Raw genomic sequence first — 230,686 nt, 5'->3', positions numbered from 1 at the left:
TACCTCAACCTCGCCGGGCGCGACCCGGCCGGCGGTTTCCAGCAGGTCCCCGCGGCCGAGGAGGCGGCGACCCTGGCCGCCATCAGGGCGAAGTACCAGGGACTGAGCGACCCCAACGACTGGACGCACGACGGGCAGCCGGAGGGCTGGCCGGTCATCGACCGGATCTTCTCGAAGGCCGAGGCCCGCCACATCCCCAACGGTCCGGGCAGCACCGCCGACATGGCGCACCCGACCCGCACCGGCGACCTCGTGGTGTTCGCCTACCCGCCGTACCAGTTCGACGCCGAGACGCCGGGCACCCTCGTGGCGGCGTCGCACTTCTTCGGCCAGCACGGCTACGTCCCCGACGTGCAGGACCTCGGCGCGAACGTCAACATGCGCGCCACCTTCCTGGCCGGTGGCCGGGGGATCGCCGACCGCTCCGTCGGTGCGCGCTCCATCGACCTGGCTCCGACGCTGGCGTTCCTGCTCGGGATCCCCGAGCCGCAGCACAGCCAGGGCCGGGTGCTGCTCGACGTCGTCGACGACGGCGGGAGGTACACGCCGGTGTCGATCGTCGGGCTCAACGACTTCCACGGTCAGCTCGACCCGACGACGCGGCCCTACGACAACGGCATCAACGCCCGGGTCGGGGGTGCGGCGTTCCTCGCGACCCTGTTCGACGAGGAGCTCGACGCGCTGCCCGGGCAAGGTCTGACCCTGTCCGGAGGCGACAACGTCGGGGCCTCGCCCCCGAACTCGGCGCTGCTCCAGGACCTGCCCGCGATCGACGTCGCCAACGCCTGGGGCCTGGACGCCACGGCGTACGGCAACCACGAGTTCGACTACGGCGTCAGCCGGCTGCTCCAGCACCAGGCACGGGCCGGCTTCCCGTTCCTGGCCACCAACATCGTCGACGAGGCGACCGGCAAGGCGCCGCCGTGGGTGACGCCCTCGAAGGTGTTCCGGGTCAACGGCGTCAAGGTCGGCGTGATCGGCGCCGCGCTCGAGCAGACGCCCGAGCTGGTCGCCGCCGGCGCCACCGAGGGCCTGACGTTCCTGCCCGAGGCGCCGCGGATCAGGGCCGAGTCCGAGCGGCTGAGGCGTCAGGGGGTCAAGGTCCAGGTCGTGGTGATCCACGAGGGCACGTCCCGGGGCACGAACCCGGCCGGCCAGACGCCCGGGGCCGCGTGGGAGGGGCCGATCCTGGACGTGGCCGACGCCCTGCAGAGCACGACCGTGGACGCCATGGTGGTGGGCCACACGCACCGGGTCTCGAACCTGATGCGCGGGCACATCCTGATCACCGAGGGCGTCAACCAGGGCACGTCGTACTCCGTGCTCCAGCTGATGGTCCGCGGCGGCGACGTGACCTGGGCCGGCGGAGCCACCCGAGTGGCCAAGACCCTCGGCGTCGAGGCCCGACCCGACGTCCAGGCGATCATCGACCGGGCCAACGAGGAGACCGCGGTCCTGCGCAACCAGGTGATCGGCACGCAGGTGAACGACATCCTGCGTGATCCCGCCCGCCTGCACGAGTCCGAGCTGGGCAACCTGGTGGCCGACGCGATGCGACTGAAGTACCCGGGCGTCGACGCGGCGTACACCAACTCCGGCGGGCTCCGCGCCGACCTCGTGTGCTCGCCGCCGAGCGCCGACGAGGCGGCGTGCGAGATCACCTGGGGCGAGATGTTCGCCGTGCTGCCGTTCGCCAACCGCACCACGATCCTCACCGTGACCGGCGCGCAGCTGCGCACGGCCTTCGAGAACGGCTTCTCGCCGGTCTGCGACCCCGCGGTGCACAGCGGTCGATTCCCCCAGATCTCGGGTCTGCGCGCGACCTTCCACTGCACCGGCACCACGCCGGTCGTCGACGGCATGTGGAAGACCCCCGACGGCATCGGTGGACCGGAGACCCCGATCGCCGACGGGGACCCCGTCCGGCTCGTCATCAACGACTTCATGCACACCGGCGGCGACGGCTACACGATCTTCGGCCAGGGCACCGACGTACTGCAGCCCGGCGACGACCTCATGCAGGTCGCCACCGACTACGTCACCGCGAACTCCCCGGTGGACCCGCAGGTCGAGGGCAGGATCACGCAGAACTGAACGACGACGGAGTCTCGACCTCGTCGAGCCTGTGGAGTGACGGGCGCGCTCCTCGGCTCCATCCGCACGAGGCCGCGAGCACCGTGGCGAGCGCCGCCAGGAGGAACGTGGCCGGCAGCCCGGCCCGCTCGGAGAGCGCGCCCGCCGCCGACGATCCGGCCGCCTGGCCGAGGACGAGGGCGATGAAGACGACGGAGGTCCCGGGAGCCGCCCGGTCGGGGACGAGCTGGATGGTCCAGGCGAGGAGTGCCGAGGTCGCCGCGACGAAGCCCCAGCCGAAGACTCCGCACGCCAGGACGGCGACCGGGAGCGGACCGGGTACGACGAGCCCTGCGGTGGCGACGGCGACGGCGAGGCCGGTGACCAGCCAGGCGCGCTGAGCCGGCCAGGCACCCAGCACCCGCACGGTCCAGACGGTGGCGGTGCCACCGACTCCGATGGCGATCCAGGCCAGGACGGACGCGGCGTCGCTCATCCCCGACCCGACCAGGTGGGCTCGTCCGTAGGTCCACACGGCGGCGGACGCGGCGCCGAGGAGGAATGCCCCGGCGGCGGGTCGGAGCAGGGCCAACAGCCACCGTTGCCGCCGCGGGTCCGGTCCGTCCTGGACCGGAGTCGGTCCGTGACGGACCGGATCGCGACGATCGAGGAGCAGGACGGCGAGGCCGGCGGCGGTCGTGAACACCGCGCTGATCGCGAACCCGACCCGCCACTCCGGCAGCAGGAGCGCCAGGAGCCCGGCGGCCACGAGGCCCGGCCCCGTGCCGGCGTTGACCGTCGCCTGCGCCCGGTCCACGCGGTCCGCGGGCAGGCTGCGCGCCACGACGGCCACCAGGCCCGGTGAGGCGAGGCCGGCACCGGCCGACGCGAGGATGGTCGACGGCACGAGGACGGCCATCCCGGGAGCGAGCGCCATGCCGACCGACCCGATGGACGCGGTCCCCAGCGAGCCCAGGACGAGCAGGCGTGGCCGTTCGGCCGCCACCAGTCCGACGAGTGCCCCCGCACAGTAGGCGGCCGAGGCGCCTGACGACACGTAGCCGGCGATCGACGAGCTCATCGAGACCGAGCCCTGGATGTCGGGCAGGAAGAGACCGTAGGCCAACCGCACCAGTCCATAGGTCCCGGCGATCAGGCAGGTGCCGGCGACGACCAGCGCTGTCTCCCGGTCGAGCGACAACGATAACGATCGTTTCACTTTTTCACTCTATAGTCCGGGTGGTGGGCACCCGTGAATCCACCAGGAACCGGCTCCTGGACGCCGTCGACGAGCTCGTGTTCGCCCGCGGCGACACCCACGCGTCGGTCGACCGGATCCTCGAGCGCGCTGGCGTCTCGCCGGCGACGCTGTACCGCGCGTACGGCAGCAAGGACGCGCTCGTCGCCGCGGCTCTCGACCGTCGCCAGCGCGAGTGGCTGGAGGTGTGGGACGAGGCGGTGGCGCGCGCCGACACCGATCGGGAGCGCCTGCTGGCGGTCTTCGACGCTCTCGAGGAGTTCCAGGCGCGAGCGACAGGCGCACGGTGGTGCGCCTTCCTCGGGACCGCCGCGGGGTACGCCGAGCCGCCGCCCGTCCTGGCCGAGGCCGTCCGGCAGGACACCGACTCGCTACGGCGTCGGCTGCTCAAGCTCTCCGAGGCGCTGGTCGGCCCGCGCGCGGCCGCCCTCGCCGACGCCCTGACGCTGCTCGTCTCCGGTCACCTGGCGATGCGCCTGCGGACCGGCTCGCCCGCGAGCTCCTCCGGGGTCGCCCGGGAGCTGGCAGCACTGCTCATCGATCATCCGGAGCGACTGCCGGGATAACGCCGGCGAGTGGGTGCCTACTCGGACTCGGGGAGCGGCCCGTACCGCTCCGTGCGGTCGTCCCACGCCCACTCCCCGTCGACGGGATCGGTCGCGAACACCGGGCGGAGCTCGGGCCACCGGTCCAGGAGGAACCCCACCTCCTGGAGCAGCAGGTTGTCGGGATCGTCGACCTCGGCCGCGCTCTCGTCGCCGACGAGTGCGCGCCATCCCGAGTCGTGCTCGTCGTCCGGCTCCTCGCGATACACGAACCCGGGGCGTAGGTCGTACTCGTGGCAACGCCGGCTGACGATGATCCTCTTCGCGAGGAGGGAGTCGACCACGCGATCCGTCACGGCCACATTCTGCCCGAAAGCGGCCCGCCGGCAATCTGCTGTGGCGGCGGGCCGCAGCCGGCTTCGGGCCCCTCCGGACTCAGGCGATCGTCGAGGTGTCGATGACGAAGCGGTAGCGGACGTCGGAGGCGAGCACGCGCTCGTAGGCCTCGTTGATCTGGTCGGCGGCGATCACCTCGACCTCGGAGCCGATGCCGTGCTCGGCGCAGAAGTCGAGCATCTCCTGGGTCAGGGCGATGCCGCCGATCATGGAGCCGGCGAAGGAGCGGCGGGAGTTGAGGAGCGAGAAGACGTTGACGCTGAGCGGCTCGGCGGGGGCGCCGACGTTGACGAGGGTGCCGTCGACGCCGAGGAGGCCGAGGTAGGCATCCAGGTCGATGCCGGCGCTGACGGTGTTGATGATGAGGTCGTATCGGCTGGCGAGCTGCTCGAAGGTGCCCGGGTCGGAGGTGGCGAAGTAGTCGTCGGCTCCGAGGCGGAGGCCGTCCTCCTGCTTCTTCAGCGTCTGGGAGAGGACGGTGACCTCGGCGCCGAGGGCGTGGGCGATCTTGACGGCCATGTGCCCGAGGCCGCCGAGTCCCACGACGGCGACCCGCTTGCCGGGACCCGCGCCCCAGCGGCGCAGGGGGGCGTAGGTGGTGATGCCGGCGCAGAGCAGCGGCGCGGCGGCGGCCGGGTCGATGCCGTCGGGGACGCTCAGGACGTAGTCGGCGTCGACGACGACGTGGGTGGAGTAGCCGCCCTGGGTGGTGGTGCCGTCGCGGTCGGTGGCGGCGTAGGTGCCGACCATGCCGTCGAGGCAGTACTGCTCGTCGCCGTTGCGGCAGTTCGTGCACTCGCCGCACGAGTTGACCATGCAGCCCACGCCGACCCGGTCGCCGACCTGGCGGCGGGTGACGTCCGCTCCGACCTCGGCGACGACGCCGACGATCTCGTGGCCGGGGACGACGGGGTAGGGCTGCGGTCCCCAGTCGCCGTTCACGGTGTGGATGTCGGAGTGGCAGATGCCGGCGTACCTGATCTCGATCAGGACGTCGTTCGCTCCGACGCTCCGACGCTCGATGGTGGTCGGGGTGAGGGGCTGGCCGGCGGCGGGGGCGGCGTAGGCGTTGACGCGCATGGGTCTTCTCGTCTCTGGGTGGGTGGTGTCTGGGCGTTCGTGGGCAGGGTGAGGCGGCTCTCGGTCTCGTCGAGCACCGAGCGCACCGTGCGGGTGCTACTTCCGGCCGGCTCGTTTGAGGTCGTCGGCCAGCTTGCGCGCCTCGCCGGACAGCAGCTCCGCACGGGCGGCGTCACCCGCGTCGGTCGCGTGCCAGTAGTCGATCTTCAGCGCCACGTATCGCTGGCGGAGCGCGATGTGCTCCGCTTCGAGCGCGAGTCGGCGCTGCTGGGCGGCGAGGAGCTCGATCTGCTCGCGTGCCGCGGCGGGCCCGAGCTCCCCGTTGGCGACGTACTTCTTCATGTCGCTCACCGACATCCCGGTGGCGGCGAGGCAGGCGACCCACATGACCTGATCGAGGTCGTCCTCGTCGTAGACCCGGTGCTTGCTGCTCGCCCCGCGGCCGATCGGGGCGATCACGCCGATGGACTCGTAGTAGCGCAGCGTGCTGGCCGGCAGCCCGGTCAGCGCCGCGGCTTCCTTGATCGTGTACTCGTGCCGGGTCGTCGGTGCGCTCACCCCGACGACGTTAGGAACTTCAAGTACTTGAAGTCAAAGGCCCGGTCGGGCGCCCCGGGGCGCGTCGAGTCACGCGGCCAGGTCCTCGTCGGTCGTCAGCTCGACGTTGGCCCAGATGTCGTAGCGCAGGGGCTCGAGCCGATCGAGGATCGCGCGGCGTACGGCGTCCTCCTCGGCGACCTGCCAGCCGAGGTCGACCACGAAGACGACCTCGAGATAGAGCCGGGCGCCGAGCTTGGTGGCCGCGACGAACGGCTCCGGGAGGCCGAACCTGGCCCGCACCTGCCCGATCGCTGCAGCGATCTCCGCCTGCACTGCCGGTGGCGGTGCGCCCTCGAGAAGCTCGAGACCGGCGGACCGGAGCAGCCTGAACGGCACCGGGACGATCAGCGCGCACGCCACCAGGACCAGCACCGGGTCGGCGTAGACGGCGGCGTCCTGCCACGCCCCGCCGTCCAGCCACAGGGTGATCGCACCGCCCACGGCGATGACCGCGCTCAGTGAGACGCCGGCCTTCCACTGCGCCACCTCGGCCGCCACCAGCTCGGAGTCGGACAGCCGGCTCAGCCGCCACGCCACCAGCAGCGAGACCAGCGCGGAGAGCACCCCGTAGGCGAGGACGGTCTCCGGCGCGACGGGTGTTCCCCCTCCGCGGATCACCGTCACCGCATCCACCGCGGCGTACAGCAACGTGCCGAAGAGAGCGGCGCCCTGGACCCCGACAGCGAGCGGCGTCGCCGCCTTCTTCCCGAACGGGAGCCCGACGAGTGGGTGCAGCGCCGGCCGCCACGGCGGCCAGCATCGACAGCCCGGAGAGAAGGATGCCGAGCACCAGGTAGATGCCGTCGAAGAGCAGCACCCGCGACTCGGCCAGGACCCCCCAGACGAGGGCGACGCCGCCCATGACGGCCGAGCTGACGATCGACTCTCGCAGGGCGCGCTGCTCCGCGGACCGCGCCGGGCCAGCGTCTTGGCTCATCTGCGGATGGTTCCAGATCCGGCCGACTCCCGAGAAGGGCTGGTCGACCCCCTTCCTGCGAGTCCTCGCTCAGGGGATGAGCCTTCGTTCGCGCAGGTCGCTGAAGATCTGCAGGAACATGCTCTCCGTCTCGACGTACTCGTGGAATCCCGCCCGTCGCGCGCGCGAGCCGTCCGCGAGGACGTCGTAGTCCCAGCCGAAGACGAAGTCGCCGAAGGCCCAGGACGAGACATCGCCGTACGGCGTCGGCAGGAGTCCGTGCTCGGCGACCATCCGGCCCCAGAGGTCGCCCTTGTCCGCCATGACGTCGGTGAGCGACATCGGCAGTGGGGGAGCGGTCTCGAGATCGAAGAACGCCGCGATCCGGGGCCACATGCTGCGCCAGCGGAACAGGTCCCCGTTCGTGATGTTGAACGCCTGGTTGGCGGTGCTCGGATCGGTCGCGGCCCAGGTGGTGGCCTTCGCCAGGAGCCCGGCGTCGGTCATCTCGATCAGGCTGTCGTAGGCGCCGGGGGAGCCGGGGAACCGCAGCGGGATCCCGAGCTCCTTGCTGATCGAGGCGTAGATCGCGATGACCATGGCGAGGTTCATCGGGTTGCCCAGGCCGATGCCGCACACGACCGAGGGGCGCATCGCCGACCAAGTCCAGGGGGTCGCGGACGACTGGGCGGCCTGGCGGGCCTCGAGGAACGACTGCTGGTCCACGTTGAACTCGGGAGGCATGTGCGGGGGGTCGTCCTCCCGGGCCGGCGTGCTGAACGGGCCGAGGTGGGCGCCGTACACCTTGTAGCCCTGCATCAGGCTGACGTGCTCGAGTCGGTGGGCCACCGACTCGACGGCGTCGAGGGTGTTGACGAGCATCCCGAGGTTGGGAGGCACCAGCTCGGCCCAGGTCGGCCGGTCCTGGTAGGCGGCGTAGAAGACGTGGGTCACCTCGCTCAGGTCGGCGAGCGCGTCGATCGTCGCCTGCCGGTCCAGCAGGTCGACGGCGCGGTGACGCAGCCGTGGCCCGTCGACTCCGCCGCGCCGGGAGACGCCGATGACGTCCCAGTCCTCCTGGAGCAGGTGCTCGACGAGGTTGCCCCCGATCACTCCGCGGGCGCCGATCACCAGTGCCGTACGTGCAGGCATCACGTTCTCCTATCGTCATATCGGAATCTTGCGATGCCTTTCTAGCACGAGATACCGCGATATTGCGATGTGACGATAGGATCCGAGGCATGACCACTGCGGAGGACGAGCTCGTGCAGGCCCTCAAGGCGCTCGCCCACCCGACCCGCCTCGCGATCCTGGGCTGGCTCCGGGACCCGGCGAGCTTCCCGCCGCAGGACCAGCCGGCCGAGGAGGTCGGCGTCTGCCTCAAGCACATCCAGGCGCGCGCCGGCGTCTCGCAGTCGACGGCGTCACAGTTCATGGCGGTGCTTCACCGCGCGGGCCTGGTCACCAGCACCCGGATCGGCCCCTGGACCCACTACCAGCGCAACGAGGAGCGCATCGCCGCGATCGCCGACGCGATGCGCACCCGCGTCTAGGTGTACCTGACCAACGTGTTGGCCAGGTACACCTAGGTCGTGGAGGACGCCTGGGGCAGTGTGCGCTCAGGCATCCACGACGATGGCGATGATGAGCGGACTCCGGCGGAACTTCTTGTACGCCCAGCGGCCGACCTCGCGGGTGAGCATCTGCTCGAGCTGGTGCGTGTCGCCGATGGCTTCCGCCGCGGCCCGGGCCAGGGTCTTCTCGACGACGGGGATCGCCGTCCGGAACGCCTCGCGGTCGTGGACGAAGCCCCGGATCATGAAGTCCGGCTCCTCGGCCAGCTTCCCGGTGTCGGCGTCGACGAGGGCGAGCACGGTGACGACGCCCTCCTCGGCGAGCGTGCGCCGGTCCTTGAGCGACGACTCGGTCGCGCCGCCGACGGTCTGCGCGTCGACGTACACGTTGCCGGCCGGGACCTTGCCCGTGATCTTCGCGCGGCCCTTCACCAGGTCGACGACCACGCCGTCCTCGGCGAGGATGACGCGCTCGGGGTCGACTCCGGTCCTGATCGCCAGGTCGGCGTTGGCCTGGAGGTGCCGCCACTCGCCGTGCACCGGCATCACGTTCGTCGGTCGGACGATGTTGTAGCAGTAGACCAGCTCGCCGGCGCTGGCGTGACCCGAGACGTGCACCTTCGCGTTGCCCTTGTGCACCACCTTGGCGCCCCAGCGGCTGAGCCCGTTGATGAGCGAGGAGATGGCGGTCTCGTTGCCGGGGACGACCGAGCTGGCCATCAGCACCGTGTCGCCTTCCCCGATCCGGATCTTGTGCTCGCGGTTGGCCATCCTGGACAGCGCCGCCAGCGGCTCGCCCTGGGATCCCGTGCAGACGATCGCGACCTTCTTCGGCGGCATCCGCTCCAGCTGCTCGAACGGGACCACGAGGTTCTCGGGGTACCGCAGGTAGCCCAGGTCACGGGCGACGCCCATGTTGCGCACCATCGACCGGCCGACGAAGGCGACCTTGCGGCCGTGCTCCTCGGCGGCGTCGAGGACCTGCTGGATGCGGTGCACGTGGCTGGCGAAGCTGGACACGATGATGCGGCGGGGCGCCGTACGGAAGACCGTCTCGATCGCGGGGGTGAGCTCCCGCTCGGACATGGTGAACCCGGGGACCTCCGCGTTGGTGGAGTCCGTCATGAACAGGTCGACGCCCTCCTCGCCGAGACGGGCGAAGCCGCGCAGGTCGGTGATGCGGTCGTCGAGGGGGAACTGGTCCATCTTGAAGTCCCCGGTGTGCAGGACCAGGCCGGCCTGGGTGCGGATCGCCACGGCGAGGCCGTCGGGGATGGAGTGGTTGACCGCCAGGAACTCCAGGTCGAACGGGCCGAACTTGACCCGGTCGCCCTCCTTCACCTGGTTCAGCTGGGGCTTGATCTGGTGCTCCTTGAGCTTGGCCTCGATCAGCGCCAGCGTGAGCTGGGACCCGACGACCGGGATGTCGCGTCGTTCCCGCAGCAGGTACGGCACCCCGCCGATGTGGTCCTCGTGCCCGTGCGTCAGGACCACGGCGACCACGGAGTCGATCCGATCCCGGAACCAGGTGAAGTCGGGCAGGATGACGTCGATGCCCGGCTGGTGCTCCTCGGGGAACAGCACCCCGCAGTCGACGATGAGCAGCTTGCCGCGATGCTCGAACACGGTCATGTTCCGGCCGATCTCGCCGAGGCCGCCCAGGCCGACGATGCGCAGGCCGTCCGCGGGGAGTTTCGGGGGCAGCTGGAGTTCGGGGTGGGGGTGGCTCACGACCTCACGCTAACCGAGGTGACCCGGGTTCCCGTCCTCCGGACGCCCCGGTGGGCACTCGACCGGTCGGCAGGACCGGGTCAGGTACGCCGGCTCCGCAGACCTGGACCGCTTCCCCGAGGCGCGCCTAGGCTGACCGCGTGCTGTCGTGGCGTTCCCGGAACTCGTTCCTGTCGATCTGCTCCGAGGGTTCGGTGCTGTCCATCGGCAGCATCGGCTCGTTCGCCTCCATCGGGTCCATCGGCTCGGCCATGTCCGTCGGCTCGATCGGGTCGCTGATGTCGGCGATGTCGATGCTGTCGGCCCAGAGCAACTGCTCGATCTTGAGCCGCCGGAGCAACTGCTCCATCCTCAGCGACGAGAGCAACACCTCCATCCTGGGCCACCGGACCGACCGTGCGGTGCTGGGACGCCGAAAGCACGAGAGTCCCTGAGCTTCGTTCTCCTTGTACGGCGACGCGGGGGCGTTCTGGGTCCAGCCACCCGACCGGCAGCGGTGGAGGAACACCGGGGAGTCCCATCGGGGCATCGTCCGTCCGACTGCCGGCGATGGTCTGGCGGCACACCGCCGACCGGGCGGCCGTCCTCGCTCCGACGCTCCGGATGGTCAGTGTGCGGTGCGGGCGATCGCGTCGTTGAGGATGCGTGCCGCGTCGGGGTAGGCCGCCGGGTGCGGGCCGGCGTAGTTGAGGCGGACGAAGGGGCCGGTGGGCTCGGCGGGGAACCACTCGTCGCCGGCGGCGACGACGAGGCCCGCGCGCTCGCAGTGCTGGGTGACCCGGCCGAGGTCGGTGCCGTCGGGCAGCCGGACCCAGAGGTTCAGCCCGCCGGGCGGCAGGTGCTGCAGCTCGGCCAGGGGCGCGTGGTCGTGCAGGGCCCGGGCCAGGAGGTCGCGGCGCAGGCGGAGCTGGTCGCGGACCTGGCGTCGGTGGGTGGTCCAGGAGGGGTTGGTGACGACGTCGAGTGCGGCGGCCTGGAGGAGGTCGCTGACGTACATCGACTCGGCCTGCCGGTCGGCCAGGATCCGGTCCCGGGCGGGGCCGCGGGCGATGACGGCGGCGACCCGGAGGGCGGGGGAGACGCTCTTGGTCAACGATCGCAGGTAGACCACGTGGCCGGTGTCGTCGTGGGCGGCGACGGGAACGGCGGAGCTGGCGATGGCGAAGTCGTGGGCCCAGTCGTCCTCGACGAGGAAGGCGCCGTGGTCACGGACGATGTCGAGGATCCGGCCGTGCACGGCGGGCGGCCACTGGGCGCCGGTGGGGTTGGCGTAGTTCGGCTGGGCGTAGAACAGGCGCGCGCCGGTCTCCTCGAACGCGCGGGCCAGCTCGGCGGGATCCGGTCCGGCGGGCCCGCTGGGCACGGGGACGATACGGGCGGCGGCCTGCTGGGCCGCGAGGATGGCACCCCAGTACGTCGGCGACTCCATGATCAGGGGCTGGCCGGGCGCGAGCAGGGCACGGAAGATCGAGCTCAGGCCGCTCTGGCTGCCGGGTACGACGATGACGTCCGAGGGCACGGGTGGAGTCAGGCCGGCCGGGGTCGCGTCGCCGAGCTCCTGGGAGAACCAGGACTGCAGCTGGGGCAGGCCGGCGGCCGGCGAGCGTCCCAGCGCGGCCTCGCTGCGCGTCGCGCGGGTCAGGGCGGAGCGCACCAGCCGGGCCGGCAGGAGCTCGCGGTCGGGGTAGCCGGAGTGCAGGGCGATCACGTCGTTCGGGACGTCGCGCAGCGCCGCGGCACCCGAGTCGATGGGCGTGTGCGGTGAGCGAAGGGCGCCGCTCTGCCAGCCGTAGTCGGCGGTGCGGTGCGTTCGTGCTGCCCGGACGAAGGTCCCCACCCCGGCGCGGCTCTCGATCCGGCCTTCGCCGGTCAGGGTGCGCAGGGCTCGCTGCACGGTCACCGGGCTCGCGGCGTACTGGGCCACCAGCTGGCGCGTCGACGGCAGCCGGGCGCCCGGCGCGGCGGTGGCGATCCAGCCGCGCAGCCCGGCCACGATCCGGGCGCTGCTATCGTCGGCCATGAGAGTTGACAGTAGCGCTACTCACGCGCCGACGACACCGCTACCGGGGTCGTCCCGCGCCGGACTCGGCTGGGGACTCGTGGGAGTCGTCGCCTTCTCCTTCACCATGCCGTTCACCAGGGTCGCGGTCGACGGGCTCTCCCCGTTGTTCATCGGCGCGGGCCGGGCGGTGGTGGCGGCCGTCCTGGCCGCGCTCGCCCTCGCCCTGACCCGCCAGCAGTCTCCCGTCGGAGCCCAGTGGGGGCGCCTCGCGGTCATCGGGGGCGGGGTCGTGGTCGGGTTCCCGCTGCTGACGTCGTTCGCGCTCACCACCGCCCCGGCGAGCCATGGTGCCGTGGTGGTCGCGGTCCTCCCGGCGGCCACCGCCGTACTCGCGGTGCTGCGCGGTCACGAGCGCCCGCCCCGGGCCTTCTGGGTCGCGGCCGGACTCGGAGCCATCGCTGCGCTCGGGTTCGCCACGGTCCAGTCAGGGGGTCTGGGGCAGCTGCACGTGGCCGACCTGCTGTTGTTCGGAGCCGTCGTGGCCGCGGCCGTCGGCTACGCCGAAGGTGGCCTCCTGGCCCGCGAGCTCGGGGCCTGGCAGACGGTCTCCTGGGCGCTGGTGCTCTGCCTGCCGGTCATGCTCACCCTCACCGTCGTCGCGGCGGTACGTCAGCCGCCGCACGGGACGCCCGCCGAGTGGGCGGCCCTCGGCTACCTCGGCGTGATCTCGATGTACCTGGGGTTCTTCGCCTGGTACCGCGGGCTCGCGCTCGGACCGATGGCCCAGGTCAGCCAGACGCAGCTCCTCCAGCCGATCCTGAGCATCGCCTGGGCCGGCCTGATCCTGGGCGAGCAGATCGGCGCCGCCACCCTCCTCGGCGCCGTCGTGGTCATCGCCTTCGCCGCCTCCGCCGTACGAGCCCGCGCCCGCCGAGCCCGCGGGATCACCCGCAGCGGATGAGGCGGCCTGCGCGAGCGCGTGAAGGATGGACACGGCGCAGCGGGAAGGAGGAACGGCCATGCGGTGGTGGTTCGCGTCCGTCCTCTCGTGCCCGGCCGCCCGTTCGGGGTCCCCATGCTCGGCGTGAACCGAGAGCCCGGCGGAGCGACGGAGCGGGCGCCGGTGCGTCGGCTGAGAAGGGTCAACCTCGTGTCGGCGCTGGCGTTCATCCTCGGCGGCAGCCTCTTCGCCCTGGGTGCACTCCTCGCCCAGCTCGGGGTGGGTCCGCTGGTGATCGTGAACCTGACCTACCTGGTCGGTGGGTTCTTCTTCAGTCTCGGCGGCTACGCCTCGATCCTGCTCGTCAGCGCGGTGCCCGGGCCACGCGGGCGCGCCTGGCTGAGTGCGGTGGTGCTGTTCGTCGGAACGCTGCTGTTCGCGGTCAGCCTCGTGGCGGCCTTCGCCCAGGGGCTCACGCCCCGCCAGTCCAACGGATGGATCTGGTTCCCCGACATCCTCGGCTGCGTCTGCTTCCTCGCGTCCGGCCACCTCGCGATGCTCGAGGTGGGCGCCGGTCATCTCGAGGTGCACGTCCATGAGCTCGCCTGGTGGGTGGTGGCGATCAACCAGGTCGGTTCCGTCGTCTTCTTCCTCGCCGGGATCGCCGCCTTCACTCGTCCCGCGACCTCCAGTGCTCTGGACGCCGGACTCGTCAACTGGGGGACCTTCATCGGCGCGGTCTGCTTCGCCGTGGGCGGGTTCCTGCAGCTCCTCGTCACGCCAACCTCGACAAGAACGGCGGTGCAGCACGCATGACCACCCTGAGCCAGTCAGCAGCCGAATCGCTCTACGGCAACCGGTTCCTGACCGAGAAGGCCCCGGCCACCTCCTTCCCGCAGAGCGGGATGCATCCCACCGACGCCATGCGGCTGGTCGGCGAGGACCTGAACCTCGAAGGCGAGCCGCAGCGCAACCTGGCCACCTTCGTCACGACCTGGATGGAGCCCGAGGCGCAGCGGATCATCGCGGAGAACCTGCACCGGAACTTCATCGATCACGCGGAGTACCCGATCTCGGCCGAGATCGAGCAGCGCTGCGTCCGGATGCTGGCCGACCTGTTCAACGCCCCGGGCGCGACGACGGGCTGCCGCACCCAGGGGTCCTCCGAGGCGATCATGCTTGGCGCCCTCTCCCTGAAGTGGAAGTGGAAGGAGCGCCGGCAGGCCGCGAACCTGTCGACCGATCGGCCCAACCTCGTCTTCGGCGGGGACGTCCACGTGGTGTGGGAGAAGTTCTGCCGCTACTTCGACGTCGAGCCGCGGATCGTGCCGCTGGAGGAGAACAAGTACACGATCGGTCCCGCGGACGTCGAGCCGCACCTCGACGAGAACACCATCGGCGTCGCAGCCGTCCTGGGCACCACGTTCACGGGACACATGGACGACATCCGCGGCATCAACGACCTGTTGCTCGACGTCAGGAACCGCCGCGACCTGGACATCCCCCTCCACGTGGACGCCGCCAGCGGCGGGTTCGTGTGGCCGTTCCTGTACCCCGACTCGGCGTGGGACTTCCGGCTCGAGCAGGTGCGCTCGATCAACGTGTCGGGTCACAAGTACGGGCTCGTCTACCCCGGGATCGGCTGGCTGGTCTTCCGCGAGGAGTCCGACCTCGCCCAGGATCTGGTCTTCTACGAGAACTACCTCGGCAAGACCGATGCCACGTTCACGTTGAACTTCTCGACGGGCGCCGCGATGGTCCTGGCGCAGTACTACAACTTCGTCCGCCTGGGACGCGACGGCTACACCTACGTGATGAGGCAGATGCAGCAGAACGCCCAGGCGCTGGCGACCAACCTGCGCGACGGCGGCAGGTTCGAGGTGATCGGCGGCGCGGCCGAGCAGCTTCCGCTGGTGGCCTTCCGGCTGTCGGGGGAGCACACGACGTACGACGAGTCCGACGTCGCGTGGCAGCTGGCCGCGGAGCGCGGCTGGATGGTGCCGGCGTACACCCTGCCCCCCAACGCCGAACGGGTGAAGATCATGCGTGCGCTGGTGAAGGAGACCCTGAGCCGCGAGCAGATCGAACGCCTGACCCGCGACATCGCGGACGCGTGCGCGACCCTCGACGAGAAGGGCGGTACGGCGCAGGCCGAGCGTCGACAGACCAAGCGCGGGTCCGGGTACTGACGGCGACGGTCCGTCGCGAGAGCCGTGCCCGCCGGGTCACTGGCGGGTGGTGGCGATCCGCATCCGTTCCTCGGGGGTGAGGAGGCGACGTGCCCACCACCCCGTGGGGGGAGATCCCGACCGCCGTAGGTGGCTACCTGGAGTTGCCGACACCCGCCACGGATGAAAGTCATTCGACACGCGCGACGGCAGCGCCCCGGTTGTGACCCGCTCACGGCCGGGGCGCCCGGTGTCCCGTCGGCCGCCGTCAGGACGGGCTCCTCGGGTTCCTCGTGCTACGGGTCGGCGCGGATCCAGCCGCGCCGGAGACCTTCCTCGACGAGCCGTCCGGTGACCGACCCCAGCGTGGTCGACGCGGCGACGACCCCCGCCTCCCGGGCCCGGACGGTGGACTCGGTCGCACCGGGCATCTGCCAGGTGCCGCCGTGGTTGAGCCAGTTGAGCAGCATCGGCTCCAGGCGGTCCATCGCCTTGCAGAATCGCGCCTCGGGGGTCGCCGCGGACTCGAACTCGTCCCAGAGGGCGCGCACGTGAGCCGCCTGGTCGGGCGGAAGCAGCGTGAACAGTCGCTCGGCCGCCGCCTCCTCGCGCTCGACCTGGTCCACGACGGCGTCCGGGTCGAAGACGGGGCTGTCGCCGGCGTAGATCTCCACCAGGTCGTGGACGACCACCAGCTGCATCGCGTGCCCGACGTCGATCGGCTCGTCGGAGTACTCGGCCAGCAGCATTACCATCAGGGCGAGGTGCCACGAGTGCTCGGCGTCGTTCTCCCGACGACTCGCGGCGGCGAGCGGTGAGGCGCGCAGGATCGTCTTGAGTCGGTCGGCCTCGGCGACGAAGGTCAGCTGCTGACGTATTCGCTCGTCGAGGTCGTCGGGCAACGGGCTGCCGTCGATGACCAGGCGCGGGTCGTCCGAGGCGGGCACGACGCCGAGCCTAGGTCCTCGCGGCTACGCCGATCCGGTGGGACGTCGACCGGGCGCCGACGTGAGGGGCGAGGCTACGACGGGGAGGTCGGCGTAGGTGACGATGCCGGGCCGGGCTGCGACCACTCCGGGGATCGCGTGCACCACCGGCATGCCGGTGATGGTCATCCCGATGCCGTGCAGGTCCTCGACGGTCAAGGTCTCGAGGGGCTGGTCGGGCATGATCCCGAGCGTCAGAGTGATCCGGGGTGAGCCGTCGACCTCGATCCGGTAGCCGTGCTCGACCGGCATCGGCGGCTCCAGCTCACGGCTCATCACCCACCGCTGGTGCAGCTCCAGGACCTCGACACCGTCGACGATGCCGACGTAGCGGAGGTCGAGACCCGCGACCGTCCCGGCGGCGATCGGCCGACCCGGCAGGTCCAGGTCGTGGACCGCGGCGGCGAAGCCGACGTGGCAGCCGACGTCGTCGAGCTCGATGCCCATCGTGTCGGCGAGCACCTCCACGCCGTCCTCGAAGACCGCCACGGCCGCGCGTACGGCGTCGGCGTGGCCCGGGTCGCCCATGGGCCGGCCCCAGCCAAGTCCGTCCTGGTTGCTGTCGGACGCGAACAGGCTGACGTCGACCGACTCGACCGCGCGGACGTGCCGGACCTCCTCGCACACACCGGTCGCCACGGCGCCGAGGAGCTGGGCGAATCCCGGGTTCATCCCGCTGCCGAAGATGCTGGCCGCACCGGCCTCGGCGGCGGCCCGGATCGTGGCGCGAGCGTCCTCGCCGAGGGTGCGTCCGGTCAGGAACTCGGCCGAGGTGACGACGTTGACGCCGGCCCGGAGGATGCGGCTGACCTCGTCCACGTCGAAGCGCAGGGGCGTGTAGAGGACGCAGTCGGGTCGCAGCGCGAGCAGCGCCGCGACGTCGTCCGTGGCGAGGATGCCGGTCTCCACGTCGAGGCGGCACAGCTCCCCGACGTCCCGCCCGACCTTGTCCGCGCTCCAGGCGTAGCACCCGACGAGGTCCAGGTCGCGGCGGGCCAGGACGGCGCGGACCGTCTTGCGGGCCACGTTGCCCGTCGTCCACTGCACGACCCGCAGCGGCCGCCTCACAGCAGGTCCGTGATCGTCCGGAGGCCGGCGTCGTACAGGACGCCGGGCAGCATCCCGCCGTCGAGCTCGATCGTGGTGCCGTTGATGTAGTCCACGTCGCCCGAGGACAGGAACACGCAGGTCCGGCCGACCTCGGCAGGGGTTCCGGCTCGTCCGAGCGGGACCTTCTCGAAGTAGCCCGCCCCGGTCGGGTCGTCGGCCGGCAGCACGAAGCTCTGGAAGTTGTCGGTCATGGTCGGACCGAGCGCGAGGCAGTTGACCCGGGCGTGCGCGCCCCACTCCTCGGCCAGCGATCGGGTCAGGTGGTTGAGACCGGACTTCGCTGCGCCGTACGAGACCAGCGACGGCGAGCCCGCCGGGTGACCCGCGCCGCTGGAGATGTTGACGATCGACCCGAGACCGTCCTGGGTGGCCATCTGGCGATAGACCCGGATCGCGAACCACAGCGGGCTGATGAGGTTCATCTGCACGGCGAACGCGTGGAAGAGCGCCGTGCGCTCGAACTCGTCGGCAGCCCGCGGGGAGCCCTGGATCTTCTGCACCAGCTCCGGGACCGCCTCGACGGCGGGCGACGGCACGGTGCCCCCGGCGTTGTTCACCAGGATGTCGACCCGGCCGAACTCGGCGACGACCCGGGACACGAAGGCGTCGATCGCCCCGTAGTCGCCCTGGTCGCACACCCACTGCCGCGAGCGCCGGCCGTCGTCGTCGAGCCCCTCGGCGCCGGGCAGGCCCGGCAGCTCGCCACGCGAGCAACCGACGACGGTGGCGCCCGCCCGGAGGAGCTCGGCCGCGATGCCGGTCCCGACTCCTCGGCTGGTGCCGGTGACGATGGCGATCTTGCCGGCCAGGGGCTGAGGTTCTGCTGCAGTGCTCATGGACGGGAAACATAAAAGGGTTTATGTTTCCGCGCAAGACTCGACGAGGGGTGTTTCCATGACCAAGCGCGTGATCCAGTTCTCGACCGGCAACGTCGGTCGCAAGGCGCTGGAGATGATCATCGGCAGGCCCGATCTGGAGCTCGTCGGCGTACACGCCGGGAGCGCCGACAAGATCGGTCGTGACGCCGCCGACCTGTGCGGACTCGACACTCCGACCGGGGTGGTCGCGACCGACGACGTCGCCGCCCTGGCGGCCCTGGGTGCGGACTGCGTGGTCTACACGAACCAGGCCGAGACCCGCCCGGAGGAGGCCCTGGCCGAGGTCTGCGCGTTCCTGGAGGCCGGCACCAACGTCGTCGGCTCCTCGTTCGTGTGGCTGGTGAACCCGAGGACCGCTGACGCCTGGCTGCGCGACCCCATCGAGGCGGCCTGCTCCGCCGGCGGTACGTCGATGTACGTCAACGGGATCGACCCGGGCTACTCCGGCGACACCCTCGCCCTCGCCGCGCTGAGCCTGGTCGGACGGGCGGACAGCGTCCGCGTCCAGGAGATCTTCGACTACGCCGACTACGACGACTACGACTTCACCGGGGTCACCTTCGGGTTCGGCTCCCTGCCGGGCGCCGAGCCACCCATGATGTTCCTGCCCGGCGTGCTCGCCTCGATCTGGGGCGGGTCCGTCCACCTGCTCGCCGACGCTCTGCAGGTCGAGCTCGACGACGTGCGCGAGTTCTACGAGCCCTGGGTCACGCCGACCGCGATCGACTGCGTCATGACCCACGTCGAGCCCGGCCGGATCGCCGCCGTCAGGTTCGGCGTCGAGGGCATCGTCGCCGGGCGACCCGTCATCATCGTCGAGCACGTCAACCGGCTGACGCCCGCGGCGGCCCCCTCCTGGGCCTACCCGCCCGAGGGACACCTCGGCGTCCACCGGGTCGTCGTCGAAGGCTCGCCCGGGGTCGAGCTCAACAGTCACGTGGGACTGGGGGGAGTCTCCGAGACCGAGGCGGGGGTGGTGGCGACGGCCGCCCGGATCGTCAACGCGATCGACGCCGTCTGCGCCGCCCCGCCCGGACTGCTCGGCGTCGTAGACCTTCCCGCGTCGTACGCCGGACGTGTGCTGGGGTGAGCCCCATGACCTCCATCCAGCCCACCCGGCCGGCCTCGGGCCGACAGGCCCGGGCGGACGCGACCCGGCAGCGCATCCTCGACGAGACGGTCGCGTGCATCCTGGAGGAGGGCTACCCGGCTGCGAGCGCCAAGCACATCGCGGAACGAGCCGGGGTCACCTGGGGAGTCATCCAGTACCACTTCGGTGACCGCAGCGGGATCCTCGCCGCGGTCACCGAGGCCGGCCTCGCCGAGTTCGTGGCCGCGATGGAGTCCGTCTCGATTCCCGACGGGCCGCTGCGCGCGCGGCTGGAGGCCATCGTCGAGGCGGGGGAACGGGCCTTCACCAGCCGGCTCTCCCTCGCCAGCTTCGAGATCCTGATGGCCACCCGGAGCAGTCCCGACCAGACCCTGGACGCCCAGGCCGAGCCCTTCGGGCGCGAGGTCAGGCGTCTCGGCGCGCGCGTCGCGCCCCGCCACGACCGCACCGTCAGCAGGGTCCTGCTCACCGGCCTCCGAGGCATGGCGCTCCTCCAGCTGGTCGCGCCGGTCACGGTCGACTCCCGACGCGAACGGGCAGCCCTGGTCGACGTGCTCCTGGCCTACCTGGAGCTGACTGCGACCGACCAGGACGACCAGGGGTCGGCACGCCTCTAGGGTGGAGCGATGGCGTCGGTCAAGCAGTTCCAGGTCACCTTCGACTGTGCCGAGCCCGAGCGCGTCGCGCGCTTCTGGTGCGAGGTGCTGGGGTACGTCGTACCGCCTCCGCCGGAGGGCTTCGCCACCTGGGACGACTTCGACCGCACCCAGCCGGCCGAGGACCAGGGGTCGGCGTTCGCCTGCGTCGATCCCTCGGGGGTCGGCCCGCGACTGTTCTTCCAGCGCGTCCCCGAGGGCAAGGTCGTCAAGAACCGGCTGCACCTCGACGTGCAGGTCGGCACCGGGCTCGTGGCCGAGGAGCGCCTGGCCGCTCTCGAGGCCGAATGTGCGCGGCTGCTCCCGCTCGGCGCCGTGCGCGTGCGACTGCTGACCGCCGACGGCGTGAACGAGTCGTGCCTGGTGATGCAGGACGTCGAGGGCAACGAGTTCTGTCTCGACTGAGCGCCCGGCGCCCTGATCAGGGGGCGGCGTACGCCGGGAGCGGTGGGTCGAAGGTGAGCGCGGTGTTGGGAGCGAGGTCCGCGATCTCGTCGCGCGGCCAGACCGCCGTGCCGAGGTAGCGCCTGCCGTCCAGGGTGAGCCGCACCTGGTAGGTGAACGGTGGCGGGCCCAGCTGGGCCGCCTGCTGTGCCTGGTCCTGCTCGCCACGGAAGAACAGGGTGCCCTCGGCGTAGCACTCGCCATGGTCTCGGCCCTCGGCGTCGAGGGTCATCGAGCGCCCGTTGGCTGCGGTCACCGTGACCTCGACGTCCGCCTCCCGCGGTTGGAAGGCCAGGTCGTCGACACCGACCTCCACGGGGTGGGTCTCCAGCTCGCCGGCCTCCGAGGCGAGCGCGACGTAGGCGCTGGGTTGGTCTGCCGGCCCGTCGCTCGGGGTGGCCCACAGGAAGCTGGCGCGCACGCTGCCCTGGTCGCCGCTGCCGAACAGGTTCACGCTGTAGCGGCCGGCCGGACCGACCGGGTCGAGGTGGAACAGGTGGTCGCCGGTGCGGGTGACCGGCACCGTGTGCTGGCGTGGGCAGTCGACGCCGAGCTCGGTGAAGGTGGCCTCGAACCTCCAGTCCTCGACACCGAACCAGAAGTCCAGGGCGGCTGGACTTCCGACGCCCGGCAGGTCTCTTGTCTGCTCCATTCCGTAGGGACAGATGCTCCGCGATATCCCTTTTCGGTTGGGTGGCCCCGTCCAGCAGTAGGACGACGGCTTCAGCGCGAGGTCGCGACTGGCGAGCCGGAGCACCACCGGTGAGGGCTGCTCGCCCCACTCGTACGTCGGTTCCGGCCGTTCGGTCTCGGTCTCGGTCGGGGCGGGGCTGCTCGTGGCCGGGCCGCCGGAGTCCTGCGGGTGGTCCGGTCCGAGCGGCTGGGTGCCGATGGCGATGGCGGCGACGGCGACCATCGCCGTACCGCTGGCTGCGAGTGCGCGGTGCCGGCGGCGACGCCGGTCGCGTCGCGCCAGGACCTCGCGGAAGGGCACCGACTGCTCCGGGGTCAGGGCGTCGACGTGCCTGCGCAGGCGGTCTTCGAAGTCGTTCACGTGCTGCTCCGTTCCTCGTCGGCCAGCAACGGCGCCAAGGCTGCGCGAGCGCGCGACAGCCTCGACTTCACCGTGCCGGCGGGGACGTGGAGCAGCTCGGCGACCTCGGCGACCGAGAGGTCGTGCAGGTGGTGCAGCACCAGGACGGTGCGCTGGTCGACGGGCAGGCCCGCGAGCGCCTCGTCCAGCTCCACGTCGTGCCCGGGTCCGGCCGCGGGCGGCGCCGTCGCGGCGCGCCGGCCGAGCAGGGCCAGCCCGCGGACCGCCACCTGCCGTCGGCGGTGACGCGACACGAGCGCCCGCACCGCGACCGTGCGCAGCCACGCCTCCGGGTCGGAGTAGTCGCGGACCTTGCCCCAGTGCTCGAGCAACCGGACGAAGGCGTCCTGAGCGACCTCCTCGGCGTCGGCCCGACTCCCACCGATCGTCGTGAGCAGACCCACCAGCGAGGGGCAGGCCCGCGCGTACAGGGCGGCGACTTCGTCGGTCTCCACACCTGTATCACGCGACAGCGCCCGGTCCGGTTCCATCCCGATCGGACGCTACGGGACCACGGGGCGCTCCGGGTCGACATCGGGTCACGGGTCGGCGGGCAGCAGATCCGTGTATGGCGGTCGAGCTCCTCGGGCCAGGTGTCGGCGTGCTTCGTGACGCGGTGCTGGCCGCGCGTGCGGGCTCGGACGAGACGTCTCAGGCGGCCGGGCCCTCTACTGCGTCGGTCGTCGGCTCGATGAAGAAGTTGTCGCGGAACAGGCCCGTGGGGTCGTAGCGGCGTTTGAGGCCGCGCAGCCGGGCGAGGTGGGCGGGTGGGAACGCGCGCTCCAGCCACAGTGGTCCGGTGCCGGTCTCGAAGCTGAGGTAGCTGCCGGACAGGTGTGGGACGAGCCGTTCCCAGGCCGTGTCGAACGCCGGGCCGGTGCCGAAGCCGGAGAGCGAGAAGGCCGCGCTGCGGCCGGCGTACGCCGTGGCCCCGCTCGGTACGTCGGCGACCGCGCCGCCGACGGCGCGGATCGAGAAGAAGTACGACGTGCCCGCGTCGAGCAGGTCCGCGAGCTCGGCCGCGAGCTCGGGGGAGAGGTGGTCGGCCAGACCGGAATGGGTGTGCGGCTCGCCGCGGCCCTGCTGCGGCTCGTCGCTGCTGAACAGGCCCATCACCTGCTCGTAGGTGGTGAGCGCGACCTGCTGCTGCATCAGCGGCGCGATCTCGGCGATCGGCTGCAGGCGCTCGATGACGGTGTCGGGGTCGTCTGCGTCGACGACCAGCATCGCCTGGGCGATCCGCTGTCCGCCCCGCCGAGCGCCGAGGATCACCTGGCCGGTGACGCTGCGGTCCGCGGACTCGATCTCCTGCCCCCACCGCTGCAGGAAGGTCGCGGTGTCGCTGGCGTCGAAGGCGAGCTGAGCGAAGGCGATCGTGCCGACCCGGGCGGCGGTGAGCTCGAAGGAGGTGGCGATGCCGAAGTTGGCCCCGGCGCCGCGCACGCCCCAGAACAGGTCGGGCTCCTGCTCGGCGCTGGTGCGCACGACCCGGCCGTCGGCCAGGACCAGCTCGACCGCGGTCAGGTGGTCGATGGTCAGGCCGTGGCTGCGTGCGAACCAGCCGATCCCGCCGGCGGTCGCGAGCCCGCCGACGCCCACGCCGCCGTAGTCGCCGCTGCTGATCGCGAGACCGTAAGGCGTGAGCGTGCGGGCCACGTCGGCCCACCGGGCGCCGGGTCCGAGCCGGACGCGGCCGGTGTCGGGGTCGAGCACTTCGACGGTGTCGAGCGCGCTGACGTCGATGACGAGTCCGCCGTGGTTGAGGGAGCGCCCGGAGATGCCGTGCCCGGCGCTGAGGACGCCGAGCGGCAGCTCGCGGTGCGCGCGGGCGACGGCGACCGCGGTCTGCACCTCGGCGACGGTCCGCGGCCGGAGCGCGAGACCGGGGGCGCCGCCACGCAGGTGGCTCGACGTGTAGCGCGTGTACGCCGGGTCTCCCGGCTCGACCGCGCGCTCCGCCAGCTCGGGCGGCAGGTCGTCGTACCCGATGCCGGGGAGCCGCTTCGCCAGGGCCGAGGAGCGACGGACCCGGCCGCGCTCGCGCACCCCGGAGCTGTCGCGGGCCTCGGCGACCCGCTCGCGTACCTCGCCGGTCAGTGCGGCGAAGCGACGCAGTCCGCCCTCGTCGTCGCCCATCACGATGAAGGTGCTGACGCCGTCCTCGACGACGAGGCGCACCAGCTCGTCGGCGCCGGTATCGGGAGCGATGTTGAGCAACCGCACGACCTCGGCGGGGTCCCGGCCGGCCTCCCGGGCTGCCTCGTCGATCACGCGCATGCCGCGCTCGAGGTCGCCGGGCTGGAGGTACGGCATCGAAGGCAGCCAGCCGTCGGCCGCGCGGCCGATCAGGCGCAGCATCCGCGGCTTGAGCGCCCCGAGCCAGATCGGTACCTCGTGCGCGGGCGCCGGACCGCGCTTGGCGCCGCGGACCCGGTGGTGGGTGCCGTCGACGGCGAGGACCGACCGGTCGGAGGTGTCCCAGACGCCGCGGATGATCGTGATCGCCTCGGCCAGGGCGTCCACCGCCTCGCCGGGGGTCAGGCGGGTCCCGCCGTACGCCTCGATCGCGTCCCAGAACCCGCCGGCGCCCAGCCCCAGCGCGACGCGGCCGCCCGTGAGCAGATCGAGACTGGCCACCGACTTCGCCAGTACGGCGGGCGGTCGCAGCGGCAGGTTGAGCACGTTGCCGGCAAGGTGGATCCGCTCGGTGCGGGCGGCGGCGTACGACATCAGCGTCCAGGTGTCGAGGAACGACGGCTGGTAGGGGTGGTCCTGGAACGTCGCGAGGTCGTAGCCGAGCTCCTCGCTGAGGACCGCGAGCTCGACCGGCCGCCCGGGCGAGGCGGCCGCCGGGGTGATGAAGGATCCGAAGCGCAGGGGGTGACCGTAGTCGGGCATGCCACCAGCATCCGTCGTGCGACGGTGCGGCACCAACTGCGGGTAAGGGGGTTACTATGAGTAAGTGACCGCGAAGAGCTCGGCGCCCGACCGTCAGGACCTGATCGACGACGCCACCTGCCGGGAGGCCACGGCGGGCCTGGAGTTCGTCGGCCGCCGCTGGACCGGCGCGATCATGCTCGCGCTCGGCCGCGGCGCGTCGCGGTTCGGGGAGATCGAAGCGGCCGTCGACGGGCTCTCCGCGCGCCTGCTCACCGCCCGACTGCGCGAGCTGGAGACCTACGACGTCGTCGAGCGCGAGGTGATCCCGACGACGCCGGTCTCGGTGCGCTACCGGCTCACCTCACGCGGGCGCGACCTGCTGGCGGCGATGCAGCCGCTGGTGGCCTATCACCTGCGCTGGGGCGACAGTCCGCGTGGCTCGAACCCGTAAGGCCTGCGCCGATCTTCGATCGGCCCTTGTGAAACGGTTCACGGACGGCCGTGCGGACTGTCGTTCGCGAAGCGCCGGCAGGCCCGGGTCTCGGAAACTTGGACGTACGGACTGAGTCGTCGAGGACGCGACGGGCTGACCCCCGAGGCGGTGACGGCGGTGACGGCGATGGCCGATGGGCTCGTCGTGACGCCATCCGGTCAACCTGGGACCGGTTGCTAGCGCTGGGCCAGTGTCTATGAAACGGTTCACATCGCGTGACGGTCGCCACGCGGCACGGGGCTGATCGGGCAGCCGTTCCTGGCTCGACGGATGGGGAAGCAGTGACACGACTTCTGGCGCACGGCAACAGGCTCGCAGCGGCGGTACTGACCGCACTGGGGCTGCGATCGCGGATCGCCGGCCTGATCGTCCTGGCGCTCGGCCTCGGCGGCCTCGTCGCCGTCGGCGGGGCCGTGGGGATCGTCGCTCCGGCCCAGGCTGCGCCGCCCCGGGTCTGCGAGGCCGCACTGGACAGCGGGACCGACAAGGTCGTGCTGCTGGACCTGCCGGCCGCCGGGAGCACGGGCGCTGAGACGTACTCAGGCGGCCACCTCGCACCGGCCCGTGCGTCGGAGTGGACCAACTACTCGCTCGAGGGCGACGCCACCACGCCGAACACCCTCGCGGTGTCCTTCCGGCAGAACGCCAACAACGGCCCGTCCCTCCAGTTCGCGGGCGGGCAGAACACGCTCGGCCCGCTCCGGCTCAACAACGGGGGCTGGGCGGCCGACGGCACCCTCACGCTGCCCGCCGGCACGATCACGCCCGGTGCGCCCTTCCACTTCCGAATCGCCGTGAGCGGCCAGCAGGTCACCGTCTCGATCGACGGCGTCCAGGTGGCGCAGTACTCCCGCCCCTGGCTCCCGGTCTCCGGGACGATCGGCATCCGGGTCTCCGGGTCCGAGACCGGGACCCTGGACAACCTGGTCGTCCGTCAGCTCGACACGGGCAAGTACCTCTACGCAGACGACTTCGAGGACCGGGCGATCGGCACGAGCGGCGCCACCGCCGCCGGCTACGAGGGCCTGGAGATCGTCAGTGTCTGCACCGTGCCGGACTCACCGGACGACGCCTACTGGATCTGGACCTCGGACGCCTCCTCGGTCAACAACTGGGCCGCCTTCCGCAAGACCTTCACCGTCGACGACGTCTCGGAGCTGCCGGAGACGGTGAACGCGCGGATCTCCGTCGAGACCAAGTACTGGCTCTACGTGAACGAGGAGCTGGTGGTCTTCGAGGGTGGAGTGAAGCGAGGCCCCAACCGGGACGACTCCTACGTCGACAACGTCGACCTGCGGCCCTACCTGGAGGACGGGGAGAACACCGTCTCGATCCTCGCGGTCTCCTACGGGCGCGGCGGGTACGCCGGCCCGTACGCCGGCCGGGCCGGCTTGTTCTTCGAGGCCCCGGACCTCGACCTGCGCTCGAACGACACCTGGAAGGCGCAGCAGGTCGACGCCTACGGCTCGATGGCGGTGGACACCAACTACCGGCTCGCCGAGCCCAACGTCCGCTACGACGCCCGGGCCGAGCTCACCGGTTGGGCGAACTGGAAGCAGACGGACTTCGACGACTCGACCTGGCCGGTGGCGGTGACCTCCGGCAACGAGGGCAGCTCGCCGTGGAACCTCCTGGTCGACCGCCCGATCCCGCTGCTGAAGTACGACGAGGAGTTCACGACGTTCGCGGTCACCGACCCGAAGGTCAAGGTCAGCACCAGCGGTGGCGTCACGCAGTACGAGGTCCGGATGCCGGTCAACCACCAGCTCACGCCGTACGTGAAGCTCGGCCCGGACACCCAGGCCGGCAAGACCGTCGGGCTCAAGACCGACCGTGCCACCGTGCGGGGCTCCGGGATCGAGCAGGCCGTCCAGGCCGAGTACGTCACCAAGGCGGGTGCCCAGGACTACGAGTCCCTGGTGTGGATGAACGGCGACAAGCTGTTCGTCACCGCCCAGCCCGGAGTGCAGGTCGAGGAGTTCGGCTACCGCCTCTCCGGCTACGCCAGCGAGTTCGACGGCTCGTTCACCTCCGACGACGAGTACCTCAACAAGCTCTGGACGATGGCGCGCGACACCCTCTACGTGACGATGCGCGACTCCTACATGGACTGCCCGGACCGGGAGCGGTCGCAGTGGTGGGGCGACGCGACGAACGAGCTCGAGGAGGCCTTCTACGCCCTCGACCCCGCGGCCGCGGACCTGGCCCGCAAGGGCATCACGAACCTGATGGGCTTCCGCAACGGCGACCTGATCCCGACCCAGGCGCCCGCGGCGAGCTTCTCGGAGCTGCCCGCCCAGTCCCTGGCCGCGGTGATGAGCTTCTGGATGTACTACGAGTACTCCGGGGACGCCACGGCGCTGGAGGAGACCTACCTGCCTTCCGTGGCCTACCTGCGGACCTACAACATGGCGACCGACGGCCTGCTCAAGCACGACCGTGGCGGCACGTGGCACTGGCACGACTGGGGCTACAACGAGGACGGTCGCCTGATCGACACCCTGTGGTACTACATCGCCCTCCAGTCCACGATGAAGTCGGCCCGGACGCTCGGCGTGCCGGCGGACGACGCCGCGATCACCTGGATGCAGGGACGTGCGGACTCGATCCGGGACAACCTCGACAAGCTCTGGGTGGAGGGCAAGGGCTACTACGAGTCCACGGGTGACGGACGCGCCGACGACCGCGCGAACGCGCTGGCGGTGTACGCCGGCCTGGCGGACCCGGCCCAGTACGAGCAGATCCGTGACGTGCTCGTCAACGTCAAGAAGTCCAGCCCCTACATGGACAAGTACGTGCTCGAGGCGCTGTACCTCATGGGCTACCCGGACGACGCGGTCGCGCGGATGAAGGACCGCTACGCCCCGATGGTCAACGACCCCGAGCACTCCACGCTCTGGGAGTTCTTCGCCGGCCCCGAGCAGGATGACGCCGGCACCTTCAACCACGCCTGGACCGGCGGGCCGCTGACCATGATGAGCCGCTACGCCGCCGGCATCCAGCCGATCAAGCCGGGGTTCGCCGAGTTCGCCGTACGGCCGCAGCTCGGCACGCTGAAGACCGTGGGCGCGAAGGTCCACAGCGTCGGCGGGAAGATCCAGGTGGACATCGACGCGCGGGACCGCCAGGTCTACGCGCTGGACGTCCTGGTGCCCGCCACCACGGTGGCGCAGGTCCACCTGCCGACCATCGAGCCGTCGGACGCGACGGTGTCCGGTGAGCCGCTCAGCGAGTCGGCCTCCGGCGTGCTGGACGTGTCGGTCGACGAGGCCGCCGGCGAGACCGTGGTGCGGCTGCAGCCGGGCGAGTACTCGTTCGCCGTCGCGTCGCCTCCCGCGGCCGTCGCCCTGCCCCGCATCGGCACGGTGAGCCCGGGCGACAGCGCCCCGGGCGTCGTGAAGGTCGAGAACACCGGTGGCTCACGGATCGACTCGATCTCGGCCGTCGTGAGCGTGCCGGGGCTCGCGGAGCCGATGACGCTGACCGGCGGACCGGTGGCGGTGGGGGAGACCACCGAGCTCCCGTTCACCCTCGCGGTGCCGCAGGGGGCGCGCAACGGCGCGTCGTACGACGCCGACGCCGAGGTGACGGTCTCGTACGGCGACCGGCAGCGGACCTTCTCCGTCCCGACGACCGCCTTCCTGCGCGTCGCCGCCGATGTCACGGTCGACTCGGTCGTCGTCGGCGAGCGCGTCGGTGCCTACCCGAAGACCGGGCGGTGGACGGTCACCGCGACGGTCCGCAACAACGCCGAGACAGCGGTGACCGGGCAGCTGGCGGCACGGTCGGTGGCCCGGGTGCTCGAAGCGGGCGCGCCCTCGGAGCTGGTGACGATCCCGCCCGGCGGGTCGCGGCAGGTCGAGGTCACGGTGCACGGCGGCGGGGAGTACTGGTTGCCGATGATGCAGTCGGCGACCGTCGACTTCGTCGACCGCGGCTCGGTGCTGGCGACCGCGACGAGCGGCACCCGGATGAAGTGGTACGGACCGAAGGGCCAGGGCTGGAACACCACCGGCGCGGCTGCGATCACCGGGACGACCGACTTCGTCGACTTCGGGGACGGCGGCTCGGGCACGACGGGCAATGCCCCGGCGAACGTGCAGCCCGGCCCGACGGAGCTGGCACACAACCTGCGATGGGACTACCGCTCCACCATCCCGGTGGGCGGCACGAACACCGAGGGCGGCCTGACGCGCCGCTTCACCTGGGCGCGCGACGGCAGCTGGTACAGCGTGGACGTCGACGTGACCACCGGCGAGCCCTTCGTGCTGAGCATGCGGGAGACCGCGGACACCTCGGCCGCGAGCACCGTCGGGGTGGTGCAGACCCGACCCAAGCTCTACAAGATCCTGGTCGACGACGTCCTCGTCCGCCAGGTGAGGTACCTGATGCCGAACGAGGGCGTCGTCGGCAACACGCTGTCCAACTACCAGGTGCTGGTGGACGATCCGGCCGCGCTCGACGTCGACGGCGACGGGAAGGTGAGCGTCAAGTACCTCTACGACGGTCCCGAGGACGGCTACTACGATCCGTCGCTGACCGACCTGTGGGTCTCCGACGCGGCCGCCCCGGCGGCCGACGACCGGGCTCCGACCGTGTCGGCAGCACCGGCCGAGACGACGGCGTACGGCAACAACGGGTGGATCACCGAGCCGACGACGCTGCTCGTCCGGGCCGTGGACGACGTCGACCCCTCGCCCTCGGTGGAGGTCGCGCTGGACGACGAGCCGAGTGCGCCGTACACGGCACCGGTGCCGGTCGACTCCGACGGCACCCACGTGCTGCGGTACACCGCCACGGACGCCTCGTCGAACAGGTCCGTCGAGCAGTCGCTCACCGTGAAGGTCGACGGCACCAAGCCGGTGCCGGCCTTCGGCGAGTGGCCGGCCGGGGTGGTCCAGGAGGGTGAGGTGCCCGACGAGCCGGTGTGCCTGGGCACCGACGCGACCTCCGGCGTGGCGTCGTGTGTCCAGAGGGGCTACTCGACGGCGCCCGGCGCGCACACGATCACCCAGACCGTGGTGGACAACGCCGGGAACCGGGCCAGCGCGACGCTCGACTACGTCGTGGTGGCGGCCGACAAGTCGGCCTTGGGAGAGGCCCTGACCCAGGTGTCCGAGCTCTCGGCCGAGGACTACACGACGTCGACCTGGGGCGTGCTGACCGGCGTCATCGAGGGCGCGACCGGCGCCCAGGCGGTGTACGACGGCACGGAGTTCGCCCAGGCGCAGATCGATGCCGCCACCGAAGCGGTGAACGAGGCCGTGGCGGCGCTCGAGCGACGGGGTGACCCGACGGCGCTGGCGACCCTGATCGCCGCGGCCCAGGAGGTGGCACTCGACCTGGACGAGTACACCGAGGCGTCGGCGAGCGCGTTGCGCGAGGCACTGGCCGCGGCGCAGGCCGTCCACGAGGCCCGGGCCGACAAGACGCAGTCCCAGCTCGACGAGGCCACCATCGGGCTGCAGTCCGCGCTGGACGGCCTGACGGTGAAGCCGCCCGCGGCGCCCGACAAGACGGTCCTGCGGTCGGTGTACGACCAGGCGAAGGCACTGTCGAACACCGGCGACCGGTTCACCCCGGTCTCGTGGGCGAGGCTGCAGGCCGAGCTCGTCGACGCCGCCCAGGTCCTGGGTGACCCGACGGCGAGCCAGGCCCGGATCGACCAGGCGACGTCCGAGCTCGGCGCGGCGCTGACCGGGCTGCTCCCGGCGCAGGTCACGCCGGTGGTGACGAAGGTGAAGCTGAACCAGTCGCAGCTGCGACTGGTCAGTGGAGGGAAGCTCCGCCTGGAGGAGGGCGTCTACTACAGCGAGGGTCGTCCGTCGTACGGCGGCGCAGTGGTGTGGAGGTCGTCCAACCCCCAGGTCGCGACCGTGAGCTCGACGGGCGTCGTCCGGGCGAAGCGGACCGGGAAGGTGGCCATCACCGCGATCAGCGTGCGACCCGGTGCGTCCGGCACGAAGCTGTCGGCGCGCATCAAGGTGACGGTCGTCGGGACGCGGTCGAAGGCGAAGGTCAGTAGGGTCCGCGCCGTCGTACCGAAGTCGATGAAGGTGGGCCAGTCGGTCTACGTCACCGGCAGGTACGCCCCGGCGAACGCGACCGGCGTCAAGGTCACGTACCGGTCGTCGGCCACCGGGGTCGCCGAGATCGACGCCGCCGGCCGGATCCTGGCCAAGCGGAAGGGCGCGGCGAGGATCGTCGTGAAGGCCGGCGGCAGGACGACGACGTACACGATCAGGATCCGTTAGCCCGGAGGTGGCGGGTGGCCCGTTCGGCGGGCCACCCGCCTGTCCCGATCAGCTGTCACCGGCGAGCACCGAGGTGGTCGGCCGGTGGGGACTTCCTACAGACGCGCTGCGGTGCGTACCAGCCCGGCCACGCCGGGCGACGTGCTGTGCGGTGGCCAGGCGATGACGGTCGTGACCCGTGGGGCGTCCGAGAGCGGTACGACGGCCAGCCCGTCGCGCAGGTTGGCGCGGGCGGACTCGGGCAGCACGATCGCGGTGCGGCCGAGTCGCACCAGCTGCAGCACCTGCGTCAGGTCGCGGAGCTCGGGGCCGGGCCCGGCGGGGTAGGTGCCGTCGAGGTGCGGCCAGCGTGGCGTCGGCAGGTCGGGGATCGAGGTCGCCTCGGCGACGGTCATCGACGTCAGGGTGCTCAGCGGGTGGCCGGCGGGCAGGATCAGGACCTGCTCCTCGACCAGCAGCGTGTCCACGTCGAACCCGCTCAGGTCGTCGAACGGCCGGTGCAGGATCGCGACATCGGCGCGCCCGTCGCGCAGCATCGGGGCCTGGTGCCCGGGCGCGCTCAGCACCACGTCGACGTCGACGGAATCGGGTTCGGCGGCATAGGCGTCGAGCAGCTTGGCCATCAGCTCGCTCGACGCACCCGCCTTGGCGGTGAGCACCACCGAGGCTCGGCCGGCCGCCTCGACGGTCCGGCGGGTACGCCGCTCGGCCGCCTCGACCGCGGCGAGCGCCGCCCGACCCTCGCGCAGGAGGGTCTCGCCGGCGCTGGTGAGGGTCACGCCGCGCGGTGTGCGTACGAACAGGTCGGCGCCGAGGCGCCGCTCGAGCTGAGCGATCGCGCGCGACAGCGGCGGCTGGGCCATCCCGAGACGCGTGGCGGCCCGGCCGACGTGCGACTCCTCGGCGACGGCGACGAAGTAGCGCAGCTCGCGGGTCTCCACCTCGTCGAGGTTACGCGGCTCACCTGGCCTCATACCGCGGCGGTATCGGTCCCGACCCGATCGGTGTTGGATCGATGCACCGGTGCGAGCACATGATCGTGGCATGGCAGAGAACAGCACCGAGAACAAGAAGACAGCGTTGGTCACCGGCGCCAACAAGGGCATCGGCTACGAGATCGCCGCGGGCCTGGCCCGCCTCGGGTACCGCGTTGGCGTCGGCGCACGAGACACGGGCCGGCGCGAGGAGGCCGTGGGCAAGCTTCAGGCCGACGGACTCGACGTGTTCGGCGTACCACTCGACGTGACCGACGACGCGAGCGTCACCGCCGCGGCCGCCCAGCTCGAAGCGCAGGGCGGGCTCGACGTCCTCGTCAACAACGCCGCAATCACCGGGGGGATGCCGCAGGAGCCCACCAAGGTCAGCCCCGACCAGGTCCTCGCGGTCGTCGACACCAACGTCATCGGCGTCATCCGGGTGACCAACGCGATGCTGCCGATGCTGCGCCGCGCCTCGTCGCCGCGCATCGTCAACGTCTCGAGCACGGTCGGCTCGCTGACGCTGCAGACCGCGCAGGCCGCGGCGGTCGGCCCGATCTCGGCGGCGTACTCACCGACCAAGTCCTACCTCAACGCCGTCACGATCCAGTACGCCAAGGAGCTCGCCGGCACCGGCATCCTGATCAACGCCGGTTGCCCCGGCTACGTCGCCACCGACCTCAACGGCTTCCAGGGGTTCCGTACGCCTGAGCAGGGCGCCGCGATCTTCCTGGAGCTCGCGACGCTGCCCGACGGCGGACCGACCGGCACCTTCCGCGACGACGAGGGCATCCAGCCCTGGTGAGGTGTGCAGCACCGGCTCTTGGCGCGGACGTGTGCGAGCCTCGCCGTACCGACCGAGAGCCGGCTGCTGCTGGAGGTGCAGTAGGTCGTCCCGCTCCCTGCGGCCAGGGTCGTCCCGCTCCCTGAGGCCAGGGAGCCCATGCTCCGGAATGACGTCCCGCTGCGCAGGGCCTGAACGGGCGCAATGACGCACCTTCTCGTGAGGATGCCGAGCGGCAGATTGCGTGCGTCGATGCCACTCGAACGCCGGGTCAAGGACGGCGCAAGACGGCGTGCGAGGGCCTGTGGAAGATCCAAGCGGTCGAACGTGCGTTCGACTAGAATTGGGGCATCATTCCGCAGCGTTTGTGGAGCTCTCGGAGGCTCGCATGGACCACCCGATCCGGGTCGCCGCCCAGGTCATTGACGGTGCCCTGAAGTCGGTCGCTGACGTGAACCCGGCGTTCATGACCACCACCGACAAGGCCGCCGCCCTGGTCGAGCTGGCCGCGATCGAGACCCGGGTGGGCGAGCTGCGACTGCGGGTCACCGCCGACGCTTCTGACGTGGCCGAGGAGTCGGGTGCGCGGGACGTCGGGGCGTGGGTGGCGGCCGCGACGCGGCGTCGTCGTGGTGACTGTGCTGCGGATCTTCGCCTCGCGTTGGTGTTGGCCGACCGCCCGGTGCTGGCTGCTGCGGTGCGTGAGGGTGAGGTGAACCTCGCGCAGGCCCGGGCGATCGCGGTGTCTCTTGCCGAGCTGCCGGCCGAGGTCGACCCCTTTGTGGTCGACCGGGCGGAGGCCGCGTTGGTGGGGTATGCCGCGCGTTTCGACCCGGTCGAGCTGGGGCGCCTGGGTTGCCGGATCCTCGACGTCGTCGCCCCGGAGATCGCCGAGGGCGTCGAGGCCCGCCACCTGGCCGACCTCGAAGCCTCCGCCCACCAGCGGATGCGCCTCGGACTGCGGCCGATGGGCGACGGGACCACCCGCATCACCGGACTGATCCCGGACGCGTCCGCGGCTCGGCTCGCGACGTACCTGCACGCCTTCACCAACCCTCGCCGCGACGACGCCGACCCGGAACCGGCCCAAGCACCGCGGACTCCCCACGGCCGCAAGACCGCCCGCGCGTTCTGCCAACTCCTGGAGACCCTCGACCCGACCCGGCTCCCCATCCACGGCGGCGACGCCACCACCCTCGTCGTGACCATGTCGCTGGAGTCGCTCCGCGCCGAGCTCGGCACCGCCACCCTCGGCAACCCGGCACCGGGCGACTCGGCCGACCGGATCACCGCCGACGAAGCCCGTCGCCTGGCCTGCACCGCCCACCTCGTCCCGGCCGTCCTCGGCGGGAAGGGCGAGGTCCTCGACCTCGGCCGCTCCCAACGCCTCTTCACCCGCGCCCAACGCCGCGCCCTGGCCCTGACCGATCGCGAGTGCCGAGCCGAGGGCTGCCGGGTCCCGGCGCCGTGGTGCGAGGCGCATCACGCCGGCACTCCCTGGGCCGCCGGCGGCCGCACCGACCTCGCCGACGGGATGCTGCTCTGCTCCCACCATCACCACCGAGCCCACGACCCGACCTACACCTCAGGACGACTCCCCGACGGCGGCGTCCGCTTCCACCGACGAACGTAGGCCGGGGTGGCGGGTCATGGGCGGCTACGGAATGGGGCGCATCACGGAGTAGCCGAGTAGAGGGGCGGGTGCGCCTGACGCCCGACATGTGGCACCCCGCGAGACTGCACCCGTGCGCATTGGAACCTGGAATCTCGAGGGGCGTTGGGACGCTCGCCATCGAGACCTGGTCGACTCCATGGATTGCGACGTCATGTTGCTCACCGAGGTCTCTGAGTGCTTCGAGCTCCCGGGATACGACGTGCACCTTGGGCAGCAGTTGATGATGCCCGAGCGACGGTGGGCGGCCGTAGCGTCCCGCCTGCCGATGCGGCCGGAGCCAGATCCCCACGGCGCCTCAGCGATGGTCGTGATCGAGGGTCTGCGGGTCTGTTCATCCGTTCTCCCGTGGCGCTCGTGTGGCACCCACGGTCCCTGGACCGGTAGTACCACCGCGGAGAAGACCGCCGAGGCCGTCGCGGCGGTGGAAAGCGTGCGTCCGACGGTGTGGGGCGGAGATTGGAACCATGCCCTGTCGGGCCGCGAATGGGCGGGCTCGATGGCGGGCAGGCGGTACTTGTTGGCAGCAGTCGAACGCCTCTCGCTCCAGGTGCCTACCGCCTGGGAGCCCCACCATCTCGAGGATCTGCTCAGCATCGATCACCTCGCCGTGCCGCAGTCGTGGACGGTCGATGCCGTAGGCCGGCATCGCGCTTTCGTCGGGACCGGTCGGATCTCTGACCACGACGCGTATGCAATCGATGTCTCCATCGACACCACCGACGACTAGGAGTCAGCAGGAGGCGACAGAGGACTGCGGCGGTTGGACGCACCCGGACCTGCGGGAACAAACCGATGCCGCAGCGCATCCGAACTGCCTTCGGGCCCTCGCCGCCGAAACTTGGCCGCGCTGCTCGAGGGTCGCCCGCGGCGCTCGGCGCGAACCGGTGGCCGGCGGCACGGCGTCAGTCTGACGAAGGTTGCCCGACAGTCACCGTCAGTGGCGAGTACTCGCGCCGGCGGGCGGGACACGCCGATGCCACCCCGTTCGCCGCTGGTAGGCGTCGGCGACCCGCAACAGGGTGGCCTCGTCGAAGCCCCGGCCGACGAGTTGGCAGGAGAGCGGGAGTCCGTCGACGCCCACCCCGCACGGGAGTGACATGGCCGGCAGGCCCGCGAGGTTCCACTGGCCGCTGAACCCGGTGCCGGAGAACAGCCCGCCCATGTCCTCCTCGTCCCAGCGCGGCAGGGGAGCGACGAAGTACGGCGTGAGGAGCACGTCGACCTCCTCGAACACCACCGCCGCCGCTCGCCGGAACAGCTCGCGGACGACCGTGGCCCGGGCGTAGTCGCCCTCGGAGACGAACGCTCCCCGGGCGAGGGTCTCGCGGGTGGAGGCGCCGTAGTCCGACCAGCGGGTGGCCAGGTCCGCGCGGTGCAGCGCGAACGCCTCGTGCAGCCAGATGAGGTTGTTGGCGTGCCATGCCTCCGAGCGCAGGGGGACCGTCACCTCCACGAGGTCGGCTCCGGCGGCAGCGAGCTCGTCGACCACGGTGGCCAGGGCGGCGGCCACCTCGGTGCTGACGGCGGGATCGTCGAGCCAGCCGCGCCGGGGCAGTCCGACGCGCAGCCCGGTCAGGTCACCGTCGAGGACGGGGCCGTCGTGGGGGACGGCAGCGCCCCGGAGATCGGTCCGGTCCGGGCCGGCCAGCGCTTGGAGGAGCAGGGCGCAGTCCCTGCTGCTGCGGGCCATGGGTCCGACGGTGTCCAGGCTCGGTGCGAGTGGGACGACGCCGTGGGTCGGGACGAGGCCGTACGTCGGCTTGAGACCGGTGATGCCGGTCGCGGCCGCCGGCGCCCGGACCGATCCGGCGGTGTCCGTGCCCAGGCCGCCCAGTGCCATCCCGGTCGCGACGGCGATCGCCGTACCGGCACTCGATCCCGAGGGGGTCAGGCGCGGATCCCAGGGGTTGCGCGGGATCGGGAAGCCCAGAGCGGGGTCTGGGAGCCCGCAGGCGAACTCGCTGGTGGTCGCCTTGCCGACCAGGACCGCACCCGCCGCTCGCAGACGTGCGACCGAGGTGGCGTCGGCGCCGCCTCCCCATCCCGGGGCGAGGACCCGGCTGTTGGCGGTCGTCGGGGCGTCGCGCGTCGCGATGTTGTCCTTGACGGCCAGCGGGATGCCCTGCAGCGGGCCTCGGACGACCCCCGCGTCGAAGGCCCGGTCGGCCGCGCGCGCGGCGGCCAGTGCCGGCTCGGCCGTGACGGTGACGAACGCGCCGAGCTCGGCGTCGCGACGGTCGATGGTCTCGAGCGCGGCCGTGGTCAGGTCGACCGAGGTCAGTGAGCCGCTCGCGAGCGCGGCGGCCGCCTCCACCAGGGTGACGGGCATGGTCATGAGCGGCACTCACCCTCGAGCTCGGTCTCCGTCAGAGCCTGGAGCTGCCGGGTCCGGTCCTTCAGGACGACGTACGCCTCCCCGAGGCGGCGCGCTTCCGCTGCCGAGACTCCGATCCCCGCCTCTTCGAGGAGGGCGCTCGCAGCAGCCACCGAAGCCTCGGTCATCGACCCCTCCGTCAGTTGACTTATTTACAACATTGGTTGTTTTATCGACATGCCGAGTATGTCGGAGGAAACGGGTCCTGCGAAGGGCTGTCGGGTAACGAGCTCGTTTCCAGCTCGGCCCGATGCCGTCTGCCCACCGGCCGCCCGAGGTGACCCGACCGGGGGCATCGGCGCCGCCCCTCGGTCTCGCCGTCCTACCTCGTCGCGCTCAGCTGTACGACGGCGAGCACGCCCACCCCGGTGAGGCGAATGACGACGGGTCCGGTCGGCCCGTCGACCAGGGCCGTCTCGCCCTGATGGAGCTCGGCGGTGTCGTCGACGACCTCGATCGCCGCGCCCCCGGCGATCGCGTGGACGGCCACCTGCGCGCCCGCGTCTCCCGGGAGGGTCAGGGACTCGGGGCTGTGGTGCAGGGTGACGGCGGCGGAGAGGCCCTGGCGGCGCCACATCACGTTGAGCTGACGCGTGGGTCCGCCGAGCGGTTCGCCTTCCACCTCCTGCTCACCCGCGAATCGGTGTGACTGTCCCGAGCGCAGGGTGACGGCAGCCGCCCCAGGGGACGTCAGTCGAAGGCCGGAACCGCTCACCAGGATGAGCTCGCGGTCGACCTCCGGGAACGATGAGAAGGCGGCAGTCGCGTCGCTCTCGGCAAGGGACAGTCGCCAACTCCAGTCCAGGTCGGACGGCTCGGCGTGGATCTGCGTGGTCCAGCCGAGGCCGTTGCGCCACCGGGCGCGTCGATGCTCGGTGACCGGAAGGACCCGGATGCTGCTCACGGGCCAGAGGGTGTCACAGGACTCGCCTCGCTACCCGGCCTCGCTACCCGGCCTCGCTACCCGGCCTCGCTACCCGGCCTGGCGAACCTCGATGTCCGTGTAGAGCTCGGGGCGTCGGTCCGCGAAGACATGGTTCACGCCCGAGAGCTGCCGCTCCCGGGCCGTCGACAGCGACAGCTCGGCGACCGCCATCTGGTCGGCGCGAGGCAGGCTGAGCACCCATCCGGCGGTGTCGATGATGGCGGACCCGCCGGTGAAGTCCTGATCCCGCTCGCGCCCGGCCCGGTCGGCGCAGGCGACGTAGACATGGTTGGTGCGGGCCGCGGCGCGCGCCAGCATCACCTGCGGTGGCTCGTCGCCGTACGGGCGCTGGTCGAGCGCCCAGTTCGTCGGCACGGTGATCAGGTCGGCTCCCCGCAGCGCCGCGCTGCGGGCCATCTCGGGAAACTCCAGGTCGTAGCAGATCAGCACGCTGACCCGGCCGAACGGCGTGTCCAGGACCGGTGGGAGCTCGGTGCCCGGCGCGAAGAAGCGCTTCTCGCGGTTCCACAGGTGCGTCTTGCGGTAGACGGCCCGGACGCCCGACGCGTCGACCAGGGCTGCGCTGATGTGGACGTCGGCACCCGATCGCTCGGCGAAGCCCCCCACGACCAGCCCCGGCGCCCCCTCGAGTGCCGCCGCCCAGCGGGCGAAGACCGGGTGAGCGGCCGTGATCGCGCACGAGCGCACCTCGGCCGCGGTCTCGAACATGTAGCCGCTGAGGCACAGCTCGGGGAGGACGATGACGTCGGCACCGCGCTCCCGGGCGGTCTCGATCGCGTGCACGGACAGCTCGACGTTCGCGTCGAGGTCGAGCAGCCGGGGTGCGAGCTGTACGACGGCCACGGTCGCCGGCGCGGTCACGCCTCCCGTCCCGACGGGAAGCGGACGCCGTCACGAAGCGCGAGGAGGTCCTCCAGCTGCTCGGCGGCCTTCTTGAGGCTCGTGACGGCGTGGTCGATCTTCGGCTCGAGTCGGAAGGTCGGGCCCGAGACGCCGAACGCGGCGACCATGATCCCGCGGTAGTCCCGCACCGGGACGCCGACGGCCGTCAGGCCTACCTCGAACTCGTCCACGACCGTCGCGTAGCCGTCGTCGCGGGCGCGGGAGACGGCCTCCACCAGGCCGTCGACCGACTGCACGCCGCCGCTACGGGCGCTGCTCAGCTGCTGGCCGGCGTACATGTCCCGGATCTCGGCGGAGGTCCGGTCGGTGAGCAGGACCCGACCCACCGAGGTGGAGTGCAGGGACCAGTGCGAGGGCATCGCCTGGATGGAGTGGTTGGCGGTCCGCTCGGCGACGGTGAGGGCGTCGAAGCCCGAGCGCACGGAGAGGTAGACGGACTCATCCAGCTGGCCGACGAGGTCGTCGAGGACCTCGCCCGCGCACTCCAGCAACCGCTGGTCGCCGCTGACCTGCGCCATGCTGAAGATCCGCCAGCCCAGCCGGAACGCCCGGGTCTTGGGGTCGCGGTCGACCAGGCCGTACTCCGCCAGCACCTTCAGGCTGCGCGAGATCTGGCTCTTGTCCATGTCGAGGGCCTCGGCGATCTGGGTGACGCCGAGTCCACCGTTCTCGCGGGCGCGGCGGGTCTGGAGCGTCATCAGGACCTCCAGGCCCCGGCGGATGCTGGTGTCCCGTGTCGGTGGCATGGCAGTAGCGTCGGGCATCAGTTGCATGGACCGCAACAAGAATTGGCCCATTCACAAATTTGGAAACGAATTTGTAACGACTACGTCATTGCGCGGCCATACCGACACCGACATACTCCTCATGTCCATACGGCAACCGTAGTTGGCATAGTGCCAACAAGAGAAGAGGGTCGATGCGTCGCAGATCATGGCGGGCACTGTCCACGGCGAGTGCAAGTGTGGTCCTCGTGGCCTCGCTTGCGGCGTGCGGGGGAGGGTCTGACGACTCCGACACCGTGACGCTGAAGTTCCTCAACTACGGCGACTGGGTCGGCAAGACGGAGATCGCGGACTTCGAGAAGGCCAACCCCGGGATCAAGATCAAGCAGTACGCCCTGCCCGAGGGCGGCTCGTCGGCCCTGGCCGCGCAGCTGGCCAAGGACAAGGGCGCCTACGACCTGGTCGCGGTCGGCAACGCCACGGCCGCCCGTCTGGAAGCCGGCAAGCTGCTCGCGGACTTCGACCCCGCCTCGGTCCCGAACCTCGAGAACATCCCCGAGGAGTACCTCGAGCAGTTCCCGTGGGGCATCCCGACCGACCTCGGCAAGGTCGGGATCATCTACGACAAGGAGAAGGTCGCGAACCCGCCGGCCTCGTGGCAGGAGCTCTTCGACGACGCCGAGCAGTGGTCCGGCAAGATCGTGCTCCCGGACTACGACCTCGACGTGCAGGCGATCGCCCTGCTCGCTCTCGGCTACGACATCAACACCACCGACGAGGGTGAGCTCGCCGAGGCCGAGGAGAAGGTCAAGGACCTCAAGCCGGACCTGCTCGCCTTCCAGGGCGACGGCCGGGCCAAGTCGGTCATCGACGGCTCGGCCCTGATCGCGGTGGGCTACGACTACGAGTTCGCCGGCGCCGAGGACGACTCGATCGGCTGGGTCTCCCCGTCCGAGGGCACCCCCGGCTACATCGAGGGCGTCGCGGTGCTCCCCGGCAGCGAGCACGTCGAGGAGGCTTTGGCGTTCCTCGACTCCCGCCTCGAGCCGGAGACCTACGCCGGGCTGATCAACAACACCGGGTCGTCGTACCTGATGCCAGCCGCCGAGGAGTTCATCGACGAGTCGATCCTCACCAACCCCGCCCTGCAGCAGAACCCCGACTCGCCGTTCGTGGCCGAGCAGTTCCTCTCCGCCGAGGACACCGAGATCCGGGCCAAGATGTGGAACCGGATCAAGGCTTCCTGATGACCCAGGCTCCGTCCGCCCCGCGTCCCGGTGCCTCGGTGCACCGGGACGGGGGCACCTCCGGGCCGCGGTCGCCACGGCCGGGCAGCGACGACTCCCTGCGCCGACGCCGTCGCTGGGCGGGGATCCTGCTCGCGGCGCCGATGACGGCGTACGTCGTGGCCTTCTTCGTCGCACCCCTGGTGCTGCTCGCGGTCTACAGCGTCTCGGAGTTCGACCTGCTGACCTTCGAGGTGCGGCCGGGATTCTCGCTCGACAACTACCGCGAGATGTTCGGCGGCACGTACGTCGGCGCCGTGGTCCGCTCGCTCACGATGACGGTCGCGATGACCCTGGCCTGCGTGGTGCTCGGCTTCCCGGTCGCGCTCACGATCGCCCGGGCGACCGGCCGCCGCAAGGCGCTGCTCCTGCTCGCGGTCATCGTGCCGTACTGGATCAGCTTCGTGGTCCGGACCTACGCCTGGGTGGAGCTGCTCTCGCCGACCGGTGCGATCTCCGAGCTCGCCGCGGCCCTGGGCCTGGTCCCCGACGGCACCCAGCTCGGCTACTCGACCTTCGCGATCGGCATCGGCATGGTCGCGGGCTACCTGCCGCTGATGGTGCTGCCGATGTTCATGGCGCTCGACCGCATCGACCCGGCGCTCGAGGAGGCCGCGGCCGACATGGGGCTGAGCAGGCGGCGCACCTTCTGGAAGATCACCGTCAAGCTGGCCATGCCCGGCAGCATCGCCGGCGTCCTGCTCGTCGGCATCCCGGCGATGGGGGAGTACACCATCCCGGCCATCCTCGGCGGCTCCAAGACGCTGATGATCGGCAACGTCGAGGCCGACCAGTTCCTCTCGACCGGCAACTATCCGTTCGGCGCGGCGATCGCCACCACCTTGATGGTCGTCATGCTCGCCGTCCTCTTCGCCTCGCGCAGGCGCCTCGACCGGCTGGGAGACATCACGTGAAGCGCCGGTTCAGCCCAGCCTCGATCGTCACGGCCGTCGTCCTGGCCTTCCTCTACCTGCCGATCGGCATGGTGGTCGTCAACGCCTTCAACGCCGACGAGAACCTGATCGGCTGGGGCGGCTTCACCCTCGATTGGATCACCGGCGCCTTCGGCGACGAGCGGGTCCGCCAGGACTTCTGGACCAGCTGCGTCATCGCGCTGCTCTCCACCGCGGTCGCGGTGACCCTCTCGCTGGCCGCGGTGATGGCCGTGTCCCGGCTGCCCAAGCGGGCCGGTGCGGTGCTGCAGACGCTGACCTACGCCCGACTGATGATCCCCGAGGTCGTGATCGCCGCGGGCATCCTGGTCGTGATCGACCGGCTCGGGCTCACCACCGGCACCTGGTCGGTCGTGGCCGGGCACATCGTGTTCTGCTCGGCGTACGCGACCCTGGTCCTGCAGTCGCGGTTCGCGACCCTGACCGGCACGTACGACGAGGCCGCCGCCGACCTGGGCGCGCCGCCGTACCGCGTGTTCCTGCGGGTGCTGTGGCCGATGATGATGCCCGCGGTCGTGATCGCCTCGCTGCTCTCCTTCACGTTCTCCTTCGACGACGTCGTCAGCACGGTCTTCCTGGCCGGGCCGGAGACCGAGACGCTGCCGGTGCTCATCCTGAGCCTCTCGCGCCACGGCACCTCGCCGGAGATCAACGCGATCGCCGTCGCCTTCATGTTCGTCTCGCTCGTGCTCATGTGCCTGGTCGGGCTGGCCTCGTTCTGGCCCAGCAAGCAGGCACGCCGCGCCACCTCGGAGGAAGAAGCCTCATGACCACCGCCGTCGACCCGGACTACAGCCCCGCCTCGCTCCGGCTGGAGGACCTCGACTGCTCCTTCGCCGACCACCACGTCGTCAAGGGCATCAACCTGGACATCAAGGGAGGTGAGTTCTTCTCCCTCCTCGGACCCAGCGGCTGCGGCAAGACCACGACGCTGCGGATGATCGCCGGCCTCGAGCAGGCCACCGGCGGGCGGATCCTCGTCGACGGCAAGGAGATCCAGGGGGTCCCGCCGCACAGGCGGCCGGTGCACACGGTCTTCCAGAACTACGCCCTCTTCCCGCACCTGAACGTCTTCGAGAACGTGGCCTTCGGGCTGCGTGAGCGCAAGGAGGGCAAGCAGGCGATCCAGGAGAAGGTCGGCCGGCTCCTCGACCTGGTCGAGCTGACCGGCAAGGAGAACCACCGGCCGCGCCAGCTCAGCGGGGGCATGCAGCAGCGCGTCGCCCTGGCCCGTTCGCTGGTGCTCGGCCCGCGCGTGCTGCTGCTGGACGAGCCGCTCGGCGCCCTCGACCTGCGGATGCGCCGTCAGATGCAGGTGCTGCTGAAGTCGGTGCAGCACGAGCTCGGCATCACCTTCGTCTACGTGACCCACGACCAGGAGGAGGCGTTCGCCATGTCCGACCGGGTCGGGCTGATGCAGGACGGTGACCTCGTGCAGGTGGCCACCCCGGCCGAGGTCTACCACCAGCCGGCCACCCGCTTCGCCGCCGGCTTCGTCGGCGCCTCGAACAGTCTCGACGGCGTGGTCACCGCCGCCGGCCAGGGGACGTACGACGTCTCCATCCCCGGCGTCGGCCAGGGCCGGATCGACGGGGTGGGCGAGGTCCCTGGCGACAAGCGGGTCACGATGATCCTTCGTCCCGAGGTGGTCGGCCTGCAGTCCGACGAGCCGAGCGACTTCCGCGCCGACGGGATCGTGCGTGACATCGCCTTCCTGGGGGCGCGCACCTCGGTGCGCGTCGAGCTCGCCGGCGGCCAGGTCGTCACCGCCGACCTGGCCAGCCGCACGCTGCCCGCCAGCGTGAGCCCCGACGCTCCGTGCCGGGTCTCGTGGCGCAGCGCCGACCTGTGGGCGGTGACCCGGTGACGTACTCCGTCCTCGCCCGCTGCGAGCGCACCGGCCAGCTCGGCGTCGCGACCAGCACCTCCGACGTCGCCGTCGGCGCCCGGGTGCCGTGGCTGCGCACCGGCGTCGGTGCCGTCGTCACCCAGCACCGGACCGACCCCCGGCTCGGGCCGCGGATGCTCGACCTGATGGCGCTCGGTGCGAGCGCCGAGGAGGCCGTCGAGGGTGCCCGGCACTCCAGCGTGCACGCCGAGTGGCGCCAGCTCGCGGCGATCGGCACCTCCGGGCCCGGCGTCGGGTGGACCGGCGCCCACGTCGACCGCACCGGGGTCGCAGTGGTGAGCGCCGACGACCACGTCGTCGTCGGCAACATCCTCGTCGGGCAGGTCGTCGGCGACGCCGCGAGCGCCGCCTTCGCCGCCGATGCCGGCCTGGAGCTGGGGGAGCGGCTGGTCCGCGCGCTCGAAGCGGGCCTCGCCGCCGGCGGCGAGCCCGACCCGCTGCGCTCGGCGTGCCTGCGCGTGCACGGTGCCGAGTCGTTCCCGCTGGTCGACCTGCGGGTCGACGAGCACCCCGAGCCGCTGCGCGAGCTGCGCCGGCTGTGGGAGCTGTACGGCCCGGCCGCCGGCGAGTACGTCAGCCGGGCGATCGACCCCGACGCCGCGCGGGGCGTGGCCCCCGGCGCGGACCTGGAGGAGGCGGTCGTCGATGCCTGAGGGCGTGGCGGACCTCGCCGCCCTGCTCGAGCCGCGCCTGGACGACATCCTCGCCCTGGCGGCCTCGCTCACCGAGGTCGAGAGCGGGTCGTACGTGCCCGCCGGTGTCGACCGGGTGAGCAGCCTGGTCGCCGAGCAGCTGGCGCCCCTGGGCTTCACCGCGTCCACCCACTCGATCGGGCCCGACCGCGGGCAGGCCTTCGAGGCCACCCTCGAGACCGGGCGGCCCGGACTGCGGGTGCTGGTGCTCGGCCACGCCGACACCGTGTGGCCCGCGGGCGCGACGGCCGACTGGCCCGTCGTCACCGACCGCCCCGTCATGTCCGGTCCCGGCCTCGGCGACATGAAGTGCGCTCTCGCGATGGCCGTGCACGCGATCGCGGCCGCGTTGGAGACGGGCGTCCCGGGCGTCGCCTCGATCACCTACGCCCTGGTCCCCGACGAGGAGCTCGGCAGCGTCGGGAGCCGCGATTGGCTGGCCGACCTCGGCCGGCGCACCGACGTCTGCCTGGCCCTGGAGGCCGGACAAGTCGACGGCGGCGTGATCGTCTCCCGCGGCGCGGTCGGCGCCATGATCATCACCGCCCGCGGTCGCACCGCGCACAGCACCGACGAGAACGGCGCGAGCGCCGTGGCCGCGCTGGCCCCGCTCGTCGCCGGGCTCGAGGCGCTCACCGACCGGTCGCGGCGCACCATCTGCACCGTCGGGATCCTGCGCGGCGGCACCGCGCGCCAGGTCGTCCCCGACCATGCCGAGCTGCACCTCGACCTTCGGGCACCGGACGACGCCGCCGGCGAGGCGCTGGTCGCCGAGGTCCGCCGGCTCGCCGAGGCCGGCGCCGGCGCGGGCGTCACCGTCGAGATCTCCGGCGGGATCACCCGCCCGGCCCTGCCGCGCACCGTGACCGACCCCGTCTACGCACTCGCCGAGGAGCTCGCGTTCGGAGCCGGGCTCGCGCTGCGCCGCATCGACGAGATGGGCGGCTCCGACGCCAGCCTGGTCGGGCAGCTCGCCCCGCTCGCGCTCGACGGTCTGGGCCCGACCGCGTTCGACCAGTGCAGCCGCGCCGAGACGGTGCTCCGCGACTCCGTCGTACCCCGCACGGCGCTGCTGGCGGCGCTGATCGCCCAGGCCGGGCGGCTCGCCGTACACCTGCCGGACCGGGAGGAGGGCCGATGATGCCGATCCGCGTCGACCATCGATCAGGTGTTGTAAATATGACGATCGACAATGCCGATAACGCAACACAATCGGCCGACGTGCTGGACTTCGTCGTCGGGCTCACCTGGGGCCAGGTCCCCCCTGAGGTACGACGGCGCCTGGCCATGCTCACGCTCGACGCCTCCGTCGCCGCCCGGGCCGGCACCCGGCTGAGCGTCGCGCGGATCATCACCGACTTCGCCGCCGCGGCGATGCGCGGGGACGAGGCCACCTGCCTGCTCGACGGCAGCCGGGTGTCGGCGGCCGGGGCCGCGCTGGCCAACGGCACCCTGATGAACGCCGTCGACTACGACGACGGGCACGCCCTCGCCAAGGGCCACCCCGGTGCGGTGATCATCCCCGCCGCCCTCGCCGCGGCCGAGGCGAGCGGCGCCAGCCACGAGGAGTTCCTGCTCGCCACGCTCATCGGCTACGAGGTCGGGATCCGGGCCGCGATCGCCCAGCACGACCGCTGGCCGCTGTTCCACAGCAGCGGCACCTGGGGTGCCGTCGGGGCGGCGGCCGCCGCCGCCCGGCTGCTGAAGCTGGCGCCGGCCCAGGTCGACGCCGCCCTCGGCCTCGCCGAGTACCACGCTCCGGTCGACCTGATCATGCGCGCGGTCGCCGAGCCGACGATGGCCAAGGACGCGATGGGCTGGGGGGCGCACGTCGGCGTCACCAGCGCGCAGCTCGCCGCGGCCGGCTTCACCGCGCACCGCTCGGAGTTCGTCGCCGACCGGCGGCCCGGGGAGGGCGGTGTCCTGGGCGCCGAGTGGCAGCTGCTGACCACCTACGTCAAGCCCTTCCCGTGCTGCCGGTGGGTGCACCCGGCGCTGGCCGGCGCCGAGCGCGTGCTCGGCGACCTGGGCCGCGACCGGCTCGATCCCGCCGAGGTGACCCGGGTCGAGGTGCGGACCTTCCAGGCCGCCGCCGAGCTGTCCCGGGTCGTCCCCGCGACCAGCGAGGAGGCGCAGTTCAACCTGATCTGGCCGCTGGCCGCCTACCTCACCACGGGCGGGTTCGGCCTCGACGCGATCACCCGCGACCTGGGCGACCCCACCATCGCGCGGATGGCCGGCCTCGTCGAGATCGTCGTCGACCCCGAGCACGAGGCCGGCTTCCCCGCCGTACGACGCAGCACCCTCACGCTCACCCTCGCCGACGGGCGCACGGTCACCAGCGGTCCGTGCCTCGCGGCCGGGAGCGCGGAGGACCCGCACTGGGAGGACGTGGTGCGGGCCAAGTTCGCCGACGTCCCCGACGAGCGCTGGGCGTCGCTGTCCGCCGAGCCGCTGTGCTCCGGCGTCCGGGACCTGGTCGCCCTGGACCCGCTCTCCCCGCTGCTCCACCCCCTGGCCGACCCGTCCGACCATCCCCGCTCCACCGCCGCAACGCACCGCTGAACCCACCACGAAGGAGAAACCATGACCTCCCCCGAGCAGACCAAGCGTCTTGCCGCGATCGACGCCCTCGCCCAGGGCTTCCGCGACCGGGCCCGTCGCTACGACGACGAGGCGATCTTCCCGACCGAGAACTTCACCGAACTGCACGAGGCCGAGCTGCTGGCGCTCACCCTCCCCGAGAAGTGGGGCGGCCCGGGGCTGTGGACCGAGGGCGGCTTCGCCGAGTACTACGAGCTCATCGAGCACCTGGCGAGCATCGACGCTCCGACCGCGCAGCTGTTCCAGGTGCACTCCCACGCCATCGGCATGCTCGCCCACGCGGCCACGGACGCGCAGATGGAGAAGTACGTCGTCCCGATCGCCCGCGCCGGCGAGCTGGTCGCCTCCGTGGGCAGCGAGTCCGTGCCCGGCAAGAACAACCTCGGCACGTCGACCAGCCAGCTGGTGCGCAACGAGCAGGGGCAGTGGGTGCTCAACTGCACCAAGCACTTCGCCTCGCTGGGCCCGGGCGCCTCGCACTACGTCATCTGGCTGGCCATGCCCGGCACCGAGGAGTACGACCACCGCACCATCGCCGTCCTGGTGCCGCGCGACGTCCCCGAGGTCGAGCTCATCGACAACTGGGACGTCCTGGGGATGCGCTCCACGGTCAGCTGGGCGGTCAAGGTCACCGACTACGTGCTGCCCGACGACGCGATCTTCGGCGAGCCCGGCTGGTGGGAGACCGACGACACGCGCACGTTCACGCTCGCGTTCGCGGCCAACCACCTCGGCGCGGCTCGCGGCGCCCTCGAGTTCACGATCGACTGGGTGCGCGAGCGTCCGCAGCTGGCCACCAGCGAGCTGATCCAGTTCCAGCTCGGCGAGCTGGCCGCGAAGGTCTCCTCGGCGCGCGCCGCGCTCTTCGACGCCGCCGCCGTGTGGGACTCCGGACAGCGCTCGGAGGGCGAGTTCCGGGGCGTGCACGCGCTGACCGTGGCCAAGCAGGTCGCCCTGGAGGTGACCCAGCGCTGCCTCGACGTCTGCGGCTCGCGCTCGATGTTCAAGAGCTACCCGCTGGAGCGCTTCTACCGCGACACCCGCGCGTTCTCGCTGCACTACCGGGTGGACAACTACACCCGCAACCTCGGCGCCTCGCTGCTCGCCCAGGGGTTCTCGGTCAACGGCAACGGCGGCCTGACCCCCGTCGAGGCCTGACCGAGCGCCCACCACCCTCCGGACCGACGACCACGGGAGCACGCTGATGACACTCATGACGACCGACACCGATCCGGCCACCCTGCGGGCCGCGTACGCCAGCTTCCCGACCGGGGTGACCGCGGTCTGCGCCGAGCTCGAGGGGGAGCTGGTCGGCATGGCGGCCAGCTCCTTCACGGCGGTCTCGCTGGATCCGCCGCTGGTCTCGGTGTGCGTCATGCACGGCTCGCGAACCTGGCAGCGGCTGCAGGAGGCGACCCGGCTGGGAGTCAGCGTGCTGGCTGCCGACCAGGGCGCCGCCTGCCGGGCCCTGGGCGCGAAGGAGGGCGACCGGTTCGTGGGCGTCGACACCGCGGTGACCCCCGAGGGGGCGGTGCTCGTCCGGGGTGCCGGCGTCTGGCTGGACTGCGAGGTCCAGGGGCACCTGCCCGCGGGCGACCACGAGATCGTGCTGCTGCGGGTGCTCGGGCTCGACGTCGACACCCTGCGGGAGCCGCTGGTCCACCTGGCCGGCGGCTTTCGCGACCTGACCCCGCGCGCCCCGCGCCGGGTCGAGACCCTCACCGCGGTGGCCGCCGCCGCGGCCCGTGAAGGAGCACTGTCATGACCGGTCGGCGCGTGGTCGTCGTCGGGGGCGGGCTGATCGGGCTCTCGATCGCCCGGGCCCTCACCGAGCGGGGCGTGAGCGACGTCCTCGTGCTCGAACGGCACAGCCTGGCCAGCGGCGGGACCGGCAAGTCGAGCGGGATCGTGCGCTCCCACTACGGCGTGCCGTCGATCGCCGCGATGGCCTGGCGCAGCCTGCCGACCTTCGAGCGCCTCGGTGCCGAGGTCGGCTTCCGGCAGGTCGGCTACTCCGTCATCGTCGGGGCGGAGAACGCAGACCCCCTGCGGGCCAACACCGCGATGCACCAGGGGCTCGGCATCGAGGTCGACCTGATCGACCCCGACCGGCTCCAGGAGCTGTGGCCGATGATGGCGGTCGAGGACGTCGCCCTGGCGTCGTACGAACCCCGTGGCGGGTTCGCCGACGCCACCCAGCTGGCCCTCCACTTCGGCCAGCAGGCCCGCGCCCGGGGCGCGAAGGTCCGGCAGCACACGCCCGTCGCCCGGATCCGGACCGAGGGCGACCGGGTGTCCGGGGTGGTCCTGGAGAGCGGCGAGGAGGTCGACGCGGACCAGGTGATCGTGGCCTCGGGGTGGTGGTCCAAGAAGCTGCTCGCCGAGCTCGGCGTCGACTTCCCGGTGGAGGCCTACCGCTCCGAGCTGCTGATCGTCGACGCCGGTGAGCCGCTGCCGGACCTGCCGGTGGTCTCGGACCTGGTCAGCCTGCAGTACTGCCGGCTCGAGGGCTCGGGCCAGTTCCTGGTCGGCAACAGCGACCACGGCGACTTCGCCCCGAAGCTGGTGGACCCGGACGCCTACTCGAACATCGCCTCCGAGGCCAGCATCGAGAAGTACGCCGAGAAGGTCCTGCACCGCTTCCCGGGCTTCCCCGAGCCGTCGGTCACCCACACCTACGCCGGCGTGTACGACGTACCGCCGGACTGGAACCCGGTGATCGCGCCGGTGGGCGGCGTCGAGGGCCTGATCCTGGCCGCCGGGTTCGCCGGCCACGGGTTCAAGATCAGCCCCGCCGTCGGTGACCTGGTGGCCGACCTGGTGCTCGAGGGCGACAGCACCGACCCCGACGTACCGGCCTCGGACTTCCGCCTGGAGCGGTTCGCCGAGGGCCGGCCGCTGAGCAGCCTGCACCCGTACGTCGGCGCGGGGGAGATGCGGTGAGCGACACCGTCGCCGGCCTGCTGGCCGAGATCGCGGACGTCGGGCGCGACCCGCAGCGTGGGGGCTACTCCCGGCTGGTGCACTCCTCGGCCGAGCACGAGCTGCGGGAGTGGTTCGTCGCGCACGCCGAGCGCCGGGGCCTGGAGGTCGAGGTCGACCGCAACGGTGCGATCTGGGCCTGGCACGCGCCCGGCGGCTCGCGCGACGACGCCGTCGTCACCGGCAGCCACCTGGACTCGGTGCCGGGTGGTGGCGCGTACGACGGTCCCCTCGGCGTCGTCGCCGCGCTCGTGGCCGTCGACCTGCTGCGCGAGCGCGGGGCGCTGGGGGAGCGGCCGCTGGCCGTCACGGTGTTCCCCGAGGAGGAGGGCTCGCGCTTCGGCGTGGCCTGCCTGGGGTCCCGGCTGATGACCGGGGCGATCAGCCCCGACCGCGCCCGCGCCCTGACCGACGTCGACGGGCGCACGTTCGCCGAGGTCGTCGCGGCCGGCGGGCTGGACCCGGAGCGTCTCGGGCCCGACCGTGAGGCGCTCGGCCGGATGGCGGCCTTCGTGGAGGTGCACGTGGAGCAGGGGCGGGGGCTGGTCGACCTGGACCGCCCGATCGCCGTCGCGTCCTCGATCCTGGGGCACGGCCGCTGGCGGGTCAGCATCACCGGCGAGGGCAATCACGCCGGCACCACGCTGATGGCGGACCGCCGCGACCCGATGGTGGCGACCGGGCGGCTGGTGGCGGCGATCCGCGATCTCGCGCGCCGGCACCCCGGGGCGCGGGCCACGGTCGGCCGCCTGGTCCCCACCCCGGGCGGGACCAACGTCATCGCGTCCCGCGTCGACGCGTGGGTCGACGTACGCCACCCCGACGACGTCGTCACCAACGTCGTGGTGGAGCAGATCCGCGAGGCGGCGAGCCTGCTCGCGGCCGAGGAGGGCTGCGCCGCGACGATGGTCGAGGAGTCGTTCAGCCCGACGGTCGACTTCGACGCCGGCCTGCGCGACTCGCTGGCGGCCACGCTCGGGGACGCACCGGTGCTCGGCACCGGCGCCGGGCACGACGCCGGGATCCTCAAGGACCACGTGCCGACCGCCATGCTCTTCGTCCGCAACCCCACCGGGGTCTCCCACGCGCCGGGTGAGCACGTCGACGACGCCGACGCCGAGGAGGGCGCCGGCGCGCTCGCGGACGCGCTGGAGCACCTGTTGCAGCTCGGGGCCGACTCCCGGACCTGACGCGTCGCGGGCGATCCGTGCGTCGGGACAGTGGCGTGAAGGCGCCTTGAAGCCGGGGTGAAAGCACCTCTCCCTAGCGTCGCTCGTACGTCGTTCGGCACTCGGACGCGTCCGATCGGAGGCCACCTTGACCACCACGACTCCCGCACCGTCGGGCACCTACTCGTCCCTGCGCGCGGCGTGGATCCCCCTCGCTGCCCTGTGCCTGGCGTTCTTCGTCGAGATGGTCGACAACACGTTGCTGTCGATCGCGCTGCCGACGATCGGCCGCGACCTCGGCAGCGGCACGACCGCGCTGCAGTGGGTCACCGGGGCGTACTCGCTGACGTTCGGCGGACTCCTGCTCACCGCGGGGTCGATCGCCGACCGGTTCGGACGTCGGCGGGTGCTGTTGGCGGGGCTCGCCGTCTTCGGCTTGCTGAGCCTGTCCGTCGTCTTCGTGACGACGGCGGGCGAGCTCATCGCGCTGCGCGCCGCGCTCGGTGTCGCCGCCGCGGCGATGGCGCCCATCACCAACTCGCTGGTCTTCCGGCTCTTCGACGACAAGGCGCTGCGGATGCGCGCGATGACCCTGATGATCGTGGTCGGGATGTCCGGGTTCGTCCTCGGTCCGCTGCTCGGCGGCACCGCACTGGCCCACGTGCGGTGGGAGTGGCTGCTCGTCGTCAACGCGCCGATCGCGCTGATCGCCTGCGTCGGTGTCCGGCTCGGCGTGCCCGCCGACCGGCCCGAAGACCTGACCAAGGACACACTCGACCTGCCCGGTGCCCTGCTCAGCATCACCACCATCGGTCTCGCGTGCTACTCGCTCACCAGTGGCGTCGAGCACGGCTGGCTCTCGGCGATCACGCTCGGCTCGATCGTCGGCGCCGTGGCTGCCGGCGCGGCGTTCGTGGGGCACGAGCGTCGTACCGCCTCACCGATGCTGGACCTCCGCCTGTTCTCCAACGGCACCGTCCGGGGCGCCGCCATCGCGCAGGTCGGGACGTCGATCGCGATGGCCAGTGTGATGTTCGGGCTGATCTTCCACTTCCAGTACGCCTACGGCTGGAGCCCCGTTCGGGCAGGTCTGGCGAACCTGCCGATCATCGTGACGATGATTGCTGCCACCCCGGTCTCCGAGTGGCTCGCGCGACGGTTCGGCCACCGCGTGGCCTGCCTGGTCGGCGCGGCCTGCCTGGCCGGCTCCCTGGCCGGACTCTCGTGGGGTGTCGACCACGGGTATCCCGCCATCGCCGTCTCCATGGTGGTGATGACCGTAGGACTGCGCACCGTCATGACCATCTGTGCCGTCGCGCTCATCGACGCGATGCCGAGCAACCGGACCTCGATCGGCGCTGCACTCAACGACACCGCACAAGAGGTCGGCTCCAGCGTCGGCACCGCCGTAGTCGGGACCCTGATCGCCGCCCTGGTCACCACCCAGCTCCCGACAGGCGCCTGGAGCAGCCCCCTCGTCGCGTCCTTCTTCCACGGCGAACGGATCACCTACGCCGTGCTCGCCGTCGTCGTCGGCCTGCTCGCCGCGGGCGGTGCACTCACGCTCACCAACTCCCGGGCAACCGAGGAACCCGGCTGACGAGTAGGGCGTCGTTCGTCCGTGCTGGTCGGGATCGGCTCACGTGTCGCGATGCTCTCGGGACACGGCACCGACGGCACGGGACAGCAGGGTGTGCAGGGTCCGTCGTTCCTGGGGACTCAGGGTCGAGAAGAGCTGATCCTCGATATGTCCGAACCGGGTCGTTGCCTCGGTGAGCTCGCGCGTGCCCTTGCTGGAGATCTCGACGATGTGGCGGCGGCGGTCCGCCGGATCCCGCCGCCGCGTCACGAGCTCGTGCTCCTCCAGCTCGTTGAGCAGGCCCACGACATTGCTGGGGTCGAGCCGCAGGGCCTCGGCCAGTCCTCGCTGTCCCAGGGGGCCTTGCTCGCTGATGACCTCGAGCGCGATGACGTGCCGGGGCCGGAGCGTGTCCGGCAGTGCCTCAGCTGCTCGCCGGCCCATGCGGGCGAGGTAGTCGAGCATCGGCACGAGTCGAGTCTCGTCGGCGGTTCCTGACGTGGGCACGAAGGCAGTCTACGAGTGACAGATAGTTTGTGGAGCACAAATCATCGGTATAGTGGGCATTATTAGTCCTCGACGGAAGTAGACCGCCATGACCACCGCTCGCGCGCTCCCCGGACTCGCCACCCCACGACCCATCGTCTCGGCGAAACCGGTGGCGATCCCCGCACCTCACCGCGGCCAGGACCTGCACGTGCGCATCTCCGCACCCGCCGCCGGCCGCGACCTGCCCATCATCGTGTTCGCGCACGGATTCGGGTCGTCGCTGGAGGCGTACGGGCCCTTGACCGACTACTGGGCGGCCCACGGATTCGTCGTGGTCCAGCCGACCTTCCTCGACTCCCGGACTGTGAACCTGGCTGCGGACGACCCCCGCACGCCGGACATCTGGCGGCTCAGGGTCGAGGACGTGAAACTGGTCCTGGACCAGCTCGATCTCGTCGAGACCTCGCTCCCCGGTCTGGCCGGACGGCTCGACCGGTCGCGCATCGCTGCGGCGGGCCACTCCTTCGGTGGTCAGACGGCCGGCAACCTGCTGGGCCTCAAGGTGCTCGAACCTGACGGCACGGGCGGCGAGGATCTCTCCGATGCCCGCATCAAGGCCGGCGTGCTGCTCGCCACGGCGGGGGAGGGTGGCAAGAACCTGACCCCGTTCGCCGCCGAGCACCTGCCCTTCATGCAGGCCAGCTTCGGGCACATGTCGACGCCCGCCCTGATCGTCGCCGGGGACCGGGACGACTCGCCGCTCACCGTGCGCGGTCCCGACTGGTGTGCCGATCCTTACCACCTGAGCCCCGGCGAGAAGAGCCTGCTGACGCTCATCGACGCCGAGCACTCGCTCGGTGGCATCGCGGGTTACGAGGCTGCGGAGACGACCGATGAGAACCCCGAGCGCGTGGCCCTGGTCCAGCGGGTCACACTGGCCTACCTGCGCAGCGTGCTCGGTCTCGACGACACGGGATGGGCGAAGGTACGTGCCGAGCTCGCCGCGAATCACCCGTCGGGACGGCTCGAGTCGAAGTAGACGCGCGGCCCCAGCTGACCGGACGTCCGTCCGTCAGGACCTGGTGGAGGTGGCTGCCTTCGCGAGGACCGCCGTCGGCACCTGACGGCCGCGTTCCCGGGGATCCGATGCGGGTGCCGGAGGGAAGATGGCCACCTGCCGTTCACCTCGATGCAGCAAGGTCACTCGCGTGCCTGACCCCGCCGATCCCACCGCGCCCCTCCTGCGGGGCGATCAGGCTCCGCCCGCCCGCACCCTCGTGGACGTCTTCCGGGCGACGGTCGACCAGGCGGCCGACGAACCGGCGGTCGACGCCGGCACCGGCGCACTGACGTACGCCGAGCTGGCCGAGGCCGCCGACGGACTGGCCGCCGAGCTGAACGCGCTGGGAGTCGGACGCGGCGACAAGGTCGGGGTCCGGGTCGGCTCGGGCACCACCGACCTGTACGTCGCCATCCTCGGCGTGCTGCTCGCGGGCGCGGCGTACGTCCCCGTCGACGCCGACGACCCTGACGAACGAGCCCGACTGGTCTTCGGGGAGGCCGACGTCGCGGCCGTCGTGGGCAACGACCTCGCGATCACCGCCCGGCGGTCGGGTCCGGCCCGCGAGCCGGAGGACCCGGGTCTGGACGACGACGCGTGGGTCATCTTCACCTCCGGCTCGACCGGCACCCCCAAGGGCGTTGCGGTGACCCACCGCAACGCCGCGGCCTTCGTGGACGCGGAGTCCCGGATGTTCCTCCAGGACGAGCCGCTCGGCGTGGGTGACCGGGTGATGGCCGGCCTGTCCGTGGCCTTCGACGCCAGCTGCGAGGAGATGTGGCTCGCCTGGCGGTACGGCGGCTGCCTGGTGCCGGCACCTCGCGCCCTGGTCCGCAGCGGCATCGACGTCGGCCCGTGGCTGGTGGCCAACCGGGTCACCGTGGTCTCGACGGTGCCGACCCTGGTGGCGTTGTGGCCGGCCGAGGCGCTGGCGAGGGTGCGGCTGCTGATCATGGGCGGCGAGGCCTGCCCGCCCGAGCTGGTCGCGCGACTGATCGCGCCCGGACGCGAGGTCTGGAACACCTACGGCCCCACCGAGGCCACCGTCGTCGCCTGCGGCGCGCTGCTGACCGGCGAGGCACCGGTGCCGATCGGCCTGCCGCTGGACGGCTGGGACCTGGCCGTCGTCGACGCCGACGGACGTCACGTCGCCCCGGGCGAGACCGGCGAGCTGATCATCGGCGGCGTCGGACTGGCCCGCTACCTCGACCCCGTCAAGGACGCCGAGAAGTACGCCGCGATGCCGTCCCTCGGCTGGGACCGCGCCTACCGCTCCGGCGACCTGGTCGTCTTCGAACCCGCGGGGCTGCTGTTCGGCGGCCGCGCGGACGACCAGGTCAAGCTCGGCGGCCGGCGGATCGAGCTGGGCGAGATCGACAGCGCCCTGCTGCAGCTGCCCGGCGTGCACGGAGCCGCCGCGGCGGTCCGGCGGAGCGCGGCCGGAAACCAGCTGCTCGTCGGCTACGTCGCCGTCGACGCCTCCTTCGACCGGGCCCGGTCGCTGGAGCTGTTGCGCCGCGACCTGCCCGCGGCGCTGGTCCCGCGGGTGGCGGTGGTCGACCAGATCCCGACCCGCACATCGGGCAAGGTCGACCGTGACGCCCTGCCCTGGCCGCTGCCGACCGCTGCGGACACCGGTGCCACGAGTCTCGGCGGCACCGAGACCTGGGTCGCCGAGCTCTGGCTGGAGGTGCTCGGCGCGAGTGTCCGCGGCCGGGAGGACGACTTCTTCGACCTCGGTGGCGGCAGCCTGACCGCGGCACAGATGGTCTCCCGGCTCCGCACCCGCTATCCCGAGGTCGTGGTCGGCGACCTCTACGAGCAGCCGACCCTCGGCGGGCTCGCGGCGTACCTCGACGGCATGGCCGAGGCGGGACCGACCAGCGACCGCACCGTGCCGGTGGTGCCGTTGAAGACCCAGGCCGGGCAGGTCGCCGCGTTGCTGGGGCTGCGGGCGCTGGCCGGGCCGCGCTGGCTGACCTGGGCCGCGATCGGCTGCCAGACCCTCGACCTGATGGGCCTGGAGTGGCTGCCGACCCTGCACCCGCCCCTGCTCGGCCTCGCGGTGCTGCTCTTCGTCGCGCCGATGGGCCGGATGCTGCTCGCGGCCACCGGCGCCCGGCTGCTGCTGAACGGCATCGAGCCCGGCGAGCACCCGCGAGGCGGCAAGGTGCACCTGCGGCTGTGGCTGGCCACCCGCGTCGCCGACGAGCTCGGCGCCACCTCGCTCGCGGGCGCGCCCTACATGACCTGGTACGCCCGGCTCCTCGGTGCCAGCGTCGGACCCGACGTCGACCTGCACAGCCTGCCGCCGGTGACCGGCTTCCTGACCCTCGGCAAGGGCTGCTCGGTCGAGCCGGAGGTCGACCTGACCGGTCACTGGATCGACGGCGACGTGCTGCACCTCGGGCCGGTGCGGATCGGCGCGAGAGCCCGCGTCGGAGCGCGCTCGATGCTGGTCCCCGGCGCGGTCGTGGGCGCGGGCGCCGAGGTCGCGCCCGGCTCCGCCGTCTTCGGAACCGTGCCCGAGGGCGAGTTCTGGTCCGGTGCTCCAGCCGCCCGGGTCGCCACCGACGCCCGCGGTCCGTGGCACTCGCGGCCCGTCAACCGGAGCAGCTGGGTCGCGGCGTACGCCGTCGTCGCGCTGCTGCTCTCCTCACTCCCGGTCGCGGCGGTCGTCGCCGGGCTCGCCGTGCCGCTGCTGCTCGATCGCCCGGACGGGTACGCCGACGCCCTCGGGCTGCTGGCCTGGCTGCCGGTCTCCACGGTGGTCGGCCTGCTGGTACTGGCCTTCCTCGTGTGGGCCGTGGTCCGAGTCGCCGGGCTGGCGATCCGCACCGGCGTCCATCCCGTCCGCAGTGCCCCCGCTCTCGCGGTGTGGACGACCGTCCGGGTGCTCGACGAGGCACGGACCTGGCTGTTCCCGCTCTACTCCTCCCAGCTCACCGCCGGGTGGCTGCGTGCGCTCGGCGCCCGGGTCGGACGCGACGTCGAGGCCTCGACGGTGCTGATGATCCCGTCGCTGACCCAGGTCGGCGCCCAGGCGTTCCTCGCCGACGACACCCTGATCGGCGGCTACGAGCTCGGCGGCGGGTGGCTGCGGGTGGAGCGGGTCAAGATCGGCAAGCGGGCCTTCGTCGGCAACTCCGGCATGGCCGCCCCGGGACGCAAGGTCCCCAAGGCCTCGCTGGTCGCGGTGCTCTCCGCGGCACCTCGCCGCAAGGTCGCGACGGCCGGCGAGTCCTGGCTCGGCAGCCCGCCCGCCCCCCTGCGCCGGGTCAGCCAGGACACCGACGCGGCCCGCACCTACCAGCCCCCGAGACGGCTGAAGGTGGCCCGCGGGTTCGTCGAGCTGTGCCGGCTGGTCCCGGTCATGGCCGCCCTCGCCCTGGCCGCGGTCAGCACCGTCACCCTGGTCGCGGTCGCGGACGCCGCCGGGCCGCTGATCAGCCTGGTGCTCGCCGGGCCGGTGCTGGCCGCGGGTGGAATCGTCGCCGCCCTGGTCACGGTCGCCGCGAAGTGGCTGCTCGTCGGCAGGGTCCGCCCCGGCGACCACCCGCTGTGGAGCTCGTTCGTGTGGCGCAACGAGCTGGCCGACACCTTCGTCGAGGTGCTCGCCGCGCCGTGGTTCGCCCGGGCCGTCGCCGGCACCCCGCTGCTCAACGTGTGGTTCCGCGCCATGGGCGCACGGATCGGTCGCGGCGTGTGGTGCGAGACCTACTGGCTGCCCGAGACCGACCTGGTCGACCTCGGCGACGGCGCCACGGTCAACCAGGGCAGCGTGGTGCAGACCCACCTGTTCCACGACCGGCTGCTCAGCCTCGACTCGGTCGTCCTTCGACGCGGCGCGACCCTCGGTCCGAACAGCGTGATCCTCCCCGCGGCGACGCTGGGCCGCCACGCTACGGTCGGTCCCGTGTCGTTGGTGATGAGGGGCGAGTCGGTGCCCGACAAGACGACCTGGATCGGCAACCCCATCGGGCCGTGGGTGTCCCGCTCGTGAAGCTGCCCGGCAGCCGCTCGGACCTGCCCACCGCCGACCCCTACCTGCCGGGGCACGGCGATCCGTCCTGGAGCGCGACGCGCTACGAGCTCGCTCTGAGCTACGAGGTCGACGGCAACCGGCTGCGCGGGGAGGCGACCATCGAGGCGCTCGCCGAGACCGACCTCGACCGGGTCGTCCTCGACCTGGCCCACCTCGACGTCGAGAAGGTCACCGTCGACGGTCGGCCGCCCGCCAGGTACGCCGTCCGCGACCACCGGCTCGTCGTCACGCTGCGCACCCCGATCGGCGCCGGCACGGTCTTCCGGATGAGCGTCAAGTACGCCGGCAAGCCCAAGCCGCTGATCGAGAAGCACCACGGCGAGGCCGGCTGGGAGGAGCTCACCGACGGGGTGATCGTGGCCGGCCAGCCGCACGGGGCGCCGACCTGGTTCCCCTGCAACGACCGGCCCGACGACAAGGCGTCGTACCGCATCTCGGTCGCCACGCATCCCGACTACACCGTCGTCGCGAACGGCCGGCTCGAGAGCCGCCTGCGCCGCGGCAACACCGTGACCTGGGTCCACGAGCAGGACGAGCCGATGTCGACCTACCTCGCCACCGTCCAGATCGGGAGGTACGAGCTCCGCCGGCTCGACGCCGCCGTCCCCATGCTCGCCGCCGTACCCGAGGGCACCACCGACGGGTTCGAGGCCGGGTTCGGCCGTCAGCCGGAGATGCTCGCCGTCTTCACCGAGCTGTTCGGCCCCTACCCGTTCGGCTCGTACGCCGTCGTGGTCACCGACGACGATCTCGAGATCCCGCTGGAGTCGCAGAGCCTGTCGACCTTCGGCCGCAACTACCTTCGCGACGACTGGGGAGCCGTCCGGCTGGTGGCCCACGAGCTGGCCCACCAGTGGTTCGGCAACGCCGTCACCCTGCGGGAGTGGCGCGACATCTGGTTGCACGAGGGGTTCGCCTGCTACGCCGAGTGGCTCTGGTCCGAGCACTCCGGCGGCGAGCCGGCCGACGACCACGCGCGCCGCCACCACCAACGCCTCGCCGGCCTCGACCAGGACCTGGTGCTCGCCGACCCGGGTCCGGAGCTGATGTTCGACGACCGGGTCTACAAGCGCGGCGCGCTGACCCTGCACGCCCTGCGCCTCACCGTCGGCGACGACGCCTTCTTCGACCTGCTGCGCGGCTGGGTCGCCGACCACACGGGCGGCTCGGTGACCACCACCGACTTCGTCGCGTACGCCGAGCAGCGCACCGGCGCTGCCCTCGCGAACCTGTTCAGGGCGTGGCTGGACCACCCGGACCTGCCGGACCTGCCAGACCTGTCAGCCGCCAGGTGACCGTCGAGCCGACGTAGCACGAGGTCGCGCTCGCGCAGGCGAGGCGACTCGAGCACCACCTGAGCCGGGATCCGTCCCGTTCACCTCGACTTCATGCGGCAAGGCACGGGTGTAGTCCAAGCATCCATCTGGCTCGGTGAAATTCGTCCGGGGAGCTCGCCGTGGGCGCGAGTCGATCAGCCGCGCTCTGTCCTGAAGGTGAGTAGATCTGCATGCGTCGTGGACTCTGGGGCGTGTGGGCACTGTTCCTTGTCGGAGCAGTCCTTGCCCCGACCGAGCGCGCGGGGGCACACCCCTTCGGAGCTCCGCAGACGGCCGAGATCACGTCGAGCGGTAAGACCGTGTCGGTCACCTGGCATGCGCCGCCGGACGACATCACCGCGCTGGCCATGCATCTCGGCCTGCTGAACGGCACCCGGACCTACGTCTTCCAGGACGGTGCTCTGGTGCCGGGGGAGTCCGACGCCCAGGACTCCGAGGTGTTGGCGGCGGCGCCGCAGTTGTCGGCGTACCTGCTGGAGCAGGTGAAGGTCACCACGCCCGAGGGCGCCTGCGCCGGCGCGCTCGCCGCTGTGGGCGAGCTGGCCGAGGACGGAGCTCGCCTCGACTTCGCGTGTCCGACCGCCGCTGCCTCAGCCACGGTGCAGCTGGCGCTCCTCACCGACATCCACGAGGCCTACCAGACCCTCGCGACCGGCCCCGATGTCCAGCGCCACCTCTACACCCTCGAGGCCGACACCTACGACTGGCGCCTCGACGGCTCCGGCGAGTCCGCAGGTGCCAGCGCCGCAGGTCAGCTCTCCGCAGCCGTTGCCCTGGTGGCGCTCGCGGGTCTCGGGGGCTGGTTCGTTCTACGCCGGCGGCGGCTACGCCACGTCGGCGGCACCACCTCAGCGGTGCCCTGAGCATCTGGGTTCCGGTCCTACGCCGAAAGAGAGACCTTGAGTGAGTGACATGCGCAGACATGCGTCCGCGTCCAACCGGTCACGCCGCATCCGGAGCGGCCTGGCCACGGGGCTGTCGGCCCTGATGACCGTCGGCCTCCTGGCCACCGTCGACGTTCAGGGCGCAACCGCCGCTCCCAGCGACCCGTGGCTGGTGGATTCGGCGCAGCAGCGCCTCCCGATCACGGTGCAGGGCGAGGGGCTGTCCGGTGCGGTGGCCGACTTCCCGGCACTCGTCACCCTCTCGGCGGCCGAGGTCGACAGTGCCGACTCCGACTCTCTCGTCTTCACCACGGACGACGACGCGACGCCGCTGGCCTACGAGGTCGAGACGTGGAGCGTCGACGGTGCGTCGGTCTGGGTGTCGGTGCCGTCGGTCTCCGGCACCGCTGAGGACCTGTACATGTACTTCGACGGGACGCCCGCTTCGTCGGTCGACTCGGCGACCGCGTGGGACGACGACTTCGAGGTCGTCTCCCACATGCACACCGGCTCCGGCACCGTCCCGGACTCCACCGGCAACGGCTTCACGCTCGAGCCCGTCGCCGCTGCCGTCCGTGGCGCGGAGACCGCGTCCGGCACGCCCGGCATCCGGCTGGGCGCCGACGAGTACCTGGACTACCCGGGCGGTGGGGACGGCGTCGGCAACAAGGTCGACCACATCACCTACGGCGGCACGGTCTATCTGCCCGAGGCGATCACGGCGTCCAACAGCGCCGAGAACCACATCTTCTCCCGCGAGGAGGCCCCGGAGCTCCGGCCCAACGACCAGTTCACCTTCTTCGCCCACAACGGTCGGGTCCGTCCGCGCATGCAGACCGGGGGGAAGTGGAGCGACACGCCGTACACCGCCCTCTCCGGCCCCGGGTGGTACGACTTCCAGGTCACCTATGACGGGCAGCGGCTCAAGGTCTACGTCAACGGAGAGATGACTCAAGACTCTGCCGTCACCGGCGCGCTGTTCAAGGGGTCGATCCTGCCGCTCCGCCTCGGCCGGATGACCAACAGTGTCTATCCGACCAAGGCCGGCCAGGTCTTCGACGAGTTCCGCCTCTCCACCGTCGCGCGCAGCGCCGACTGGATCAGGGCCGAGCACCTCGCCCGGACCGGCGAGCTGACCGACAACCGGCCGATCGAGACCAAGGACGGCGGCGTCGCCGTCGCTCTCGACCTCACCTCCCCGGCCGACGGTGCGCGCCTCGGCGCCGAGGTCCGCCTCGCGGGCACGGTGAACCAGCCGGCCCAGATCGCGTACGCCGTCGACGGTGGCCAGCCGGTCGAGCTCACCGGCCACACCGACGCGGTCGACCTGACCCTGCCCGACCTCACCCACGGCGAGCACACGCTGACGGTCACCGCGACGGTCGCCGGGCAGACTCCGGTCACTGTCGCGCGCACCTTCCAGGTCGATGCGCAGGGACCGCAGGTCACCGTGAACTCGCCGGTCGACGGACAGTCCTATGCAGGTGCCGTCCAGCTGGACGTCGACGCGACCGACGCTGGTGAGGCCGGCCTGGTCCTGGTCCTGGACGGGACGCCGGTGCGCAACAAGCGCGGCGTCGCGTTGAGCCCCGGCGAGCACGTGCTCGAGGTGACGGCGAAGGACGACCTCGGCAACGAGTCGGCGCAGACCGCCACCTTCACGGTGTCCGGCGAGTCCGGTCGCGAGCCCTGGCGGGTCGCAGAGGCCCAGCAGCGCCTCCCGTTCATCATCCAGGCCTCGGACCTGGCCGAGGACGTCGAGGACTTCCCGGTCCTGGTGCAGTTCGACGCCGAAGAGGTCGACCACTCCACGATCACCCGCGATTCCTTGACCTTCCTGGCAGCAGGCGGCACCGACCCGCTGCCCTATGAGATCGAGAAGTGGGACACCGAGGGCGTCTCCTCGGTCTGGGTCCGGGCCCCGAGCGTCACCAACGACTCGTCGAAGCTGTTCATGTACTTCGACGGAGCCCCCGAGAACGCCGTCCCGGCCACCGACGTGTGGGACGAGGAGTTCGACGTCGTCACCCACATGTCCAACCCGGACGCGTCCGACCGGCTGCCCGACTCGACCACCAACGGCAACCTCCTGGTCGAGCGCAGCACCACCGCGGCGACGTTCGGCGCTCGTACGCGTAGCGGCACTCCCGGCGTCACCTTCCCGGCCGGCGGAGCGCTGACCTACCCCGGCGACCCCGGGGTCGCCGCCGAGAACATCACCATCACGACCTCGGTGTATCTCAGCGAGGAGCACACCAAGGCCTCCAGCCTGGAGAACTACATCGTCGCCAGGGAGACCAACAACTTCCCGATCGACGACCAGCTCACCCTCCTGCTCCACCAAGGCTCGATCGGCCCGCGTCTCGCCGTCGACAACAAGTGGTCGTTCGGCGACCGGGTCGCGATCCAGCCCGGCTGGCACACCATCTCCTTCAGCCACGACGGCGAGAAGACGAAGATGCTGATCGACGGCAAGCTGGTCTACGAGTACGCCGCCCGCGGACCGCTGCGTACCGGTTCGAAATTCCAGCTGCGCCTGGGGGAGATGGCCAAGGCCGCCACCGCCGAACCCGGCAGCTACCCGGCCAAGCCCGGCTACGTGTACGACGAGGTACGTGTCTCGAAGGTCGCGCGCAGCGAGAGCTGGCAGCGCGCCGAACACCTCGCCCTCAGCGGCAGGCTCGTCTCGGGCGGAATGGTGGAGACCTCCACCGAGGCGGGTGCGCTCGCCCTGGTGATCACCAGCCCGGAACCTGACGCCGTCCTCCCGGTCGAACCGACCCTGACCGGGACCGTGTCGAGGACGGCGAGCATCGACTACCGCCTCGACGGTGGGGACTGGGTCTCGACGGGTCTGCGACTCGGTGACTTCCGGGTCGCCCTCGGAGCGCTCGAGGGTGGCAGCCACACGATCGACGTGCGGGCGACCGCGGGTGCGGACACCCAAGCCAGCTCGGTCGGCTTCCAGGTCGACGCCACCAAGCCGTCGATCGTGTTCACGTCGCCGACCGACGGCGCCAACTACGGCGACGACGGAGTCGACCTCGACGTCACGGCGAACGACGAGTCCGGCGTCGAGTTCCTGACCCTGCTCCTGGACGGCCGCCCCGTCGAGACCGGGCTGCACCTGGCTGCCGAGGACCTGGTCGGTGACGACCACGTGCTCCAGGCCACCGCCGTCGATCGATCCGGCAACACCCACACCGAGTCGGTGAGCTTCGTCGCCGTCGGCACCAAGGCGCCCGACTCCTGGCAGGTTCCGCAGGCCAGGAGGCGGATCCCGTTCGTGGTGCAGGCGGACATCCCGACACCCTTGGCCGACGTACCGTCCCTGGTCCAGTTCGACGACCGCGTCGTGGACTACAGCGCCATCGACCCGGAGCGGATCGTCTTCACCACGGCGGACGACCCGACGCCGCTGCCGTTCGAGGTCGAGCGCTGGCACTCGTCGGCACGACTGTCGTCGATCTGGGTGAAGGTGCCCGAGGTCTCCGCCGAGGCCCGGACCATCTACCTGTACTTCGACGGGGTCGAGCCCACCACGGTCGACCCGACCGACGTGTGGGACGACGACTACGAGTTCGTCTCCCACATGGCGCACGACACCCACCCGCAGTACGACGCCAACGGGTCCGACCTCACCGTCGAGCAGCTCGGCGAGCAGAGCTACTTCCGCTCGGCGGGCAACCTGTCGCCGGCGGTCGCCATTCAGAACACGCCCGGCATGAAGATCGACTCCGGCGTGGCCGGGCCCGGTGCCCGCTCGCCGCATGTCATGTACAGCGCCACCGTGTACGTCCCGGAGACCGCCCTCGCAGCCGGCGACCGACACATGATCATGTCGCGTGGCGTCCCCGGTGGCGGTGCGTCAGGCGACACGTTCGGCATCTTCACCGTGAACGGCGGCCTGACGGCATCGCTGAAGCTGGGCGGTAGCTGGTCCTCGGCGACCTCGCCCATCGAGGCCGGTTGGCACACGATCGCCACCTCGCACGACGGATCACTGCTGCGGCTCTACGTCGACGGCGAGCTGGTGGTCTCCAACCACATCGGTGCGATGCTGAGCCAAGGGTCCACGGAACCGTTGATGCTCGGCTCGCTCGAGGACGGTTCGCAGGACTCGCTGAACATGCTCTTCGACCAGCTCCGGGTCTCGAGGTCGGCACGCAACGCCTCGTGGGCCAAGGCCGAGCACCTGTCGGCCACCGGTGAGCTGGTGACCCATGGCGGCATGGAGACCAAGGACAGCGCCCCGGCACTGTTCCTGTCCACCCCGGCACCGGGCGTCGCCTACGCACCGGGCCTGATCGGCGTCGCCGGCACGACCTGGGAGCCGCTGACGGTCTCCTTCGCCGTGGACGGCGGGGCGCCGGTGGAGGTGGGCGTGGTCGAGGGCGACTTCGGGGACACGATCGAGAACCTCGCCGCCGGTATCCACACGCTGAGCGTGACCGGCACCCGCCCGTCGGGTCGCAGCGTCACGAAGTCGGTGGAGTTCTTCGTGGACGGCGAGGGACCGGTGATCGAGGTCGAGACCCCGGTCGAAGGTCAGCGGTACGACGAGGACTTCCGGGTGCTCGCGTCGGCCACCGACGCGAACGAGGTCGCCTCGCTGAGGTTGAGGATCGACGGCCGCACGGTGAAGAACGACTCGACGATCTCACTGCTGGACCTGACCGGACTCGACCACACGCTCGTGGCCACCGCGACCGACTCCGTCGGCAACGTGTCGAGCAGGACGATCGCGTTCCAGGCCCCCGGCGGCCTGCCCGCCGAGCCGAGCGAGCCGCGCCCGGTCGACGGCGCGGTCGACGTGGACCCGGAGAACGCCGAGCTGTCGGTGCTCGCCTCCGACGCCTCGGGTGAGCCGCTGGACGTGTCCTTCCACTCGTCGTACTCCGGCGAAGCGGCCTCGGTCGCGACTGGAAGCACCCTCGACGGTGTGCCTGCACCGGACGCCGGTCAGGGCGGCGACGTTGCGGGTGCGGCGGCAGCCGACGACGAGGTGATCGAGACCTCGATCGACAAGGCGTACCCGTTCCAGCGCTTCGAGGTCTCCGTTCCCGCCGACCTGGGTGCCGCCGACTTCGAGGTCAGCTGGACCGGAAGCGTCGACAAGGGCGACCGCGCGCAGCTCTCGGTGTGGAACCACAGCGACGCGAAGTGGGTGAAGCTCGCTTCCGCTGAGGGCGACGGCGGGGAGATCTCGTTGCAGGGCGGCACGAAGGTCGCCGGGTTCGTCGTCCAGGACAAGGCGACCGTCCTGGTGCAGAACGTGCCCGAGCTGGTGATGGACACCGACACCAAGCAGCGGTTCCTCTGGATGACCGACACCCAGTTCTACAGCCAGGGCTCGTTCCACCAGACCTACCGCGACATGGCGCAGTTCGCCGTGGACAACCGGGAGTCCGAGGACATCGTCTACGGCGTTCACACCGGGGATCTCGTCAACAACCCCGACCAGCCCTATCAGTGGGAGGTGGCCGACTCCGCGCACGACATCATGGACGAGGCGGACTTCCCGTACGGCGTCCTGCCCGGCAACCACGACGTCGGCCCGGCCGACTGGGGCGATCACACCTACTACAACCAGTGGTTCGGCAAGGCGCGGTTCGAGGACCGCGAATGGTACGGCGACGGCAACCGTGGCAACGCGGAGCACTACGACGTCATCTCGACGCCCAGCGCGGACTACCTGTTCCTCTACCTGGGCATGCAGCTGGACCCGCAGGCGTTCCGGTGGGCCGATGACGTGATCAAGGCCCACCCGGACCACAACGTGGTCATCGGTGTGCACGTCTACCTGCAGCCCTACGGCGGTGCGGACTACGAGTACCAGGGCCGTCAGGTCTTCGAGGACCTCGTCGCGCCGAACGACAACGTCGGCATGGTTCTCACCGGTCACAACTGTTCGCCGGTGACCCGGGTGCAGCGTCCGTCCGAGGGGCGGGTGGTCTACGAGGTCATGTTCGACCCCCAGTGCAACCCCAACGGTGGCGACGGCTGGATGCGGTGGATCGACTTCGACACCGAGACCAAGGACATGGAGCACTCGACCTTCTCCATCAAGAAGGAGGGCAACCAGTACTGGCCCGAGGGCATCCATGGATCGGGTGGTTCGATCGACCTGAAGGAGAACGAGAACTTCGTTGCTCCCTACGACCTGCAGACTGCTTCTCGCACCATCTCGACCGATGCCCTGACCGTGTCGGCACGCGGTGCGCAGATGCTCGGTGGCGCGCCGGTCCGGGTCGCCTCGGGGGAGCGGGCAGTGCTCTCCGCCGACGCGCTCGGCGACCTCGAGGAGAACCGCGGGTACTCCTGGTACGCCAAGGCCACCAACGACCGCGGCCACTCGACCGAGTCGCCGGTCTGGTCCTTCGCCACGGGTGAGGCCGGACAGGAGCCCGAGCTTGCCGACTCCACCGTGATGCCTGGTTCCTTGGCCTCGGTGCTGACCGGGCAGAAGGTGACGGTGCCGGTGACGGTGACGTCTGCCGGTGAGACGGTGCCGACCGGTTCGGTGACGGTGACGGTCGGTGGTGACGCCGTGACCGGTGATCTGGATGCGTCCGGCAGGGTGAGCATCGAGGTCGGTCCGTTCGCGACCGCGGGCACCAAGTCCCTCGCGATCTCCTACGCGGGCGACGAGCGCACCAGGTCGTCGTCGGCCACCGCAACGGTCATCGTGACCGAGCGGGTGGTCGTACCGGACGTCGTCGTTGCCGGCACGCCGGTCGTCTCGGGCACGCCGCGCCTCGGCGAGACGCTGGCGGCGGCGCCGGGCACCTGGGCACCCGCGGATGCGGAGTTCACCTACCAGTGGCTGCGCAACGGCCAGGTGATCGCCGGAGCCACAGGCAGGTCGTACGTGCCCGGTGCTGCTGACGTGCACGCGGCGGTGTCGGTCCGAGTGACCGGATCTAAGTCCGGGTTCGAGCCGGCAACGGCGGAATCGGCAGCGGTGACGATTGCGCCGGGCACTCTCGCTTCCGAGCAACCGACCTTCACGGGGGTGGCGCGCGTCGGCGAGGCGCTGAAGCTCCGCACGACTGACTGGGGAGTCGGCGTCACCCAGGAGATCCAGTGGCTCCGCAACGGGGCTGCGATCGCTGGAGCCACCTCGGCCAGCTACGCGCTCCGTGCGGCCGACGTGCGCAAGCGGATCTCGGTCCAGGTCACCGGCACCAAGCCCGGCTACACCACGGTCACCCGGATCAGCCTGGCCGAGATCGTGGCCAAGGGTGAGTTGACCGCGAGGAAGCCCACGATCAAGGGCAAGGCGAAGCCGGGGAAGCAGGTGAAGGCGAACACGGGCAGGTGGAAGCCGTCCTCGGTCTCCTACTCCTACCAGTGGTATGTCGACGGCAGGGCCGTGAAGGGTGCCTCCAAGAAGTCCTACACGATTCGTCCTGCAGACGCTGGCCGGCGGATCAAGGTGAAGGTGACCGGGCGCCTCGCCGGCTATGTCAAGGAATCGATGACCAGCAAGGCGACGAAGATTCGCCGTAGGTGATTCCAGGGGCGGACCGGGAAAGCTCAGCGCCCGCCCCGCCCCGCTCCACCGCCCGTCCCGCTCCACCGCACTGCCCGGTCGTCTTCTCAAGTGACGACCGGGCAGTGCCCGTTCTCGAACGCGCGCTGGTTCGGAGAAGGGATCTCGCGGTGGTAGTCCGTGTCACATCCGACGCGGAGTCATCCACCCTTGTTCATGTTCTGTTCAGAAATGACCAGGGAGCGCGTTACCCGGGCTGTCTAGCTTCGGCGATGTCATCAACCCAGACATCAGGAGTTCTGAAGTGAAGCGCACTTCCATCCGCCGGGCTGTTGTGCCCGGTGTTGCCGTCCTCGCCCTGGCCCTGTCCGCTTGTGGCGGCTCCGACGCCAGTGGCGGCGAGGGCGACGGCTCGGCTAGCGGCAACGTCGCTGTCGACGGCTCCTCCACCGTGTTCCCGATGAGCGACGCTGCTTCCGAGCTGCTCGCCGAGGAGAACCCCGACGTCAAGGTGACCGTCGGCGAGTCCGGCACCGGCGGTGGGTTCGAGGCCTTCTGCGCCGGGAAGACCGACATCTCCGATGCCTCCCGTCCGATCAAGGACGAGGAGATCGCGGCGTGTGAGGCCGAGGGGATCGAGTACACCGAGCTCCAGGTCGCCACGGATGCGCTCACCGTGGTCACGCACAAGGACCTCGACGTGGACTGCCTCACCGTCGACCAGCTGATCGCACTGTGGGGCCCCGACTCCACGGTCACCAACTGGAACGAGCTCGACCCGAGCTTCCCCGACCAGAAGATCGCCCTCTTCGGTCCCGGCACCGACTCGGGCACCTACGACTACATGGCCGCCGACGTGATCGGCGCCGAGTCGGAGGCGACCCGCACCGACTACGAGGCCTCCGAGGACGACAATGTCCTGGTCCAGGGCGTCGCCGGCACCGAGGGTGCGACCGGGTACTTCGGCTACACCTACTACGAGCAGAACGCCGACAGCCTCAAGGCCCTGGCGATCGATAGCGGCAACGGCTGCATCGAGCCCTCCGCCGAGACCGCCCAGGCCGGCGAGTACACCCCGCTCGCCCGTCCGCTGTTCATCTACGTGAACAAGGCGAAGTACGCCGACAACGCCGCCACCGCGGCCTACGTCGACTTCTACATCGAGAACCTCGCCGAGATCGCCGAGATCGGCCAGTTCATCCCGCTCAGCGAGGACCTCTACGCGGAGACGACGTCGTCGCTCGAGGGTCTCTCGAGCTGACCCGAAAGGTCACCCGGCTCTCATGAGCATCACGACCACCGGCGCAGGCCCGTCCTCCGGGACGGGCCTGCCCGGCGTCCCGGATCTGGGGCGCAAGCCCCGGCCCCTCGAGGCCGTCATCAAGGCGCTGCTGCTGACCGCGGCCCTCCTCTCGGTCGCGATCACCATCGGGATCATCGCGGCCCTGATCGAACCCGTGGTGGAGTTCTTCCGCGAGGTCCCGTTCGGTGACTTCTTCGCCACCGAGGGCGAGTTCGCCGTCCTCCCGCTCGTCGCGGGCACCGCCTGGGTCACGTTCATCGCGCTCGTCGTCGCGATCCCGCTCGGCCTGGGCGCGGCGATGTACCTCTCGGAGTACGCCTCGCCACGTGCCCGTCGGATCCTCAAGCCGACGGTGGAGCTCCTGGCGGGCATCCCCTCGGTCGTCTACGGCTTCTTCGCCCTGACCTTCGTGACGCCGACGCTGCTGCAGGACCTTCTCGGCATCGAGGTCAACTTCACCAACGTGCTGTCCGCGGGCCTGGTGCTGGGCGTCATGATCGTGCCCACCATCGCCTCGCTGTCCGAGGACGCGCTCTCGGCCGTGCCGCACGCGCTGCGGCAGGGCTCGCTCGCCATGGGCGCCAACCGGATGCAGACCACGCTGCGGGTCGTTCTTCCCGCCGCGCTGTCGGGCGTGGCCGCCGCGATCGTGCTGGGCCTGTCCCGGGCCGTGGGGGAGACGATGATCGTCGCCCTGGCCGCCGGCGCCCAGAAGAACCTCAGCCTGGATCCCCGCGATGGCATGCAGGCCATGACCGGCTTCATGGCCCAGACCGCGGGCGGCGAGAACCCCGTCGGCTCCATCCAGTACAACAACCTCTTCGCGGTCGGCCTGCTGCTGTTCGTGATCACGCTGGTCATCAACATCATCAGCATCGCCCTCGTCCGCCGATTCCGGCAGGAGTACTGATGAGCATCGCTGCAACGACCGCCCGCGACGTCACCGCCGGCCTCTCCACGGGCCGGAGCAAGGACCGCAACCTCGGCTCGCTCATCTTCCTGGTGGGACTGTGGTTCTCGCTGTTCTTCGGGGTGATGGTCCTGCTGGTATTGATCATCGACGTCGCCATCGAGGGCTCGTCCCGCTTCGACGCGGCGCTCCTGACCGACTACGCCTCCCGAGTGCGACCCGAGGAGACCGGCTTCCGGGCCGGCATCCTCGGCTCGCTGTGGATCATGCTGTTCACGGCGCTGCTCGCCGTACCCCTGGGGATCGCTGCGGCGCTCCATCTCGAGGAGTTCGCCGACAAGGACCGCTGGTGGAACCGGTTCATCGAGGTGAACCTGCAGAACCTCGCCGCGGTGCCGTCGATCGTCTACGGCCTTCTCGCGGTCGCCGTGATGTCGCTGCTCGGCTTCGAGCGCACCGGCATCGTGCTCGGAGGCGCCGTCGCCCTGGCGTTGCTGATCCTGCCGGTCATCATCATCACCACCCGCGAGGCCGTCCGAGCCGTGCCACGCGAGATCCGTCACGGCTCGCTCGCCCTCGGTGCGACGGTCTGGCAGACCACCTGGCGCCAGACGCTGCCCTCGGCCATCCCCGGCATCGCGACCGGCACCATCCTCGGTCTCTCCCGGGCGATCGGTGAAGCGGCGCCGCTGATCATCGTCGGCATCGGGGTCGGCGTCCGCTTCGATCCCGAGGGGCTGCTGAGCGAGGTCACGGCGCTGCCGATCCAGATCTACAACCTGACCTCGCAGTCGCAAGAAGAGTTCCGGGTCGCCGCCTCCGCGGCCATCATCGTCCTGCTCGTGATGATCCTCGGGCTGAACGCGCTCGCCATCGTCATCCGCAACAAGTTCCAGCGATCCTGGTAGGAGACGTCATGTCCACGCACCCCGCGACCACCTCGACCCGTCCGGTGGACGGCGTCGAGATCGGCAGCCTGTCCTCCGCCCACCAGGAGGCCGAGCGCAATCTGCCCGAGATGCCCCCGGACCCGGTGATGGAGGCGCTGAAGCTCAACGTCTACTACGGGGACTTCCACGCGGTCCACGACGTCAACCTCTCGTTCGGCAAGAACGAGATCACCGCCCTGATCGGGCCCTCGGGCTGTGGCAAGTCCACGGTGCTGCGCTGCCTGAACCGGATGAACGACCTGGTCAGCGGAGCCCGCGTCGAGGGTGAGGTGACCTACCACGGCCAGAACATCTACGGTCGCGGCATCGACCCGATCGCCGTCCGCACCGCCATCGGGATGGTCTTCCAGAAGCCGAACCCGTTCCCCAAGTCGATCTACGACAACATCGCCTACGGCCCCCGGGTCACGGGCATGAAGGTCGACAACATGGACGACCTGGTCGAGGAGGCGCTCCGCGGAGCGGCGCTGTGGGATGAGGTCAAGGACAAGCTGAAGCAGTCGGCGTACGGCCTCTCCGGCGGCCAGCAGCAGCGGCTCTGTATCGCCCGGACCATCGCCACCAGGCCGGACGTGATCTTGATGGACGAGCCGTGCTCGGCCCTCGACCCGATCGCCACCGCCCGCATCGAGGACCTGATGGTCGAGCTGCGCAGCGACTACACGATCATCATCGTCACCCACAACATGCAGCAGGCCGCCCGGGTCTCGGACCGTACGGCGTTCTTCACCGCACGGCCCGACGAGACCACGGGCAACCGCACCGGTCTCCTCGTCGAGTTCGACAAGACCGGCCGGATGTTCTCCAACCCCTCTGACAAGCGCACCGAGGACTACATCTCGGGTCGCTTCGGCTGAGAGACCGTCGCATGACCGCAGAACTCGGGATGCTCCCGCTCGCGGAGCGCGAGCAGGAGCTTCCGCCACGCCAGGCGGGGGCCCGAGCCTCGAACCAGCACTGGACCGAGGCGACAGGGGCCCAGCTCCTGGTGGTCGACCCGTTCGTCGACCACGAGCAGCTGGCCGAGGACATGTCGACCCGTGGGGTGCACGTGACCTGCGTGGGCTCCACGCTCGACGCGTTGATCGAGTTCGGTCGCCTCCGACCGACAGCCGTCGTCGTGGCGCCGGAGACACCGGGCCTGCCCGCGGTGGACTTCGTCCGGAAAGTGCGCGAGTACGGCCCGACGTTCGTGGTCGCCGCGCTGGATCGAGCGGATGCTCCGGAGGCCGGACCGCTGCTGCTGGCGGGCGCCGGCGCCGCCATGACTCGTCCCTACACCGCGGAGACGGTCTGGGACATCCTGGACAAGTCCGGCAACAGCTTCGACGACCACGCGAAGGTCTCGTTCGGTCCCATCGAGCTCGATACTCGGGCCTACCTCGTCCGCATCAACGGCGAGCGGATCGCCGATCTTCCGTTGAAGGAGTTCGAGCTGCTCCGCACGCTGATGTACAGCGCGCCGGAGGTCTTGAGCAACGACGAGCTGCGCCTCTCGCTCTGGGGCGACACGCACGCCGGTCCGGCCGACAACACGATCTCGGTGCACGTGGCGCGGCTGCGCAACCGACTGCAGGGGATCGCACGCATCCGCAGGATCCGGGGCCGGGGCTACTCGCTGACGCTCGGCTCCTAGCGGGCAGTGCCGCCGGGTGCCGGTGGCGGCCTCGGCGGCCGCGCTGACCGTCAGAGCGGCCACCAGCAGTACGACGGCCACCGACCACCCGGTCGGCAATGACGTACCGCGGTGACGCCGACTACAGGTCCAGCAGCCGCGTGTTCAAGCTGCGGGTCAGGAGGTAGGCGACCCACGAGTGCGACGGCCCCGGTCCTACGACCGGGGCCGTCGCTTTCGGACCGTCCGCGTTCGTCTGAGATCCACCGATAGGCCTCTCAGAGGCCTCTTTACCTGTCTTGGCTGCGAGCGGCTTCACCGCCCGGTGTCGGCACTCGGACCACAGAAGGACGAACGTAGTGACAAGACAGGCACGACGGCGCGGCGCTGAGACCGCTGCAGCCACCGTGGCCGGATTGGCCATCTTCACCACAGGCATCGCGGCGAGCGTCGCGATGGCTCCTTTCGCGAACGCTGCCGACACGGCCGGCGCGCCCATCGTCGTGGAGGGGATGAACCTCGACCGCGGTGGCACCGCGGTGATCAACGACCTCAGCACCGAGCAGGTGGCTCCTGGCCTCACCCACGTGGAGTGGGAACGACTGGGCCCCGACGGGTGGCAGCAGATCAACGTGCTCAAGGCAGAGCTCTCCGACAGCACGGTCAAGATGAAGTACTTGACGCCCCCGACCGTGGCCGGGCGCGGGAGCACGGTCACGGAGTTGACCGAGTCCAGCGCAGCGGTGGCCGGGGTGAACCTGGACCGGTTCGACATCAACAACTCCGGTGCCGCAGCTGGATGGGGTGTCCGGGACGGCAAGATCATCAAGTCCGGCAACCCCGACGCCTCTGCATCGGTCGGGATGACCAAGGACGGGCTGGGTGCGTTGGTCAATCTGGCCCTCGTCGGATCGGCGAGATTCGCCGACGACACTGCTGTCCAGATCACCGGCATCAACGTGTCCAGCGCTCCGACGAACGGCCTGTCGGTCTACAACAGCCAGTGGGGCGAGTTCTCCCGAGCACGCGCGCTCAGCGGCCCCGCCGCCGGCGTCGAGGTGGTGCTCGACGCTCAGGGCAAGGTCACGTCCGTCTCCGACACCGTCGGCGAGGGCCAGCTGGCGGAAGGCGTGCAGGCGCTGGTGGCAGCCGACGGCTCGGCAGCGGCGAACCGACTCAAGCAGCTGGCGACCGGGGATCGAGTCACGATCTCCTACTCCGTCGACGACGCCAACCTGAACGTGGCCGAGGCCGGCGGTGCCTGGCACCCTCTGGTGCGTGACGGCGTGGCACTGCCGTTCGACGCGAGCCAGGAGTACTTCTCCGGGGTCAACCCCCGCACCATGATCGGGTTCAGTTCCGACCGCCGGACCGCGTACTTCGTGGTCGTCGACGGGCGCGTCGCCGTGGCCAAGGGCATGGGCTTCACCGAGATGGGCCGGCTGATGCTGGACCTGGGTATCGACGACGCGATCAACGCCGACGGCGGCGGTTCGAGCCAGATGAACATCCGGCGTGTCGGTGACACCTCCACCACCATCGCCAACAGTCCATCGGACGGCTTCGAGCGGCACGACGGCGACGGCATGGGCCTGGTGCTCGCCGCGCCGGGCTCCGGCGAGCTCGAGGGGTACGCCGTTGCGCCCGCATCCGACACCGAGAACGCCGACCGGGTCTTCGCCGGATTCCACCGGACCATGGTGGGCCGCGGCCACGACGAGACCGGATCACCTGTCGACCAGGCGCCTGCGTCCTGGAGCAGCTCCGACACCGACGTCGCCCGAGTCGGCGACGGTGTGGTGGCGGGCCGCAAGACCGGCACGGTGAAGGTGCGCGCCCGCCGCGGCGTCGCAATGGGTGTCAGCACGGTGCAGGTCCTGGGCGCTCCGACCGCTCTCACGGTGAACCACAACGTGGTGAACCTGGAGAAGGAGGGTGCCAGCGAGACCCTCTCCTTCACCGGCCGTGACGCCCTCGGGTTCACCGCACTGGTCGAGGCGGGAGATCTGACGGTGGACAACCCGTCGCCCGACGTGTTCAAGGTTGAGCCCACCGCCGACGGTCGCTTCACCGTCACCGCCATCGGCGACACGGGCACCGCGACCCTCCGCTTCTCCCACGGCGACCTGGTCGCCGAGGTCGCGGTGGCTGTCCCACTCGAGGTCCGTCTGATCGACGACTTCAGCGACATCAGTCAGTGGACCACGGCGCAGGACCGGGCTCCCACGGGCAGCATCGGGGCCGGTGACGGTCACGACGGGCAACCCAGCATCAAGCTCAACTACGACTTCACCCAGTCCACCGGCACCCGGGGCCGGTACGCCGTTGCGCCCGGCGCGGTGACCGGTGGCTCGGGAGGGATCGACATCCCGGGCCGCCCGCAGAAGCTCTCGGTCTGGGTCAAGGGCGACGGGAACGGCTCCTTGCTACGTCTGCAGGTGATGCAGGCCAACGGCGTACGCAACTGGCTCGACGGTGCCGACGAGAACGGCGCTCCCACCTCGTTGTACGCCACCTGGACCGGTTGGGAGCGCAAGGACTTCGTCGTCCCCAGCTCGTTCTCCTTCCCGCTCAAGCTCGAGCGCATCCGGATCCTCGAGACGGTGGCGGCCAAGCAGTACACCGGGTCGATGGAGTTCTCCAAGATCTACGCCTACCTGCCGCCGGACGGGGTCACCGCCCCGGTGGTCGAGCCGGTGCAGGATCCGCTGGTGACCAGCACCGGTGGCACTGACCAGTCGCCGCTGCGGGTCGCGGTCATGTCGGACGCCCAGTTCGTCGCTCGCGACCCCAACAGTGGCGCTGTGGCCGGTGCTCGGGATGCGCTGCGCGAGATCGTGGCCGAGAAGCCCGACGTGTTGATCATCAACGGAGACTTCGTCGACGAAGCCTCTCCTGCCGACTTCGATCTGGCTCGCTCGATCCTCGACGAGGAACTGGGTGGCGTGGGCTTCCCCTGGTACTACGTGCCGGGCAACCACGAAGTGATGGGCGGGGCGATCACGAACTTCAAGGATGAGTTCGGTGCCACCAACCACACCTTCGATCTCAACCACACCCGGTTGATCACGCTGAACACCACCACCGGCAAGCTCGCCGACGACTTCAGCCAGGTCCGCGCGTTGCGCACGCAATTCGATGACGCCGCCGAGGACCCCAGGATCACCGGCGTGTTGGTCTTCGAGCACCACCCGATCGACGACCCGTTGCCGACCAAGGGCAGCCAGCTCGGCGATCGCAACGAGGCTGAGCTCCTGGAGGACTGGCTCACCGAGTTCCGGGCGGACACCGGCAAGTCGATCGGCTTCGTCGGATCCCACGTCGGTGTCTTCCACGCCGATCGTATCGACGGTGTGCCGCACCTGGTGAACGGCAACTCCGGCAAGGGCCCTGCCTCCACCCCGGAGGACGGAGGCTTCACCGGATGGACCATGCTCGGCATCGACCCCGAAGAGGGACAGTGGGAGGCCACGGACGACCGGGGCGCCGACTGGCTCAGCTCCGAGGTCAACGCCCGGGTGGACTCGCTGACCGTGCAGTCGCCCGGAACCGCACTCGGCGTCGGGCAGGTCTTCGACACCGCGCCGGTGGTTCTCCAGGACGACACCCGTGAGGTGCCTGTCGCCTGGCCCGTGAGCCACGCGTGGAGCGGAACCGACGGAGTGTTCGTCGGTGAGGTCGCCGATGCCCCGAGCGACGCCGTGGCCGCCATCGACCCGACCTCGGGCGAGCTGTCGGCGCTGCGCCCGGGCAGTGGCTCGGTGACCCTGAAGGTCAACGACGCGGTGCAGACGGTCTCGTTCACGGTGACGGGTGGCGAGTTCGCCCTCTCCGGGAGCCCGGTCTTCGGGCAGGAGCTGACCGCGACGCTCGGTGGCTGGGCCGTCGGTGGTGACGTCAGCCACCAGTGGCTGCGCGACGGACTGACGATCCCCGGAGCCACGGCAGCCAGCTATCGGATCACCGCCGCCGACATCGGCCACACCATGGCCGTCGAGGCGACGGTGACCGGGGCGGACCGGGCACCGGTCACGGTCCGTGCCGCCAGCACGACCGTGAGGTCTGCGGTGCAGGCAGCCCCGACCGTCCAGGTGTCGGGAGAGGCGACCATCGGCAGCACGCTGCTGATTGATGCCGGCTCCTGGCAGGAGGGCACGACGGTCACGTTCGCCTGGCTGCGCGACGGGCACCAGATCCTCGGCGCCCGATCCAGTGGCTACCGACTCACCGAGGCCGACCGGGGTGCCCGGATCCAGGCGGTGGTGACAGGTCACCTCGAGGGCTACGAGTCCACCAGCGCGACCAGCGCTGCCTCCTCCGTGGTCACCGCTCCGGTGACCACGCCGGAGCCGGAGCCGGTCCCGACCGTCGTCGGATCGGCCACGCCGGGGATCGCCGGCACGGTGCGAGTCGGTCTCACGCTGCAGGCTCGTACCGACGGGTGGGAGTCCGGCTCGGTCTTCACCCACCAGTGGCTCCGCGATGGCAGCCCGATCCTCGGAGCCACGGGTGCGCAGTACGTCGCCACGGCGGCCGATCGCGGACACAGGCTCACCCTGCGCGTCATCGGCGCCAAGGTGGGCCGGGTCGCCGTGAGCCGTGACAGCGCGGCCACCGGCGCGGTGGCTGCGGGACGGATCACGGTCGGCAAGCCCCGGCTCAAGGGGATCGCCAAGCGTGGCGCGGTGCTGAAGGTGCTCCCCGGCGACTGGGGTGGCGCGAAGGTGACGTACACCTGGTACCGCGGCACCAAGGTGATCCGCAGCGCGACCAGCAACCGCTACAAGCTGGGCAAGGCAGATGTCGGCAGCCGGATCAAGGTGGTCGTGCGGGCCACCAAGGCCGGGTACGAGTCGGCACGTTCAGCCCCGTTGCGGAGCAAGCGGGTCCGCCGCTGACCCGAGCACCATCACGCTCGCAACTCCCACGGCACCCCCTGTCGCGCCTGCGACAGGGGGTGTTCGTCGGACTCGTGGCTGACCGAGGCGATCAGGGTAGCCATCAGCACACGTCCAGGAGTTCGATCGGGGCCGCGGTAGGCACTGATCATCTGCTGGTAGCTCCCCCCAGGCGGGGAGCATGCGCGTGTGGGGAGTGGCAGCGGATCGCGTCCCGTGTGCGGTCGGTACGGGGGGAGTGCTCGGTGGTCGCGGTGGTGGGCCGTGTCACATCTGACGCGGGGTCATCCACCCTCTCGACCTGGCTGCCCCAGTGGCGCAGCGTCTCGGGGTTGATCCCGAGCTGCTCACCGGCTCGGCGCAGCGCACCGGTCCTCGTCGCTGGGTCACGCCGCAGATCGACCGCCATCCGGATCGTCCGCTCGCGAAGCTCGTCGGGGTACTTCCTCGGTGCCCGCCATGACTCTCATCCTTTCGTGGATGAGAGGCCGAGCCCGGCTACGTCGTCAGTCGCGCAGGTGCACCACGACGTCGTCCACTCCGGCCCGCGAGGTTCGGAAGGCGTTCGCCGGGTGCTCGAGATCGGCGTACCCGAGCGACACGGCGCAGACGACCAGCCGGTCTGCTGACAGGTTGAGGAAATCGCGCACTTTACCGGAGTGCATGGCGATCGCTGCCTGCGCGATCGAGCCGAGCCCTAGCGCGGTGGCGGTGCTCGTCAGGGTAGCGACGTAACCGCCGCAATCGATGGCGCCGTACGTCCCCTGGTCGCGATCGGTGGTGATCACCGCGACGTGGGGGGCTCCGAAGAAGCTGAAGTTGAGTAGTGCCTGGGCGCCGCGGCCCGGCTTGTCGCCGTGCGCCAGCCCGACAGCGTCGTAGAGGGCGTGACCGGACTCCCGCCGTCTTTCGGCGTACACGCCGCCGTACCCGGCCGGCATCTCCAAGTCTGCGCTCGGCGACGCTTGGGAGAGGACGTGGTGGATCAGTTCGGCCGAGAACCGTTTGATCGCCGGCCCAGAGACCAGGTGCACCTGCCAGGGTTGGGTGTTGCACCACGACGCGGTGTGCTGGGCCAGCTCGAAGAGCTGGTTCAGGGCTTCGTCGGGCACCTCCGCGCCCTGGAACGCACGGCAGCTGTGGCGGGCGGCGATGACGTCGACGAACTCCATGCCGCTGATCCTCCCAGCACGCCGAGTCGGAGCAGGGTGAGCCCCGCTCGGGGAGACGGCGGAGGCGCCTCAGCTCGGTTGTTGCACGAATGCGTGACTCGTCCGCCATGTCGGACTGTGCGGACAGGCTGACGAGATCGCTTCCGGGGAGAAGGTTGCGGAGGTGACGGACCCAGACTTGCTTCCATCAAGCTCCTGTACAGTTACTCAAATCGTGATAATGGTTTAAGCCATCCTGTAGGGGCTCAGCACCCTGCGCCGACGCGGACGGGACCATCTTGAGTCAGTCGAGAAGAGGGCGTAGCACGGTAGACGTGGCCGGGGCGGTGCGCGCATGAGCATCGTCCTGGTCACCGGCGGAGCCCGCGGCATCGGTGCCGCCATCGCCTCCCGGCACGCAGCGGCGGGTGACTCGGTGCTGGTCGCCGACGTCGACGACGCCGCGGGGAAGCAGCTGGTCGAGACGCTGGGTCTGCGGGCGCACTACGTGCACTGCGACGTCACCTCCGAGGACGACGTCCGCGCCGGCGTGGTCCACGCCGAGCGGCACCTCGGCCCGCTGGACGTCGTCTACGCCAACGCCGGGGCGGTCGGCGTCACCGGGCGGCTGGAGGGCACGTCGCTCGAGGACTGGCGACGGACGATGGACCTGCTGCTGACCAGCGTCTTCCTCACCGTCCGGGAGGCGGTCGCGGTGATGCGCCCGCGCGGACGAGGGGCGATCGTCTGCACCGCCAGCGTCGCCGGCGTCCGCGGCGGCCTCGGTCCGCACGCCTACACCGCCGCCAAGCACGGGGTTGTCGGACTGGTGGAGTCGGTGGCGGTCGAGGTGGCGCGCTACGGCCTGCGGATCAACGCCGTGGCACCCGGGGGTGCGGTCAGCTCGCTCACGGCCGGGCTGATGTCGGGGGACGTCGATGACCTCCAGCTCGCCCACGACCGGCTGGCCGCCTCGTCCGCGAGCGGGGTGCCCACCACCGCCGAGGACGTCGCCGACGCGGCCTTCTTCCTCGGCGGCGCGGGTTCGTCGCGGATCAACGGCACCTGCCTGGTCGTCGACGGAGCCGACTACGTCCCGTCCCAGAAGGGTCTCTCCTACTACTCCTGAGGACGTCGGCACGCACAGGCGCCCCGGACCTGCAGCTCGGGGTCCGGGGCGTTCCGGCGTCGGCTCACTCGTCCTTCGGCGGGAGCGCGGCGACGAAGGGGTGGTCCCGGTCGCTCACGTCGGTCCGGGCGGCTCCACCCGGGGAGCCGATCTCGTCGAAGAAGGCCACGTTCGCGACGTGGAACTCCTTCCACTCCTCCGGGGTGTCGTCCTCGTAGAAGATCGCCTCCACCGGGCAGACCGGCTCGCACGCTCCGCAGTCGACGCACTCGTCGGGCTGGATGTAGAGCATCCGCTTGCCCTCGTAGATGCAGTCGACCGGACACTCGTCCACGCAGGCGCGGTCCTTCGTGTCGACGCATGGCTGGGCGATGACGTAGGTCATGAGGTCTCCTTCGGTCGTGACGGGATGAGGACGAGGCTGAGGACGGCGGTGCCGAGCCAGAGGGCGACGTTGACCCACACGGTGAGGCGGAAGGCCTCCGCGTAGTCGGGACGGCTCGCGGCGAGCAGGGCGAGCACGGAGGTGGCCAGCGTGCTGCCGGCCGCGAACCCCAGGAACCGCAGCAGCACGTTGAACGACATCGCGCTCCCGGTCTCCTCCAGCGGGGTGGAGCGCAGGACCAGCCCCGGCATGGCGGCGAAGGTGAAACCGCTGCCGATGCCGGCCACGCCCATCACCACGGCAACCACCCAGACCGACTCGTGGGAGAGGGCGAACAGCGCCGTGGCCAGGCCGTAGAGCGTCGCACCCACCGGCAGCACGAGGTCGAGGCCGATCCACGCCCCGAGGGCCGTGCTCAGCCGGCTGCCGACGACGCTGAGGACGGCGTACGGCGCGAGCACGAGACCGGCGACCGTGACGGGCTGGCCGAGCCCGAAGCCGGTCGAGGTCGGGAGCTGGACCTGGATCATCACCAGGGCGATCAGCATGTAGACCGCGATCCCGGAGGTCAGGGCGGAGATGTTGGCGGGCAGCACCTGACGGTGCCGCGCGAGTCGAAGGTCCACGAGGGGGTCGGGGTGGCGCAGCGTGCGCCACACCCAGAGCACCAGGGACACCGCGCCGGCGATGACGAGCGCCCACAGCGACGGGGCCCGCCAGCCGAGCACGGGCGCCTGGGTGAGAGCCAGCAGCAGCAGCAGAGTGCCTCCGCTCAGCAGGGCCGCGCCGACCCAGTGGACGGTGTCGTTGCCAGTGGTGCTGGCGTCCGGAACGGTCCGCCAGGCGAGGAGCAGCGTCAGCACGATGATCGCGAGCGCGCAGCAGTACGCCGCGGGGATGCCGGCGGTCTGGGCGATCCAGGCCGACAGCGGGTAGCTGATCCCGGCGCCCATCGTGGTGGTGACCGAGAGCAGGGCCAGCGCCCCCCGCACCCGCGCGCGAGGCAGGTTGTCACGTGCCGCGGCTAGGGCCAGCGGGAGCAGTCCGATCCCCACCCCCTGGAGCAGCCGGCCCACCACCAGGCCGAGGAAGCCCGTGGGCAGGGCCGTGAGCACGAGGCCCCCCGCCACGACGACCAGGCTGGCCAGGATCACCGTGCGCCGGCGGCCCGTTCCGCCCAGGCGCCCCAGGATCGGCGTGGCGACCGCGCCCATCAGCATCGGCCCGGTCAGGATCCACTGGGCGCTGCCCAGGCTGACGTCGTGCTCGACCGCGACCATCGGGACCAGGGAGCCGCCGAGACTGCTGATCACCGACGTCGAGGTGGTCAGCATCACCAGCGTCGCCAGCAGCGGACGGTAGGACGGTTGCTGTCCCCGGTCACCGTCCTGGCGCTCGGTCAGCCCACGTGCCGGATCGAGCGGTGGGTCGAGCTCAAGCATCCACGGTCCACACGTCCCCACCGTCGATCAGCGCCTGCAGCTGGTCGAGGCTGCCGCGTCCGCTGTCCACCTGCGCGCGGGCCTGGTCGTCGTAGGTGGTTCGGTCGACCTGTCGGAAGATGCCGATGGGTGACTGGTTGAGGTAGCCGGAGTCGGTGAGTCGGCTGATGGCGAAGGCCATGGTGGGGTCGGGGCTGTGGGCGTCGTGGACGAGGATCGCCTCTGCCTCGACGTCGGCGGCGAGGGCGGCGCGGACGCCGCCGGTGACCTCGTCGCGGACGAGGACCTTGGTGCCGAGGCCTGCGTCGTCGTGGGGGCCGAAGCGGACCTGCTCGCCGTGGACGAGCGGGATGATGGCGTCGGCCTTGGTGTCGGGGTTCTTGATGGCGTCGAAGGCGCCGTCGTTGAAGATCGGGCAGTTCTGGTAGATCTCGACCAGGGAGGTGCCGCGGTGGGCGGCAGCGGCGGCGAGCACGCCGGTGAGGTGCTTGCGGTCGGAGTCGATGGTGCGGGCCACGAAGGAGGCTTCGGCGCCCAGGGCCAGGGAGACGGGGTTGAAGGGGTGGTCGAGGGAGCCCATGGGGGTGGACTTGGTGACCTTGCCGGCCTCGGAGGTGGGGGAGTACTGGCCCTTGGTGAGGCCGTAGATCCGGTTGTTGAACAGCAGGATCGTCATGTTCACGTTGCGACGCAGCGCGTGGATGAGGTGGTTGCCGCCGATGGAGAGGGCGTCGCCGTCTCCGGTGACGACCCAGACGGAGAGGTCCGCGCGGGCGGTGGCGATCCCGGTCGCGATCGACGGCGCGCGGCCGTGGATGGAGTGCATCCCGTAGGTGTCGAGGTAGTACGGAAACCGGGAGGAGCAGCCGATGCCGGAGACGAAGACGATGTTCTCGCGGCGCAGGCCGAGGTCGGGGAGGAAGGACTGGACGGCCTTCAGGACGGCGTAGTCGCCGCAGCCGGGGCACCAGCGGACCTCCTGGTCGGAGGTGAAGTCCTTGCCGGTCTGCTTCTCGCCCTCGGCGATACGCGGCACCCCGTCGGTCCCGGAACGGGTGGGCATGGGCAGGGCGACGCTCATCGCAGGGTCTCCTCGAGGTGGGGGGTGTCGTCAGGGGCGGGCACGAGGCCGAGGTCGGCGAGAGACTCCAGGAGGATGCCCTCCATCTCCTCCGCTCCGAACGGCATGCCGCGCACGTTGGTGCGCGACTCGGCGTCGACCAGGAACCTGCCCCGCAGCAGCAACGACAGCTGGCCCAGGTTCATCTCCGGGACGACGACCTTGTCGTAGCGGGCCAGGATCTCCCCCAGGTTGCGGGGGAACGGGTTGACGTGGCGCAGGTGGACCTGGGCCACGTCGAGCCCACGCTGGCGCACGCGGCGGACGCCGGCCCCGATCGGGCCGTAGGTGGACCCCCAGCCGATCACCAGCATCCGGGCGCTTCCCGAGGGATCGTCGACCACGAGGTCGGGGATCGTCCGGGCGATGCCGTCGACCTTGGCCTGACGGGTCCGGACCATGAAGTCGTGGTTTCCGGCGTCGTAGGAGATGTTGCCGTGGCCGTCGGCCTTCTCCAGGCCGCCGATCCGGTGCTCGAGGCCGGGGGTGCCGGGCGGCGCCCACGGGCGGGCCAGGGTCTCCCGGTCGCGCAGGTAGGGCCAGAAGTGGGCGGTCTTCTCACCGCCCTTGCCGGTCGTCTCGTGGTTGGGGCCGGTGGAGAAGTCGGGCTCGATCCGCGCCAGGGAGGCCACGTCCGGGAGCTCCCACGGCTCGGAGCCGTTGGCCAGGTAGCCGTCCGAGAGCAGGATGACCGGCGTGCGGTAGGTGACCGCGATCCGGCACGCCTCGACCGCGGCGTCGAAGCAGTCGGCGGGCGACTGGGCCGCGATGATCGGCAGCGGCGCCTCGCCGTTGCGCCCGAACATCGCCTGCAGCAGGTCGGCCTGCTCGGTCTTGGTTGGCAGCCCGGTCGAGGGGCCGCCGCGCTGGACGTCGACGACGACCAGGGGGAGCTCCAACATCACGGCCAGGCCCATCGCCTCGGACTTCAGCGAGACGCCGGGACCGGAGGTGCTCGTGATGCCGAGGTGGCCGGCGTACGACGCCCCGATGGCGGCGCCGATGCCGGCGATCTCGTCCTCGGCCTGGAAGGTGGTGACGCCGAACTTCTTGTGCTTGCTCAGCTCGTGCAGGATGTCGGAGGCCGGGGTGATCGGGTAGGCCCCCAGGAAGACCGGCAGGTCGCTCAGGGTGCCGGCAGCGACCAGGCCGTAGGAGAGCGCGGTGTTCCCCGTGATGTTGCGGTAGCGGCCGGCCGTGGCCTCCATCGGCTTGACCTCGTAGGAGACCGCGAACGCCTCGGTGGTCTCACCGAAGTGGTAGCCGGCCTTGAACGCGGCGATGTTGGCGTCGCGGACGTCGGGCTTCTTGGCGAACTTGGTGGAGACGTAGTTGAGCGTCCCCTCGACCGGGCGGCCGTACATCCACGACAGCATGCCCAGGGAGAACATGTTCTTCGAGCGGGCAGCGTCCTTGCGGGAGAGGCCGAACTTCTTGACCGACTCGACCGTCATCCCGGTCAGGTCGAGGCTGTGCACGTGGAAGTCGGCGAGCGAGTCGTCCTCGAGCGGGTTGCTGATGTAGCCCGCCTTGGTCAGGTTGCGCGGCGTGAAGTCGTGGGTGTCGACGATGACTACCGCGCCCGGCCGCAGATCGTCGGCGTTGGCGCGCAGGGCTGCCGGGTTCATCGCGACCAGCACGTCGGGGTGGTCGCCGGCGGTGAGGATGTCGCGACTGGCGAAGTGCAACTGGAACGACGAGACGCCGAGGATGGTCCCCTGCGGCGCGCGGATCTCAGCCGGGAAGCTGGGGAAGGTCGCCAGGTCGTTGCCGAAGACCGCGGTCTCCTGCGTGAACCGGTCGCCGGTCAGCTGCATGCCGTCACCCGAGTCACCCGCGAACCGGATGACCACGCGCTCGACCTGCTCGACCGGCTTCACAGCCTCCGTCTTCATGGTCACTCCGATGCTCGTGGCGGAACCGGACAGACCGGCCTAATGCTGATAATCAATCCTACGGTAGGACTGGGGTTCGTCAAGGCGCAGGAGTGCGGGTTCCCTCATGGCAACATTGCTTCTAATAGTTACTACGTAATCACTCGACCGAGGGAGCCCTCGCACATGACCCAGCAGGAGACCGACGACCTGGCCGCGAGGCTGGTCCGGCTGGAGGAGTGTGGGCGGGCCGCCGACATCCTCCACACCTTCGCCGCCTCGCTCGACGACCCCGACCTGGCGACGGTGCTGCCACTCTTCCGTGAGGACGCCGTGCTCGTTTCCCCGCGGCGGACAGCACGGGGCCGCGCGGAGATCGCCAGCTTCTTCACCGAGGCCTGGTCCGCCGACCCGTCGGTGAAGCGGCACTTCGTGATGAGCCCGCGCGTGACGTGGCTGGGGCCCGGCCGGGTGCGGCTGGAGACCTACTTCACCTTCATCGGCCGGATGCCCGACTCGTCGGTGCTCGGGTGGGGCACGTACGACGACGTCGTCGACGTCACCGGTCCCGAGCCGAGGTTCGCCGAAGTGAGGATGGAGAGCCACCTGCGCACCGATCTCGACCAGGGGTGGGCGGCCGCTCCCGTCACCGCAGGAGCCCAGCGGTGAGGGGCCTGGCCGGGAAGGTCGTCGTGGTCACCGGAGGCGCCAGCGGCATCGGCCGGGCCTGCGTCGAGCGCTTCGTCGAGGAGGGGTGCACCACCGTGGTCGCCGACCTGCAGCGCGAGCCCGGTGCGGCCGTTGCCCGCGAGCTCGGCGACCTGGCCGACTTCGTGCACGTCGACGTCACCGACGAGGAGAGCATCGCCGCGCTGGTCGACACCGTCGTCGAGCGCCACGGACGACTCGACGTGCTGATGGCCAACGCCGCCGTTTTCGGGGCGATCGGGCCGATCGCGGAGCAGCGCACCTCGGACGTCGACCTCACCCTGGCGATCAACCTGCGCGGCGTCATCCTCTCCCTCAAGCACGCTGCCCGCGTGATGGTCCCGCAGGGGTCGGGCGTCATCATCACCACCGCAAGCCCCGGGGGGCTGATCGGCGGCGCCGGTCCGCACGTCTACAGCGCCACGAAGGCCGGGATCATCGGGCTGACCAGGTCGGTCGCCGCCGAGCTGCGGCCGCGCGGGATCCGGGTCACCGCCGTGGTCCCGGGCGCCATCGCCTCGGCGATGACCGCCTCCGCGCTCGTCGGCGACGCCGACGACCTCGAGGGCACCGCCGAGCGGATGGCCCAGGGTTCCATGCTCGGCCGCGCCGGGCTGCCCGAGGACCTCGCCGGCGCCGTGGCCTTCCTGGCCAGCGACGACGCCGGCTACATCACCGGCAGCGAGCTCTTCGTCGACGCCGGCTACACCCACGCCGGCGGGTCGGCCTCCTTCGCCGGCGAGCAGTACGCCGGCTCCGGCGCGCTCCTCGAGGGTGGCCGCCGTACGTCCTGAGCCGCGCGCTCGACGAACCACCCTCAGCACACCACCGACCCAGCAGCAGGAAAGGCACGCACATGCTCGGAGACAAGCGGATCCTCATCACCGGCGCCGCCAGCGGGATGGGTCGCGAGATCGCGATCGAGGCGGCCCGGCAGGGAGCCAAGCAGGTCGGGATCGCCGACCTCAACCGGGCCGGCCTGGAGGAGACCAGGGACCTGGTCACCGCCGAGGGCGGTGACGTCTGCCTCCTGGAGACGGACCTGCGCTCGGGCGAGTCCATCGCGTCGATGGTCGCCACCTTCGCCGACTGGGCCGGCGGGATCGACACCCTGGTCAACAACGCCGGCGTGCTGGACAGCAACTTCGTCCCCGCCGACCAGGTGGGCGTCCACCAGCTCACCGACGACGCGTGGGAGGCCGTCATGGACGTCAACCTCAAGGCCGTCTGGCTCGCCACCAAGCACGCCTCGCCCCACCTGCTCGAGTCGACCCGCGGCCCCGCGGTGATCAACGCGGCCTCGGTCAGCGGCATGGCCGGCGCCGGGATGACGGCGTACGCCGTGTCGAAGGCCGCGGTCATCCAGCTCACCCGGGTGACCGCGGTGAGCCTGGCGCCGAAGGTGCGCGCCAACTCCTTCTCGCCCGGGTCGATCAAGACCCCGATGAGCGACGCCCACTTGGAGCGCGCCACCGACAAGCTGGCGACCGCGAAGGCGATGTACGGCTCGCACCTGATCAGTCGCCGCGGCTACGTCAGTGAGATCGCCAAGGTGGTCTGCTTCCTCGGCAGTGACGACTCCGCGTTCGTCAACGGCGCGAACGTGCCGGTCGACGGCGGGATGATGGCGTGGCGCGGGTCGCGGGAGGTCCAGCCCGACTGGGAGTGACGGGCGGCCGGGCCCCGCGACGAGCGGGGCCCGGCCCGGTCGGGTCAGGTCACTCGGGCTTCGGGAACTGCGGTCGCCGCTTCTCCAGGAACGAGGTGGCCCCCTCGATCATGTCGTCGCTGCCCACGGCCTGCACCAGCATGCCCAGACCGGTGCTGAACGAGTCCCGGGCGGCGTTCCACCAGACGTTGGAGCTGATCTTGGTGATCTCGAGGTAGCGGGGGCTGAGTGCCGCGAGCTCGTCCACCAGGGCGTCGACGGCTGCGACCAGCTCGGAGTCCGGTACCACCCGGTTGACCAGGCCGAGATCGAGGGCCTGCTCGGCGGAGTAGCGACGGCAGAGCATCGCCATCTCCTTGGCGCGCTTCTCGCCGATCTGCAGACCCAGCACGTTGGTGGCGCCGGTGACCGGAGAGCTGCCGACCCGGGGGCCGGTCTGGCCGAAGGTGGCCGACTCGGCGGCGATGGCCAGGTCGCAGGCGATGACGAGCTCGTTGCCGCCGCCGGCCGCGGGCCCGTTGACCGCCGCGATGACGGGTCGCGGGTGCTGCCGCACCGCGTCGAAGAGGTGCAGGGAGCCGCGGTAGAGGCCACGCATCTCCGCCAGTGACGGGGTGCCGAGCATGTCCAGCGCGCCACCGGCGCAGAACGCTCCCGGCGCGCCGGTGATCACCACGGCACGCGACCCGGTGCTTCCCTCCAGGGCCTCGACGGCCGCCGCGGACATCTCCGGATCGAACGCGTTGCGGCGCTCGGGCGCATCCAGGGTGATCCAGGTGGCGTCCCCCCGCTGCTCGACGTGAACGTGTCCCATCAGTCGTTCCTCTCGTAGGTCGGCCCGAGGGCCAGCGTGATCTTTCCGGTCGCCCGGCGCGAGTCGAGCTCACGCAGGGCGTCGCCCGCGTCGGCCAGCGCGAAGCTGCGGCCGTCGACGGGTCGGATGAAGCCGGCGGCATGCCACTCCATCAGGTCGGCCCACTGTCGGGCAGGGTAGTTCGGCTCGTCCTCGATCAGGCTGCCCCAGGCGACGCCGCGCAGGTCGACGTTCTTGAGCAGCAGCCGGTTGGCCGCGATGCTCGGGATCGTGCCGGAGGCGAAGCCCAGGACGAGCACGCGTCCCTCCTTGGACAGGCAACGCACGGAGTCCAGGAGCGCGTCGCCGCCGACGGTGTCGGCGACCACGTCCACGCCGCCCGGCCCCAGCAGGTTGCGGGTCTCACCGAGCCAGCCGTCGGTCGCGACGGTGTCGTCGGCGCCGCACCGACGCGCGAGCTCCGCCTTCTCCGGCGTCGAGGTCACCGCGACCACCCTGGCGCCCAGCGCCTTGCCGACCTGCACGAGCGCCGTGCCGAGGCCCCCCGCGGCGCCGTGGACCAGCAGCACCTCGCCCGCCGCGAGCCCGCCGCGGCGGGTCAGGGCGAGGTGGGCGGTGAGATAGTTCATCGGCATCCCCGCCCCGCTGCGCAGGGAGATCTCGTCGGGCAGGGGGAAGACCATCTCGGGAGACGCGACCACCTGCTCGGACCAGCCGCCGACCCGCAGGAACGCGGCCACCCGGTCGCCTGCCCGCACGTGCGCACCGGGCGGGGCCTCGCGGACCACGCCGGCGACCTCGACCCCGGGGGTGAAGGGAAGAGGCGGCTTGCGCTGGTACTCACCGCGGCTCATCAGCAGGTCGGGGAAGGCGACCCCGGCGTGGCGGACCTCGACCAGCACCCCCGCACCGCGCTCCGGGACGGCGACCGTGACGACATCGAGACCGTCGGGACCGGTCAGCCCGGTGACCTGGACCGCCCGGCAGGTACCCGTCGCAGCGGTCACGCGCGCCCCCGCGCGGCCTCGCGGTCATGGACGTAGGAGGCGGTGGCCGCCTCGTCCCGCAGCACGTTGCGCCGGATCTTCTCCGAGGGCGTCATCGGCAGCTCCTTGCGGAAGCGGACGTAGCGGGGGATGGCGAACTCCGGGACCCGGCCGCGGCAGAACTCCCAGATCTCCTCGGCGGTGACGTCCCCGTCGGGCACGATCACGGCCATCACCTCGTCCTCACCGGCCTGGTGGTCGGCGGGCACCCCGATCACCCCGCACTCGGCGACCGCGGGATGGGCGAGGAGCGCCTGCTCGACCTCGTAGGAGCTGATGTTCTCCCCGCGACGACGGATCGCGTCCTTGATCCGGTCGACGAAGTAGTACCAACCGTCCTCGTCGACCCTGACCGCGTCGCCGGTGTGGAACCACATGTTGCGCCACACCTCGGTGGTCCTCTCCGGCATGTTGAAGTAGCCGAGCGAGCTGATCCAGGGGTGGCGGGGCCGCACGCAGAACTCTCCGACCTCCCCGGTCGGCACCTCCATGTCGGTCTCCGGGTCGACGATGACGACGTCGTACCACTTCGCGGCGTTGAGGCCGGCGGCGCCGGCGGGGCGGTCCTCGCCGTACGGGCTGAGGATCGGCGTGGTGGTCTCCGTGGTGCCGTAGACCTCGACGAAGGCCTCGATGCCGAACCGGGCCCTGAAGTCGTCCAGGATCGCCGAGGCGGTGGGGGCGGCGAAGACGCACCGCAGCGGTTGGTCCGCGTCGTCGGGCCGCTCGGGCTGCTTCCAGACGAAGTCCATCATCACGCCGAGGAAGTTGGTCACCGTCACGTCGTGCTCGCGCAGCTGGTCGACCCAGCGGCTGGCACTGAACCGCGACCGGATGACGACGCGGCCGCCGGCGATCAACGCCGGGTAGACGGCCATGTACTGCGCGTTGCCGTGGAAGAGAGGCGTGACCGAGAGCCACGTGTCGTCCTCGGTGAACCGGGTCAGGCAGCGGGTGAGCTCGGAGAAGAAGTTCATCTGGGCATTCGGCATCGAGACGCCCTTGGAGAGCCCGGTGGTGCCGGAGGTGAAGAAGACCGCCGTCAGGTCGCGGGCGTCGGGCTCGGGGCCGTCGAGGCGTGCGGAGGCGGGCAGCGTGTCCCACGGCTCGGCGCGCCACCCGGCGGCGCGGAGACGCTCGACCGCGGCGGCGGCGCCGCCGTTGCTGTCGATCACCCAGAACGCCTCCACCTCGGAGAGCGAGTCGCGCAGCGCCACGAACCGGTCCGCCAGGTCGTCGTCGACGATGACCCAGCGCGCCGCCACCAGCTGGACCTGGTGGCGCAGGAACTCGCCCTCGTAGGCGGTGTTGACCGGAGCCTCGACGAGGTCGCCGACCGCCGTGGCGAACCAGGAGACGACGAGCTGGGTGGAGTTCTTCGCCATGATGACCACCCGGTCCCCGGCCTCGGCGCCGGCCCGACGCAGGCCTCCGGCGGTGCGGTCCGCCAGGTCCTCGACCTGCGCGAAGGTCAGCTTGCGGTCCTCCTCCGGGGCGATCAGGAAGACCTTGTCACCGCGCTCGTGGGCCTGTCGGCGGATCACGTGAGCCCCGGTCCAGCGCGTCCAGTCGGGGTCGGTGGGCTCGAGGTCCTCGTAGGTCCGGGCCATGCGTGATGCCTCCTGGTCGCTCGGGATGTCAGCGCGCTCACCATAGCCAAAATCACTGATTATGAATAGGATCGATTGGGCTAGGTTGTCGAGCGGAACGTCGTCGAGCAGTGGAGGTACGTCGTGGAGGGTGTGGACTCCTGGGTTCGGAAGTGGGCCACCATCAACGCGCAGGGCATGGCGGTCTCCCACCGCGACGAGCGGGTCACCTGGGGCGGACTGGACCGGCGCGTCGACGTGCTCGCGCACCGGCTGCGGGACCTGGGGGTGGGGCCCGGGGACCGGGTCGGGTGCCTCATGAACAACTGCGTCGAGTTCCTCGAGACGTTGCACGCCGTCTCGCGGGCCGGCGCGGTCTTCGTCCCGGTCAACGTGCGCTACGCCCCGCCCGAGCTGGCCTTCGCCGCCGAACACGTGGGCATGAGCCTCCTGGTGACCGAGGCGCACTTCGACTCGCTCGTCGAGCGGTCCGGGCTGGACCTGCCCCTGCTGCGCAAGGAGGAGTGGCCGGTCGACGACGGCAGTGCGCCGCGCAGCGAGCCTGCTGCGCGATGGGGCGACGACGGCTTCCTGCTCTTCACCTCGGGCACCACGGGCACCCCCCGCGCCGTGCTGCACGCGCACGAGGCGTTCATGTGGGGATCGATGGACGCGATCCTGATCCACGCCTACACCAACGAGGACCGGCTGGTCACCCCCCTGCCGCTCTGCTATACGGGCGGGATGAACGTGGCCAGCAGCCTGGCCCACTCCGGCGCCGAGCTGGTTCTGGCCGAATCGGCGGAGCCCGGTCACCTCCTGGAGCTGATCGCCTCTCGTCGGGCCACCCTCTTCCACGGCGTTCCGACCATGTGCCAGCGTCTTGCGGACCATCCCGACTGGGCCGCGTCGGACCTCTCCTCCCTGCGGCTGGCGCGGACCGGTGGCGCCCCGGTCCCCGCAGCCCTGATGGAGGCCTACGCGGCTCGGGACATCGCCCTGACCCAGGGGTACGGGCTCAGCGAGTCGGGCGGCACGGGGCTCACCCTGCCGCCCCGCGAGTCGCACAGGTTCGGCAAGGCCGGTCGGCCGTCCTTCTACCTCGAGGCCAAGGTGGTCGACCCGGAGACGGGGGAGGAGCGACGATCGGGCGAGGTCGGGGAGATCCTGCTGCGTGGGCGCCAGCTGATGCGCGGCTACTGGAACGAGCCGGAGGCGACGGCAGCCGCGATCCGCGACGGCTGGCTGTGGACCGGGGACCTCGGGACGGTGGACGACGAGGGCCTCTTCGCCATCACCGGTCGTTCCAAGGAGCTGATCGTCACCGGCGGGCTCAACGTCTACCCCGCGGAGGTCGAGCACGTGCTGATCGCGGCCGAGGGGGTCCTGGAGGCCGCCGTGATGGGCTCGCCCTCGGAGAAGTGGGGCGAGGAGGTGGTGGCGGTGGTCGTCGCCGAGTCGGGCGCGCCCGTGGACGAGGCGGGGCTGATCGCCTTCTGCCGGGAGCGGCTCGCGGACTACAAGTGCCCCAAGCGAGTGGTGCTGAGCCAGGAGAGCCTCACCCGCACCGCCTCGGGCAAGATCATCAAGCGTGAGGCCGCCAAGCGGCTCGGCTCGGTCGCATGACGTCCCCGGGCGAGGAGCCGAGCGGCCAGGGCCCCCTCGTCGGGCTCCGGGTGGTGGAGCTGGGCGGGATCGGACCCGGCCCGCACGCCGCGATGGTGCTCGCCGACCTCGGTGCCGAGGTGGTCCGGGTGGACCGGCCCACCGACGAGGCGGGCGCCGCCCGGGGGCGCGTGGACCAGCTGCTGCGGAACCGCCGCTCGGTGACCGCCGACCTCAAGGACGCGGATGACCTGGCGCGAGTGCAGGACCTCGTGGGCAGGGCCGACGTCCTGCTGGAGGGGTTCCGCCCCGGGGTCACCGAGCGGCTCGGCCTCGGGCCCGAGGAGATGCTGGCCGGCAACCCGCGTCTCGTCTACGGCCGGATGACCGGCTGGGGGCAGGACGGTCCGTCGGCGAACGCGGTCGGGCACGATCTGAACTACATCGGCATCACCGGGGCGCTCGCGTCGATCGCGCGTCCGGGACAGCCGCCGACCGTGCCGCTCAACCTGGTCGGCGACTACGGCGGCGGGTCCATGCTGCTGCTCGTCGGGGTGCTCGCGGCCCTGTGGGAGCGCGAGCGCTCGGGCCGCGGACAGGTGGTCGACGCGGCGATGGTCGACGGGGCCTCCCTGCTGGTCCAGGCGTTCTGGAGCCTGCGCGGCCGAGGCGAGTGGCGCGAGACCCCCGCCAGCAACGTGGTCGACGGCGGTGCGCCCTTCTACGACGTCTACCGCTGCCGCGACGGGCTCGACGTCACCGTCGCGGCCCTCGAGCCGCCGTTCTACGCCGCCCTCCTGCGGGGGCTCGGGGTTCCGCCGGGCGAGCTGCCTGCGCAGTACGACCGCGGCGGCTGGCCGGCGACGAAGGCACGGTTCGCCGACCTCTTCGCCTCCCGTCCGCGCGCGGAGTGGCTGGCCGTCTTCGACGGGACCGACGCCTGCGTCGCACCGGTGCTGGGTTTCGACGAGGCCGAAAGTCACCCGCACCTGGTCGGTCGGGGCACGCTCGTCGAGGTCGACGGGGTGCTGCAGGCCGCACCAGCCCCGCGCTTCTCGCGGACCCCCTCGGCCACCCCGCGACCGCCCCGGTCGACCGGGCAGGACAACGCGCAGGTCTACGAGGAGTCGTGGTGGACGTGACCCAGGGGTCCGGGACGACGGCCGACCGGACCACGTGGCCCGCCACGTGGGAGACCCTCGAGGTCGCGGTCGCCGACGGGGTGGCCGACGTGCGGCTCTCGCGGGCCGACCGGCTCAACGCCCTCGACGGCACGATGCGGGCCGAGCTGACCGTTCTCTGGTCGCTGCTGGCGGCCGACACCTCGGTGCGGGTGGTCGCCGTCACCGGGACAGGTCGCGCCTTCTCCGCCGGAGCCGACTTCACGGAGCTGGCAGCGGCTGCCGACCGCGATCCCGGCGCCCCCCGCGAGGATTACCTGCCGAGCCCGGTGCTCGAGGTCCCAGTCCTGGTCGCCGTGAACGGGCTCTGCCTGGGTGGGGCTCTGCGCTTCGTGGCGGACGCCGACATCGTGCTGGCAGCCGACGACGCCTGGTTCTCCGACCCGCACGTCTCCCTGGGCCTGACCAGCGGTCCCTGTGCGGTGGAGCTCGCGGCCCGCGCCAGCTCGGCGGCGGTCGCGCCGTTGGTGCTCGCGGGCGCCACCTACCGGATGGAGGCCCGCCAGGCCCTGGCTGTGGGCCTGGTCAGCGAGGTGCTGCCCGCCGCGTCTCTTCAGGCGCGGACCCACGAGCTGGCGCGGATGATCGCCGCGCAGTCGCCGACCGCCGTACGCCGCACGCTCGCCCTGTTGCGACGGCGTACCCGGTCACAGGTGGAGGACCTTCTTCCCGAGGCGTGGGCCGCGATCGACGAGATGTGGAGCGCCCCCGACGTGGCCGAGGCGACCGCCGCCCGCGCCGAGCGGCGGGCCCCGGTCTGGACCGACCCCGGGTCCGACACACGAGGCACCGCCACCGATCAGGAGGAACGAGCATGAGCAGCACGCAGACCCAGGAGATCTCCTTCGGGTTCGGGATGGTCACCGCGCAGCGCGATCCCCGGGACCAGCGGTCGGACGCGGACCTCTACGCCGACGTGCTCGACCTCTGCGTGCACGCCGAGGAGCTGGGGTTCGACTCGGCCTGGCTCTCGGAGCACCACTTCGTCGACGACGGCTACATGCCGAGCCTGCTGACGGTGGCTGCGGCGATCGCGGCGCGGACCAGCACCCTGCGGATCGCCACCGGGATCCTGGTCGCGCCGCTGCACGACCCGGTCCGGCTCGCCGAGGACGCCGCGACCGTGGACCTGCTCTCCCGCGGGCGCCTCCTCCTGGGGGTCGGGGCCGGTTACCGTGACGAGGAGTTCGCCGGCCTGGGCCGGTCTAAGGAGGGTCTCGGCGCGACGATGGATCACGTGCTGTCCACCCTCAGGGACGCCTGGGGCGACGGCACCGTGCAGACAGGTCCGGCGTCGGTACCCGTGCGGGTCACCCCCAAGCCCTTCCGGTCCGGCGGGCCCGAGGTGTGGATCGGTGCGCGCACCCGCGCGGGGATCAGGCGTACGGCGCGTGCCGCGGACGGGCTGCTGGCCGCCCGAGTGACGCCCGACGAGCTCGCAGTCCAGGTCGCGATGTTCACCGAGGAGGTGAGGGTCCGGGGCCGGGACCTGGACGAGGTCAGCGTGGGGGTCCACTGTCCCGTGCTGGCCTGGACCGACGGTGACGCGTGGCCCGTGCTGGAGCCGCACCTGCACTACTCGGAGTGGAAGTACCGGGACATGACCGGCGAGCCGTTCGGCGGGCGGAGCGGCGGCCCCGGGCTTCCTCCGTCGCTGACCGAGGAGGTTCGGGACCGGCTCCGGGCCGGCGCCCTGGTCGGCACTCCCGACGAGGTGGCGTCGGCGGTCCGCGCCTACCACGAGGCGGCCGGCGACCTCCGGTTCACCTTCATCCCGCGGCTCTACTGGCCCGGGATGGAGCCCGCGGTGCAGCGTGAGGCGATGCGCGTCTTCGCCGAGGAGGTCATCCCGCGGGTGCGGGCCCGTTGACCGGGCGCCAAAGATAGATAATGATTAGCATCAATAGTGCCGAGGACAGTAAGGACCAGGGTGTACATCTCCTATACGCGCGAGCAGGAGGAGTTCCGCCGGGAGATCCGGGACTACTTCCGCCGGCTGATCACGCCCGAGGTCCGGGCCGCCTTCGACAACTACGAGGACGCCGAGGACCCTGCCTACCGCGAGGTCATCCGGCGCATCGGGCAGGACGGGTGGCTCACCGTCTCCTGGCCGGAGCAGTACGGCGGCCGCGGACTGTCCCAGGTGGAGAGCTACATCTTCTTCGAGGAGACCCAGCACCTCGGCGTCCCGATGCCGTGGCTGACGCTCAACACGGTCGGCCCCACCCTGATGGCGTTCGGGAGCGACGACCAGAGGACGTTCTTCCTGCCCAGGATCGCCTCCGGCGAGATCCACTTCTCCGTCGGCTACTCCGAGCCCGGCGCCGGCAGCGACCTGGCGTCGCTCAAGACCAGGGCCGTGCGCGACGCCGACGAGTATGTGATCAACGGCCAGAAGATGTGGACGTCCCTGATCCACCACGCCGACTACGTGTGGCTCGCCACCCGCACCGATCCCGACGCCCCCAAGCACTCCGGCATCTCGATCATCATCGTGCCGACCGACAACCCGGGCTTCAGCTGGACGCCCATCCACACCCTGCGCGGCGGCTTCACCAGCGCCGGCTACTACCAGGACGTCCGCGTCCCGGTGAGCAACCGCGTGGGGGAGGAGAACGAGGGCTGGCGGCTGATGACCTCCCAGCTCAATGCCGAGCGGGTGGCGATCTCCCCGGTCGGTGCGGTCTCCCGCAAGCTCGAGGCAGTCCGTGAGTGGGCGGCCGGGGTCAGGACCGACGACGGGCGCCGTCTCCTCGACGAGGAGTGGGTGCAGCTCAACCTGGCCCGGGTCCACGCCAAGCTGGAGTTCCTCCAGCTGATGAACTGGAAGGTCGCCTGGGAGACCGACGGCCACGAGGTGCGGCCCGCCGACGCCAGCGCGGTGAAGGTCTTCGGCACCGAGTTCTACGTCGAGGCGTTCCGGCTCCTCATGGAGGTCATGGAGTCCGACTCCCTGCTGGTCAACGGGTCGCCGGGCGCGGAGCTCCGCGAGTCCCTGGAGTCGGCGATGCGCTGGGCCGTGCTGATGACCTTCGGCGGCGGTACCAACGAGGTGCAGCGGGAGATCATCGCGCGCACCGGCCTGTCCCTGCCCAAGCAGCGACGCTGAGCGCGGAGCAGAAGGAGACACCGATGGACTTCACCCTGAGCCCCGACGCCGAGGCGCTGCGCGACCTGGCGACCGAGATCCTCGACGACCTGTCCACCCCCGACCACCTCGGCGCCTTGGCCCGCGACGGCCGGTGGTGGGACCTGGAGACCCATGGCCGCCTGGCCGACGCGGGACTCGTCGGCGCGGTCGTTCCCGAGGCGCTGGGCGGTGCCGGGCTCGGCTACCTCGACCTGCACCACGTGCTGCTCGCGGTCGGCGCGAACGTGGCGCAGGTGCCCCTGTGGGAGGACGTCGTCCTCGGCGCCCTGCCCCTGGTCCGGCACGGCAGCCCCGACCAGCAGCAGCGGCTCCTCGCGGGGCTCGTCGCCGGTAACAGCCACCTGACGGGCGCGCTGCTCGAGCCCGGCTCCAGCGACCCTCTGCGACCCGCGACCACCGCCACCCCGGTCGGCGGCGGCTGGGAGGTCACCGGCACCAAGACCCAGGTCACTCTCGCCTCCGAGGCGACCCGGGTGCTGGTCACCGCCCGGCTCGCCGACCGGCCCGGCACCGCGGTCCTGCTCGTGGACCCCACGGCCCACGGCGTGACTCTGGAGGACCAGGAGACCGTCGCCGGTCGCCCCGCCAGCCGGATGACCTTGGAGGGGGTGCGCGTCGGCGCCGAGGACGTGCTCGGCGCGGTCGGCGACGACTCCCCGCTCGAGGACGTGGTGCTGCACGCCTCCGCCGCGCTCACCGCGATCGCCGCCGGGGTCGCCGGCCGCGCGCTGCGGCTCGCCGCGTCGTACACCTCGGGGCGCGAGCAGTTCGGCCAGCCGCTCGCCACCTTCCAGGCGGTCCGGCAGCGGCTCGCCGACGCCTACATCGACGTCGAGGCCATGCGGCTGACCTCCCTGCAGGCGGCCTGGCGGCTCGACGCCGACCTGGACGCCCACGACGCCGTGCAAGTGGCGAAGTTCTGGGCCGGGGACGCAGGCCACCGGGTGGTGCACACCGCCCAGCACGTCCACGGCGGGATGGGGATCGACCTCGACTACGAGCTGCACCGCTGCTACCGGATGGCCAAGTGGGTGGAGTTCACCCTCGGATCCGGGAACCAGCAGCTGCGCCGCATCGGACGACGTCTCGCCGAGCAGACCGCATGAGTCGCGACCTGGCGGTCCCGGACCGGACCGACCGGCACGACGAGAGGACGACGCGATGACCTACGAGACCGTGGAGGTCGAGACCGAGGGTGCCGTCGCCACCATCACCCTCAACCGGCCCGACCGGATCAACGCCCTGAGCCCGCAGCTGCGCGACGACCTGGAGGCGGCGCTGGCGGAGCTGAAGCCGGGCGACTCGGTCCGGGTGATCCGGATCCGCGGCGCCGGGCGCGGGTTCTGCTCCGGTTACGACATGGGCAGCGGGTCGTCGATCTACAAGATGGCCCCCTCCTCGGGCGAGCAGGTCGAGACGCCCGAGCCCGGCTCCCGCCCGATGGTCGAGCTGGGCGAGTCCTCCGCGGTGCTCGACCGCGAGCGGGTCCGCGAGGGGATCGAGCGGTGGCTGGCGATGATGAGCTACCGCAAGCCGATCGTCTCCCAGGTGCACGGCCACTGCCTGGCCGGAGGGCTGGACCTGATCGGAGCCACCGACGTCGTGTACGCCGCCGAGGACGCGAAGTTCGGCCACCCGGCCGGCCGCGGCCTCGGCATCCCGCCGACCCTGGGCCTGCTCCCGCAGAAGATCGGCCTGGCCCGCGCCAAGGAGCTCTTCTTCACCGGCGACACCGTCGACGGCGTCGAGGCCCAGCGGCTCGGGATCGTCAACAAGGTCTTCCCCGCCGCCGAGCTGGGGGACGCCACGATGGCGCTGTGCCAGCGGATGGCGCTGGTCCCGCTCGACGCCCTGACGCTGCACAAGAGCGTCATCAACCGGTGGGGCGAGATCATGGGGATGCGGCTCGGCGCCCTGGAGGGCGCGGAGTTCGACGCCCTCTTCCACGTGACCCCGGCCAGCGTCGAGTTCGGGAAGATCTCCGGCTCCCAGGGGCTGCGCGAGGCGCTCGCCTGGCGCGACGGTCCCTTCCGCACCTGACCCACCCGCTCCACTTCACCCGGCACCCACCCGGGCGCCCGCCAGCCACACCCGTCCAGCACACCGGAGGAACCATGGCCCTCAAGTTCGGCCTCGCCCTGCAGAACGACTTCCCCTCGGAGGTCTCGCCTGCGTCCAGGATGGGAGAGCTGCGCGAGCAGGTTCGTGCCGCCAGTGCCTCTGGCATCTCCTCGGTCTGGGTGCTCAACCACTACCTCGGCAACATGCAGACCTTCCAGCCGGTGCCGATCCTGGCCGCGCTCGCGGAGCACGCCGGCGACATGATGCTCGGCACCAACATGTTCATCCTCCCGTTGCACCACCCGGTGGACGTGGCGGAGCAGTTCGCGTCGCTCGACCAGATCAGCAACGGCCACGCCGTGGCGGGGTTCGGCATGGGCTACCGCAGCAACGAGTACGAGTCCTTCGGGCTCTCGATGGACGACCGCGTCGGCCGCTACGAGGAGGGCGTCGAGCTCATCCGCGCCCTGTGGTCGGGGGAGGAGGTCGACTTCTCCGGCGAGCACTTCACCGTGAAGGGCGAGAGCATCGGCATCCCGCCGGTCCAGGCCGGCGGTCCGCCGATCTGGGTCGGCGCCGGTGTGCACAAGGCCGGGGCGCGGCGCGCCGCCAAACTCGGCGACGCGTGGATCGTGCCGCCCCACGCGGAGCCCGAGAAGCTCCGCACCATCCTGGCCTACTACCAGGAGGAGCGGGAGAGACTCGGCCGCGGTCGGGCCCCGGAGGTCGTGGTCCGCCGCGAGCTCGTCCTCGACCCCGACGCCGAGAAGGCCCGCGACGTCGGCCTGACCGCCCGCGGTGCCAACACCGCGGCGTACTCCGCCTTCGAGGCGCCGGACAAGACGGACGCCTACCGGCACCTCAAGGGCCAGGACGGTCTCGAGGACGTGGCCGACAAGTCCTACCTCTTCACCGACCCCGCCGGCGCGGTCGAGTCGCTCAAGGAGCTGGAGGAGATCGGCATCACCAAGGTGATCCTGCGGATGCAGTGGTACACCCTGGAGACCGACCGGATGCTGGCCACGCTCGAGCAGTTCAAGAACGAGGTGCTGCCGCACTTCACCTGAGGCCGTGCATCGCCCCGACGCAGCAGGACCCCCGGCCGGCGGCCGGGGGTCCTGTCGTGTGCGTGGGGATGCGGTCCCGGATCACCAGGTCCCGACGAGCTCGTACGCCTGACGCGTCGCCCAGACCAGGCGGCGGGGGGCGTAGGCGTCACCGAGCACGTGGGACTCGACGCCCGCGGCCAGCAGCTCGTCGTGCAGACCGGCGACCGGGGTGCCGCTGCAGGAGAGGACCACGGAGTCCACGCCGTCCAGCGTGCGCTCCCGGTGTGAGTAGACGTGGCGGACGACGACGCGTCCCTCCTCGATCCGACTGACCTGCTCGCTGGTGCGGATCTCGACGCCGTGCTCGTCGAGGCGGCCCAGTGCCGAGCCGAGCAGGTAGCGGCTGACCAGCGGCGCCGGCGTCGACGTGCCGTGGACCAGCGTCACCCGGTGGCCGCGCTCGCCGAGGAAGTCGGCGACAGCCAGCGGTGCCAGGTGGTCGTCGTACGCCACCACCAGCACATCTCGGCCGAGCTCCGGCGTGTCGGTCAGCACGTCCACGGACTGGTGGACGTGCGGCAGCTCCTCGCCCGGGATGCCGGGGAAGCGCGGGGTGGCGCCGGTGGCGACGACCACGGTGTCGGCGCCGTGCGCCCTGACCTCCTCGCCGGTGCCCCGCCGGGCGAGCCGGACCTCGACGCCGACGCGGGTCAGCCGGCGCTCCTGGTAGGCCAGGTAGTCGGCGTAGTCGTCGTACTTCGGGGCCCTGGTGGCGACCGCGAGCTGGCCGCCCAGCCGGGGGGTGGCCTCCCAGAGCTCGACCTCGTGGCCGCGCTCGGCGGCCAGGGCCGCGGTCTCCATGCCGGCGGGCCCGCCGCCGACGACCAGCACCCGGCGGGGGCGCGTCGTCGGGTCCGGGAGGGCGCTCTCCCGCCCGGCGGCGGGGTTGACCGCGCAGGAGAAGGTCAGCTTCTCCATCAGGAGCCTGCTGATGCACTCGTTGCCGCCGACGCAGGGGCGGATCTCCTCCTCCCGTCCCCCCTGGGCCTTGCGGAGCAGCTCCGCGTCTGCGAGGTGCGCCCGGGCCATCCCGACCAGGTCGGCGTGACCTGCGGCGAGGACCTGCTCGGCCACCTCGGGGGAGGTGACCCGGCCGGTGTAGACGACCGGCAGCGAGACGGCCTTCCTGACCTCCCCCGCGAGGTGGGCGAAGTCGAGCGCCTTGTGGTGGTGGGACTGGATGTAGCTGGGGTTGCCCCACGGGCTGCCGATCGCGCAGCTGAGGTAGTCCACGACGCCGCTCGCCTCCAGCGCGCGGGCGATCTTCACCCCGCCGGCGACGTCGTACCCGCCGGGCTCCTCCTCGCGCAGGTTGAGCCGGACGCCGACCACCTTGTCGGGCCCGACCGCCTCGCGCACGGCGCGCAGCACCCGCAGCGGGAACCGGAGCCGGTTCTCCAGGGAGCCGCCGTACTCGTCGGTGCGCTGGTTGGTGAGCGGGGAGATGAAGTACTCGAGCATGTCGTCGTGGTTGAGGTGGATCTCCACGCCGTCCGCGCCGGCGGCACGCACCTGCTCGGCGCCGTGCCGGTACTCCTCGACGAACCAGTCGATCTCGTCGGCGGTCAGGGGGTGCGGCACCAGGTTGATCACCGGTCCGCTGAGCGTCGGGGACGCCCCGTGCGGCATGCCGCCCTGGAGGATCATCTGGACGGTCAGCACGGTGCCGTCGGCGTGCAAAGCCTGCGCCAGGCGCCCCACCCGGTCCACGAACCAGGGCTGCCGGAAGTGGCCGGGCACCTGGGCGCCGACGCCGGTCGGCTCGAAGCCGGGCGGGAGGATGTTGCGCACGTGCGCGGAGACGCCGTCGACCCAGCCGGCGCTGGTCCGGGCCGCCCAGTAGGCGATGTGCCGCTCCGCCTCCTCGTCCGTGCCCCAGAGGCTGGAGACCACGTGGCCGTGCGGGGGCAGCACGACCCGGTTCTTCAGCTCGACGGGGCCGAGGCGAAACGGGGTGAAGAGGTGCTCGTAGGTCATGCGGTGGTCTCCTGTCGGGTGGCGGCGAGGACGAAGTCGACGAGCTCGCGGGCGTAGCGCGAGCGGGCGGCGTCCGCCGCGCCACGAAGCCGCTCCGGGACGGCGACGGGCCGGAGCATGGCCGCGCCGCAGAGGGTGTCGATGATGAGGGTGACCGGGGCGTCCGCCGGCAGCTCCCCGCGGTCGACCGCGCGCCGGACGATGCGGCGGGCGGCCGCGACCTGGGCGGCGCGGACGTCGCGCCAGCGCTCGGCGATGCCGGGCGTCACCTCGGACTCCACGGTCATCCGACGCGCGGCGAGACCGTGCCGGCCCTCGTAGAGGTCGAGGAGCAGCTCGGCCAGCGCGAGCAGGTCGTCGCGGACCCGGCCGGTGTCGATCTCGGCGATCGGGTCGAAGGCGTGCGCGACCGCGTCGGTGAGCAGCTCCTCCTTGCTGCTCCACCGCAGGTAGACCGAGGCCTTGCCGACCCCTGCCTCGCGGGCGACCGCCTCGATGCTGAACCCGGCCCACCCCCGGCGGGCGAAGAGGGTGAGCGCGGCCTCCTCGACCCGGCGGTCCACGTCGGGGTCGCGGGGGCGACCCACGCGCTCGGGGCGGCGCTCGCTGGTCATCGGCGGCTCGGCATCGGCAGCTCCCAGGTGGTTGACAGTGTCGCCCTCCGGCGCCCACTATCTATGATCATGTACGAGAATCGTTCAGGAAGTCAACGGTCTGACCACGACGCCCGGAAGGCGCAGCAGGAGGCGGTCCGTGACTTCGCCACCTCGGTGGCCGGCACCCTCGGAAGCGCCGGAGCCGGCCTGTGGCCGGACGCGGTCGCCGCCCCGACCGGGGACCTGCTCAAGCTGCACGAGGCGGCCGCCGAGCAGGGCTGGTTCGAGCTCGGCTCGGAGAGCGCCCTGGACTTCCTGGTCGCCGCCTCCCGCGAGCTGGGGAAGCGGGCCTGCCCGCTCCCGCTCGCGGACGCCTACGTCGCCATCCAGGTGCTGCCCGAGGAGCTCGCCGCCCGGGTCGGGGAGGGCGAGCTGCGGGTGGTGCTCTCCGAGGTCGCGCCCGACGGGGCCGGTGGCCTCGGCCCGCTCGAGGGCGCCCAGCACGCCACCCACGTGCTGGTCCTGGACCGTGCGTCCGGTCGTGGCGAGCTGCGCCCGGTCGCGAGCGCCGCCTACGAGGACGGTCTGGCGGTGCCCGCCTGGGTGCGCATCTCGACCGGCGACGCGGTCGCTCAGGTCGAGGTGGAGCCCGCCCGGCTCCGGGTCCTCCTCGACGCGCAGCGGCTCGCGGTCGCGGCCCGTGCGGTCGCGGCCGGCGCACGGATGCACGAGCTCGCGGTCGCCCACACCGTCGTGCGCCGCCAGTTCGGCAAGCCGATCGGCGCCTTCGGTGCCGTCCAGCAGCGGACCGCCGCGACCGAGATCGACGTCATGGCCGCCACCGCGCTGGTGGACCAGGCCGTCCAGGTCGCGCTCGCGGAAGCCGCCGACGCCGACACGGGCCACGTCGCCGGGCTGGCCGTGGACCTCGCGGTGCGACTGGTCGTCGACACCGCCACCGGGATCGGCTTCGGCGCCCAGCACACCCTCGGCGCCATCGGGTTCTTCGAGGAGCACGAGGCCTCCTGGCTCTTCCGCCGGGTGCATGCCGACAAGCTGCTGCTCGCCCGCGGTGCCCGGGACGCCGTCGCCCGGGCGCTGGTGCACGAGGGACGCAGCCTGCCGCGCCTGGACCTCGGGGAACGGGCCGAGTCCTTCCGCGAGGAGGTGCATGCCCAGCTGGCCAGACACACCACCGACGGCGTGACCGACCCCGAGGGTCTGCGCGCCGAGATGAGCAGGCTCGGCTGGTTCGCCCTCGGGTGGCCGGAGGCCGACGGGGGGCTCGGGGCCAGCACCGAGGAGCAGGTGGTCCTGCACGAGGAGCTGAAGTACGCCGGCGGACCCGTCGACCGTGCGATGAGCGCAACCATGCTGCTCGGTCACTCGTTGCTGCGGCACGGGACGCCCGAGCAGAAGGAGGCGTTCCTGCCGTTGATCCGCGAGGGCCGGATGGCGTTCTGCCTCGGCTACTCCGAGCCGGAGGCCGGCTCCGACCTGGCCTCCCTGCGCACCAAGGCGGTCCGCGACGGCGACGAGTGGGTGATCGACGGGCAGAAGAGCTGGACCACCCGGGCCCAGACGGCGAGCCACGTCTGGCTCGCAGTGCGCACCGACCCCGACGCCACGCCACGGCACGCCGGGATCACGATCTTCCTGGTCCCGATGGACACGCCGGGCATCGAGGTGCAGCCGCACGTCGCGCTCTCCGGTGAGATCTCCTGCACGGTCTTCTACGACGGAGTCCGTGTCCCCGACTCCGCCCGCGTCGGTGAGGTCGACGGCGGCTGGAAGGTGATCACCGACGCCCTGGCGGCCGAGCGGGTGGTGATGGGCGGGGTGGCGGCCACGATGCGACGCAACCTGGACGCCCTGCTGACGGTGCTGCGCCGTGCCCCGCACGAGGTGGCGGACGCCGATCTGGCGCGGCTCTCCTCCCTGGCCGCCCGCCTCCAGGCCGCACGCGTCCTGGTGGTCCGCGCCACGCGGGCGATGGAGGGCGCCGAGGCGCGCACCGTCGGACCGGTCGCCGCGGTGCTCAGCGGGGAGCTGGCCGAGGAGCTGGCCGAGGCGTCGATCGAGCTGCTCGGTCCCGCCGGGGCGCTGGCCCCGGGCACGCCCGACTCGCCGCAGGCCGCCGGCGCGGTCAGTTTCGACGCCGCGCTCCGGGTGGCCCCGATGTACGTGATCGGCGGCGGCACCAACGACATCCAGCGCGGCATCATCGCCCGTGCGCTGGGCCTGCCGAGGGAGTGACCATGAAGACCGTGCTCACCGAGATACTCGGAATCCGCCATCCGCTGGTCGGTTTCAGCCGCTCACCGGGGGTGGTGGCAGCCGTGAGTAGGGCAGGCGGCCTGGGCGTCTTCGCGGCCACGGCGTACCGGCTCGAGGAGCTGGACGCCCAGCTGACCTGGATCGGGCAGCAGGCCGGCGGGCGCCCGTACGGCGTCGACCTGCTCGTGCCCCCCGCCACCGAGGGCGGCGCCGACCTGCTGGCGGCGCTGCGTGCACAGATCCCCGAGCGGCACGTGCGGTTCGTCCAGGACCTGCTCGCCGAGCACGGGATCGACGCCCCGGACCTGGCGCAGGGCACCGGCGCCTCCGACGACACCGTGCAGGGCCTGTCGCCCGAGGGTGTCCAGCAGATCCTCGACGTCACCTTCGCGCACCCGGTGGCACTCGTCGCCAACGGCCTCGGCACGCCCCCGCCCGCGATGCTCCACGGGGGACGCACCCACGGGATCCCGGTGGCGTCCCTGGTCGGCGCCGGAAAGCACGCGGTGGCTCAGCTCGAGCTCGGCGTCGACGTGCTCGTCGCCCAGGGCACCGAGGCAGGCGGCCACACCGGCACCATCGCCACCATGGTGCTCACGCCCGAGATCGTCGACCTGGCCGGGGACGCACCGGTGCTGGCGGCCGGCGGGATCGCCGATGGGCGGCAGATGGCCGCGGCGCTCGCGCTCGGGGCCAGTGGCGTGTGGTGCGGCTCCGTGTGGCTCAACAGCCACGAGGACATCACGACGCCGGTGGTCAAGCAGAAGTTCGTCGAGGCGACCAGCGCCGACACCGTGCGCTCGCGCTCGCGCACCGGCAAGGCGGCCCGGCAGCTGCGCAGCGCCTGGCACGAGGCCTGGGAGCGCCCCGGGGCCCCGGTCCCGCTGCCGATGCAGCAGCAGGTGCTGCTCGCCAAGGACGCCTGGACCGAGATCGACCGTGCCGCGGAGACCGGCCACGCCGGGGCCCGGGAGCTGGAGTCCTTCTTCGTCGGCCAGGTCGTCGGCTCGTTCGGCGAGCTGCGCTCGGCCGAGGAGATCACCGAGGAGATCGTGGCGGGCTGTCGCCGCCGCCTGGTGGAGCTCTCCCTGCTCGCGCAGGGTTGAGCCCCGACCCAGGCGACGGCACCGCCGGCTCAGGGCCGGTGGGGGAGCAGGATCTCGTCGTAGAACGACTCGGCGTACGCCTCGGCGTCGACCTTCTCCGGGGTGTACCAGGTCCCGAACTCGTTGTAGTCGACCTCGTCCTCGTAGCCCAGCTCGCCGACCTTGGACCGCCACGTGTCCGAAGCCTCGCGCGCGGCCTCGACGAAGGCCTCGCCGTCGGCGACCGCTCCGGACCCGGCCAGCTTGGTGAGGATCTCCTCGTTGGTCCGTTCGAGCGCCTTGCGTGCGTCGTCAGCCAGGGGGCTGAACGACCCGCCGGCGTCGATCACAGCGGCCGAGGCCTGCGCCGTGCTGGTCCAGATCTTGTCCGCGACGTTGCCCTTGACGAAGGTGTCCAACCGGTCCCACAGCAGCTGCTGTGCCGCCAGCGGCAGCGACTCCCAGGTGGCCTGGCTCATCGCCATCGCCCCGGGGGAGAGGGCCAGGCCGACCTCCGGGTCGAGGGCCACGTGGGGTGCGGCCTCGATGATGCCGCCGAGGACGGCCACGTTCATGCTGGTCATCGAGCAGTCGATCACCCCGCGCTCCAGGCTCTCGAACAGCTCGGTGTACTGCACCGAGACCGGGCTGGCGCCCAGTCCCGAGGCCTGCACGCCGACCGAGGCGCCCCCGACGCTCACCTGTGCCCCCTTGATCGAGCCCAGGTCGCTCCGGGCCTCGGAGCACAGCAGTGCGTTCGAGCCCGAGGTGTAGAACGGCAGCATCAGCTTCATGTCGTGGTCGGCGAACTCCGAGAGGATCTCGGGGGTGTCGAAAGCCAGCTGGTTGGGCCAGGCGTTGTGCTGGAGCGTGCCGGTGACGGGGGCGTGGTCGGAGAGCACCGACACCTCCATCAGGGCCGCGTTGGCCGGGTACTCGGACGGCTCGTAGATCGGCAGGACGAGGCCGAGGTCGAGGCGGCCGTCAGCCAGGGCGTCGTCGATCTCCTCCGGCGGGGCGATCGCGTTGGAGTAGGCGGTCTCGAAGGTGATCTTCCCGTCGGACCACTCCTCGATCGCCTCCAGGTAGAGCTCCATGTAGGAACCCGTGACCGAGCCCTTGGGGGCCGGGGTCTGGGTGTTGAGGACGATCGGGTCGACGTCGGCGAACGCCTCGGCGTACTCCGCCTTGGACGCGCCGTGCTCGACGCCCTCGCCACTCGCGGTCTCGGTGTCCGGGTCCGAGGCGCAGCTCGCCAGAGCCAGGGCGGGTAGCAGGGCCAACGTCGTGAGCCACGTGGTGCGGGAGCGATGAGACGGCATGCAGGTAGCCCTCGTTCTTCAGGTGATGTGACGGAGATTACGTTCTACCATTGTCATCATTAGCAGGCAATGGTTGACTGCGCGAGTCCAGCCAGCTGAAGGAAGAAGCGAAAATGACGCAGCAGAGCGGTTGTCCGGTCAGTCACACCAACTACCTCCAGCCTCGTCCGGCCCTCGGTCACTACACCGTGCTGGACCGCGAGCGCGAGGACGGTGCGCTGCTGGTCAACGACTCGATGCCCTGGGACTTCACGATGGTGACGCGGTACGACGAGGTGCGCGCGGCGCTGCAGTCGCCGGCCTTCTCGTGCGAGGTCACCAACGCGATGAACGTGCCGCGGCAGATCGACATCATTCCGAACATGCTCGACGGTGAGGAGCACATCAAGGTCCGGAAGGTGATCAACCCGTTCTTCTCGCCCGCCGCAGTCAAGCGGATGACCCCCTTCGCGTTGGAGCGGGTCACCGCACTTCTCGACGAGCTGCAGCCCAAGGGCTCCTGCGACCTGGTGGCGGACTTCGCGATCCGCTACCCCACGGAGATCTTCCTCGAGCAGATGGGCGTGCCGCTCTCCGACGCCGACATGTTTCTGCCCTGGGTCGAGGCGGTCTTCCGCGGCTTCATGGGTTCGGAGAAGGAGGCCTCCCAGATCGCGAGCGCCAAGATCGAGGCGTACTTCGACGCGACGGTGCAGGACCGGCGCGCCAACCTGCGTGACCCCGAACTCGATCTCGTCTCACGCCTGATCGAGGCGCGGATCGACGGAGAGCCCATCCCTCACGGCGAGATCCTCACCATCTGCAAGACGCTGATGCTGGCGGGGCTCGACACGACCCGCAGCGCGCTCGGCTACATCTACCGCCACCTGGCCGAGAACTCACAGGACCGCCAGCGGATCGTCGACGACCCGGGGGTCATCCCGAACGCCGTCGAGGAGTGCCTGCGGATGTACCCGCTCGTGATCCAGGCAGGCCGGCTGGCCGCCGAGGACGTCGACCTCAACGGCCACCGGATCGACAAGGGGACGATCACCTGGCTCGGTATCGGCTCGGCCAACCGGGACCCGCGCAAGTTCGAGGACCCGGCGACCTACAACCCCGACCGTCCCGGGGTGAACCTGCACCTCGCGTTCGGGGCAGGCCCGCACCGGTGCCTGGGCATGCACCTGGCGCGCCTCGAGCTGGCACTGGTGCTCCGGGAGTGGCACGCACGCATCCCCGAGTACCGGCTCAGCGAAGGCGCCGAGCTCATCGAGCGTGGTGGTCAGCTCTCGCTGAACACGCTGCCGCTGGAGTGGGACGTGGCCTGAGGTGCAGAGCTCCCGGGGCCGGCTGTTGCCGGCCCCGGGATCCTCAGCTCCGGGGCCAGCCGGCGACCAGGTCGGTGTGGACGTGCGGGACGATCTGCTTGCGCTCGAAGCGCGCAGCCCCGTCCACCACCCGGATCCGATCCAGGTAGGTGCCCCAGCCGAGCGCCGAGCGGGTGTCCTCGCGTCCGGTGTAGATGAAGTACGAGGCCACCTCCACCAGGCCCGGCTCGAGGTGTCGCGTGCGCAGGTTGACCAGGAAGTGCCGCTTCTCCCCGTCCTCCGGGCTCAGGCGCGAGCGGTAGAACTCCGTGATCCCCGCGCGCCCCTCGAAGGTACCCGACGGCACCACCAGGACGCCGTCCTCGGTGAAGAGGTCGGCCACCGCCTCGGGGGTCGGGTCGTCGAGGGTCTCGGCGTAGGCGTGCAGGTGGTTGCGGGCGACCTCCGCTTCCTCGAGGCGCTCGATCCGCTCCAGCGCCACGGTCAGTCGCTGCTCGATGCTGCTCATGTGCTCACCTTCCTGGGCGCCCACGGCGCCCGCTCGACCAGCTCGTCCAGGCTCTCGCCGTCCGCCACGGCCTTGCGGCACCGGGCGAGCGGGGCGGGCATGTTCATCGCGAAGGCCGCGGTCACCCGTCCCTCGCGGCTGCACAGGGCGAGGAAGGAGTGGGCCCCCACCTCGCCGGCGACCACGTCGATGTGGTCCTCGGGGCTCGGCAGGCCCAGTCCCTGGATCTTCACGTCGTACTGGTCCGACCAGAAGTACGGGACCTCGGTCAGCGGCCTCCGCTGGTCGGGATCGGCGAGGAGGTTGTGGGCCACCACGGCGGCCGTGTCGCCCGCGGAGGTCCAGTGCTCGAGCCTGAGCGGGGTGGGCGAGCCCGGATGAACCATGACGGCAGCGTCGCCGACCACGTGCACCCGTGAGATGTCGGTGGCGCCGTAGGCGTCGCAGACCACGCCGTCGGCGAGGCGAACCCCGGACCCGGCGAGCCACGAGGTCTCGGCGACGGAGCCGATCGCCACCACGACCACGTCGGTCTCGATGGTGTGGCCGTCGGCGAGGAGCACGCGCTCGGCCCGGTGGTCGCCCTCGATCCGCTCGACGGCCACGCCGAGCCGCACGTCGACCCCGTGGCTTCGGTGGAGGTCCGCGACGCTGCTGCCCAGCGTGGGTCCGAGCACCCGCTCCAGCGGGACGGACATCGCCTCGACCAGGGTCACGTCCAGGCCCAGGGCGCGGCCGCTCGCTGCGATCTCGCCGCCGAGCACCCCGGCGCCCACCACCGTGAGGTGCCGGGCGGCTCGCAGGTCCTCGCGCAGGGCCAGGCAGTCCTCGAACGTCCGCAGCGTGTGCACGTTGTCGTGGTGCTCCCAGGCGGCGATGCGGCGAGCCCGGGACCCGGTGGCGATGACCAGCTGGTCGTAGCCCAGCCGGGAGCCGTCGTCGAGCTCGACGACCTGATCGGCCGGGCGCAGGGCGGTGGCCCGGAGACCCAGCCTGCGGTCCAGGCCGAGCTCCGCGTACTTCTCCTCCGCTCGCAACGACGGCGGCGCCGAGGGTGTCTCGTCCTGGACGAGCAGTGCCTTGGAGAGGGGAGGGCGGTCGTACGAGGGGTGGACCTCCTCGCCCACCAGGGTCAGCGGACCCTCGTGGCCGGAACGGCGCAGCCGTTCGGCGGTGCGCAGGCCACTGAGGCCGGCGCCGATGATGACGATTCGCTGCTGTGCTGTCATGAGGGCCCCTTGTGCTCGGTGTCACACCCTCATAAGATATGTTTCATTATCATCGAAAGCAACCGAGCGACCTGCGCGGCGGCGGCTCCCGGGATCTCCGGAGGATGCCCCGCAGGCCCACACAAGGAGTTCTTCAGGTGTCGATGACCGAACGCCCCGAGCTGTTCATAGGCGGACGCTGGGAGAAGCCTCGCAGCGGCGAGACGATCGAGGTGCGCAACCCGGCCACGGGGGAGCGGGTGGGCGAGGCGGCCCTCGCGGGGGTTGCCGACGTGGACGCCGCCGTCGAGGCTGCCCGGACCTCCTTCGACTCGGGAGTGTGGGCGAACGCCGCGCCCGAGGAGCGCTCGGCCGTGATGCACCGGGCCGCCGACCTGCTGGAGAAGCGCGCCGCGGAGCTGGCGGTCAGCATCACCTCGGAACTGGGCTGCCCGCTGTGGTTCAGCGAGATGGCGCACGTGCCCAACCCGATCCGGCACACCCGCTACTACGCGGACATGGCTCGCGACTTCTCCTACGACGAGTACCGCACGGACGGCACGAACCGGAGCCTGGTCACCCAGGAGCCGGTGGGCGTGGTCGGTGCCATCACCCCGTGGAACGGCCCGCTGAGCACCCCGTCACTGAAGATCGCCCCGTCGCTCGCGGCCGGCTGCTCCGTGGTGCTCAAGCCCCCGCCGGAGACGCCCCTGACCGCGTACGCGTTCGCAGACGCGTTCGCCGAGGCCGGGCTGCCCGAGGGCGTGCTCAGCATCATCCCCGCCGACCGGGCCGCGGGTGCGCACCTGGTCGACCACCCCGAGGTGGACAAGATCGCCTTCACCGGCAGCTCGGCCGCCGGCAAGGTGATCATGGCGGCCGCCGCCGCACGGATCGCCCGCGTCACCCTCGAGCTCGGGGGCAAGTCGGCCGCGATCGTGCTGCCCGACGCGGACCTCGACGACGTGGTGGCCAGGCTGCTGCCGATGGCGATGATGGTCAACGGGCAGGCCTGCATCGCGCAGACCCGGGTCGTGGTCCACCGCTCGATCGAGAAGCAGCTGGTGGAGGCGCTGGTCGCCGCCGTGTCCGCCCAGAAGGTCGGCGACCCGATGGACCCCAGCACCAAGATCGGCCCGATGGTCAGCGAGCGGCAGCGCGACCGGGTGACCGGCTACATCGAGCTCGGCCGGCAGGAGGGCGCCACGCTCGCCACCGGCGGTGGCCGGCTCACCCTGCCCCCGGAGCTGGACGGCGGCTGGTTCGTCACCCCGACGGTCCTGGCGGACGTGCACAACTCGATGCGCGTGGCTCAGGAGGAGATCTTCGGGCCCGTGATGGCCGTCATCGCGTACGACACCGTCGACGAGGCGATCGCGATCGCCAACGACTCCGTCTACGGACTCTCCGGCTCCGTCTGGGGCCCCGACGTCGACGAGGCGGTCGCGGTCGCGCGCCGGGTCCGGACGGGGATGCTCAGCATCAACGGCGTCCCGCAGGCCTACGGCTCGCCGTTCGGCGGCTACAAGCAGTCCGGGATCGGCCGGGAGATGGGTCCCGAGGGGTTCCGTGCCTTCCTGGAGACCAAGTCGATCGCGGTGGGTCTCTGAGATGGTGAGCCGCGAGGGTCTCGACGCCCTGCTGTCTCCCCGTTCGTTCGCCCTGATCGGGGCCAGTGACAAGTCGACGTTCTCGTTGCTGGTCCACGGCAACCTGGACGCGGCGGGCCACCGGGAGCGCACCTACCTGGTCAATCCGCGCAGCCCCCAGGTGCACGGACGCGACACCTACCCGACCTGCGTCGCCATCGGCCAGCCGGTCGATCTGGCGTTCGTGATGGTGCCGGCGGCGCGGGCCGCCGACGCCATCCGGGATGCGGCCGCCGCCGGCGCCAGGGCCGTGATGGTGCTGAGCTCGGGGTACGCCGAGACCGGGCCGGAGGGCCGGGCCCGCCAGGACGAGCTCGTCGAGCTCGCGGAGAGCCTGGGCGTCGCGATGCTCGGGCCCAACGTGCTGGGTCTGGTGAACGTCACCGCCGGGATCCCGGCGATGGCACTCTCCGACCCGCCCACCGAACCGGGGGGAGTGGCCCTGATCTCCCAGAGCGGCGCCAGCTGCGGGGCGATGAAGGACTTCGCCTCGATGGCGGCGGTGAACCTCTCCCACGTGATCACCGTCGGCAACGAGGCGATGGTGACCGTGGCGCACCTGCTCGACCACCTCGTCGACGACGAGTCGGTGCGGGCCGTGGCGATCTTCATGGAGGCCATCCGCGAGCCGGAGCTCTTCGCGTCAGCCGCGCGACGGGCGGCGCGCAAGGGGAAGGCGATCGTCGTCCTCAAGGCTGGCCGCAGCGAGCTGGCGGCCCGGGCCGCCGCCTCGCACACCGGTGCCCTGGTCGGCGACGACCGGGTGGTCGACGCGGTCTTCGCCGATCTCGGCGTGATCCGCGTGGACACCATCGAGGACATGCTCGTGACCGCGGGCATCGCCGCCACCACCGGTCGGATCGAGCGGCCGGGGATCGGCGTCGTCTCGATCTCCGGCGGGGCGTGCGACATCATCGCCGACCTCGCCGACGCCGTCGGCGCGCAGCTCCCCGAGCTCTCGGCGGCGACCACCGCGGCGGTGGCCGAGAAGATGCCGGACTTCGGTCACGCGCACAACCCCCTGGACGTCACCGGGGCAGCCCTGGTGGACACGGACCTGTGGGAGCACGCCATCGGCGCGGTGGGCAACGACGAGTCGGTCGGCGCCGTGGTGGTCGTCAACTCACTGCCCTGGCGCGAGGACGGCCGCCCGTTCTACGGGCAGAAGTACGTCGACGCGATCGGCCGGGGCATGAAGGCCTCCGCCGCTCCGGCCCTGTACGTCACCCAGGTCATGCAGCCGATCGGGGCGCAGACCCGTGAGGTGCTGCGGGCCGGCGGGGTCCCGCACGTGGTGCCGGGTATGCGGGCCGCGGTCGAGGGGATCGGGCGGGTCGTGCGCTGGTCCGCCGACGTGGCACGGGTGGGCCAGGAGCCGGCGCGCGTCGAGCCGCTGGCAGCGCGGCGCGGCGCGTACTCCGAGGTGGACGCGCGGGCCCTGCTGGAGCAGGCCGGCGTGCCGGTGGTGCCCGGAGTCCACGTGCACTCCGCGGACGAGGCCGAGACTGCGGCCGCCCGGTTCGACGGGCCGGTGGCGATGAAGATCGTCTCGGCCGACATCGCCCACAAGAGCGACCTGGGCGGGGTGCGGCTCGGTGTCACCGTAGACCGGGCCGGCGCCGTGTACGACGAGATCATCGCCGCGTGCAGCGGCGCCGCGGCTGGGGGAGCCGTCCTGGACGGGGTCCTGGTCTCTCCGATGAGACCGCCGGGGACCGAGCTCCTGGTGGGCGTGACCCGCTCCGCCGAGTGGGGCCTCGTGCTGGCCGTCGCCCTCGGCGGAGTCCTGGTGGAGGTCCTCGACGACGCGGTCCTCGCGCTGCTGCCCGTGGACCGGGACCGGGCGCGTGAGCTGCTGGGCAGCCTGCGGGGCGCCGCGGTGCTGGACGGCGTCCGTGGCCGACCGGCTGCCGACCTGGACCGGCTGTGCGACGCCGTGGAGGCCGTGGCCCGGCTGGCCGAGGGACTGGGCGACGACCTGGAGTCCCTCGAGGTCAACCCGCTGAGGGTGCACGGTGCTCAGGTCGAGGCACTCGACGCGCTGGTCGTCTGGCGCGGTCAATCTTAATTGATGCGCATGGACTCTTGACCCCAAGGGCAATCTAGGCGAATGATATGCACGCAGTGACACGCGTCACTGAACGTCGACCCAGGCACCGTATCGGGGCGGCCCGCCGCACGAGCGAAAGAAGTCGAAACATGGTCACGAAGCGCAGCATCAACAGGTCGGGCATCGCGGCGCTCGCCGTCACAGTAGTCAGCGCACTGACGCTCGCCGGGTGCGCCGAGGACTCCGACTCGGGCTCGTCGGGCTCGGGCGAGGGGCTCGACATAGGAGCCTCGATGGAGGAGTACCAGGAGGCGTTCGCCGACGTCGACCCGATCGAACTCAACACCCAGAGCCCCGGCCCCAAGGGAAGCGCCACGGGTGCCCCGATCGAGAAGTGGGTCGCAGCGGTCGAGGAGTGGTCCGACGGCAAGATCACCTTCGAGGTGGCCTACTCCAACGCCGTCGCCGAGCCGACCGAGATCGACGACGCGCTCACCGATGGTCGTCTCGACGTGGCCTCCACGCTCCCCATCTACGAGCCCAGCGAGTACCCCGCCAACGCCGCGCTGATCGAGACCGGCTTCATCTCGGACCAGACCGTGATCGCCGGGGCGCTCCAGTCGAACGCCTGGCCGAACGAGGTGGCCTTCAACAACGACGAGGTGATGGCGGAGTTCGAGGACCACGGGATCGTCCCGATGGTGCCGATCTTCAACTCCGGCTCCCAGATGCTGCTGTGCAGCGAGCCGCGCACCGGCCTGGCTGATCTCAAGGGCGCGGCGACCTCCGCCTCCGGCACCGCCCAGACCGAGCAGATCAAGGCACTCGGCGGCTCGCCGGCCACCGTCGCGTACACCGAGGTCTTCGAGTCCGTCGAGCGTGGCGTGGTGGACTGCGCGAACGCCACCCTCACCGTCGGTGTGCTGGGCGGCTTCATCCCCGCCGCTCCGCACGTCACCGTCAACTCCGAGGTCGGCTTCGCCCTGGCCCCCGGCGGCTGGTCGTTCAGCAAGGACACCTGGGACTCGCTCCCGCTGGTCGCCCAGCAGCTCATGTGGGACCGCCTGGACGTCTACATCGCCAGCAACATCGAGGACAAGATCTGGCCCAACACGGCGGAGGCGGCCAAGCTTGTGCGCGAGAACGACGGATCCTTCCAGGACTTCGAGCCCGACGCGCTGAGCGCCCTCGAAGCGGCCAACGCGAAGCTCCTCGACACGGTCCGCGACGGTGACGGTGTCTCCGACGGCGGGGCGCTGGTCGACGCGGCCGAGACGGCCGCGGCGAAGTGGTTCGACGAAGTCGAGGCCCTCGACATCCCCGCCGAGGTCGGCTACCAGGACTTCGACGAGAACTTCACGCCGGGCGACCTCGACATGACGGCGTACACCGAGCTCGTGATGAACGAGATCTGGTCCGCGCGCCGCCCCTCCTGACACCACACAACACCCCCGACTGCGGTCCGCCACGCGGACCGCAGTCGGCCCCTCATCCACCCACCGGAGGAAGCCATGGCCGAGAACGCCACGCAGTCCAAGGTCGCCTCTCGCGGCTTTGAGCTCCTCATCGAGGTGCCGGCGGTGCTCATCACCTTCCTGATGATGCTCCACGTCACCGCCAACGCCGTGATGCGGACCTGGTTCGACAGCCCCATCGACAACACCCTCGAGATGGTGGAGTACTGGTACCTCCCGCTCGTCGCGTTCCTCGGCTTCATCGCCGCCCAGCACCGCGGGCAGCACATCGCAGCCGACCTGGTCTTCGAGATGCTGCCGGCCGTCACCAAGCGCTTCGTCCTCGCGTTCGTCTTCGTGCTGTGCAGTGTCGTGGTCGCGGGCTTCGCCTGGTTCGGGTGGGGCGAGGCGATGCACGCCAAGGAGATCGGCAAGACGGCCGGCGTCAGCGACCTGATCGCCTGGCCCGCCTACTTCCTGGTCCCGCTGGCCTTCGGCAGCCTCACCATCCAGTTCCTCGTGGCCGCCTGGAGGGCCCTGCTCCACCCGGAGCAGGACCACTTCGTGAGCGACGTCGGCGACGCGGCCGTGCTGGACGCCCTGGCCAGCGACGAGGCGACGCGCGACGACGCCGTGCGCCTGGGCCACTCCCACAAGGCGGGAGGGGACCGATGAACCCCGTGGACACCCGCTCCCCAGACGACCGGGTTGGAGACGACCGCATGCAGACCCAGACCGCCACCCCGCCCCCGAGCAGCCCGGCGCCAAGGGCAGAGAACGTGGGCGGGCCGGTCAACGGTCGGCGCTCCTGGATCGCCTTCGCCATCACGGCGGTGGTGCTCGTGGGGTCCACCATCGCCATGTTCATGCCGCTCGTCCCCGAGGCGATCGGCGGCGCGGCCTGCGTGCTGATGCTCGGACTGATCTTCCTGCGGATGCCGATCGCGATCGCGATGCTGATCCCCGCGATGCTCGGCATGTACGCGATGCGGGGCGAGCGTCTGGTCGAGAGCACGATGACGACCCTGGCCTACGGCCAGATCGCCAACTGGACGCTCAGCGTCGTCCCGATGTTCATCCTGATGGGGCTGATGCTGTGGAAGGCCGGTCTGACCGAGAGCCTCTACAAGGCCGCCAGGTACTGGCTGGGCTGGCTGCCCGGCGGCCTTGCGGTCGGCACCAACCTCGCCGGCGCCGGGTTGGCCGCGGTGAGCGGCTCCTCGGTCGGCACCACCTACGCCCTCGCCCGCATCGGCATCCCCGAGATGCTCAAGGCGGGCTACGACAAGCGCCTCGCGGTCGGCGCGGTCATCGTCGCCGGTCTGCCGGGTCAGCTGATCCCGCCCAGCATCATGCTCGTCATCTATGCCGGCATCGCCGAGGTTCCGGTCGGCCCCCAGCTGCTGGCCGGTGTCGGACCGGGCATCCTGGTCGCCATCCTCTTCACGATCATGATCGTGATCTTCGCGCGCAGGTGGGCCCCGGTCGAGACCGAGCACACGCGTGAGGAGAACGCGAACGGCATCACCTGGAAGATGCGCTTCAGGGCGGTTGCGGACACCTGGCCGGTGCCGCTGATCATGGGCCTAATCATCTACGGGATGTTCTCGGGCGTGTTCACCGCCACCGAGGCCGGTGCCGTGGCCGCCCTGTTCTCGCTGTTCGTCACCGTGATCTGGCAGAAGCGCAATGCCATGCGCGCCATCATCGAAGCCTCCGTCGGCACCGTGAGCAGCGTAGGCGCGATCTTCCTGATGCTCGTGGGCGTCGAGGCGCTCTCCCGGATGTTCACCCTGACCGGGATCAGCACCGGGTTCGCCGAGCTGGTCGAGCACATGGACCTGGGTCGGGTCTCGTTCCTGCTGATGATGATGGTCGTCTACATCATCCTGGGCACGTTCATGGAGCCGTTGCCGATGATGGTGCTGACCGTCCCGATCCTGATCCCGACGCTCGCCTCGCTGGACATCTCGCTGCTCTGGTACGGCGTCTTCGCGGTCTTCATGGGCGAGCTCGCGGTGGTCACGCCTCCGGTGGGCATCCTGGCCTTCATCATCCACACCATCACCAAGGAACCCGAGGTGAACCAGGGCCAGAAGATCACCCTGAACGACGTGTTCATGGCCTGCTGGTGGTTCATGCCGATGGCCATCATCACCACCGTGATCCTGATCTTCTTCCCTGAGATCGCCACCTGGCTGCCGAGTCTCGGCGAGCAATGACCCTGCCGTCCCTTGCCCTCGGAGAAGAGAGATCCCATGACTGAGACACCGACCCAGGCCGACCGGGACCAGGGCCAGTCCCACCGGGGCTGTCCCGTCGTCCACACGGACTACACCCAGGAGACCGAAGTCTTCGGGCACTACGCCCTCCTGGACCCGGACCGCGAGAAGTCCCGCTTCCTGTTCAACGACACCACCGACCGCGGCTTCTTCATGCTGCAGCGCTACGACGACGTGCGCGAGGGGTTCCAGCAGCACGCGACCTGGACCACCGCGGTCCGCTCGGCGCTGCGCCCCGGCTCCTCCAACGAGCGCCTGCTCCCGCAGGACCTCAACGGCCAGGAGCACGTGAAGATGCGGCGCATCCTCAACCAGTATTTCGCCCCTGCCGCCGTGCGGCGGATGGAGGAGATGGCGACCGAGCGGTGCATCGAGCTGATCGAGGAGCTGAAGCCCAAGGGCGCCGACGACTTCGTCGCCGCGTTCGCGATCCGCTACCCCACGGACCTCTTCCTGGCGCTCCTCGGTCTGCCGGTGAGCGACGGCGAGTTCTTCCTGGAGTGGTCCGAGGACTACTTCAACTCCCTCCTCGCCGGGCAACCGGAGAGGGCTGAGGAGTCGAAGAAGAAGATCATGGACTACTTCGACCGGGCGGTGAACGAGCGCCGCGAGAACCCGCTGGACCCCGACGTCGACATGGTCTCGCGCCTGGTCACGGCCCGGATCGACGACGAGCCGATCTCCCAGGAGGACATCAGGACGATCTGCCTGACCCTCATGCTCGCCGGCCTCGACACCACCCGCTCGGCGCTCGGCTTCATCTTCGCCCACCTCGCGAGCAACCCCGAGGACCGGAGGAAGATCGTCGAGGACCCCAGCATCATCCCCAACGCGGTCGAGGAGTTCCTGCGCACCTTCCCGCTGGTCATCCAGGCAGGGCGCGAGGTCCAGGAGCCCGCCGACTTCCACGGGCTGGAGCTCGAGCAGGGCGACGTGGTGTGGCTGGGCGTGGCCCAGGCCAACCGGGACCCCCGCAAGTTCCCCGATCCCGACAAGGTCGTCCTCGACCGGGCCGGTGCCAACCAGCACCTCGCCTTCGGCGGTGGACCGCACCGCTGCCTGGGCATGCACCTGGCCCGGCTGGAGCTCAAGGTGGTGCTGGAGGAGTGGCACAAGCGGATCCCCGAGTACCGGATCGCCGAGGGGACCGAACTGCGCGAGCGTGGCGGCCAGCTGACGATGACCAGCCTGCCGCTGGAGTGGGAGGTCTGACATGTACATCTCCATCGATGAGGCCAAGTGCATGGGCCACGGACGCTGCTACGGCGTAGCCCCCGAGCTGCTCTCGGACGACGTGGAGGGGTTCGTCGCACAGAAGGGCGAGTGCTGGAAGGTGCCCGACGACCTTCTCGGCGAGGCCCAGGACGCCGCCGACGCCTGCCCCGAAGGCGCCATCGCCCTCCTCGAGCAGGCTCCGGCCTGAGGTTCCGCTCGGCGCCCCCGCCGACCACGCGTCGCCGGGGGCCCGGCCCGAAGGACGCGTGCTGACGACATGATCGAACACCTCAAGGTCCTCGACCTCACCGACGAGCGCGGGCTGCTGTGCGGCCGGGTGCTGGCCGACCTGGGCGCCGACGTGGTGCAGGTGGAGCCTCCCTCCGGCTCCACCGGCCGCCGCGCTGCGCCACTGGTCGGGGACGACGGTGACGTCTCCCTGGTCTGGCAGACGTTCGGCGCGAACCGGCGAGGCGTCTGCCTGGACCTCGACACCGCCGAGGGCCAGGACTCCTTCCGGAGGCTCGCACGCGCCGCGGACGTGGTGGTCACCTCGATGGCGCCGCAGTGGCTGCGGGACCGGGGCCTGGACCCCGGGACGCTGCGTGCCGAGGACCCCGCACTGGTTTGCGTGGTGATCAGCGGATTCGGCTGGGACGGGCCCAAGGCGTCGTACGCCGACACCGACCTCGTCGTCTGGGCCGCGGGTGGCCCGCTCGAGCCGCACCGCGACGGCGACCGGCCGCCGTTGCGGATCAGCGTGCCGCAGGCCTACCTGCACGCGGGGGCGGACGCCGCCGCCGGGGCCCTGACCGCGGTGCTGGCGCGCGCCCGGACGGGTGACGGCCAGGTTGTCGACGTCTCCGCCCAGGTCTCCACCGCGGCCGCGACCCTGGCCAGGGTGCTGGCCACCGCCGTCGGCGACGCCAACCCGGAGTGGCAGACGCAGCCCGTCGGCCGGACCGACCAGAGCGGCAGCGGCGCCGCCACCCCGAACTCGCTGAAGAAGTGGCACTGCGCCGACGGGATCGTCGAGCTGCACCTGTCGATGGGGCCGGCCGCCGGCGCGTTCACCAACCGCCTGTTCGCATGGATCGCCGAGGAGGGCGGGGTCGCGGAGCACGGTGGTCCGGAGCAGGGCGCCCTGCTGCCGGCAGACGTCGCCGCCTGGGACTGGCGCACGGTGCCGGACCGCTTCACCGACGGTGAGCTCACCGTCGAGGACCTCGACCGGGCCCGGGCCGCGGTCCGTGCCTTCCTGCTCACCCGCACCAAGGAGCAGGTCGTCGCGGCCTCCCTGGCCCGGCGGTTGCTCGCGATGGCGATCTACGACAGCGGAGACGTGCTGGCCAGCGACCACCTGGTCCAGCGCGGCTTCTGGCAGACCCTCGAGGTGGCCGGGGTCGAGGTCCGGGTTCCCGGGGTGCTGGCCCGCGTCGCGGGCGGGGTCTCGCCGTCGCTGCGCCGCCGTGCTCCCGAGCTGGGCGAGCACACGGACGAGGTGCTGACCGAGTGGTCGCCGCAGGCCCGACCCCTGACGGCCGGGTCCCCGGCCGCGGCTGCGCCCCTCCCCGCGGGCGACGGGGCTCTCGCCGGGCTCAAGGTGCTCGACCTCTCCTGGGTCGTCGCCGGGCCGTTGATCGGCCGCCAGCTGGCGGACTTCGGCGCCGAGGTGGTCCGGGTGGAGTCGAGCACCCGGGTGGAGACCGCGCGCCTCATGCAGCCCTTCCACCGGGGCGAGCAGGACAAGGAGAACTCCGCTCTCTTCGGCAACTGCAACGCCGGCAAGCTGGGCGTCACCCTGGACCTGAAGTCACCCGCGGGCCAGGCGGTGGCTCGCGACCTGGTGGCGTGGGCCGACGTGGTCATCGAGTCGTTCTCGCCGGGTCAGTTGGCCAAGTGGGGGCTGGACCACGCCACCCTCTCCGCCGACCGGCCCGACCTGGTCATGGTCAGCACCTCCATCGCCGGCCAGTCCGGGCCCTGGTCGCGGCTGGCGGGATACGGCAACGTCGGGTCCTCCCTCAGCGGGTTCCAGCACCTGGTCGGCTGGCCCGACCGGCTGCCGCTGGGGCCCTTCGGCCCGTACACCGACTACGTCGGCCCCAGGCTGGCCGTGCCGGCGCTGCTGGCCGCCCTCGAGCGCCGCCGGCGGACGGGGGAGGGCTGCTACGTCGACCTCAGCCAGGTCGAGGCCGGTGTCTACTTCCTCGCCCCCCAGATCGCGCACGCGTCGTACGACGGCACGGTGGCGGGCAGGCGGGGCAATACCGACGCCGCGATGGCCCCGCACGGCGTCCACCCGTGCCTGCCCGAGGATGGCCGCGACCGGTTCGTCGCGGTCGCGGTGCGCGACGACCGGGACTGGCTGGCCCTGGCCGAGGTGATCGGGCGGCCCGACCTGGCCTCCCGTCCCGACCTGGCCGACGCCCGCGGACGCCTGGCCGCCGGCGAGGAGCTGGAGGCCGCGGTCGCGGCATGGACGGCGGGCCAGCCGGCCGGGGAGGCGGAGCGGCGGCTCCAGCAGGCGGGGGTGCCGGCGCACGTGGCCTCCTCGAGCGCCGACTTCACGCACGACCCCCAGCTGGTCTTCCGCGGCCACCTCGTGCCGCTCCCCAGCGAGCGGCACGGCACGACGTACGCCGAGGGCCCCCGCTGGCAGCTCTCCGCGACGCCGGGCGGTCCGCGTCGCGCGGCGCCCGCGCTGGGCCAGGACAACGACCACGTGCTGCGCACCCTGCTCGGCTACGACGCCGCACGGGTGGCAGCACTGACCGACGAGGGAGTGCTGGCATGAGTCCGACCCCGACCGACCGCACGGCGACGAGCGACGAGACCTGGCAGGACGAGTGGCGCCCGGTCGTCGACGCGGTCGGCCGCGACTTCCTCGACGGCGAGGTGACCTGGGGCGGCGACCCGGTGGAGGCCGGGGCGATCCGGCGCTACCTGGAGCCGCTGGAGCTGGACTGCGCCCTGCACACCGACCACGAGGCGGCCCGGGCGGGCGGCTTCGATGACGTGACGATGCCATACACCGGCGTGATGCCCTGGACCCTGCCGGCGGCCTGGGAGCCGGGGCAGGTGCTCTTCGACTCCGACGACCGGGACGCCCAGCCGGTGCACAGCGCGATCAACGACAGCGGGCTGGGGATCGGCCCGCGCACGACCGGCTTCTTCGGCACCGACGTGGAGCTCGACTTCCTCCGCCCCGTGGTCGCCGGCGAGCGGCTGGGGCGACGCGGGAAGACGCTGGTGTCGTGCAAGCCGAAGGAGACCTCGGTGGGCCGCGGGGCGTTCATGACCTGGGAGAGCGAGGTCGTCAGCGACCGCGGTGGTGCCGAGCCCGAGGTGGTGGCGCGTATCCGCATCGGCACCTACGCCTACGTGCCCCGTGCCGTTGAACCGGCCCGGACGGAGGAGGCGCGATGACCCGGTGGTTCGAGGACGTGACCGTGGGGGAGCAGCTGCCGTCGGTCGCCTACCCCTTGACGGTCTACCGGCTGGTGATGGCCGCCGGCACCAACCGCGACTTCAACTCCATCCACCACAACTCCGAGTACGCGCGCAGCACCGGCGCGGAGGAGATGTACGCCAACACGTCGTTCCTGATGGGCACGTGGGAGCGGTGCGTGCGGGACTGGATCGGGGCGCAGGGCACGATCCGTGCGCTCCGCGGCTTCCGGATGAGGGCGTTCAACCACGTGGGAGACACCACCACGGTCCACGCAGAGGTCGTCGCGACCCGCGTCGAGGACGGGATCGGGGTGGTCGAGGTCGCGATCAGGTGTGAGAACTCGAAGGGCGTCACGGTGGGGCCCGGGCTGGTCGAGGTGACGCTGCCGCGTCGCGAGGAGGAGAGCTGATGGGCGTGATCACGCACGAGGCGTCGGGGGGAACCGCGATCGCGGGACTCGGCATCACCCAGATGGGCAAGGTCTACGGGAGGTCCGCCACCGACTTCGCGGTGGAGGCGATCACGCTCGCCGCAGCAGACGCCGGCCTGGCGCTCTCCGACATCGACGGGCTCCTGGTCAACCCGGGGGTGAAGAACGACACCGATCTGCGCCTGCAGTCCACGTTGCAGATGCGCGACACCCGGTTGCTGGCGACGATGCAGGGCTTCGGGTCCTCCGCCGGGCAGATGGTGCAGTACGCGTCGATGGCGATCGCCAACGGCATGGCCGACGTGGTGGCGTGCGTCTACGCCGACGCGCCGCTGACCGAGGGCAAGCGGGCGGGGGCGTCGTACGGCGGGCAGAAGCGCGCGATGGAGGGGGTCCAGTCCCTCCAGTTCGCGGCCGGCCTGCAGGCCGCCCCCGAGCGGTACGCCGTCGCCGCGCGGCGCCACATGGAGACCTACGGCACGACCAGCGAGCAGCTGGGGGCCGTGGCGGTCGCCGCGCGGCAGTGGGCGGCGATGAACCCCCACGCCCAGATGCGTGAGCCGATCACCCTGGCCGACCACCAGGAGTCGCGGACGATCGCCGACCCGCTGCGGCTGCTGGACTGCTGCCTGGTCAGCAACGGAGCCGTCGCCATCGTCGTGACCAGCTCCGAGCGGGCCGAGGCGCTCCAGCAGCCCCCGGTGCACGTGTGGGGCTGGGGGCAGGCGCACCCGGGCTACGTCAACCGCCGCGACAGCGAGTTCGGGCTCGTCACCGGCGCTGCGCGGTCCGGGGCCGGCGCCCTTGCGATGGCCGGGGTGAAGGTCGACGAGATCGACGTCCGCGAGCTCTACGACTGCTTCACCTACACGACCCTCGTCACGCTGGAGGACTACGGCTTCTGCGCCAAGGGCGAGGGTGGCGAGTTCGTCGCCAGCGGGGCGATCGCTCCCGGGGGCAGCCACCCGACCAACACCGGCGGCGGCGAGCTGTCCTCGTACTACATGTGGGGGATGACCCCGCTGTCGGAAGCCGTCATCCAGGCGCGAGGACAGGGCGGAGACCGCCAGGTCGACAAGCACGACCTCGTCATGGTCAGCGGCAACGGGGGAGTCCTGGACTTCCACTCGACGCTGGTCGTCAGTCCCCACCGGAAGAGCTGAGGAGACTCCCGTGCTGCACTCGCTCAAGGCCGTCGTCCGCGACGACCACTCGGCCCCCTTCTTCGAGGCCGCCGCAGAGGGCCGTCTGCTCCTGCGGTTCTCGCCGAGCAGCCAGGAGTGGTCCGAGCCCTCCGCCCGGGTCTGCTCGGTCAGCCAGGCCGCCGACCTGGAGTGGCGCGAGGCCTCCGGCACCGGAGCCCTCGTCTCCTGGACCGTGAAGCCCGGCCGTGCCACCGAGGACCGCCCGGCGGTGCCGACCGTGATCGGGATCGTCGAGCTGGAGGAGGGCCCCTGGCTGCCGCTGCAGCTGCCGGAGGTCGACCCTGCTGACCTGTCGGTCGGGCGCGCGGTGCGCGTCGACTGGGTCCAGCCCGAGGGGAGCGAGCATCTCCCGGTCGCCGTCCTCGCCTGACATCGCTCCGCCGGTGCGGAGCCAGGCGCAACCCCCGCTGCGGATGGCGGTGTGGACCGGAGTCCTCCTCGGCATGATCACGTTCGCCAGCGCGTCGGTGGCGGTGATCCTTCCCGACCTGGTCGACGGTTTCGGGCTCCGCGAGGGCTCGGCCTCCTGGGTGATCAGCCTCTACGTGCTGGTGCTCTCGGTGTGCACCGCGCTCTATGGTCGGTTGGGCGACCTCTACGGGATCCGGAAGCCGCTGGCGGTGGGGACGGTCCTGCTGGGCGTCGGCTCGGTGCTCGCCGCCCTGGCCCCGACGTTCGGCCTGCTGCTGGTCGCGCGAGCCGTCCAGGGCCTGGGTGCCGCGAGCCTTCCCTCCCTGCTGACCGCCGCTGTGGAGCGGTCCTACGCCGGCGGGCTGCGCAACCGCGCGCTCGCGGCGGTGACGGGCATCGCGATCTCGGTCGGCAGCATCGGACCGCTGATCGGCGGCAGCGTCGCGAACGTGCTGGGGTGGCGCATCGCGCTCGCCCTCCCCCTTGTCGGCCTGGTCGCACTGGTCCCGGTCTGGCGATGGTTGCCGACCGAAGGCTCCGGTGCGCGCATCGACTTCGTCGGCGCGCTGCTCGTGGTGACCTCTGCGGCTGGCGTGGTGCTACTCCTGCAGTCGCCCACCGCCTCGTGGCCGGCCGGGTGGGTGGGGGCCGGACTGGTCGTCGGTGGCACCCCGCTCCTGCTGCGCCACGTGCGCAGGGTGCCGGAGGGCTTCCTGCCACGCACGGTGCTCTCCGACGTACGGATGCTCGGCCTCGCCATGGGAGGGGCAGTGGTCCCGGGGGCCTGGTTCGCGCTGATGCTGGTGCTGCCCCTGACCCTGGACCGACTCGGGTGGGAGCCGTGGCAGGTGGGTGCGGCCATGGCGCCCAGCGCGCTGGCGGGGCTCCTCGCCTCGCGGACCACCCCCGGACTGCTGAGCCGCCTCAGCGGCGTGGGCTGCCTCCTCGTCGCGGGGACCGGAACGGGCGTCCTCATGCTCGTCTGCTCCGCCGGGGTGGCCGCCCACGACCGCGTGCTCACCCCGGCACTGCTCATGGTGACCAGCTTCGGCGTGACGGGCCTGGCCGCTCTGGCTCAGTCCGCGCTGATGTCGGAGGTGGGGCGCCGGTTCCCGCTCGACGTCCGCGGGGCCGCGATGGGGGTGATGACCCTGATCTTCATGCTCGGGGCGGCCTTCGGCTCGGCCGCCCTGGGCGGGCTCACGAGCGCGTTCGGGATGACGGTCGCGGTGTCGGCGATCGCCGTCGTCTGTCTGACCGCCTCACTCTGCGTCGCCGTGGGCCGGCGCAGGTCCGGCCCGCGCCGGCCCCGGCAGCCAGGGCCGGGAGGACCGGTCATCAGAAGGTGACGATGGTGCGCGCGGCGGACGCGGTGTCGATCTCCTCCAGCGCGTCTCCGACGTCGGCGAGCGAGACGGTACTCCCCATCAGCGGGTCGAGGTCGAGGCGACCCGACAGGTACATCTCGGCGTAGAGCGGGGCGTCCACGCGCAACTGCGTGCCGCCGAGGCGGGAGCCCTGGAGGCGCTTCTCCTGCAGCATCGCAGACGCCGGGAGCGAGAGTGTGTCGCCGGGATGGGGGAGGCCCACCACGGTGGCGGTGCCGCGGGTACGCAGCATGCCGAAGGCCTGCTCGATGGTGGCCGCGATCCCGACCACCTCGATGCAGTGGTCCACCCCACCGGTGAGCTCGAGCACGGCCTGCACCGGGTCGGTGGTGCTCGCGTCGACGACGTCGGTCGCACCGAACGTGCGGGCGATCTCCAGCTTGGAGGCCATCCGGTCGATGCCGATGATGCGCGACGCTCCCGCGAGGGCGGCGCCCTGGACGGCGCTGAGGCCGACGCCGCCGCAGCCGATCACGGCGACGGTGTCGCCGAAGCGCACCTGCGCCGAGTGCCGGATCGCCCCCAGTCCGGTGATCACCGCGCAGCCGAGGAGCGCCGCCTTGTCCAGCGGCATCTCCTTCGGGATGCGAGCCACTGCGGTCACCTGGACCAGCATCTCCTCGGCGAAGCTGCCGACCCCGACGAACTGGCCGACGCCGCGCCCGTCGAGGGTCAGGCGGTCGCCGAGCCCCGGGGCGCGCACCCTGCCCTGGTCCGAGCAGTGCTGTGGGTGGCCCTTGCTGCACCACTCGCACAGGCCGCACGAGGCGGCCGGGGCCACCACGACGTGGTCGCCGGGCCGGACGCTGGTGACCTGGCTGCCCACCTCGAGTACTTCGCCGGCCGCCTCGTGACCGAGGATCGTGGGGACCGGCATCGACGGGATGCCGCCGGTCTGGCCGTGACGGTCGGAGTGGCACACCCCGCTGGCGGCTGTCCGGACGCGGACCTCCTGGGGAAGGATGTCCCCGAGCGTCACGTCCGCGGCCTCGGGGCGTGCGTCGAACTCGGTCAGCACTGCAGCCTTCATGTCGCGGGGGCTCCTGTCGTTCGGTGTCTGGGGGCCGACCGCGGATCCGGGGACCCGACCTTGACCGGCTTCGAGGGCCAGCCTATATTGCTGATTATCAAAAGCATAGATCGAGATGAACGCTCGGTCAGTGCCGCGGCCGGTCAAAACGGCGGCCGTTCGAGCCCAGCAGCAAGGGACAGACTCGTGACCTTCCGCTACTACCGCGACCTGAAGCCGACCTTCGAGGACCGCGCCACCTGGGCGCTGCCCACCGTGCTGCGCCACCACGCCGCCAAGCGTCCCGACTCGGTCTGGCTCGACGTGCCGGAGGAGGCCGCCACCTGGACCTTCGCCGAGATGCTGACCGCCGCCGAGCGCGTCGGTCGCAACTTCCTCACCAACGGCGCCAGCCAGGGTGACCGGGTCGTGCTGGTCGCCCAGAACTCCTCTCGCTTCGTCCGCACCTGGATCGGCACCGCCGTCGCCGGTCTGGTCGAGGTCCCGATCAACACGGCGTACGAGCACGACTTCCTGGCCCACCAGGTACGCACCGTGGAGGCGCGGCTGGCTGTCATCGACGATGTCTTCGCCGAGCGGTTCATCGCGGTCAAGGAGGCCGCCTCGACGATCACCAAGTTCTGGGTCATCGACAACGGTCAGCAGGACAAGGCGATCGAGCTGCTCCGTGAGGCGGGCTGGGAGGCCGCCCCCTGGGACGAGCTCGAGGGTGAGGTGTCGTCCGGCACGAGCGTCGAGCTCCCCGAAGTGCAGCCCCAGGACCTCGCCTCGGTGCTCTTCACCTCCGGTACCACCGGGCCGTCCAAGGGTGTCGCGATGCCGCACGCCCAGATGTACTTCTTCGCCGACGAGTGCGTCTCCCTGGTCCGGCTCACTCCCGACGACGCCTGGATGACGCTGACGCCGCTCTTCCACGGCAACGCCCAGTTCATGGCCGCCTACCCGACGCTGGTCGCGGGTGCCCGCTGCGTGATCCGCAGCAAGTTCTCGGCCAGCCGCTGGATCGACCACGTCCGCACGAGCCGGGTGACGGTCACCAACTTCATCGGCGTCATGATGGACTTCATCTGGAAGCAGGACCCCCGCGACGACGACGCCGACAATCCGCTGCGGGTCGTCTTCGCCGCCCCGACGGCCGCCACCCTCGTGCAGCCGATGAAGGAGCGCTACGGGATCGAGGCCTTCGTCGAGGTGTTCGGCCTCACCGAGACCTCGGCGCCGATCATCTCGCCGTACGGCGAGGACCGCCCCGCGGGTGCCGCCGGACTTGTTGCCGACGAGTGGTTCGACGTCGCCCTGGTGGACCCGGTGACCGACGAGCCGGTCGCGGTGGGGGAGATCGGTGAGCTGGTCATCCGGCCCAAGGTCCCCTTCATCTGCTCGATGGGCTACTTCAACGCCCCGGAGAAGACCGTCGAGGCGTGGCGCAACCTCTGGTACCACACCGGCGACGCGCTGCGGCAGGACGAGGAGGGCTGGTTCTACTTCGTCGACCGCTTCAAGGACGCGCTGCGTCGTCGCGGTGAGAACATCTCCTCCTACGAGATCGAGACCTCGGTGCTCAGCCACCCCGCCGTCGTGGAGTGCGCGGTCATCGCCGTCCCCGCCTCCACCGAGGCGGGCGAGGACGAGGTGATGGCCTACGTGATCACCCAGCAGGAGGTGACCGCCGAACAGCTGTGGGAGCACTGCGACGGCCGGATCCCGTCGTTCGCGGTGCCGCGCTACCTGCGCTTCGTCGACGAGCTCCCCAAGACGCCATCCCAGCGGGTGCAGAAGGCCAAGCTGCGAGACCTCGGGGTCACCGAGGACACCCATGACCGGACTCCCGACAACCGCTGAGGAGCGCCCGTGCATCCCTACCGCTCGATCCTCTTCGTCCCGGCCCACAAGCCCGAGTGGGCACGCAAGGCGCTGGCCTCGGGTGCCGACTGCGTGGTCATCGACCTAGAGGACTCCGTGCCGGTCGAGCTCAAGGAGTCCGCGCGCGACACCGCGCGCCAGACCCTCGCGGAGCTGCGTGCCGAGTCGCCGCAGGTCGGGCTCTTCGTGCGGCCCAACGCGCTGGACACCCGGATGAGCGGGGCGGACCTGGAAGCCGTCGTCGGTCCCGACCTCACCGGTGTCTTCGCCCCCAAGATCCGCAACGCCACGGACGTGGTGCGCTGGGAGACCCTGCTCGACTGGTTCGAGGCGCGTAACGGCGGCGCGGGGCTGGAGATGATCGTGCCGGTCGAGATGGTCGACGCGATCACCAACGCCTTCGAGATCGCCGCCGCCTCCCCCCGGGTGGGCGCGATGATCGGGCCCACCTCCGAGCACGCCGACATCGCCCGCGCGGTCGGCTACCGGCAGTCACGGGAGGGCAGCGAGACGCTCTACCTCCGCAGCCGGATCCTGCTGGCCTGCCGACAGTACGGGCTGCACGCGCTCACCGGGCTGTGGGAGGACCTGGGTGACCTCGACGGGCTGCGGACGTTCGCCGACTACGGTCTCCAGCTCGGCTTCCGCGGCCAGGTGCTCATCCACCCGTCGCACGTGCCGGTGGTGCACGAGGTCTACACGCCCTCCGACGAGGAGGTCGCCTACTACCAGGACCTGGTGGCGACGATGGAGAGGGCCGTCGCCGAGGGGCACGGTGCAGTTCGCTTCCGCGGCTCCCACGTCGACCTGGCCCACGCGGAGAAGGCTCGCGACTGGCTCGCGCACGCCCGGCTGGTCCGCGGCGAGGCCGGCTGACCGCTGCAGGCCGGCCCCCGAAGCAACCGAGAGCGAGGAGATCATGGTGAATCGTGAGGTGGACCCTGTCCACGAGGACATCCGCCAGGCCGTCCGCACCCTGTGTGCGAAGTTCCCCGACGAGTACTGGGCCGAGCGGGACGAGAAGCACGAGTTCCCCTGGGACTTCTTCCACGCCGTCACCGAGGGGGGCTGGCTGGGCCTGACCATCCCCGAGGAGTACGGCGGGGGCGGTCTGGGCGTCACCGAGGCGGCCATCGTGGAGCGCGAGATCGCCGCCTCGGGCGCCGGGATGGGCGGCTGCTCCGCGGTGCACATCGGGATCTTCGGCTTCGAGCCGATCCTGCACCACGGCAGCGAGGAGCTGAAGCAGCGCTTCCTGCCCCGTGTCCCCGAGGGCAACCTGCAGATCTCCTTCGCGGTGACCGAGCCAGACGCCGGCACCGACACCACCAACATCTCCACCTTCGCCCGCAAGGTCGACGGTGGCTGGCTGGTCTCGGGCAAGAAGGTGTGGATCTCCAACGCCCAGCAGGCCGAGCGGATGCTGCTGCTCGCCCGCACCACCCCCAAGAACGAGTGCGTGAAGAAGACCGACGGGCTGACCGTCTTCTTCGCACCCATGGACCGGCAGAAGGTCACCATTCGGCCGATCCCCAAGATGGGCCGGAACTCCGTCGACAGCAACGAGCTCTTCATCGACGACCTCTTCGTGCCCGACGAGGACGTGGTCGGCGAGGTCGGCAAGGGCTTCAAGGTCATTCTCACCGGGCTGAACGCTGAGCGGGTGGTCGCAGCCAACGCGATGCTCGGCATTGGTGAGGCCGCGCTGCGCCGCGGTGTCCAGTACGCCAAGGACCGGGTCGTCTTCGGCCGTCCCATCGGGCAGAACCAGGGCCTGGCCTTCCAGCTGGCCGAGGCCAAGATCCGGATCGAGGCCGCGGACGCGGTGCTGCGCGACGCGACCTGGAAGGTCGACAACCAGCTGCCGTGCGGCGCGGAGGCCAACTACGCCAAGTGGCTCTGCGCCGAGGCCGGCTACTACTCGGCCGACGTGGCGCTGCAGGTGCACGGGGGCATGGGTTACAGCCGTGAGTTCCACGTCGAGCGCTACTTCCGCGAGGCCCGTCTCATGCGGATCGCGCCGATCAGCCAGGAGATGGTTCTCAACTACGTCGCCGAGCACGTGCTCGGCCTTCCCAGGAGTTACTGATGCGAGGTCTCTACTTCGAGGAGTTCGAGGTCGGCAAGGTCTACCGGCACACGTTCCGGCGGACCGTCACCGAGATGGACAACGTGATGTTCACGTCCCTGACGATGAACGTGGCGCCGATCCACCTCGACGCCGAGTACGCCAAGACCACGGTGCACGGCAAGCCGCTGTTCAACAGCCTCTTCACGCTGGCGCTGATCGGCGCCTTCCACGTCCCGGAGCTGACGATGGGCACCACCCTCGGCAACCTCGGATACGAGGACGTCCGCTTCCCGGCGCCGGTCTTCCACGGCGACACGCTGCGCGGGGAGACCACGATCGTGGACAAGCGCGAGTCGAAGAGTCGAGACGACTCCGGCGTCGTCTGGTTCGAGCACCGCGGATACAACCAGGACGACGTGCTGGTGCTGACCTGCAAGCGCGTCGGCCTGATGATGAAGCTGCCGGCCGACGGCGCGGTCTTCGGCGAGGAGAGGCCGGCGTGAGCGAGCAGTACCCGTCCCTGTTCACCCCTGTCGACCTGGGGCCGATGCGGCTGCGCAACCGGATCATGGTGCCTCCGCATGGCTCCGGCATCGGCAACCTGTGGGGCACCGAGGAGCAGGCCGAGACCCACATCGCCTACTGGGAGTCCCGGGTCCAGGACGGGGCCGCGTGGATCGACGGTGTCCGCGGCCGGGTCCGCAACAACATCATCCCCGGCTTCGAGACGGGCGGGTACGGCGCCGAGACGCTGGGCAACTACCGCCAGCCCAACTACGTCGAGCGGGTCGCGCGCCTCGCCGGCCGCCTGCACGACGCCGGCGGCGTGGTGACGAGCCAGCTGACGGTGATCGGCGGCGTACCCCAGGCGCCGAGCAACCGGCTCAGCTCGCCGCTCGCCGGCGTGCGTCCCCACGTGATGACGGCGGAGGACATCGCGTGGTACGTCGAGGAGTACCGGTTCTGCGGCGAGCAGGCCCGCAGGGCCGGCCTGGACGGCATCGAGCTCCACCTCAACCACGACGACATGCTCGAGTGGTTCCTCTCGCCGCTCACGAACCGGCGCGACGACCGGTACGGCGGCTCCCTGGAGAACCGGGCCCGTTTCGCGGTCGAGTCGCTGCAGGCGGTGCGCGAGGCGATCGGCGGCGACCTGGCCCTCGGCGTCCGGTTCAACATGCGCGAGGAGGTCCCCGGCGGCTACGACGTCGAGGCCGGCCTGGAGATCGCGCAGTACCTGGAGAAGACCGGTCTGGTCGACTTCCTGCACGCGGTCATCGGCTCCCCCTGGGGAGACCCCAGCTACATCCAGCCCCAGTTCTACGAGCCCGCCCAGTGGTCCGAGCTCGCCGGACAGGTGCGCAGCGCCGTCTCGCTGCCGGTGGTCTACGCCGGTCGTGTCACCTCGCTGGAGGTCGCCGAGCGGGTGGTGGCCGACGGGCACGCCGACGTCGTGGGCATGGCTCGCGCGTACCTGGCCGAGCGGGACCTGATCACGAAGTCCCGCAGCGGGCTCACCCTCGCGGTGCGCCCCTGTATCGGGGGCAACGACTGCATCAGCCGCCAGTACGTCGAGGGGCTGCCCTTCGGGTGTGCTGTCAACCCGCACGTGGCCACGGAGCACCGCGGTCGCTGGGGCGAGTCGTGGGGCGTCGCCTCGGAGGCGAGGTCGCTCCTCGTCGTCGGCGGCGGTCCGGCCGGCATGGAGCTGGCGGCCCTCTGCGCCGAGAGCGGCCACCGGGTCGAGCTCTGGGAGGCCACCAAGGAGCTGGGGGGTCAGCTGCGCACCGCCGCGCTGAGCCCGAGCTACGAGAAGTACGGCGAGTACCTGGACTGGCAGGCGGCACGGCTCGAGCGGGTCGGCGTCACGGTCCGGCTGGGACGCCGGGCGACGGCGGACGACGTGGTCGCGCACGGCGCCGACGTGGTCGCAGTGACCACCGGGGCGACCCCGCACCGTCCCGAGATCGCCGGCGTGGAGCTGCCGCACGTGGTGCAGGCCGCCGACGTGCTGCGGGGAGCGCCGGTCGGGGACCGCGTCCTGGTCGTCGCCCAGGACGACCACCTGGCGCCGCTCAGCGTGGCTGACGCCCTGAGTGAGGCCGGCAAGGAGGTGACCCTGGTCTACGGTTCCGCCCAGCCCGCGCAGCTCCTGGGGCGTTACATCCTCGGCGGGATCATGGCGCGGCTGCGCCGGCGCGGTGTGCGGTTCCGCCAGCTCGAGGAGGTCGTGGGGATCGCCCCCGACTCCGTCACCGTGCGCGACGTCTACAGCTGGGAGAGCAGCAAGCTCGAGGGCTACGACACCGTGGTGCTGGCGTGTGGTGCCGAGTCCGACTCGACGCTCTACGGAGAGCTTCGCGGCCGGGTTGACCATCTGCACGTCCTCGGCGACGCGTACGCGCCCAGACGCCTCTCCTTCGCCACCCGCCAGGCGGCGGCGCTGGCGGAGGTGCTGGTCGAGGCCTGAGCGGGTGCGTGCCTGGGAGTACGACGGCCATGGGGTGGCGCTGGTCGAGAGACCGGCGCTCGTCCCTGGTCCCGGCCAGGTCGTGCTCGACGTGACCGCGGCCGGGCTCTGCCACTCCGACCTCACCCTCACGGGCCGTCCGGCCGACAGCCACCCCTTCCCCCTGCCGCTGGTGCTGGGGCACGAGGTGGCCGGGACGGTGCGCGAGGTCGGCGGCGGCGTGACCGGTGTCGCCGTCGGTGACCCGGTGGTGGTGCACGGCCCGTGGGGCTGCGGCGAGTGCCGCCGGTGCCGGGCGGGGGAGGAGAACCTGTGCCCACGCGCCGCCCGTGAGCGGATCTTCCCGGTGGGGCTGGGCGCCGACGGGGGCCTTGCCGAGCAGGTGCTGGTGCCGAGCAGTCGACATCTGGTGCGGGCCGACGGCATCGCGCCGGAGCAGGCGGCCCCGCTGACCGACGCGGGGCTGACGGCCTTCACCGCGGTGCGGCTGAGCCGGGACGCCATGGTCGAGGGCGCCACAGTGGTGGTGCTCGGGATCGGCGGCCTGGGCCACCTGGCGCTTCAGCTGGTCAAGCACCTGACCCCGGCCCGTGTCGTCGCGTTCGACGTCTCGGCGGCGGCGCGCGAGCTCGCAGCCGGCCTGGGAGCCGACGTGGTCCTCGACCCGACCGTCGCCCCGGTCGCCGCGGAGGTTCGTGCCCTCACCGGTGAGGACGGGGCGGACGTCGTCCTGGACTTCGTCGCCTCCGAGCGGACGCTGGCCGACGCCGTCGCCTGTCTCGCCCCGGGCGGGGAGCTGTCGGTGGTGGGCGTGGGCGCCGCCACCGTGCCGGTCGCGGTCAAGACGATGCCGCTGGGCTCCACCGTGCGCACCCCGTACTGGGGGTCGCGCGGCGACCTGGACGAGGTGCTGGAGCTGTCGCGTCGCGGGGTTCTCTCGGTGCACACGAACACCTTCTCCCTGGATGAGGCGCACCGCGCCTACGAGCTGATGCGCACCGGCGGCCTGGTCGGCCGCGCGGTCGTCCTGCCCGCGAGGGAGTCGTGGTGACTCGGAAGGCGTTCGCAGCCGACGCCCTGGCGGGCAGGGTCGTCCTGGTCACAGGAGGTGCCGGCGCCATCGGGTCGGCCTGCGCCGACGCCGCTGAGCACGCGGGCGCGATCGTCGTCACCGCGGACCTGCCGACCGGCTCCCCGCGCCGGGGCAGACCCGTCCTGCCGCTCGACGTCACTTCGACGGAGTCCGTGGACCGACTTGTCGCCCAGGTGCTCGACGAGCACGGCAGCCTCGACGCTGCGGTCAACGTGGCCGGGGTCGGCGGCCCCAGCGCCCGACTCCACGAGTACTCCGACGAGGACTGGTCGCGAGTGCTGGGGGTCAACCTCGACGGGCTGTTCCGCTGCCTGCGCGCGGAGGTCCGCGCGATGCTCGCCTGTGCCGACGGGTCCGGGGTGACGGGTGGGTCGATCGTCAACATCTCCTCGGTGACCGGTCATGTGGGGCACCCCGGCGCCGCGGCGTACTCCACCAGCAAGCACGCGGTGGAGGGCCTGACGAGGTCGGCGGCGCTGGAGTACGCGGGCGACGGGATCCGGGTCAACTCCGTGGTGCCGGGCTTCATCGGCACCGAGCTGCTGCGCAGCCGTCGCAGCGAGGCGGAGGTGGCTGCCCTGGCGTCGCTGCACGCGGTCGACCGGCTGGGCACCGCCGAGGAGGTGGCCGCGTCGGTGGTGTTCCTGCTCACGGATGCCGCCTCCTTCGTCACCGGTTCGAGCCACGTGGTCGACGGGGGATTCCTCTCCGGCCGAACAGCACCCAGGCGTTGACAGAAATCTCTTATAACGATTAGGGTAAAAATCTGGAGCCCTTCGACGACGGGCCCGTTCCCTTGCAGGAGGCAGCACGTGAAGAACCGACCCAACCGCCTGGTCCGCGGGGCCCTGGCGGCCGCGGCATTCTCCCTGGCCGTGACTGCGTGCGCCGAGGACTCGGGCTCCGGCACGACCAGCGCCGGCGGCGAGAGCATCGAGTACGGGGCCGAGAAGAGCGAGTACGTGGACGCGCTGGCCGACATGGACCCGGTCGAGCTCGTCATCCAGTCCACGGGTCCCAAGGACTCCGCCACCGGCCGCCGGTTCGAGGACTATGCCGAGGCCGTCGACGAGTGGTCCGGGGGCAAGATCACTTTCGAGTTCATCTACTCCAACGCTGCCGCGGGCCCGACCGAGACCCACGAGGCGATCGCCGACGGGCGGATCGACATCGGCTCGGTCATGCCGTCGCTGATCCCCGACGAGTTCCCCGTCTCCAACAACCTGTGGAACCTCAGCCACCTGGGTCGCCAGACGCCGGTCGACTCCATGCTCCAGTGGCACGGCATCATCTTCGAGCTCGCCACGCTGACCGACGAGATCGACACGGAGTACGAGGACCACGGCATGAAGCTGTTGCTGCCGGGCTTCGGCTCGGGTGCCTACATGCCCTACTGCGGTGAGGAGTCCACGTCGCTCGAGGACCTGAAGAACAACGGTGTGGCGAGTCAGAGCCGCCACCAGAACGCGCAGGCCGAGGCACTGGGGATGAAGCCGTCCTCGATCGCCTACACCGAGATGTTCGAGAGCCTCGAGCGCGGCGTCGTCGACTGCGCGATCACCACCGTGACCGGCGCCGCGCTGGGCGGCTACATCGAGTCGGTGCCCTACCCGGTCTTCGACCCCGAGGTCGGCTTCAACAGCCCCGGTGGCTCCATCGCGATGAGCATCGACAAGTGGAACGACCTGCCGCTCCCGGCCCAGCAGCTGATGATCGACCGGCTCGACGTGCTGATGCAGGCGAACTTCGAAGGTGCCTGGGACAACGCCGCCGCGGCGACGCAGCAGGTGCTCGACGCGGGCGGGGAGTTCCTGAGCTTCGACGAGGACGCCAAGGCGGCCCTCGTCGAGACCAACGAGGAGCTGGAGGCCGAGGTCGCGAACAGCGACGCGCTCGGTGACGGCGAGGCGTTCCTGGAGGCCGCGAAGGAAGCGGAGGCCCGTTGGGCCGAGACCGTCGCCGGCCTCGACATCAAGGGCCTGGACACCTCCTACGAGGAGTTCCCCGAGTGGCACGCCAACGGCGTCCCCGACCTCCAGCCCTACTTCGACGTCCTCTGGGAGGACGTCGTAGCGGACCGCCGCCCCTCCTGACCCCTCCTGACCCTCCTGACTCGGCGACCCACCCCTCCCTCCCTCGGGTCGTCGATCTCACCGGCGCCGGGCCTCACCAGGCTCCGGCGCCGGTTCCTTTTCCATCCGGCGCGGCTCCTGGAAGGTGACCCCATGCGACACACGAAGCTCGGCAGCAGCGGTCTCGAGGTCCCGGCGCTGACCTTGGGTGCCTGAGCTGGGGTGACCGCGAGCTGGGCCGTCACCCCCGGGCGCTCGACGAGGACCAGGCGCGCCCGATCATCCGGCAGCACCTCGAGGACGCGCTCGCCTCCCTCGACGTCGAGCTGACCGACGACGAGGTGGCTGAGCTGGAGAGCGGCCACGAGCCGCACGCGGTCGCGGGTCACCGCTGACGCGGACCGCTCGTCGACGGGACTCGTCAACGCATGACTGCGACGTACCTACCCACCGCCTCGCCCCGGTGCAGCCGGTCGAGTGCGTCGGGGATGTCGTCGAAGGTGATGGGCGTGAGCTCGGGGGCCAGGAGACCCGAGGTGAACATGTCGTAGACGGCTGCGATGTCCTGGACCGTACCGCCGCGCGACCCCATCAGCGTGACCTGCTTCATGATCAGGGTGTTGGTCGAGATGGTCGACTCCAGCACGCCCATACCGACCTGGACGACCCGGCCGAAGGTCTTCACGGTCTCGATCGCGTCGGCGGTGGTCGAGCCGAAGCCGGCGAAGTCGACGACCAGGTCGAGCTCCTGGTCGGCGAACTCGGTGATCGACCTGGCCACCCCCCTGGCGCCGAGCTCCTCGGCCAGTGGCCACAGGGACTCCTTGACCTCCGCGACGTAGACCTCGGCGCCCTTGAGTACCGCGATCCGCGCGCCGATCTGCCCCAGCCCGCCGAGGCCGATGATGCCGACCTTCTGCCCGGCCTGGACCTCGCCCCTCACGACCACGGCCCGGTACGGCGCGCGTCCGGCGTCGGTGCCCATGGCGGCCAGCTCGAACGACAGGCCCTCGGGCATCGGCACCAGGTCGGCCGGGTGGGCGATGCACCGGTAGGAGTAGCCGCCGTCGCGGCCCAGGCCAGGGCGGGTGGTGCCGGCGGGGGAGACCCCGACCCGGTGGCCGACCGTCCAGCCCGTCACGCCCTCACCGACCTCGCTGATCGTCCCGGCCAGCTCGTGGCCGAGGGTGAAGGGTGGCTCCGCGAGCCCGGGCGCCCAGACCGGGTCGTGCAGGATCCCGACGTCTGTGTGGCAGAGCCCGGCGGCGTGGATGTCGACGACGACCTCCCCGGGGCCGGCGGTCGGCTCCGCGACGTCGGTGAGCACGAGCGGTTCGCCGGTTCCGTGGAACTGCCAGGCCTTCATGAGGAGTTCTCCTTGCGTCGAGATGTTCAGGTGGGGAGGGGCAGTCGGGTACGGCGACCAGGCGACCGGTCACGTCGCCGCGGTGCAGCCGGTCGAGACCGTCGGGGATGATCCTCGACGGTGCCGCCGCGGGAGCCGACCAGGGTGACGCGCCTCCGCCCGGACCAGCGGCTGTCCCACTCCCGTGAAGTGCCAGACCTTCATCGCGTGTCTCCGTCCGTGTCGAGGTCGTCCACCGGCAACACGGGCGGCGGTGTCCAACTGCCGTCGAGTACCGCCTCGCCGCCGAGGTAGGCGCGTAGCACCAGGTAGAACCGCCCCGGCGGGACGGGCAGCACGTTCGGCGCGGGGTCTGCCCCCGCCCGGCTGGTCAGGCGCAGCTCCACCGACCCGTCGTCGCCGCACACCAGCCCGCGGGAGTGGTCGTTGACGGAGTACCGCTCCGCCGGATTCTCGACCAGCTCGCGGGTCTGGACGTCGTACGCCGAGATCGACCAGAAGGCGTCCACCGGGGGCGGGGGGTCCAGCCGCAGCACGTAGGCTCGGCTGCCGTCCAGCGCCTCGCCGGAGCCGTCCACGAAGGTCGTGTAGGGCCCGCTCTCCTCACGGACCGTGGCACCCAGCCCCTGGTAGCTGGTGGCGGCGCGGTGCAGGTAGTTGAAGCCGTAGGTGCCGGACCGCAGGGTGCGCCAGCCGGCGTCCCCGGCGGGGATCCCGCGGCGCGTCAGCACCGAGCGCACGAGGGCGAATGCGTCGTCGTACCCCTGGCGCATCGCGTCGCGCCGCGACTCGCTCCAGGCGTCGCAGTCGAACGGGCGGCGCGCGCCGAGCCCGATCGCGGTGAGGTGGTGGACCAGCGCGTCCTCCTGCACGGGGTGCGGGGAGTGTCGCAGGCAGTGGTCGAGCACGGTGAGGAACTCCTCGGCGCCCAACTCCTCGGCCGGCCCGGAGAGGATCGGCCACGCGTCGTCGTCGGCCTCGGCACCGGTGGAGGCGGCGAGGGGCCTCAGGGTCACCAGGCGCTGCAGTGCCCGGGCGGTCGGCAGGTCGTCGGCGTCGCGGACGAAAACCCGCAGCAGCAGCCACAGGTACGGCGTGGCCACCCGCAGCACCCGGGTGCCCTCGGGCACCTCGCCGTCCCAGTCGGTGGTGGCGAGCCATGCCCGCCCGCCGTCCGGACCGAGGGTGCGGGTGCTGAGGTTGACGGCGTTGCTGAACAGGTCGAGGAAGTGCGCGGTGTAGTAGCGCGCGCCCATCGCCGGGACGTCGAGCTCGACCGGGCCGCCGGTCAGGTCCAGCCAGGCGCTGGAGTACAGGGTGTCGGCGTTCGGCGTCTTGAAGCCCGGGTAGCCCGGACCCGCCGGCGCGTCCTCGTGGCGCAGGGTGTTGAAGCCGACGTACGACGGGTGCTCGGGGTCCAGCGCCAGGTGGAGCAGGTGCTCGTACTGCAGGACCACCGGCAATCCGTAGACCACCGCGTCGCGTACCAGCGACCGGGTCAGCGCGTCGAGCTCTGGACCGTCGGCGGGGAGCACGTCGTCGACAACCGGGGCCTGGAGCAGCCCGACGTCGGTGGTCGCATAGCTCGGACGCGGTGGGTCCGGGTATTGGCCGAAGGCGGACGGCCAGGTGGAGACGCTCATGCGAGCCTCTCGATCGGTGCGGGCAGCCAGGAGCCGTCCAGCACCTCCGGCTTCGGGGCGAACAGCCGGAGCATCAGGTAGAAGGGCCCGTCGGGCGCTGGCAGCCAGCTTCCCTCCTGCGGCTGGTGGCCGAGCACGAGGGTGGCCGACCCGTCGTCCGCGACGACCCCGGGCGTCCGGTCGCCGAGCGAGTAGGCCTCGCGCTCGTTGGCCACGAGGAACCCCTCCGCGTCGTACATCGTCACCGACCAGAACGCGTCGACGGGCGGCAGCTGCCCCGCGGGGAAGTGGATCCGGTAGGCGTGCCGCCCGTCCAGCGGCGCGCCGTCGGCGTCGATCTTGCCGAGCGGGTAGAGGCCCTCCTCCGGCACGGTGACGAAGATCTGGTCGCGGGCGACCCCGGCGCGCAGGAGCGGGTCGTCGCCGAACCGGGGTCCGGCGTAGTTCACGGTCCAGCCGCCCGTCTGGGTGCCGAGCTTCCGGGCGCGCGCGGCGACCTGCTCCTGGCCGTCGACCAGACCGGCTGCGACCGCCTCACGATGAGCCTCGGAGAGCGCAGACTCGTCCAGGGCGTCGCCCCGCAGGCCCAGGGGTGCGAGGGCCGCCCAGTGCGCCTGCTCGGTGGCGGTCAGGTGCTCCTCGGTGACGACCGCGAAGAGCTTGTGGAGGAACGCCAGCCGTGGGTCGGAGCCGGCCGCCGGGTCCAGCCGACGCTGAGCCGGCACCGGGTTGGGACCGTCCTCGCCGGCGAGGTACTTCGACAGCGGCCGCAACCGGACGCCGTCCTGGATCTCGTGCACCCGCCTGTGGTCGTCGTCGCTGGTCGGGTCGACCAGGATGCGGCCGGGCAGGTTCACGTAGCGCGTGGTGGTGCGGACCGCGAGCATGCCCGCCGGCACCTCCCCGTCGTACCGCGAGGAGCACAGGAAGACCGGCGGCATCGTCTCGCCGTGGGTGCGGGAGCCGAAGGCGACCTCGCTGGAGCTGTCGGCGTGCCCGACCTGGAAGGAGTAGTAGCGCTTCTCGACCCGTGGCACCTCGAGCACGAACGGCTCCTCGGCGAGGTCGAGCCACGCAGAGGTGTAGAGGGTGTCGCTGTTGACCCCCACGCCGACCCGGTAGCGGGGGTCGGAGGTGCGTCGCTGTCGGCCGAGGTTGTTGAGCGCCGCGCCCGGCGAGGTCTCGATCCGCGGGGCGAACGGGTCGTCGGGGAGGGTGCGGCGCACCCGCAGGTGCGCCGCCTCCACCCACGGCATGCCCCAGACCCAGGCCCGGGCGGCGAGCTCGCGCATCCCGGTCCCGGTCGTGCCGGCGGCCACCGTCAGCGCCCGGTCCAGACGGGGTCGCGCTTCTCGACGAAGGCCTGTGCGCCCTCCTTGGCGTCCTGGGAGAGGCGGATCGGGTTGACGAACTCCTCCTGGCGGTCGAACCGCTCCGCCAGGGTCCAGTCGGCCGACTGCACCATGACCTGCTTGGAGGCGGCCAGCGCCAGGGGCGCGTTGGCGGAGATCTCCTCGGCCAGCTCCAGCGCGACAGCCAGCGCCTGGCCGGGCTCGGCGAGCCGGTTGACCAGGTGCACGTCGGCGGCCTCGGTGGCCGGCCACATGCGACCGGTCAGGACCAGATCCATCGCGAGGTGGTACGGGATCCGCTGGGGCAGCTTCATCAGCCCGCCCGCGGCGGCGGTGAGGCCGCGCTTGACCTCGGGGAGCCCGAACCTGGCGGCTGTCGAGGCGACGACGAGGTCGCAGGAGAGCACGATCTCGAAGCCGCCGGCGAGGGCATAGCCCTCGACCGCGGCGATCAGCGGCTTGGTCGAGGGACGCTTCACGATCCCGGCGAAGCCCCGCCCCTCGACGACCGGCCTCTCGCCGCGGGCGAAGCCCTTCAGGTCCATCCCGGCGCAGAAGGTCTCGCTGGCACCGGTGATGATGCCCAGGCTGAGGTCGTCGCGGCTGTCGAGCATGTCCAGGGCGTCGGCGATCTGGTGCGCCATGGACATCGACATGGCGTTGCGTGCTTCGGGCCGGTCCATGGTGAGCACCAGGGTGCGCCCGTGCTCGGTGACCTTGAGGTCCTGTTCCGTCATCTCTGCTCCTTGGTCAGGGCGTGTGGTTCGACGATCTGGTCAGCGCGGCGACATGCGGATGGCGCCGTCGAGACGGATGGTCTCGCCGTTGAGGTAGGGGTTCTCCACGACCTGCATCGCCATCATGGCGAACTCGTCGGGCTGGCCGAGGCGTGCCGGGTTGGGCACCTGGGCGCCGAGGCCGTCGCGGATCTCCTGGGAGAACCGGGCCAGGATCGGGGTGTCGAAGACACCGGGCGCGATGGTGTTGACCCGGATGTTCTTGGTCGCCAGGTCGCGGGCGGCGACGAGGGTCATGCCGACGACGCCGGCCTTGGCGGAGGCGTAGGGGATCTGGCCGATCTGGCCCTCCCAGGCCGCGACCGAGGCGGTGAGCACGCAGACCCCGCGCTCGCCGTCGACGACCTCGTTGGCCGCCATCCGGGTGGCGGCCAGGCGCAGCACGTTGAAGGTGCCGACCAGGTTGATGTTGATCAGCTGCTGGTAGAGCGCGAGGTCGCCGGGGGTGCCGTCCCGGTTGACCAGGCGGACGGTGCCACCCTTGCCGGCGCAGTGGACCAGCGCGCGCAGCGGACCCTGCGCCTCGGCGGCGTCGAGCGCCGCGTCGACGGCGACCGGGTCGGTGACGTCGCCGTGGGCGAAGGTGCCGCCGATCTCGGCGGCGAACTCCTGCCCGAGCTCCTCGTTGAGGTCGAGGACGAGGACGTGGGCGCCGGCCTTCGCGAGCCGGCGGGAGGTGGCGGCGCCGAGGCCGGAGGCGCCCCCGGTGACCAGGGCCGAGGCGTTCGTGAGGTTCACGGGAATCTCCTAGGGAAGGTGGGTGCGGCTCAGAGCCGCTCGATGATGGTGGCGTTGGCCATGCCGCCGGCCTCGCACATCAGCTGGAGCCCGAACTGCTGGTCGTTGTCCTCCAGCGCGTGCAGCATCGTGGTCATCAGCCTGCCGCCGGAGGCGCCGAGCGGATGGCCGAGGGCGATCGCACCACCGCGCGGGTTGAGCCGGGCCGGGTCGATGCCGAACTCGGCAAGCCAGGAGAGCGGCACGGGGGCGAAAGCCTCGTTGACCTCGACGTGGTCGATGTCGGAGAGCGACAGGCCCGAGCGCTCCAGCACTTGGTGGGTGGCCGGGATGGGGCCGGTCAGCATGAGCAACGGGTCGTCGCCGACGACGACCATGGAGTGCACGCGGGCCCGGGGGGTCAGGCCGAGTTCCTCGGCCTTCGCCCGGCTCATGACGAGCAGGGCGCTGGCGCCGTCGGTGATCTGCGAGGAGTTGCCGGCCGTCACCGACCAGTCGACGTCGGGGAAGCGCTCGGAGAACTCCGGGGACTCGAAGACCGCCTTCAGCCCGCCGAGCTTCTCCACGGTGCTGCCGGCGCGGATGGACTCGTCGCGGTCGAAGACACCGTGCGGGGTGGAGATCGGCACGATCTCCCGGTCGAAGGCGCCGGACTCCTGGGCGGCCGCGGCCAGGTGGTGGGAACGCACCGAGTACTCGTCGAGGGAGGCCCGGTCGAGCTTCCACCGGGCGGCGACCAGCTCGGCGGCCACGCCCTGGGAGACCAGGCCGGGGGAGTAGCGCTCGGCGACCATGGCGCCGTACGGGTCGGCGTCCATCCGTGCGGACCCCATGACCACCCGGCTCATCGACTCCACGCCGCCGGCGACGACGATGTCGTACTCGCCGGAGCGGATGCCCTGCGCGGCGAAGTGCACCGACTGCTGGCTGGAGCCGCACTTGCGGTCGATCGTGGTCGCGGGCACGTGGGCGGGGAAGCCCGCGCCGAGCCAGGCCATCCGGCCCGGCGTCGCGGACTGCTCACCCACTTGGGAGACGCAGCCGACGATGACGTCGTCGACGGCCCCGGGGTCGACCGCGGGGTGACGCTCCAGCAGCCGCTGGAACGTCTGCGCGAGCAGGTCGACCGGGTGGACGTCGGCCAGCGAGCCGCCGACGCGCCCCTTGCCGGAGGCGGTCCGGACGGCGTCGACGATCACCACGTCACGCGGGTCGGTGAGGTGCTGGGGCTTGTTCCCGGCCGTGGGGCCTTGCGCATCTGCCATGGATATTGCTTATCATGATTGTCATCGAGTGTCCACGGCCGTCCATCCGCCGGGAGCGCTTCGTTAACCACGGATTCGCGGTCGGGTCGGAACGCTTGACGGGGCCGCCCTCGGAATCTATGGTAATGATTACTACTGAGAGAGGGTGCCGTTCATGGTCGACACCGACGACTTCACCGAGATCCGCCAGCTGGCCGCCAAGGTCGCTCACGACGTCTACGGCCCGCTGGCCGAGTCGATGGACCGGGACCGCACGCCGGTCTCGCTCGAGCAGCGCCAGCGGCTGGGCGAGCTCGGCTTCCTGGGGATCGCCTACCCCGAGCAGTACGGCGGCTCCGGTGCGCCGCTGGGCCAGGCGCTGGCGGTGATCGAGGAGTTCGGCAAGGTTTGCCGCCCTGCCGCCTTCCAGATCTTCGAGGCCAACACCGGCCCGGCCCAGGTGATCAACCACCTCGGCACCGAGGAGCAGAAGCAGCGCTGGCTTCCCGACATCGTGGCCGGCAACAAGACCATGGCGGTCGGCATCTCCGAGCCCGACGCCGGGTCCGCGGCCACCGACATGCGCACCACCGCCAAGCGCACCGCCGACGGCAGCCTGGTGCTGAACGGCAACAAGCGGTGGATCTCCAACGGCGGCGAGGCCGACCTTTACCTGGTGTACTGCCGGCTCAGTGACGACCCGGGCGCCAAGGGCATCGGCGCCGTGGTCGTGGAGAAGGAGGCCGCGGGCTTCAGCTTCGGGGCGTCCGAGCGGCTGATCGGGTTTCGCGGTATCCCGTCGGCCGACCTCTACTTCGACAACGTCGCGGTTCCCGAGGAGAACGTCGTCGTCCCGGCGGGCGGCTTCAACAAGCTCTTCGGCATCTTCGCGATCGAGCGTCTGGGCAACACCACCATGAGCCTCGCCATCGGCCAGGCCGCCCTCGACGCCACCGTGCAGTACGTCCAGGAGCGCGAGCAGTTCGGCAAGCCGCTGATCGACTTCCAGTCGGTCCAGGTGACCCTGGCGGACATGCTGCTCCAGGTGGAGGCGGCACGGCTGCTGCGCGACCGCGCCGCGGCGACCGCCGCCCACGGGCTGCCCGACTCGCTCGAGGTCTCGCTGGCCAAGTGCACCGCCAACGAGATGGCCAAGCGGGTCACCGACCTGGCCATGCAGCTGCACGGCGGAAACGGCCTGACCGAGGAGTACGGCTTGGAGCGGATGCACCGCGACGCGCACGGCTGGGCCGTCGCCGGTGGCACGCCCACCATGCAGCGGATCCGGATCGCCACCGAGCTCACCGGCCGCCGGTTCGACCAGCGCCGCTGACCGGCCGCCCGCACACCCGAAGACACCGGAAGAGGTTCACCGTGGAAGATGGTCAGATGTTCGACCTCAGCGCCCGCCACCGCCAGATCCAGCAGGTCGCCCGCGACGTCGCGGCCAAGGTCGAGCCGTTCGCCGCCGAGGCGGACGAGGCCACCGAGGTGCACCAGGGATGCCTCGACGCGCTGCGCGACAGTGGGTTGGCTCGCTACGTCGTCCAGGCGGCGTACGGCGGCCACGACGAGGTCCTGGACCCCTTGACGATCGCCGTGGTGCGTGAGCAGCTCATGTACTCCTCCGCGCACCTGGACTCCATGTTCGGGATGCAGGGGGTCGGCAGCTACTCGCTTTCCGTGGGTGGCTCCGAGGACCTGAAGCAGCGGTGGCTGCCGAAGGTCGCGACGCTGGAGGCGATCGCCGGACTGGCGCTGACGGAACCCGACGTGGGCTCCGATCTGAGGGCCGTCACCACCACGATGGTCGCCGACGGGGACGAGCTCGTCGTCAACGGACGCAAGTCCTTCATCACCAACGGCGGCGCCGCGGACTTCTACTGCACCATGGTGCGCGAGGGCGAGGGCTGGTCGATGGTGCTGGTCCCGGCGGACACGCCCGGCCTGAGCGTCGAGAAGGGCGCCGACCTGATGGCGCCGCACATCCTCGGCGAGCTCACCTTCGAGGACGTCCGGGTGCCCGCCGACCACCGGCTCGGCGTGCCGGGCAAGGCGTTCTCGCTGATGCTGCAGACCTTGGCGGTCTTCCGCGTGACCGTCGCCGCCTCCGGCGTCGGCCTGGCCCAGGCGGCCCTCGACGAGGCGAAGCAGCACGCCATGACCCGGGAGCAGTTCGGCGCCCCGCTGATCGAGCTCGGCGCGGTGTCGCAGAAGTTGGCCCAGTCCTGGACGGACGTCGAGGCGGCCCGGGCGTTCGTCTACCGGGCGGCCGCGCTGGCCAAGGGCGACCCGCTCGGGCACCTGGACTACTCCTCGATGGCCAAGGTGCACGCCACCGAGGCCGCCGCGGCGGTCGTCGACCGGTCCCTGCAGACGATGGGCCGGTTCGGTCTCGTCCGCGGCTCGAAGATCGAGCGGCTCTACCGCAACGCGCGTCCGCTGCGGGTCTACGAGGGGGCCACCGAGGTGCTGCTCGACTCCCTGGCCCGACGTCTGGCTAAGGCTGCCCGCTGATGGACCTGCAGCTGAAGGACACCGTCGTCCTGGTGACGGGCGCCAGTCGCGGCCTCGGCGCCGCGATGGCGATCGCGCTGGCCAAGGAGGGTGCCACCGTGGTGGCGGCCGCCCGTTCGGTCGACTCCCTCGAGGAGGTCGCCACCCGGGGCGAGGGCCGGATCAGTGCGGTCAAGGTCGACATGCGGGACGAGGAGTCGGTCAAGGCGCTCGTTCCGGAGGTCGTCGCGCGGCACGGCCGGATCGACGGCTTGGTCAACAACGCCGGGATCGCCCCCGCCGGAAAGTTCGCCACCCAGGACCCGGAGATCTGGAAGGACGCGATGGCGGTCAACGTCATTGCCCCGATGCTGCTCGCCCAGGCCGCCGGCCAGCACATGATCGAGCAGGGCGCGGGGCGGATCGTCAACATCGCCTCCACCACGGGCGTGCGCGGCAAGCCGTTCCTGGTGCCCTACTCGACCTCCAAGGGCGCGGTCGTCCGCTTCACCGAGGCACTGGCCGCCGAGTGGGCGCCCAAGAACGTCCAGGTGAACTGCATCGCCCCCGGCGCCTTCGTGACCGAGGCGCAGAAGGCGGTCACCGAGTCCCCCGAGCTGCACGCGAAGCGGATCGCGAAGATCCCGGCCGGCCGGATGGCCGACCCCTCCGAGATCGTCCCGCTGACCTGCCTGCTCGTCTCCCCGTTGTCCTCGTTCACCACCGGCGCGATCTTCGTCGTCGACGGTGGCGAGTCCGGCAAGCTCTGACCTCCGAGAGGAACCTCGTGATCATCGACGCCCACACCCACGTCTGGCCCGACAAGATCGCCGAGATCGCACTGGGGGGCAACCGGGTCGAGGGACTCGAGGCTCGCGGCGACGGCACCGTCAGCGGACTGACCCGCGACATGCAGGCCAGCGGCGTCGAGGTCAGCTGTTGTCTGGCGATCGCCAACGAGGCCCGCCACGTCGACTCCGTCAACCGTTTTGTGGCCGGCCTGGCCGACGAGACCCACGTGGCGTTCGGCACCGTCCACGTCGAGCTCTCGGTCGAGGAGAACCTGGCCAGCCTCGAGCGGCACGGCGTCCAGGCGGTGAAGATCCACCCGCTGTTCCAGAAGTACGCCCTGGACGACCCACGCCTGTGGGAGATCTTGGAGGCGTTCGGCAGCGACTACGCCGTCATCACCCACGTCGGCGAGGGCGGTGACGCGTTCACCAACAGCCTGTCGAGCCCGAAGATGATCCGCGACATCACCCGGCAGTTCCCGGACCTGCGGCTGATGGCCTGCCACTTCGGCGGCTACAAGATCCTGGACGACGCCGAGGAGATGCTCGCCGGTGCCGACGTGGTGCTGGAGACCTCCTGGCCCCCGAGCCTGGCCACCCTGCGCCCCGAGCGCGTCCGCGACCTGATCCGCAAGCACGGCGCCGAGCGCATCGTCTTCGGCTCCGACTGGCCGATGACCAGCCCGGCGGAGGAGATCCGGGCGATCGAGGCGCTGGGGCTCACCGACGACGAGGTCAGGATGGTCCTCGGGGGCACGCTGGCCAGCGTGCTGGGGGACAGGCTGCCTGCCTGATCGCCCTGGCAGAGGGGTCGAGGCTCAGGCCTGTCCCCACACGATAGGAGCGTCCAGGACCTCGGGGAACTTCTTCTCCGCGTAACGCATGTACTGACGGATGTGCTCGTGCATCGAGGCGGCCGCGGCGGCGGGGTCCTTGGACTCGATCGCCTTGTAGATCTGCAGGTGGGCCTCGTGCACCGCCTCACGGCGGTACTCGGGGTACTCGATGCCGATGGCCGAGCCGTCGAGGATGCCCAGGAGGGCGTCGACCAGGTAGCCGAACATCGCGTTGCCCGACCCGTGCGCGATCACGTCGTGGAAGCGCTTGTTCTCCTCCAGGAAGATGGACTGGTTGTCCAGGTTGGCGTGCATGGTGTCCACGCTGTCCTTGAGGGACGCCACGTCGTCGTCGGTCATCCGCTCGGCACACAGCTGCGACATCATGGGCTCGAGGCCCAGCCGGGCCTCGGCGATGGTGCGGAACGGCGCGTTGGAGAACTGCAGCAGCAGGGTCAGCGAGGTGGCCAGACTGGTGGCGTCGGGGTGGACGACGACGGGACCTCCGCCGGGCCCGGGCTTGAGGGTGATCACGCCCTGGAGCTCGAGGAAGCGCAACGACTCACGCAGGGTGCCGCGACCCACGTCGTACTTCTCCAGCATCAGCCGCTCGGGGGGCAGCCGGTCACCCACCAGGTTGCCGCGGTCGTTGATGTCGGCGACGATGCGCTGGGCTACCAGCATCGCGGTCTTCATGGGCCGCAGTGGGTTGGTACTCATCGTGGGTGTCCCCCCTCGGTGGAACCTGTGACGTGGTGACGACAGATTCGTTGGATGATAGTCATCTAATCGGCGAACTGGCCCGCACGTTGGCTCTCACCAAGCACGCAGTCTGTCGTACCAGTTCGTCCCGTGCTGCGGAAGCGGCGGAGGACGCTCCGGTGAAGCGGAGGAAACCGTGGCACAGAGTGCCGTGGTCCACCAAGGCCACAGGGACGCCGCACTCGCGGAGCCGAGCCGCGTGGGCGACCCCCTCGTCGTGGAGTGGGTCGTGGCCGGCCACCACGACGAGCGCCGGGGGCATGCCGCTCAGGTCGGCGCGCAGGGGGGCGACCTCGGTGGACGCGCGGTCACCGTGGTCGGGGACGTAGAGGTCGAAGCAGTGCTCCAGATCGGCCCTGCCCAGCGGGAACCCGTGCTCACAGGCTCGGTAGGAGTCACGCCCGAAGTCGGTGTCGGACACCGGATAGACCAGGACCTGGAAGTCGACGCGCAGCCCGTCGGCGCGTGCTCGCAGCAGGCACGCCGCCGCCAGGTTCCCGCCGGCGCTGTCGCCGGCGATCCCGAGCGGCACGTCCGCGAACTCCCGGGTGGTCCAGACCAGCGCGGCCTCGGCGTCGTCCAACGGCAACGGGTAGGGGTGCTCGGGGGCGAGGCGGTAGTCGACGCTGACCACCCTCAGGCCTGCGTCCCGTGCGAGGAAGCGGCACAGCTCGTCGGGGTAGTCGAGGTCGCCGGTGAACCAGCCACCCCCGTGCAGGTAGACCAGCGTGGCGCTCACCTCGCCCGCAGGCGTGTAGACCCGCACCGGGACCGGCGGCCGCGTCTCCGTGCCGGGGACCTGGAGCTCCTCGACCGAGCCGACCTCGGGGCCGGCGGAGCAGAGCCGGTGACCGAGCACGATGCGCTCCCGGTTGTCGGCAACCGACGTCCGGGTCATCGGCGTGGCGCCGGAGGCGTCCCGTCCCCGGGCCAGCTCGGCCAGGCCGGCGTCCATCGGCTTCGAGGCGGCGGGCGAGGAGACCAGCGGGTTTGCCAGCCACGGAGCGGTCACGGCGTCAGCTCCCACTCACCACGCCGCGCTCCGCGAGATCGGCGACCGTCTCGGGCCTCAGCCCGAGCTCGTCGACGAGGACCTCGCGGGTGTGCTGGCCGATGCCCGGGACACCGTCGTAGACGGGTCCGTCGTAGTCCTTGACGTGCAGGATAGGGCCGGGCATCAGTGCCTGGCCGAAGACGGTGTTGGCCAGCTCCACCAGCGTCCGTTCGGCGAAGTGCGGGTCCTCGGTGACGTCCTTGGCGTCGTTCACCGCCGCCGCCACCACCTCGTGCTTGTCCAGGACGACCAGTGCCTCGTCGCGCGGGTAGGACCTCACCCAGTCGATGACGATCTGCTGCATGGCGTCGTTGTTCGCCATCCGCGCGGTGTTGGTGGCGAAGCGCGCGTCGTCCTTGAGGTCGGGCCGCCCCATCGCCTCGAAGAGCCTCAGGGCGATCGACTGGTTGGAGGCCGCGATCGAGAGCCACCCACCGTCCGCAGCCTCGTAGATGCCGCGCGGGGAGGCGGCACCGGAGGCGTTGCCGTGCCGCTTCATGATCGTCCCGCTGGCGGTGTAGTTCAGGACCGCGTCGCCCAGGATGAACATCAGGGGCTCGTAGAGGGCGACGTCGACCTCGGAGCCGTGGCCGCTGAGCTCGCGCCGGAACAGGGCCATCGAGGTGCCGAACGCCGCCGAGATTCCGGCGATGGAGTCCGCGAACCCGAACGGCGGCGCCGTCGGGGGAGTGTCCGGCCACCCGTTGAGGAACGCGTAGCCGCTGGCCGTCTCCGCGACCGTGCCGAAGCCGGGACGCTCGCTGTAGGGACCCGTCTGCCCGAAGCCGCTGACCCGGGTCATCACGAGCCGCGGGTGGTCGGCGCTGAGCTGGTCGTAACCCATGCCCCAGGCTTCCATGCGACCGGGACGGAAGTTCTCGATGACCACGTCCGCGCCCTTGATCAGCTCCTTGGCGACCGCGCGGCCCTCTTCGTGGCGCATGTCGATGCCGACCGAGCGCTTGCCGGAGTTGAGCCGGGAGAAGCCGATGGCCAACCCCTCGTGCGCGGGCTGCCACTGGCGGGCGAAGTCGCCGGAGGTGGGATCCTCGACCTTGATGACGTCGGCGCCGAAGTCGCGGAGCATCCGGCCGGCCGTGGGGGCGGCGTACATCGAGCCGAGCTCGACGACCTTGACCCCGGCGAGCGGGGCGTGCTGACTGGTCATGACGTGGCGAACCCTTCGTAGCTGTTGTCGGCGACCTTCTGGCAGATCTGCCGGTAGGCCCCGACGCCACCCAGGTACAGCGCGAAGACCCGCGGCTTGCCCGGGACGTTCGCGCCGACGTACCAGCTGTTGCCCTTCATGAAGAGCGTGGGCTGGGCGACCTCGTAGACGTGGTGGGTCCACTGCTCCTGGGGCTCGAGCTCAGCCTCCGAGCGCGTCAGCCCGTTCTTGGCCAGCCAGTTGATGTGGTCGGTGATCCACTCCACGTGCTGCTCGATGGAGATCAGCACGTTGCTGATCACCGAGGGGCTCCCGGCGCCCGCGACGACGTACATGTTGGGGAAGCCGTGGGTGCTGATGCCCAGGTAGGTCTGCGGGCCGTCCTGCCAGGCCTCCGAGAGTCGCCGGCCGTCCACACCCACGGGGTCGATGTGGAAGAGGGCGCCGGTCAGGGCGTCGAACCCGGTGGCGTGCACCAGCATGTCCAGCTCGTGCTCGGCGCCGCTCGCCAGGAGCACGCCGCGCTCGGTGATCCGGTCGATCGGGTCCGCGTGGACGTCTACCAGCGACACGTTGTCGCGGTTGTAGGTGTCGTAGTAGTCGATCTCGAGCACCAGACGCTTGGAGCCGAAGGGGTAGCCCTTGGGGGAGAGGCGCTCGGCCGTGCCGGGGTCGCTGACGAGCTGCTTGATCTTGTCGCGCACGAAGGCGCCGGCCCGCTCGGCCGCGACCTCGTTGGTGCGGATGTCCTTGTACGCCGCGAGGATGTCCGGCCCGCCTCGCTCCCAGTGGCCCTCGAAGGTCTCGATCACGGCCCCGGGGTCGACATCCAGGGCCGAGTCCTCGCCGATGTGCCGGTGGGTGCCACCCGGGTGGTTCCGGGCGATCTCGCGGTACTCCTCGAAGTTGGACTTGAGCTGGGCGGCGTACTCCTGGTCGAGCGGGCGGTTGCGCGCCGGGATGGCGTAGTGCGCGGTGCGCTGGAACACCGTGAGGTGATCGGCCTGCCGTGCGATCTGGGGGATCACCTGGACGCCCGACGAGCCGGTGCCGATCACGCCGACCCGCGTGCCGCTCAGGTCGACGCCCTCGTGCGGCCAGTTGCCCGTGTGGATGGTCTGGCCGCCGAAGTCGTGGACTCCCGCGATGTCGGGGAGCTGGGGCACGGCCAGCTGACCCGTGGCCATGACCACGTGGGCGGCGGTGATCCGGTCTCCCTGACTGGTCGTCACGTGCCAGGCGCGCTCTTCCTCGTCCCAGACCATCGAGACGACCTCGGTGTGGAACGAGATGCCGGAGCGCAGGTCGAACTTGTCGGCCACGAAGTTGATGTAGGCCAGGATCTCGGGCTGGGCGGGGTAGCGCTCGCTCCAGTTCCACTCCTGTACCAGCTCGGGCGAGAACGAGTAGCAGTAGTCGACGCTCTCGATGTCGCACCGTGCGCCGGGATACCGGTTCCAATGCCAGACGCCACCCACCTGGTCGGCGCGCTCCACCAGGTGGACCGAGTGGCCCATCTCGCGCAGGCGGTAGAGCGAGTAGAGGCCGGAGAAGCCGGCCCCGACCACCAGGGTGTCAAGCCGGGTGGGGGGTGCGATGCGATCTGTCACGGGGTTCCTCTCGAGCGCAATCAATGCATATGAATACTAACATTCATGAGAGGCGTGCCACAAGGGTGCGGGCCCGAATGCGCGATCCGGACCCGCGCCCCGGGAGTGTCAGTTGGTGTGGGCGACGTAGACGTCGCACGGGGCGTGTGCCGCGACGTCCCGGGCGATGCTCCCAAGCACCCGGGCGATGCCCTGGACCCGCTTGTTGCCGACCACGATGACGTCAGCCTCGAGGCGCTCGGCCTCTGAGATCAACACATCTCCCGGTCGCCCCTGGGCGGCCGAACTGCTGGTGCGGGCCTCGTCGTGGGTGATTCGCCCTGCTATCTCGGCTGCGATCGCAGCAGACTCCTCGGCGATGGAGACGCGCTCCGTCCTGTCACCGGCGTCGATCTCGGCGACCTGGTCGCGCGCGTAGGCGCAGACCACGTGCAGGTGCGCGCCGGTGGATCGGGCCAGATTGGCGGCCGTCCTGGCGGCGCGCTCTGATGGCTCGTTTCCGTCGACGCCGACAATGATCATCTTCATGGCGAACCTGTCTTCCGCTCAGCCCCCTCTGAATGAGGGCGCCATACTATGTTAACCATTGGCATGGTGCTTGGAAACTCCGTAGGGGGCGGCCGGCTCGGGCAAGACGCGGCAGCTCGCCGCGCAGCGAGCGCAGGTCGAATCACCGGTGGGCGGATGCTGGTCGTGACGCCGCCCAGGAAGGCCGCGCAGGTGGCGTCCGGGGAGGTCGGCGCGGCGGCGCACTCGGTGGCGTGGCTGCTGCACCAGCACGGCTACCGCTGGGATGGGGACGGTTGTGCGCGTGGGCAGGTGGCGGCGATGAGCGCGATCTGCGTCTGCGGCGGCGGGGGAGCAGACGGCGGCAGCTGCTCGTACCCGTGACCCGGCGAGGGTGAACCGCGGAGGTGAAGTTCCCCAAGATGGGGGTTGCGGGAACGGCCGGAGAAGTTCACCAAGTTGTGCGATGCGATGGCGACTGGCGGGGCGTTGGATGAGTGGCGTCGAATCCACCCAGAGGACCGTCCTGGGGTTCGCGTCCTCGTCCGGCGAAGGAAGAGTGACGATGAAATCGACCCGAAACCTGATCTGCCTGACGACTGCGGTGGTGCTCGCCCTCGGGGGCGTGTCGACGGCCTCCAGCGAAGCCCACACCGGCCACGTCCCCGGGGGCGATGCCAGCGGCGCCGCCGTACGAGCGTGGAACGAGATCGCGGTGAAGACCCTCATCGACCTGCCCGGCCCCGCCGGCGGCGCCCCGCCGGCCGCGCAGGTGCACGTGGCCATGGTGCAGGGCGCCGTCTTCGACGCGGTCAACGCGATCGGGCGCAAGCACTACAGGTCCTATCTGCTGACGAAGCGCTTCTCCGCGCGGGCCTCGAAGGACGCCGCGGTCGCAGCGGCGGCCTACGGGGTGCTCCGGGAGATCGTGTCGACGGTGCCGAACGTTCCCGAGGCCAGTCGTGCCACGGTGCTCGCCACGCTCGCCACGCAGTACGGGGAGGCGCTGGCCCTGATCCCCGACGGATGGAGCGAGACGAAGGGGACAGCCGCCGGCCAGGCCGCCGCCGCGGCGATGATCGCGGCTCGAGCGGACGACGGACGGTTCGGTCCCTCGCAGTGGGTGCCCAACCCAGCTCCCGGGCACTGGTGGCCGCAGACCAACCCGGCCACCGGGCAACCCGTTCTCGATCCCACCCCGTGGGTGGGTGGGGTGGACCCGTTCACCGTGAAGTCGTCCTCGCAGTTCCGCACCCGCGGCCCGCTCCGGCTCTCCAGTGCCAAGTGGGCCAAGGAGTTCAACGAGGTGAAGGCCATCGGCGCAGTGTCCGGCAGCACCCGGACGACGACGCAGACCTACATCGCCCGTTGGTGGCAGAGCACCCCGGTCAAGAGCTGGAACGACGTGAGCCGCGAACTCGCGATGCGCAACGGCCTGGGCGCGCTCGAGACCGCCCGGCTGCTCGCGCTGCAGAACCTGAGCGGGGGCGACGCGGCGATCAACTGCTGGAACGACAAGTACCACTGGGACTTCTGGCGTCCCTGGAACGCGATCCAGCGCGCCGCGGAGGACGGCAACCCGGCAACGACCCCGGACCCCGCCTGGCTGCCGCTGATCGCGGCGCCGTATCCCGATCACCCGTCGGGCCACCTCTGCCTCGACGGTGCGCACACCCGCATCCTGCGGATGTTCTTCGGTGACCGCGTCGCTGGCGGCTTCTCGATCACGAGCATCTCGCCGTTCCTCCAACCCGCGGATGCGACCACTCGAAGCTTCGACAGCTTCTCGCGGGTGCTGGACGAGATCGTCGAGGCCCGCATCTGGGCCGGCCTGCACTTCCGCACCGCCGACCTCCAGGGCAAGACGCTCGGCTTGAGGGTCGCGAAGTACACGGCCGCGCACTATCTGCAGCCGGTCCACCGCCACCATCACCACCACTAGCGTCCGCGAGGAGCTGGTGGTCCCCACCCCAGCGCCTCGGCCCGGGGAGCCATTGGCAGTCGCCGGTGATCACGATTCACTGAGCAGCCCCCGAGCGTATGGCGGGCACTCGCGGCAACGGGATGACACACCGACCTGGAACGTCCGCCCGTCGACCCGACGGTGATTGACTATCGGTCGTGGCCGAACCCACCGACGTCGAGCACTTGGTCAAGCAGCTGATGGCCGGAGCCAGTCCCGAGGAGGGCACGGCCCTCCTGGACGCACTGATGAGCGGGCATGTCTCCAGCATCCTCGAGAAGTTGAAGCGCGATGAGGCGCCGACGCTGCTCCCGATCCCGACCGAGATCCGCGGGTTCCGCGTGCGCCTGGACCTCCACGGAGCGAAACCGCCGGTCTGGCGCCGGGTCGAGCTGCCGGGCGACCTCACGCTGCCGCGGCTGCACGCCGTGATCCAGACGTCGATGGGGTGGTGCGACAGCCACCTGCACCGGTTCCGCACCCGCTCCGACCCCCGAGCGCCGTACTTCGCCACGGCCTTCGACCTCGACGAGGGCTACGACGACGAGGAGGGGATGCTGGAGGACGACGTGCGACTCGATCAGCTCCTCGCCGCGAAGAGCGACGAGCTCTGGTACGAGTACGACTTCGGCGACGGCTGGGACCACCGGCTGGTGGTCGAGGAGGTCCTCGCCGAGCCGCCGTCGGCGGTTCGCTGCACCGGGGGTCGGATGGCCTGCCCACCAGAGGACTGCGGCGGCATTGGAGGCTACGAGCAGCTGGCTGTCTGGGTCCGCAGCGGGTACGACGGTCGCTTCCTTCCGGACAATTTCGACGACGCCGCCCACGCCCACGAATGGCTGCCCCTCGACTGGCACCCCGACCACTTCGACATCGACGAGACCAACGCCGCCCTCACCGTCGCGGTGTCCGAGCCGGTGACGGTCACCGGGGAGCTGGCCGACCTAGCCGAGCAGTTGGACCGCCGCGGCATCCGCCTGTTGCGTGAGATGCTCGGCCGCCCGCTCTCTCACGAACCGACCGAGGTCACCGACGCCGAGGCCGCCCGCATCACGGAGACCTATCGGATCTTCCTCGACGTCGTCGGTGACGGCGTGACGCTCACCGGCGCCGGCTACCTTCCGCCCGCGATCGTAGAGCAGTTCGCCGAACGCAGCGGCATCACCGGCTGGTGGATCGGCAAGGCCAACCGGGAGGACCTGACGCCACCGGTCGCGGAGGTGCACCGGACGGCCCGAGCACTCGGGCTGGTCAGCGTCCGCAAGGGACGGCTGAGCCCGACCGCGGCCGCTGTCCGGTCCCGCCAGGACCCTCAGGCACTCCGGCGACACATCGCCGGTCGACTCCCGCTGGGCGCCAAGGACTTCGATCGTCAATCGGGCTGGATGGCGCTGGCCGCGGTCGGCAGCGGTACGCCGGCCCAGGAATGGCACAGCGAGATCGGCGACCTGATGTTCGCCCTGGGCTGGCGGGACGGGTACGACAAGACCTCACCGCCGCCGGCTCGCAGTGCGACCCTCGACGTCCTCGAGCACCTGGCCGGTGCGGTACGCACCCGATGGCGCAAGGTCGAGGGCGTCGACCCCTCCGTCGCAGCGACCGCCCGCGCGGCGATCCGAGAGACCTGACCACGGAAGCGCCGCAGAGCGACTGCTGTGCGTCGCCCACGGAGCGCACGCGACTCAGCAACGAGAGGACGTCGGTGACTCGCATACGCGTGCCTCGAACGGTGGGACGCCATGGACGACCTCGGGGTCGATTGAGATCGCGCCAGCAAGGCCATGCGCCAAGGGTACGGAGGTTCATGGTTCAGCGAGTCGAAGCCCGCGGGTCAGTCTGCTGAGCCGGTCGGTACCACGGACCCGCCAGCGATCGTTGCCCGTGATGTCGACGGCCGACTGCCACGCCTCGCGGATGACCTGCAGGAGCCTGAGGTCACCCCAGATGTCGACGAGAAGGGCCCGTCGAGCCGGTCGACGAGTTCCCCGGGCCGGTCGCGGCACAGGAGCAGCTCCCACCAGCGATGGCGCGGCGTGGACGTGCTCGTCGTCCTCACTGAGACCCGTCCGTCCCTATGGCGACAGATTCTCGTTCGGCTTTCACTACGATTGGGCCATGAGCCAGACCGTCGGAGAGCGCCATTCGGTGGTCGTCGCGCGCATGCGTGAGCAGATCCGCGCTCTCGCGGCACGCCACCACGCCACCGACGTCCGCGTCTTCGGCTCCATCGCGACCGAAGCCGACACCGAAGCCTCCGACGTCGACCTGATCGTGCACTTCACCGCCGATGCGAGCCTGTACGACCAAGCCGGCCTCATCGAGGAGTTGCGAGACCTGCTCGGCGTCGAGGTCGACGTGCTCTCTGACGGGGCGCCCGGCATCGAGAAGATCGCCCCGGTCATCGCGGATGAGCGTCGGCCCACTCGACGACCGGGTTCGCTAGTCGCTGTCCTACGTCCTGGGGTTTGCCGACGAGGTGCAGGCATACGTGGTCGCGCACGGGGAGCAGCACTTCTACGCCGATCGGCCCACGCAGCTTGTCGCTGAAGCTCTGCTCCACCGCATCGGCGAAGCCGTTCACGCCTCCCGGGCGACTTCATCGACAGTCACCCTGTGATTGCTTGGCGGTAGATGAAGGGCATGGGTAACGTCGTTGCCCACCAGTACGGCTTCATCGACTACCGCATCGATCGCAGCCGTGCGGTCATGGACGCCGCGCTCGGCGACGACGGCAGCCGGAAGGCGTCCCGGGAACTGGTGACAGAAAATCACTGCCACAGTAGTGCCGCAGTAACCCCTCTTGACTAGCGTCTTCGCAGGTCAGAGGGGGTAAAGCGGATGGGCTGACCTGTAGGCCGGGTTCTGTCCTCGGGCCCCTTGCGGGGATCCCGATGGGCGACCATCCATCTACGACGACCGTTGCCGGCCGCCTCCAGCAGTCCACCCGCGCACTCGGGCGGGTCGCCCTCGAACGTGCGCGCACCGTGGTCCGGAGACCGCGGCTTCTCGACCTTGCTCCAGGTGGGGTTTACCGAGCCGACCCGGTCGCCCGGGTCGCTGGTGGTCTCTTGCACCACCGTTTCACCCTTACCTGCACCTCTGTCGCCAGGGGAGCAGGCGGTCTTTTCTCTGTGGCACTGTCCCGCGGGTTGCCCCGGGTGGGCGTTACCCACCACCTTGCCCTGTGGAGCCCGGACCTTCCTCGCCGTCCTCCCGAAGGAGTACGCCGCGGTCGCCCGGCCAGCCCATCCGCGCATTCAGGATGACACACCCGGGCCCTTCGTGCGCACCGGGCTTGCCGGGGCCGGGATCGGCTTCCAGGGCGGTTTCGTCGACTCCGGCTCGCGCGCCATCAGATCGAGCTGGAAGAGCAGGGTGCCGAGGTCGCCTATCAGGTCGTGGACACCGTGGTAGGCGGCCTGGTGCTGGGGATCGCTCGAGTTCCGCAGGGATTCCATCGCGAGCAGCGCCTGGCATGCGTGCTGCGCGGCGGCCGCAACACTGTTCTCGAGCGTGGCGAACTGAGACTTGTCCATCGGTCACCTGCCGGGGTCGGAGTGTCTCCACTATGCGTGATGAAGATCACCTAGATTGCCACAGTCGGTCCCCAACTCGTCCACATCTCGACGGCACCCTTCCGGGTGATCGGTGCGGCGACCTGGCGGTTGAATGGACCACGTGATCCCTGACGGCTACGAAGTCCAGGTGCTGGCCGACGACCACGCGTCGGCACTCGCAGCGGCGTACGACCGCAACCGGGAGCACCTCGCGCCCTGGGACCCGGTGCGGCCGCCGGCGTTCTTCACCCCGGCTGGTCAGGCGGCCGACGTGGTGGCCCGCCTCGACGTCGTACGACGCGGGCTCGGAGCGTCGTGGGTGCTGCTCCGAGGCGGGGAGGTCGTCGGCCGGGTCAACCTCAACAACATCGTCCGTGGTGTCTTCCAGAGCGGCAGCGTGGGCTACTGGGTCGACCGCGACCACGTCGGGCGTGGCCTGGCGACCGCCCTGGTCGGCCACGCCGCGGAGCGGGCCGACGAGCTGGGGCTGCACCGGCTGGAGGCCGGCACGCTGACGCACAACCTCGCCTCGCAGGCGGTGCTGCGACACAGCGGGTTCGAGGAGTTCGGCCGCGCGCCGTCGTACCTCTTCATCGCGGGGCAGTGGCGCGACCACGTGCTGTTCCAACGGCTGCTGCACGACGGGCCGCCCGGGAATCTGGTCGATTGACGCATGGTTGACGCACCATGGACATCATGGACGAGGAGCAGATGAAGGCGCCGCCGATCGTGTTCCCGGGCCAGTCCGGGCCGGAGTCGGCCTATCGGATCGCCCACGACCTGCTGGTACGACGGGCGCCGGTCGAGGCGCTTCAGGTGCTGGAGCCGGCCCTCGCCGAGGACCCCCGCAACACCGGACTCCGCGCGCTGCGCGCCTGGGCCTACCTGATCCGGGTGCAGCTGCGGAAGGCCGAGACCGAGCTCCGCAGCCTGGTCGAGGAGACCCCCGACGACGTGTGGGCCCGGCACGCGCTCGGCCGCGCGCTCGAGCGGCAGTCGAGGCTGGAGGAGGCGCTGCCGCACCTGCGGCTGGCCTTCGCCATGAGCGGCGACATCGAGCACGAGCTCGCGGTGCTCCGGGTCGAGCGCCAGCTGATGGCCGGCTGAGGCGCCGGGACGGGGCCGGGGTCAGGCGAGCCTGGTGACGCTGACGGCGACCGACATCTGGGAGGTCTCGGCTCCGGAGTAGATGCCGCTGAGCGGCTTCACGTCCTGGTAGTCGCGACCGGTCGCGACCGCGACGTAGCGGTCACCGGGCTCGGTGTCGTTGGTGGGGTCGAACGGGTGCCAGCCGTCGTCCCACCACTCCACCCACGCGTGCGACTCGCCGCTGACGGTCTCGCCGACGACCGGGTCGGCACGGGGGTGGGAGTAGCCGGAGACGTAGCGCGCCGGGATGCCGACGGACCGGAGTCCTCCGATGACGAGGTGCACCATGTCCTGGCACACCCCGGCGCGCTGCTGCCAGGCCAGCGCCGCCACGGACCGCACGTCGGTGGAGCCGGGGAGGTACTCCACCTCGTCGTGGACCAGCGCGCACACGGCGCGAGCGGCCTCGCCCGGCCGGGCGCAGCCGTCGGCCAGGGCGCGGAGGCGCTTCGCGAAGTCGGTGGGCGGGGCGACGAGCTCGGGGCGGGTGAGGTACTCGGTCCACCGGTCGGCGACGGCGGTGTCCCAGAGCTCCGCCCAGCTCAGCCGGGGCGCGGGCGTCGGGGGCCGGTTCGTCTGCACCGTCGAGGTCACGGTGACCGTCATCGACTCGTGCGGGTCGAGGACCTCGAACGCGGTCACGAGGGTGCCGAAGTAGTCGCGGTACTCGAAGGTCCACGGCTTCGGCGTCACCTCCAGCCGCGAGTGCACCACGATCTGCTCGGGCGTCGTCTGCGGCGTCAGTCGGGCCTGGTTGTACGACGCGACCGCCTTGCCGTCGTACTCGTAGCCGGTGGTGTGCACCACCCGCAGCTGCATGCTCATCAGTTGGCCCCCTGCCAGGTCAGTGCCTCGGACCCGGCGAAGTAGCGGCGGGTGACCGCCTCGGTCGCGAGCGCGCAGGTGCGCTGCAGCCGCTCCATCTCGTTGGGCAGATCGGCCATCACGTCGGAGAGCGAGCGGTACTCGAACTCCGCTCGGGTCCGGCCGAGCAGCCGCTGCGCCTCGTTCTGGAAGCCCGCCCGCTGGCCGGACGACTCGAGGTTCTCGATGCACTGCTCCGCCCGGTTGAGCGAGAACACCACCGACCGCGGGAAGAGCCGGTCGAGGAGCAGGAACTCGGCCGCCCCGCGCTCGGTCTCCAGCCCCTTGTAGGTCCGCAGGAACGCCTCGTAGCCGCCTGAGGCCCGCAGCGTGCTGGTCCACTGGGCGCCGGTCCCGGACGACTGGGCCGCCGTGGCGACCAGCCGGGAGGTCATGTCGGCCCGCTCCACGCACCGGCCCAGCATCAGGAAGTGCCAGCCCTCGTCGCGGGTCATCGTGGCGTCGGCGGTGCCGTTGATCAGCGCCGCCCGCTCCCGGACCCACTGGAAGATCATCGGCGCGCGCATCGAGTCGAAGTGCCCCGACGGCAGGGCGCGGTACGTCGTGTTGATGGCCTCCCACATCGGCACCGACAGCGTCTCGCGGGCCCGGCGGGCCGACTCGCGGGCGGCGGCCAGCGCCGAGGCGATCGAGGTCGGCGAGGTGGGGTCGTAGCAGAGCCGGTCGAGGACCAGCGAGGTGTCGATGGCCCACTCGGGCTCCGCCTCCACGCCCATGATGGAGAGCAGGTTGGCGCAGGTCGACTCCTCGTCGATCGTCGCGTCCTCCAGGAGCAGCTGGGTCTGGACGTCGAGGATCCGCGCGGTGTCCTCGGCGCGCTCGACGTACCGTCCGATCCAGAACATCGACTCGGCGATCCGGCTCAGCATCGAGCGTCCCCCCGCTCGTCCCGGTCCTGCTGTTGCTGCTCCTGCTGCTGACTCGGCTCGCTGAGCGCCACTCCGGCGGGGGCGACCGGCGGGGGAGCGGACGGACCCGGAGGCGGCTCCTCCTCGACCGGCTCGGGCAGAACCGGCTCGGGCTCGACGGGCTCCAGGGTGACCGGCTCGAAGACCGGGTCGACGACGGGTGCCGTGGCCGGGGCCGGCCCGGCGAGCACCCAGGTGTCCTTGGAGCCGCCGCCGCGCGAGGAGTTCACGATCAGCTCGCCCTTCGCGAGCGCGACCCGGGTCAGCCCGCCGGGAAGCACCCAGACCCGGTTGCCGTCGTTGACCGCGAATGGGCGCAGGTCGACGTGGCGCGGGCCGAGCTCGCCGTCGACGAACGTGGGCACGGTCGAGAGCTGGACGACCGGCTGGGCGATCCAGGCCCGCGGGTCGTCGAGGATCTTCTCGCGCAGTACGTCGAGCTCCGCCTTCGAGGCGCGCGGGCCGATCACGATGCCCTTGCCGCCCGAGCCGTCCACCGGCTTGAGCACCAGCTCGTCGAGCCGGTCGAGGACCTCCTCGCGGTGGTCCGGCTCGCCGATCCGCCAGGTGTCGACGTTGCGCAGCACCGGCTCCTCGGCGAGGTAGTAGCGGATGATGTCGGGCAGGTAGGTGTAGACGAGCTTGTCGTCGGCCACGCCGTTGCCGACGGCGTTGGCGATGGTGACGTTGCCGGCCCGGGCGGCGTCGATCATGCCGGGGCAACCGAGCATCGAGTCGGCCCGGAAGTGCACCGGGTCGAGGAACTCGTCGTCCACGCGGCGGTAGATCACGTGCACGGGCTCGAAGCCCTTGGTGGTCCGCATCATCACCCGGCCGCGCCGGCACTCCAGGTCCCGGCCCTCGACCAGCTCGACGCCCATCGTGCGGGCCAGCAGCGCGTGCTCGAAGTAGGCGCCGTTGTAGACACCCGGGGTCAGCACCACGACGGTCGGGTCGGCGACCCCGGCGGGGGCGGCGGCCCGGAGCGCCGCGAGCAGCCGCTGGGGGTACGCCGCGACCGGCCGGATCCGGTGCTCGGCGATCGTCTCCGGCAGCGCCGCGGAGATCGCGCGCCGGTTGGTGATGACGTACGAGACGCCCGACGGCACCCGCACGTTGTCCTCCAGCACCCGGAACTCACCGGTGTTGTCGCGCACCAGGTCGATGCCGGACACGTGCACACGCACGCCGTTCGGCGGCCGGACCCCCGCGGACGCCCGGTGGTAGTGCGAGGAGGTGGCGATGACCTCGCGGGGTATCACCCCGTCGGCGAAGACCTGGCCCGCGTCGTACACGTCGGCGAGGAACAGCTCCAGCGCCCTGACCCGCTGCTGCACGCCCCGCTCGATGGTCGAGAACGTGTCCATCTCGATGACCCGCGGCAGGATGTCGAGCGGGAAGGCGCGCTCCTCGCCACCGATGTCGAACGTGACGCCCTGGTCGAGGTAGCTGGCCTGCAGCGCCTCGACCCGGCTGACCAGGTCGGGGGTGGTCATGGTCCGCAGCGAGCTGCTGAGCCGCTGGTACGCCGAGCGCAGGGACTCGCCGTCGAACATCTCGTCGTAGGCCGGGCCCGTGGAGGCGTAGCCCTCGAACATCGACGTCATGGGCGGACATTACCCAGATCGATGTAACAGCCATGTTGCCTTGGATTTCCGGTTCAGACCGCTGGCCGGGGGCGGCTCAGGGGTTGGTCAGCACCTCGGCGCCGGTGGCCGTGACCAGCAGCGTGTGCTCGAACTGGGCGCTGCGGCGCAGGTCCTGAGTGACGACCGTCCAGCCGTCGTCCCACATGGTCCACTCGTGGGTGCCGAGGTTGAGCATCGGCTCGATGGTGAAGGTCATGCCCGGCTCGATCAGGGTGTCGTGCGCCGGGTCGTCGTAGTGCGGGACGATCAGGCCGGAGTGGAACGACGTGCCGATCCCGTGGCCGGTGAACTCGCGGACGACGCCGTACCCGAAGCGGGCGGCGTACGACTCGATCACCCGGCCGATGATGTTGATCCGGCGGCCCGGCCGGACCGCCTTGATGCCGCGCTCGAGAGCCTCGCGGGTGCGCTCGACCAGCAGCCGGGACTCCTCGTCGACGTCGCCCGCGAGGAAGGTGGCGTTGGTGTCGCCGTGCACGCCGTGGAGGTACGCCGTGATGTCGATGTTGACGATGTCGCCGTCCTCGACCACCCGGCTGTCGGGGATGCCGTGGCAGACCACCTCGTTGACGCTGGAGCACAGCGACTTCGGGAAGCCCCGGTAGCCGAGGGTGGAGGGGTAGGCGCCGTGGTCGCACAGGAACTCGTGGCCGATCCGGTCCAGCTCGTCGGTGGTCACGCCCGGTACGACGTGGCGGCCGACCTCCTCACGCGCCTGAGCCGCGAGCCGGCCCGCCACCCGCATCCGCTCGATCGTCTCGGCGTCCTTGACCTCGGCGCCGGTGTAGCGCGCGGGCGCCGGCCGGTCGACGTACTCGGGGCGCTCGATCGAGGCGGGGACGGCGCGCCGGGGGGAGAGGGACGCGGGAGCCACGGGAGTCACGTGGGGGGAGTCTAGATGCGCTCGAGTCGACCCCGGCGGACGAGGTGGACCAGACCACCCGGGCCCGATGGGCGGCCCGCCGGGTGATTCCTGCCCGTTCCCGGTGCGCTGCGCACTCGTCGCGAAAGACTCCTCTTTATGTCCCCCACTTCGGTCGGCGCCCGCGCCACTGCCCTGATTCTGGCGTGCGGAGCCCTGCTCGCCGTCACGCCCCCCGACGCCGCTCATGCGGCCGCCCCCACCACCAACCACCTCTCGTGGACCGGGTACGCCGGGGGCGAGCACACCGCCGTCAACGGTGGCGAGTGGACCGTCCCCACAGGCGTGACGTCCGTGACCGTCGATCTGGTCGGTGGCAAGGGCGCCGACAACTCCATCGCCCTCGGGGGCCTGGGCGCCCACGTCACCGGAACCCTGTCCGTGACTCCGGGCGAGGTCCTGCGCGTCACCGTCGGCAGTGACGGCGGGTACCGGTTCGGCGGTGCCAACGGTGGTGGCTGGGGCGGCGGCGGCGCGGCCTCCGGTGGGGGTGGCGCCGGCTACGCCGGCGGTGGGGCGACCGACATCCGCATCGGCGGCGCAGGCCTCGAGCATCGGGTCCTGGTCGCTGGCGGCGGTGGCGGCACCGGGGTGTCCCCAGGGATCGACGGCGGGCACGCCGGCCTGGTCGGTCCCGGTGAGAGCGGTCAGGCGGGGGGCAACGCGCTGGCAGACAACGGCCCCAGCTGCGCCGACTCGACGGGCGCGGGAGGCGGGACCCAGACCGCGGGCGGCCCCCGGGCGATCGGGTGCGTCGTGAAGCAGTACTACCCCGACGGCCGGTTCGGCGAGTTCGGCGTGGGTGCTGACGGCGTCTCGGTCGGCACGGGCGGCGTCCCCGGCGCCAGCGGCGGTGGCGGCGGTTGGTACGGCGGCGGCAGCTCGTCGGTCTACGGCGGTGGCGGCGGCGGTTCGTCGTACGGCGACCCGGCGCGCTTCACCCTGGGGGCACAGGACGTCACCACGACCGGGCCACGGGCGAGCATCACCTACGCCGCGGTGCCGACGACGCTGGTGGTCGACGCGGTGGACACCCTCCCGGCCGACGGCTCGACGACGGTGGTCGACATCTCCCTGCTGGACCAGAGCGGCCGGCTGTGGGCGGGGCACGACGTGACGATCAGCGGCGACGACGCCGGGGTCGTGTTCGGCACCGTCGTCCCGCAGGGCAACGGGCACTACCGCGTCGGAATGCGGTCCTCGACGACGGTCGGCACGGTCACCTTGACCGCCGCGACCGGGGGGATCACCGGGACGACGACGGTGGAGCAGGTCAAGGCCCTCCAGCAGCTGAGCTTCACCACGTCCGGGAACTCGGCGTTCGCCGGGCAGACCCGGGCGGTGAGCGTAAGCGGCGGTACGTCGGGCAACCCCGTGCAGTTGACCAGCTCCGCTGACTGCTCGCTGAGCGGTCAGACCAGCGGCAACGCGACGGTCCGCTTCGACCACGCAGGCAGCTGTGTCATCACCGCGAACCAGGCCGGCAACGCGAACCACGAGGATGCCGAACCGGCCAGCCAGACGATCACGGTCGCGAAGGGCGCGCAGACTCTGGCCTTCACCAGCACGGCTCCTGAGGAGGGCGCGGTCGGCGGCACGTACGCCGTGACCGCGACCGGCGGCACGTCGAGCAGCCCCGTCACCTTCACCGCCGGGTCGCCGACGTGCTCGGTGGTGGGCAAGGGGTCGGGCTCGGCCATCGTGACCTTCCACCACGTCGGCTCGTGCGAGCTGACCGCGAACCAGGCCGGTGACGACGACTACGAGGCAGGCGCCGCCGCCAGCGAGGCCATCACCGTCGTCCGCGCGAAGCAGGCCATCCGCTTCACCTCGGCCCCGCCGACGAAGAGCGTCGTCGGCGGCGAGTACGTCGTGCGGGCGTCGACCGGACGTCTTCCCGTGGAGCTGTCCGCGGTGACCCCGGCCCAGTGCTCGGTCCAGGACCGCGGCGACGGTTCGGCGAAGGTCGCCTTCCGTGGCACGGGGTCGTGCGTCATCGGCGCCGCCCAGCCGGGCGACGCCGACCACGAGCCCGCGATGCCGGTCACGCAGGTCGTGAACGTGACCAAGCCGTCCGCGCAGAAGCTGCGCATCACGTCCAAGCCGGGCAAGGCGAAGGTGGGCTCGACGTACCGGATCAGGACCAAGGGCGCCGCCAAGGGACACAAGGTCACCTACGCGACCACGCCGCGATCGGTGTGCACGGTCAACGGCAAGGGTGTCGTGAAGTTCCGCAAGGCGGGTCGCTGCACCATCACGGCGAAGGTCGCCGGGTCGGGGACCTACCTGCCGGGCCAGGCCAAGCAGAAGGTGACGATCAAGCGGCGGAAGTGAGCGTCGGGGCCGGCCCGGGGCTTCCCTCGGGCCGGCCACGCGCCGGGCGGCCGGCGTACGCCTGCGGGTCACGAGCCGCGCGGTAGTTTCTGACCATGAGCGACAGCGCGGACACTCGAGAGTTCTGGTTCTGCCTCAAGCACCACACGGTCGAGGACCGCGAGGGCTGCCGCAACGCGGACCGGCTGGGCCCGTACGCCACGGCGGCCGAGGCGTCCCGGGCCCTGACCAAGGTCGAGGAGCGCAACGAGTCCTGGGACCACGACCCGGACTGGAACGACGAGCAGCTGGAGGACTAGGTGGCGGCACGCCGCCGGCGACGTCGTCCCGGCGACGCCTCGCCGTGGCCGTTCGTCGGCATGGCCGGCATGGCCTCGGTGCTCTTCCTGTACGGCGCCGGCGGGCTGATCGCACCCTGGTGGGCGGTCGTGCTGCTCCTCGGCGTCTGGCTGGTGCTCTTCGTGCAGGCCTGCCGGTGGTGGACGCCGCGACCGCGGCTGGTGCCGGTGCTGCCCGTCGTCGCCGTCCTGGTGTGGTTCGCGGTGATGGTCTCCGGCGGGCTGTGGCTGGGATGGGGCTGGTCGGCGTGACCGGGCGGGGGAGTTTCATCGGTTAGCCCGCTAGAACTCCCGCTTGGACGATGAACCTTTGTCGTCCCGGGATGAGGTTCATCGGCTAACCGATGAAACTCCCCGGCGCCGGTCCTCGCCCCTCAGCGCTTCGGCCGGACCGCCAGGATGGCGTCGTCCCCGCCGTTGTCGGTGGTGACGTAGATGACCGAGCCGGGGCCGTCGACGATCGTGCGGATCCGGCCGTACCGGCGCAGGGCGTCGGGCACGCGGACGTTCAGCAGCTTCTTGCCGCGCACGGTGAGGAACAGGACCCGCTCGCCCTTCTGGGCCGCGACGGCGAAGGTGCCGTCGTACGCGCCCCAGCGACGGCCGGCGACGAAGCCGCCGCCGGAGGTGGCGAGGGTGGGGGCGCCTGAGCTCCAGACCGCGCGGCGCTGGCGACCCGGCAGGCCCGGGTCGGTCATGGCCACGCTCTCGTTGTAGCCGGGGACCGGGTGGTAGCCGTAGTCACCGCCGCGCACCAGCAGGTTGACCTCGTCGTCGCGGCTGGTGCCCTGCTCGACCGACCACAGCCGGCCGGTGCCGGGCTGGACGTCGAGGCCCTGCACGTTGCGGTGGCCGAAGGTGAAGACGTAGCGCTGGTTGCGGTCGGCCGCCCTGACGAACGGGTTGGTCCGCCACGGTTTGCCGGTGCGCGCGCTCAGTCGGAGCGTCTTGCCGCCCAGCGAGGTGAGGTCGCGCGGGTTGGTGCCGACCGCAGCGTCGCCGGTGCCGACGACCAGCGACCCGTCGGCCAGCGCGAGCAGCCGGCAGCCGCCGTGCCGGCCGCTGGTCGCCGGGAACCCGCCGATCAGCTTCTTGCCGGCCACCACCCGGGTCAGTCGCGCGTTGAGCCGCCACGCCATCACTCGTACGTCGTGCCCGCCGCCGGCGGTGCGACCGCCCTGGCAGGTGAAGAAGCGCCGGTTCTTCGCGAAGCCCGGATCGACGTCGAGGCCCATCAGTCCGGTCTCGCCGGACACCCACACCTGGCCGCTCGGGAACGCGACGCGACGGGTCCGGCCGCTCGCCCAGATCGACACCGTCGCCCGGTCGCGCTGGGTGAAGATCAGCCGGCCCCTGCCGATCGGCCGTACGTCCCACGGGTGATCGAGGCCGGTCACCAGGCGGCGTACCCGAAGGTCCGGCACCGTCCTGCGGGCCGCGGTCTGCTCGACGGATTGACGCTGGTCGAGGCCCGGAGCGGCCGAGGGATCCGCACCGCTCGGGACGGGTGCGAGGACCAGGCTGAGGCCGAGAGCGGCCGCGATTCCGAGGACGAGGGGACGCATGCCGAGACGGTAACCGGTGGGCTGGATCACAACCCACCGGTCACCGTCGACGCCTCAGAAGGTGTGCTCGGGGGCGGGGAAGGTGCCGCCCTTGACGTCCGCGGCGTACTCCGACGCGCCCGCGAGCAGGGCGCCGTGCAGGTCGGCGTACTGCTTGACGAAGCGGGCCATCTTGCCGGTGCGCAGGCCGAAGGCGTCTTGCCAGACGAGCACCTGGCCGTCGCAGTCGGCGCCCGCGCCGATGCCGATCGTGGGGATCGCGAGCTCCTTGGTGATCTGCGCGGCCACCTCGCCCGGCACCATCTCCATCACGATCGCGAACGCGCCGGCGTCCTCCATCGCGTGGGCGGCGTCGACGAGTCGGCTCGCGGTGTCGCCGCGCCCCTGGACCCGGTAGCCGCCGAGGCTGTGCTCGCTCTGCGGCGTGAAGCCGATGTGGGCCATCACCGGGATGCCGTTCGTCGCCAGCTTCTCGACCTGGGGCGCGACCTCCGCGCCGCCCTCGAGCTTCACGGCGTGCGCACCGGCCTCCTTCATGAATCGGACGCCGGTGTGGAAGGCCTGCTCGGGGGAGGCCTGGTAGCTGCCGAAGGGCAGGTCGGCCAGGACCATCCCGCGCCGCGCCGCCCGCGAGACAGCCCGCACCAGCGGGATCAGCTCGTCGACCGTGACCGGGATCGTGGAGTCGTAGCCGAGCACGTTGTTGGCGGCCGAGTCGCCGACGAGCAGGATGTCGATGCCTGCCTCGTCGAAGACCGACGCGGTGTACATGTCGTACGAGGTCAGCATCGTGATCTTCTCGCCGCGTGCCTTCATCTCCCGCAGGTGATGGGTGCGGACCTTGCCGATCGTGGGCCGCGGGGACGTGCCCGGGCCGGTGCCGTACGGCGCCGTCTCTTCGCTCATCGTCGAGCTCCGTTCCTAGACATCTCGCAGCTCCCTGACGGAGTCCACGGACTTGTCGCCCAGGCTATGCCGGAACCACCCGCGAAACAGGTGTGTCGATGCTCACGGCGGGCTCACGGGCCGTAGGCGCGCCCGACCGTGGCGACCCGGACGCGGTAGTCGGCGTACCAGACCTCGCGGCCGCGCTCTTGCGCGACGAGGTGCTCGGCGACCTGCTTCCAGGCGGCGGCCGCGGCGTCGTCGACCCAGTACGACACGGTGATGCCGAGCCCGCCGGGGTCGCGCGCCGCCTCGATGCCGAGGTAGCCCGGCTGCTCGGCGGCGAGCCGGTCCATCCGCTCGGCCATCGCGGCGTACCCGCGGTCGCCCTCAGTGCGCAGCGAGGTGAAGACGACGGCGGTGTACGGCGGGGCGGGGGTCGAGGCGATGCTCATACGGCTCCTGGTTCGGGCGGTCGGACGGGTCAGCCGGCGGCGTCGGCGGCGGCCTCCAGGTCGGCGACGACGATCTTGCGCATCTGCAGCATGGCCTGGGTCGCGGCGTCCGCGCGAGCGGGATCCGGGTCGGAGACCAGCTCGTAGAGCCGGGTCGGGACAATCTGCCAGGACAGCCCGAACCGGTCCTTGAGCCAGCCGCACATCGACTCCTCGCCGCCGTCGAGCAGGGAGTCCCAGTAGTAGTCGACCTCGGTCTGGTCGGCGCAGGCGATGCTGAACGAGACGGCCTCGGTGAACCCCGCGAGCTCGGGGCCGCCGTTGATGGCCCGGAAGGTCATCCCGTCGAGGGTGAACTCGCCGGCCATCACCCGACCGGTCTCCCCGTAGCCGGACTCGGTGTAGCGGGTGAGATGACCGACCGAGGAGTTCGGGAAGATCTTCGTGTAGAACTCCGCCGCCTGCTCGAGCTGGTCGTCGAACCACAGGCAGGGACTGATCGAGGTGCTGAGGGACATGGTGCAGGCTCCTTCGGGACGAGGTCGTGAGGATCTGACTCCGGCTCGCTGCTGAACTCATCGTTTTCGGCCCCAACCATCCGTGGCCGTGCGAGCGTTCTCCGGTCGAGGAGGCCGGATGGACGAGCAGGAGCTGACCGCCGAGTTCACGGCGTGGGCGGCGGGCGTTGAGCGTCGGCTGCTGCGCTCGGCGTACTTGCTCACCGGCGATCTGCACCGTGCCCAGGACCTGGTCCAGGAGGCGCTGGTCAAGGTGGCGCTGCGCTGGGCGCGGCTGCGCGACGGCAACCCGACCGCGTACGCGCGCACGATCGTGGTCCGCGACAACGTCTCCTGGTGGCGCCGCTGGCGGCGGGAGGTGGTCCTCGACGACGTCGGGGTCGGGGAGGCTGCCACTGTGTCGGCGGACCCCGAGGCGGCTCTCGTCGTACGACGCGCGCTGGCCCGGCTGACCCCGGCACAGCGGGCCGTGCTGGTGCTGCGGCACTTCGACGACCTGACCGAGCGCGAGACCGCGGAGGTGCTGGGCGTGGCCGTCGGCACCGTCAAGAGCCAGAACGCCGTCGCGCTGGCGCGGCTGCGCGAGGGCGCCCCCGAGCTGCTCGACCTGATCGGGAGGACCCGATGAACGACCGTTCCCTGCGTGACGTCCTGGACCGGGCCACCGAACTGATCGAGCCGCCCGACCTCGCGGCGGTCGCTCTGGCCGAGGCGCGGCGCCGTCGTACCCGTCGGCGGGGTGCGGTCGCGGCGCTGACCGCGGCGGCCGCCGTCGTGGTGCTGATCGTCTCGGCCCGGGTCATTACCGGCGACCGCACCACTGAGCCCCCGCCGGCCGACCCGGCCTCGTCGGGGACCACCCAGGTGCCGGTCGCCCCGGCGATCCCGGTCGACCGGATCCAACCGCTCTGGGACCCGCGCGGCGTCGAGGGCCTGCCGGTGCTCGACCTCGGGGTGCCGCAAGTGCTGCCGGTCGGGACCACCGGCGGGGTCGACACCGCCGTGGCGCTGTTGGACCGGGATGACGAGACTCTGCTGGTCGGATCCAACGGCGTGCAGACCACGTTCGACCTCCCCCCGGGACTGGGTGCCCGGCGCACGGTGTCCCTGTCACCCGACGGAACCAGGGTCGCCGCGGTGGGGATCAGCGGGTTCTTCTGGCGCTCGCTGGCGGGGGCGTGGACGCGAGTCGACGTGCCCACCTCGGTGCTCGGTGAGTGGATCGAGGTGACCTGGATGCCCGGGGCCCAGGCCGTCGTCCTCCGCGGCGACCTGGCTGGTGTCCGGGTGGACCTCAGCACCGGGATACAGCGTGAGCTCGGCTTCCTGCGGGGCTACGTCGCTTGGGGCCCCGCGCCGGACGGAAGGGTCGTCGCGGGCAGTGGCCCCGCCAGTGCATCCGCGCCTTCCGTCCGCGAGCTCGTGGGGGACCAGAGCGTCCGTCGCACCTATCTGGGACCGCTGGAGAACCTCCAGCGCCCGGTGGTCGGCGCCGCGTCGATCGCCGCCGCCCGGGCGAACACGTCCTTCCCCGATCCACCGGCCCCGGACGACCAGGACGGTCTGATCGCGCTCGAGCGGGGGTCACTGGCCACGCGCGCGTTCCTGCCGGTCCGCTACGAGGCGTCGTACTACGTGGACGGCGGCGCGCTCACCCCGCGCGCCTGGCTCGACGACGACACGGTGCTCTTCACCGTGCTGCCGAAGGGAGCCGCGAAGGAGTACCTCGTTGCCTGGAACGTGGACACCGGCCAGCTGTCCCGGGTCGCCTGCTGGCCGTCCGATTTCGACGCCACGTTCGCTGTCGCTCTACTCGCGAACCAGGCCTAGTCTGGATCCATGTGGACCGACATCGGTGCCGACGCGTACGGCCGCTTCATGGGCCTGTACGCCGAGCCGCTGGCGGACGCCTTCGTCGCGCTGGCGGACCTGCAGGCCGGCCAGCGGGCACTCGACGTGGGGTGCGGGCCGGGGACGCTGACGGCTCGTCTGGTCGAGCGGCTGGGCCCGCAGGCTGTGGCGGCCGTGGACCCGTCGCCGCCGTTCGTGGACGCCGCGAGCGGGCGCTGCCCCGGGGTCGACGTACGGCAGGCGCGCGCGGAGGAGCTGCCGTTCGAGGACGGTGCCTTCGACGTCGCGCTCGCGCAGCTGGTCGTGCACTTCATGGACGACCCGGTCGTCGGACTGCGGGAGATGGGCCGGGTGGTGGGCGGCGACGGGCTGGTCGGTGCGTGCGTGTGGGATGAGCGGCTGTCGGGACCGCTCGCGGTGTTCTGGGCGGCGGCGAGCGAGCTGGGTCCGGGGGTGCCGAACGAGCCACGGGCCGGGACGCGGGCGGGCCACCTGGCCGAGCTCTGCGACGAGGTCGGGCTGCGGGTCGTCGAGGACACCCGGCTCGACGTCACCGTGCCCTTCGCGTCCTTCGAGGAGTGGTGGGCGCCGTACACGCTCGGCGTCGGGCCCGCGGGGCAGTACGTCGCCGCTCTCGAAGACGACGCCCGCGACCGGCTGCGGGACCTGTGTGCGGAGCGGTTGCCGGACGGCCCGTTCGACGTCACGGCAGGCGCCTGGACCGTGCTCGCTCGCGCCTGAGCGAATGCCGCCCGGTCCGCGTGGGAAACTCCCGACCGTGGACTTCTTCTCCGCCTACGCCCACGGGTACGCCCGGGTCGCGGCCTGCACGATCCCGATCACGGTCGCCGACCCCGCCGCCAACGTGCGCACCGTCCTGGAGCAGGCCCGGGCCTGCCACGACGAGGGGGTCGCGGTCGCGGTCTTCCCCGAGCTGTGCCTGTCGGGCTACTCGTTGGACGACCTGTTCCTGCAGGACCCGCTGCTCGACGCCGTCCGGGCCGCACTGGCCGAGCTGGTCGCGGCGTCCGTCGACCTGTCGCCGGTGCTGGTCGTGGGGGCGCCGCTGCTGCACGGCAACCGGGTGCTGAACGCCGCGGTCGTCGTGCACGCCGGCCGGGTCCTCGGGGTGGCGCCGAAGTCGTACCTGCCGACGTACCGCGAGTTCTACGAGCGCCGCTGGTTCGCCCCGGGCGACGACGTGCAGGGCACCATCGTGCTCGCCGGCCAGGAGGCGCCGATCGGCGCCGACCTGCTGTTCGCGGCGACCGACGTGCCGGGCCTGGTGCTGCACGTGGAGGTCTGCGAGGACATGTGGGTGCCGGTGCCGCCGAGCGCGGAGGCGGCGCTCGCGGGCGCGACCGTGCTGGCCAACCTCTCCGGCAGCCCGATCACCGTCGGCCGCGCCGAGGACCGCCGGCTGCTGGTGCGCTCGGCGTCGTCGCGCTGCCTGGCCACCTACGTGTACGCCGCCGCCGGCCAGGGCGAGTCGACGACCGACCTGAGCTGGGACGGCCAGACGATGATCTACGAGCACGGCGAGCTGCTGGGGGAGTCCGAGCGCTTCCCCGAGGGCCCCCGTCGTACCGTCGTCGACACCGACCTGGACCGCACCCGCCAGGAGCGGCTGCGCACCGGCACGTTCGACGACAACCGGCGCACGATCGGTCCCGAGTTCCGCACCGTCGAGTTCGAGCTCTCCCCGCCGACCGGTGACCTCGGCCTGCGGCGCAAGGTCGACCGGTTCCCGTTCGTGCCCGACGACGCCGAGCGGCTGGCCCAGGACTGCTACGAGGCCTACAACATCCAGGTCTCCGGCCTGGAGCAGCGGCTGCACTCGATCGGCCAGCCGAAGATCGTCATCGGCATCAGCGGCGGCCTGGACTCCACGCACGCGCTGATCGTGGCCGCCAAGGCGATGGACCGGCTGGGGCGCCCGCGCACCGACATCCACGGCTTCACGCTGCCGGGCTTCGCCACCGGCGACACCACCAAGGGGTACGCCTGGGCGCTGGCCGACTCGCTCGGCATCACCATGGAGGAGCTGGACATCCGGCCCGCGGCCGGCCAGCTGCTGAAGGACCTCGGGCACCCCTACGCGGAGGGGGAGGAGGTCTACGACATCACCTTCGAGAACGTCCAGGCCGGCCTGCGCACCGACTACCTCTTCCGCCTGGCCAACCACCGCGGCGGCATCGTCCTCGGCACCGGCGACCTCTCCGAGCTCGCGCTCGGCTGGTGCACGTACGGCGTCGGCGACCAGATGTCGCACTACAACGTCAACTCCGGCGTACCGAAGACGCTGATGCAGCACCTGATCCGCTGGACGATCGCCACCAGCCAGTTCGAACCCGAGACCGACGAGGTGCTGGGGAAGATCGTCGCGCAGGAGATCACCCCCGAGCTGATCCCGACCCGCGAGGACGGCCTGCCGCAGTCGACCGAGTCCTCGGTCGGGCCGTACTCCCTGCAGGACTTCACGCTCTTCCACGTGCTGCGCTACGGCTTCCGGCCCTCCAAGATCGCCTTCCTCGCCTGGCACGCCTGGCACGACTCCACCACGGGGGCCTGGCCGCCGAACTTCCCCGACGACCGCCGGGTCGACTTCGACCTGGCCGAGATCCGGACGTGGATGGACGTCTTCGTCCGACGCTTCTTCGCCTCGCAGTTCAAGCGCTCGGCGCTGCCCAACGGCCCGAAGGTCTCCGCCGGCGGCACCATGTCGCCCCGCGGCGACTGGCGGATGCCGTCCGACGCCAGCCCCGCTGCCTGGCTCGCCGACCTGGAGCGGGTGCCGGAGAAGCGCTGAGGGCTGGTCCCTGTGTGCCGAGTCAGCACCAGTAGTGCTGACTCGGCCCACCACTTCTGCTGACTCGGCGTCAGGGTCCCACCTCGTCCAACGGATATGGCACGGTGGTCGACGAAGGTCTGTCAGGTGAAGGAGGAGCGGTGTCGTCGTGCTGTTCGGGGCCCGAGCGCGAGCCCACCGCGGCGGCGCGGCTGCCCGAGGTGACCTGGGAGACCGCGGCGCCGGTGGCCGCACCCCGGCCGCGGACGACCGCCGCGACGCCCACCACCCGGGGTCAGGTGCTGATCGGGGCCGGCCAGTTCTGGATGGGCGACACCCACGGCGAGGCCTACGAGGACGACGGCGAGGGGCCGGCCAGGCTCGTCGAGGTCGACGCGTTCCGCATCGACGCGACGGCGGTGACCAACCAGGCGTTCGCGGCGTTCGTGAAGTCGACCGGGCACGTCACGACCGCCGAGCGGGAGGGTTTCTCGGCGGTCTTCCACTCGGCGTACGTCGGCGACGGCACCGACGTCGTCGGGCAGCCCGAGGCGGCCCCGTGGTGGCTGGCCGTGAGCGGGGCGTCCTGGCGGCACCCCGACGGTCCGGCCTCGGACGTGACCCGGCGCCAGAACCACCCGGTCGTGCACGTCTCCCACGACGACGCCCTGGCCTACTGCGCGTGGGCCGGGAAGCGGCTGCCCACCGAGGCGGAGTGGGAGAAGGCGGCCCGCGGCGGGCTGGACCGGGCCCGGTTCACCTGGGGCGACGAGCTGCTGCCGCGCGGGAGGTGGCAGGTCAACATCTTCACCGGCACCTTCCCCGTCGAGAACACCGCCGAGAACGGCTACCCGACCACGGCACCGGTGAAGACGTTCGCCCCCAACGGCTACGGGCTCTTCCAGCCGAGCGGGAACACCTGGGAGTGGTGTGCCGACTGGTACGCCGCCGACACCTACACCGCCTTCGGGCCGCAGAACCCGACCGGTCCCGCGGCGGGGGAGACTCGGGTGATGCGCGGCGGGTCGTACCTGTGCCACGACTCCTACTGCAACCGCTACCGCGTCGCCGCCCGGTCCTCCTCGCACCCCGACTCCAGCTCGGGCAACCTCGGCTTCCGCTGCGCCAACGACGCCTGATCGTCGGCGGCTCCAGGGTCGGCGGCTCCAGGGTCAGCGCGCCGTGAACGTCTCCGTCTTCGGACACGTGCTGCCGGCGCAGTCGCGGTAGGTCCTGTTCATCCTCCGCAGCTTGCGCAGGGTGGCGGCGTACCGCTTCCGCTTCGCCAGGTTCCGCAGCTCGCCGGGGTCCGCGGCCCGGTCGAAGAGGACCTCCTGGCCGCCCTTGGTCACCACGTAGGTGAACCGGCCGTACCGGATGCCGGAGTAGATGCGGGACCGGCCGCCCTTCACCGGGTAGGCCTCGATGGGGACGACGCGGTCGAAGTCGGTGCTGGAGCGCCAGAAGTCGAGCATGTCGACCCCGTCGACGCGACGGCTCGGCCGCGCGCCGGCGATCGCGGCGATGGTGACCGCGACGTCGGGGTTGGTCGTCGGCGTCGCGACCTTCTCGCCCTTCGGGATCCCGGGGCCGCGGACGATCATCGGCACCCGCAGCGACCGGTCGTACGGGACCAGCTTGCCGTCCTTGTTGTGGTGGCCGACCAGGAAGCCGTTGTCGGAGGTGAAGATGACGTAGGTGTTCTTCAGCTCGCCGGTCCGGCGGAGCTTCGCGATCGCCGCGCCGACGGCGTCGTCGACCGACTGCAGCGACTCGATGCGCTGCTGGTTGCTCTCGCGGACCGCCGCTCGGTACGCCGCCGTGGTGGTGCGGGGAGCCCACGGGCTGCCGCCGCCGACCCACATCTCGGGGTCGTTCGGCAGGTCGAGGTTGCGGAACTGATTGCGGTCCCGGGCCGCGGGCATGGTCGTCTTCAGCAGGTCGACGGACGGGTCGTCCGACTCCTGGCTGCCGCCGTGGTGCGGGGCCACGAAGTTGGTCCACATGAACCACGGCCTCGAGGACCCGGCCCGGTCGCCGATCACCTCGGTGGTGAAGCCGTTGAGCACGTCGGAGTTGTGTGCGGAGCGCTTTACGACCGTGCCGTTGATGTTGTAGCGGGTGTTGTAGAAGCCGTACGTGCTCATGTCGACCGAGCCGCGCCACCCCGTCCAGCCCGGCGGGACGTACGTCGGGTCCTGCATGCCGTACCCGTTGAGGTACTTGCCGGAGAAGTAGGTGTCGTAGCCGGCGCGACGCAGCCACACCGGCAGCGTGTCGGCGTCCTCGAAGGACTTGAAGCCACCGCCGGCCCCCTCGATGGTCAGCGCCCCGTGGTTGTGGGCGTACTGGCCGGTGAGCAGGCTGGCGCGCGCCGGGACGCAGATCGGCGTCGGCGCGAGCCCCTGGGTGAGCTGGGTGCCCTGGCGCACCACGAGCCGGTTCAGGTTCGGCAGGTACGGCAGGTCGCCGACGGTCATGTCGTCGACGGTGAACATCAGGATGTTCGGCTTCGAGCGCGATCCACCCTCCGGCTTGCGCGCCCCGGCCCCGGCGCCGGCGTGCGCGTCACCGTGGGCGCCGGTCGACTCGTCGCTCGCGGCGCCGGACTCGACGTACGCGAGACCGGTGACCGCGAGGGCCCCCACGGCGATCGCCGCGACGGCAGGGACGACCTTCCGGCTGGGGCGGGAGTGCGTCACGGGCGCCTACTCGGTCGGTCGATCGATGGAGGGTGGTGCTGGTGTGGAGGGCAGGGACGAAACCGTAGTCGCTCCGGGCCGGGGCCGCGACGATTTCTGGCGTGTCGGCCGGCCGAGCGGGACCGCCTTTGCCTCGCCTTAGCGCTCGCCTGTTGCCGGCTTAGCGCGGAGCGCGGGAACGTGACCGAGTCAGAACCACACGAACCCGGGAGAGAACATGAAGAAGGCAGTGCTGGTCGTCGTAGCGGTCGTCGTGGTGGCGGTCGTGGCGCTGGGCGTCTGGGCGGTGTGGGGCGGCGACGAGGACGAGGTCGTCGCCCGCGACACCTGCGGCGGCAATGCCTACGAGCTGTCCGTCGAGGACGAGGACGGTGGCCTCGAGGTCACCTTCGAGCTCCAGTCCGCGAACGCCGACGAGACCTGGCAGGTCCTCATCGAGCAGGACGGCCGCACGCTCCTGGAGGGCACCCGCGTGACGGACGAGGACGCCGAGCTCGACGTCGACGTGCCGGCCCGCGCCGAGGACGGCGACGAGTTCACCGTGACGGCCACGCCCGCGGATGGCGAGCCCTGCGTCGCCACCCTCACCCGCTGAGGACGGCGCGGACCGCCGGGCGCTGACGGGGCTGCCCGCACGCTCAGGCTGGTGGGCCGAGCTCGACGACGATCCGCCCGCCGCCCTCGGGGGAGGACCCCCACGACAGACCGCCACCGGACTCGGTGGCGGTCTTGTCGACGATCGCGAGACCGAGACCGGTCGAGCCCGCGCCCGACGTTCCGCGGTCGGCGACGTCGACCCCGTCCGGGAAGCCCGGCCCGCCGTCGACCACGCTCAGCACCACCCCGCCGCCGGCGCGGCGGGCGCACGTCACCTGCACGGCAGCACCCTCCGGGGTGTGGGTGAAGACGTTGTCGAGGAGTACGTCGACCACCGCGCGCAGGTCCTCCTCCGCCGTGCGGACCAGCGCCTCGCCGGGGTCGACGTACAGCGTGAAGGTGCGGCCCTGGTCCTCGGCCAGCGGCTCCCAGAACCGGGCCCGGTCGGCCACCACGGTCAGTGCGTCGCAGGCGGCGACCAGACCCTCGCGCTCCGAGCGCCGGGCCTCGCGCACCACGTGCTCGACCATGGCCTCCAGGTGGTCCAGGTCGGTGCCGAGCCGCTCGCGCTCCTCGGAGTCGGTCAGGCTCTCGGCCCGCAGCCGCAGGGCCGTGATGGGGGTGCGCAGCCGGTGCGAGACGTCGGAGACGCTCGCGCGCTCGCGCTCCAGCAGCACCTCGACCCGCTCGACGAGCCGGTTCAGGGCACCGGCCAGCTCGCGGACCTCGGGAGGACCCTCGGGCACGACCGGCTCGGGCCGGCGCCGGTCGCCGAGCTGCTGGGCGTACGACGCCAGCGCGCGAACCGGCTGCACGAACGACCGCCCGATCCGGTCCGCGAGCAGCAGCGCCCCGACCAGTAGGGCCAGCCCCAGCAGCAGAAGGAGGACGAGGCTGCGGACGATCGCGGACTCCAGGCCCGGCGTGTGCACCCGGACCCGGATGACCGGGGTGTCGGCGGGGCCGGCGGAGCTGCCGCCGAGCGAGACCGGCACCAGGAACTCCGCCCCGCCGTCGACGTCGTCGACCCGGGCCTGGCCGGTGTTGCGGGCCTGGACGACGCGGTAGTCCTCGCCCGGGTCGGGGCCCACGTCGGTCGAGGGGTCCTCGCCCGGGTAGAGGACCGTGGTCTCGATCCCGTTCCCGCGGTTGATCCGGTCGAGGTAGAGCTGCACGTCGCCGCGGTCCCGGTCGGCGCCGGAGACCACTGTCTCGGTGGCCTGCACCTCCAGCGCGGCCCGGGAGAGCCGGTCCTCCAGTGCGTAGTCGCGCAGCAGCACCGCCATCGGCACCAGCATCGCCAGCAGCACCATCGTGACCGCGGCCGCCACGGTGAGGATGAGGCTGCGCCGCAACGCTCAGTCCTCCGGAGCGGCGAGGCGTACGCCGACGCCGCGCACGGTGTGCAGGTAGCGCGGCGCGGAGGCGGTCTCGCCGAGCTTGCGGCGCAGCCAGGACAGGTGCACGTCGACGGTCTTGTCGGAGCCGCCCCACGCCTGGTGCCACACGTCGGTGAGCAGCTGCCGCTTGGTGACGACCTCGCCGGCGTGCTCGGCCAGGTGCTTGAGCAGGTCGAACTCGCGAGGGGAGAGGTCCACCGACGCGCCGTCCAGGCTGGCTTGTCGCGCCGGGACGTCGATCGCGAGCCCGCCCACCTGCAGCGGCTGCCGGGCCGCGGCCGCGTCGGCGCCCGAGCGGCGCATCACCGCCCGGATCCGGGCCTCCAGCTGGGCGGTCGTGTACGGCTTCACGACGTAGTCGTCGGCGCCGGCGTCCAGGCAGCCGATCAGCGACGGGTCGTCGTCGCGGGCGCTGGCGACGATGACCGGCACGTCGCTGACGGCGCGCAGCATGGTCAGCACCTGGGTGCCGTCGATGTCGGGCAGGCCCAGGTCGAGGATGACCAGGTCGGGCCGGTGCTCGACGGCCATGCTGAGCCCCTGCATCCCCGAGGAGGCGGACGCGACGGCGTACCCCCGCTCGCCCAGCGAGCGCATCAGCAGCGGCCGGATCCGGACGTCGTCCTCGATGATCAGCACCTGCACCACGCGCCGACCGTAGCCGAGCACGTCGACTCCTTAGCGCGGCCTTAACCCGCCGCCCGGGACGATGGGCCCATGAGCATCCCGCGCGCGGTCCGGTACGCCGTGGCCTGGGTCCTGGCCGCCGGCCTCGCGGTGGGCGTCGGCCTGCTGGCGGTGAGCAGCGCGGGGGACGGGGTCCGCGGCCGCGGCCCGCTCGGCAACGAGGTGCTCCGTGACGTCGACCTGGAGCGCACGCCCAGTGCGGATCCATCGGCCGCGGTCGTGTCCCGCACCGTCGAGGACGAGTTCGGCTCGTTCGTCGTCGAGTGCCGCGGCTCGGTGGCGTACGGCGTGGAGGTGCGGCCCGACACCGCGTCCGGGTGGACGGTGGTGAGCTACGAGCGCGGTCCCGACGACGACGTCGATGCGGTCTTCTCCCGGGACCGGACCTCGGTCGAGCTGGAGGTCTTCTGCAACCGCGGGCAGCCGACGGTCTCCGACCGCGAGGAGCACGTGCTGCCCGCCGACGGCTGAGGAACCGCTACCCCTAGGCTGGCGCCATGGGCAAGCAGGAAGACTTCGTACTCCGCGCTCTTGAGGAGCGCGACGTCCGGTTCGTACGGCTCTGGTTCACCGACGTGCTCGGGTTCCTGAAGTCGGTCGCCGTGGCTCCGGCCGAGCTGGAGGGCGCCTTCGCGGAGGGCATCGGCTTCGACGGCTCGGCGATCGAGGGCTTCGCCCGGGTCTACGAGGCCGACATGCTGGCCAAGCCGGACCCGTCGACCTTCCAGATCCTCCCGTGGCGCACCGGCGAGGGCCCGTCGACGGCCCGGATGTTCTGCGACATCGTGATGCCCGACGGCTCCCCGTCGTACGCCGACCCGCGCCACGTCCTCAAGCGCACCCTGAGTAAGGCCGCCGAGAAGGGCTTCACCTTCTACACCCACCCCGAGATCGAGTTCTACCTGTTCAAGGACAGCCCGGTCGCGGGCGCCGATCCGGAGCCGGTGGACCGCAGCGGCTACTTCGACCACACCGCGCAGTCGCACGGCGCCGACTTCCGCCGCGAAGCGATCACCATGCTCGAGGCGATGGGCATCTCGGTGGAGTTCAGCCACCACGAGGGCGGCCCGGGCCAGCAGGAGATCGACCTGCGCTACGCCGACGCGCTGAGCACCGCCGACAACATCATGACCTTCCGCACCGTCATCCGTGAGGTCGCGCTGAGCCAGGACGTGTGGGCCAGCTTCATGCCGAAGCCGTTCACCACCCACCCGGGCTCGGGCATGCACACCCACGTCTCGCTCTTCGACGGCGACCAGAACGCCTTCTACGAGGCCGGCGCCGAGTACCAGCTCTCCCAGACCGGCCGCCAGTTCATCGCGGGCCTGCTCCGGCACGCGCCCGAGATCACGGCCGTGACCAACCAGTGGGTCAACAGCTACAAGCGGCTGATGTTCGGCGGCGAGGCGCCGTCGTACATCTGCTGGGGCCACAACAACCGCTCCGCGATGATCCGGGTCCCGATGTACAAGCCCAACAAGGGTCCGTCGACCCGGGTCGAGCTGCGCACCCTCGACGCCGCCTGCAACCCCTACCTCGCCTTCGCGGTGATGCTGGCCGCGGGCATGAAGGGCATCGAGGAGGGCTACGAGCTCCCGCGCGAGGCCGAGGACGACGTCTGGTCGCTGACCGAGCGCGAGCGCACCGCCCTCGGCATCGACCCGCTGCCGCGCAGCCTCAACGAGGCGATCGCCATCGCCGAGAAGTCCGAGCTGCTGGCCGACACCCTCGGCGAGCACGTCTTCGAGTTCTTCCTGCGCAACAAGCGCGCGGAATGGGACGAGTACCGCGGCCAGGTCTCCGCCTTCGAGCGGGACCGCATGCTCCCGGTCATCTGAGCACCATGCCGATCCTCGTCGTCCAGCACGAGGACGACTGCCCGCCGGCCCTGGTGGGCGGGTGGCTCGCCGACGCCGGCGCGCGCCTCGACGTACGACGGCCGTACGCCGGCGACGAGCTCCCGGCCACGCTCGCCGGGCACGGTGGGCTGCTGGTGCTCGGCGGCTCGATGGGGGCCGACGACGAGGGCGAGCACGCGTGGCTCGGCCCGACCAAGGAGCTCGCGCGGACCGCGCTGGCGGGCGGGGTGCCGCTGCTCGGGATCTGCCTGGGCCACCAGCTGGTCGCGAGCGCGCTCGGCGGCGTCGTACGACGCAACCCCGGCGGCCAGCAGCTCGGCCTGCTCGAGGTCGGCTGGACCGCGGAGGCGGCCCGCGACGAGCTGTTCGGCCCGCTGGCGGAGGCACCGGCCGCGGCGCGCGGCGTGCACTGGAACAACGACGTCGTCACCGACCTGCCTCCGGGCGCGACGCTGCTCGCGACGGCTCCGGCCGGGGAGGTGCAGGCGGTCCGCTTCGGACCGCGGGCCTGGGGGGTGCAGCTGCACCCCGAGGTCGACCACCTGATCCTGCGCCGCTGGGCGGCCGACGACGCCGGGTCCCATGCGGCAGCGGGCATCGACCAGGCCGCCCTGCTCGACGCCGTCGAGCAGGCGAGCGTGGAGCTGGAGACCACCTGGGCGCCGCTGGCGTCCGGCTTCGCGGCCGTCGTACGTCGGGTGGCCGGACAGTGACGCGCCCCACCACCAGCAAGGGCAACCTGCTCCGGCTGGGCTTCGAGGACACCGACGCGGCCCTGGTGGGTCTGCACCGCCTCGGAGCGGACGCCGCCGACTGCCTGCTCGCCTTCCTCGGCCGCACCGCCGACCCCGACCAGGCGCTGGCCGCGCTGGTCCGGATCGCCGACGAGCTCGACGACCCGGACGAGCTGCTCCAGGCGATCTGCGACGACGAGGGCACCGCGATGCGGCTGCTCTGCGTGCTCGGCGCCAGCCAGGCGCTCGGCGAGCACCTGGTCCGGCACCCCGACCACTGGATCGAGCTGACCGACCCGACGCTCGGCTCGACCCGGCCCGCGGCGTTCGCCTTGCGCGAGCACCTGCTGCGGGTCGTCGGCGCCGACCCGCACGACCCCGCCCCGACCGCGACCGTCCCCGACGGCGACGCCGTCGACGCGCTGCGGGTCGAGTACCGCCGGCTGCTGCTGCGCCTGGCCGCCCGCGACCTGGCCCACGACCTCGGTGTCGACGACGCGGCGGCCGAGATCGCCGACCTCGCGGCCGCCACCCTGGAGGCCGGGCTCGCGGTGGCCCGCCAGCGGGTCGGCGAGAGCGCGGGCCTGGCCCGGCTGGCCGTGATCGCGATGGGCAAGTGCGGCGGCCACGAGCTCAACTACGTCTCCGACGTCGACGTGGTCTTCGTGCACGAGCCGGTCGAGGGCGCGCCCGACGACGCGGCCCTGCGGGCCGCGACCCAGCTGGCCAGTCACCTGATCCGGATCTGCGGCGAGCACACCCGTGAGGGCACCATCTGGCCCGTCGACGCGAACCTACGCCCGGAGGGCCGGCAGGGCCCGCTCACCCGCACCCTCGCCAGCCACCGCGGCTACTACGAGCGCTGGGCCAAGACCTGGGAGTTCCAGGCGCTGCTGAAGGCGCGTCCCGTCGCGGGCGACCTCGCCCTCGGCGCGGAGTACGTCCAGATGGTCTCGCCGATGGTGTGGAGCGCGGCCGAGCGGGACGGGTTCGTCGAGGACACCCAGGCCATGCGCCGCCGCGTCGTCGAGCACATCCCGGCGAAGGAGGCCGAGCGGCAGCTGAAGCTGGGCTCGGGCGGGCTGCGCGATGTCGAGTTCGCCGTCCAGCTCCTCCAGCTCGTGCACGGCCGCGGCGACGAGTCGATCCGGACCGCGACCACGCTCAGCGCGCTGGCCCAGCTGACCCGGGGCGGGTACGTCGGCCGCGAGGACGGCGTCGCACTGCACGAGGCCTACACGTTCCTGCGCACGCTCGAGCACCGGATCCAGCTCTACCAGCTCCGTCGTACCCACGTGGTGCCGGCGGAGGAGGCGGCGCTGAGGCGGTTGGGCCGCAGCATGGGCTACCTCAGGGCGCCGGTCGAGACGCTGGAGAAGATCTGGGCGCACCACCGGCGCGAGGTGCGGCGGCTGCACGAGAAGCTGTTCTACCGCCCGCTGCTCTCCGCGGTGGCGGCGCTGCCCGGGCACGACGTCCGGCTCTCGCCGGAGGCCGCGGTGAAGCGGCTCGGCGCGCTCGGCTACCACGACCCGCAGGCCGCGCTGCGCCACCTCGAGGCGCTCACCAGCGGGGTCAGCCGCCGCTCCAGCATCCAGCGCGCGCTGCTCCCGGCGATGCTGCAGTGGTTCGCCGAGGGGCCCGACCCGGACGCCGGGCTGTTCGGGTTCCGGCGGATCAGCGAGGCGCTCGGGGACACGCCCTGGTACCTCTCGACGCTCCGCGACGAGGGCCAGGTGGCCACCCGGCTCGCGCACGTGCTCGCCACCTCCCGCTACGCGACCGCGCTGCTGGAGCGTGAGCCGCTGGGCGTACGGATGCTGGGCGAGGACCTGCACCCGCTGCCGGCGGAGGCGCTCACCGAGGAGATGCGGGCGGGCGCGGCCCGGCAGAGCGAGCCGGAGAAGGCGGTCCGCGCGATCCGGGCGGTCCGGCGCCGTGAGCTGCTCCGGATCGCGGCCGGGGACCTGCTCGACCTCACCGACGTCGCCGAGGTCGGTGCGGGCCTCTCCAGGCTCACCGACGCCACCTTGGAGGCCACCCTGGAGGTCGCCGGCTCGGCGGTCTGGGCGCAGCGGGGGCTGGACCGGGCACCGACCCGGATCGCGGTGGTGGCGATGGGCCGCTACGGCGGCTTCGAGCTGTCCTACGGCAGCGACGCCGACGTGCTGTTCGTGCACGACCCCGAGCCGGGAGCCGACCCGCAGCAGGCGTCGTCGTACGCCCAGGCGGTGGCCAACGAGCTGCGCCGGCTGCTCGCCCTGCCCGGGGGCGACCCGCCGCTCGTCGTCGACGCCGACCTGCGGCCCGAGGGCAAGCAAGGGCCGCTGACCCGCACGCTGTCGTCGTACGCCGCCTACTACGCGAAGTGGTCGAAGGTGTGGGAGGCGCAGGCGCTGCTGCGCGCCGACGCCGTGGTGGGCGACCTCGACCTGCGCCGGCGCTTCGAGGAGCTGATCGACCCGCTCCGGTTCCCCGTCGACGGCATCAGCGCCGACGACGTCTTCGAGGTGCGCCGGATCAAGGCCCGCGTCGACGAGGAGCGGCTGCCCCGGGGCGCGGATCCGAACACCCACCTCAAGCTGGGCCGCGGCGGGCTGGCCGACATCGAGTGGACCGTCCAGCTGCTGCAGATGCGGTACGCCGGGCAGGTGCCGGGCCTGCGCACCTCCCAGACCATGCCCGCGCTGGCCGCCGCGCGGGCCGCCGACCTGATCGGCGAGGACGACGCCGCGGTGCTGCAGCAGACCTGGCGCCGGGTCAGCCGGGTCCGCAACGCGGTGACCCTGGTGCGCGGGAAGCCCAGCGACCAGCTGCCCCGCGACCCCCGCGAGCGGGCGGCGGTAGCGAGCATCCTGGGCTACGGGCCCGGTGAGTCCGAGGCGATGCTCAACGACCACCTGCGCTACACCCGGCTCGCCCGCGCCGTCGTCGACCGGGTGTTCTGGCAGGACTGACTCTCCTGGGCGGACTGGTTCTTCGGCGCGGACTGGCTCTTCGGGGCGGACTGGGTAGCGTCGGTCGCATGACCAGCCCCGCCACCCGTGCCACCCGACTCCTCGAGCTGCACCGCGACCCGACCCTGCTGACCGTCGTCAACGTCTGGGACGTGATCAGCGCGAAGGTCGTCGCCGACGTACCCGGCAGCACCGCCCTGGCCACCGCCAGCCACTCGATCGCCGCGTCGTACGGATATCCGGACGGCGAGCAGATCCCGCGCGACCTGATGCTGGAGGCCGTCGGGCGGATCGTGCAGGCGACCGACCTCCCGGTGAGCGCCGACCTGGAGGGCGGGTACGGCGACCCGGCCGACACGATCCGTCGCGCCATCGGCCTCGGCGTGGTCGGCGCCAACATCGAGGACCAGCTGCGGCCGCTCGACGAGGCGGTCGCCAACGTCGCCGCGATCATGCGGGCGGCCGAGGCGGAGGGCGTCCCCGACTTCGTGCTCAACGCCCGCACCGACGCCTTCGTGAAGGCCGGCGACCGGGACCCGGCCGACGTACTCGCCGACGCCGTCGAGCGGGGCAAGGCGTTCCTCGACGCGGGTGCGCCCGTGGTCTTCGTGCCCGGCCGGCTCGACGAGGCCCAGGTGTCCACGCTGGTCGAGGCGTTCGGTCCGCAGCGGCTCACCCTGATCGGCATCCCGGGCCTCCCGTCCCTGGCCCGCCTCGAGGAGCTCGGCGTCGCCCGGGTCTCCTACGGCCCGATGTCGCAGAACGTCGCCCTCACCGCCCTCCAGGAGCTGGTCGAGGACGTGCACGCCGGCGGCGGCGTCCCCACCACCATGCGCCTCCTCAACTAGCCCACCCCACCCTCACCAGGCCGAGTCAGCACCAGTAGTGCTGACTCGGCCCACGATTCGTGCCGACTCGGCGATTCTCAGGATGGGCTGGGAGGATCCCCTCCATGAGGTTGGGGATGGACCCTGCCGTGCACTGGGCACGTGCGGTTCTGCTCGCCTCGGTGGCGGTGTTCCTGGGGGCGGCCGGGCACGTGACGGCCGACGGGCTGCTGCCCGGACCGGGCGCGCTGCTGGTCCTGTACGTCGTCGCGGTGGTGGGCGCGGCGGCGTTCCTCGCCCGCCCGGCGACCCCCCTGCGGCTGGTGACGCTGCTGGTGGGCGGCCAGACCCTCGTGCACGTGGTGCTCTCCGCGGCGGCCGGGCACGCGGGTGAGACCGCCGGTCCGGTGGCGGCGCCGGTCCGTACCGGGGGCATCACGCTCCCGACCGTCGACGGCCGACGGGTGGGCTCCCTGCAGGACGCCTGGGACGCCGGCAGCACGCACGCTGCCGGCCCGGCGCTGCCGGTCGGCCACCTCGTCGACCACCTCACCGGCAACGCGCCGATGATGCTGGCGCACCTGTTCGTCGCGGCGGCCGTCGGACTCTGGCTGGCCGTGGGGGAGCGGGCCCTGTGGACGCTCCTCGCACTCGCCGCCGCGGTCGTGCTGGCCCCGCTCCACGTCCTGGCGGCGATCGCCCGCGCCGGGTTGCCCGTCGTACGACGCCTCCGGGCCCGGGCCGTCGTGCCCGCCCGCCCGCCACACTCGCTCGTCCTCGCTCGCGCCGTGGTCCGGCGCGGTCCTCCGCTCGTCGCGCGCTGACCCGCCCGACGACCGCACCGACCGACCCGAGGACCGATGACCGACCACCTGACCCCACCGACCCCTGCCCCGACACGACCACCCCGACCACTCAGAGGACCCCGACCACCCCGGGAGCGCGCCAAGGGCAGCGGCCTGTTCCGCGCGATCTGGCGCTGGCACTTCTTCGCCAGCTTCCTGGTGATCCCGGTGCTGCTCGTGCTGGCCGTCACCGGCCTGATCTACCTGTTCCGCTTCCAGCTCGAGCCGCTGCTGCACCCCGACCTGATGAAGGTCGACGTCCCCGCGGCGGACGCCGTCCAGCAGCCGTACTCCGCCCAGCTCGCCGCCGTCCGCCAGACCTATCCGGACGTCTCGGTGATGTCGATGGCCGAGCCCCGCGAGGACGGCCGGGCGACGATCTTCTCGGTCACCACGGCCGACGGCGAGGCTCGCGACGTGTTCGTCGACCCGTACGGCCCCCGGGTCCTCGGCTCGATGGACCCCGACTCGACCCTCTCCGGCACCGCGGTCCGACTGCACGCCGACCTGATGAGCGGCACCCTCGGCGACCGGTTCCTGGAGCTCGGCGTGTGCTGGGCGATCGTGATGGCGCTGAGCGGCTACTACCTGTTCGTGCGCGGCTGGCGGGCCCGCCGCCGGATGCGCAGGGCCGACCGGAAGGGCGCGCGGCTGCGCTCGCGGCACGGCGTCGTGGGCGCGGTGGTCGGCGTCGGGCTGCTCATGCTGCTGGTCTCGGGCCTGCCCTGGACCGGACTGTGGGGTGCGAAGGTCCAGGAGATCGCCACCGACCGGGGCACCTCGATGTGGTCGCTGGACCACGGTGCGGCGTCGAACCCGCTGTCCACCCTCGACGAGTCGCTGCCGCACAGCCACGCCGTCGACCTGCCCTGGGCGCAGCAGAAGACGGAGGTGCCGACCTCGGCCCCGGAGGGCCACGAGGGCAGCGTCGCGAGCGTCGACACCGCGGTCGCCGTCGCCGCCGGAGAGGGGCTGCGGCACCCGATGACCGTGACCGTCCCGGGCGACGAGGGCGGGGTGTTCTCGGTGATCGGCTACGCCTTCGACGCGCCTTCCGACGAGCGCACCGTGCACGTCGACCAGTACGGCGGACAGGTGGTGTCGACGTACGGCTTCGACGACTACCCGGCGCTGGCCAAGGTGGTCGCCCACGGCATCGGCCTGCACGAGGGGCGCAGCCTCGGTCTGGCGTCGTTCTGGGGTGCGGCGCTGATGTGCGTGCTGATCGTCTTCATGTGCGTGAGCGGCCCGCTGATGTGGTGGCGCCGCCGGCCCCGCGGTGCGGGCCGGGTCGGGGCGCCACGCGGCAAGCTGCCGTTGCGCGGGTCGCCGCTGCTGCTGGTCGCGCTGGTCGTCCTCGGTGTGCTGCTGCCGCTCTTCGGGCTGTCCCTGGTGGTCGTGCTGGCGCTCGACCAGCTGGTGCTGCGCCGGGTCCCGGCGCTGGCCGGGTTCTTCGACACGGTCCGGTGAACCCGGGTGTGATCTTTTGCGGGTTCCTTGAGGGTTTGGACCGGCCGGCCTTGATGTTGGCGGGGCAGAGTTCGTGGAGTCGCCTCTGACCACCAGCGCCCACGCTGGTCACCGAATCCCGGGCGGCCGCGGCCTTTGCCCCGTGGCCGTCCGGGACATGAGGGAGGCACACGACCGCAAGGGGCCGGAGGAGTGGTGAGCGTGTTCGACCCACAGGCGCTGGCCAAGCTTGCGCACGACATGAAGGACCGGTCCTTCGCGCTCTCCTTCGCGGAGAAGTACGGCGCCCTCCTCGACCGCCGGGTCGCCCGGATCGCCGGCGCGCTGAGCGAGCTCGACATCGTCGAGGCGATGGACGCGACGCTGAGCCTGAAGGTCTCCTCGACCACCGTCGGGACCAGCGAGCTGGCGGACATCGCCCAGCAGATCGAGCTCGACCTGCGCCGCCAGGATCTGGCGGCGGCCCGGGTGCGGGCCTCGATGCTCCCCGACGCGGCCCGGCGCGCGCACGCCGCCCTTGATCAGTACCTCGCCGCGGCGTGATCGCTCAGGCGCCCGGGGACTCCATCCGGTAGCCCACGCCGCGCACGGTGCGGACGAACTTGGCGTCCTTGGTCTCGCCGAGCTTGCGGCGCAGGTTGCCGACGTGCACCTCGACCAGGTGGGTGTCGCTCGACCACTCCGTGCCCCACACCGAGCGCAGCAGGGTCTCGCGCGACCAGACCCGGGCGGGGCTGCGCATCAGCTCGGTGAGCAGGTCGAACTCGGTGCGGGTCAGGGCGAGCTCCTGGTCCTCCTTGAAGGCCCGGCGACCGTCGACGTCGACGCGCAGGACGCCGTGCCGGAGCACCTCGTGGGAGGACGTCGACTCGGCCTGGACCGCGGGAGCAGGAGCGGGAGCGGGCACGGCGGCCGACGGCCGGCGCGGCCGACGGAACATCGCGTTGACCCGCGCCTTCAGCTCGTGGGCGTCGAACGGCTTGGACATGAAGTCGTCGGCGCCGGTCTCGAGACCCAGCAGCCGGTCGATCTGGTCGGTGCGGGCGGTGATCATCACGACGTACGCCTCGGTGAGCTCGCGGATCCGGCGACAGGTCTCGATCCCGTCGATGCCGGGGAGGCCCAGGTCGAGGGTGATCAGGTCGGGGTCGAAGGTGCGCACGGCCTCCACGGCGGCGGTGCCGGTGTCGACGGCGGTCACCTCGAAGCCCTGCGTGCTCAGGGTGAACTCGATCAACGAGCGGATGTCCTCGTCGTCCTCGACGACGAGCGCGCGCCGCTCTGAGCCCGAGGCGATCACCATGTCGCAGATGTTGCCAGATGAACGGCCGCCGAGGGGGGATACCCCCGCCCCGGCCCGCCCCGCGGAGAACGGGGCGAGCCTCCCCGGACCCGCCGAGGCACACGGCGGTCCCAAATGCAGCCCGCCCCCGGGACACGGGCTGCGTAAGTCCGAGACGCGGGCGGTACTGGTGGAGCTAGTGCCTGATCGCTTCCTTACCCGGCGGGGTGTGTGGCAAAACCTGCGTTCACAGATTTGTTTCGCAGATCACTCGGCGGGCGCCGCGTCACTGACCCGGTCTGACCGCGCCGCCGTGACGGCGCGACAGCGTGCTGGCCAGCGCCGCGGCGGCGGCGCGCACCGCCGTCTCGTGCGCCTCGGGGCGGAATCGTCCGACCGGCCCGGTGACGCTGATCGCCGCCAGCGCCGTACGACCGTCGGCGTCGAGCACCGGCGCCGCGATGCACAGCAGACCGGGCGTCGACTCCTCCCGCTCGTACGCCGTGCCGGTCTCCAGCACCTTGTCCAGCTGCCGGCGCAGCAGGCCGGGCGCGACGACGGTGTGCGGCGTACGACGCTCGAGCGGTCGCGCCAGCACCTCCTCCTGTACGTCGGGTCCGGCGTGGGCCAGCAGCACCTTGCCGATCGCGGTGCAGTGCATCGGCATCCGGCCGCCGGCCCGGGAGGGGGAGCGGGCCTGCCGGTGCCCGCCGATCTTGGCGACGTACACGACCTCGGTGCCGTCCTGCACCCCCAGGTGGACGGTCTCGTGGGTGCGCTCGTAGAGGTCCTGCAGGAACGGCATCGCCAGCTCCAGCAGGGTGCGCTCCGATGCCGCGCGCATCCCGAGCTCGAAGAGCCCCCCGGCGAGCCGGTAGCCGTGCGGGGTCTTGTCGAGCAACCGGTGGTGCACGAGGTCGCCGGCGACCCGGTGCGCCGTCCCCTTCGGGAGCCCGGTCCGCCGGACCAGCTCCGCGAGCGGCAGCACGGTGTCGTCGACCCGGAAGGCCCGCAGCAGGGCGACCGCCTTGCCGAGGACGGTGTCGAGGCCCCCGTCGGGCTCCGGATCGGTCACGGAGATCAGCGTACCGGCCAGTGGAACGCGAGCATGGCTCCGCGTGGCGGCCGGACGACACAGTGGGCGCATGAGTGAAACCGTCTCCAGCGTCGATCTCGACGCCATCTCCGCGGCTGCGGACCGGCTGCGGGTCGCGGCCGAGACCGGCGTGCCGAGCGCGCCGGTGCGCGACCTGATCGGCCGCGACGACCTCGCGGCGGCGTACGCCGTCCAGCAGCGGCTCGCGGCGGACCGGATCGCGTCCGGTGCCCGCGTCGTCGGCCGCAAGATCGGCCTCACCTCGACCGCCGTCCAGGAGCAGCTCGGGGTGGACCAGCCGGACTTCGGCATCCTCTTCGACGACATGGCGTACGCCGACGGCGACACCGTGCCGACCGCCAGCGTGCTGCAGCCCCGTGTCGAGGCCGAGGTGGCCTTCGTGCTCAAGGACGACCTCGCGGAGGGGCCGCTCGACCTCGGGCAGGTCCGCGGCGCGATCGACTACGCCGTCGCCGCCCTGGAGATCTGCGGCAGCCGGGTCGCCGGCTGGGACATCAGCTTCGGCGACACCGTCGCCGACAACGCCTCGGCCGGTGCCTACGTGCTCGGCACGGAGCGCCGGACCCTCGACGAGGTCGAGCCCCGCGACGTGGCCATGACCATGAGCATCGACGACGAGGTGGTCTCCACCGGCACGGGCGCCGCCTGCCTCGGCGACCCCCTCCAGGCCGTCGTCTGGCTGGCCCAGCAGGCGCGCGAGTTCGGCGTACCGCTGCAGGCCGGGCAGGTCATCCTCTCCGGCGCGCTCGGCCCGATGCGGCCCGTCGCCGCCGGCAACACCGTCACCGCCACCATCACCGGCCTGGGCACCGTCACCACCACCTTCAGCAAGGAGTCTCAGCGATGAGCGCCAAGACCAAGGTCGCCGTCATCGGATCGGGCAACATCGGCACCGATCTGATGATCAAGGTGATGCGCACCAGCAAGCACCTCGAGATGGGGGCGATGGTCGGCATCGACGCCGCCTCCGACGGACTGGCCCGCGCGGCCCGGTTCGGCTTCGCCACCACCCACGAGGGCGTCGACGGGCTGATCAACCTGCCCGGCTTCGACGAGATCGAGATCGTCTTCGACGCGACCTCCGCGAAGGCGCACGTGCACAACGCCGCGCTCCTGCAGCCCCTCGGCAAGCGCCTGATCGACCTGACGCCGGCGGCCATCGGCCCGTACGTCGTGCCGGCGGTCAACCTCGACGACCACCTCGACGCACCGAACGTGAACATGGTGACCTGTGGCGGTCAGGCGACCATCCCGGTCGTCGCCGCCATCTCGCGGGTCGTGCCCGTCGCGTACGCCGAGATCGTCGCCTCGATCGCCTCCAAGTCGGCCGGCCCCGGCACCCGGGCCAACATCGACGAGTTCACCGAGACCACCTCCGCGGCGATCGTCGCGGTCGGCGGGGCCAAGCGGGGCAAGGCGATCATCGTGCTGAACCCGGCCGAGCCGCCGCTGATGATGCGCGACACCGTCTTCTGCCTGGTCGACGCCTCCGACCCGGCGGTGCACGACGAGATCCGGACCTCGGTCGAGAAGATGGTCGCCGACGTCGCGGCGTACGTGCCCGGCTACCGGCTCAAGCAGCAGGTGCAGATCACCGAGATCCCGGCCGACCAGCCGGTCGAGACGCTCGTCGGCGCCGAGGCCGAGACACGTCCCACCCACCAGGTGTCGGTGTTCCTCGAGGTCGAGGGTGCCGCGCACTACCTCCCGGCCTACGCCGGCAACCTCGACATCATGACCTCCGCCGCGCTGCAGATGGCCGAGCGGATCGCGGCTTCGAAGGCAGGGAACTGACCATGAGCACTCCGATCTTCGTCCAGGACGTCACCCTGCGCGACGGCATGCACGCCGTCCGCCACCGGATCACCCCCGCCGATGTGCAGCGCATCGTCGCCGCGCTCGACGACGCCGGCGTCGACGCCATCGAGGTCGCGCACGGCGACGGCCTCGCCGGCTCCTCGGTCAACTACGGTCCCGGCTCCCACACCGACTGGGAGTGGATCGAGGCGGCCGCCTCGGTGCTGAAGCGGGCCCGGCTGACCACGCTGCTGCTCCCCGGGGTCGGCACCATCCACGAGCTGAAGCGGGCCTACGACCTCGGCGTCCGCTCGGTGCGGGTCGCCACCCACTGCACCGAGGCCGACGTCTCCGCGCAGCACATCGCCGCGGCCCGCGAGCTCGGCATGGACGTCTCCGGCTTCCTGATGCTCTCGCACATGTCCCCGCCCGAGGAGCTGGCCCAGCAGGCCAAGCTGATGGAGTCCTACGGCGCGCACTGCGTCTACGTCACCGACTCCGGTGGCCGGCTCACGATGAACGACGTCGCCGCCCGGGTCCGCGCCTACCGCGACGTGCTCGACCCGACGACCGAGATCGGCATCCACGCCCACGAGAACCTCTCGCTCTCGGTCGCGAACTCCGTCGTCGCCGTCGAGAACGGCGCCCTCCGCGTCGACGCCTCGCTGGCCGGTCACGGCGCCGGCGCGGGCAACTGCCCGATCGAGGCGTTCGTCGCGGTCTCCGACCTGTCGGACTTCAAGCACGGCTGCGACCTGTTCAAGCTCCAGGACGCCGCCGACGACATCGTCCGGCCGCTGCAGGACCGTCCGGTCCGCGTCGACCGGGAGACCCTCACCCTCGGCTACGCCGGTGTGTACTCCTCGTTCCTGCGGCACGCCGAGAACGCAGCGGCGCAGTACGACCTCGACGTGCGCGACATCCTGATGGAGTGCGGCAAGCGTCGTCTGGTCGGCGGCCAGGAGGACATGATCATCGACGTCGCGCTGAACCTGGTCGCGGCCCGGGCCTGAGGCGTCCGGGCCTGAGACGTCCGGGCCTGAGGGGTCCGGGCCTGAGGGGTCCGGGCTGGTCCCTCGGATTACCTCACCTGCACGATGGCGGGGCCCGCGGTCCGGGGCTAGCGTCGGTAGCACCAGACCTGCCGCGGACCCCGCCGCGCCACGTGACGCCTTCTCGACGACTCTCGACGCCCTCGTGGCGCCCTCCTGTTGCCCGGACGCGACGGGCAAGTCATGAGGAGGGTCAGATGAGTGCACAGCTGGACACCCTGCGGGAGCAGACCCGCGGGCCCGTGATCGGACCGGACGACGCGGCGTACGACGAGGCGCGCCTGGTCCGCAACGGCATGATCGACAAGCGGCCGGCCGTGATCGTGCGGGCGGCGAACGCCGGCGACGTGATGATCGCCGTGCGGTTCGCCGCCGACCAGGGGCTCACCGTCGCCGTCCGCGGCGGGGCCCACAGCGTGCCGGGCTTCGGCACCTGCGACGACGGCGTCGTCGTCGACCTGTCGGCGATGCGCGACGTCCGGGTCGACCCGGTGACCCGCACCGCCCGGGTGTCGGGCGGTGCGACGTGGGGCGACCTGAACGCGGCGACGTACCCCTTCGGGCTGGCCACGACGGGCGGCATCATCTCGACGACCGGGGTCGGCGGCCTCACCCTCGGCGGCGGTATCGGCTACCTCGCCCGAGGGCTGGGATTCTCCTCCGACAACCTGGTGGCGGCCGACGTGGTCACCGGCGACGGCAGCTTCCACGTCGCCAGCGAGAAGGACGACGCGGACCTGTTCTGGGCGATCCGGGGTGGGGGCGGCAACTTCGGCGTCGTCACCTCCTTCGAGTTCCGGCTCAGCCCGGTCAAGGACATCTACGGGGGCCCGATGTTCTTCGAGCTGGACCGGGCGGCCGACCTGTTCCGGCTCTACCGCGAGTTCATCGCCGACGCCCCCGAGCAGTTCGGCGGCTTCCCGGCGTACCAGATCGCCCCGCCGCTGCCGTTCATCCCCGAGGAGCGGCACGGCACCACGCTGGCCCTGATGGTGACCTGCTGGGCCGGCGACCTGGACCGGGGGGAGGAGGTGCTGAAGCCGTTCCGCGACCTGGCGCCGACGGTGGCCGAGCTGGTCGGCCCGATGCCGTACCCGGCCCTGAACAGCGCGTTCGACGACCTCTACCCCTCGGGTCTGCGCCACTACTGGAAGGCCAACTTCGTCAAGGAGCTCACCGACGACGCGATCGCCGCCCACGTCGAGCACGGGGCGCAGGTGCCCGAGATGACCTCGACGATGCACATCTACCCGATCAACGGCGCCTGCCACCGGGTCGCGCCCGACGCCACCGCCTTCGCCTACCGCGACGCCAACTTCGCGACGGTGATCGCCGGCATGTGGCCCGACGAGAAGGACGACGAACGCAACATCGCCTGGGTCCGGGACTACTACGACGCCACGGCTCCGCTCTCCGAGGACGGCGGCTACATCAACTTCATGGCCGAGGACGACCAGGACCGGATCGGCGCCAACTACAAGGGCAACTACGACCGGCTGCGGCAGGTCAAGCGGACCTACGACCCCGGCAACCTCTTCCGGCACAACCAGAACATCCCGCCTGCGTGAGTCGGGCCGCGCCGGCCCCGACCGGCGCGCGCACCGGCGGTGCCGTCCGTAGGATCAGCCAACGGCCCGACTGATGCCGGAGGCGCCCGATGACCTATGACGAGGAGCTGGCCGAGAGGATCCGGACCTCGGTCGCGGCTGCCGCCGGCCCGGCCGGTTATCGCGAGATCAAGATGTTCGGTGGTCTGTGCTGGACGGTGAACACTTACCTGGCGGTCGGTACCGGCGACGACGACCTGATGGTCCACGTCGGCACGGACGGCGTCGACGAGGCCCTCGCGAACGGCGCTCGCACGGCGACCATGGGAGAGCGAACCATGGGCGGGGTCGTCCTGGTTGCGGCGGCGGACCTGCCCGACCCGGACTCCCTCGCCGCCTGGGTCGGCCCGGCGGTGGAGCGAGCGCGGGCGAAGCCCCCGAAGAAATCGAAGGCCTAGGCCGCGCCGAATCGCCTGGACGTCAGGAGCGACGAACGCGCCGGCTCCGTGCCGTGAGTGCCTCGCGCTCGGCATCTTCCGGGCCCAGCCGAGGGCGGCGGTGCGGTGCGGCAAGCGTGGGAAGGTGGAGGGATGCGACGACCCCAGCGCATCACAACCAGCGGAGTGCGCAGGCCGCAGAGCGAGCGGCTGCGCCGGCGTCAGCGCTGGTACTTCGCCCTGATGGGCGCGTGCCTGGTGCTGATCCTGCTGGCCTGGAACCTCGTCCGGTTGTGGTCGACGACGGCGGCCGTGGCGATGTCGGTCGTCGCTGCTGTGCTCCCACTGGTCGCTGTGGTCATCGCCAACTGGGGCGAGGACCGCTGACGGTGAGCGCCGGACCGACGTCGGCCGCGAGCCAGCCGGCGAGGGCGAGTCCGAGGAGCGCGGTGACCGCGTGCAGCGGGCTCACTTCCGCGTTCTCTTGAAGCAGGTCACGATGACGTTGGGCGGGGTGTGGCGACGGTAGGTGGACAACCCGGGAATCCGCAGCCTCTTGGCGCAGACCCGCGGGCCCTGCACGGAGATCCGCTTGTCGACGGCCCTGTCACTGCCCGTGGCCCTGACGAAGAACGCCGCCACCGCCCGGTGAGTGTGCCTCTCGGAGCAGGGCAGCCACCTCGCGAGCGTCGCGCATCGGGCCACCGCCGCGGTCGGCCTCTTCGTGAGCTTCCGCAGCGTTGTCGGCAGGTCGTAGAGCCCCTTGGTCCCCCACAGGGTGAGGTGGCAGCTGGCCCAGCGAGCGCCCGCGGCCCGCTGATCGGCAGTCGGGATGAAGCTGAAGCCCGCGTACATGGTGAGGGCCCTCCGCAACGGGTTCCGGCCGAGCAGCTTGTTCTCGCCGGCGTCGCACGCGATGACCTTCTGCACCTCGTCCCAGTCCGACACGTCGACGTCCGCCGGCAGCTGGACGACCCGGGCCGTCACCAGGGTGTGGTCGGAGCCGCACGGCACGTCGGCACCGTGAGGTGGTTGCCCTTGGCCTGATCGAAGGTCGCGTCGTGGCACGACCCGACGGCGGGAGCGCCGTACAGGAGGTCGGCCGCCCGGGCCGATGACGGGGTGGCGACGACGAGTCCGGTCAGCACGAGGCCGGCGGCGATCAACAGGCCCAGCAGGCGAGCGACGGTGGGGGTGGCTGTATGCACGGACGCTCCGGGGGTTGTCGAGGGATCGGCGGTGACACGCTAGGTGCCCGGGACCCCCTCGGAGCCGGAATGTCAGAACGTGCGCCGGCAGCGTCCCAGGTGGGGTTGGCGCGTTCGGGAGGCGCTTCTTCCTCTGCAGATCGCGTCCACCTTCACTACGCTCGCCACTGCGGCAACGGAATCGTTCGCCCACACCCGACAGACCGCGATGAGAGTCCAACACCTCGACCTCGTCGTCGCTGGCCCTGATCGGCGTCCCCGTTGCCTGGTACGCCGTCCACGTCCACGGCGGAAGGCTCGAACCGACGTCACCGACGATCCAACTCGATCTGCGTCGCGTCGGCGCGAGTAGCCCACCGAGCGGCCTACGTTCGTCGGTGGAATCGGACGCCGCCGTCGGGGAGTCGTTCCGACGAATAGCCCGGGTCGTGGGCTCGGTGGTGATGATGCGAGCAGAGCAGCATCCCGTCGGCCAGGTCAGTGCGGCCGCCGGCGGCCCAGGGGGTGCCGGCGTGATGGGCTTCGCACCATGGGGCGGGGATCTGGCAGCCCTCGGCGCGGCACTCGCGATCGGTCAGGGCGAGGGCGCGGCGTTGGGCGCGGGTGAAGAGGCGTTGGGAGCGGCCGAGGTCGAGGACCTCGCCCTTGCCGCCGAGGACGGCCGGGACGAGGTGGGCGGTGCAGGCCAGGCGCCGGGCTTCTTCGGCGGTGATCCGGTCGAGCGAGTCGCCCGGTGCCGGGTTGCCGAGGGTGGCGGTGCCGAGCTCGGCGCGGAGCGACTCCAGCGACATGGTCACGACGAGGGTGGTGGCGTCGCCGCCGTGGATGGGGAGCCGGGTGGGGTCCAGGGTCTCCAGGAGTTGGCAGAACGCGCGGGCGGTCTTGCGGCCGTGGGGAGTCCGCCGCGCTGCGGCCGGCTCTGGGTCAGCGTCGTCGCGGCGGGGATTGGTGAAGGCATGCAAGTACGTCGCGAGCCGAGCCGCGGACGCGTCCGGGATCAGTCCGGTGATGCGGGTGGTGCCGTCGCCGAGGGGCCGGAGTCCGAGGCGCATCCGCTGGTGGGCGGACGCCTCCAGGTTGGCGAGGTGGCGGGCCCCGACGGCCTCCGCGAGCTCGGGGGCGACGACGTCGAGGATTCGGCGGCCCAGGCGGCTTAGCTCGATGGGGTTGAAGCGGGCGGCGTAGGCCACTAGCGCGGTCTCGGCCCGGTCGACCACGGAGGGGTCGACGTCGGCCGGCAGCTCGGCGAGGGACGCCGCGATGGCCTGGGCCTGGTCGAGATTCACCCCACCTTCACGCACCGCCGTTGCCAACACCGGACGGTCGGCCAACGCCAGGGCGAGGCGAAGGTCGGCAGCACAGTCACCGCGACGACGCCGCGTCGCGGCCGCGGTCCATGCCCCGACGTCCCGCGCACCCGACTCCTCGGCCACGTCGCCCGCGTCGGCGGTGACCCGCAGTCGCAGCTCGCCCACCCGGGTCTCGATCGCGGCGAGCTCGACGAGGGCGGTGGCCTTGTCGGTGGTGGTCATGAAGGCCGGGTTCACGTCGGCGACCGACTTCAGGGCACCGTCAATGACCTGGGTGGCGACCCGGATCGGGTGGTCCATGCGAGCCTCCGAGAGCTCCACAACGGTGCGGGATGATGGGTTCCATTCTACTCGAACGCACGTTCGATCGCCCTGGCTCTTCCACAGGGCTCGCACTGCGATGTCTCAGGACTTCGGTGACACTTCCGGGGTTCTTCGGGCGGGGTCCCGGGCGTCGGCTGTTACCGATGTAGGTCACCCCGGGTGCGGGCCGGATGGGCGTCGGGTCCAGGGCTCAAGCACCGCCGCCGGCCCATCGACCAGAGCGCGCTTGCGTAGCTCGAAGAACGACTTGCGGGAGATGCCGTGCTCGGCGCAGAACGTCGAGACCGCGACCCGGGGTGCGTCACCGAGTCACTGCGAGATCGCGAGACGGACACGAGGATCAATGGGTTCATTGGCAGTCACCGCCCGAGCCTCGAGGCAGAAGTGTCACCACCAACCACCAGAAGCGTCACCGATGTCTTGATGCAGAACTGTCACCGATGTCCTGAGACATGACGCACGGGGTCGGGGTGCCAGGGCGGACAGAGCCCCGCGGGGTGGTGGGCTTTGAGGTGATCCTCGGTGCCTACGCGTCGCTGCTCTCGATGGCGGCGATTGGTTCAGTATCGCTGGTGGCGTAGAGCTTGGCCATGGATCCTTCGGAGAGGTAGCGGCGGTCCCCGGCGATCCACTCGTCGTGCATGTCGATCAGCACCGCGCCTACCAGCCTGATCACCGCCGCGGCGTTGGGGAAGATGCCCACGACCCGGGCGCGGCGCTTGATCTCCTTGTTGACCCGCTCGAGCGGGTTGGTCGACCAGATCTTGCGCCAGTGCTCGCGTGGGAATGCGGTGAAGGCGAGGACCTCGGGCTTCGCGTCGTCCATCAGTGGCCCGAGTTTGGGGAAGCGGGCGGCGAGCTCGTCGCGGGTCTTGTCCCACGCCACGTGGACGTCCTCGGCGGTGGGCTGGGCGAAGATCATCCGGAACGCAGCTGCAACGTAGTCGGCCTGGCCTTTGGGGACGTGGGCCAGGAGGTTGCGGGCGAAGTGGACCCGGCACCGTTGGTGCGCGACGCCCTGGAACGCGCGCTTCAACGCCTTGACGAGGCCGGAGTGTTGATCTGAGATCACCAGCTTCACGCCGGCCAGTCCGCGTTGTTTGAGGCTGAGCAGGAAGCTGCGCCAGAAGACCTCGTCCTCGCTGTCACCAACGTCCAGGCCGAGGATCTCCCGTTCACCGGTTGCGGTGACACCCGTCGCGACGACCACCGCCATCGACACGACCTGGCCACCTTTGCCAGGTGCGTTGCGGACGTGGAGGTAGGTCGCGTCGAGATAGATGTAGGGGAACTCGACGTGGTCCAGGGTGCGGGTGCGGAACGCGCCGACGGTCTCATCCAGGCCGGTGCAGATCCGGGAGACCTCGGACTTGGAGACACCCGTGCCGCCCATCGCTTCGACAAGGTCGTCGACGCTGCGAGTCGAGATCCCGTGGACGTAGGCCTCCATCACCACCGCGTAGAGCGCCTGATCGATCCGACGACGGGGCTCGAGGATGATCGGGAAGAACGAGCCCTTCCGCAGCTTGGGGATCCGCAGCTCGACGTCGCCGGCCTTGGTGGTCAGCACCCGCGGCCGGTGGCCGTTGCGCTCGGTGACACGGTCCTCGGTGCGCTCATAGGGTGCGGCGCCGACGCGTTCGATCGCCTCGAGCTCGATCAGCTCCTGCAACGCGACCCGGACCGAATCACGGATCAGGTCGACGCCATCACCGGCACGGAACGCGTCGAGGAGTTCGGACAGGGCAGACTGGGGCAAGGCCATCGGTGGACCTCTTTCGGTGAGTGCTTGGCCGTACACACCGAAGATCCCGCCGATGGCCGTCTACGTGCTGACGCCCCGCCGCTGGTCCCTCAAACCCCACCACTCCCGGGGACTCTTACCCAGGGGCGTTGACTGTCCAGGGAAACGCACCGTCGCCGCCACGTCGTACTTCTGGAGGGGGTGCGTCACTGGCGACGCGCCGTCTCGGCATGACCGCCAGCCGGCCCGCAAGTGTCCACTCAATGACCCGCACTCACTCGTTTCCGCTGAGCAAGACCGTTGCCCGAGTCGCGCACCGCGCGTCCCTAACGTGGCGTGACTGGCCTCACTGAGGTCCGCACCGGAAGGAACGTCATGAAGAAGCTCGGAGTCATCGTCACGAGCACGGTCGCTGCCCTGTCCACCCTCGCCGTGGGACTGCCTGCGTCGGCGGCGGCGGCACCGGATCCGCTGACTCGGCAGGCGGTCACCTCCTCCGCAGTCGCAAAGGCGGCGCAGAAGGCGGCGCCGAAGGAGATCGAAGTCGTTCGCACGGCCAGTGGCAGCTACGCGATCACCTGGGACGGCGCAGGCAGGCACCGCGTCTACGCCAGCACCAAGGCTCGCAACCCGTCCAGGAGCGGCAAGCTCGTCGGCACGAGCAAGTGGGGCTCGCTCAGCGTCAAGGGTCTGGACGACGGTGCGCGCTGGTACTTCGAGATCGCCTCACCCGAGGCGGCGAAGGCAGCCCGGGTGACCAAGAGGGTTCGCAAGAACGGCAAGACGAAGGTGATCAGGAGGACCAAGGACGTCCGGGGAGTCATCGCAGCGACCCGCGGCCTCGGTCTGGACAGCGTCAGCAACGCGCGCGATCTCGGCGGGCTCAAGACCGTCGACGGCCGGTCGATTCGCTGGGGGCTGCTCTTTCGCAGCGAGGCGGTGACGGCTCCGACCGTCCGCGACCAGGCGATCCTGGCGAAGCTGGGGCTGCAGCACTCTGCCGACTTCCGCGCCGAGTCCGAAGTGGCCAAGAACGGCGCGAACCGATACCCCGGCTCGCTCACCCAGCACTCGGTGGTCCTGCTCGACGCGGCGACCGATGCGCTGTCCATCGCCATCCAAGGGGCACTTCGCAGCGGTGACCCCCAGGTCGTCCAGGACCTCCTGGGCGACGGCAAGGCCGAGGAGATCGCGCGGGACGGTCTGGTCGACCTCGTGCTCAGCCAGGCCGGTCGGGATGGCTTCGCTCAGATCCTGCGGGTGCTGGCCCAGGACGAGGGGGCACCGCTGATCTTCAACTGCACCGCGGGCAAGGACCGCACGGGTGCGTTCGCCGCCATCGTGCAGCGTCTGCTCGGCGTCTCCGAGCGCAACGCCATGGCCGACTACGAGCTGTCCAACGTCTATCGCCGGTCCTCCAACGAGGCGACGTACACGCGTCTCGAGGGCATCGGGGTGGACCGCCGGATCCTCCAGCCGCTGCTGGAGCAGGACGGCGACAACCTGGCCGGCATGTTCCGCGCCATCGATGAGGCGTACGGCAGCTTCGACCGCTTCCTGGTCAAGGGCCTCGGCCTGGACGTCAAGACGATCAGGAAGATCCAGGCGAACCTCCTGGTCTGAACGACGAGCAGGATTTCACCACATTTGGGGAGGATCTGCGGTTCGAGGCCGATACCCCGACGAGAGCGGCGTCAACTTTCAGGTGACCGTATACCTAGCGTCATGAATCGGCGCGCTCTCTCGGAGGTATGGCATGAAGGTGGACGTGGCCCGGGCGGCCAATCGAGCCAAGCGTGAGCTGATCCATCGCGTCCCGGCCGTTCGAAGTCATGTCGAGGCCAGTCGGGCCACTCGGGTCGATGCCCATCGCCATCGGCTGCCGACCCTCGACGCCGCCCATCAGCGGCTGGTCCGCGAGCTGCGGGGGAGCGGCATGGTCGTCGCCCCGTGGGGCGCGATGGGGCTTCCCGGGGTGGACTCCCTCAAACCGCTGCTCCTCGAGCTGAGCGGGGTCCTGGCGGAGCGCTCGCCCGGCGGGTCGCACTCGGTGCTGCTCGGTCGGGACGAGATGCTCGAGGACGTCGCCCTGTGGCAGTGGGGGCTGCAGCCCCGGGTCCTCGACCTCGTGGAGAACTACCTCGGCGTACCGGTCCGCTACTTCGGGCCGCTGGTCCACCGCGAGTGCGGCGACGGTCGTACGGTCGACACCCGGCAGTGGCACCGCGACATCGAGGACCACCGGATGCTGAAGATCCTCGTGTGGCTCAACGACGTCGACTCCGACGGCGGACCCTTCACCTACGTCCCGAGGACGCCATCGACAGCTGCCGCGCGAGCCCTGCACTACGTCGGGGGATTCGTCGCGGACGAGCAGTTCGCCGCGACCGTGCCCCGAGACACCTGGCGTCAGGCCACGGGCCCGCGGTGGACTGCCGGTGTCCCGGACACCGCGCAGATCTTCCACCGCGCTGCGCCGCCCACGTCGCGGGACCGGTTCTCGGTGACCTTCACCTGGATGACGCGCTGGCCGTACGCCACGATCACCCCCGAGCCCTGGCGTCCTGACCAGGTCCGTCGGTGCCTGGCCGGGCTGGACGCCCGGCAGCGTGCCTGCCTGCCGCCGGCCATGCTCCGGGCTCTGTGAATAGGGCTCGCTGCGCCTCGATCAGCGCAGCAGCCTCGCCAGCGCCTCCGGGTCGCGACCGACCACGGCGGTGCCGTCGTCGGCGGTGATGATCGGTCGCTGGATCAGTCGTGGATGGTCGACCAGTGCCTGCAGCCACGCGCCACGGTCCTCCGGGGTGCGGGCGAGCCCCCGGACGGCAGCGGCCTCGGGCTCGCCGGTGCGGGTGATGTGCCACGGCTCGAGGCCGAGGCGGGCCAGCACGTCCTCGAGCTCGGCGAGGGTCGGCGGCTGGTCGAGGTAGCGGCGCACGGTGTACTCGACCCCGGCCTCGTCGAGCGCCTTCGTCGCGGCCCGGCACTTCGAGCAGGCGGGATTGACCCAGATCTCCATGGGGACACCTCACCAGAGCGGATGGGAAGGTGGCGACATGGCCCCGATCGAGATCCCCCGTCCCTGACGGGGCGGGACCGGGCGCGTTCGCGGGAGCGGTCCCTCGTGGAGGCCGCCCGTTGGGACTCGGCGGGTTCGCTCAGCCCGTCGTCGCGTCGTCGAGACACATGATGTTGCCCTCGCTGTCCTTGAACCAGGCGGCGCTGCCCATCCCCTCCATGGAGGCGACGTCGCCGTCCCACGTGGCGCCGGGCAGGTCGTAGTGCTCGAACGTGAGGCCCTTGGCCTTCAGCTCACGCACCTCGTCGGCGACGTTGCCGACATGCCACTGCGCGATGGTGTGGCCGGCCTGTCCGGCGTACTCCGTCTGGTAGAGGAAGAACGTCGTCCCGCCGCTGGTGGTGTAGACGAGCCCGCCGGGGTTCTCGTCGGCGGGGGTCAGGCCGAGCATGTCGGCGTAGAAGCTTCGCGCCCGGTCGAGGTCGGAAGCCGGAACGTTCGCGGTGACCACGCTGTCGTTCAGCATCGGTGCTCCTTACGGTCGAGAAGTGCCCGAGCCGCTTCCCTGACAACGTAACTCCGCCCGGGGTGCTCTGACCACGCCCGCAGCGCGTCGGTCCGTCGGTAGGGGCGAAAACTCCCCCGAATACGTCGGGCCGGGGTCGAGAAGTTGGGCCCGGACACCTGCCGGCGCCCGCTCAGCCCTCGGACGCGGGCGGCTCGGTCAGCACCCGGAGGGCCAGGTCGGTGGTCGCGCCGACGCCCAGGAAGTCGACGACGCGCGAGACCCGCACCCGGTCGAGGGGGAGCAGACCGGGGGAGCCGGGTACGTCGGGGGTCAGCCCCAGCTCGAGGTCGGTCTGCCCGGCCATGATCGAGATGTTGAAGTCGTAGCGTTCCCGAGCCCCGGGTGCGGTCAGCCGCTTCAGCAGGGTGGCGCCCATTCGGCGGGCGCCGGTCTCCAGGCACCACGAGTCGACGGTGGCCACCAGGTTCTCGCCGCCGCAGTGCTCGATGTCGGACCACACGGCCCGCATGGAGCCCATCAGGTCCAGCAGCACCGGCGCCGTCTTCTCGCCGATGCCGGCGACTCCGGGCAGATTGTCGCTGGCGTCGCCGCGGAGCGCGGCGAACTCCAGGTAGCGGGCCGCGTCGACGCCGTACAGCGCCCGCAGCCGCCGCTCGTCCAGCAGCGGGGAGCCGCTGATCCCGCCGTCGATGAGGCGCAGCACCCGGGTGTGCGCGCTGATGTTGGCGAACGAGTCGCGGTCGGAGGTCACGATCACGCAGTCCCAGCCCTCTCGACTCGCCCAGGTGGCCGCCGAGGCGTTGACGTCGTCGGCCTCGAGACCGGGCGGGGTCACCGTGCGGAAGCCCAGCGCGTCGAGCAGGGAGGCGGCGCGCTCGAGCTGCTCGACCAGGGTCGCGTCCTTGACGGCGCGGCCCGCCTTGTAGCCGGGGTAGAGGCCCTCGCGCATTGACGTCGTCCGGTCGTCCAGCCCGAACAGCAGGGCGTCGGGTGCGAACTGGTCGATCGCCTCCAGGATCTGGCGCAGCATCCCGTGCAGTGCCCACGCCGGCCGGCCGGTCCGGTCGCGCAGGTCGGTGTGCGCGCGGGCGTGGTGGTTGCGGTGCAGCAGCGAGGGCGCGTCGACGGCGAGGAGCAGGCGGCGGGCGCGCGGCGGTGGGGTCTGCATGGGCGGGCCCAGACTAGTTCCCCAGCGGTCGATCAGCCGCCGGCCTGGAGCCGCTGCCAGGTCTCGGTCGTGACGTTGCCGGTCCGGGTGAGCCGCTCGCGCTTCTGGAACCGGGCGACTGCCTTGCTGGTCCGCGGGCTCATCAGGCCGTCGACCCGGACTCGGATGCCGAGTGCGGCGCCGAGGGCGCGCTGCGTCCGGCGGACCGGGTCTCCGGTCGAGCCGACCTTCAGCAGCGGGCGGGAGCCGCGCGAGAGCAGCGCCACCCAGGTCCTGCGGTCCAGCCGGCCGGTCACCCGCACGTCGAGCCTGCGCTGCGCCTTGCGGACCGCCTTCACGGTGCCGGCGTCGTAGCGGCCGCTGGGCCTGGCCCGGGTGAAGCGCTGCTTGCGCAGCTGGCACTGCGCGGCCTTGACCGCGGCGCCGCGCGAGCCCTTGCGCAGGGTGGGGTAGCGGCGCAGGTCGACGTCGACGCCCGGGCACATCCGCCGGGTGGGGGAGCCGACCGAGCCGCGGCCGACGTCGACCCAGTTCAGGTCGATCTGCATCGAGGTGCCGGCGTACGTCTTGACGGTGTCGAGCTCGTACTGGTGGATCCGCGCGTGCCGGTCCCACCGCTTGCCCTGCACCCGGTGGTCGGTGCGGGTGTTGGCGCGGCCGTTCTCCCAGGCGAACCAGATGTCGTCGGGCATGGCGTACGAGCCGGGCGAGACCCGGTCGGCGAGGTCGAGCGAGGTGATCGCGGCGCCGATGCTGGAGTAGACGCCGGAGTCGAAGCCCTGGGCGTGCAGCTGCTTGGTCCAACCCGAGAGGAACGACAGCGCCGCCTGCCGGCAGTCGTCCGGCGCGAGGTCGTAGTCCTCGAGGTCGTAGTAGAGGATGCTGCCCCTGCGGATCGCCAGCGACCGGGCGGCCGCGACGGCGCTCCGGGCCTCGGCGCGGCCCTGGGCCCCGGCCGTCGCACGGTCCAGGGACATCTCGAGGGCGTACTCCTTCTTCGCGCAGCTGGCCTGTGGTCCGACGTGGATCGGCAGCAGGTGCCAGCCGCGGCGGGCCTGGGTGCGCACCCAGTCGGCGGTCAGCTGGTCCTGGGGGCAGGTCCGGAGGCTGCCGCTGATGTAGATGCCGACCGCGGAGTACGGCGACGCCACCCGCCACGCGTCCATCACCTGCTGGGAGGGGGCCGAGCAGGCGTCGAACCCGTAGCCGGTGAACGAGCCCGGGACCTGGACGGTCGACCCGGCGCGAGGAGCCGCTGCCTGGTCCGTGGCCTGGGCGGTGGGGACGCTCAGCGTCGCGAGCGAGAGCGCCGCGGCGCTCGCGAGGACGGCCAGGCGGGTCAGCACGTGGGGCATCGGGTTCCTCTCGTCGCGCCCGAGACGGGCGAGGGCGTCCGGTGAGGCTAACCGAACCCGCGGACACCCGGGTTCGGATCGGCGCCGCGCCAGTACGGTCGGCAGGGACGACCACCTGAAGGAGAGCAGCATGGAGAAGCGCACCCTCGGCACCCCCGGGCTGGAGGTTTCGGCCCTCGGCCTCGGCTGCATGGGCATGAGCCACGGGCTCGGCCCGGCCGGCGACCACGACGAGATGGTCCGGGTGATCCGCGACGCCGTCGAGCTCGGCGTGACCTTCTTCGACACCGCCGAGGTCTACGGTCCCTGGGTCAACGAGGAGCTGCTCGGTGCGGCCCTGGCGCCGGTCCGCGACGAGGTCGTGGTCGCCACCAAGTTCGGCTTCGCCTTCGACGCCGACGGCAACCAGACCGGCCTCTCCAGTCGGCCCGAGCACATCAGGGAGGTGGCCGACGCGTCGCTGCGCCGACTCGGCGGCGAGGCCATCGACCTCCTCTACCAGCACCGGGTCGACCCGGACGTCCCGATCGAGGAGGTCGCGGGCGCCGTCGGCGAGCTGATCGAGGCCGGCAAGGTGCGCCACTTCGGGCTCTCCGAGGCGGGCGCGGGGACGATCCGTCGCGCACACGCCGTCCAGCCGGTGACGGCGCTGCAGAGCGAGTACTCGCTGTTCTGGCGCGAGCCCGAGGAGTCGGTGCTGCCGACGCTCGAGGAGCTCGGCATCGGGTTCGTCCCGTTCAGCCCGCTGGGTCGCGGCTTCCTCACTGGCAAGATCGACGCCAGCACCAGCTTCGCCGAGAACGACATCCGCCGCTCCATCCCGCGCTTCCAGGCCGAGGCCCTGGCAGCCAACCAGGCCGTGGTCGACCTGCTCGCCCGGATCGCCGGGCGGTACGACGCCACGCCCGGCCAGGTCGCGCTCGCCTGGCTGCTGGCCCAGCGGCCGTGGATCGTGCCGATCCCGGGCACCCGTCGTACCTCCCGGCTGGAGGAGAACATCGGCGCGGCCGAGCTGGAGCTGACCGCGGCCGACCTCGACGAGATCCAGCAGGCCAGCGCGGCCATCGTCGTGCAGGGTGAGCGCTACAACGAGGCGATGCAGGCGATGATCGACCGCTCCTAGCCGGGCCGACCCGGGGCCGACCCGGGGCGCACGGGCCGTCGGCGGCCTCTGTCATGCTTGCCCATTGGTCGACACGACGTCCGGAGTGCACGTCGGGAGTGCAGGAGACGGAGCAGGATGGGCGAGATCGCCGGTGAGCTGGCCCGCGTCAAGGGCGCCTTCGCCCAGCCGACCCTCACCCTGCTGCACCAGCGGCAGGCGGCGGTGGTCATCACCATCTTCCGCGCCGCCTTCGGCCGCAACAACAAGCCGATCCCGACCGCGCGGCTGCACACGCAGGTCGAGGAGCACCTCGCCGGGATCCGCCTCGCCGGCGAGTCCGAGGTGCCCACCGGCAGCGGTCGCGACATCTGCCAGCGCTGGATGCGCGGTCAGTGGCTGGTGCGGTCGCTGGACGAGACCGGCAACGAGGTCTACTCGCTGACCTCGCACGCGCAGCAGGCCCTGGAGCTGGTCAAGAACCTCGCCCGCGACCGGGCCACCCTGAGCGAGCACCGGATCGCGACGATCCTCGGCAGCGTGCGCCGGTTCAACTCCGAGGCCAACCCCGACCGGACGTCGCGGGTCACCATCCTCAACGCCGAGATCGCCCGGCTGCAGGCCGAGCGGGATCGGCTGGTCGACGGCGCCGAGATGGTCGGGGCGACCGAGGACTACATGCTCGAGGGGTTCACCGAGCTGCTGTCGCTGATCTCGGCGCTCCCGAGCGACTTCGCGCGGGTCGAGGAGCGGTTCGCCACGATCCGTGGCGAGATCCTCGCGGCGTTCCGGGCCGAGGACCGGCCGGCGGGCGAGGTCATCGACGCCTACCTGGCCCGGGCCGACGCGCTGATGACGGCGACCCACGAGGGTCGGGCGTTCGAGGGCGCCTTCGCGCTGCTGCGCGACGACGCGCTCGTCGGCCAACTCCGCGAGGACCTCACCGCGCTCCTGGAGCACCCGATCTCCGGGCGGATCCTCAGCGACGCCGACCGGGCCGAGCTGCAGGGCACGGTCCGGCTCGTCCGCGACGGGCTCGACCGGGTGCTGGCCCAGCGCTCCCGGGTGACCGCGACGCTGAAGGAGTACATCGTCTCCCACGACGCGGCCCGCGACCGGCAGCTCGAGCAGACCCTGCGCCAGGTCGAGTCCGAGCTGATGGCCTGGATGGCCACGACCGGTCCGCGAGCGACCCACGACGTCCCGCTGATGCCGGCCCGCGCCGGTGTCGACCACCTGCGCGAGCGCTTCTACGACCCGGCCGACGACGTCCTGCCCGAGCGGATCGCCACCGCCGACCCGGACGACGCGCCGGAGGTCTCGCTCACCGCCCTGATGGCCCAGGGCGGCCCCCGGCTGAACTCCCTGCGCGAGCGCCTCGAGGAGGCGCTGACCTCGCTGCGGCCGGTCGGCTCGCTCGGCGAGCTCTTCGACCAGCTCGAGCCGTCGTTGCGCCGACCGGTCGAGATCCTCGGCCTGCTGCACCTCGCCGCCGACCGCGACTGGGGGACCGAGGACGTGCTCGACACCTTCGCGGCCGTGCGTCACGACGGGTCGCGGCGTGCTTTCGCCGTCCCGCGCACCCCGCTGCCGGACCCCGACCGACCCGCTGCCCGACCCGCCCGATCCGCCCGTTCCGAGAGTGAGACCCGATGAGCGTCGACACCGACACCGATCTCGACCTCGGGGACGAGCTCCTCGACGAGGGCTCGGTCTCGCTCTTCGAGGGCGACGAGGGCGGGCTCGAGTACGCCCAGCGCCGGGCGCTGGTCGCCCTGCTGAAGCAGCGCTTCATCAGCGCCCGCACCCACCCGCGCGACTGGCCGGTCCTGGTCGAGCACGAGCGGGTGCTGCGCTCGCGCCTCAACGACCTCTTCCTCGACCTGGCGATGGACCGGGAGCGCGAGGTCGCCTGGAAGCGGCAGGCGATCTCCGAGACCGGCGCGCGCTTCCCGACCCTGCTGTACGACGCCGCCTGGTCGCGCGAGGAGACGCTGGTGCTCGTGCATCTCCGCGACCGGCTCCGCGCCGGCCAGGCCGGGGGCGACGCGCGGGTCTTCGTCGACCGCGAGGACATCGTCGACTACGTCGCGAGCTTCCGTCCGCCGCACGCGACGGACGAGGCCGGCGACGAGAAGCGCGCCCGCAACGCGGTGGTCAGCATCGTCAAGTCGGGCCTGCTCATCGGTGCCGCCGCCGACGACCGCTACGAGATCAGCGAGGCCGTCGAGCCGCTGCTGCCGCTGGAGCTCCTCCAGGAGCTGCTCGAGGCCCTGCAGCGCGCCAACGGCACCGAGCGCGAGATCGAGGTCGAGGACCAGGACCTCTTCGACGAGAGCTCCGACGGGGAGCCCACCGACCGGGCAGGGGAGGAGTGACGATGCCGATCGACGAGATCCAGCAGGTCGACGACGCGACCGACGGCCTGTTCGAGCAGCAGGTCGTGGCGATGCCCTCCGACGACACCGTGCAGTGGCGTGCGGCGCTGCTGCAGCTGGTCAACTGGGGCGGCTTCGGCGGCCTGACCACGGTCCCGCTGCGCGGCGACACGACGATGATCTCCGGCGCCTCCGGTGTCGGGAAGAGCACCATCCTCGACGCCTACACCGCGCTGATGATGCCGTCGGACACCAAGTTCAACGGCGCCTCCAACGACGCCGTCGCCGGCCGCGCCCGGGGCGTCGGCCAGCGCAACCTGCTCTCCTACCTGCGCGGCGCCGTCGACGTCGTCGACGACCCGCGCACCGGGCGTCCGGTCGAGCAGCTGCTGCGCGGCAAGGGCGCGGACACCTGGGGCGCGGTGGCGATGACCTTCGTCAACGACCAGGGCGGTCGCTTCACCGCGCTGCGCACCTACTACGTCCCGCGTCGGGCCGCCCGCTCGAGCGACGTACAGATGCAGCTGGCCACCCACGAGGGGGCGCTCGCGCTCGACACCCTCGAGGTCGCCGTCCCCGAGCGCTTCCACGCCAACACGCTGAAGAAGCTCTACCCCGGCATCCGCGTGCACCGGACCTACTCCGAGTACTCCGCCGTCCTGCACGCGCGGCTCGGCATCGGTGCCAACGGCGACGGTGCGAAGGCGCTGCGCCTGCTGGCCCGGATCCAGGCCGGCAACCAGGTCCGCAGCGTGGACGAGCTCTACAAGGACATGGTCCTCGAGCGGCCCTCGACGTACGCCGCCGCCGACCGGGCCGTCGAGCACTTCGACGACCTCGACACGGCGTACTCCGCGATGCGCGTCGAGGAGCAGAAGCTGGAGCTGCTCGACCCGATCACCGACCTGCACGAGCGCCGGCTGGCGGCCCAGGTCCGGCTCACCGAGCTCGACTCGTACGGCGTGACCCGGTCCGGCGACACGCCGCTGCGGCGCTGGCTGCTGCGCACCCACCTGCGGCTGCTGGAGAGCGCCGTGGACGCCAACCGGGATGCGCGCAGGGCGACCGCCGAGGAGCTGACCCGCACCGGCTCGGCCGAGGCCGCGCTGCTGGGCGACCTCGAGGCGGCCAAGGAGGCGCACCGGGCCGCGGGCGGCTCGACCCTGCAGTCGCTCGGGCTGTCCCTGGAGCAGGAGGCGGTGGTCCGCGAGGACCGGCTCGGACGCTGTGCGGTGCTCCGGGAGCGGCTGCTGCCGCTGATCGAGGTGACCGGGGCCGAGAGCATCGACGGGGCGCTGGCCTCGGTCGAGGACTTCGCGGCGCTCCAGCAGCGCGCCCGCGCCTGGCTCGAGGGCTGGCGGCTGGAGCACGAGCGGCTCGGCGCGGAGCGCGACGTGGTCCGGGACCAGCGCTTCCCGATCCAGCAGCGGCAGAGCGAGCTGCGGCGCGAGCGCGCCTCGCTGGAGGACCGCGCGGGCCGGATGCCGGCGCGGATGCACGAGCTGCGTGCGGAGGTCGCCCAGGCGAGCGGGCTGGGGGTCGAGGAGCTGCCGTTCGTCGCCGAGCTGGTCGACGTCGCGCCCGAGGAGGCGCGCTGGCGCACCGCGATCGAGACGGTCCTGGGCGGTACGGCGCGGCTGATGCTGGTGCCGCTGGACCGGCTGGAGGCGTTCTCCGCGGCCATCGACGGGCTGCACCTGCGCGGGCGGCTGACCTTCGAGGGCGTCGAGCTCGACCTGCCCGACCGCGGACCCGGCGACCCGGAGCGGATCGCCGGGAAGCTGCTCTTCAAGGACTCGCCGTTCTCCGGCTGGGTGCAGGGGCACGTCGATGACCCCGCGCGCAACGCGCTGTGCGTCGAGACCTCGGCGGGGCTCACGGGTCCGGGCCTGCGGGTGACCCTCGCCGGCCAGACCCGCAGCGGTCGCCGCGGCGCCCACGGCCGCAACGACGCCCGCAGCATCATCGGCTTCTCCAACGCGGACGCCATCGCCGAGATCGACGCGGAGCTGGCGGCCCTGGAGAGCGAGCTCGTCCGGGTCGACGCCCTGGTCGCCGAGCAGGACCGGCAGCTGCGGGTGCTGGAGCAGTCGCGGACGGCGTACGAGGCGGTCGTGACCGCCCGCTTCGACGACCTCGACGTCACCGGCAGCGACCGGCGGATCACCGACCTGGAGCGGCGGCGCACCGAGATCCTCACCGCCGACGACCAGCTGCAGGTTCTCCAGGCCCAGGTCGAGGAGCTCGCCGAGCAGCTGGAGCAGACCCGGCGCACCCGGTTCGGGCTGGAGCGACGGCAGCAGGAGCTCAGCGACAGTCACGCCGAGCTGATCGACTCCGAGGACCTGGTCAAGGACCGGCTGGAGGAGATGGAGCGGGCCGGCCAGGTCGTCCTGACCGAGGCCCAGGACACCGCCTTGAGCGTCGAGTTCGCCGCCGCCGCCGCACCGGCCGACCCCACCGACCTGGACCGGTTCCACGAGAGCTCCCAGCGGCTCGCCGAGCGGCTGCGCGGTGCGGTCGCCGACGCCGACACGGAGACCAGGCGGGTCGAGGACGAGCTCGCCGGGATCTTCCGGCTCTACAAGCTCCAGTGGGACTCGCCGAACCTCGGCGCGACCGCGGAGTCGTACCCCGACTACGCGCGGATCCTCGACGAGATCCGCGGCAAGGGCCTGGCCCAGCGGCGCTCGGAGTGGCGGCGCCGGCTCACCGAGTGGAGCGGCCAGGACCTGGTGCCGCTCGTCGGCGCGATGGCCGCCTCCATCGAGGAGATCGAGGACCGGCTGGAGCCGATCAACGCGATCCTGCGGCGCCTGGAGTTCGGCGCCTCCCGCGACCGGCTGCGGATCCGGCTGCGCCGACTGGCCCCGGCTCACGTCCAGGTCTTCATGCGGGACCTGCGGGCCCTGTCGGCCGGTTCGTCGGCCGAGCTGGGCGACGCCGAGCTGGAGCAGCGGTTCACCGAGCTCAGCCGGTTCATGGTGCAGCTGCGCAAGCCGAGCCAGGTGGGCGACGTCGGGGTGGCCGCCACCGACCGGGACCGGCTGCTCGACGTACGCCGGCACGTGGAGATCAGCGCCGAGCGCTACGACCACACGACCGGTGAGCTGCGGGCGACGTACCGCACGCTGGGGGAGAAGAGCGGCGGCGAGAGCCAGGAGCTGGTCGCGTTCATCGTCGGCTCGGCGCTGCGGTTCCGGCTCGGCGACGAGACCCGGTCGCGGCCGCGCTTCGCGCCGGTCTTCCTCGACGAGGGCTTCGTCAAGGCCGACTCGGAGTTCGCCGGCCGGGCCGTCCAGGCGTGGAAGGGGCTGGGCTTCCAGCTGATCATCGGGGTGCCGCTCGACAAGGTGACCGGCCTGGAGCCGCACATGGACGAGCTGCTCGCGATCACCAAGAACAGCCGCACGCACCAGTCGTGGATCACGCCGATCACCTCCGTGGAGGCGCCTGCCTGATCCCGCGGCTGCGCACGTGCTCGGCATCCACGGGCCCGGCTTCCGCTCGGTGGAAGCCCGGCGTGGTGATCGTCCCGGCCGTCGTCGCAGAATCCGGGTCATGTCGCCCACGCCCCACCGCACCCAGGTCGCGATCGTCGGTGCCGGGCCGGCCGGCCTGATGCTGTCCCACCTGCTGGCCGGGGTCGGCATCGACTCCGTGGCCGTCGACCTGCGCTCGCGGCGCGAGATCGAGGAGACCCACCGGGCGGGCATCCTCGAGCAGGACTCGGTCGACCTGCTGGTCGACACGGGTGTCTCGGACCGGGTGCACCGCGACGGCTACCGCCACGACGGCATCGAGCTGGCCTTCGGCGGGGGCAGCCACCGCATCGACTTCGAGGGCCTCGTCGGGGCCGCGACCCAGCTCTACCCGCAGACCGACGTGTTCATCGACCTCGCCGACGCCCGCGCGCGCGACGGCGGGGACGTGCGGTTCGAGGTCACCGACGTCGAGGTCGACGACCTGGTCTCCACGACCCCCGTGCTGCGCTTCACCGACGCCGCGGGGGAGCGGCACGAGGTGCGTGCCGATTTCCTCGTGGGCGCCGACGGGTCGCGGAGCCTGTGCCGCCGGCAGGTGCCGGAGGCCGAGCGGCGCCAGTACTTCCGCGAGTACCCCTTCGCCTGGTTCGGGATCCTCGTCGAGGCGCCGATGAGCGCGCCCGAGCTGATCTACAGCCACTCGCCGCGGGGCTTCGCGCTGATCAGCCAGCGCACCGAGACCCTGCAGCGGATGTACTTCCAGTGCGACCCGGCGACGGACGTCGCGGACTGGTCCGACGACCGGATCTGGGAGGAGCTGCAGGCCCGGGTCGGCGCCAACGGCTACACGCTGAAGGAGGGCCCGATCACCTCCCGGACGGTGCTGCCGTTCCGCAGCTTCGTCCAGGAGCCGATGCACCACGGCCGCCTGGTGCTGGCCGGCGACGCCGCGCACACCGTGCCGCCGACCGGGGCCAAGGGGCTCAACCTGGCCCTCGCCGACGTCCGGGTGCTGGCCGAGGAGCTGGAGCGGGCCGTCGCCGCCGGCGACCCCGCCCCGCTGGCGAGGTACGGCGAGCGCGCGCTGGCGCGGGTGTGGAAGGCCCAGCACTTCTCCTACTGGATGACCACGATGCTGCACACCCTCCCGGAGGCGTCCCCGTTCGACCTGCGCCGTCAGGAGGGCGAGCTGGCCGCGGTGACCGGCTCGACCGCCGGCTCGACGTACCTCGCCGAGGCCTACACCGGCTGGCCCGGGCAGCGCTGAGCGAAACGCCTCGACGACACCTCGTTCGGGCTCGGGGGACTTGATAGTCTCGAAGAATCCGATGCCGCCACGGCCCTCGCCCGGCGCCCGATCACCGGCTCGGTAGGCGTCACCTTCTGCGGCTCCAACCACACAACGCACTCTCCGGCGGGCGGCAAGGCTCCGGGCTCTCATCGAGTACGGCGTCGAGTCTCGCGGCACCACGTGCCCGTCGCACCGGCTGAGCGTGACCCCCACGGTCGGCCCCCGGCGGAGGCGGTCCCCCCTTCCGTCGGGGGTCCCGGGCGCCGTCCTCCGGGAACCCGTGGAGGGACTCCCGGATACCCCAGATCATCGATGACGGGCGGACCACGACGGTGTTGAGTGGGCCGAGGGGCCCTCACCACCTCGTCTCCGGGAGCTCCAGATGAAGAAGACGCGTGCACTTCCCGTCGCCGCCGCGAGCACGGCCCTCCTCGTCGCCGCGCTGGTCCCACCCGCGGATGCCGTCCGGGACCGGGCGACACCGGGGGCCGACAGTGCCGGGGACGCCTACTTCCCGCTCGACGGCAACGGCGGGTACGACGTCGAGCACTACGACCTCCGCCTGCGCTACGACCCCGACGCCGATCTGCTCCGCGGGCGCGCGAAGCTGGAGGCCAAGGCCACCCAGCGCCTGTCGTCGTTCAACCTCGACCTGGTCGGTCTCACGGTCCGCGAGATCCGGGTCGACGGCGAGCGCGCCCGCTGGAGCCGCACCGACCACGAGCTCACCGTCACGCCGCGGCACCCGCTGCGCGACGACCGGCGGTTCACCGTGCGCGTGGTGTACGACGGCGTCCCCGAGATGCTCGAGGGTGCGGGCTTCATCGCCACCGACGACGGCTTCGACATCGCCGGCCAGCCGCACGTCGCCGCGAGCTGGTATCCCGTCAACGACCACCCGACCGACAAGGCGTCGTACACCTTCCGAGTGACGGTGCCCCGCGGTCTCGAGGCGGTGGCCAATGGTGACCTGGTCGCGAAGAGCTCTCGCCGCGGCTGGTCGACCTGGACCTGGCAGGCGCGCGACCCGATGGCCAGCTACCTGACGACGGTCGACGTCGGGGAGTTCGACCTGCACGCCTACCGCGCCGACGGCCGGCGCTACCTCGACGCCGTCGACCCGGACCTCTACGAGCCGATCGCGGCGCCGTCGACCGGCACCGGGTTCGCCGTCTCCCAGGCCGCGAGCTCGTCGTACAAGCGGCTGATGCACACCCTCAGCGTCCCTGCGGGTGGGGCCTCGGCCGCGTTCACGCTGACCCGCGACACCGAGGCCGACTGGGACTTCGTGCTCGTGGAGGTGCACACCGTCGGCGAGGACGACTGGACGACGCTGCCCGACCTCAACGGGCACACCACCCAGGCCACGGGCAACTCCTGCCTGCTGTGGCCGGACCTGCACCCGTTCGTCGCCGAGCACTACCAGAGCATCGACCAGGTCGCCGAGACCTGCAGCCCGACCGGCGCGACCGGCACCTGGTGGGCCGCGTCCGGCACCGGCGCGGGGCCCGAGGAGTGGGAGGTCGACCTCTCGCCGTACGCCGGAAGCGACGTGGAGCTGTCCATCAGCTACGTCAGCGACGACCTGGTCCAGCAGGCCGGCCTCTTCGTCGACGACATCGTCGTGTCGACCGGCGAGGGCAGCACGTCGTTCGAGAGCGGTCCGGACGGCTGGACCGTCCCCGGCCCGCCCGCCGGGAGTCCCGGCAACGAGAACGACTGGATCGTGGGCACCGCCGCCGACGTGCCGCCGTCGACGGGCGAGATCGTCGACGGGTCCTTCGCACGGCAGCCGGAGATCGTCGGCTTCCTGTCCGGCTACTTCGGCCCGTACCCGTGGCGCAGCGTCGGCGGCATCGTCGACGACGTGGACGGGCTCGGCTTCGCGCTCGAGACGCAGACCCGGCCGATCTACTCCAAGGCCTTCTTCACCGACCCGGTCTCCGGCGACGGTGTCGTCGTCCACGAGCTCGCGCACCAGTGGTACGGCGACTCGCTCGCCGTCGAGCGGTGGCGCGAGATCTGGCTGAACGAGGGCTTCGCGACGTACGCCGAGTGGCTGTGGTCCGAGCGGGAGGGACTCGGGACGACCCAGGAGACGTTCGACTTCTTCTACGACAACGAGTTCATCCCGCCCGGGGACCCGTGGTGGGACGTCGTCATCGGCGACCCCGGCCCGGACCAGCTGTTCGAGTTCCCCGTCTACTTCCGCGGGGCGATGACCCTCCACGTGCTGCGCGCCACGATCGGCGACGACGACTTCTTCAGGCTGCTGCGGGTCTGGGCCCGGTCCCGGGCGGGCGACAACGTCACCACCGCGCAGTTCATCCGGCTCGCCGAGCGGATCTCGGGTCAGCAGCTCGACGACCTGTTCGAGACCTGGCTCTACACCCCGGGCCGGCCGGAGCTGGCGCCGTCATCCGGGTCGAGCGCCACCGAGCGCTCGGCACGGCGGGCCACGGAGCCGCCGGCCTCCGCGGAGGTGACGCTGGGGCTGGCCAGGCGGGAGGGGCGGTGGGGCCGCTGAGCCCGCGACGCGCGGACCGGGACGGCCGTCGGGACCGTCCCGGTGTTCGGGAGACCTGGGGGCCAGTCGTGCTGGCGGCGCCTAGCGTGCGACGAATGCGTACGCGGCGAACCGGACAGTCCTTCTCCCACCTGCTGGCTCCCGGGCGGATCGGCCCGATCACGCTGCCGAACCGGGTGATCATGCCGGCGATGGACATGAACGTCTGCCATGACGGCGTGATCGTCGATGAGGACATCGAGCACTACGTCGCCCGCGCTGCGGGCGGCACCGGGATGATCATCACGTCGGCGTCGGCGGTCGCGTTCCCGATCGGTGCGACCAGCATGAAGGAGCCCGGGCTCTCCGACGACAAGTTCATCCCCGGGCTGAAGGCGCTCGCCGACGCGGTGCACGACGCCGGCTCGCTGCTGTGCGTCCAGGCCACCCACCACGGCAAGGTGGCGCGGGTCGACACCGCCAACGGCCGCCCGCTGCTGGTGCCGTCGGAGCCGAACGAGCCCCGCGACCTCTCCTCCCTGCGCGACAACACCCCCGACGAGCTGGCCAAGATGGGGTCGGTCACCAAGGGCATGCCCACGACGTACAAGGAGGCCACCGAGGAGGACATCGCCTGGGTGATCGACCAGTTCGCCCAGGCGGCGCGCCGGGTGATGGAGGCGGGCGCCGACGCGTTCGAGATCCACTGCGCCCACGGCTACCTCCTCGGCGGCTTCCTGAGCCGCGCCGACAACCGGCGTACCGACTCGTGGGGCGGGTCCCTGGAGAACCGGGCCAAGCTGGCGTGCGAGGTCATCGCCGCGGTACGCCGGACGGTCGGCGACCGGCTGGCCCTGCTGGTCCGGGTGGCGGGGGAGGAGTACGGCCCCGAGGGCGCGCTGACCACCGAGGAGACGATCCAGGCCGCCCGGCTCTTCGAGGCGGCCGGTGCCGACGCCATCCACGTCACCGGCTGGGGCCGCAACCCGTTCGCCGACTTCCTCAAGGGCCCGCTGCCGAACGAGGTCGGCGCCTACCGCGACTACGCGCGCCAGGTGAAGGCGGCCGTGAACATCCCGGTCATCACCGTGGGCCGGGTCCTCCCCGAGGTCGGCGAGGAGATCATCGCCGCCGGGGACGCCGACTTCGTCGCGATGGGCCGCCAGCTGCTGGCCGATCCCGACCTGGTCAACAAGCTGAACGCCGGCCGCCGGGAGTCCGTGCGGCCGTGCATCAACTGCTACGTGTGCGTCGAGCAGAACTTCTGGGACGACACCCCCGTGTGTGCGGTCAACCCGGCGCTGGGCGACGAGCAGGCCGCGACCTTCCTGCCCGTGCCGTCGCCGCGCCACGTCGTCGTGATCGGCGGCGGGCCGGGCGGGATGGAGACCGCGCGGGTCGCACGCGAGCGCGGGCACCGGGTGACCCTGGTCGAGGCCGGTGACCGTCTCGGCGGGTCGGCGTGGTTCTCCCAGCTCACGACCCCGCCCAACGGCCCCCTGCTGGAGTGGCAGCAGCACGAGCTCGAGCGTCTCGGGGTCGTGGTGCTCCTCGGGCAGAGGGCCACCGTCGAGTCGATCCTGGCGCTGCGGCCGAGCACCGTGGTGCTCGCCACCGGGGCGCACCGCGGCCTGCCCGCCGTCCCCGGCGCCGACCTGCCGCACGTGCAGACCGGCGACACGCTGCGGGCGCTGATGACGGGGACCGGTGACGCCGGGTCGTCCCGCGGCGGGCGCACCATGCGGTGGGCCGCCCGTGCGGGCCGCTTGACCGGGGTCACCCGGCACCCCGAGCTGATCCGTCGGGCGACCCGCACGTTCCTCCCGGTGGGCAAGGACGTGGTCGTCATCGGCGGCTCGCTGGTCGGGCTGGAGCTGGCCGAGTTCTTCGCCGAGCGGGGCAAGTCGGTGACCGTGCTGGAGACCGGCGCTCAGCTCGGGCTGCCGATGGCGCTGCCGCGCCGGTGGCACGCGGTCCGCCGGGCCGCCGAGCACGGGGTGCGGCTGGAGCGGAAGGCGACGGTCGAGGAGATCACCGCCACGACCGTCCGCTACCGCGACGGGGACGGGCACGAGCAGACCGCGTCGGCCGACCTGGTCGTGGTGGCCTCCGAGGTCACGTCCGGTGCCCCGCTGGCCGAGCAGCTCGCCGACCGTGGCGTCACGGTCGAGGTCGTCGGCGACGCCGCCGAGGTCGGCTACATCCAGGGCGCCGTCCACTCCGCCTGGCGGGTCGCCCGCACCCTCTGAACAGACGACGAAGGGGGCCGACCATGGTGGTCGGCCCCTTCGTCGTGGAGAGGAGATGCGTGGTGGACCTGCCTCAGCCGGCCTCGCCCAGGATATCCAGCGCGATGTCGACGATCATGTCCTCCTGACCGCCGACCAGGCGGCGGCGGCCGACCTCGAGCAGGATCGTGCGCACGTCGATGCCGTAGCGCTCGGACGCGGTCTCGGCGTGGCGCAGGAAGCTGGAGTAGACGCCGGCGTACCCGAGGGTCAGCGTCTCGCGGTCCACCCGGACCGGGCGGTCCTGGAGTGGGCGGACGATGTCGTCGGCGGCGTCCTGGAGGGCGAACAGGTCGGCGCCGTGCTTCCACCCGTTGAGGTCGGCGACGGCGACGAACGGCTCGATCGGGCAGTTGCCGGCACCGGCGCCCTGGCCGGCCAGCGAGGCGTCGACGCGGCGTACGCCCTCCTCGACGGCGACCACGGAGTTCGCGACCGAGAGCGAGAGGTTCTCGTGGGCGTGGATGCCGAGCTCGGTGTCCGGGTCGAGTACGTCGCGGTAGGCCCGGATCCGGTCGCGGACGCCGTCCATGGTCAGCCGGCCGCCGGAGTCGGTGACGTAGACGCAGTGCGCGCCGTAGGACTCCATCAGCTTGGCCTGCTGGGCCAGCTCCGCGGGCGGGGCCAGGTGGCTCATCATCAGGAAGCCCGAGACGTCCATGCCGAGCTCGCGGGCGGTCGCGATGTGCTGGGCGGCGACGTCGGCCTCGGTGCAGTGCGTGGCGATGCGCACCGAGCGCACCCCGAGGTCGTAGGCCGTGCGGAGCTCGGCGATGGTGCCGACGCCGGGGAGCAGCAGCGTGGTGAGCCGGGCACGGGTGAGGTTCGCCGCGGCGGCCTCGATCCACTCCCAGTCGCTGTGCGAGCCGGGACCGTAGTTCAGGGTGCCGCCGGCCAGGCCGTCGCCGTGCGCGACCTCGATCGCGTCGACGCCGGCTGCGTCCAGGGCCGCGACGATCCGGCCGACGTCGACGGGGTCGATGCGGTGCCGGATGGCGTGCATGCCGTCACGGAGGGTGACGTCCTGCAGGAAGATCTCGGTCATGCGGTGGCCTCCACGAGGGTGTTCTCGGCGATCCGCTCGGCGGTGCGGAGCGCGGCCGAGGTCATGATGTCCAGGTTGCCGGCGTACGCCGGGAGGTAGTGGGCGGCGCCCTCGACCTCGAGGAAGACCGACACCTGGTGCGTCACCGGGGCGGTGGGGTCGGCCAGCAGCGTGTGCACGGGCTGGTCGTCGGGGACCGGGACGATCTGCACGACCTGCTTGAGGCGGTAGCCCGGGACGTAGGCGGCCACCTGAGCGACCATCTCCGTCACCGAGGTGCGGATCCGCTCGTGCGTGGCCGGGTCCGGGTCGCCGATCAGGCAGAGCACGGTGTCGCGCATGATCAGCGGCGGCTCGGCGGGGTTGAGGACGATGACCGCCTTGCCGCGGCCGGCGCCGCCGACGGTCTGGATCGCGTGCGAGGTGGTCTCGGTGAACTCATCGATGTTGGCCCGGGTGCCGGGGCCGGCCGACTTGGAGGCGATCGAGGCGACGATCTCGCCGTACGGCACGGGGGTGATGCGGGAGATGGCGGCGACGATCGGGATCGTCGCCTGGCCGCCGCAGGTCACCATGTTGACGTTGGTCGCGTCGAGGTGCTCGTCGAGGTTCACCGCGGGCACCACGAAGGGGCCGATGGCGGCGGGGGTGAGGTCGATGAGCCGCTTGCCGTACGGCGCGAGCTTCTCGGCGTTCGCGACGTGCGCCTTGGCGCTGGTGGCGTCGAAGACGATCTCGATCTCGTCGAAGCCGGGCAGCGCGATCAGCCCGTCGACGCCATCGCTGGTGGTGGCGAAGCCGAACCGCTCGGCGCGGGCCAGGCCGTCCGATGCGGGGTCGATGCCGACCATCGCGCCCACCTCCAGGGTCTCGGACAGGCGCATCACCTTGATCATCAGATCGGTCCCGATGTTGCCGGACCCGATGATCGCGATCTTGGTCTTCTTCACTTCGCCTCCTCGGCGGTGGGGTTGGAGACGGGGCTGGAGAACCGTGCGGTGACGCTGCCCAGGCCGCTGAGCTCGGCGGTGACCGTCGCGCCGGGAGGCACGTCGCGCATCGGGCCGAGGGCACCGGACAGCACCACCTGGCCGGCGCGCAGCGGCTCGCCGTACTCGCGGGCGGTGCGGGCCAGCCAGGCCAGCGCGTTGAGCGGGTCGCCCAGGCAGGCGGCGCCGTCGCCGGTGGAGACCTCGACCCCGTCGATGCTCATCGACATCGTGACCTCGACCGGCTCGACCTCCTCGAGCGTGCGGCGCTCGGTGCCGAGCACGTAGAGCCCACTGGAGGCGTTGTCGGCGACGGTGTCGCCGAACGCGATGTCCCACCCGGTGATCCGGCTGTCGACGATCTCGAGCGCGGCCACCGCGTAGTCGACGGCGGCACGGAGCTGTGCGTCGTCGAGCGGGCCCTCGGCGAGGTCGGCCTTCAGCACGAAGGCGATCTCGGCCTCGGCCTTGGGCTGGAGCAGCCGCTCCATCGGGACCTCGGGCGCGCCGGTGAGGTCCATGTCGTCGAAGAGCCAGCCGAAGTCGGGCTGGTCGACACCGAGCTGCTGCTGGACGGCGAGGGAGGTGGCGCCGATCTTGCGGCCGACCACCGTGGCGCCGGCGTCGCGGAGGGCCTCGATGTTCCGGGACTGGACGGCGTACGCCGCGGCGAGGTCGTCGGCGCCGATCAGGTCGCGCACCGGGGCGCAGGGGGTGCGGGTCTGCGCCGCTCGGTGCAACCGCTCGGCCGCTTGGGCGATCGACGCCTCCGTCACGGAGGTGTCGGGTGCGGTTGGAGTCATGGCGCCAGCGTGGTCGGCACGGCCCGCGGGCGTCGGTCGCCCTCCCACTGACCGGAACCCGACCGTAGCGGTTCCGGTCATCGGGAGTACGGCGACCCGGCCCGCGGGCGGGCTCCTACCGTGCCCGGACAGCCACCCAGTCATCGCAGTTCGAGAGGAACCCGCATGCCCGTGCCCGTGATCGTGGATGCCGCCCGGACGCCGTACGGCAGGCGCGGAGGTGCCCTCAGCGGCGTACACGCGGTGGAGCTGCTCGGCGGGATCCAGACCGCGGTCCTCGAGCGCACCGGGATCGACCCCGCGCTGGTCACCGAGGTCATCGGCGGCTGCGTGACCCAGGCGGGGGAGCAGTCCAACAACGTGGCCCGCTTCGCCTGGCTGCACGCGGGCCTGCCGGAGGAGACCGGCGCGACCACCATCGACGCGCAGTGCGGCTCCGCGCAGCAGTCGGTGCACCTGGTCGCCGCGCAGATCGCCGCCGGGATGTACGACGTCGGGCTGGCCTGTGGCGTCGAGGCGATGTCGCGGGTGCCGCTGCTGTCGAACCTCGGCGAGGTGGGCCGCCCCCGCCCGGAGAGCTGGACCGTCGACCTGCCCGCCCAGTTCGAGGCGGCCGACCGGATCGCCGGTCGCCGCGGCCTCGACCGCGCCACGCTGGACGCCTTCGGGCTCCGCTCGCAGCAGCGGGCCCGGGCCGCGTGGGACGCGGCCCGCTTCGAGCGGGAGGTCGTCCCGGTGAAGCTCGCCGACGGCACGGTCGTCAGCCGCGACGAGGGCCTGCGCGCGACCAGCACCGAGGCGCTCGCCGGTCTCAAGCCGATCCGCGAGGGCGGGCTGCACACCGCCGGCAGCTCCTCGCAGATCTCCGACGGCGCGACCGCGGCCGTGCTGGTCGAGGAGACCCGGGCCCGCGAGCTCGGGCTGCGCCCGCGCGCCCGGCTGGTGTCGCAGGCGCTGGTGGGCGCCGAGCCGGCGTACCTCCTCGACGGCCCGATCCGGGCCGCCCAGCGGGTCCTGGACCGCGCCGGGATGACGATCGGCGACATCGACCTGTTCGAGGTCAACGAGGCGTTCGCGTCCGTGCCGCTCTCCTTCGCGCAGGTGCACGAGGTCGACCCCGAGCGGCTCAACGTCAACGGCGGCGCGATCGCGCTCGGCCACCCGGTCGGCTCCACCGGCATCCGGCTGATCGCCACGATCGTCGACGAGTTGGAGCGGCGCGACCAGACGTTCGGGCTGGTCGCCATCTGTGCCGGCGGCGCCCAGGCGACCGCCGCGATCATCGAGCGGCTCTGAGGTGGGCCCCCTCAGTCCGGAGACCTTCGCCGAGATCGTCGCCTCGCGTCGCGGGGACGATGCGGTCGGGCTGCGCTTCGAGGACCGGCAGTGGACCTGGGACCAGGTCGTGCAGGAGAGCGCGGCGCGAGCGGCGCTGCTCGCCGATCTCGCGCCGGTCCCCGCCGGCCGGCAGGTGCACGTCGGGGTGCTGCTGGAGAACGTCCCCGACTTCGTCTTCTGGATCGGCGGCGGGGCGCTCGCCGGCGCGGTCGTGGTCGGCATCAACGCCAGCCGCAGCGGGCCGGAGCTGGCCCGCGACATCCGCCACGCCGAGATCGACCTGATCGTCACCGAGGACCGGCTCGCCCACCTGCTGGAGAGCGGCGACCACGGCGTCCCGGCCGAGCGCGTCCTCGACGTCGACCACCCGGCGTACGCCGCGCTGCTGGCGCCGTACGCCGGCGCCGACCTGCCGACGCGGGTGGTCTCGCCGGACGACATCGCCATGCTGCTCTTCAGCTCCGGGTCCACCGGCGCGCCCAAGGCCGTGGTGGTCGGGCAGGGTCGGCTCGGCCGACTCACCGAGGCGCTGGTCGAGCGGGTCCGGATGCGCCGCGACTCGGTCGCCTACCTGTGCATGCCGCTCTTCCACGGCAACGCGGTGATGCTCAACCTGGCCACGTCGATGCGGGTCGGCGCCACCGTGGCGATGACCCGCAAGTTCTCCGCCAGCGCGTTCGACGAGGACGTCCACCGCTACGGGGCGACGTTCGTCAACTACGTCGGCCGGGCGCTGTCGTACGTCCTGAGCCGGCCCGAGGACCCGCGCGACCGCACCTCGACCCTGGAGCTCGCCGTCGGGACCGAGGCCTCGGAGGCCGACGCCGCCCGCTTCTCCGAGCGCTTCGGCTGCGAGGTCTCGGAGGGCTACGGCTCCAGCGAGGGCGTCTTCCGCATCAACCGGACGCCCGACACCCCGAACGGTGCTCTCGGCGCCGCGATCGGCGTCGACGTCCGGGTGCTCGACGAGGCCACGGGCCAGGAGTGCCCGCGCGCCCGGTTCGACGAGGTGGGGCGGCTGCTCAACCCCGAGGCCGTGGGCGAGCTGGTCGCGATCGGCGGTGCCGAGCGCTTCGAGGGCTACTGGCGCAATCCCGAGGCGATGGCCGACCGCACCCGGGGCGGAGCGGACTTCTGGTCCGGCGACCTGGGCTACCGCGACGAGCAGGGCTTCTTCTACTTCGCGGGTCGCTCCTCGGACTGGCTGCGCGTCGACAGCGAGAACTTCGCGGCGGCACCGGTCGAGCGGGTGCTGGCCCGGGTGCCCGGCATCCTGTCGGCCGTCGTGTACGCCGTGCCCGACCCGGCCACCGGCGACCAGGTGATGTGCACCCTGGAGCTGCAGCCCGGGGCGTCCTTCGACCCGGACGCGTTCGGGGCCTTCCTGTCCGACCAGCCGGAGATGGGCGCGAAGTGGTGGCCGCGGTTCGTGCGGATCACCGAGCGGATCCCGCTGACCGCCAGCAACAAGGTCAACAAGGCGCCGCTGCGTGCGGCCGCCTGGGTGTGCGACGACCCGGTCTTCGTGCGGGTGGGCCGGACCGCGTCGTACGCCCTGCTCGACGCCGAGACCTGCAGCCGGCTCGAGCAGGAGTTCCTCGCCCACGATCGCGCCGCCCTGCTCCCCGCCTGACCCCCAGTGCCGACCCGGCGCGAACTCGCGCCGGGTCGGCACTGCATTCACGCCGGGTCGGCGGGGATGGGGGGGAGGTGGGGGCTACGCGGGGCGGAGGACGGCGGGGTCGCCGAGGGAGATCCGGATCTCGAACCCGCGCCGGGTCAGGCGCCAGCCCGCGGCGGTGCGGACCCAGCGGTCGTCGTACTCGCCCAGGCACTCGTAGAAGGAGTCCGCCATCGGGCCGGCGCCGACGTGGTGGACCCGACCGTAGGTGAGGGCGCGCGCCTCGTCACCGGTGACCGTCACCCGGTGGTTGCCGAGCAGGTGCTGGGTCGGCCCGACGCCGCCCAGGTGGTCCTGCATCCGCCGTACGACGGCCTGCGGACCGCGCGCGCCGTAGGCCACGCAGTCCTCCGTGAGGAGCGAGGTGATCGTGTCCCAGTCGCGGGCGTCGGTCGCGGCCGCGAAGACGGCGAGCAGCTCGACGAGTGCGGTGCGGTCCTCGCTCACGGGAGCTCCGGCGCCCAGGCCACGCCGTTGATGTGCGCGCCGCCGTCGACGAAGAGCGTGTTGCCGGTCAGGTAGCGGCAGTCCTCGCTCGCCAGGAACACCGCGACCGGCGCGACATCGGCCAGCGGGTCGCCGATCCGGCCCATCGGGTTGCCCCGGTCGGCCATGTCCTCCAGCTCGGGGTGCGCGCCCATCACCCGGCGGAACGCGGCGCTCTTGGCGCCGGGACACATCGCGTTGACCACGACCCCCGTGGGCGCCCACTCGCGCGCGGCGGTGCGCGTGAGCGTGCGCAGCGCCTCCTTGGTCGTGTTGTACTCCACGCTGCCGATGTGGGCGTTGACGCCGTTGAGGCTGCACATGTTGACGACCCGGCCCCAGCCGCGCTCCTTCATGTGCGGGAACGCGGCCTGCATGGCCCACAGCGGGCCGCGGAAGCCGACCGCGAAGGCGATGTCGATCATCTCGTCGGTCTTGTCCTCGACCCGGCACATCGTGGTCGAGCCCCAGGCGTTGTTGACCAGGACGTCGATCGAGCCGTAGCTGCTCACGGCGGCGTCGATCATCGCGTGGACCTGCGCCTTGTCCGAGACGTCGGTGCGCACGAACAGGCCGTCGACCTCCTCGGCGACCGCGCGGCCCTTCTCCTCCGACAGCTCGGCCACGACGACGCGCGCCCCCTCGGCGGCGTACGCGCGAGCGACCGCGGCACCGATGCCGTCACCGGCGCCGGTCACGACGGCGACGCGGCCGGCCAGCCGGGTGCTCACGGACGCTTCCCGAGCGCGCCCGCGGCCAGCAGGGCGGGGGACTCGGGTCGGCCGTCCAGCACTCGGTTGGTGCGGACCGTGGCCCGCCAGCCCTCGGGGGTACGACGCAGCTGCCAGTGGTTGGCCGTCGCGCGGCGTACGACGAAGCCGTCCTCGGTGTTCACGACCATCAGCGAGTGGCCCACGGCGACCGCGTCGTCGCCGTCGACGGTGACCCGGGCGGGCCCGACGAAGTGGGCGCAGCCGCCCCGGATCCAGCCCTGGTGGCCCTTCGAGAGGACCATCGCGCGGATCGCCTCCTGGTTGCCGAGGAAGACCTCGTCGACGTCGTAGACGCCGTCCTCGGTCCACAGCGCCGCCACCTCGTCGGCGGCGCCGGCGTCGACCAGCGGGCCGTAGCCGGCGATCAGGTGCTGGATCTCCCGCTCGTCCTCGAGCTGGCGCAGGCGGCCCTCCAGGGCCGCCAGGCGGGTGGTGACGTCGGTGTCGATGCTCATCCGATCTCCTTGCCGATGGTCGCGAGCGCCTCGAGCTGCTCGCAGTAGTGGTCGGTCGACTCCGCGTGCACGGCGGTGCTGACCATGGTCGCGCCGGCGGCGCGGACCTTGCGGATGCGCTCGGCGGTCCCGTCGGGGTCCGCGATCGCGTCGGCCGGGCGGCCGGCGGAGAGCACGACCTCGAAGCCGTCGGGGAGCTCGACCTTGCCGAGCATCTCGGTGAGCGCGTCGAGGCCGAGGCCGAAGGGCACCCAGCCGGTGCCGAGGGTGACCGCGCGCCGCAGCGAGCGGGGCGTCCGGCCGCCGATCCACAGCGGCACCTGCTCCCGGACGGCGTGCGGCTCGACGACGAGGTCGTCGAACGAGAAGTGCGGGCCGTGGTAGCTCGGGGTGCGCCGGCCCCAGGCGGCGCTCAGTGCGGCGAGGGCGTCGTCGGCGATCGCCCCCCGGCCCTCGAAGGTCGCGCCGAGCAGCTCGAACTCCTCCTCGAGCGAACCGACCCCGAGGCCCAGGACGACGCGCCCGCCGCTGATCAGGTCGAGGGTGCCGTAGCGCTTCGCGATCTCCAGCGGGTGGTGGTAGCCCAGCACCAGCACCTGGGTGGCCAGCCGGATCCGCTCGGTGCGGGCGGCGAGGTAGCCCAGCGTCGACAGCGGGTCCCAGTACGTCGCGCCACGCTGCTCGGCGACCGCGGTCGGCACGCCGACGTGCTCGCTGCAGGTCAGGTGGTGGAAGCCCAGCCGGTCCGCGGTCTCCGCGATCCGGGTCAGCTCGGCGATGCCGGCACTGGCCTCCCAGGCGCTGTGGGCGCCCGGGTTGGCGGTGACGATCGGGCTCACGATGCCCAGCTGCACAGGTGTCTCCTCGTTGCCGGATGGTCCTCGACTAAGGACCCAGCATCCTCAACCGTGCCGCGGGGGGAGGGGAGTGGTCCCGGTCATCGGAACCGCCCCGAAATGTCGAGTCGGCGCAGCCCTCCTGGGAGGACTGCGCCGACTCGGGGTCGATCTGCGGTGCGTCAGTCGGACGAGGGCGGAAGCAGCTTCTTCATCGCCTCGTGCGCGCCGAGGACGAGCTTGCTGCGGTCGGTGCCGCTGCGGACCTCGACGGCCTTCTCGTTGCCGGCGGCCACCTGGACCGGACCGTCGCCGAGAGCGGCGAGCGCCTGCCGGGCGACGTCGTCGGGCTCGGAGACGTGCAGGCCGGGGATGTCCATCGACAGGCCGGCGCGGGCCATGGCCGGGGTGCGGGTGACGCCGAGGACGAACTCCAGCACCTCCACGTCGTACTCCCGCATCTCCAGCCACAGGCCCTCGGCGAAGACCCGGCAGAAGGCCTTGACCGCGGAGTAGATCGAGATCTGCGCCTGACCCATGAACCCGGCCAGCGAGCCGACCAGCAGCAGGCCGCCGCGGCGGCGCTCCTTCATCGGCTCACCGAAGTGGCGCACCATCGCCATCTGGGCGGTGATGTTGAGGTCGATCACCTGCTGGAACCGGTCCAGGTCGCCGGTGACGAACTCGTGGCCGTAGGTGTTCGCGCCGGCGTTGAAGACCAGCAGCCCGACCTCGAGGTCGTCGGTCACCTCGACGATCTTCTTCATCGCGCCGGCGTCGGTCAGGTCGACGGCGAGCGTCCGCACCTCGACGCCCAGCGCTCGGGCCGCCTCCGCGGTCTCCTCCAGCGGCCCGGGCTTGCGCGCGAGCAGCACCAGGTTGAGGCCGGCCTCGGCGAGCTGGGTGGCGAAGGACGCGCCGACTCCCTCGGAGCCGCCGGCGATCACCGCCCACGGCCCGTGGCGTTCGACGTCGATCATGCGTGGGTCACCTCATGTTCGGGGTTCTCGGGATTGGTGGGCAGCGGGGCGCCGTCCTGGACGGGCAGCTCGCCGCGTACGGCGGCGGCGCGGATGCTCTCGCGCAGCGCCTGGCAGCCGGGGAAGGCAGCGCCGTTGGTGCCCGGCCGCGGGCTGGAGGCCCGACGCTCGAGACACCGCTGGACGGAGTCCTCGTGCCACTGCACGCTGGTCTGCTCCCAGCTGCTCTTGCGGGCCTCGACCGAGGCGCCGCAGGTCGCGCAGCCGACCGGCGTCATGGGGCCGTCGGCGAGCCGGTTGTCGGGTCGGACCGTCATCAGACGGGCTGGCCGCTGGCCTCGGCGTTCTTGCGCGCGATGTTCGCCTCGACCTCCAGCTGCCAGGCCTCGTTGGGCCGGGTGGTGTCGATCTCGAACTCGAAGCGCTCGGTCATCTCGGGCGTCACGTCCGCGGCGTCGACGTAGAACTGCTCGTACCAGCGGCGCAGCTGGTAGACCGGGCCGTCCTCCTCGCAGAGCAGCGGGTTGTCGATCCGGGCCTTGTTCTTCCAGATCTCGACGTCCTGCTCGAAGCCGATCCGGATGAAGTCGCCCTGGCGCCGCGCCATCTCCACGGCGGTCGCGTCGTCGACCCCGGGCTGCTTCTTCACGATCACGCCGTACTGCAGGATGAAGGAGTTGTTGTCGATCGGGTAGTGGCAGTTGATCAGCACGCTCGGGACGTCGCCGTCCTCGTAGTGGTACGTCAGATCGTCGATCATGAACGACGGGCCGTGGTACGACGCGACCGAGCTGTTGCCCAGTGCGGCGCGGGCGCCGGCCTTGGACCGCTGCGGGCGGATGTCCTCGCGGCCCACGCCCTTCATGTACTGGGTGGCGACGTGCCCCTCGAAGACGTTCGAGAAGAACGTCGGGAAGGAGTAGTGCACGTAGAAGAAGTGCGCCATGTCCACGACGTTGTCCACGATCTCGCGGCAGTTGGCGCCCTCGATCTTCGTGGTGTACCAGACCCAGTCGGTCCACTCGGGGTCGCCGTACCCCTCGATGTGGGGGATGGTGACGTCGGCCGGCGGGGCGTTGCCCTCCGGGTCGTTCCAGACGAAGAGCATGCCGTTCTGGACCAGCGTCGGCCAGGTGGCGGTGCGGGCCCGCAGCGGGACGCGGCGCGCGTAGGGGATCTGCTTGCAGCGGCCGTCGCCGCCCCAGCGCCAGTCGTGGAACGGGCAGGCGATCTCGTTGCCCTTGATCTCGCCCTGCGAGAGGTCGCCACCCATGTGGCGGCAGTAGGCGTCGAGGACGCTGATCTCGCCGTCCTCGCCGGCGAAGACCACGAGCTTCTCGCCGAAGGCGGTGACCTGGTGCGGCTTGCCGTCCCGGAAGTCTCGTTCGAGCCCGAGGCAGTGCCACCCCCGGGCGAACCGCGTGGGCGCGGCTCCTGACTCGATCGTGCGGACCTCGTCCTTGGCGACGCTCATCTGCTTCTCCGTTTCTGCCGTGATCTTCGTGACACGCGGCCGGTGGGCCGAGTGTCCGCCCGAGGCTGCGAGCGGGGCGTATCGAGGTCCCACTCACCGGAAAAATTTGGCCAGAATGAATTTCAGTTTCGACTTCCGTCAGACCCCGTCGGGGGCTAACGTGGCACTCGTCACCAGCACTAGAATTCATTTCAGTTCTTGTTTTCGGAGGAGCCCCATGTCCGTCGTCATCGCCGAAGCCCCCGAGCGCCGCGAGCTGCCCCCGTCGATGGTCGAGCGGATGACCCTGATCCTCGACGCGTTCCCCGGTCGCACGGCCCGGCTCACGCTCGAGGACGTCGCCCGGATCACGCACCTGCCGCGCTCGACGGCGCACCGGATCCTCGACCAGCTGCTGAAGGCCGACTGGCTGGAGCACTCGGGATTCGGCTACAGCCTCGGCCCGCGCGCCCTCCACCTCGGTGGGGTCGCCGACGACAACTCCGAGCTGCG

The 230,686-nt window shown here is 71.4% G+C and carries 197 protein-coding genes and 1 other RNA gene (2 of these 198 cut by a window edge); 118 read left to right on the top strand and 80 right to left on the bottom strand.

Annotation, left to right across the window (positions count from 1 at the left end):
* Positions 1–2,094, top strand: partial view of a 5'-nucleotidase C-terminal domain-containing protein gene (locus tag MUB56_RS21255; RefSeq protein ID WP_244929011.1) — the 3' portion only. It extends 1,644 nt beyond the left edge of the window; the window shows 2,094 of its 3,738 coding nt (coding positions 1,645–3,738); its start codon lies beyond the left edge, outside the window; its stop codon occupies positions 2,092–2,094.
* On the opposite strand, the gene MUB56_RS21250 is transcribed toward MUB56_RS21255, so the two are convergent.
* Positions 2,081–3,292 (bottom strand): MFS transporter, encoded by a 1,212-nt coding sequence (locus tag MUB56_RS21250; protein ID WP_244929010.1) that lies wholly within the window; start codon positions 3,290–3,292, stop codon positions 2,081–2,083. The two genes, MUB56_RS21255 and MUB56_RS21250, sit on opposite strands and share 14 nt — an antisense overlap.
* A gap of 23 nt (positions 3,293–3,315) precedes the next feature.
* On the opposite strand from MUB56_RS21250, the gene MUB56_RS21245 reads away from it, so the two are divergent.
* Positions 3,316–3,897, top strand: coding sequence for a TetR/AcrR family transcriptional regulator (locus MUB56_RS21245; RefSeq protein ID WP_244929009.1), 582 nt, complete (start codon positions 3,316–3,318; stop codon positions 3,895–3,897).
* A gap of 17 nt (positions 3,898–3,914) precedes the next feature.
* Here the strand turns inward: MUB56_RS21245 and MUB56_RS21240 are convergent, their stop codons facing one another.
* The 5 genes from MUB56_RS21240 to MUB56_RS21220 all read right to left on the bottom strand — a co-directional run bounded on the left by MUB56_RS21240 (position 3,915) and on the right by MUB56_RS21220 (position 8,020).
* Positions 3,915–4,193 (bottom strand): DUF2185 domain-containing protein, encoded by a 279-nt coding sequence (locus tag MUB56_RS21240; protein ID WP_348536732.1) that lies wholly within the window; start codon positions 4,191–4,193, stop codon positions 3,915–3,917.
* Between the two features lie 118 nt (positions 4,194–4,311).
* Positions 4,312–5,352: an NAD(P)-dependent alcohol dehydrogenase gene (locus tag MUB56_RS21235; protein ID WP_244929007.1), complete on the bottom strand. Its 1,041-nt coding sequence runs from the start codon at positions 5,350–5,352 to the stop codon at positions 4,312–4,314.
* A gap of 96 nt (positions 5,353–5,448) precedes the next feature.
* On the bottom strand, positions 5,449–5,910 hold the full coding sequence (locus tag MUB56_RS21230) for a MerR family transcriptional regulator (protein WP_244929006.1): 462 nt from the start codon (positions 5,908–5,910) through the stop codon (positions 5,449–5,451).
* Positions 5,911–5,979: 69 nt separating this feature from the next.
* Positions 5,980–6,687: a cation transporter gene (locus tag MUB56_RS21225; protein WP_244932453.1), complete on the bottom strand. Its 708-nt coding sequence runs from the start codon at positions 6,685–6,687 to the stop codon at positions 5,980–5,982.
* A 271-nt stretch (positions 6,688–6,958) separates the two neighbouring features.
* Complete coding sequence (locus MUB56_RS21220; protein ID WP_244929005.1) at positions 6,959–8,020, bottom strand: SDR family oxidoreductase; 1,062 nt, start codon at positions 8,018–8,020, stop codon at positions 6,959–6,961.
* 89 nt (positions 8,021–8,109) lie between these two features.
* Here MUB56_RS21220 and MUB56_RS21215 point away from each other — a divergent pair, with 89 nt between their 5' ends.
* Positions 8,110–8,421, top strand: coding sequence for a metalloregulator ArsR/SmtB family transcription factor (locus MUB56_RS21215; RefSeq protein ID WP_244929004.1), 312 nt, complete (start codon positions 8,110–8,112; stop codon positions 8,419–8,421).
* Between the two features lie 66 nt (positions 8,422–8,487).
* Here the strand turns inward: MUB56_RS21215 and MUB56_RS21210 are convergent, their stop codons facing one another.
* The 3 genes from MUB56_RS21210 to MUB56_RS21200 form a co-directional block, all read right to left on the bottom strand.
* Positions 8,488–10,173, bottom strand: a complete 1,686-nt coding sequence (locus MUB56_RS21210) for a ribonuclease J (protein ID WP_244929003.1) — start codon at positions 10,171–10,173, stop codon at positions 8,488–8,490.
* Between the two features lie 127 nt (positions 10,174–10,300).
* A complete protein-coding gene (locus MUB56_RS21205) occupies positions 10,301–10,549 on the bottom strand; it encodes a hypothetical protein (protein WP_244929002.1) in 249 nt (82 codons plus the stop codon).
* A 231-nt stretch (positions 10,550–10,780) separates the two neighbouring features.
* Positions 10,781–12,193 carry a PLP-dependent aminotransferase family protein gene (locus tag MUB56_RS21200; protein WP_244929001.1) on the bottom strand — a complete coding sequence of 471 codons (1,413 nt, stop codon included), beginning with the start codon at positions 12,191–12,193 and terminating at the stop codon, positions 10,781–10,783.
* Here MUB56_RS21200 and MUB56_RS21195 point away from each other — a divergent pair.
* From MUB56_RS21195 to MUB56_RS21185, 3 genes are all read left to right on the top strand, one after another.
* The gene (locus tag MUB56_RS21195; RefSeq protein WP_280637319.1) at positions 12,192–13,136 is read left to right on the top strand and encodes a DMT family transporter; all 945 of its coding nucleotides are present in this window, start codon (positions 12,192–12,194) and stop codon (positions 13,134–13,136) included. The two genes, MUB56_RS21200 and MUB56_RS21195, sit on opposite strands and share 2 nt — an antisense overlap.
* Before the next feature lie 123 nt (positions 13,137–13,259).
* Positions 13,260–13,931: a hypothetical protein gene (locus MUB56_RS21190; RefSeq protein ID WP_244928999.1), complete on the top strand. Its 672-nt coding sequence runs from the start codon at positions 13,260–13,262 to the stop codon at positions 13,929–13,931.
* Positions 13,928–15,304, top strand: a complete 1,377-nt coding sequence (locus MUB56_RS21185; RefSeq protein WP_244928998.1) for a glutamate decarboxylase — start codon at positions 13,928–13,930, stop codon at positions 15,302–15,304. Before MUB56_RS21190 ends, MUB56_RS21185 begins: the two co-directional genes overlap by 4 nt.
* Positions 15,305–15,579: 275 nt before the next feature.
* Here the strand turns inward: MUB56_RS21185 and MUB56_RS21180 are convergent, their stop codons facing one another.
* Genes MUB56_RS21180 through MUB56_RS21170 form a run of 3 tightly spaced genes read right to left on the bottom strand, consistent with a single transcriptional unit; the run spans position 15,580 to position 18,215 of the window.
* Positions 15,580–16,230 carry an HD domain-containing protein gene (locus tag MUB56_RS21180; protein ID WP_244928997.1) on the bottom strand — a complete coding sequence of 217 codons (651 nt, stop codon included), beginning with the start codon at positions 16,228–16,230 and terminating at the stop codon, positions 15,580–15,582.
* A gap of 24 nt (positions 16,231–16,254) precedes the next feature.
* Positions 16,255–17,337: a hypothetical protein gene (locus tag MUB56_RS21175; RefSeq protein ID WP_244928996.1), complete on the bottom strand. Its 1,083-nt coding sequence runs from the start codon at positions 17,335–17,337 to the stop codon at positions 16,255–16,257.
* Entirely contained in the window at positions 17,334–18,215 is an 882-nt protein-coding gene (locus tag MUB56_RS21170; RefSeq protein WP_244928995.1) for an SDR family oxidoreductase, read from the bottom strand. The genes MUB56_RS21175 and MUB56_RS21170 overlap by 4 nt, the downstream gene beginning before the upstream one ends.
* 58 nt (positions 18,216–18,273) lie before the next feature.
* Between MUB56_RS21170 and MUB56_RS21165 the strand changes: the two genes are divergently transcribed.
* From MUB56_RS21165 to MUB56_RS21155, 3 genes are read left to right on the top strand one after another with little or no spacing between them, the layout of a single operon-like run.
* Positions 18,274–19,347: a diacylglycerol kinase gene (locus MUB56_RS21165; protein ID WP_244928994.1), complete on the top strand. Its 1,074-nt coding sequence runs from the start codon at positions 18,274–18,276 to the stop codon at positions 19,345–19,347.
* Between the two features lie 5 nt (positions 19,348–19,352).
* Positions 19,353–19,985 (top strand): TetR/AcrR family transcriptional regulator, encoded by a 633-nt coding sequence (locus MUB56_RS21160; protein WP_244928993.1) that lies wholly within the window; start codon positions 19,353–19,355, stop codon positions 19,983–19,985.
* A 9-nt stretch (positions 19,986–19,994) separates the two neighbouring features.
* Positions 19,995–20,429 carry a VOC family protein gene (locus MUB56_RS21155; RefSeq protein WP_244928992.1) on the top strand — a complete coding sequence of 145 codons (435 nt, stop codon included), beginning with the start codon at positions 19,995–19,997 and terminating at the stop codon, positions 20,427–20,429.
* 16 nt (positions 20,430–20,445) lie between these two features.
* On the opposite strand, the gene MUB56_RS21150 is transcribed toward MUB56_RS21155, so the two are convergent.
* From MUB56_RS21150 to MUB56_RS21140, 3 genes are all read right to left on the bottom strand, one after another.
* Positions 20,446–21,522 carry a hypothetical protein gene (locus MUB56_RS21150; protein ID WP_244928991.1) on the bottom strand — a complete coding sequence of 359 codons (1,077 nt, stop codon included), beginning with the start codon at positions 21,520–21,522 and terminating at the stop codon, positions 20,446–20,448.
* Positions 21,519–22,016, bottom strand: coding sequence for a sigma-70 family RNA polymerase sigma factor (locus tag MUB56_RS21145; RefSeq protein ID WP_244928990.1), 498 nt, complete (start codon positions 22,014–22,016; stop codon positions 21,519–21,521). The genes MUB56_RS21150 and MUB56_RS21145 overlap by 4 nt, the downstream gene beginning before the upstream one ends.
* Positions 22,017–22,212: 196 nt before the next feature.
* Positions 22,213–24,459 (bottom strand): LLM class flavin-dependent oxidoreductase, encoded by a 2,247-nt coding sequence (locus MUB56_RS21140; RefSeq protein WP_244928989.1) that lies wholly within the window; start codon positions 24,457–24,459, stop codon positions 22,213–22,215.
* 64 nt (positions 24,460–24,523) lie between these two features.
* On the opposite strand from MUB56_RS21140, the gene MUB56_RS21135 reads away from it, so the two are divergent.
* Positions 24,524–24,892, top strand: a complete 369-nt coding sequence (locus MUB56_RS21135) for a helix-turn-helix domain-containing protein (protein ID WP_244928988.1) — start codon at positions 24,524–24,526, stop codon at positions 24,890–24,892.
* A 323-nt stretch (positions 24,893–25,215) separates the two neighbouring features.
* Positions 25,216–31,188, top strand: a complete 5,973-nt coding sequence (locus MUB56_RS21130; RefSeq protein ID WP_244928987.1) for an Ig-like domain-containing protein — start codon at positions 25,216–25,218, stop codon at positions 31,186–31,188.
* A 95-nt stretch (positions 31,189–31,283) separates the two neighbouring features.
* On the opposite strand, the gene MUB56_RS21125 is transcribed toward MUB56_RS21130, so the two are convergent.
* Positions 31,284–32,129 (bottom strand): LysR family transcriptional regulator, encoded by an 846-nt coding sequence (locus MUB56_RS21125; RefSeq protein WP_244928986.1) that lies wholly within the window; start codon positions 32,127–32,129, stop codon positions 31,284–31,286.
* 103 nt (positions 32,130–32,232) lie between these two features.
* On the opposite strand from MUB56_RS21125, the gene MUB56_RS21120 reads away from it, so the two are divergent.
* The 3 genes from MUB56_RS21120 to MUB56_RS21110 all read left to right on the top strand — a co-directional run bounded on the left by MUB56_RS21120 (position 32,233) and on the right by MUB56_RS21110 (position 35,351).
* Positions 32,233–32,970 (top strand): SDR family oxidoreductase, encoded by a 738-nt coding sequence (locus MUB56_RS21120; RefSeq protein WP_244928985.1) that lies wholly within the window; start codon positions 32,233–32,235, stop codon positions 32,968–32,970.
* A 367-nt stretch (positions 32,971–33,337) separates the two neighbouring features.
* Positions 33,338–34,582 carry an HNH endonuclease signature motif containing protein gene (locus MUB56_RS21115; RefSeq protein WP_244928984.1) on the top strand — a complete coding sequence of 415 codons (1,245 nt, stop codon included), beginning with the start codon at positions 33,338–33,340 and terminating at the stop codon, positions 34,580–34,582.
* 112 nt (positions 34,583–34,694) lie between these two features.
* A complete protein-coding gene (locus MUB56_RS21110; protein WP_244928983.1) occupies positions 34,695–35,351 on the top strand; it encodes an endonuclease/exonuclease/phosphatase family protein in 657 nt (218 codons plus the stop codon).
* 207 nt (positions 35,352–35,558) lie between these two features.
* On the opposite strand, the gene MUB56_RS21105 is transcribed toward MUB56_RS21110, so the two are convergent.
* The 5 genes from MUB56_RS21105 to MUB56_RS21085 all read right to left on the bottom strand — a co-directional run bounded on the left by MUB56_RS21105 (position 35,559) and on the right by MUB56_RS21085 (position 39,593).
* Positions 35,559–36,959: an amidase gene (locus MUB56_RS21105; protein WP_244928982.1), complete on the bottom strand. Its 1,401-nt coding sequence runs from the start codon at positions 36,957–36,959 to the stop codon at positions 35,559–35,561.
* Complete coding sequence (locus tag MUB56_RS21100) at positions 36,956–37,126, bottom strand: hypothetical protein (protein WP_244928981.1); 171 nt, start codon at positions 37,124–37,126, stop codon at positions 36,956–36,958. Before MUB56_RS21100 ends, MUB56_RS21105 begins: the two co-directional genes overlap by 4 nt.
* 194 nt (positions 37,127–37,320) lie before the next feature.
* Positions 37,321–37,902 carry a HutD family protein gene (locus MUB56_RS21095; RefSeq protein WP_244928980.1) on the bottom strand — a complete coding sequence of 194 codons (582 nt, stop codon included), beginning with the start codon at positions 37,900–37,902 and terminating at the stop codon, positions 37,321–37,323.
* A gap of 69 nt (positions 37,903–37,971) precedes the next feature.
* Entirely contained in the window at positions 37,972–38,805 is an 834-nt protein-coding gene (locus MUB56_RS21090) for a nitrilase-related carbon-nitrogen hydrolase (protein WP_244928979.1), read from the bottom strand.
* Complete coding sequence (locus MUB56_RS21085; protein WP_244928978.1) at positions 38,802–39,593, bottom strand: IclR family transcriptional regulator; 792 nt, start codon at positions 39,591–39,593, stop codon at positions 38,802–38,804. Before MUB56_RS21085 ends, MUB56_RS21090 begins: the two co-directional genes overlap by 4 nt.
* Before the next feature lie 275 nt (positions 39,594–39,868).
* Between MUB56_RS21085 and MUB56_RS21080 the strand changes: the two genes are divergently transcribed.
* The 12 genes from MUB56_RS21080 to MUB56_RS21025 all read left to right on the top strand — a co-directional run bounded on the left by MUB56_RS21080 (position 39,869) and on the right by MUB56_RS21025 (position 52,767).
* Entirely contained in the window at positions 39,869–40,819 is a 951-nt protein-coding gene (locus MUB56_RS21080; RefSeq protein ID WP_244928977.1) for a spermidine/putrescine ABC transporter substrate-binding protein, read from the top strand.
* Entirely contained in the window at positions 40,819–41,772 is a 954-nt protein-coding gene (locus tag MUB56_RS21075; RefSeq protein WP_244928976.1) for an ABC transporter permease, read from the top strand. The genes MUB56_RS21080 and MUB56_RS21075 overlap by 1 nt, the downstream gene beginning before the upstream one ends.
* A complete protein-coding gene (locus tag MUB56_RS21070) occupies positions 41,769–42,581 on the top strand; it encodes an ABC transporter permease (RefSeq protein WP_244928975.1) in 813 nt (270 codons plus the stop codon). The genes MUB56_RS21075 and MUB56_RS21070 overlap by 4 nt, the downstream gene beginning before the upstream one ends.
* Positions 42,578–43,678, top strand: a complete 1,101-nt coding sequence (locus MUB56_RS21065) for an ABC transporter ATP-binding protein (protein WP_244928974.1) — start codon at positions 42,578–42,580, stop codon at positions 43,676–43,678. Before MUB56_RS21070 ends, MUB56_RS21065 begins: the two co-directional genes overlap by 4 nt.
* Complete coding sequence (locus MUB56_RS21060) at positions 43,675–44,373, top strand: DUF1028 domain-containing protein (protein ID WP_244928973.1); 699 nt, start codon at positions 43,675–43,677, stop codon at positions 44,371–44,373. Before MUB56_RS21065 ends, MUB56_RS21060 begins: the two co-directional genes overlap by 4 nt.
* Positions 44,366–45,553, top strand: coding sequence for a M20/M25/M40 family metallo-hydrolase (locus tag MUB56_RS21055; RefSeq protein ID WP_244928972.1), 1,188 nt, complete (start codon positions 44,366–44,368; stop codon positions 45,551–45,553). Before MUB56_RS21060 ends, MUB56_RS21055 begins: the two co-directional genes overlap by 8 nt.
* Entirely contained in the window at positions 45,550–46,977 is a 1,428-nt protein-coding gene (locus MUB56_RS21050) for an MmgE/PrpD family protein (RefSeq protein WP_244928971.1), read from the top strand. The genes MUB56_RS21055 and MUB56_RS21050 overlap by 4 nt, the downstream gene beginning before the upstream one ends.
* 21 nt (positions 46,978–46,998) lie before the next feature.
* Entirely contained in the window at positions 46,999–48,174 is a 1,176-nt protein-coding gene (locus tag MUB56_RS21045) for an acyl-CoA dehydrogenase family protein (RefSeq protein ID WP_244928970.1), read from the top strand.
* A 46-nt stretch (positions 48,175–48,220) separates the two neighbouring features.
* Positions 48,221–48,781, top strand: coding sequence for a flavin reductase family protein (locus MUB56_RS21040; protein ID WP_244928969.1), 561 nt, complete (start codon positions 48,221–48,223; stop codon positions 48,779–48,781).
* On the top strand, positions 48,778–49,959 hold the full coding sequence (locus tag MUB56_RS21035; protein ID WP_244928968.1) for an FAD-dependent oxidoreductase: 1,182 nt from the start codon (positions 48,778–48,780) through the stop codon (positions 49,957–49,959). The genes MUB56_RS21040 and MUB56_RS21035 overlap by 4 nt, the downstream gene beginning before the upstream one ends.
* Positions 49,956–51,188: an allantoate amidohydrolase gene (locus MUB56_RS21030; RefSeq protein WP_244928967.1), complete on the top strand. Its 1,233-nt coding sequence runs from the start codon at positions 49,956–49,958 to the stop codon at positions 51,186–51,188. Before MUB56_RS21035 ends, MUB56_RS21030 begins: the two co-directional genes overlap by 4 nt.
* A gap of 127 nt (positions 51,189–51,315) precedes the next feature.
* Positions 51,316–52,767, top strand: coding sequence for an MFS transporter (locus tag MUB56_RS21025; protein WP_244928966.1), 1,452 nt, complete (start codon positions 51,316–51,318; stop codon positions 52,765–52,767).
* Positions 52,768–52,806: 39 nt separating this feature from the next.
* Here MUB56_RS21025 and MUB56_RS21020 read toward each other — a convergent pair whose 3' ends face one another.
* The gene (locus tag MUB56_RS21020; protein WP_244928965.1) at positions 52,807–53,211 is read right to left on the bottom strand and encodes a MarR family winged helix-turn-helix transcriptional regulator; all 405 of its coding nucleotides are present in this window, start codon (positions 53,209–53,211) and stop codon (positions 52,807–52,809) included.
* 130 nt (positions 53,212–53,341) lie between these two features.
* Between MUB56_RS21020 and MUB56_RS21015 the strand changes: the two genes are divergently transcribed.
* The 11 genes from MUB56_RS21015 (at position 53,342) to MUB56_RS20965 (ending at position 77,732) form a co-directional block, all read left to right on the top strand.
* Complete coding sequence (locus MUB56_RS21015; RefSeq protein WP_244928964.1) at positions 53,342–54,274, top strand: chlorophyllase; 933 nt, start codon at positions 53,342–53,344, stop codon at positions 54,272–54,274.
* Between the two features lie 169 nt (positions 54,275–54,443).
* A complete protein-coding gene (locus tag MUB56_RS21010; RefSeq protein WP_244928963.1) occupies positions 54,444–58,298 on the top strand; it encodes a Pls/PosA family non-ribosomal peptide synthetase in 3,855 nt (1,284 codons plus the stop codon).
* Positions 58,280–59,635, top strand: a complete 1,356-nt coding sequence (locus MUB56_RS21005; RefSeq protein WP_244928962.1) for a M1 family metallopeptidase — start codon at positions 58,280–58,282, stop codon at positions 59,633–59,635. The genes MUB56_RS21010 and MUB56_RS21005 overlap by 19 nt, the downstream gene beginning before the upstream one ends.
* 341 nt (positions 59,636–59,976) lie before the next feature.
* Positions 59,977–60,540 (top strand): hypothetical protein, encoded by a 564-nt coding sequence (locus MUB56_RS21000; protein ID WP_244928961.1) that lies wholly within the window; start codon positions 59,977–59,979, stop codon positions 60,538–60,540.
* A gap of 49 nt (positions 60,541–60,589) precedes the next feature.
* Complete coding sequence (locus tag MUB56_RS20995) at positions 60,590–68,077, top strand: DUF2341 domain-containing protein (protein ID WP_244928960.1); 7,488 nt, start codon at positions 60,590–60,592, stop codon at positions 68,075–68,077.
* A 283-nt stretch (positions 68,078–68,360) separates the two neighbouring features.
* Entirely contained in the window at positions 68,361–69,317 is a 957-nt protein-coding gene (locus MUB56_RS20990; RefSeq protein WP_244928959.1) for a PstS family phosphate ABC transporter substrate-binding protein, read from the top strand.
* A 22-nt stretch (positions 69,318–69,339) separates the two neighbouring features.
* Positions 69,340–70,269, top strand: coding sequence for a phosphate ABC transporter permease subunit PstC (pstC, locus tag MUB56_RS20985; protein ID WP_244928958.1), 930 nt, complete (start codon positions 69,340–69,342; stop codon positions 70,267–70,269).
* Positions 70,269–71,177, top strand: coding sequence for a phosphate ABC transporter permease PstA (gene pstA, locus MUB56_RS20980; RefSeq protein ID WP_244928957.1), 909 nt, complete (start codon positions 70,269–70,271; stop codon positions 71,175–71,177). Before pstC ends, pstA begins: the two co-directional genes overlap by 1 nt.
* A 128-nt stretch (positions 71,178–71,305) precedes the next feature.
* A complete protein-coding gene (pstB, locus tag MUB56_RS20975; RefSeq protein WP_244932452.1) occupies positions 71,306–72,076 on the top strand; it encodes a phosphate ABC transporter ATP-binding protein PstB in 771 nt (256 codons plus the stop codon).
* A gap of 11 nt (positions 72,077–72,087) precedes the next feature.
* A complete protein-coding gene (locus MUB56_RS20970; protein WP_244928956.1) occupies positions 72,088–72,855 on the top strand; it encodes a winged helix-turn-helix domain-containing protein in 768 nt (255 codons plus the stop codon).
* A 395-nt stretch (positions 72,856–73,250) separates the two neighbouring features.
* On the top strand, positions 73,251–77,732 hold the full coding sequence (locus MUB56_RS20965) for a phosphodiester glycosidase family protein (RefSeq protein WP_244928955.1): 4,482 nt from the start codon (positions 73,251–73,253) through the stop codon (positions 77,730–77,732).
* A gap of 506 nt (positions 77,733–78,238) precedes the next feature.
* On the opposite strand, the gene MUB56_RS20960 is transcribed toward MUB56_RS20965, so the two are convergent.
* Positions 78,239–78,904 (bottom strand): nitroreductase, encoded by a 666-nt coding sequence (locus MUB56_RS20960; RefSeq protein ID WP_244928954.1) that lies wholly within the window; start codon positions 78,902–78,904, stop codon positions 78,239–78,241.
* 334 nt (positions 78,905–79,238) lie between these two features.
* Between MUB56_RS20960 and MUB56_RS20955 the strand changes: the two genes are divergently transcribed.
* Positions 79,239–80,012, top strand: a complete 774-nt coding sequence (locus tag MUB56_RS20955) for an SDR family oxidoreductase (protein ID WP_244928953.1) — start codon at positions 79,239–79,241, stop codon at positions 80,010–80,012.
* A gap of 64 nt (positions 80,013–80,076) precedes the next feature.
* Here MUB56_RS20955 and fdxA read toward each other — a convergent pair whose 3' ends face one another.
* Genes fdxA through MUB56_RS20935 form a run of 4 tightly spaced genes read right to left on the bottom strand, consistent with a single transcriptional unit; the run spans position 80,077 to position 84,854 of the window.
* The gene (fdxA, locus tag MUB56_RS20950) at positions 80,077–80,397 is read right to left on the bottom strand and encodes a ferredoxin (protein ID WP_244928952.1); all 321 of its coding nucleotides are present in this window, start codon (positions 80,395–80,397) and stop codon (positions 80,077–80,079) included.
* A complete protein-coding gene (locus tag MUB56_RS20945; protein ID WP_244928951.1) occupies positions 80,394–81,839 on the bottom strand; it encodes an MFS transporter in 1,446 nt (481 codons plus the stop codon). Before MUB56_RS20945 ends, fdxA begins: the two co-directional genes overlap by 4 nt.
* Positions 81,832–82,902 (bottom strand): 2-oxoacid:ferredoxin oxidoreductase subunit beta, encoded by a 1,071-nt coding sequence (locus MUB56_RS20940; protein WP_244932451.1) that lies wholly within the window; start codon positions 82,900–82,902, stop codon positions 81,832–81,834. The genes MUB56_RS20945 and MUB56_RS20940 overlap by 8 nt, the downstream gene beginning before the upstream one ends.
* Positions 82,903–82,916: 14 nt before the next feature.
* Positions 82,917–84,854 carry a 2-oxoacid:acceptor oxidoreductase subunit alpha gene (locus MUB56_RS20935; protein WP_244928950.1) on the bottom strand — a complete coding sequence of 646 codons (1,938 nt, stop codon included), beginning with the start codon at positions 84,852–84,854 and terminating at the stop codon, positions 82,917–82,919.
* A 165-nt stretch (positions 84,855–85,019) separates the two neighbouring features.
* Here MUB56_RS20935 and MUB56_RS20930 point away from each other — a divergent pair, with 165 nt between their 5' ends.
* The 3 genes from MUB56_RS20930 (at position 85,020) to MUB56_RS20920 (ending at position 87,210) form a co-directional block, all read left to right on the top strand.
* Positions 85,020–85,502: a nuclear transport factor 2 family protein gene (locus MUB56_RS20930; protein ID WP_244928949.1), complete on the top strand. Its 483-nt coding sequence runs from the start codon at positions 85,020–85,022 to the stop codon at positions 85,500–85,502.
* Positions 85,499–86,335 carry an SDR family oxidoreductase gene (locus tag MUB56_RS20925; protein ID WP_244928948.1) on the top strand — a complete coding sequence of 279 codons (837 nt, stop codon included), beginning with the start codon at positions 85,499–85,501 and terminating at the stop codon, positions 86,333–86,335. Before MUB56_RS20930 ends, MUB56_RS20925 begins: the two co-directional genes overlap by 4 nt.
* A 62-nt stretch (positions 86,336–86,397) precedes the next feature.
* Positions 86,398–87,210 (top strand): SDR family NAD(P)-dependent oxidoreductase, encoded by an 813-nt coding sequence (locus tag MUB56_RS20920; protein WP_244928947.1) that lies wholly within the window; start codon positions 86,398–86,400, stop codon positions 87,208–87,210.
* 49 nt (positions 87,211–87,259) lie between these two features.
* Here MUB56_RS20920 and MUB56_RS20915 read toward each other — a convergent pair whose 3' ends face one another.
* The 3 genes from MUB56_RS20915 to MUB56_RS20905 are packed head-to-tail and all read right to left on the bottom strand — an operon-like array spanning position 87,260 to position 90,680.
* Positions 87,260–88,024: an enoyl-CoA hydratase/isomerase family protein gene (locus MUB56_RS20915; protein ID WP_244928946.1), complete on the bottom strand. Its 765-nt coding sequence runs from the start codon at positions 88,022–88,024 to the stop codon at positions 87,260–87,262.
* Positions 88,024–89,031: an NADPH:quinone oxidoreductase family protein gene (locus tag MUB56_RS20910; RefSeq protein WP_244928945.1), complete on the bottom strand. Its 1,008-nt coding sequence runs from the start codon at positions 89,029–89,031 to the stop codon at positions 88,024–88,026. Before MUB56_RS20910 ends, MUB56_RS20915 begins: the two co-directional genes overlap by 1 nt.
* Complete coding sequence (locus MUB56_RS20905) at positions 89,028–90,680, bottom strand: AMP-binding protein (RefSeq protein WP_244928944.1); 1,653 nt, start codon at positions 90,678–90,680, stop codon at positions 89,028–89,030. Before MUB56_RS20905 ends, MUB56_RS20910 begins: the two co-directional genes overlap by 4 nt.
* A gap of 132 nt (positions 90,681–90,812) precedes the next feature.
* Here MUB56_RS20905 and MUB56_RS20900 point away from each other — a divergent pair, with 132 nt between their 5' ends.
* The 8 genes from MUB56_RS20900 (at position 90,813) to MUB56_RS20865 (ending at position 99,724) form a co-directional block, all read left to right on the top strand.
* The gene (locus tag MUB56_RS20900; RefSeq protein ID WP_244928943.1) at positions 90,813–92,285 is read left to right on the top strand and encodes an AMP-binding protein; all 1,473 of its coding nucleotides are present in this window, start codon (positions 90,813–90,815) and stop codon (positions 92,283–92,285) included.
* A complete protein-coding gene (locus tag MUB56_RS20895) occupies positions 92,282–93,406 on the top strand; it encodes a CaiB/BaiF CoA-transferase family protein (protein WP_244928942.1) in 1,125 nt (374 codons plus the stop codon). Before MUB56_RS20900 ends, MUB56_RS20895 begins: the two co-directional genes overlap by 4 nt.
* Positions 93,397–94,263: an enoyl-CoA hydratase/isomerase family protein gene (locus MUB56_RS20890; RefSeq protein WP_244928941.1), complete on the top strand. Its 867-nt coding sequence runs from the start codon at positions 93,397–93,399 to the stop codon at positions 94,261–94,263. The genes MUB56_RS20895 and MUB56_RS20890 overlap by 10 nt, the downstream gene beginning before the upstream one ends.
* Positions 94,260–95,315, top strand: a complete 1,056-nt coding sequence (locus MUB56_RS20885; protein WP_244928940.1) for an LLM class flavin-dependent oxidoreductase — start codon at positions 94,260–94,262, stop codon at positions 95,313–95,315. Before MUB56_RS20890 ends, MUB56_RS20885 begins: the two co-directional genes overlap by 4 nt.
* Positions 95,316–95,375: 60 nt before the next feature.
* Positions 95,376–96,554, top strand: a complete 1,179-nt coding sequence (locus tag MUB56_RS20880; RefSeq protein WP_244928939.1) for an acyl-CoA dehydrogenase family protein — start codon at positions 95,376–95,378, stop codon at positions 96,552–96,554.
* A 23-nt stretch (positions 96,555–96,577) separates the two neighbouring features.
* Positions 96,578–97,702, top strand: coding sequence for an acyl-CoA dehydrogenase family protein (locus MUB56_RS20875; RefSeq protein ID WP_244928938.1), 1,125 nt, complete (start codon positions 96,578–96,580; stop codon positions 97,700–97,702).
* Positions 97,703–97,757: 55 nt separating this feature from the next.
* Positions 97,758–98,636 carry an enoyl-CoA hydratase-related protein gene (locus MUB56_RS20870; RefSeq protein WP_244928937.1) on the top strand — a complete coding sequence of 293 codons (879 nt, stop codon included), beginning with the start codon at positions 97,758–97,760 and terminating at the stop codon, positions 98,634–98,636.
* Between the two features lie 74 nt (positions 98,637–98,710).
* Positions 98,711–99,724, top strand: coding sequence for an LLM class flavin-dependent oxidoreductase (locus MUB56_RS20865; RefSeq protein WP_244928936.1), 1,014 nt, complete (start codon positions 98,711–98,713; stop codon positions 99,722–99,724).
* An 81-nt stretch (positions 99,725–99,805) separates the two neighbouring features.
* On the opposite strand, the gene MUB56_RS20860 is transcribed toward MUB56_RS20865, so the two are convergent.
* The gene (locus MUB56_RS20860) at positions 99,806–101,743 is read right to left on the bottom strand and encodes an FAD-dependent oxidoreductase (RefSeq protein WP_244928935.1); all 1,938 of its coding nucleotides are present in this window, start codon (positions 101,741–101,743) and stop codon (positions 99,806–99,808) included.
* Positions 101,740–102,357 carry a TetR/AcrR family transcriptional regulator gene (locus MUB56_RS20855; RefSeq protein WP_244928934.1) on the bottom strand — a complete coding sequence of 206 codons (618 nt, stop codon included), beginning with the start codon at positions 102,355–102,357 and terminating at the stop codon, positions 101,740–101,742. Before MUB56_RS20855 ends, MUB56_RS20860 begins: the two co-directional genes overlap by 4 nt.
* A gap of 69 nt (positions 102,358–102,426) precedes the next feature.
* Between MUB56_RS20855 and MUB56_RS20850 the strand changes: the two genes are divergently transcribed.
* Positions 102,427–104,595, top strand: coding sequence for an acyl-CoA dehydrogenase family protein (locus MUB56_RS20850; RefSeq protein ID WP_244928933.1), 2,169 nt, complete (start codon positions 102,427–102,429; stop codon positions 104,593–104,595).
* A gap of 2 nt (positions 104,596–104,597) precedes the next feature.
* Entirely contained in the window at positions 104,598–105,722 is a 1,125-nt protein-coding gene (locus tag MUB56_RS20845) for a nitronate monooxygenase (RefSeq protein ID WP_244928932.1), read from the top strand.
* A gap of 29 nt (positions 105,723–105,751) precedes the next feature.
* Here MUB56_RS20845 and dctP (MUB56_RS20840) read toward each other — a convergent pair whose 3' ends face one another.
* Positions 105,752–107,023, bottom strand: a complete 1,272-nt coding sequence (gene dctP / locus MUB56_RS20840; protein WP_244928931.1) for a TRAP transporter substrate-binding protein DctP — start codon at positions 107,021–107,023, stop codon at positions 105,752–105,754.
* A gap of 113 nt (positions 107,024–107,136) precedes the next feature.
* On the opposite strand from dctP (MUB56_RS20840), the gene MUB56_RS20835 reads away from it, so the two are divergent.
* Positions 107,137–108,333: a cytochrome P450 gene (locus MUB56_RS20835; RefSeq protein ID WP_244928930.1), complete on the top strand. Its 1,197-nt coding sequence runs from the start codon at positions 107,137–107,139 to the stop codon at positions 108,331–108,333.
* A 43-nt stretch (positions 108,334–108,376) separates the two neighbouring features.
* Here the strand turns inward: MUB56_RS20835 and MUB56_RS20830 are convergent, their stop codons facing one another.
* Both MUB56_RS20830 and MUB56_RS20825 read right to left on the bottom strand, forming a co-directional pair.
* Complete coding sequence (locus tag MUB56_RS20830) at positions 108,377–108,841, bottom strand: nuclear transport factor 2 family protein (protein ID WP_244928929.1); 465 nt, start codon at positions 108,839–108,841, stop codon at positions 108,377–108,379.
* Positions 108,838–110,070: an FAD-dependent oxidoreductase gene (locus tag MUB56_RS20825; protein WP_244928928.1), complete on the bottom strand. Its 1,233-nt coding sequence runs from the start codon at positions 110,068–110,070 to the stop codon at positions 108,838–108,840. The genes MUB56_RS20830 and MUB56_RS20825 overlap by 4 nt, the downstream gene beginning before the upstream one ends.
* Positions 110,071–110,213: 143 nt before the next feature.
* Here MUB56_RS20825 and MUB56_RS20820 point away from each other — a divergent pair, with 143 nt between their 5' ends.
* The 13 genes from MUB56_RS20820 (at position 110,214) to MUB56_RS20760 (ending at position 125,548) form a co-directional block, all read left to right on the top strand.
* Positions 110,214–111,659 (top strand): aldehyde dehydrogenase, encoded by a 1,446-nt coding sequence (locus tag MUB56_RS20820; protein WP_244928927.1) that lies wholly within the window; start codon positions 110,214–110,216, stop codon positions 111,657–111,659.
* 1 nt (position 111,660) lies between these two features.
* Positions 111,661–113,766 carry an acetate--CoA ligase family protein gene (locus tag MUB56_RS20815; protein ID WP_244928926.1) on the top strand — a complete coding sequence of 702 codons (2,106 nt, stop codon included), beginning with the start codon at positions 111,661–111,663 and terminating at the stop codon, positions 113,764–113,766.
* A 131-nt stretch (positions 113,767–113,897) separates the two neighbouring features.
* Complete coding sequence (gene dctP / locus MUB56_RS20810; RefSeq protein ID WP_244928925.1) at positions 113,898–115,184, top strand: TRAP transporter substrate-binding protein DctP; 1,287 nt, start codon at positions 113,898–113,900, stop codon at positions 115,182–115,184.
* 75 nt (positions 115,185–115,259) lie between these two features.
* Complete coding sequence (locus MUB56_RS20805) at positions 115,260–115,877, top strand: TRAP transporter small permease (RefSeq protein ID WP_244928924.1); 618 nt, start codon at positions 115,260–115,262, stop codon at positions 115,875–115,877.
* Between the two features lie 47 nt (positions 115,878–115,924).
* Positions 115,925–117,424: a TRAP transporter large permease gene (locus tag MUB56_RS20800; protein WP_244928923.1), complete on the top strand. Its 1,500-nt coding sequence runs from the start codon at positions 115,925–115,927 to the stop codon at positions 117,422–117,424.
* A 36-nt stretch (positions 117,425–117,460) separates the two neighbouring features.
* Positions 117,461–118,696: a cytochrome P450 gene (locus MUB56_RS20795; RefSeq protein ID WP_244928922.1), complete on the top strand. Its 1,236-nt coding sequence runs from the start codon at positions 117,461–117,463 to the stop codon at positions 118,694–118,696.
* Between the two features lies 1 nt (position 118,697).
* Complete coding sequence (locus MUB56_RS20790) at positions 118,698–118,907, top strand: ferredoxin (protein ID WP_244928921.1); 210 nt, start codon at positions 118,698–118,700, stop codon at positions 118,905–118,907.
* Positions 118,908–118,976: 69 nt separating this feature from the next.
* Positions 118,977–121,496, top strand: a complete 2,520-nt coding sequence (locus MUB56_RS20785) for a CoA transferase (RefSeq protein ID WP_244928920.1) — start codon at positions 118,977–118,979, stop codon at positions 121,494–121,496.
* Positions 121,493–122,128, top strand: coding sequence for a MaoC family dehydratase N-terminal domain-containing protein (locus tag MUB56_RS20780; protein ID WP_244928919.1), 636 nt, complete (start codon positions 121,493–121,495; stop codon positions 122,126–122,128). The genes MUB56_RS20785 and MUB56_RS20780 overlap by 4 nt, the downstream gene beginning before the upstream one ends.
* The gene (locus MUB56_RS20775) at positions 122,125–122,562 is read left to right on the top strand and encodes a MaoC/PaaZ C-terminal domain-containing protein (RefSeq protein WP_244928918.1); all 438 of its coding nucleotides are present in this window, start codon (positions 122,125–122,127) and stop codon (positions 122,560–122,562) included. Before MUB56_RS20780 ends, MUB56_RS20775 begins: the two co-directional genes overlap by 4 nt.
* Positions 122,562–123,746, top strand: a complete 1,185-nt coding sequence (locus tag MUB56_RS20770; protein ID WP_244928917.1) for a lipid-transfer protein — start codon at positions 122,562–122,564, stop codon at positions 123,744–123,746. The genes MUB56_RS20775 and MUB56_RS20770 overlap by 1 nt, the downstream gene beginning before the upstream one ends.
* A 10-nt stretch (positions 123,747–123,756) precedes the next feature.
* On the top strand, positions 123,757–124,158 hold the full coding sequence (locus tag MUB56_RS20765; protein ID WP_244928916.1) for an OB-fold domain-containing protein: 402 nt from the start codon (positions 123,757–123,759) through the stop codon (positions 124,156–124,158).
* Between the two features lie 13 nt (positions 124,159–124,171).
* A complete protein-coding gene (locus tag MUB56_RS20760; protein ID WP_244928915.1) occupies positions 124,172–125,548 on the top strand; it encodes an MFS transporter in 1,377 nt (458 codons plus the stop codon).
* Here the strand turns inward: MUB56_RS20760 and MUB56_RS20755 are convergent.
* Complete coding sequence (locus tag MUB56_RS20755) at positions 125,538–126,617, bottom strand: Zn-dependent alcohol dehydrogenase (protein ID WP_244928914.1); 1,080 nt, start codon at positions 126,615–126,617, stop codon at positions 125,538–125,540. The genes MUB56_RS20760 and MUB56_RS20755 overlap by 11 nt on opposite strands.
* Positions 126,618–126,803: 186 nt before the next feature.
* On the opposite strand from MUB56_RS20755, the gene MUB56_RS20750 reads away from it, so the two are divergent.
* From MUB56_RS20750 to dctP (MUB56_RS20715), 8 genes are all read left to right on the top strand, one after another.
* Complete coding sequence (locus tag MUB56_RS20750; protein WP_244928913.1) at positions 126,804–128,459, top strand: AMP-binding protein; 1,656 nt, start codon at positions 126,804–126,806, stop codon at positions 128,457–128,459.
* Positions 128,460–128,468: 9 nt separating this feature from the next.
* Entirely contained in the window at positions 128,469–129,356 is an 888-nt protein-coding gene (locus tag MUB56_RS20745) for a CoA ester lyase (RefSeq protein ID WP_244928912.1), read from the top strand.
* Positions 129,357–129,414: 58 nt separating this feature from the next.
* Positions 129,415–130,569: an acyl-CoA dehydrogenase family protein gene (locus tag MUB56_RS20740; protein WP_244928911.1), complete on the top strand. Its 1,155-nt coding sequence runs from the start codon at positions 129,415–129,417 to the stop codon at positions 130,567–130,569.
* A complete protein-coding gene (locus tag MUB56_RS20735; protein ID WP_244928910.1) occupies positions 130,569–131,054 on the top strand; it encodes a MaoC family dehydratase in 486 nt (161 codons plus the stop codon). The genes MUB56_RS20740 and MUB56_RS20735 overlap by 1 nt, the downstream gene beginning before the upstream one ends.
* Positions 131,051–133,021, top strand: coding sequence for an FAD-dependent oxidoreductase (locus MUB56_RS20730; protein ID WP_244928909.1), 1,971 nt, complete (start codon positions 131,051–131,053; stop codon positions 133,019–133,021). Before MUB56_RS20735 ends, MUB56_RS20730 begins: the two co-directional genes overlap by 4 nt.
* A 4-nt stretch (positions 133,022–133,025) precedes the next feature.
* Positions 133,026–134,072 carry an alcohol dehydrogenase catalytic domain-containing protein gene (locus tag MUB56_RS20725; RefSeq protein ID WP_244928908.1) on the top strand — a complete coding sequence of 349 codons (1,047 nt, stop codon included), beginning with the start codon at positions 133,026–133,028 and terminating at the stop codon, positions 134,070–134,072.
* Entirely contained in the window at positions 134,069–134,848 is a 780-nt protein-coding gene (locus MUB56_RS20720) for an SDR family oxidoreductase (RefSeq protein ID WP_244928907.1), read from the top strand. Before MUB56_RS20725 ends, MUB56_RS20720 begins: the two co-directional genes overlap by 4 nt.
* 78 nt (positions 134,849–134,926) lie before the next feature.
* The gene (gene dctP / locus MUB56_RS20715) at positions 134,927–136,207 is read left to right on the top strand and encodes a TRAP transporter substrate-binding protein DctP (RefSeq protein ID WP_244928906.1); all 1,281 of its coding nucleotides are present in this window, start codon (positions 134,927–134,929) and stop codon (positions 136,205–136,207) included.
* 400 nt (positions 136,208–136,607) lie between these two features.
* Here the strand turns inward: dctP (MUB56_RS20715) and MUB56_RS20710 are convergent, their stop codons facing one another.
* From MUB56_RS20710 to MUB56_RS20685, 6 genes are all read right to left on the bottom strand, one after another.
* Positions 136,608–137,552, bottom strand: a complete 945-nt coding sequence (locus MUB56_RS20710) for a zinc-binding dehydrogenase (RefSeq protein WP_244928905.1) — start codon at positions 137,550–137,552, stop codon at positions 136,608–136,610.
* Positions 137,553–137,752: 200 nt separating this feature from the next.
* The gene (locus tag MUB56_RS20705; RefSeq protein WP_244928904.1) at positions 137,753–139,195 is read right to left on the bottom strand and encodes a DUF1254 domain-containing protein; all 1,443 of its coding nucleotides are present in this window, start codon (positions 139,193–139,195) and stop codon (positions 137,753–137,755) included.
* The gene (locus tag MUB56_RS20700; RefSeq protein ID WP_244928903.1) at positions 139,192–140,514 is read right to left on the bottom strand and encodes a DUF1214 domain-containing protein; all 1,323 of its coding nucleotides are present in this window, start codon (positions 140,512–140,514) and stop codon (positions 139,192–139,194) included. Before MUB56_RS20700 ends, MUB56_RS20705 begins: the two co-directional genes overlap by 4 nt.
* A gap of 2 nt (positions 140,515–140,516) precedes the next feature.
* Positions 140,517–141,284 (bottom strand): crotonase/enoyl-CoA hydratase family protein, encoded by a 768-nt coding sequence (locus MUB56_RS20695; RefSeq protein ID WP_244928902.1) that lies wholly within the window; start codon positions 141,282–141,284, stop codon positions 140,517–140,519.
* A gap of 39 nt (positions 141,285–141,323) precedes the next feature.
* Positions 141,324–142,082 (bottom strand): SDR family NAD(P)-dependent oxidoreductase, encoded by a 759-nt coding sequence (locus tag MUB56_RS20690; RefSeq protein WP_244928901.1) that lies wholly within the window; start codon positions 142,080–142,082, stop codon positions 141,324–141,326.
* A gap of 29 nt (positions 142,083–142,111) precedes the next feature.
* Positions 142,112–143,347 carry a thiolase family protein gene (locus MUB56_RS20685; protein WP_244928900.1) on the bottom strand — a complete coding sequence of 412 codons (1,236 nt, stop codon included), beginning with the start codon at positions 143,345–143,347 and terminating at the stop codon, positions 142,112–142,114.
* 154 nt (positions 143,348–143,501) lie between these two features.
* On the opposite strand from MUB56_RS20685, the gene MUB56_RS20680 reads away from it, so the two are divergent.
* The 4 genes from MUB56_RS20680 to MUB56_RS20665 are packed head-to-tail and all read left to right on the top strand — an operon-like array spanning position 143,502 to position 147,407.
* Positions 143,502–144,659 carry an acyl-CoA dehydrogenase family protein gene (locus tag MUB56_RS20680; protein WP_244928899.1) on the top strand — a complete coding sequence of 386 codons (1,158 nt, stop codon included), beginning with the start codon at positions 143,502–143,504 and terminating at the stop codon, positions 144,657–144,659.
* 56 nt (positions 144,660–144,715) lie between these two features.
* Complete coding sequence (locus MUB56_RS20675) at positions 144,716–145,843, top strand: acyl-CoA dehydrogenase family protein (RefSeq protein WP_244928898.1); 1,128 nt, start codon at positions 144,716–144,718, stop codon at positions 145,841–145,843.
* Positions 145,843–146,592: an SDR family oxidoreductase gene (locus MUB56_RS20670; RefSeq protein WP_244928897.1), complete on the top strand. Its 750-nt coding sequence runs from the start codon at positions 145,843–145,845 to the stop codon at positions 146,590–146,592. The genes MUB56_RS20675 and MUB56_RS20670 overlap by 1 nt, the downstream gene beginning before the upstream one ends.
* Before the next feature lie 17 nt (positions 146,593–146,609).
* Complete coding sequence (locus MUB56_RS20665; protein ID WP_244928896.1) at positions 146,610–147,407, top strand: amidohydrolase family protein; 798 nt, start codon at positions 146,610–146,612, stop codon at positions 147,405–147,407.
* A gap of 24 nt (positions 147,408–147,431) precedes the next feature.
* Here MUB56_RS20665 and MUB56_RS20660 read toward each other — a convergent pair whose 3' ends face one another.
* The 5 genes from MUB56_RS20660 to MUB56_RS20640 form a co-directional block, all read right to left on the bottom strand.
* Positions 147,432–148,169: an FCD domain-containing protein gene (locus MUB56_RS20660; RefSeq protein ID WP_244928895.1), complete on the bottom strand. Its 738-nt coding sequence runs from the start codon at positions 148,167–148,169 to the stop codon at positions 147,432–147,434.
* A gap of 61 nt (positions 148,170–148,230) precedes the next feature.
* Positions 148,231–149,223, bottom strand: coding sequence for an alpha/beta hydrolase (locus tag MUB56_RS20655; protein ID WP_244928894.1), 993 nt, complete (start codon positions 149,221–149,223; stop codon positions 148,231–148,233).
* A 4-nt stretch (positions 149,224–149,227) separates the two neighbouring features.
* Positions 149,228–150,433 (bottom strand): CoA transferase, encoded by a 1,206-nt coding sequence (locus MUB56_RS20650; protein ID WP_244928893.1) that lies wholly within the window; start codon positions 150,431–150,433, stop codon positions 149,228–149,230.
* Positions 150,430–152,043 (bottom strand): NAD(P)/FAD-dependent oxidoreductase, encoded by a 1,614-nt coding sequence (locus MUB56_RS20645; RefSeq protein ID WP_244928892.1) that lies wholly within the window; start codon positions 152,041–152,043, stop codon positions 150,430–150,432. The genes MUB56_RS20650 and MUB56_RS20645 overlap by 4 nt, the downstream gene beginning before the upstream one ends.
* 108 nt (positions 152,044–152,151) lie before the next feature.
* Entirely contained in the window at positions 152,152–152,571 is a 420-nt protein-coding gene (locus MUB56_RS20640) for a universal stress protein (RefSeq protein ID WP_244928891.1), read from the bottom strand.
* A 544-nt stretch (positions 152,572–153,115) separates the two neighbouring features.
* Here MUB56_RS20640 and MUB56_RS20635 point away from each other — a divergent pair.
* The 4 genes from MUB56_RS20635 to MUB56_RS20620 all read left to right on the top strand — a co-directional run bounded on the left by MUB56_RS20635 (position 153,116) and on the right by MUB56_RS20620 (position 157,321).
* A complete protein-coding gene (locus tag MUB56_RS20635) occupies positions 153,116–154,492 on the top strand; it encodes a vanadium-dependent haloperoxidase (RefSeq protein ID WP_244928890.1) in 1,377 nt (458 codons plus the stop codon).
* A gap of 179 nt (positions 154,493–154,671) precedes the next feature.
* Positions 154,672–156,141, top strand: a complete 1,470-nt coding sequence (locus MUB56_RS20630; RefSeq protein ID WP_244928889.1) for a plasmid pRiA4b ORF-3 family protein — start codon at positions 154,672–154,674, stop codon at positions 156,139–156,141.
* Between the two features lie 487 nt (positions 156,142–156,628).
* Positions 156,629–157,060 carry a nucleotidyltransferase domain-containing protein gene (locus MUB56_RS20625; protein ID WP_244928888.1) on the top strand — a complete coding sequence of 144 codons (432 nt, stop codon included), beginning with the start codon at positions 156,629–156,631 and terminating at the stop codon, positions 157,058–157,060.
* 93 nt (positions 157,061–157,153) lie between these two features.
* Entirely contained in the window at positions 157,154–157,321 is a 168-nt protein-coding gene (locus tag MUB56_RS20620; protein ID WP_244928887.1) for a hypothetical protein, read from the top strand.
* A 27-nt stretch (positions 157,322–157,348) separates the two neighbouring features.
* Here MUB56_RS20620 and rnpB read toward each other — a convergent pair.
* Positions 157,349–157,761, bottom strand: an RNA gene (gene rnpB, locus MUB56_RS20615) — RNase P RNA component class A.
* Positions 157,762–157,770: 9 nt separating this feature from the next.
* A complete protein-coding gene (locus MUB56_RS20610) occupies positions 157,771–158,049 on the bottom strand; it encodes a hypothetical protein (protein WP_244928886.1) in 279 nt (92 codons plus the stop codon).
* A gap of 142 nt (positions 158,050–158,191) precedes the next feature.
* Between MUB56_RS20610 and MUB56_RS20605 the strand changes: the two genes are divergently transcribed.
* Positions 158,192–158,740, top strand: a complete 549-nt coding sequence (locus MUB56_RS20605) for a GNAT family N-acetyltransferase (protein WP_244928885.1) — start codon at positions 158,192–158,194, stop codon at positions 158,738–158,740.
* A 26-nt stretch (positions 158,741–158,766) separates the two neighbouring features.
* Positions 158,767–159,177, top strand: a complete 411-nt coding sequence (locus tag MUB56_RS20600) for a tetratricopeptide repeat protein (protein WP_244928884.1) — start codon at positions 158,767–158,769, stop codon at positions 159,175–159,177.
* Between the two features lie 21 nt (positions 159,178–159,198).
* Here the strand turns inward: MUB56_RS20600 and MUB56_RS20595 are convergent, their stop codons facing one another.
* From MUB56_RS20595 to map, 4 genes are all read right to left on the bottom strand, one after another.
* Entirely contained in the window at positions 159,199–160,044 is an 846-nt protein-coding gene (locus MUB56_RS20595; RefSeq protein WP_244928883.1) for a transglutaminase family protein, read from the bottom strand.
* Positions 160,044–160,973: an alpha-E domain-containing protein gene (locus MUB56_RS20590; RefSeq protein ID WP_244928882.1), complete on the bottom strand. Its 930-nt coding sequence runs from the start codon at positions 160,971–160,973 to the stop codon at positions 160,044–160,046. The genes MUB56_RS20595 and MUB56_RS20590 overlap by 1 nt, the downstream gene beginning before the upstream one ends.
* A complete protein-coding gene (locus MUB56_RS20585) occupies positions 160,967–162,619 on the bottom strand; it encodes a circularly permuted type 2 ATP-grasp protein (RefSeq protein WP_244928881.1) in 1,653 nt (550 codons plus the stop codon). Before MUB56_RS20585 ends, MUB56_RS20590 begins: the two co-directional genes overlap by 7 nt.
* Before the next feature lie 76 nt (positions 162,620–162,695).
* Entirely contained in the window at positions 162,696–163,544 is an 849-nt protein-coding gene (gene map / locus MUB56_RS20580) for a type I methionyl aminopeptidase (RefSeq protein ID WP_244928880.1), read from the bottom strand.
* 138 nt (positions 163,545–163,682) lie between these two features.
* Between map and MUB56_RS20575 the strand changes: the two genes are divergently transcribed.
* The 3 genes from MUB56_RS20575 to MUB56_RS20565 all read left to right on the top strand — a co-directional run bounded on the left by MUB56_RS20575 (position 163,683) and on the right by MUB56_RS20565 (position 166,507).
* Positions 163,683–165,917 (top strand): glycine-rich protein, encoded by a 2,235-nt coding sequence (locus tag MUB56_RS20575; protein ID WP_244928879.1) that lies wholly within the window; start codon positions 163,683–163,685, stop codon positions 165,915–165,917.
* Between the two features lie 95 nt (positions 165,918–166,012).
* Complete coding sequence (locus MUB56_RS20570; RefSeq protein WP_244928878.1) at positions 166,013–166,216, top strand: hypothetical protein; 204 nt, start codon at positions 166,013–166,015, stop codon at positions 166,214–166,216.
* Positions 166,217–166,507: a hypothetical protein gene (locus MUB56_RS20565; RefSeq protein ID WP_244928877.1), complete on the top strand. Its 291-nt coding sequence runs from the start codon at positions 166,217–166,219 to the stop codon at positions 166,505–166,507.
* 122 nt (positions 166,508–166,629) lie between these two features.
* On the opposite strand, the gene MUB56_RS20560 is transcribed toward MUB56_RS20565, so the two are convergent.
* The 4 genes from MUB56_RS20560 to MUB56_RS20545 form a co-directional block, all read right to left on the bottom strand.
* On the bottom strand, positions 166,630–167,820 hold the full coding sequence (locus MUB56_RS20560) for a PQQ-dependent sugar dehydrogenase (protein WP_244928876.1): 1,191 nt from the start codon (positions 167,818–167,820) through the stop codon (positions 166,630–166,632).
* 54 nt (positions 167,821–167,874) lie between these two features.
* Positions 167,875–168,726, bottom strand: coding sequence for a 3-methyl-2-oxobutanoate hydroxymethyltransferase (panB, locus tag MUB56_RS20555; RefSeq protein ID WP_244928875.1), 852 nt, complete (start codon positions 168,724–168,726; stop codon positions 167,875–167,877).
* Between the two features lie 113 nt (positions 168,727–168,839).
* The gene (locus MUB56_RS20550; protein ID WP_244928874.1) at positions 168,840–169,160 is read right to left on the bottom strand and encodes an antibiotic biosynthesis monooxygenase; all 321 of its coding nucleotides are present in this window, start codon (positions 169,158–169,160) and stop codon (positions 168,840–168,842) included.
* A gap of 29 nt (positions 169,161–169,189) precedes the next feature.
* A complete protein-coding gene (locus tag MUB56_RS20545; protein ID WP_244928873.1) occupies positions 169,190–169,678 on the bottom strand; it encodes a VOC family protein in 489 nt (162 codons plus the stop codon).
* 118 nt (positions 169,679–169,796) lie between these two features.
* On the opposite strand from MUB56_RS20545, the gene MUB56_RS20540 reads away from it, so the two are divergent.
* From MUB56_RS20540 to MUB56_RS20520, 5 genes are all read left to right on the top strand, one after another.
* The gene (locus MUB56_RS20540) at positions 169,797–170,306 is read left to right on the top strand and encodes a SigE family RNA polymerase sigma factor (protein WP_244928872.1); all 510 of its coding nucleotides are present in this window, start codon (positions 169,797–169,799) and stop codon (positions 170,304–170,306) included.
* On the top strand, positions 170,303–171,508 hold the full coding sequence (locus MUB56_RS20535) for a hypothetical protein (protein WP_244928871.1): 1,206 nt from the start codon (positions 170,303–170,305) through the stop codon (positions 171,506–171,508). The genes MUB56_RS20540 and MUB56_RS20535 overlap by 4 nt, the downstream gene beginning before the upstream one ends.
* A 9-nt stretch (positions 171,509–171,517) precedes the next feature.
* On the top strand, positions 171,518–172,270 hold the full coding sequence (locus tag MUB56_RS20530) for a class I SAM-dependent methyltransferase (protein WP_244928870.1): 753 nt from the start codon (positions 171,518–171,520) through the stop codon (positions 172,268–172,270).
* Positions 172,271–172,274: 4 nt separating this feature from the next.
* Entirely contained in the window at positions 172,275–174,338 is a 2,064-nt protein-coding gene (locus MUB56_RS20525) for an NAD(+) synthase (protein ID WP_244928869.1), read from the top strand.
* Between the two features lie 140 nt (positions 174,339–174,478).
* Positions 174,479–175,456 carry a formylglycine-generating enzyme family protein gene (locus tag MUB56_RS20520; protein ID WP_244928868.1) on the top strand — a complete coding sequence of 326 codons (978 nt, stop codon included), beginning with the start codon at positions 174,479–174,481 and terminating at the stop codon, positions 175,454–175,456.
* 33 nt (positions 175,457–175,489) lie between these two features.
* Here MUB56_RS20520 and MUB56_RS20515 read toward each other — a convergent pair whose 3' ends face one another.
* The gene (locus MUB56_RS20515; protein WP_244928867.1) at positions 175,490–177,019 is read right to left on the bottom strand and encodes a sulfatase; all 1,530 of its coding nucleotides are present in this window, start codon (positions 177,017–177,019) and stop codon (positions 175,490–175,492) included.
* A gap of 217 nt (positions 177,020–177,236) precedes the next feature.
* Between MUB56_RS20515 and MUB56_RS20510 the strand changes: the two genes are divergently transcribed.
* A complete protein-coding gene (locus tag MUB56_RS20510) occupies positions 177,237–177,614 on the top strand; it encodes a hypothetical protein (RefSeq protein ID WP_244928866.1) in 378 nt (125 codons plus the stop codon).
* A gap of 43 nt (positions 177,615–177,657) precedes the next feature.
* On the opposite strand, the gene MUB56_RS20505 is transcribed toward MUB56_RS20510, so the two are convergent.
* Both MUB56_RS20505 and MUB56_RS20500 read right to left on the bottom strand, forming a co-directional pair.
* Positions 177,658–178,971 carry a HAMP domain-containing sensor histidine kinase gene (locus MUB56_RS20505; RefSeq protein WP_244928865.1) on the bottom strand — a complete coding sequence of 438 codons (1,314 nt, stop codon included), beginning with the start codon at positions 178,969–178,971 and terminating at the stop codon, positions 177,658–177,660.
* Positions 178,972–178,974: 3 nt separating this feature from the next.
* Positions 178,975–179,685, bottom strand: coding sequence for a response regulator transcription factor (locus MUB56_RS20500; RefSeq protein ID WP_244928864.1), 711 nt, complete (start codon positions 179,683–179,685; stop codon positions 178,975–178,977).
* 48 nt (positions 179,686–179,733) lie between these two features.
* Here MUB56_RS20500 and MUB56_RS20495 point away from each other — a divergent pair, with 48 nt between their 5' ends.
* The 8 genes from MUB56_RS20495 (at position 179,734) to MUB56_RS20460 (ending at position 188,938) form a co-directional block, all read left to right on the top strand.
* Positions 179,734–180,174, top strand: coding sequence for a hypothetical protein (locus MUB56_RS20495; protein WP_244928863.1), 441 nt, complete (start codon positions 179,734–179,736; stop codon positions 180,172–180,174).
* A 26-nt stretch (positions 180,175–180,200) separates the two neighbouring features.
* A complete protein-coding gene (locus MUB56_RS20490) occupies positions 180,201–181,541 on the top strand; it encodes a glutamine synthetase family protein (protein ID WP_244928862.1) in 1,341 nt (446 codons plus the stop codon).
* A 5-nt stretch (positions 181,542–181,546) separates the two neighbouring features.
* Entirely contained in the window at positions 181,547–182,275 is a 729-nt protein-coding gene (locus MUB56_RS20485) for a type 1 glutamine amidotransferase (RefSeq protein WP_244928861.1), read from the top strand.
* Complete coding sequence (locus tag MUB56_RS20480) at positions 182,272–185,253, top strand: bifunctional [glutamine synthetase] adenylyltransferase/[glutamine synthetase]-adenylyl-L-tyrosine phosphorylase (RefSeq protein ID WP_244928860.1); 2,982 nt, start codon at positions 182,272–182,274, stop codon at positions 185,251–185,253. The genes MUB56_RS20485 and MUB56_RS20480 overlap by 4 nt, the downstream gene beginning before the upstream one ends.
* Before the next feature lie 68 nt (positions 185,254–185,321).
* Entirely contained in the window at positions 185,322–186,101 is a 780-nt protein-coding gene (locus MUB56_RS20475) for an isocitrate lyase/phosphoenolpyruvate mutase family protein (RefSeq protein WP_244928859.1), read from the top strand.
* A gap of 116 nt (positions 186,102–186,217) precedes the next feature.
* Positions 186,218–186,904, top strand: coding sequence for a hypothetical protein (locus MUB56_RS20470; protein ID WP_244928858.1), 687 nt, complete (start codon positions 186,218–186,220; stop codon positions 186,902–186,904).
* Between the two features lie 36 nt (positions 186,905–186,940).
* On the top strand, positions 186,941–188,395 hold the full coding sequence (locus MUB56_RS20465) for a PepSY domain-containing protein (protein ID WP_244928857.1): 1,455 nt from the start codon (positions 186,941–186,943) through the stop codon (positions 188,393–188,395).
* A gap of 201 nt (positions 188,396–188,596) precedes the next feature.
* Positions 188,597–188,938 (top strand): hypothetical protein, encoded by a 342-nt coding sequence (locus MUB56_RS20460; RefSeq protein WP_244928856.1) that lies wholly within the window; start codon positions 188,597–188,599, stop codon positions 188,936–188,938.
* A 4-nt stretch (positions 188,939–188,942) separates the two neighbouring features.
* Here MUB56_RS20460 and MUB56_RS20455 read toward each other — a convergent pair whose 3' ends face one another.
* Entirely contained in the window at positions 188,943–189,698 is a 756-nt protein-coding gene (locus MUB56_RS20455; protein ID WP_244928855.1) for a response regulator transcription factor, read from the bottom strand.
* A gap of 265 nt (positions 189,699–189,963) precedes the next feature.
* Complete coding sequence (locus MUB56_RS20450) at positions 189,964–190,752, bottom strand: IclR family transcriptional regulator (protein WP_244928854.1); 789 nt, start codon at positions 190,750–190,752, stop codon at positions 189,964–189,966.
* Positions 190,753–190,822: 70 nt separating this feature from the next.
* Here MUB56_RS20450 and MUB56_RS20445 point away from each other — a divergent pair, with 70 nt between their 5' ends.
* From MUB56_RS20445 to MUB56_RS20420, 6 genes are all read left to right on the top strand, one after another.
* Entirely contained in the window at positions 190,823–191,641 is an 819-nt protein-coding gene (locus tag MUB56_RS20445) for a fumarylacetoacetate hydrolase family protein (protein WP_244928853.1), read from the top strand.
* A complete protein-coding gene (locus tag MUB56_RS20440; RefSeq protein ID WP_244928852.1) occupies positions 191,638–192,588 on the top strand; it encodes an acetaldehyde dehydrogenase (acetylating) in 951 nt (316 codons plus the stop codon). Before MUB56_RS20445 ends, MUB56_RS20440 begins: the two co-directional genes overlap by 4 nt.
* A 2-nt stretch (positions 192,589–192,590) precedes the next feature.
* On the top strand, positions 192,591–193,604 hold the full coding sequence (gene dmpG, locus MUB56_RS20435) for a 4-hydroxy-2-oxovalerate aldolase (protein WP_244928851.1): 1,014 nt from the start codon (positions 192,591–192,593) through the stop codon (positions 193,602–193,604).
* A gap of 236 nt (positions 193,605–193,840) precedes the next feature.
* A complete protein-coding gene (locus MUB56_RS20430; protein WP_244928850.1) occupies positions 193,841–195,211 on the top strand; it encodes an FAD-binding oxidoreductase in 1,371 nt (456 codons plus the stop codon).
* 89 nt (positions 195,212–195,300) lie between these two features.
* The gene (locus MUB56_RS20425) at positions 195,301–195,648 is read left to right on the top strand and encodes a TfoX/Sxy family protein (protein ID WP_244928849.1); all 348 of its coding nucleotides are present in this window, start codon (positions 195,301–195,303) and stop codon (positions 195,646–195,648) included.
* A gap of 165 nt (positions 195,649–195,813) precedes the next feature.
* On the top strand, positions 195,814–196,014 hold the full coding sequence (locus MUB56_RS20420; protein WP_244928848.1) for a DUF3099 domain-containing protein: 201 nt from the start codon (positions 195,814–195,816) through the stop codon (positions 196,012–196,014).
* 81 nt (positions 196,015–196,095) lie between these two features.
* On the opposite strand, the gene MUB56_RS20415 is transcribed toward MUB56_RS20420, so the two are convergent.
* The 4 genes from MUB56_RS20415 to MUB56_RS20400 form a co-directional block, all read right to left on the bottom strand.
* Positions 196,096–196,641: a hypothetical protein gene (locus MUB56_RS20415; protein WP_244928847.1), complete on the bottom strand. Its 546-nt coding sequence runs from the start codon at positions 196,639–196,641 to the stop codon at positions 196,096–196,098.
* Positions 196,611–196,835 carry a hypothetical protein gene (locus tag MUB56_RS20410; RefSeq protein WP_244928846.1) on the bottom strand — a complete coding sequence of 75 codons (225 nt, stop codon included), beginning with the start codon at positions 196,833–196,835 and terminating at the stop codon, positions 196,611–196,613. Before MUB56_RS20410 ends, MUB56_RS20415 begins: the two co-directional genes overlap by 31 nt.
* A gap of 365 nt (positions 196,836–197,200) precedes the next feature.
* A complete protein-coding gene (locus MUB56_RS20405; RefSeq protein WP_244928845.1) occupies positions 197,201–198,445 on the bottom strand; it encodes an HNH endonuclease signature motif containing protein in 1,245 nt (414 codons plus the stop codon).
* Positions 198,446–198,995: 550 nt separating this feature from the next.
* Entirely contained in the window at positions 198,996–200,234 is a 1,239-nt protein-coding gene (locus MUB56_RS20400; RefSeq protein WP_244928844.1) for an IS256 family transposase, read from the bottom strand.
* Between the two features lie 354 nt (positions 200,235–200,588).
* Here MUB56_RS20400 and MUB56_RS20395 point away from each other — a divergent pair, with 354 nt between their 5' ends.
* Both MUB56_RS20395 and MUB56_RS20390 read left to right on the top strand, forming a co-directional pair.
* The gene (locus tag MUB56_RS20395; RefSeq protein WP_244928843.1) at positions 200,589–201,836 is read left to right on the top strand and encodes a tyrosine-protein phosphatase; all 1,248 of its coding nucleotides are present in this window, start codon (positions 200,589–200,591) and stop codon (positions 201,834–201,836) included.
* Between the two features lie 133 nt (positions 201,837–201,969).
* Positions 201,970–202,860, top strand: a complete 891-nt coding sequence (locus tag MUB56_RS20390; RefSeq protein WP_244928842.1) for a hypothetical protein — start codon at positions 201,970–201,972, stop codon at positions 202,858–202,860.
* A 21-nt stretch (positions 202,861–202,881) separates the two neighbouring features.
* Here the strand turns inward: MUB56_RS20390 and MUB56_RS20385 are convergent, their stop codons facing one another.
* From MUB56_RS20385 to MUB56_RS20370, 4 genes are all read right to left on the bottom strand, one after another.
* Positions 202,882–203,232, bottom strand: a complete 351-nt coding sequence (locus MUB56_RS20385; protein WP_244928841.1) for an ArsC/Spx/MgsR family protein — start codon at positions 203,230–203,232, stop codon at positions 202,882–202,884.
* A gap of 139 nt (positions 203,233–203,371) precedes the next feature.
* The gene (locus tag MUB56_RS20380; protein WP_244928840.1) at positions 203,372–203,758 is read right to left on the bottom strand and encodes a VOC family protein; all 387 of its coding nucleotides are present in this window, start codon (positions 203,756–203,758) and stop codon (positions 203,372–203,374) included.
* A 172-nt stretch (positions 203,759–203,930) separates the two neighbouring features.
* A complete protein-coding gene (locus MUB56_RS20375; protein WP_244928839.1) occupies positions 203,931–204,929 on the bottom strand; it encodes a 5'-3' exonuclease H3TH domain-containing protein in 999 nt (332 codons plus the stop codon).
* Positions 204,930–204,961: 32 nt separating this feature from the next.
* Positions 204,962–206,284, bottom strand: a complete 1,323-nt coding sequence (locus MUB56_RS20370) for a glycoside hydrolase domain-containing protein (RefSeq protein ID WP_244928838.1) — start codon at positions 206,282–206,284, stop codon at positions 204,962–204,964.
* Positions 206,285–206,414: 130 nt separating this feature from the next.
* On the opposite strand from MUB56_RS20370, the gene MUB56_RS20365 reads away from it, so the two are divergent.
* The 7 genes from MUB56_RS20365 to MUB56_RS20335 all read left to right on the top strand — a co-directional run bounded on the left by MUB56_RS20365 (position 206,415) and on the right by MUB56_RS20335 (position 219,295).
* Positions 206,415–207,407, top strand: a complete 993-nt coding sequence (locus MUB56_RS20365) for an aldo/keto reductase (protein ID WP_244928837.1) — start codon at positions 206,415–206,417, stop codon at positions 207,405–207,407.
* Between the two features lie 117 nt (positions 207,408–207,524).
* Positions 207,525–209,042 (top strand): DUF3375 domain-containing protein, encoded by a 1,518-nt coding sequence (locus MUB56_RS20360; protein WP_244928836.1) that lies wholly within the window; start codon positions 207,525–207,527, stop codon positions 209,040–209,042.
* Positions 209,039–209,764: a DUF4194 domain-containing protein gene (locus tag MUB56_RS20355; RefSeq protein ID WP_244928835.1), complete on the top strand. Its 726-nt coding sequence runs from the start codon at positions 209,039–209,041 to the stop codon at positions 209,762–209,764. The genes MUB56_RS20360 and MUB56_RS20355 overlap by 4 nt, the downstream gene beginning before the upstream one ends.
* Before the next feature lie 2 nt (positions 209,765–209,766).
* Complete coding sequence (locus MUB56_RS20350) at positions 209,767–213,225, top strand: SbcC/MukB-like Walker B domain-containing protein (protein WP_244928834.1); 3,459 nt, start codon at positions 209,767–209,769, stop codon at positions 213,223–213,225.
* 100 nt (positions 213,226–213,325) lie between these two features.
* The gene (locus MUB56_RS20345; RefSeq protein WP_244928833.1) at positions 213,326–214,516 is read left to right on the top strand and encodes a 4-hydroxybenzoate 3-monooxygenase; all 1,191 of its coding nucleotides are present in this window, start codon (positions 213,326–213,328) and stop codon (positions 214,514–214,516) included.
* 406 nt (positions 214,517–214,922) lie between these two features.
* Positions 214,923–217,067 (top strand): M1 family metallopeptidase, encoded by a 2,145-nt coding sequence (locus MUB56_RS20340; RefSeq protein ID WP_244928832.1) that lies wholly within the window; start codon positions 214,923–214,925, stop codon positions 217,065–217,067.
* A gap of 95 nt (positions 217,068–217,162) precedes the next feature.
* The gene (locus tag MUB56_RS20335) at positions 217,163–219,295 is read left to right on the top strand and encodes an FAD-dependent oxidoreductase (protein WP_244928831.1); all 2,133 of its coding nucleotides are present in this window, start codon (positions 217,163–217,165) and stop codon (positions 219,293–219,295) included.
* A 73-nt stretch (positions 219,296–219,368) separates the two neighbouring features.
* On the opposite strand, the gene dmpG (MUB56_RS20330) is transcribed toward MUB56_RS20335, so the two are convergent.
* From dmpG (MUB56_RS20330) to MUB56_RS20320, 3 genes are read right to left on the bottom strand one after another with little or no spacing between them, the layout of a single operon-like run.
* On the bottom strand, positions 219,369–220,379 hold the full coding sequence (gene dmpG, locus MUB56_RS20330) for a 4-hydroxy-2-oxovalerate aldolase (protein ID WP_244928830.1): 1,011 nt from the start codon (positions 220,377–220,379) through the stop codon (positions 219,369–219,371).
* A complete protein-coding gene (locus MUB56_RS20325) occupies positions 220,376–221,329 on the bottom strand; it encodes an acetaldehyde dehydrogenase (acetylating) (protein WP_244928829.1) in 954 nt (317 codons plus the stop codon). The genes dmpG (MUB56_RS20330) and MUB56_RS20325 overlap by 4 nt, the downstream gene beginning before the upstream one ends.
* Entirely contained in the window at positions 221,326–222,171 is an 846-nt protein-coding gene (locus tag MUB56_RS20320) for a fumarylacetoacetate hydrolase family protein (protein WP_244928828.1), read from the bottom strand. Before MUB56_RS20320 ends, MUB56_RS20325 begins: the two co-directional genes overlap by 4 nt.
* Before the next feature lie 165 nt (positions 222,172–222,336).
* On the opposite strand from MUB56_RS20320, the gene MUB56_RS20315 reads away from it, so the two are divergent.
* Entirely contained in the window at positions 222,337–223,467 is a 1,131-nt protein-coding gene (locus tag MUB56_RS20315) for a steroid 3-ketoacyl-CoA thiolase (RefSeq protein WP_244928827.1), read from the top strand.
* 1 nt (position 223,468) lies between these two features.
* Positions 223,469–225,142 (top strand): AMP-binding protein, encoded by a 1,674-nt coding sequence (locus MUB56_RS20310; protein WP_244928826.1) that lies wholly within the window; start codon positions 223,469–223,471, stop codon positions 225,140–225,142.
* 84 nt (positions 225,143–225,226) lie between these two features.
* On the opposite strand, the gene MUB56_RS20305 is transcribed toward MUB56_RS20310, so the two are convergent.
* From MUB56_RS20305 to MUB56_RS20275, 7 genes are all read right to left on the bottom strand, one after another.
* On the bottom strand, positions 225,227–225,637 hold the full coding sequence (locus MUB56_RS20305; RefSeq protein WP_244928825.1) for a nuclear transport factor 2 family protein: 411 nt from the start codon (positions 225,635–225,637) through the stop codon (positions 225,227–225,229).
* Positions 225,634–226,407, bottom strand: coding sequence for an SDR family oxidoreductase (locus MUB56_RS20300; protein ID WP_244928824.1), 774 nt, complete (start codon positions 226,405–226,407; stop codon positions 225,634–225,636). The genes MUB56_RS20305 and MUB56_RS20300 overlap by 4 nt, the downstream gene beginning before the upstream one ends.
* The gene (locus tag MUB56_RS20295) at positions 226,404–226,904 is read right to left on the bottom strand and encodes a nuclear transport factor 2 family protein (protein WP_244928823.1); all 501 of its coding nucleotides are present in this window, start codon (positions 226,902–226,904) and stop codon (positions 226,404–226,406) included. The genes MUB56_RS20300 and MUB56_RS20295 overlap by 4 nt, the downstream gene beginning before the upstream one ends.
* On the bottom strand, positions 226,901–227,758 hold the full coding sequence (locus tag MUB56_RS20290; RefSeq protein WP_244928822.1) for an LLM class F420-dependent oxidoreductase: 858 nt from the start codon (positions 227,756–227,758) through the stop codon (positions 226,901–226,903). Before MUB56_RS20290 ends, MUB56_RS20295 begins: the two co-directional genes overlap by 4 nt.
* Before the next feature lie 164 nt (positions 227,759–227,922).
* Positions 227,923–228,720 carry an SDR family NAD(P)-dependent oxidoreductase gene (locus MUB56_RS20285; protein ID WP_244928821.1) on the bottom strand — a complete coding sequence of 266 codons (798 nt, stop codon included), beginning with the start codon at positions 228,718–228,720 and terminating at the stop codon, positions 227,923–227,925.
* On the bottom strand, positions 228,717–229,037 hold the full coding sequence (locus tag MUB56_RS20280) for a hypothetical protein (protein ID WP_244928820.1): 321 nt from the start codon (positions 229,035–229,037) through the stop codon (positions 228,717–228,719). The genes MUB56_RS20285 and MUB56_RS20280 overlap by 4 nt, the downstream gene beginning before the upstream one ends.
* Entirely contained in the window at positions 229,037–230,194 is a 1,158-nt protein-coding gene (locus MUB56_RS20275) for a Rieske 2Fe-2S domain-containing protein (protein ID WP_244928819.1), read from the bottom strand. Before MUB56_RS20275 ends, MUB56_RS20280 begins: the two co-directional genes overlap by 1 nt.
* A gap of 217 nt (positions 230,195–230,411) precedes the next feature.
* Here MUB56_RS20275 and MUB56_RS20270 point away from each other — a divergent pair, with 217 nt between their 5' ends.
* Positions 230,412–230,686, top strand: the start of a protein-coding gene (locus MUB56_RS20270; protein WP_244928818.1) for an IclR family transcriptional regulator. Its footprint extends 532 nt past the window's final position; only the first 275 of its 807 coding nucleotides appear in the window; it begins with the start codon at positions 230,412–230,414; the stop codon falls past the right edge of the window.

The organism is Nocardioides sp. W7, assembly GCF_022919075.1.
In the GTDB taxonomy this organism is placed as follows: Bacteria; Actinomycetota; Actinomycetes; order Propionibacteriales; family Nocardioidaceae; genus Nocardioides.
Note: the sequence above shows the minus strand (reverse complement) of the source record. Positions and strands in the feature narration are given on the sequence as shown.

Coding starts and splice junctions, on each gene's coding strand:
- MUB56_RS20650 (WP_244928893.1), bottom strand. CDS start 150,433: ATGACCAGTCAGCACGCCCCGCTCGCCGGGGTCAAGGTCGTCGAGCTC.
- MUB56_RS20360 (WP_244928836.1), top strand. CDS start 207,525: ATGGGCGAGATCGCCGGTGAGCTGGCCCGCGTCAAGGGCGCCTTCGCC.
- MUB56_RS20970 (WP_244928956.1), top strand. CDS start 72,088: ATGACCGCAGAACTCGGGATGCTCCCGCTCGCGGAGCGCGAGCAGGAG.
- MUB56_RS21100 (WP_244928981.1), bottom strand. CDS start 37,126: ATGACCGAGGCTTCGGTGGCTGCTGCGAGCGCCCTCCTCGAAGAGGCG.
- MUB56_RS21040 (WP_244928969.1), top strand. CDS start 48,221: ATGACACTCATGACGACCGACACCGATCCGGCCACCCTGCGGGCCGCG.
- MUB56_RS20955 (WP_244928953.1), top strand. CDS start 79,239: ATGAGCATCGTCCTGGTCACCGGCGGAGCCCGCGGCATCGGTGCCGCC.
- MUB56_RS20335 (WP_244928831.1), top strand. CDS start 217,163: ATGCGTACGCGGCGAACCGGACAGTCCTTCTCCCACCTGCTGGCTCCC.
- MUB56_RS21120 (WP_244928985.1), top strand. CDS start 32,233: ATGGCAGAGAACAGCACCGAGAACAAGAAGACAGCGTTGGTCACCGGC.
- dmpG (WP_244928830.1), bottom strand. CDS start 220,379: ATGACCGAGATCTTCCTGCAGGACGTCACCCTCCGTGACGGCATGCAC.
- MUB56_RS20875 (WP_244928938.1), top strand. CDS start 96,578: ATGGACTTCACCCTGAGCCCCGACGCCGAGGCGCTGCGCGACCTGGCG.
- MUB56_RS20935 (WP_244928950.1), bottom strand. CDS start 84,854: ATGAAGACGGAGGCTGTGAAGCCGGTCGAGCAGGTCGAGCGCGTGGTC.
- MUB56_RS20400 (WP_244928844.1), bottom strand. CDS start 200,234: ATGGCCTTGCCCCAGTCTGCCCTGTCCGAACTCCTCGACGCGTTCCGT.
- MUB56_RS20680 (WP_244928899.1), top strand. CDS start 143,502: ATGGTCGACACCGACGACTTCACCGAGATCCGCCAGCTGGCCGCCAAG.
- MUB56_RS20340 (WP_244928832.1), top strand. CDS start 214,923: ATGAAGAAGACGCGTGCACTTCCCGTCGCCGCCGCGAGCACGGCCCTC.
- MUB56_RS21170 (WP_244928995.1), bottom strand. CDS start 18,215: ATGAGCACTGCAGCAGAACCTCAGCCCCTGGCCGGCAAGATCGCCATC.
- MUB56_RS20535 (WP_244928871.1), top strand. CDS start 170,303: ATGAACGACCGTTCCCTGCGTGACGTCCTGGACCGGGCCACCGAACTG.
- MUB56_RS21155 (WP_244928992.1), top strand. CDS start 19,995: ATGGCGTCGGTCAAGCAGTTCCAGGTCACCTTCGACTGTGCCGAGCCC.
- MUB56_RS20825 (WP_244928928.1), bottom strand. CDS start 110,070: ATGACAGCACAGCAGCGAATCGTCATCATCGGCGCCGGCCTCAGTGGC.
- MUB56_RS20385 (WP_244928841.1), bottom strand. CDS start 203,232: ATGGAGATCTGGGTCAATCCCGCCTGCTCGAAGTGCCGGGCCGCGACG.
- MUB56_RS21160 (WP_244928993.1), top strand. CDS start 19,353: ATGACCTCCATCCAGCCCACCCGGCCGGCCTCGGGCCGACAGGCCCGG.
- pstA (WP_244928957.1), top strand. CDS start 70,269: ATGAGCATCGCTGCAACGACCGCCCGCGACGTCACCGCCGGCCTCTCC.
- MUB56_RS20865 (WP_244928936.1), top strand. CDS start 98,711: ATGGCCCTCAAGTTCGGCCTCGCCCTGCAGAACGACTTCCCCTCGGAG.
- MUB56_RS20735 (WP_244928910.1), top strand. CDS start 130,569: ATGCGAGGTCTCTACTTCGAGGAGTTCGAGGTCGGCAAGGTCTACCGG.
- MUB56_RS20350 (WP_244928834.1), top strand. CDS start 209,767: ATGCCGATCGACGAGATCCAGCAGGTCGACGACGCGACCGACGGCCTG.
- MUB56_RS20285 (WP_244928821.1), bottom strand. CDS start 228,720: ATGATCGACGTCGAACGCCACGGGCCGTGGGCGGTGATCGCCGGCGGC.
- MUB56_RS20675 (WP_244928898.1), top strand. CDS start 144,716: ATGTTCGACCTCAGCGCCCGCCACCGCCAGATCCAGCAGGTCGCCCGC.
- MUB56_RS20600 (WP_244928884.1), top strand. CDS start 158,767: ATGGACGAGGAGCAGATGAAGGCGCCGCCGATCGTGTTCCCGGGCCAG.
- MUB56_RS20560 (WP_244928876.1), bottom strand. CDS start 167,820: ATGCGTCCCCTCGTCCTCGGAATCGCGGCCGCTCTCGGCCTCAGCCTG.
- MUB56_RS21195 (WP_280637319.1), top strand. CDS start 12,192: ATGAGAGTTGACAGTAGCGCTACTCACGCGCCGACGACACCGCTACCG.
- MUB56_RS21085 (WP_244928978.1), bottom strand. CDS start 39,593: ATGCCACCGACACGGGACACCAGCATCCGCCGGGGCCTGGAGGTCCTG.
- MUB56_RS20855 (WP_244928934.1), bottom strand. CDS start 102,357: ATGACCAGCGAGCGCCGCCCCGAGCGCGTGGGTCGCCCCCGCGACCCC.
- MUB56_RS20710 (WP_244928905.1), bottom strand. CDS start 137,552: ATGAAGGCCTGGCAGTTCCACGGAACCGGCGAACCGCTCGTGCTCACC.
- MUB56_RS20775 (WP_244928918.1), top strand. CDS start 122,125: ATGACCCGGTGGTTCGAGGACGTGACCGTGGGGGAGCAGCTGCCGTCG.
- MUB56_RS20930 (WP_244928949.1), top strand. CDS start 85,020: ATGACCCAGCAGGAGACCGACGACCTGGCCGCGAGGCTGGTCCGGCTG.
- MUB56_RS20885 (WP_244928940.1), top strand. CDS start 94,260: ATGAGCAGCACGCAGACCCAGGAGATCTCCTTCGGGTTCGGGATGGTC.
- MUB56_RS20440 (WP_244928852.1), top strand. CDS start 191,638: ATGAGCGCCAAGACCAAGGTCGCCGTCATCGGATCGGGCAACATCGGC.
- MUB56_RS20355 (WP_244928835.1), top strand. CDS start 209,039: ATGAGCGTCGACACCGACACCGATCTCGACCTCGGGGACGAGCTCCTC.
- MUB56_RS21035 (WP_244928968.1), top strand. CDS start 48,778: ATGACCGGTCGGCGCGTGGTCGTCGTCGGGGGCGGGCTGATCGGGCTC.
- MUB56_RS20525 (WP_244928869.1), top strand. CDS start 172,275: ATGCCGCCCGGTCCGCGTGGGAAACTCCCGACCGTGGACTTCTTCTCC.
- MUB56_RS20485 (WP_244928861.1), top strand. CDS start 181,547: ATGCCGATCCTCGTCGTCCAGCACGAGGACGACTGCCCGCCGGCCCTG.
- MUB56_RS20685 (WP_244928900.1), bottom strand. CDS start 143,347: ATGGCAGATGCGCAAGGCCCCACGGCCGGGAACAAGCCCCAGCACCTC.
- MUB56_RS21220 (WP_244929005.1), bottom strand. CDS start 8,020: ATGCCTGCACGTACGGCACTGGTGATCGGCGCCCGCGGAGTGATCGGG.
- MUB56_RS20315 (WP_244928827.1), top strand. CDS start 222,337: ATGCCCGTGCCCGTGATCGTGGATGCCGCCCGGACGCCGTACGGCAGG.
- MUB56_RS21235 (WP_244929007.1), bottom strand. CDS start 5,352: ATGCGCGTCAACGCCTACGCCGCCCCCGCCGCCGGCCAGCCCCTCACC.
- MUB56_RS21065 (WP_244928974.1), top strand. CDS start 42,578: ATGACCACCGCCGTCGACCCGGACTACAGCCCCGCCTCGCTCCGGCTG.
- MUB56_RS20960 (WP_244928954.1), bottom strand. CDS start 78,904: ATGGAGTTCGTCGACGTCATCGCCGCCCGCCACAGCTGCCGTGCGTTC.
- MUB56_RS20490 (WP_244928862.1), top strand. CDS start 180,201: ATGGGCAAGCAGGAAGACTTCGTACTCCGCGCTCTTGAGGAGCGCGAC.
- MUB56_RS20800 (WP_244928923.1), top strand. CDS start 115,925: ATGCAGACCCAGACCGCCACCCCGCCCCCGAGCAGCCCGGCGCCAAGG.
- MUB56_RS20575 (WP_244928879.1), top strand. CDS start 163,683: ATGTCCCCCACTTCGGTCGGCGCCCGCGCCACTGCCCTGATTCTGGCG.
- MUB56_RS20570 (WP_244928878.1), top strand. CDS start 166,013: ATGAGCGACAGCGCGGACACTCGAGAGTTCTGGTTCTGCCTCAAGCAC.
- MUB56_RS20830 (WP_244928929.1), bottom strand. CDS start 108,841: ATGAGCAGCATCGAGCAGCGACTGACCGTGGCGCTGGAGCGGATCGAG.
- MUB56_RS20395 (WP_244928843.1), top strand. CDS start 200,589: ATGAAGAAGCTCGGAGTCATCGTCACGAGCACGGTCGCTGCCCTGTCC.
- pstC (WP_244928958.1), top strand. CDS start 69,340: ATGAGCATCACGACCACCGGCGCAGGCCCGTCCTCCGGGACGGGCCTG.
- MUB56_RS20370 (WP_244928838.1), bottom strand. CDS start 206,284: ATGCCCCACGTGCTGACCCGCCTGGCCGTCCTCGCGAGCGCCGCGGCG.
- MUB56_RS20430 (WP_244928850.1), top strand. CDS start 193,841: ATGAGTGCACAGCTGGACACCCTGCGGGAGCAGACCCGCGGGCCCGTG.
- MUB56_RS20790 (WP_244928921.1), top strand. CDS start 118,698: ATGTACATCTCCATCGATGAGGCCAAGTGCATGGGCCACGGACGCTGC.
- MUB56_RS20465 (WP_244928857.1), top strand. CDS start 186,941: ATGACCGACCACCTGACCCCACCGACCCCTGCCCCGACACGACCACCC.
- MUB56_RS20660 (WP_244928895.1), bottom strand. CDS start 148,169: ATGAGTACCAACCCACTGCGGCCCATGAAGACCGCGATGCTGGTAGCC.
- MUB56_RS20705 (WP_244928904.1), bottom strand. CDS start 139,195: ATGAGCGTCTCCACCTGGCCGTCCGCCTTCGGCCAATACCCGGACCCA.
- MUB56_RS20470 (WP_244928858.1), top strand. CDS start 186,218: ATGGACCCTGCCGTGCACTGGGCACGTGCGGTTCTGCTCGCCTCGGTG.
- MUB56_RS20820 (WP_244928927.1), top strand. CDS start 110,214: ATGACCGAACGCCCCGAGCTGTTCATAGGCGGACGCTGGGAGAAGCCT.
- MUB56_RS20870 (WP_244928937.1), top strand. CDS start 97,758: ATGACCTACGAGACCGTGGAGGTCGAGACCGAGGGTGCCGTCGCCACC.
- MUB56_RS20785 (WP_244928920.1), top strand. CDS start 118,977: ATGATCGAACACCTCAAGGTCCTCGACCTCACCGACGAGCGCGGGCTG.
- MUB56_RS20545 (WP_244928873.1), bottom strand. CDS start 169,678: ATGTCCCTCAGCACCTCGATCAGTCCCTGCCTGTGGTTCGACGACCAG.
- MUB56_RS20275 (WP_244928819.1), bottom strand. CDS start 230,194: ATGAGCGTCGCCAAGGACGAGGTCCGCACGATCGAGTCAGGAGCCGCG.
- MUB56_RS21165 (WP_244928994.1), top strand. CDS start 18,274: ATGACCAAGCGCGTGATCCAGTTCTCGACCGGCAACGTCGGTCGCAAG.
- MUB56_RS21215 (WP_244929004.1), top strand. CDS start 8,110: ATGACCACTGCGGAGGACGAGCTCGTGCAGGCCCTCAAGGCGCTCGCC.
- MUB56_RS20905 (WP_244928944.1), bottom strand. CDS start 90,680: ATGGCCCGGACCTACGAGGACCTCGAGCCCACCGACCCCGACTGGACG.
- MUB56_RS21050 (WP_244928971.1), top strand. CDS start 45,550: ATGATGCCGATCCGCGTCGACCATCGATCAGGTGTTGTAAATATGACG.
- MUB56_RS20475 (WP_244928859.1), top strand. CDS start 185,322: ATGACCAGCCCCGCCACCCGTGCCACCCGACTCCTCGAGCTGCACCGC.
- MUB56_RS20345 (WP_244928833.1), top strand. CDS start 213,326: ATGTCGCCCACGCCCCACCGCACCCAGGTCGCGATCGTCGGTGCCGGG.
- MUB56_RS21045 (WP_244928970.1), top strand. CDS start 46,999: ATGACCTCCCCCGAGCAGACCAAGCGTCTTGCCGCGATCGACGCCCTC.
- MUB56_RS20585 (WP_244928881.1), bottom strand. CDS start 162,619: ATGACGTCGATGTTCGAGGGCTACGCCTCCACGGGCCCGGCCTACGAC.
- panB (WP_244928875.1), bottom strand. CDS start 168,726: ATGAGCGAAGAGACGGCGCCGTACGGCACCGGCCCGGGCACGTCCCCG.
- MUB56_RS20895 (WP_244928942.1), top strand. CDS start 92,282: ATGACGTCCCCGGGCGAGGAGCCGAGCGGCCAGGGCCCCCTCGTCGGG.
- MUB56_RS21140 (WP_244928989.1), bottom strand. CDS start 24,459: ATGCCCGACTACGGTCACCCCCTGCGCTTCGGATCCTTCATCACCCCG.
- MUB56_RS20455 (WP_244928855.1), bottom strand. CDS start 189,698: ATGGTGATCGCCTCGGGCTCAGAGCGGCGCGCGCTCGTCGTCGAGGAC.
- MUB56_RS21115 (WP_244928984.1), top strand. CDS start 33,338: ATGGACCACCCGATCCGGGTCGCCGCCCAGGTCATTGACGGTGCCCTG.
- MUB56_RS20510 (WP_244928866.1), top strand. CDS start 177,237: ATGAAGAAGGCAGTGCTGGTCGTCGTAGCGGTCGTCGTGGTGGCGGTC.
- MUB56_RS20295 (WP_244928823.1), bottom strand. CDS start 226,904: ATGAGCATCGACACCGACGTCACCACCCGCCTGGCGGCCCTGGAGGGC.
- dctP (WP_244928925.1), top strand. CDS start 113,898: ATGGTCACGAAGCGCAGCATCAACAGGTCGGGCATCGCGGCGCTCGCC.
- MUB56_RS20995 (WP_244928960.1), top strand. CDS start 60,590: ATGCGCAGACATGCGTCCGCGTCCAACCGGTCACGCCGCATCCGGAGC.
- MUB56_RS20280 (WP_244928820.1), bottom strand. CDS start 229,037: ATGACGGTCCGACCCGACAACCGGCTCGCCGACGGCCCCATGACGCCG.
- MUB56_RS20445 (WP_244928853.1), top strand. CDS start 190,823: ATGAGTGAAACCGTCTCCAGCGTCGATCTCGACGCCATCTCCGCGGCT.
- MUB56_RS20795 (WP_244928922.1), top strand. CDS start 117,461: ATGACTGAGACACCGACCCAGGCCGACCGGGACCAGGGCCAGTCCCAC.
- fdxA (WP_244928952.1), bottom strand. CDS start 80,397: ATGACCTACGTCATCGCCCAGCCATGCGTCGACACGAAGGACCGCGCC.
- MUB56_RS20620 (WP_244928887.1), top strand. CDS start 157,154: ATGGGTAACGTCGTTGCCCACCAGTACGGCTTCATCGACTACCGCATC.
- MUB56_RS20640 (WP_244928891.1), bottom strand. CDS start 152,571: ATGAAGATGATCATTGTCGGCGTCGACGGAAACGAGCCATCAGAGCGC.
- MUB56_RS20595 (WP_244928883.1), bottom strand. CDS start 160,044: ATGAGCATGCAGCTGCGGGTGGTGCACACCACCGGCTACGAGTACGAC.
- MUB56_RS20770 (WP_244928917.1), top strand. CDS start 122,562: ATGGGCGTGATCACGCACGAGGCGTCGGGGGGAACCGCGATCGCGGGA.
- MUB56_RS20755 (WP_244928914.1), bottom strand. CDS start 126,617: ATGAAGGCTGCAGTGCTGACCGAGTTCGACGCACGCCCCGAGGCCGCG.
- MUB56_RS20670 (WP_244928897.1), top strand. CDS start 145,843: ATGGACCTGCAGCTGAAGGACACCGTCGTCCTGGTGACGGGCGCCAGT.
- MUB56_RS20845 (WP_244928932.1), top strand. CDS start 104,598: ATGAAGACCGTGCTCACCGAGATACTCGGAATCCGCCATCCGCTGGTC.
- MUB56_RS20780 (WP_244928919.1), top strand. CDS start 121,493: ATGAGTCCGACCCCGACCGACCGCACGGCGACGAGCGACGAGACCTGG.
- pstB (WP_244932452.1), top strand. CDS start 71,306: ATGGAGGCGCTGAAGCTCAACGTCTACTACGGGGACTTCCACGCGGTC.
- MUB56_RS20805 (WP_244928924.1), top strand. CDS start 115,260: ATGGCCGAGAACGCCACGCAGTCCAAGGTCGCCTCTCGCGGCTTTGAG.
- MUB56_RS20945 (WP_244928951.1), bottom strand. CDS start 81,839: ATGCTTGAGCTCGACCCACCGCTCGATCCGGCACGTGGGCTGACCGAG.
- MUB56_RS20610 (WP_244928886.1), bottom strand. CDS start 158,049: ATGGACAAGTCTCAGTTCGCCACGCTCGAGAACAGTGTTGCGGCCGCC.
- MUB56_RS20320 (WP_244928828.1), bottom strand. CDS start 222,171: ATGACTCCAACCGCACCCGACACCTCCGTGACGGAGGCGTCGATCGCC.
- MUB56_RS20495 (WP_244928863.1), top strand. CDS start 179,734: ATGAGCATCCCGCGCGCGGTCCGGTACGCCGTGGCCTGGGTCCTGGCC.
- MUB56_RS20550 (WP_244928874.1), bottom strand. CDS start 169,160: ATGAGCATCGCCTCGACCCCCGCCCCGCCGTACACCGCCGTCGTCTTC.
- MUB56_RS20390 (WP_244928842.1), top strand. CDS start 201,970: ATGAAGGTGGACGTGGCCCGGGCGGCCAATCGAGCCAAGCGTGAGCTG.
- MUB56_RS20405 (WP_244928845.1), bottom strand. CDS start 198,445: ATGGACCACCCGATCCGGGTCGCCACCCAGGTCATTGACGGTGCCCTG.
- MUB56_RS20635 (WP_244928890.1), top strand. CDS start 153,116: ATGAAATCGACCCGAAACCTGATCTGCCTGACGACTGCGGTGGTGCTC.
- MUB56_RS20860 (WP_244928935.1), bottom strand. CDS start 101,743: ATGACCTACGAGCACCTCTTCACCCCGTTTCGCCTCGGCCCCGTCGAG.
- MUB56_RS20940 (WP_244932451.1), bottom strand. CDS start 82,902: ATGCCCACCCGTTCCGGGACCGACGGGGTGCCGCGTATCGCCGAGGGC.
- MUB56_RS20625 (WP_244928888.1), top strand. CDS start 156,629: ATGAGCCAGACCGTCGGAGAGCGCCATTCGGTGGTCGTCGCGCGCATG.
- MUB56_RS20365 (WP_244928837.1), top strand. CDS start 206,415: ATGGAGAAGCGCACCCTCGGCACCCCCGGGCTGGAGGTTTCGGCCCTC.
- MUB56_RS20695 (WP_244928902.1), bottom strand. CDS start 141,284: ATGACGGAACAGGACCTCAAGGTCACCGAGCACGGGCGCACCCTGGTG.
- MUB56_RS21075 (WP_244928976.1), top strand. CDS start 40,819: ATGACCCAGGCTCCGTCCGCCCCGCGTCCCGGTGCCTCGGTGCACCGG.
- MUB56_RS20380 (WP_244928840.1), bottom strand. CDS start 203,758: ATGCTGAACGACAGCGTGGTCACCGCGAACGTTCCGGCTTCCGACCTC.
- MUB56_RS20540 (WP_244928872.1), top strand. CDS start 169,797: ATGGACGAGCAGGAGCTGACCGCCGAGTTCACGGCGTGGGCGGCGGGC.
- MUB56_RS20915 (WP_244928946.1), bottom strand. CDS start 88,024: ATGGGACACGTTCACGTCGAGCAGCGGGGGGACGCCACCTGGATCACC.
- MUB56_RS21200 (WP_244929001.1), bottom strand. CDS start 12,193: ATGGCCGACGATAGCAGCGCCCGGATCGTGGCCGGGCTGCGCGGCTGG.
- MUB56_RS20530 (WP_244928870.1), top strand. CDS start 171,518: ATGTGGACCGACATCGGTGCCGACGCGTACGGCCGCTTCATGGGCCTG.
- dctP (WP_244928931.1), bottom strand. CDS start 107,023: ATGCCGTCTCATCGCTCCCGCACCACGTGGCTCACGACGTTGGCCCTG.
- MUB56_RS21015 (WP_244928964.1), top strand. CDS start 53,342: ATGACCACCGCTCGCGCGCTCCCCGGACTCGCCACCCCACGACCCATC.
- MUB56_RS20590 (WP_244928882.1), bottom strand. CDS start 160,973: ATGCTGAGCCGGATCGCCGAGTCGATGTTCTGGATCGGACGGTACGTC.
- MUB56_RS20850 (WP_244928933.1), top strand. CDS start 102,427: ATGTACGAGAATCGTTCAGGAAGTCAACGGTCTGACCACGACGCCCGG.
- MUB56_RS20835 (WP_244928930.1), top strand. CDS start 107,137: ATGACGCAGCAGAGCGGTTGTCCGGTCAGTCACACCAACTACCTCCAG.
- MUB56_RS20375 (WP_244928839.1), bottom strand. CDS start 204,929: ATGCAGACCCCACCGCCGCGCGCCCGCCGCCTGCTCCTCGCCGTCGAC.
- MUB56_RS20920 (WP_244928947.1), top strand. CDS start 86,398: ATGCTCGGAGACAAGCGGATCCTCATCACCGGCGCCGCCAGCGGGATG.
- MUB56_RS21105 (WP_244928982.1), bottom strand. CDS start 36,959: ATGACCATGCCCGTCACCCTGGTGGAGGCGGCCGCCGCGCTCGCGAGC.
- MUB56_RS21020 (WP_244928965.1), bottom strand. CDS start 53,211: ATGCTCGACTACCTCGCCCGCATGGGCCGGCGAGCAGCTGAGGCACTG.
- MUB56_RS20425 (WP_244928849.1), top strand. CDS start 195,301: ATGACCTATGACGAGGAGCTGGCCGAGAGGATCCGGACCTCGGTCGCG.
- dmpG (WP_244928851.1), top strand. CDS start 192,591: ATGAGCACTCCGATCTTCGTCCAGGACGTCACCCTGCGCGACGGCATG.
- MUB56_RS20815 (WP_244928926.1), top strand. CDS start 111,661: ATGGTGAGCCGCGAGGGTCTCGACGCCCTGCTGTCTCCCCGTTCGTTC.
- MUB56_RS21205 (WP_244929002.1), bottom strand. CDS start 10,549: ATGGAGGTGTTGCTCTCGTCGCTGAGGATGGAGCAGTTGCTCCGGCGG.
- MUB56_RS21055 (WP_244928972.1), top strand. CDS start 44,366: ATGCCTGAGGGCGTGGCGGACCTCGCCGCCCTGCTCGAGCCGCGCCTG.
- MUB56_RS21185 (WP_244928998.1), top strand. CDS start 13,928: ATGACCACCCTGAGCCAGTCAGCAGCCGAATCGCTCTACGGCAACCGG.